Source organism: Sandarakinorhabdus sp. FBCC-B8862 (genome assembly GCF_059745315.1).
The window spans coordinates 1,908,649-2,135,468 of the sequence record NZ_CM185574.1; the positions used below are offsets into that span (position 1 = coordinate 1,908,649).

At 65.1% G+C, this 226,820-nt stretch carries 202 protein-coding genes and 3 pseudogenes (2 of these 205 only partly in view); 111 read left to right on the forward strand and 94 right to left on the reverse strand.

The window, feature by feature from the left end; all coding sequences use genetic code 11:
* Positions 1 to 569, reverse strand: the 5' portion of a protein-coding gene (locus AC6BOR_RS09340; RefSeq protein ID WP_498058187.1) for a hypothetical protein. 193 nt of this gene lie to the left of the window's left edge; only the first 569 of its 762 coding nucleotides appear in the window; it begins with the start codon at positions 567 to 569; its stop codon lies off the left edge, out of view.
* 242 nt (positions 570 to 811) lie between these two features.
* On the opposite strand from AC6BOR_RS09340, the gene AC6BOR_RS09345 reads away from it, so the two are divergent.
* Genes AC6BOR_RS09345 through holA form a run of 4 tightly spaced genes read left to right on the forward strand, consistent with a single transcriptional unit; the run spans position 812 to position 5,320 of the window.
* On the forward strand, positions 812 to 1,249 hold the full coding sequence (locus AC6BOR_RS09345) for a DUF3576 domain-containing protein (RefSeq protein WP_498058188.1): 438 nt from the start codon (positions 812 to 814) through the stop codon (positions 1,247 to 1,249).
* 29 nt (positions 1,250 to 1,278) lie between these two features.
* The gene (leuS, locus tag AC6BOR_RS09350) at positions 1,279 to 3,801 is read left to right on the forward strand and encodes a leucine--tRNA ligase (RefSeq protein ID WP_498058189.1); all 2,523 of its coding nucleotides are present in this window, start codon (positions 1,279 to 1,281) and stop codon (positions 3,799 to 3,801) included.
* Positions 3,794 to 4,285: an LPS assembly lipoprotein LptE gene (gene lptE, locus AC6BOR_RS09355; RefSeq protein WP_498058190.1), complete on the forward strand. Its 492-nt coding sequence runs from the start codon at positions 3,794 to 3,796 to the stop codon at positions 4,283 to 4,285. Before leuS ends, lptE begins: the two co-directional genes overlap by 8 nt.
* A 9-nt stretch (positions 4,286 to 4,294) precedes the next feature.
* The gene (gene holA / locus AC6BOR_RS09360) at positions 4,295 to 5,320 is read left to right on the forward strand and encodes a DNA polymerase III subunit delta (RefSeq protein WP_498058191.1); all 1,026 of its coding nucleotides are present in this window, start codon (positions 4,295 to 4,297) and stop codon (positions 5,318 to 5,320) included.
* A gap of 122 nt (positions 5,321 to 5,442) precedes the next feature.
* Here the strand turns inward: holA and AC6BOR_RS09365 are convergent, their stop codons facing one another.
* The 6 genes from AC6BOR_RS09365 to AC6BOR_RS09390 all read right to left on the reverse strand — a co-directional run bounded on the left by AC6BOR_RS09365 (position 5,443) and on the right by AC6BOR_RS09390 (position 11,416).
* Positions 5,443 to 6,315: a ParB/RepB/Spo0J family partition protein gene (locus AC6BOR_RS09365; RefSeq protein WP_498058192.1), complete on the reverse strand. Its 873-nt coding sequence runs from the start codon at positions 6,313 to 6,315 to the stop codon at positions 5,443 to 5,445.
* An 18-nt stretch (positions 6,316 to 6,333) separates the two neighbouring features.
* Positions 6,334 to 7,110 carry a ParA family protein gene (locus AC6BOR_RS09370; RefSeq protein WP_498058193.1) on the reverse strand — a complete coding sequence of 259 codons (777 nt, stop codon included), beginning with the start codon at positions 7,108 to 7,110 and terminating at the stop codon, positions 6,334 to 6,336.
* On the reverse strand, positions 7,107 to 7,742 hold the full coding sequence (rsmG, locus tag AC6BOR_RS09375) for a 16S rRNA (guanine(527)-N(7))-methyltransferase RsmG (RefSeq protein ID WP_498058194.1): 636 nt from the start codon (positions 7,740 to 7,742) through the stop codon (positions 7,107 to 7,109). Before rsmG ends, AC6BOR_RS09370 begins: the two co-directional genes overlap by 4 nt.
* Before the next feature lies 1 nt (position 7,743).
* Positions 7,744 to 9,612: a tRNA uridine-5-carboxymethylaminomethyl(34) synthesis enzyme MnmG gene (mnmG, locus tag AC6BOR_RS09380; protein WP_498058195.1), complete on the reverse strand. Its 1,869-nt coding sequence runs from the start codon at positions 9,610 to 9,612 to the stop codon at positions 7,744 to 7,746.
* A 249-nt stretch (positions 9,613 to 9,861) separates the two neighbouring features.
* A complete protein-coding gene (gene mnmE / locus AC6BOR_RS09385) occupies positions 9,862 to 11,151 on the reverse strand; it encodes a tRNA uridine-5-carboxymethylaminomethyl(34) synthesis GTPase MnmE (protein ID WP_498058196.1) in 1,290 nt (429 codons plus the stop codon).
* Positions 11,152 to 11,161: 10 nt separating this feature from the next.
* Complete coding sequence (locus tag AC6BOR_RS09390; RefSeq protein ID WP_086115428.1) at positions 11,162 to 11,416, reverse strand: DUF6489 family protein; 255 nt, start codon at positions 11,414 to 11,416, stop codon at positions 11,162 to 11,164.
* Positions 11,417 to 11,542: 126 nt separating this feature from the next.
* On the opposite strand from AC6BOR_RS09390, the gene AC6BOR_RS09395 reads away from it, so the two are divergent.
* Positions 11,543 to 12,508 carry a quinone oxidoreductase family protein gene (locus AC6BOR_RS09395; RefSeq protein ID WP_498058197.1) on the forward strand — a complete coding sequence of 322 codons (966 nt, stop codon included), beginning with the start codon at positions 11,543 to 11,545 and terminating at the stop codon, positions 12,506 to 12,508.
* Here AC6BOR_RS09395 and AC6BOR_RS09400 read toward each other — a convergent pair whose 3' ends face one another.
* The 9 genes from AC6BOR_RS09400 to plsY form a co-directional block, all read right to left on the reverse strand.
* Positions 12,509 to 13,162, reverse strand: coding sequence for a YjbE family putative metal transport protein (locus AC6BOR_RS09400; protein ID WP_498058198.1), 654 nt, complete (start codon positions 13,160 to 13,162; stop codon positions 12,509 to 12,511).
* A gap of 40 nt (positions 13,163 to 13,202) precedes the next feature.
* Positions 13,203 to 14,606, reverse strand: coding sequence for a M20/M25/M40 family metallo-hydrolase (locus AC6BOR_RS09405; protein WP_498058199.1), 1,404 nt, complete (start codon positions 14,604 to 14,606; stop codon positions 13,203 to 13,205).
* Positions 14,607 to 14,616: 10 nt separating this feature from the next.
* Positions 14,617 to 16,014, reverse strand: coding sequence for a M20/M25/M40 family metallo-hydrolase (locus tag AC6BOR_RS09410; RefSeq protein WP_498058200.1), 1,398 nt, complete (start codon positions 16,012 to 16,014; stop codon positions 14,617 to 14,619).
* 10 nt (positions 16,015 to 16,024) lie between these two features.
* Positions 16,025 to 17,437 carry a M20/M25/M40 family metallo-hydrolase gene (locus AC6BOR_RS09415; RefSeq protein ID WP_498058201.1) on the reverse strand — a complete coding sequence of 471 codons (1,413 nt, stop codon included), beginning with the start codon at positions 17,435 to 17,437 and terminating at the stop codon, positions 16,025 to 16,027.
* 107 nt (positions 17,438 to 17,544) lie between these two features.
* The gene (topA, locus tag AC6BOR_RS09420; protein ID WP_498058202.1) at positions 17,545 to 20,112 is read right to left on the reverse strand and encodes a type I DNA topoisomerase; all 2,568 of its coding nucleotides are present in this window, start codon (positions 20,110 to 20,112) and stop codon (positions 17,545 to 17,547) included.
* 204 nt (positions 20,113 to 20,316) lie between these two features.
* Positions 20,317 to 21,768 carry a DNA methyltransferase family protein gene (locus AC6BOR_RS09425; protein WP_498058203.1) on the reverse strand — a complete coding sequence of 484 codons (1,452 nt, stop codon included), beginning with the start codon at positions 21,766 to 21,768 and terminating at the stop codon, positions 20,317 to 20,319.
* A 51-nt stretch (positions 21,769 to 21,819) separates the two neighbouring features.
* On the reverse strand, positions 21,820 to 22,485 hold the full coding sequence (locus tag AC6BOR_RS09430) for a hypothetical protein (protein ID WP_498058204.1): 666 nt from the start codon (positions 22,483 to 22,485) through the stop codon (positions 21,820 to 21,822).
* Positions 22,486 to 22,638: 153 nt separating this feature from the next.
* Positions 22,639 to 23,733 (reverse strand): DNA-processing protein DprA, encoded by a 1,095-nt coding sequence (dprA, locus tag AC6BOR_RS09435; RefSeq protein ID WP_498058205.1) that lies wholly within the window; start codon positions 23,731 to 23,733, stop codon positions 22,639 to 22,641.
* Positions 23,730 to 24,326: a glycerol-3-phosphate 1-O-acyltransferase PlsY gene (gene plsY / locus AC6BOR_RS09440; protein WP_498058206.1), complete on the reverse strand. Its 597-nt coding sequence runs from the start codon at positions 24,324 to 24,326 to the stop codon at positions 23,730 to 23,732. The genes dprA and plsY overlap by 4 nt, the downstream gene beginning before the upstream one ends.
* A 62-nt stretch (positions 24,327 to 24,388) precedes the next feature.
* On the opposite strand from plsY, the gene AC6BOR_RS09445 reads away from it, so the two are divergent.
* From AC6BOR_RS09445 to AC6BOR_RS09480, 8 genes are all read left to right on the forward strand, one after another.
* On the forward strand, positions 24,389 to 26,008 hold the full coding sequence (locus AC6BOR_RS09445) for an amidohydrolase family protein (RefSeq protein ID WP_498058207.1): 1,620 nt from the start codon (positions 24,389 to 24,391) through the stop codon (positions 26,006 to 26,008).
* On the forward strand, positions 26,005 to 27,120 hold the full coding sequence (locus tag AC6BOR_RS09450; protein ID WP_498058208.1) for an L-lactate dehydrogenase: 1,116 nt from the start codon (positions 26,005 to 26,007) through the stop codon (positions 27,118 to 27,120). Before AC6BOR_RS09445 ends, AC6BOR_RS09450 begins: the two co-directional genes overlap by 4 nt.
* Before the next feature lie 27 nt (positions 27,121 to 27,147).
* Positions 27,148 to 28,800 carry an NAD+ synthase gene (locus AC6BOR_RS09455; protein WP_498058209.1) on the forward strand — a complete coding sequence of 551 codons (1,653 nt, stop codon included), beginning with the start codon at positions 27,148 to 27,150 and terminating at the stop codon, positions 28,798 to 28,800.
* Positions 28,781 to 29,752 carry a hypothetical protein gene (locus AC6BOR_RS09460; RefSeq protein ID WP_498058210.1) on the forward strand — a complete coding sequence of 324 codons (972 nt, stop codon included), beginning with the start codon at positions 28,781 to 28,783 and terminating at the stop codon, positions 29,750 to 29,752. Before AC6BOR_RS09455 ends, AC6BOR_RS09460 begins: the two co-directional genes overlap by 20 nt.
* Positions 29,753 to 29,881: 129 nt before the next feature.
* A complete protein-coding gene (locus AC6BOR_RS09465; RefSeq protein WP_498058211.1) occupies positions 29,882 to 30,901 on the forward strand; it encodes a dihydrodipicolinate synthase family protein in 1,020 nt (339 codons plus the stop codon).
* Positions 30,902 to 30,956: 55 nt separating this feature from the next.
* A complete protein-coding gene (locus tag AC6BOR_RS09470) occupies positions 30,957 to 33,038 on the forward strand; it encodes an outer membrane protein assembly factor BamB family protein (protein ID WP_498058212.1) in 2,082 nt (693 codons plus the stop codon).
* Between the two features lie 11 nt (positions 33,039 to 33,049).
* Entirely contained in the window at positions 33,050 to 33,475 is a 426-nt protein-coding gene (locus tag AC6BOR_RS09475; protein WP_498058213.1) for a c-type cytochrome, read from the forward strand.
* Positions 33,476 to 33,494: 19 nt separating this feature from the next.
* Positions 33,495 to 34,571, forward strand: a complete 1,077-nt coding sequence (locus tag AC6BOR_RS09480; protein WP_498058214.1) for a peptidyl-alpha-hydroxyglycine alpha-amidating lyase family protein — start codon at positions 33,495 to 33,497, stop codon at positions 34,569 to 34,571.
* Positions 34,572 to 34,691: 120 nt separating this feature from the next.
* Here AC6BOR_RS09480 and AC6BOR_RS09485 read toward each other — a convergent pair whose 3' ends face one another.
* Positions 34,692 to 35,120 carry a cupin domain-containing protein gene (locus AC6BOR_RS09485; RefSeq protein WP_498058215.1) on the reverse strand — a complete coding sequence of 143 codons (429 nt, stop codon included), beginning with the start codon at positions 35,118 to 35,120 and terminating at the stop codon, positions 34,692 to 34,694.
* A gap of 91 nt (positions 35,121 to 35,211) precedes the next feature.
* Here AC6BOR_RS09485 and gltX point away from each other — a divergent pair, with 91 nt between their 5' ends.
* The 10 genes from gltX (at position 35,212) to AC6BOR_RS09535 (ending at position 43,085) form a co-directional block, all read left to right on the forward strand.
* Positions 35,212 to 36,528 carry a glutamate--tRNA ligase gene (gene gltX, locus AC6BOR_RS09490; protein WP_498060641.1) on the forward strand — a complete coding sequence of 439 codons (1,317 nt, stop codon included), beginning with the start codon at positions 35,212 to 35,214 and terminating at the stop codon, positions 36,526 to 36,528.
* Positions 36,529 to 36,648: 120 nt separating this feature from the next.
* Entirely contained in the window at positions 36,649 to 37,281 is a 633-nt protein-coding gene (locus tag AC6BOR_RS09495; RefSeq protein ID WP_498058216.1) for an energy transducer TonB, read from the forward strand.
* A 72-nt stretch (positions 37,282 to 37,353) separates the two neighbouring features.
* Positions 37,354 to 37,881 (forward strand): P-loop nucleotide/nucleoside kinase family protein, encoded by a 528-nt coding sequence (locus AC6BOR_RS09500; protein WP_498058217.1) that lies wholly within the window; start codon positions 37,354 to 37,356, stop codon positions 37,879 to 37,881.
* Between the two features lie 47 nt (positions 37,882 to 37,928).
* A complete protein-coding gene (locus AC6BOR_RS09505) occupies positions 37,929 to 38,342 on the forward strand; it encodes a hypothetical protein (protein ID WP_498058218.1) in 414 nt (137 codons plus the stop codon).
* A 23-nt stretch (positions 38,343 to 38,365) separates the two neighbouring features.
* Positions 38,366 to 39,310, forward strand: a complete 945-nt coding sequence (gene ribD / locus AC6BOR_RS09510) for a bifunctional diaminohydroxyphosphoribosylaminopyrimidine deaminase/5-amino-6-(5-phosphoribosylamino)uracil reductase RibD (protein ID WP_498060642.1) — start codon at positions 38,366 to 38,368, stop codon at positions 39,308 to 39,310.
* 9 nt (positions 39,311 to 39,319) lie between these two features.
* Positions 39,320 to 39,922, forward strand: a complete 603-nt coding sequence (locus AC6BOR_RS09515; protein ID WP_498058219.1) for a riboflavin synthase — start codon at positions 39,320 to 39,322, stop codon at positions 39,920 to 39,922.
* A 54-nt stretch (positions 39,923 to 39,976) separates the two neighbouring features.
* Positions 39,977 to 41,254, forward strand: coding sequence for a 3,4-dihydroxy-2-butanone-4-phosphate synthase (gene ribB / locus AC6BOR_RS09520; protein WP_498058220.1), 1,278 nt, complete (start codon positions 39,977 to 39,979; stop codon positions 41,252 to 41,254).
* Entirely contained in the window at positions 41,223 to 41,741 is a 519-nt protein-coding gene (locus tag AC6BOR_RS09525; protein WP_498058221.1) for a CYTH domain-containing protein, read from the forward strand. Before ribB ends, AC6BOR_RS09525 begins: the two co-directional genes overlap by 32 nt.
* A gap of 3 nt (positions 41,742 to 41,744) precedes the next feature.
* Entirely contained in the window at positions 41,745 to 42,161 is a 417-nt protein-coding gene (gene ribH, locus AC6BOR_RS09530; RefSeq protein WP_498058222.1) for a 6,7-dimethyl-8-ribityllumazine synthase, read from the forward strand.
* A gap of 27 nt (positions 42,162 to 42,188) precedes the next feature.
* Complete coding sequence (locus AC6BOR_RS09535) at positions 42,189 to 43,085, forward strand: alpha/beta hydrolase (protein WP_498058223.1); 897 nt, start codon at positions 42,189 to 42,191, stop codon at positions 43,083 to 43,085.
* Here the strand turns inward: AC6BOR_RS09535 and AC6BOR_RS09540 are convergent.
* On the reverse strand, positions 43,073 to 43,636 hold the full coding sequence (locus AC6BOR_RS09540) for a hypothetical protein (protein WP_498058224.1): 564 nt from the start codon (positions 43,634 to 43,636) through the stop codon (positions 43,073 to 43,075). The genes AC6BOR_RS09535 and AC6BOR_RS09540 overlap by 13 nt on opposite strands.
* Positions 43,637 to 43,941: 305 nt before the next feature.
* Positions 43,942 to 46,518 carry a TonB-dependent receptor gene (locus AC6BOR_RS09545; protein WP_498058225.1) on the reverse strand — a complete coding sequence of 859 codons (2,577 nt, stop codon included), beginning with the start codon at positions 46,516 to 46,518 and terminating at the stop codon, positions 43,942 to 43,944.
* 174 nt (positions 46,519 to 46,692) lie between these two features.
* Here AC6BOR_RS09545 and AC6BOR_RS09550 point away from each other — a divergent pair, with 174 nt between their 5' ends.
* Positions 46,693 to 47,370: a pyrimidine 5'-nucleotidase gene (locus AC6BOR_RS09550; RefSeq protein WP_498060643.1), complete on the forward strand. Its 678-nt coding sequence runs from the start codon at positions 46,693 to 46,695 to the stop codon at positions 47,368 to 47,370.
* Positions 47,367 to 48,200, forward strand: a complete 834-nt coding sequence (dapD, locus tag AC6BOR_RS09555) for a 2,3,4,5-tetrahydropyridine-2,6-dicarboxylate N-succinyltransferase (protein ID WP_498058226.1) — start codon at positions 47,367 to 47,369, stop codon at positions 48,198 to 48,200. The genes AC6BOR_RS09550 and dapD overlap by 4 nt, the downstream gene beginning before the upstream one ends.
* On the opposite strand, the gene AC6BOR_RS09560 is transcribed toward dapD, so the two are convergent.
* The 3 genes from AC6BOR_RS09560 to AC6BOR_RS09570 all read right to left on the reverse strand — a co-directional run bounded on the left by AC6BOR_RS09560 (position 48,197) and on the right by AC6BOR_RS09570 (position 51,250).
* Positions 48,197 to 48,877 (reverse strand): DUF1223 domain-containing protein, encoded by a 681-nt coding sequence (locus tag AC6BOR_RS09560; protein WP_498058227.1) that lies wholly within the window; start codon positions 48,875 to 48,877, stop codon positions 48,197 to 48,199. The genes dapD and AC6BOR_RS09560 overlap by 4 nt on opposite strands.
* 54 nt (positions 48,878 to 48,931) lie before the next feature.
* Positions 48,932 to 49,939 carry a zinc-dependent alcohol dehydrogenase family protein gene (locus AC6BOR_RS09565; RefSeq protein ID WP_094473197.1) on the reverse strand — a complete coding sequence of 336 codons (1,008 nt, stop codon included), beginning with the start codon at positions 49,937 to 49,939 and terminating at the stop codon, positions 48,932 to 48,934.
* A gap of 315 nt (positions 49,940 to 50,254) precedes the next feature.
* Positions 50,255 to 51,250: a 2-hydroxyacid dehydrogenase gene (locus AC6BOR_RS09570; protein WP_498058228.1), complete on the reverse strand. Its 996-nt coding sequence runs from the start codon at positions 51,248 to 51,250 to the stop codon at positions 50,255 to 50,257.
* Positions 51,251 to 51,324: 74 nt separating this feature from the next.
* Between AC6BOR_RS09570 and AC6BOR_RS09575 the strand changes: the two genes are divergently transcribed.
* The gene (locus AC6BOR_RS09575; protein ID WP_498058229.1) at positions 51,325 to 51,840 is read left to right on the forward strand and encodes an SH3 domain-containing protein; all 516 of its coding nucleotides are present in this window, start codon (positions 51,325 to 51,327) and stop codon (positions 51,838 to 51,840) included.
* 189 nt (positions 51,841 to 52,029) lie between these two features.
* Here AC6BOR_RS09575 and AC6BOR_RS09580 read toward each other — a convergent pair whose 3' ends face one another.
* The 4 genes from AC6BOR_RS09580 to hemC are packed head-to-tail and all read right to left on the reverse strand — an operon-like array spanning position 52,030 to position 55,942.
* Positions 52,030 to 53,391 carry an MFS transporter gene (locus AC6BOR_RS09580; RefSeq protein WP_498058230.1) on the reverse strand — a complete coding sequence of 454 codons (1,362 nt, stop codon included), beginning with the start codon at positions 53,389 to 53,391 and terminating at the stop codon, positions 52,030 to 52,032.
* Positions 53,388 to 54,365, reverse strand: a complete 978-nt coding sequence (locus tag AC6BOR_RS09585) for a hypothetical protein (RefSeq protein ID WP_498058231.1) — start codon at positions 54,363 to 54,365, stop codon at positions 53,388 to 53,390. The genes AC6BOR_RS09580 and AC6BOR_RS09585 overlap by 4 nt, the downstream gene beginning before the upstream one ends.
* Before the next feature lie 12 nt (positions 54,366 to 54,377).
* Positions 54,378 to 55,031 (reverse strand): uroporphyrinogen-III synthase, encoded by a 654-nt coding sequence (locus tag AC6BOR_RS09590; RefSeq protein ID WP_498058232.1) that lies wholly within the window; start codon positions 55,029 to 55,031, stop codon positions 54,378 to 54,380.
* Positions 55,031 to 55,942 (reverse strand): hydroxymethylbilane synthase, encoded by a 912-nt coding sequence (gene hemC, locus AC6BOR_RS09595; RefSeq protein ID WP_498058233.1) that lies wholly within the window; start codon positions 55,940 to 55,942, stop codon positions 55,031 to 55,033. Before hemC ends, AC6BOR_RS09590 begins: the two co-directional genes overlap by 1 nt.
* A gap of 56 nt (positions 55,943 to 55,998) precedes the next feature.
* Between hemC and tsaD the strand changes: the two genes are divergently transcribed.
* The gene (gene tsaD, locus AC6BOR_RS09600; protein WP_498058234.1) at positions 55,999 to 57,048 is read left to right on the forward strand and encodes a tRNA (adenosine(37)-N6)-threonylcarbamoyltransferase complex transferase subunit TsaD; all 1,050 of its coding nucleotides are present in this window, start codon (positions 55,999 to 56,001) and stop codon (positions 57,046 to 57,048) included.
* Positions 57,045 to 58,013: an NAD(P)H-dependent glycerol-3-phosphate dehydrogenase gene (locus tag AC6BOR_RS09605; protein WP_498058235.1), complete on the forward strand. Its 969-nt coding sequence runs from the start codon at positions 57,045 to 57,047 to the stop codon at positions 58,011 to 58,013. Before tsaD ends, AC6BOR_RS09605 begins: the two co-directional genes overlap by 4 nt.
* A gap of 3 nt (positions 58,014 to 58,016) precedes the next feature.
* Here the strand turns inward: AC6BOR_RS09605 and AC6BOR_RS09610 are convergent, their stop codons facing one another.
* Positions 58,017 to 58,406, reverse strand: coding sequence for a GFA family protein (locus AC6BOR_RS09610; RefSeq protein WP_498058236.1), 390 nt, complete (start codon positions 58,404 to 58,406; stop codon positions 58,017 to 58,019).
* Complete coding sequence (locus tag AC6BOR_RS09615) at positions 58,406 to 58,573, reverse strand: DUF1674 domain-containing protein (protein ID WP_498058237.1); 168 nt, start codon at positions 58,571 to 58,573, stop codon at positions 58,406 to 58,408. The genes AC6BOR_RS09610 and AC6BOR_RS09615 overlap by 1 nt, the downstream gene beginning before the upstream one ends.
* A 56-nt stretch (positions 58,574 to 58,629) precedes the next feature.
* On the opposite strand from AC6BOR_RS09615, the gene AC6BOR_RS09620 reads away from it, so the two are divergent.
* Positions 58,630 to 59,457: an SDR family NAD(P)-dependent oxidoreductase gene (locus AC6BOR_RS09620; protein WP_498058238.1), complete on the forward strand. Its 828-nt coding sequence runs from the start codon at positions 58,630 to 58,632 to the stop codon at positions 59,455 to 59,457.
* 96 nt (positions 59,458 to 59,553) lie between these two features.
* Complete coding sequence (locus AC6BOR_RS09625; RefSeq protein WP_498058239.1) at positions 59,554 to 60,864, forward strand: RsmB/NOP family class I SAM-dependent RNA methyltransferase; 1,311 nt, start codon at positions 59,554 to 59,556, stop codon at positions 60,862 to 60,864.
* 151 nt (positions 60,865 to 61,015) lie between these two features.
* Here the strand turns inward: AC6BOR_RS09625 and AC6BOR_RS09630 are convergent, their stop codons facing one another.
* The gene (locus AC6BOR_RS09630) at positions 61,016 to 62,596 is read right to left on the reverse strand and encodes a M28 family peptidase (protein WP_498058240.1); all 1,581 of its coding nucleotides are present in this window, start codon (positions 62,594 to 62,596) and stop codon (positions 61,016 to 61,018) included.
* 74 nt (positions 62,597 to 62,670) lie between these two features.
* On the opposite strand from AC6BOR_RS09630, the gene AC6BOR_RS09635 reads away from it, so the two are divergent.
* A complete protein-coding gene (locus tag AC6BOR_RS09635; RefSeq protein ID WP_498060644.1) occupies positions 62,671 to 63,978 on the forward strand; it encodes a DNA recombination protein RmuC in 1,308 nt (435 codons plus the stop codon).
* Here AC6BOR_RS09635 and AC6BOR_RS09640 read toward each other — a convergent pair whose 3' ends face one another.
* A complete protein-coding gene (locus tag AC6BOR_RS09640) occupies positions 63,979 to 65,067 on the reverse strand; it encodes a DUF3667 domain-containing protein (protein WP_498058241.1) in 1,089 nt (362 codons plus the stop codon).
* Positions 65,068 to 65,201: 134 nt separating this feature from the next.
* Here AC6BOR_RS09640 and ssb point away from each other — a divergent pair, with 134 nt between their 5' ends.
* The 7 genes from ssb to AC6BOR_RS09675 all read left to right on the forward strand — a co-directional run bounded on the left by ssb (position 65,202) and on the right by AC6BOR_RS09675 (position 73,799).
* A complete protein-coding gene (gene ssb, locus AC6BOR_RS09645; RefSeq protein ID WP_498058242.1) occupies positions 65,202 to 65,723 on the forward strand; it encodes a single-stranded DNA-binding protein in 522 nt (173 codons plus the stop codon).
* 251 nt (positions 65,724 to 65,974) lie between these two features.
* On the forward strand, positions 65,975 to 67,198 hold the full coding sequence (locus AC6BOR_RS09650) for a hypothetical protein (protein ID WP_498058243.1): 1,224 nt from the start codon (positions 65,975 to 65,977) through the stop codon (positions 67,196 to 67,198).
* On the forward strand, positions 67,195 to 68,754 hold the full coding sequence (locus tag AC6BOR_RS09655) for a hypothetical protein (protein WP_498058244.1): 1,560 nt from the start codon (positions 67,195 to 67,197) through the stop codon (positions 68,752 to 68,754). The genes AC6BOR_RS09650 and AC6BOR_RS09655 overlap by 4 nt, the downstream gene beginning before the upstream one ends.
* Positions 68,751 to 70,766, forward strand: a complete 2,016-nt coding sequence (locus AC6BOR_RS09660; protein ID WP_498058245.1) for a hypothetical protein — start codon at positions 68,751 to 68,753, stop codon at positions 70,764 to 70,766. Before AC6BOR_RS09655 ends, AC6BOR_RS09660 begins: the two co-directional genes overlap by 4 nt.
* On the forward strand, positions 70,763 to 71,260 hold the full coding sequence (locus AC6BOR_RS09665; RefSeq protein WP_498058246.1) for a hypothetical protein: 498 nt from the start codon (positions 70,763 to 70,765) through the stop codon (positions 71,258 to 71,260). Before AC6BOR_RS09660 ends, AC6BOR_RS09665 begins: the two co-directional genes overlap by 4 nt.
* On the forward strand, positions 71,260 to 71,694 hold the full coding sequence (locus tag AC6BOR_RS09670; protein WP_498058247.1) for a hypothetical protein: 435 nt from the start codon (positions 71,260 to 71,262) through the stop codon (positions 71,692 to 71,694). Before AC6BOR_RS09665 ends, AC6BOR_RS09670 begins: the two co-directional genes overlap by 1 nt.
* A 131-nt stretch (positions 71,695 to 71,825) precedes the next feature.
* Complete coding sequence (locus AC6BOR_RS09675) at positions 71,826 to 73,799, forward strand: helicase HerA-like domain-containing protein (RefSeq protein ID WP_498058248.1); 1,974 nt, start codon at positions 71,826 to 71,828, stop codon at positions 73,797 to 73,799.
* 243 nt (positions 73,800 to 74,042) lie between these two features.
* Here AC6BOR_RS09675 and AC6BOR_RS09680 read toward each other — a convergent pair whose 3' ends face one another.
* Entirely contained in the window at positions 74,043 to 74,291 is a 249-nt protein-coding gene (locus AC6BOR_RS09680; RefSeq protein ID WP_498058249.1) for a transposase, read from the reverse strand.
* 198 nt (positions 74,292 to 74,489) lie between these two features.
* On the opposite strand from AC6BOR_RS09680, the gene AC6BOR_RS09685 reads away from it, so the two are divergent.
* Positions 74,490 to 78,704 (forward strand): protein NO VEIN domain-containing protein, encoded by a 4,215-nt coding sequence (locus AC6BOR_RS09685; protein ID WP_498058250.1) that lies wholly within the window; start codon positions 74,490 to 74,492, stop codon positions 78,702 to 78,704.
* A gap of 67 nt (positions 78,705 to 78,771) precedes the next feature.
* Here AC6BOR_RS09685 and AC6BOR_RS09690 read toward each other — a convergent pair.
* Positions 78,772 to 79,059, reverse strand: a pseudogene (locus AC6BOR_RS09690) (integrase core domain-containing protein); the annotation flags it as partial.
* Between the two features lie 62 nt (positions 79,060 to 79,121).
* Here AC6BOR_RS09690 and AC6BOR_RS09695 point away from each other — a divergent pair.
* A protein-coding gene (locus AC6BOR_RS09695) for an IS3 family transposase (RefSeq protein ID WP_498058251.1) occupies positions 79,122 to 80,272 on the forward strand; the annotation gives its coding sequence in 2 pieces (ribosomal slippage) (positions 79,122 to 79,374 and positions 79,374 to 80,272; 1,152 coding nt in all).
* 25 nt (positions 80,273 to 80,297) lie between these two features.
* Here AC6BOR_RS09695 and AC6BOR_RS09700 read toward each other — a convergent pair.
* The 4 genes and pseudogenes from AC6BOR_RS09700 to AC6BOR_RS09715 all read right to left on the reverse strand — a co-directional run.
* Positions 80,298 to 81,246, reverse strand: a pseudogene (locus tag AC6BOR_RS09700) (IS3 family transposase); the annotation flags it as partial.
* Positions 81,247 to 81,804: 558 nt separating this feature from the next.
* Positions 81,805 to 82,242 carry a hypothetical protein gene (locus AC6BOR_RS09705; RefSeq protein WP_498058252.1) on the reverse strand — a complete coding sequence of 146 codons (438 nt, stop codon included), beginning with the start codon at positions 82,240 to 82,242 and terminating at the stop codon, positions 81,805 to 81,807.
* Positions 82,239 to 82,925 (reverse strand): OmpA/MotB family protein, encoded by a 687-nt coding sequence (locus tag AC6BOR_RS09710; protein ID WP_498058253.1) that lies wholly within the window; start codon positions 82,923 to 82,925, stop codon positions 82,239 to 82,241. Before AC6BOR_RS09710 ends, AC6BOR_RS09705 begins: the two co-directional genes overlap by 4 nt.
* On the reverse strand, positions 82,922 to 84,556 hold the full coding sequence (locus AC6BOR_RS09715) for a hypothetical protein (protein ID WP_498058254.1): 1,635 nt from the start codon (positions 84,554 to 84,556) through the stop codon (positions 82,922 to 82,924). The genes AC6BOR_RS09710 and AC6BOR_RS09715 overlap by 4 nt, the downstream gene beginning before the upstream one ends.
* An 85-nt stretch (positions 84,557 to 84,641) precedes the next feature.
* Here AC6BOR_RS09715 and AC6BOR_RS09720 point away from each other — a divergent pair, with 85 nt between their 5' ends.
* From AC6BOR_RS09720 to AC6BOR_RS09740, 5 genes are read left to right on the forward strand one after another with little or no spacing between them, the layout of a single operon-like run.
* Positions 84,642 to 85,943, forward strand: coding sequence for a hypothetical protein (locus AC6BOR_RS09720; protein ID WP_498058255.1), 1,302 nt, complete (start codon positions 84,642 to 84,644; stop codon positions 85,941 to 85,943).
* Positions 85,940 to 86,602, forward strand: coding sequence for a hypothetical protein (locus AC6BOR_RS09725; RefSeq protein WP_498058256.1), 663 nt, complete (start codon positions 85,940 to 85,942; stop codon positions 86,600 to 86,602). Before AC6BOR_RS09720 ends, AC6BOR_RS09725 begins: the two co-directional genes overlap by 4 nt.
* A gap of 5 nt (positions 86,603 to 86,607) precedes the next feature.
* Positions 86,608 to 88,125, forward strand: coding sequence for an FtsZ/tubulin family protein (locus AC6BOR_RS09730; RefSeq protein WP_498058257.1), 1,518 nt, complete (start codon positions 86,608 to 86,610; stop codon positions 88,123 to 88,125).
* A complete protein-coding gene (locus AC6BOR_RS09735) occupies positions 88,125 to 91,475 on the forward strand; it encodes a hypothetical protein (RefSeq protein ID WP_498058258.1) in 3,351 nt (1,116 codons plus the stop codon). Before AC6BOR_RS09730 ends, AC6BOR_RS09735 begins: the two co-directional genes overlap by 1 nt.
* Complete coding sequence (locus AC6BOR_RS09740) at positions 91,472 to 92,221, forward strand: hypothetical protein (protein ID WP_498058259.1); 750 nt, start codon at positions 91,472 to 91,474, stop codon at positions 92,219 to 92,221. Before AC6BOR_RS09735 ends, AC6BOR_RS09740 begins: the two co-directional genes overlap by 4 nt.
* A 497-nt stretch (positions 92,222 to 92,718) precedes the next feature.
* On the opposite strand, the gene AC6BOR_RS09745 is transcribed toward AC6BOR_RS09740, so the two are convergent.
* Positions 92,719 to 93,015 carry a thermonuclease family protein gene (locus AC6BOR_RS09745; RefSeq protein ID WP_498060645.1) on the reverse strand — a complete coding sequence of 99 codons (297 nt, stop codon included), beginning with the start codon at positions 93,013 to 93,015 and terminating at the stop codon, positions 92,719 to 92,721.
* A gap of 429 nt (positions 93,016 to 93,444) precedes the next feature.
* On the opposite strand from AC6BOR_RS09745, the gene AC6BOR_RS09750 reads away from it, so the two are divergent.
* The 3 genes from AC6BOR_RS09750 (at position 93,445) to AC6BOR_RS09760 (ending at position 95,478) form a co-directional block, all read left to right on the forward strand.
* Entirely contained in the window at positions 93,445 to 93,690 is a 246-nt protein-coding gene (locus AC6BOR_RS09750) for a hypothetical protein (protein ID WP_498058260.1), read from the forward strand.
* Between the two features lie 540 nt (positions 93,691 to 94,230).
* On the forward strand, positions 94,231 to 94,839 hold the full coding sequence (locus tag AC6BOR_RS09755) for a hypothetical protein (protein ID WP_498058261.1): 609 nt from the start codon (positions 94,231 to 94,233) through the stop codon (positions 94,837 to 94,839).
* Positions 94,840 to 94,890: 51 nt separating this feature from the next.
* Positions 94,891 to 95,478: a transposase gene (locus AC6BOR_RS09760; RefSeq protein WP_498058262.1), complete on the forward strand. Its 588-nt coding sequence runs from the start codon at positions 94,891 to 94,893 to the stop codon at positions 95,476 to 95,478.
* A 49-nt stretch (positions 95,479 to 95,527) separates the two neighbouring features.
* Here AC6BOR_RS09760 and AC6BOR_RS09765 read toward each other — a convergent pair whose 3' ends face one another.
* The 5 genes from AC6BOR_RS09765 to AC6BOR_RS09785 form a co-directional block, all read right to left on the reverse strand.
* Entirely contained in the window at positions 95,528 to 96,196 is a 669-nt protein-coding gene (locus tag AC6BOR_RS09765) for a thermonuclease family protein (RefSeq protein WP_498058263.1), read from the reverse strand.
* A 278-nt stretch (positions 96,197 to 96,474) separates the two neighbouring features.
* Positions 96,475 to 96,681 (reverse strand): DUF5818 domain-containing protein, encoded by a 207-nt coding sequence (locus AC6BOR_RS09770; protein WP_498058264.1) that lies wholly within the window; start codon positions 96,679 to 96,681, stop codon positions 96,475 to 96,477.
* A gap of 118 nt (positions 96,682 to 96,799) precedes the next feature.
* Positions 96,800 to 97,357: a hypothetical protein gene (locus AC6BOR_RS09775; RefSeq protein ID WP_498058265.1), complete on the reverse strand. Its 558-nt coding sequence runs from the start codon at positions 97,355 to 97,357 to the stop codon at positions 96,800 to 96,802.
* Positions 97,358 to 97,755: 398 nt separating this feature from the next.
* Positions 97,756 to 98,325, reverse strand: a complete 570-nt coding sequence (locus tag AC6BOR_RS09780; protein ID WP_498058266.1) for an HD domain-containing protein — start codon at positions 98,323 to 98,325, stop codon at positions 97,756 to 97,758.
* Between the two features lie 71 nt (positions 98,326 to 98,396).
* A complete protein-coding gene (locus AC6BOR_RS09785; RefSeq protein ID WP_498058267.1) occupies positions 98,397 to 99,389 on the reverse strand; it encodes a helix-turn-helix transcriptional regulator in 993 nt (330 codons plus the stop codon).
* A gap of 148 nt (positions 99,390 to 99,537) precedes the next feature.
* Between AC6BOR_RS09785 and AC6BOR_RS09790 the strand changes: the two genes are divergently transcribed.
* The 6 genes from AC6BOR_RS09790 (at position 99,538) to AC6BOR_RS09815 (ending at position 110,252) form a co-directional block, all read left to right on the forward strand.
* Positions 99,538 to 100,257: an outer membrane protein gene (locus tag AC6BOR_RS09790; RefSeq protein WP_498058268.1), complete on the forward strand. Its 720-nt coding sequence runs from the start codon at positions 99,538 to 99,540 to the stop codon at positions 100,255 to 100,257.
* 919 nt (positions 100,258 to 101,176) lie between these two features.
* Positions 101,177 to 102,154 carry a phosphoribosyltransferase gene (locus tag AC6BOR_RS09795; RefSeq protein ID WP_498058269.1) on the forward strand — a complete coding sequence of 326 codons (978 nt, stop codon included), beginning with the start codon at positions 101,177 to 101,179 and terminating at the stop codon, positions 102,152 to 102,154.
* Positions 102,155 to 102,289: 135 nt separating this feature from the next.
* Positions 102,290 to 105,223 (forward strand): cadherin domain-containing protein, encoded by a 2,934-nt coding sequence (locus tag AC6BOR_RS09800; RefSeq protein WP_498058270.1) that lies wholly within the window; start codon positions 102,290 to 102,292, stop codon positions 105,221 to 105,223.
* Positions 105,224 to 106,036: 813 nt separating this feature from the next.
* On the forward strand, positions 106,037 to 107,251 hold the full coding sequence (locus AC6BOR_RS09805) for a TolC family protein (protein ID WP_498058271.1): 1,215 nt from the start codon (positions 106,037 to 106,039) through the stop codon (positions 107,249 to 107,251).
* The gene (locus AC6BOR_RS09810) at positions 107,248 to 108,957 is read left to right on the forward strand and encodes a type I secretion system permease/ATPase (protein WP_498058272.1); all 1,710 of its coding nucleotides are present in this window, start codon (positions 107,248 to 107,250) and stop codon (positions 108,955 to 108,957) included. The genes AC6BOR_RS09805 and AC6BOR_RS09810 overlap by 4 nt, the downstream gene beginning before the upstream one ends.
* The gene (locus AC6BOR_RS09815) at positions 108,954 to 110,252 is read left to right on the forward strand and encodes an HlyD family type I secretion periplasmic adaptor subunit (protein ID WP_498058273.1); all 1,299 of its coding nucleotides are present in this window, start codon (positions 108,954 to 108,956) and stop codon (positions 110,250 to 110,252) included. The genes AC6BOR_RS09810 and AC6BOR_RS09815 overlap by 4 nt, the downstream gene beginning before the upstream one ends.
* A 384-nt stretch (positions 110,253 to 110,636) precedes the next feature.
* Here the strand turns inward: AC6BOR_RS09815 and AC6BOR_RS09820 are convergent, their stop codons facing one another.
* Together AC6BOR_RS09820 and AC6BOR_RS09825 are read right to left on the reverse strand one after the other, a co-directional pair.
* Positions 110,637 to 111,521 carry a hypothetical protein gene (locus AC6BOR_RS09820; RefSeq protein ID WP_498058274.1) on the reverse strand — a complete coding sequence of 295 codons (885 nt, stop codon included), beginning with the start codon at positions 111,519 to 111,521 and terminating at the stop codon, positions 110,637 to 110,639.
* Between the two features lie 11 nt (positions 111,522 to 111,532).
* A complete protein-coding gene (locus AC6BOR_RS09825; protein WP_498058275.1) occupies positions 111,533 to 113,302 on the reverse strand; it encodes a caspase family protein in 1,770 nt (589 codons plus the stop codon).
* 314 nt (positions 113,303 to 113,616) lie between these two features.
* On the opposite strand from AC6BOR_RS09825, the gene AC6BOR_RS09830 reads away from it, so the two are divergent.
* The 5 genes from AC6BOR_RS09830 to tnpB all read left to right on the forward strand — a co-directional run bounded on the left by AC6BOR_RS09830 (position 113,617) and on the right by tnpB (position 121,212).
* Positions 113,617 to 114,309, forward strand: a complete 693-nt coding sequence (locus AC6BOR_RS09830; RefSeq protein WP_498058276.1) for a S1 family peptidase — start codon at positions 113,617 to 113,619, stop codon at positions 114,307 to 114,309.
* Between the two features lie 490 nt (positions 114,310 to 114,799).
* Positions 114,800 to 119,173 (forward strand): NACHT domain-containing protein, encoded by a 4,374-nt coding sequence (locus AC6BOR_RS09835; RefSeq protein WP_498058277.1) that lies wholly within the window; start codon positions 114,800 to 114,802, stop codon positions 119,171 to 119,173.
* Positions 119,174 to 119,458: 285 nt separating this feature from the next.
* Entirely contained in the window at positions 119,459 to 120,040 is a 582-nt protein-coding gene (locus tag AC6BOR_RS09840) for a recombinase family protein (RefSeq protein WP_498058278.1), read from the forward strand.
* A 357-nt stretch (positions 120,041 to 120,397) separates the two neighbouring features.
* Positions 120,398 to 120,853: an IS66-like element accessory protein TnpA gene (tnpA, locus tag AC6BOR_RS09845; protein WP_498058279.1), complete on the forward strand. Its 456-nt coding sequence runs from the start codon at positions 120,398 to 120,400 to the stop codon at positions 120,851 to 120,853.
* Positions 120,850 to 121,212 carry an IS66 family insertion sequence element accessory protein TnpB gene (gene tnpB / locus AC6BOR_RS09850; protein WP_498058280.1) on the forward strand — a complete coding sequence of 121 codons (363 nt, stop codon included), beginning with the start codon at positions 120,850 to 120,852 and terminating at the stop codon, positions 121,210 to 121,212. Before tnpA ends, tnpB begins: the two co-directional genes overlap by 4 nt.
* 118 nt (positions 121,213 to 121,330) lie before the next feature.
* Here tnpB and AC6BOR_RS09855 read toward each other — a convergent pair.
* The 5 genes and pseudogenes from AC6BOR_RS09855 to AC6BOR_RS09875 form a co-directional block, all read right to left on the reverse strand.
* Positions 121,331 to 122,481, reverse strand: a protein-coding gene (locus AC6BOR_RS09855; protein WP_498058281.1) for an IS3 family transposase whose coding sequence is annotated in 2 segments (ribosomal slippage) — positions 121,331 to 122,229 and positions 122,229 to 122,481 — 1,152 coding nt in all. Because the reading frame shifts where the segments join, the coding sequence is not laid out codon by codon here.
* A gap of 80 nt (positions 122,482 to 122,561) precedes the next feature.
* Positions 122,562 to 124,358, reverse strand: coding sequence for a DUF2357 domain-containing protein (locus AC6BOR_RS09860; RefSeq protein WP_498058282.1), 1,797 nt, complete (start codon positions 124,356 to 124,358; stop codon positions 122,562 to 122,564).
* A complete protein-coding gene (locus tag AC6BOR_RS09865) occupies positions 124,355 to 126,175 on the reverse strand; it encodes an McrB family protein (RefSeq protein ID WP_498058283.1) in 1,821 nt (606 codons plus the stop codon). The genes AC6BOR_RS09860 and AC6BOR_RS09865 overlap by 4 nt, the downstream gene beginning before the upstream one ends.
* Entirely contained in the window at positions 126,144 to 127,184 is a 1,041-nt protein-coding gene (locus AC6BOR_RS09870) for a DNA-methyltransferase (RefSeq protein WP_498058284.1), read from the reverse strand. Before AC6BOR_RS09870 ends, AC6BOR_RS09865 begins: the two co-directional genes overlap by 32 nt.
* A 203-nt stretch (positions 127,185 to 127,387) precedes the next feature.
* Positions 127,388 to 127,870, reverse strand: a pseudogene (locus AC6BOR_RS09875) (DDE-type integrase/transposase/recombinase); the annotation flags it as partial.
* A 620-nt stretch (positions 127,871 to 128,490) separates the two neighbouring features.
* On the opposite strand from AC6BOR_RS09875, the gene AC6BOR_RS09880 reads away from it, so the two are divergent.
* Positions 128,491 to 128,793: a helix-turn-helix domain-containing protein gene (locus AC6BOR_RS09880; protein ID WP_498058285.1), complete on the forward strand. Its 303-nt coding sequence runs from the start codon at positions 128,491 to 128,493 to the stop codon at positions 128,791 to 128,793.
* A gap of 110 nt (positions 128,794 to 128,903) precedes the next feature.
* Here the strand turns inward: AC6BOR_RS09880 and AC6BOR_RS09885 are convergent, their stop codons facing one another.
* On the reverse strand, positions 128,904 to 129,404 hold the full coding sequence (locus AC6BOR_RS09885; RefSeq protein ID WP_498058286.1) for a YceD family protein: 501 nt from the start codon (positions 129,402 to 129,404) through the stop codon (positions 128,904 to 128,906).
* Positions 129,401 to 129,949 carry a ubiquinol-cytochrome C chaperone family protein gene (locus AC6BOR_RS09890; RefSeq protein WP_086115290.1) on the reverse strand — a complete coding sequence of 183 codons (549 nt, stop codon included), beginning with the start codon at positions 129,947 to 129,949 and terminating at the stop codon, positions 129,401 to 129,403. Before AC6BOR_RS09890 ends, AC6BOR_RS09885 begins: the two co-directional genes overlap by 4 nt.
* Before the next feature lie 135 nt (positions 129,950 to 130,084).
* Between AC6BOR_RS09890 and AC6BOR_RS09895 the strand changes: the two genes are divergently transcribed.
* From AC6BOR_RS09895 to AC6BOR_RS09905, 3 genes are all read left to right on the forward strand, one after another.
* On the forward strand, positions 130,085 to 130,567 hold the full coding sequence (locus AC6BOR_RS09895) for an outer membrane protein assembly factor BamE (RefSeq protein WP_498058287.1): 483 nt from the start codon (positions 130,085 to 130,087) through the stop codon (positions 130,565 to 130,567).
* 11 nt (positions 130,568 to 130,578) lie between these two features.
* Positions 130,579 to 132,669, forward strand: a complete 2,091-nt coding sequence (locus AC6BOR_RS09900; RefSeq protein ID WP_498060646.1) for a TonB-dependent receptor — start codon at positions 130,579 to 130,581, stop codon at positions 132,667 to 132,669.
* Between the two features lie 172 nt (positions 132,670 to 132,841).
* A complete protein-coding gene (locus AC6BOR_RS09905; RefSeq protein WP_498058288.1) occupies positions 132,842 to 133,114 on the forward strand; it encodes an SWIB/MDM2 domain-containing protein in 273 nt (90 codons plus the stop codon).
* Between the two features lie 73 nt (positions 133,115 to 133,187).
* On the opposite strand, the gene AC6BOR_RS09910 is transcribed toward AC6BOR_RS09905, so the two are convergent.
* Complete coding sequence (locus tag AC6BOR_RS09910) at positions 133,188 to 134,102, reverse strand: DMT family transporter (RefSeq protein ID WP_498058289.1); 915 nt, start codon at positions 134,100 to 134,102, stop codon at positions 133,188 to 133,190.
* 222 nt (positions 134,103 to 134,324) lie between these two features.
* Here AC6BOR_RS09910 and AC6BOR_RS09915 point away from each other — a divergent pair, with 222 nt between their 5' ends.
* The 7 genes from AC6BOR_RS09915 to AC6BOR_RS09945 all read left to right on the forward strand — a co-directional run bounded on the left by AC6BOR_RS09915 (position 134,325) and on the right by AC6BOR_RS09945 (position 139,590).
* Positions 134,325 to 135,173 carry a helix-turn-helix domain-containing protein gene (locus AC6BOR_RS09915; RefSeq protein WP_498058290.1) on the forward strand — a complete coding sequence of 283 codons (849 nt, stop codon included), beginning with the start codon at positions 134,325 to 134,327 and terminating at the stop codon, positions 135,171 to 135,173.
* Between the two features lie 114 nt (positions 135,174 to 135,287).
* Positions 135,288 to 135,746 (forward strand): SUF system Fe-S cluster assembly regulator, encoded by a 459-nt coding sequence (locus tag AC6BOR_RS09920; protein WP_498058291.1) that lies wholly within the window; start codon positions 135,288 to 135,290, stop codon positions 135,744 to 135,746.
* Between the two features lie 23 nt (positions 135,747 to 135,769).
* On the forward strand, positions 135,770 to 137,281 hold the full coding sequence (gene sufB, locus AC6BOR_RS09925; protein ID WP_086115285.1) for a Fe-S cluster assembly protein SufB: 1,512 nt from the start codon (positions 135,770 to 135,772) through the stop codon (positions 137,279 to 137,281).
* Positions 137,281 to 137,700: a DUF6841 family protein gene (locus AC6BOR_RS09930; protein ID WP_498058292.1), complete on the forward strand. Its 420-nt coding sequence runs from the start codon at positions 137,281 to 137,283 to the stop codon at positions 137,698 to 137,700. The genes sufB and AC6BOR_RS09930 overlap by 1 nt, the downstream gene beginning before the upstream one ends.
* Positions 137,697 to 138,086, forward strand: coding sequence for a hypothetical protein (locus AC6BOR_RS09935; RefSeq protein ID WP_498058293.1), 390 nt, complete (start codon positions 137,697 to 137,699; stop codon positions 138,084 to 138,086). The genes AC6BOR_RS09930 and AC6BOR_RS09935 overlap by 4 nt, the downstream gene beginning before the upstream one ends.
* Before the next feature lie 8 nt (positions 138,087 to 138,094).
* A complete protein-coding gene (gene sufC / locus AC6BOR_RS09940; protein ID WP_498058294.1) occupies positions 138,095 to 138,835 on the forward strand; it encodes a Fe-S cluster assembly ATPase SufC in 741 nt (246 codons plus the stop codon).
* A gap of 20 nt (positions 138,836 to 138,855) precedes the next feature.
* Positions 138,856 to 139,590 (forward strand): SufD family Fe-S cluster assembly protein, encoded by a 735-nt coding sequence (locus AC6BOR_RS09945; protein WP_498058295.1) that lies wholly within the window; start codon positions 138,856 to 138,858, stop codon positions 139,588 to 139,590.
* A gap of 5 nt (positions 139,591 to 139,595) precedes the next feature.
* Here the strand turns inward: AC6BOR_RS09945 and AC6BOR_RS09950 are convergent, their stop codons facing one another.
* Positions 139,596 to 140,210, reverse strand: coding sequence for a chromophore lyase CpcT/CpeT (locus AC6BOR_RS09950; protein ID WP_498058296.1), 615 nt, complete (start codon positions 140,208 to 140,210; stop codon positions 139,596 to 139,598).
* Positions 140,211 to 140,233: 23 nt separating this feature from the next.
* Between AC6BOR_RS09950 and AC6BOR_RS09955 the strand changes: the two genes are divergently transcribed.
* The 7 genes from AC6BOR_RS09955 (at position 140,234) to AC6BOR_RS09985 (ending at position 145,641) form a co-directional block, all read left to right on the forward strand.
* Positions 140,234 to 141,457, forward strand: coding sequence for an aminotransferase class V-fold PLP-dependent enzyme (locus AC6BOR_RS09955; protein ID WP_498058297.1), 1,224 nt, complete (start codon positions 140,234 to 140,236; stop codon positions 141,455 to 141,457).
* Positions 141,454 to 141,933, forward strand: a complete 480-nt coding sequence (locus AC6BOR_RS09960) for a DUF59 domain-containing protein (RefSeq protein ID WP_086115280.1) — start codon at positions 141,454 to 141,456, stop codon at positions 141,931 to 141,933. The genes AC6BOR_RS09955 and AC6BOR_RS09960 overlap by 4 nt, the downstream gene beginning before the upstream one ends.
* Positions 141,933 to 142,295 (forward strand): HesB/IscA family protein, encoded by a 363-nt coding sequence (locus AC6BOR_RS09965; RefSeq protein WP_498058298.1) that lies wholly within the window; start codon positions 141,933 to 141,935, stop codon positions 142,293 to 142,295. Before AC6BOR_RS09960 ends, AC6BOR_RS09965 begins: the two co-directional genes overlap by 1 nt.
* A gap of 80 nt (positions 142,296 to 142,375) precedes the next feature.
* The gene (locus tag AC6BOR_RS09970) at positions 142,376 to 142,708 is read left to right on the forward strand and encodes a hypothetical protein (protein WP_498058299.1); all 333 of its coding nucleotides are present in this window, start codon (positions 142,376 to 142,378) and stop codon (positions 142,706 to 142,708) included.
* A 76-nt stretch (positions 142,709 to 142,784) separates the two neighbouring features.
* Positions 142,785 to 143,993: an FAD-binding domain-containing protein gene (locus tag AC6BOR_RS09975; RefSeq protein ID WP_498058300.1), complete on the forward strand. Its 1,209-nt coding sequence runs from the start codon at positions 142,785 to 142,787 to the stop codon at positions 143,991 to 143,993.
* A gap of 7 nt (positions 143,994 to 144,000) precedes the next feature.
* On the forward strand, positions 144,001 to 144,249 hold the full coding sequence (locus AC6BOR_RS09980; RefSeq protein ID WP_498058301.1) for a hypothetical protein: 249 nt from the start codon (positions 144,001 to 144,003) through the stop codon (positions 144,247 to 144,249).
* A gap of 60 nt (positions 144,250 to 144,309) precedes the next feature.
* Positions 144,310 to 145,641, forward strand: coding sequence for a peptide MFS transporter (locus tag AC6BOR_RS09985; protein ID WP_498058302.1), 1,332 nt, complete (start codon positions 144,310 to 144,312; stop codon positions 145,639 to 145,641).
* 862 nt (positions 145,642 to 146,503) lie between these two features.
* Here AC6BOR_RS09985 and AC6BOR_RS09990 read toward each other — a convergent pair.
* Both AC6BOR_RS09990 and AC6BOR_RS09995 read right to left on the reverse strand, forming a co-directional pair.
* Positions 146,504 to 147,286, reverse strand: coding sequence for a 3-hydroxybutyrate dehydrogenase (locus AC6BOR_RS09990; protein WP_498058303.1), 783 nt, complete (start codon positions 147,284 to 147,286; stop codon positions 146,504 to 146,506).
* Positions 147,286 to 148,467, reverse strand: a complete 1,182-nt coding sequence (locus tag AC6BOR_RS09995) for an acetyl-CoA C-acyltransferase (RefSeq protein ID WP_498058304.1) — start codon at positions 148,465 to 148,467, stop codon at positions 147,286 to 147,288. Before AC6BOR_RS09995 ends, AC6BOR_RS09990 begins: the two co-directional genes overlap by 1 nt.
* Before the next feature lie 185 nt (positions 148,468 to 148,652).
* Here AC6BOR_RS09995 and AC6BOR_RS10000 point away from each other — a divergent pair, with 185 nt between their 5' ends.
* Positions 148,653 to 148,934: a hypothetical protein gene (locus AC6BOR_RS10000; protein ID WP_498058305.1), complete on the forward strand. Its 282-nt coding sequence runs from the start codon at positions 148,653 to 148,655 to the stop codon at positions 148,932 to 148,934.
* A 155-nt stretch (positions 148,935 to 149,089) separates the two neighbouring features.
* Here AC6BOR_RS10000 and AC6BOR_RS10005 read toward each other — a convergent pair whose 3' ends face one another.
* Positions 149,090 to 149,716 carry a histidine phosphatase family protein gene (locus tag AC6BOR_RS10005; RefSeq protein WP_498058306.1) on the reverse strand — a complete coding sequence of 209 codons (627 nt, stop codon included), beginning with the start codon at positions 149,714 to 149,716 and terminating at the stop codon, positions 149,090 to 149,092.
* A 98-nt stretch (positions 149,717 to 149,814) separates the two neighbouring features.
* On the opposite strand from AC6BOR_RS10005, the gene dnaN reads away from it, so the two are divergent.
* A complete protein-coding gene (gene dnaN / locus AC6BOR_RS10010) occupies positions 149,815 to 150,936 on the forward strand; it encodes a DNA polymerase III subunit beta (RefSeq protein ID WP_498058307.1) in 1,122 nt (373 codons plus the stop codon).
* A 245-nt stretch (positions 150,937 to 151,181) separates the two neighbouring features.
* Positions 151,182 to 151,574, forward strand: coding sequence for a hypothetical protein (locus AC6BOR_RS10015; RefSeq protein ID WP_498058308.1), 393 nt, complete (start codon positions 151,182 to 151,184; stop codon positions 151,572 to 151,574).
* 19 nt (positions 151,575 to 151,593) lie between these two features.
* Here the strand turns inward: AC6BOR_RS10015 and AC6BOR_RS10020 are convergent, their stop codons facing one another.
* The 4 genes from AC6BOR_RS10020 to AC6BOR_RS10035 form a co-directional block, all read right to left on the reverse strand.
* The gene (locus AC6BOR_RS10020) at positions 151,594 to 152,448 is read right to left on the reverse strand and encodes a phosphodiesterase (protein ID WP_498058309.1); all 855 of its coding nucleotides are present in this window, start codon (positions 152,446 to 152,448) and stop codon (positions 151,594 to 151,596) included.
* A gap of 111 nt (positions 152,449 to 152,559) precedes the next feature.
* Complete coding sequence (locus AC6BOR_RS10025; protein ID WP_498058310.1) at positions 152,560 to 154,506, reverse strand: cytochrome c3 family protein; 1,947 nt, start codon at positions 154,504 to 154,506, stop codon at positions 152,560 to 152,562.
* 7 nt (positions 154,507 to 154,513) lie between these two features.
* The gene (locus tag AC6BOR_RS10030; protein ID WP_498058311.1) at positions 154,514 to 155,419 is read right to left on the reverse strand and encodes a hypothetical protein; all 906 of its coding nucleotides are present in this window, start codon (positions 155,417 to 155,419) and stop codon (positions 154,514 to 154,516) included.
* Complete coding sequence (locus tag AC6BOR_RS10035) at positions 155,419 to 157,950, reverse strand: cyclic nucleotide-binding domain-containing protein (protein ID WP_498058312.1); 2,532 nt, start codon at positions 157,948 to 157,950, stop codon at positions 155,419 to 155,421. Before AC6BOR_RS10035 ends, AC6BOR_RS10030 begins: the two co-directional genes overlap by 1 nt.
* A 189-nt stretch (positions 157,951 to 158,139) precedes the next feature.
* On the opposite strand from AC6BOR_RS10035, the gene AC6BOR_RS10040 reads away from it, so the two are divergent.
* The 4 genes from AC6BOR_RS10040 to ccmI are packed head-to-tail and all read left to right on the forward strand — an operon-like array spanning position 158,140 to position 162,360.
* Positions 158,140 to 160,125 carry a heme lyase CcmF/NrfE family subunit gene (locus tag AC6BOR_RS10040; RefSeq protein WP_498058313.1) on the forward strand — a complete coding sequence of 662 codons (1,986 nt, stop codon included), beginning with the start codon at positions 158,140 to 158,142 and terminating at the stop codon, positions 160,123 to 160,125.
* A 6-nt stretch (positions 160,126 to 160,131) separates the two neighbouring features.
* The gene (locus AC6BOR_RS10045; RefSeq protein WP_498058314.1) at positions 160,132 to 160,659 is read left to right on the forward strand and encodes a DsbE family thiol:disulfide interchange protein; all 528 of its coding nucleotides are present in this window, start codon (positions 160,132 to 160,134) and stop codon (positions 160,657 to 160,659) included.
* Positions 160,656 to 161,099: a cytochrome c-type biogenesis protein gene (locus tag AC6BOR_RS10050; protein WP_498058315.1), complete on the forward strand. Its 444-nt coding sequence runs from the start codon at positions 160,656 to 160,658 to the stop codon at positions 161,097 to 161,099. The genes AC6BOR_RS10045 and AC6BOR_RS10050 overlap by 4 nt, the downstream gene beginning before the upstream one ends.
* Positions 161,100 to 161,112: 13 nt before the next feature.
* Positions 161,113 to 162,360, forward strand: a complete 1,248-nt coding sequence (gene ccmI, locus AC6BOR_RS10055; RefSeq protein ID WP_498058316.1) for a c-type cytochrome biogenesis protein CcmI — start codon at positions 161,113 to 161,115, stop codon at positions 162,358 to 162,360.
* On the opposite strand, the gene AC6BOR_RS10060 is transcribed toward ccmI, so the two are convergent.
* Together AC6BOR_RS10060 and AC6BOR_RS10065 are read right to left on the reverse strand one after the other, a co-directional pair.
* A complete protein-coding gene (locus AC6BOR_RS10060) occupies positions 162,357 to 162,905 on the reverse strand; it encodes a SixA phosphatase family protein (protein WP_498058317.1) in 549 nt (182 codons plus the stop codon). The genes ccmI and AC6BOR_RS10060 overlap by 4 nt on opposite strands.
* Positions 162,902 to 165,655, reverse strand: coding sequence for an ATP-dependent DNA helicase (locus AC6BOR_RS10065; RefSeq protein ID WP_498058318.1), 2,754 nt, complete (start codon positions 165,653 to 165,655; stop codon positions 162,902 to 162,904). Before AC6BOR_RS10065 ends, AC6BOR_RS10060 begins: the two co-directional genes overlap by 4 nt.
* A 48-nt stretch (positions 165,656 to 165,703) precedes the next feature.
* Here AC6BOR_RS10065 and AC6BOR_RS10070 point away from each other — a divergent pair, with 48 nt between their 5' ends.
* The 3 genes from AC6BOR_RS10070 to AC6BOR_RS10080 all read left to right on the forward strand — a co-directional run bounded on the left by AC6BOR_RS10070 (position 165,704) and on the right by AC6BOR_RS10080 (position 169,419).
* Positions 165,704 to 167,290: a lysine--tRNA ligase gene (locus tag AC6BOR_RS10070; protein WP_498058319.1), complete on the forward strand. Its 1,587-nt coding sequence runs from the start codon at positions 165,704 to 165,706 to the stop codon at positions 167,288 to 167,290.
* Positions 167,291 to 167,483: 193 nt separating this feature from the next.
* On the forward strand, positions 167,484 to 168,398 hold the full coding sequence (locus tag AC6BOR_RS10075) for a cobaltochelatase CobT-related protein (protein ID WP_498058320.1): 915 nt from the start codon (positions 167,484 to 167,486) through the stop codon (positions 168,396 to 168,398).
* 373 nt (positions 168,399 to 168,771) lie between these two features.
* On the forward strand, positions 168,772 to 169,419 hold the full coding sequence (locus AC6BOR_RS10080) for a PEPxxWA-CTERM sorting domain-containing protein (RefSeq protein WP_498058321.1): 648 nt from the start codon (positions 168,772 to 168,774) through the stop codon (positions 169,417 to 169,419).
* 17 nt (positions 169,420 to 169,436) lie between these two features.
* Here the strand turns inward: AC6BOR_RS10080 and bdcA are convergent, their stop codons facing one another.
* Positions 169,437 to 170,150 (reverse strand): SDR family oxidoreductase, encoded by a 714-nt coding sequence (bdcA, locus tag AC6BOR_RS10085; RefSeq protein WP_498060647.1) that lies wholly within the window; start codon positions 170,148 to 170,150, stop codon positions 169,437 to 169,439.
* 161 nt (positions 170,151 to 170,311) lie between these two features.
* On the opposite strand from bdcA, the gene AC6BOR_RS10090 reads away from it, so the two are divergent.
* The 3 genes from AC6BOR_RS10090 to AC6BOR_RS10100 all read left to right on the forward strand — a co-directional run bounded on the left by AC6BOR_RS10090 (position 170,312) and on the right by AC6BOR_RS10100 (position 174,418).
* Entirely contained in the window at positions 170,312 to 171,973 is a 1,662-nt protein-coding gene (locus AC6BOR_RS10090; protein WP_498058322.1) for an alpha/beta fold hydrolase, read from the forward strand.
* A gap of 56 nt (positions 171,974 to 172,029) precedes the next feature.
* Positions 172,030 to 172,803: a hypothetical protein gene (locus AC6BOR_RS10095; protein WP_498058323.1), complete on the forward strand. Its 774-nt coding sequence runs from the start codon at positions 172,030 to 172,032 to the stop codon at positions 172,801 to 172,803.
* 85 nt (positions 172,804 to 172,888) lie between these two features.
* Positions 172,889 to 174,418, forward strand: a complete 1,530-nt coding sequence (locus AC6BOR_RS10100) for a S10 family peptidase (protein WP_498058324.1) — start codon at positions 172,889 to 172,891, stop codon at positions 174,416 to 174,418.
* Between the two features lie 49 nt (positions 174,419 to 174,467).
* Here AC6BOR_RS10100 and AC6BOR_RS10105 read toward each other — a convergent pair whose 3' ends face one another.
* From AC6BOR_RS10105 to AC6BOR_RS10125, 5 genes are read right to left on the reverse strand one after another with little or no spacing between them, the layout of a single operon-like run.
* Complete coding sequence (locus tag AC6BOR_RS10105; protein ID WP_498058325.1) at positions 174,468 to 174,980, reverse strand: L,D-transpeptidase family protein; 513 nt, start codon at positions 174,978 to 174,980, stop codon at positions 174,468 to 174,470.
* Positions 174,977 to 176,062: a GTP cyclohydrolase II gene (ribA, locus tag AC6BOR_RS10110; protein WP_498058326.1), complete on the reverse strand. Its 1,086-nt coding sequence runs from the start codon at positions 176,060 to 176,062 to the stop codon at positions 174,977 to 174,979. Before ribA ends, AC6BOR_RS10105 begins: the two co-directional genes overlap by 4 nt.
* A complete protein-coding gene (locus tag AC6BOR_RS10115; protein WP_498058327.1) occupies positions 176,059 to 176,847 on the reverse strand; it encodes an exodeoxyribonuclease III in 789 nt (262 codons plus the stop codon). Before AC6BOR_RS10115 ends, ribA begins: the two co-directional genes overlap by 4 nt.
* Positions 176,848 to 176,855: 8 nt before the next feature.
* Positions 176,856 to 177,788, reverse strand: a complete 933-nt coding sequence (locus AC6BOR_RS10120) for a tyrosine recombinase (RefSeq protein WP_498058328.1) — start codon at positions 177,786 to 177,788, stop codon at positions 176,856 to 176,858.
* Positions 177,785 to 179,569: a hypothetical protein gene (locus AC6BOR_RS10125; protein WP_498058329.1), complete on the reverse strand. Its 1,785-nt coding sequence runs from the start codon at positions 179,567 to 179,569 to the stop codon at positions 177,785 to 177,787. The genes AC6BOR_RS10120 and AC6BOR_RS10125 overlap by 4 nt, the downstream gene beginning before the upstream one ends.
* Before the next feature lie 25 nt (positions 179,570 to 179,594).
* Between AC6BOR_RS10125 and AC6BOR_RS10130 the strand changes: the two genes are divergently transcribed.
* From AC6BOR_RS10130 to alr, 3 genes are read left to right on the forward strand one after another with little or no spacing between them, the layout of a single operon-like run.
* Complete coding sequence (locus AC6BOR_RS10130) at positions 179,595 to 180,182, forward strand: shikimate kinase (RefSeq protein WP_498058330.1); 588 nt, start codon at positions 179,595 to 179,597, stop codon at positions 180,180 to 180,182.
* The gene (gene aroB, locus AC6BOR_RS10135) at positions 180,179 to 181,273 is read left to right on the forward strand and encodes a 3-dehydroquinate synthase (RefSeq protein WP_498058331.1); all 1,095 of its coding nucleotides are present in this window, start codon (positions 180,179 to 180,181) and stop codon (positions 181,271 to 181,273) included. The genes AC6BOR_RS10130 and aroB overlap by 4 nt, the downstream gene beginning before the upstream one ends.
* The gene (alr, locus tag AC6BOR_RS10140) at positions 181,270 to 182,535 is read left to right on the forward strand and encodes an alanine racemase (protein WP_498058332.1); all 1,266 of its coding nucleotides are present in this window, start codon (positions 181,270 to 181,272) and stop codon (positions 182,533 to 182,535) included. Before aroB ends, alr begins: the two co-directional genes overlap by 4 nt.
* 3 nt (positions 182,536 to 182,538) lie before the next feature.
* Here alr and AC6BOR_RS10145 read toward each other — a convergent pair whose 3' ends face one another.
* Complete coding sequence (locus AC6BOR_RS10145; RefSeq protein WP_498058333.1) at positions 182,539 to 183,444, reverse strand: alpha/beta hydrolase family protein; 906 nt, start codon at positions 183,442 to 183,444, stop codon at positions 182,539 to 182,541.
* A gap of 20 nt (positions 183,445 to 183,464) precedes the next feature.
* Entirely contained in the window at positions 183,465 to 185,075 is a 1,611-nt protein-coding gene (locus AC6BOR_RS10150; RefSeq protein ID WP_498058334.1) for an alkaline phosphatase D family protein, read from the reverse strand.
* Positions 185,076 to 185,145: 70 nt separating this feature from the next.
* Between AC6BOR_RS10150 and AC6BOR_RS10155 the strand changes: the two genes are divergently transcribed.
* Positions 185,146 to 185,316, forward strand: a complete 171-nt coding sequence (locus tag AC6BOR_RS10155) for a DUF2256 domain-containing protein (protein ID WP_094473281.1) — start codon at positions 185,146 to 185,148, stop codon at positions 185,314 to 185,316.
* A gap of 25 nt (positions 185,317 to 185,341) precedes the next feature.
* Positions 185,342 to 186,118: a class II aldolase/adducin family protein gene (locus tag AC6BOR_RS10160; protein ID WP_086115227.1), complete on the forward strand. Its 777-nt coding sequence runs from the start codon at positions 185,342 to 185,344 to the stop codon at positions 186,116 to 186,118.
* Between the two features lie 7 nt (positions 186,119 to 186,125).
* Here AC6BOR_RS10160 and AC6BOR_RS10165 read toward each other — a convergent pair whose 3' ends face one another.
* Positions 186,126 to 187,397, reverse strand: a complete 1,272-nt coding sequence (locus tag AC6BOR_RS10165; protein WP_498058335.1) for an aminotransferase class V-fold PLP-dependent enzyme — start codon at positions 187,395 to 187,397, stop codon at positions 186,126 to 186,128.
* 128 nt (positions 187,398 to 187,525) lie between these two features.
* Here AC6BOR_RS10165 and AC6BOR_RS10170 point away from each other — a divergent pair, with 128 nt between their 5' ends.
* Entirely contained in the window at positions 187,526 to 189,616 is a 2,091-nt protein-coding gene (locus AC6BOR_RS10170) for a sodium-translocating pyrophosphatase (protein WP_498058336.1), read from the forward strand.
* Between the two features lie 491 nt (positions 189,617 to 190,107).
* On the opposite strand, the gene AC6BOR_RS10175 is transcribed toward AC6BOR_RS10170, so the two are convergent.
* Positions 190,108 to 190,623, reverse strand: coding sequence for a styrene oxide isomerase (locus tag AC6BOR_RS10175; protein WP_498058337.1), 516 nt, complete (start codon positions 190,621 to 190,623; stop codon positions 190,108 to 190,110).
* 3 nt (positions 190,624 to 190,626) lie between these two features.
* Positions 190,627 to 191,505: a metal-dependent hydrolase gene (locus AC6BOR_RS10180; RefSeq protein ID WP_498058338.1), complete on the reverse strand. Its 879-nt coding sequence runs from the start codon at positions 191,503 to 191,505 to the stop codon at positions 190,627 to 190,629.
* Between the two features lie 80 nt (positions 191,506 to 191,585).
* Between AC6BOR_RS10180 and AC6BOR_RS10185 the strand changes: the two genes are divergently transcribed.
* Positions 191,586 to 192,176: a TetR/AcrR family transcriptional regulator gene (locus tag AC6BOR_RS10185; protein ID WP_498058339.1), complete on the forward strand. Its 591-nt coding sequence runs from the start codon at positions 191,586 to 191,588 to the stop codon at positions 192,174 to 192,176.
* A gap of 6 nt (positions 192,177 to 192,182) precedes the next feature.
* On the opposite strand, the gene AC6BOR_RS10190 is transcribed toward AC6BOR_RS10185, so the two are convergent.
* Positions 192,183 to 192,374, reverse strand: a complete 192-nt coding sequence (locus AC6BOR_RS10190) for a hypothetical protein (RefSeq protein ID WP_498058340.1) — start codon at positions 192,372 to 192,374, stop codon at positions 192,183 to 192,185.
* Between the two features lie 108 nt (positions 192,375 to 192,482).
* Positions 192,483 to 194,003 carry a cryptochrome/photolyase family protein gene (locus tag AC6BOR_RS10195; RefSeq protein WP_498058341.1) on the reverse strand — a complete coding sequence of 507 codons (1,521 nt, stop codon included), beginning with the start codon at positions 194,001 to 194,003 and terminating at the stop codon, positions 192,483 to 192,485.
* Positions 194,004 to 194,143: 140 nt separating this feature from the next.
* Between AC6BOR_RS10195 and AC6BOR_RS10200 the strand changes: the two genes are divergently transcribed.
* The gene (locus AC6BOR_RS10200) at positions 194,144 to 195,379 is read left to right on the forward strand and encodes an acyl-CoA dehydrogenase family protein (protein ID WP_498058342.1); all 1,236 of its coding nucleotides are present in this window, start codon (positions 194,144 to 194,146) and stop codon (positions 195,377 to 195,379) included.
* A gap of 221 nt (positions 195,380 to 195,600) precedes the next feature.
* Here the strand turns inward: AC6BOR_RS10200 and AC6BOR_RS10205 are convergent, their stop codons facing one another.
* Complete coding sequence (locus tag AC6BOR_RS10205; protein WP_498058343.1) at positions 195,601 to 196,716, reverse strand: acyl-CoA dehydrogenase family protein; 1,116 nt, start codon at positions 196,714 to 196,716, stop codon at positions 195,601 to 195,603.
* 54 nt (positions 196,717 to 196,770) lie between these two features.
* The gene (locus AC6BOR_RS10210) at positions 196,771 to 197,979 is read right to left on the reverse strand and encodes an acyl-CoA dehydrogenase family protein (protein ID WP_086115237.1); all 1,209 of its coding nucleotides are present in this window, start codon (positions 197,977 to 197,979) and stop codon (positions 196,771 to 196,773) included.
* Between the two features lie 121 nt (positions 197,980 to 198,100).
* Here AC6BOR_RS10210 and AC6BOR_RS10215 point away from each other — a divergent pair, with 121 nt between their 5' ends.
* Positions 198,101 to 198,322, forward strand: coding sequence for a hypothetical protein (locus AC6BOR_RS10215; RefSeq protein WP_094473269.1), 222 nt, complete (start codon positions 198,101 to 198,103; stop codon positions 198,320 to 198,322).
* A gap of 553 nt (positions 198,323 to 198,875) precedes the next feature.
* Here AC6BOR_RS10215 and AC6BOR_RS10220 read toward each other — a convergent pair.
* Positions 198,876 to 199,361, reverse strand: coding sequence for a CinA family protein (locus AC6BOR_RS10220; RefSeq protein WP_498058344.1), 486 nt, complete (start codon positions 199,359 to 199,361; stop codon positions 198,876 to 198,878).
* A gap of 109 nt (positions 199,362 to 199,470) precedes the next feature.
* On the opposite strand from AC6BOR_RS10220, the gene AC6BOR_RS10225 reads away from it, so the two are divergent.
* A complete protein-coding gene (locus tag AC6BOR_RS10225) occupies positions 199,471 to 200,211 on the forward strand; it encodes a hypothetical protein (protein ID WP_498058345.1) in 741 nt (246 codons plus the stop codon).
* Here AC6BOR_RS10225 and AC6BOR_RS10230 read toward each other — a convergent pair.
* Positions 200,202 to 200,816, reverse strand: coding sequence for a 2-hydroxychromene-2-carboxylate isomerase (locus AC6BOR_RS10230; protein ID WP_498058346.1), 615 nt, complete (start codon positions 200,814 to 200,816; stop codon positions 200,202 to 200,204). The two genes, AC6BOR_RS10225 and AC6BOR_RS10230, sit on opposite strands and share 10 nt — an antisense overlap.
* Before the next feature lie 80 nt (positions 200,817 to 200,896).
* On the opposite strand from AC6BOR_RS10230, the gene AC6BOR_RS10235 reads away from it, so the two are divergent.
* Positions 200,897 to 202,351 carry a hypothetical protein gene (locus AC6BOR_RS10235; protein WP_498058347.1) on the forward strand — a complete coding sequence of 485 codons (1,455 nt, stop codon included), beginning with the start codon at positions 200,897 to 200,899 and terminating at the stop codon, positions 202,349 to 202,351.
* A 36-nt stretch (positions 202,352 to 202,387) separates the two neighbouring features.
* Here the strand turns inward: AC6BOR_RS10235 and AC6BOR_RS10240 are convergent, their stop codons facing one another.
* The 6 genes from AC6BOR_RS10240 to AC6BOR_RS10265 are packed head-to-tail and all read right to left on the reverse strand — an operon-like array spanning position 202,388 to position 207,219.
* Positions 202,388 to 203,917, reverse strand: a complete 1,530-nt coding sequence (locus AC6BOR_RS10240; RefSeq protein WP_498058348.1) for an acyl-CoA synthetase — start codon at positions 203,915 to 203,917, stop codon at positions 202,388 to 202,390.
* A 52-nt stretch (positions 203,918 to 203,969) separates the two neighbouring features.
* Positions 203,970 to 204,989, reverse strand: a complete 1,020-nt coding sequence (locus AC6BOR_RS10245; RefSeq protein ID WP_498058349.1) for an adenosine deaminase — start codon at positions 204,987 to 204,989, stop codon at positions 203,970 to 203,972.
* On the reverse strand, positions 204,986 to 205,576 hold the full coding sequence (locus AC6BOR_RS10250) for a phosphoribosyltransferase (RefSeq protein WP_498058350.1): 591 nt from the start codon (positions 205,574 to 205,576) through the stop codon (positions 204,986 to 204,988). Before AC6BOR_RS10250 ends, AC6BOR_RS10245 begins: the two co-directional genes overlap by 4 nt.
* Before the next feature lie 46 nt (positions 205,577 to 205,622).
* Entirely contained in the window at positions 205,623 to 205,934 is a 312-nt protein-coding gene (locus tag AC6BOR_RS10255) for a hypothetical protein (RefSeq protein WP_498058351.1), read from the reverse strand.
* A gap of 51 nt (positions 205,935 to 205,985) precedes the next feature.
* Entirely contained in the window at positions 205,986 to 206,717 is a 732-nt protein-coding gene (locus AC6BOR_RS10260; protein ID WP_498058352.1) for an anti-sigma factor family protein, read from the reverse strand.
* Complete coding sequence (locus AC6BOR_RS10265) at positions 206,704 to 207,219, reverse strand: RNA polymerase sigma factor (protein ID WP_498058353.1); 516 nt, start codon at positions 207,217 to 207,219, stop codon at positions 206,704 to 206,706. Before AC6BOR_RS10265 ends, AC6BOR_RS10260 begins: the two co-directional genes overlap by 14 nt.
* Positions 207,220 to 207,294: 75 nt before the next feature.
* On the opposite strand from AC6BOR_RS10265, the gene AC6BOR_RS10270 reads away from it, so the two are divergent.
* Positions 207,295 to 208,620, forward strand: a complete 1,326-nt coding sequence (locus AC6BOR_RS10270; RefSeq protein WP_498058354.1) for a S8 family serine peptidase — start codon at positions 207,295 to 207,297, stop codon at positions 208,618 to 208,620.
* 89 nt (positions 208,621 to 208,709) lie between these two features.
* Positions 208,710 to 209,870: a hypothetical protein gene (locus AC6BOR_RS10275; protein WP_498058355.1), complete on the forward strand. Its 1,161-nt coding sequence runs from the start codon at positions 208,710 to 208,712 to the stop codon at positions 209,868 to 209,870.
* Between the two features lie 59 nt (positions 209,871 to 209,929).
* Here AC6BOR_RS10275 and purB read toward each other — a convergent pair whose 3' ends face one another.
* On the reverse strand, positions 209,930 to 211,240 hold the full coding sequence (purB, locus tag AC6BOR_RS10280; RefSeq protein ID WP_498058356.1) for an adenylosuccinate lyase: 1,311 nt from the start codon (positions 211,238 to 211,240) through the stop codon (positions 209,930 to 209,932).
* Positions 211,241 to 211,288: 48 nt separating this feature from the next.
* Between purB and AC6BOR_RS10285 the strand changes: the two genes are divergently transcribed.
* Entirely contained in the window at positions 211,289 to 213,466 is a 2,178-nt protein-coding gene (locus AC6BOR_RS10285) for a primosomal protein N' (RefSeq protein ID WP_498058357.1), read from the forward strand.
* On the opposite strand, the gene AC6BOR_RS10290 is transcribed toward AC6BOR_RS10285, so the two are convergent.
* Together AC6BOR_RS10290 and AC6BOR_RS10295 are read right to left on the reverse strand one after the other, a co-directional pair.
* On the reverse strand, positions 213,451 to 214,113 hold the full coding sequence (locus AC6BOR_RS10290; RefSeq protein WP_498058358.1) for a GNAT family N-acetyltransferase: 663 nt from the start codon (positions 214,111 to 214,113) through the stop codon (positions 213,451 to 213,453). The two genes, AC6BOR_RS10285 and AC6BOR_RS10290, sit on opposite strands and share 16 nt — an antisense overlap.
* 7 nt (positions 214,114 to 214,120) lie before the next feature.
* Positions 214,121 to 214,939, reverse strand: a complete 819-nt coding sequence (locus AC6BOR_RS10295) for a LytTR family transcriptional regulator DNA-binding domain-containing protein (RefSeq protein ID WP_498058359.1) — start codon at positions 214,937 to 214,939, stop codon at positions 214,121 to 214,123.
* A gap of 79 nt (positions 214,940 to 215,018) precedes the next feature.
* On the opposite strand from AC6BOR_RS10295, the gene AC6BOR_RS10300 reads away from it, so the two are divergent.
* Positions 215,019 to 215,516 (forward strand): DUF2306 domain-containing protein, encoded by a 498-nt coding sequence (locus tag AC6BOR_RS10300; protein ID WP_498058360.1) that lies wholly within the window; start codon positions 215,019 to 215,021, stop codon positions 215,514 to 215,516.
* On the opposite strand, the gene AC6BOR_RS10305 is transcribed toward AC6BOR_RS10300, so the two are convergent.
* Together AC6BOR_RS10305 and AC6BOR_RS10310 are read right to left on the reverse strand one after the other, a co-directional pair.
* On the reverse strand, positions 215,504 to 217,072 hold the full coding sequence (locus AC6BOR_RS10305) for a lipopolysaccharide biosynthesis protein (protein WP_498058361.1): 1,569 nt from the start codon (positions 217,070 to 217,072) through the stop codon (positions 215,504 to 215,506). The two genes, AC6BOR_RS10300 and AC6BOR_RS10305, sit on opposite strands and share 13 nt — an antisense overlap.
* The gene (locus AC6BOR_RS10310) at positions 217,062 to 217,571 is read right to left on the reverse strand and encodes a flavin reductase family protein (protein ID WP_498058362.1); all 510 of its coding nucleotides are present in this window, start codon (positions 217,569 to 217,571) and stop codon (positions 217,062 to 217,064) included. Before AC6BOR_RS10310 ends, AC6BOR_RS10305 begins: the two co-directional genes overlap by 11 nt.
* 95 nt (positions 217,572 to 217,666) lie before the next feature.
* On the opposite strand from AC6BOR_RS10310, the gene AC6BOR_RS10315 reads away from it, so the two are divergent.
* Both AC6BOR_RS10315 and AC6BOR_RS10320 read left to right on the forward strand, forming a co-directional pair.
* On the forward strand, positions 217,667 to 218,095 hold the full coding sequence (locus AC6BOR_RS10315; RefSeq protein WP_498058363.1) for a molybdopterin-dependent oxidoreductase: 429 nt from the start codon (positions 217,667 to 217,669) through the stop codon (positions 218,093 to 218,095).
* Positions 218,096 to 218,220: 125 nt separating this feature from the next.
* The gene (locus AC6BOR_RS10320; protein ID WP_498058364.1) at positions 218,221 to 218,892 is read left to right on the forward strand and encodes a winged helix-turn-helix transcriptional regulator; all 672 of its coding nucleotides are present in this window, start codon (positions 218,221 to 218,223) and stop codon (positions 218,890 to 218,892) included.
* A 3-nt stretch (positions 218,893 to 218,895) separates the two neighbouring features.
* Here AC6BOR_RS10320 and AC6BOR_RS10325 read toward each other — a convergent pair whose 3' ends face one another.
* The 4 genes from AC6BOR_RS10325 to AC6BOR_RS10340 all read right to left on the reverse strand — a co-directional run bounded on the left by AC6BOR_RS10325 (position 218,896) and on the right by AC6BOR_RS10340 (position 224,706).
* Positions 218,896 to 219,774: a UTP--glucose-1-phosphate uridylyltransferase gene (locus tag AC6BOR_RS10325; RefSeq protein WP_498058365.1), complete on the reverse strand. Its 879-nt coding sequence runs from the start codon at positions 219,772 to 219,774 to the stop codon at positions 218,896 to 218,898.
* An 87-nt stretch (positions 219,775 to 219,861) separates the two neighbouring features.
* Positions 219,862 to 221,559 carry an N-acyl-D-amino-acid deacylase family protein gene (locus tag AC6BOR_RS10330; RefSeq protein ID WP_498058366.1) on the reverse strand — a complete coding sequence of 566 codons (1,698 nt, stop codon included), beginning with the start codon at positions 221,557 to 221,559 and terminating at the stop codon, positions 219,862 to 219,864.
* Positions 221,560 to 221,591: 32 nt separating this feature from the next.
* Complete coding sequence (gene pdeM / locus AC6BOR_RS10335) at positions 221,592 to 222,254, reverse strand: ligase-associated DNA damage response endonuclease PdeM (protein ID WP_498058367.1); 663 nt, start codon at positions 222,252 to 222,254, stop codon at positions 221,592 to 221,594.
* A gap of 31 nt (positions 222,255 to 222,285) precedes the next feature.
* Complete coding sequence (locus AC6BOR_RS10340) at positions 222,286 to 224,706, reverse strand: ligase-associated DNA damage response DEXH box helicase (protein ID WP_498058368.1); 2,421 nt, start codon at positions 224,704 to 224,706, stop codon at positions 222,286 to 222,288.
* A 74-nt stretch (positions 224,707 to 224,780) separates the two neighbouring features.
* Here AC6BOR_RS10340 and AC6BOR_RS10345 point away from each other — a divergent pair, with 74 nt between their 5' ends.
* The 4 genes in view from AC6BOR_RS10345 to AC6BOR_RS10360 are tightly spaced (at most 27 nt apart) and all read left to right on the forward strand, a layout consistent with a single transcriptional unit that may run on beyond the window.
* Positions 224,781 to 225,017, forward strand: coding sequence for a FitA-like ribbon-helix-helix domain-containing protein (locus tag AC6BOR_RS10345; protein WP_498058369.1), 237 nt, complete (start codon positions 224,781 to 224,783; stop codon positions 225,015 to 225,017).
* Positions 225,010 to 225,459 carry a type II toxin-antitoxin system VapC family toxin gene (locus AC6BOR_RS10350; protein ID WP_498058370.1) on the forward strand — a complete coding sequence of 150 codons (450 nt, stop codon included), beginning with the start codon at positions 225,010 to 225,012 and terminating at the stop codon, positions 225,457 to 225,459. Before AC6BOR_RS10345 ends, AC6BOR_RS10350 begins: the two co-directional genes overlap by 8 nt.
* Entirely contained in the window at positions 225,446 to 226,447 is a 1,002-nt protein-coding gene (locus AC6BOR_RS10355; protein WP_498058371.1) for a ligase-associated DNA damage response exonuclease, read from the forward strand. Before AC6BOR_RS10350 ends, AC6BOR_RS10355 begins: the two co-directional genes overlap by 14 nt.
* A gap of 27 nt (positions 226,448 to 226,474) precedes the next feature.
* Positions 226,475 to 226,820: the beginning of a quinone-dependent dihydroorotate dehydrogenase gene (locus AC6BOR_RS10360; protein ID WP_498058372.1), read on the forward strand. Its footprint extends 689 nt past the window's final position; 346 of the gene's 1,035 nt are visible here — the first part of the coding sequence; its start codon is at positions 226,475 to 226,477; its stop codon lies beyond the right edge, outside the window.

Genomic DNA, 226,820 nt, shown 5'->3' on the forward strand with positions numbered 1-226,820 from the left:
TCCGCGGTGCCTTCCAGCGACGTGCGCCAGCGCGCGCCGCCATAGGAGAAGCCAAGATTGACCTGATCGGAGGCGCGGCTGGTGAGCGGATTGGGCACCACCGGTTCGGCATGGCTGTAGCCGCCGTTGAGGGCAAAGCCCTTCCAGCCGAGCGAGAGGTTGACGCCATAGGCGGACGGGATGACGAATTGATCCACCGGCGTTGCCGCGCGCGAGCGATCGACGGCGGCTGTGGTCACGCGGGTGGCGACGCCCAGCGACAGGGCGCGGCGGTTTTCGGCCTGGCCCGACGGGGTGAAGCGGAAGCCGCTGCTGAGCGATTGCGCGGTGCCGAACTGGCCCAGCGCGGTGCCCGGCGCGGTGAAGGTGAAGCGGCTGGAATCAGGCGCCTGCGGGGCAAAGGCCGACAGGCCAAGCGGTTGTTCCACCACCAGCCGCTGCTTGGCGGCGCGGGCTGGCTTGGCGGCCTGGGCGGCGTGCGGCAGGCAGGCAAGGGCCGCCACCACGGCCAGCATGGCCGGGCGGGCAGGCACGCGGAACCGCGCGCGCGAATCGGCCCCTTCGTTCATCTTCTGACTCGTAACAACAGCATGCGGCCAAGCCCATACGACTTTGGACATAACTACGCTGTGAACGGCCGGATTCCCCGTTTTTGCAGCCGGTGTGGCGACAAGCCCACACCTGGACGGCGCCCGGGGTGTCGCCAAGCCGGCCCGGGCACTGTGCGCGGGCTTGGCGCGGCGGGTGCAACATGCCAAAAGGCAGGCCGTGGCCGGCCCCGATCAAGGGGGTGGCAGCAGGGAATTTGCTGATGCGGCGTGTTGCAACTCTGGTCTTCCTGTCCACACTGGCGGTGATGGCGCCGGCCTGTGCCCGCAAGAAGCCCAAATTGTCGGCCGAGGCGCCGGCGCGGATCACCACGCTGGGCATCAATGCCTATCTGTGGCGGGCCGCGCTTGACACGATCGGGTTCATGCCGATCGCCCAGGTGGACAGCAACGGCGGCGTGATCATCACCGATTGGTATGTCTCCCCCCAGACCCCGAATGAGCGGGTGAAGGTGACGGTGACCGTGCTGGACACCAATCTGGCCGCCGACGCCGTGCGCGTGAATGTGCAGCGCCAGACGCTGGGCGCCACCGGCTGGGCCGAAGCCAGCGTGCGCGCCGGCACCGTGCAGCGGCTGGAGGAAACCATCCTATCCAAGGCGCGCGACCTGCGCCGCGCCGCCGTGTTGCCGGACCGTTGATCCGACCCCTTTTTGCGACTTGAGAGACCATGGCCCGTTTTGACCATAGTGCCGCCGATGCGCGGTGGCAGGCCGTTTGGGACGAGCGGCAAAGCTTTGCCGCGCGCGATGACAGCGCCAAACCCCGCGCCTATGTGCTTGAAATGTTTCCCTATCCATCGGGGCGCATCCATGTTGGCCATGTGCGCAACTATACGATGGGCGATGTGGTGGCGCGCTCCAAGCGGATGCGCGGTTTCGAGGTGCTGCACCCGATGGGCTGGGATGCCTTTGGCATGCCGGCCGAAAATGCCGCGATGGAAAAGAAGGTCCATCCCGGCCAGTGGACGCGCGCCAATATCGTGGCGATGCGCGCCCAGCTGAAGCGGCTGGGCTTTGCGCTCGACTGGAGCCGCGAGCTGGCGACCTGCGAGCCGGATTATTATGGCCAGGAGCAGGCACTGTTCCTCGATCTGCTTGCCGCCGGTCTCGTCTATCGCAAGGAAAGCGCGGTCAACTGGGATCCGGTTGACATGACCGTGCTGGCCAACGAGCAGGTGATCGACGGCCGTGGCTGGCGTTCGGGCGCGCTGGTGGAGCGGCGCAAGCTGAACCAGTGGTTCCTGAAGATCACCGATTTTGCCGACGATCTGGTGGAGGGGCTGAACGGCCTGGACCAGTGGCCCGAGAAGGTGCGCCTGATGCAGGAGAACTGGATCGGGCGGTCCACCGGCCTGCGCTTCACCTTCCAGGTGGAGGGCGGCGGGGACTTCGACGTGTTCACCACCCGGCCCGACACGCTGTTCGGTGCCAGCTTTGCTGCCATCGCCGCCGATCATCCGCTGGCGGCGCGCTGTGCCGAGGGCAATCCGGCGCTGGCGGCGTTCATCGCCGAATGCCGGGCGGGCGGCACCGCGGCGGCCGACATCGAAACCCAGGAGAAGAAGGGGTTCGACACCGGCCTGAGCGTGATCCACCCGCTCGATCCCGCCATCCGGCTGCCGGTGTTTGTCGCCAATTTCGTGTTGATGGACTATGGCACCGGCGCGCTGTTCGGCTGCCCTGGCCATGACCAGCGCGACCTGGATTTCGCCCGCAAATATCAGCTGCCGGTGATCCGTGTCGTCGCCGCCGAGGGCGAGGAACAGGCGCCGATCCACGACGAGGCTTATACGGGCCCCGGCCGCATGGTGAATTCGCGCTGGCTGGATGGCATGACGGCTGACGAAGCGCGTGCCGCCGTGATCGCCCGGGCGGAAGCCGAGGGCTGGGGCCAGGGCGTGACGCAATATCGCCTGCGCGATTGGGGTGTGAGCCGCCAGCGTTACTGGGGCACGCCGATCCCGATCATCCATTGTGATGATTGCGGCGCCGTGCCTGTGCCGCGCGACCAGTTGCCGGTGACCCTGCCCGAGGATGTGAGCTTCGACATTCCCGGCAACCCGCTGGAGCGCCACCCGAGCTGGAAGCATGTGGCCTGCCCCAGCTGTGGCAAGCCGGCGCGGCGGGAGACCGACACGCTCGACACGTTCGTTGATTCCAGCTGGTATTTCATCCGCTTTGCCAGCGCGCCCAAGGACCGGCCGTTTGATCCGGCGGTGGCGGCGAAATGGCTGCCGGTGGGCCAGTATATCGGCGGGGTGGAGCATGCCATTTTGCACCTGCTGTATGCCCGCTTCTGGACGCGGGCGCTGGGCCGCATTGGCCAGCTGGCGGTGGCGGAGCCCTTTGCCGGCCTGTTCACGCAAGGCATGGTGACGCACGAAACCTACAGCCGTGCGCAGGGTGAAGGCCTGCCGCCGGTTTGGTTTGGCCCCGACGAGGTGGAACGTGGGGCCGAGGGCGCCGTGCTGAAGGCCGATGGCCAGCCCGTGGATGTGGGCCGGGTCATCAAGATGTCCAAATCCAAGAAGAATGTCGTCGATCCCGATGCCATCCTGGGCCGTTATGGCGCCGATGCGGTGCGCTGGTTTGTGCTGTCGGACAGTCCGCCCGAGCGTGACCTCGTGTGGTCCGAAGCCGGCATCGATGGCGCCTGGCGCTTCGTGCAGCGCGTGTGGCGGCTGGCCGAGGACAATGCGGCGGCAGCCGGCGGCGAGGAGGATCGCAAGGTCACCCGCCTGGTCCACCGCACCATCGCGGCGGTGACCGACGATATTGACCGGCTGCAGTTCAACAAGGCGGTGGCGCGCCTGTATGAGCTGGTGAACGTGCTGGAACGCGCGCCGGCCGGGGCGGCGCGCCGGGCTGCGGTGGTGACGCTGGTGCAGCTGGTGGCGCCGATGGTGCCGCACCTGGCTGAGGAGGCCTGGGCGCTGCTCGGCCAGAGCGGGCTGGTGTGCGATGCGGCCTGGCCGGTCGCTGATCCGGCGCTGCTGGTGGATGATGAAGTGACCATCGCGGTGCAGGTGAACGGCAAGCTGAAGGGTGATTTCACCGCCGCCAAGGGGAGTGACAAGGCCGCGCTGGAAGCCGCCGCACTGGCGCTGCCCGGCGTGGTGCGCACGCTGGATGGCGCCACGCCAAAGAAGGTGATCGTGGTGCCCGACCGCCTGGTGAACATCGTTGCGTGAGGCTGGCCGCCTTGGCGCTCTGGCAGCGCTGCTGCTGGCGCTGGCGGGCTGCCAGCTGCAGCCGGTCTATGGCGGCGGCGCGGCATCGGCGCCAGCCTCGCTGATGGCCGATATCGGCATCGCGCCGATCCCGGAACGCGCCGGCTTCATGGTGCGCCAGGCGTTGGTGGAACAATTCGGCCGCACCAGCGAGGCCCCGCGTTACCGGCTGGAGGTCGTGCTCGACGATCAGATCATCGCCTTTGGTGTGCGTGGCGACTCGTCCGCCGCGCGTGAACGGCGCACGCTGCGCGCCCGGTTCCGGCTGGTGGATGTGGCCAGCGGCGTGGTGCTGGTGGATGATACCGCCAGCGCCGATGCCGGCATTGACCGTGTCAGCTCAAACTATGCCGTGGTTGCGGCCGAAACCACCGCGCTGGAGCGGTTGAGCGTGGACATCGCCCGCCAGATCAGCGCGCGCCTGGCCCGCTATGCCCGGCGCTGAGGCCGGCCGGTGAAGATTGACGCGGCCCGCGCCGCCGGCTTTGGCCGCGCCTGGCCCGATGATTGCCGCCTGCTGCTGCTGCACGGGGCTGATGGCTCCGCCAACCGCGATCTGGCCGGCCAGATTGCCGCCGGGCAGGCCGCAGCCGGCACCGGCGTGATCGAGTTGATCGGCGCATCCTTGAAGGACGATCCGCAGGCCCTGCTGGCCGCCGCCACCAGCCTGTCGATGTTTGGCGACAAGGAATTGCTGCGCATCGATGGCCTGGATGATGATGGCCTGGCCGCGGTGGAGGCGTTGCTGGCCGGGCCGCCGGGCTATCCGGTGCTAGCGGTGGCGGGCCTGCTGAAGAAGGGCAGCAAGCTGCTGGCGCTGGCGGAGAAACACCCGGCGATTGCGGCCTGCGTGCAATATGAGGCGAGCCTGCGCGATGCCGGCCGTCTTTTGGCCGACATGGCGACGCCGCTGGGCCTGCGGCTGGATCGTGAGGTGGCGGAAGCCTTGTTTGGCCTCGCCGATGGCGATCGGATGATCATGCGGCGCGAGCTGGAGAAGTTCGCGCTCTACAAGGATGCTGCGCCGGATGCGCCGCAGCGGCTGACGCTGGAGGATTTGGCCGCGCTGGGCATCACATCGGGCGATGCCGAGCTGTTTGCGCCGATTGCGGCCATCACCACCGGCGACGCGGCCGAAGCCACCGATCTGCTGGCCCGGCTGCCCGATGGCACCGCCATCCCGCTGTTGCGGGCACTGGAGCGGCGGCTGGCCCAGCTGGCGATGCTGCGCACCGAGGTGGACGCCGGCCGCAGCCCGGCCGATGTGATCGAGGGGCAGGGCAAGGCGATTTTCTGGAAGGAAAAGCCGGTGCTGACCAAGGCGCTGGCCTTGTGGGACCAGCCGCGCCTGGCTGCTGCGCAGGCCGATGTGCTGGCCGCCGAGCGCGCGGTGAAGGCCAGCGGCGGCCTCGCCGATCTGGGCGCGCATGCCCGGTTGCTGGCCATCACCCGACGGGCAATGGCGGCGCGGCGGCGCTAGACATGGTTGTGTTCGGGTTGATCCCGAGCCCGCTCATGCCGAGCCTGTCGAGGCACCGACCGCACTTGGAGCGTGCCTCGACAAGCTCGGCATGAGCGATTCAATCACAAGGGTGAATGGCGTTAGAGCGCGGCCCCCAACCGGGCGCACAGCATGTCGAGCTGGTCCAGATCGGCAAAGCGGATGGTGAGGCTGCCGCTGGTGGCGCCGGGCGCGACCTGAAGCGCAACCGGCATGCCCAGCGTATCAGCCAGTTGTTCTTCCAGTGCTTCGCTGTTGGGATCGTTGGCGGCAGCCGGCGGCGCAGCGCCGGTGCGGGGCTTTCCGGGCCGGCTGCCGGCCAGCAGCGCCTCCAGCGCGCGCACCGACAGGCCGTTCTTCACCACCTTGTGCGCCAGGCCTTCGGGATCGCTGCTGCCGGCGAGGGCGCGGGCGTGGCCCATGCTCAACTGGCCCTGCTCCACCATGGCCTGCACGGCCGGCGGCAGATCGAGCAGGCGCAGCAGATTGGTGACATGGGCGCGCGACTTGCCAACAATTTCGGCCAGCGCCGCCTGGGTGTGGCCATAATCGGCGATGAGTTTCTGATAACCGCGCGCTTCCTCGATCGCGTTCAGGTCGCTGCGCTGGATATTCTCGATGATGGCGATTTCCGCCACCTGCCGGTCATCCAGCGGGCGGATGATCACCGGCATGTCGTGCAGGCCGGCGGCCTGGGCGGCGCGCCAGCGGCGTTCGCCGGCGATGATCTGGTGGCCGCCCTGATGGGCGCGCACCAGGATGGGCTGCAATATGCCGTGGGCCTTCACCGATGCCACCAGCTCGGCCATGGCGTCGGTATCGAAATGGCGGCGCGGCTGGTCCGGGTTGGGCTGAATGGCGCTCACCGCCAGGCGGGCAACGCCGGGGGCATCGGCGGCCGGCGGCGTGGCGATATCCTCCAGCAGCGCCGAAAGCCCACGGCCAAGGCCAGATTTCTTTTTGTTTTCAGCCATTTGGATGTTCCCAAGCAATCAGACAGCGACCGCCAGCCGGGCGTTGATGCGGCCCAGCAGCTCCCGCGCCAGCGCCACATAGGCTTCAGACCCGGCGCAGCGGCTGTCATAGATCAGCGCCGGCAGGCCGTGGCTGGGCGCTTCGGAGAGGCGGACGTTGCGCGGCACCAGGGTGTTGAACACCTTGGCCCCCATCACCGCCCGCACATCCTCACACACCTGGTCTGACAGGCGGTTCCGGCGATCGACCATGGTCAACACGATGCCCAGCAGTTCCAGCCGGCGGTTGAGGCCAGACTTCACGCGTTCGATGGTGCCGAGCAGTTGCGACAGGCCTTCCAGTGCGAAAAACTCGCTTTGCAGCGGCACCAACACGGCATCAGCGGCGACCAGCGCGTTGACGGTCAGCAGCCCCAGCGAGGGCGGGCAATCGATCAGGGTGAAATCATGCACGGGCAGCGTGGCCAGTGCGTCGGCCAGGCGATGGGTGCGCCGATCGGTGTCGACCAGCTCCACCTCCGCGCCTGACAGGCTGGCGCTGGCCGGGATGATCGACAGGCCGGGGATGGCGGTGGTGCGCACCACATCGCTGGCTTCGGCATCGCCGATAAGCATTTGATAAAGCGAGGGTTCCCGGCTCTTCCGGTCCAATCCAAGCCCGGTCGAGGCATTGCCCTGCGGATCGGAATCCACCACCAGCACCGATTTGCCGATGGCAGCCAGCGCTGTGGCGAGATTGACCGCTGTCGTCGTCTTGCCGACGCCGCCTTTCTGGTTGGCAATGGCAATGATCATCGGCGTTTTACCCCAAAAGGCCTGAGATTTGTTGCCAAGACGATGCGGGCATCAGAATCGGTACAGCTGGGAATCAGCTGATGATCAAAGTGGAATCGCTTGGCGGCGGTGGCAAGCTCTTCCTGCACATTCCGGCCCTTTGGCAGCACCCAGCGCGTGCCCGGCCGGCCAAAGCGCACGCTCCAATCGAACAGCACATCGAGCGCGGCAGCGGCGCGGGCGGTGACGATGTCATAGGGCGCCGGCTTCAGCGTTTCGACACGCTGGTTGGCGATGGTCACGCGGTCGATGGTGCCGGTCTCGGTCGCCACTTCGGTGAGGAAGCGGCATTTCTTGGTGATCGATTCGACCAGGGTGAAGCGCGCCGTTGGGTCGAGGATGGCCAGCACCAGACCGGGAAAACCGCCGCCGGCGCCGATGTCGAGCCAGCGTTGGCCAGTTCCGGCGATGGCGAGCAACTGCGCCGAATCGCGGAAGTGGCGATCCCAGATGTGGGGCAGGGTGGAGGGCGCGACGAGGTTCATCCGCAGCTGCCATTCGGCGAGCAGTTCGGCATAACGGTCAAGCCGGGCCAATGTTTCACGTGAAACATCAAACTCGGCCGCGAAGGCGCTGCGGGCGTCGTCGCTCATGTCAGGCCGCCAGCGTTGGCTTGTTGCGACTGGTGTGGGGCAGCAAGGCGATCAAGGCAGCGGGCGTGATGCCGGCGACGCGGCTGGCAGCGCCCAGCGTCAAGGGCCGCGCCCGTGACAACCGCTCGATCATTTCCTTGGACAGGCCAGCGACCTGCGCAAAATCCAGATCGGCTGGCAGCGCCAGTGCCTCGTCACGGCGCAGGGCGGCCACCTCGGCCTCCTGCCGGGCAATGTAAGACGCATAACTGGCGTCCACCGCAAGGCTGGCGAGCAGATCATCGCTGATGCTGGCAAGCTCGGGCCAGACGCGCCGCGCGGCCGCGTGCGTCACCGCCGGGAAGCGCAGCCAATCAAAGATGCTGCGGCTCTGCCCGTCCTGACGCACCTCGATGCGATGGCTGGCGAGCTGGTGCGGCGTCGCCGTCAGCGTGTCGAGCAGCGCCCGCGCCGCGTCGCGCTCGGCCTGTTCGGCGGCAAATGCAGCAGCCTGAACCGGCGGCACCAGCCCGAGCGCCTCCCCCAGCGGCGTGAGGCGCTGATCAGCATTGTCGGCGCGCAGCCGCAGGCGATACTCCGCGCGGCTGGTGAACATGCGATAGGGTTCGGCAACGCCATGCAGCGTCAGGTCGTCGATCATCACGCCGATATAGGCCTGGGTGCGATCGATGGTCAGCTCCGGCAGGTTCAGCGCCAGCGCCGCCGCATTGGCGCCCGCCACCAGCCCCTGCGCCGCGGCCTCCTCATAGCCGGTGGTGCCGTTGATCTGGCCAGCCAGAAACAGGCCAGGCACCGCGCGGGCGGCGAGGCCAAGCGTCAGCGCGCGCGGATCAACATGGTCATACTCGATCGCATAGCCCGGCCGCAGGATGGCCACCTGCTCCAGGCCCTTGATCGATCGAATGAATTTTTCCTGCACATGCAGCGGCAGCGAGGTCGACAGGCCGTTGGGATAGATGGTGATGTCATCATAACCCTCCGGCTCCAGGAAGATCTGGTGGCCATCGCGGTCGCCAAAGCGCACCACCTTGTCTTCAATCGACGGGCAATAACGCGGGCCCACCGAATCGATATGGCCGCCATACAGCGCTGATTCGCCGAGATGATCCCGGATGATGCGATGCGTTTCCGCATTGGTGCGCGTGATCGCACAGGGAATTGGCGGCCGGCCATTGCCCGCTGCTGAACCGATTCCGAAGCGGCTGAAGCGCGGATCATCGCCATCGCCATATTGCCATTCCAGCACCGACCAATCGATGCTGCGACCGTCCAGTCGGGCCGGCGTGCCCGTCTTCAAGCGGCTGACCGGCAAGCCCATCGCCCGCAACGCCGCGCCCAGATCAGACGCTTGCGCACCGACCCGACCACCCGCCTCGCGCTGGCTGCCGATGTGCATCACGCCGCCCAGGAAGGTGCCGGTGGTCAACACCACAGCTGGCGCCGACAGCCGGCCAACGCTGGTCTCCACGCCGACCACCCGGCCCTGCTCCACCACCAGGCCCTCAACGGCCGCGGTGACAATCGCCAACGTCGGCAGTTCGCCCAACACCTCGGCCATTGCTGCCCGATACAAGGCGCGATCCACCTGCGCCCGCGGGCCATGCACGGCCGGGCCCTTGGAGCGGTTCAATAGCCGAGATTGCAACCGCGCCGCATCGGTCACCCGGCCCATGATGCCGCCCAGCGCATCAATCTCGGTGACCAGATGGCCCTTGCCAATGCCGCCCACCGCCGGGTTGCAGCTCAACGTGCCCGGATCATCCGCCCGCAACGTGACCAGCGCCACGCGCGCACCGCGCCGGGCGGCGGCAGCAGCAGCCTCACACCCGGCGTGACCGGCGCCGACAATGATGACGTCATGGGTTTGCATGCGCCAAATCCATAGCGATTCACGGGCGATGTTTCACGTGAAACATTGAGGGAAGGGAAGGGGTGCCTCCGGCGAGCAGGGGCGAGGCCCCTGCACCCGTTCGATTTGGTGCGCTCATTGACGGCGAGGTCGGCGCCGCAGGCTTTTGTCGTTTGCCTGCGGCGCCAAAGAGCGCTTGTCGTTCCTGGCACTCCTGAAACGGCACGGGTGCAGGGGCCTCGCCCCTGCCCGCCGGAGGCATTGCTTCCCCTACTTCCCGATACAGAACCGGCTGAAGATCCGATCCAGCACATCATCCACGCCGACCCGACCGGCGATTCGGCCAAAGGCGTGCGCTGCCGCACGCAGGGCTTCGGCGCGCAAGACCGGCTCCGGGGCCATCGCTGCATCGCGCAGGGCGGATTCGGCGTCGGCGAAGGCGGCGCGGTGGCGGGCGTGGGCGAGGAGGGCGGGTTCGCCGGGGCGGGTGAGATTGTGGGCCCAGTGGCTGAGCCAGTCGCGCAGGGCGGGCAGACCGGCGCCTGTCGTGGCGGAGACCGCAAGCACGTCGGGTGGCACATCCGGCGCGGCCAGATCGCATTTGTTGAGCAGGTGCAGGGCTCCATCGCCCATCCATTCCGGGGCTTCGGCGCTGGCGACGCTGATCACCAGATCGGCGCTGGCGGCACGGGCGCGGGCGCGGGCGATGCCGATGGCTTCCACCGGATCGTCAGTGTCGCGCAGGCCGGCGGTGTCGATGAGCACGGCGGCGACACCGTTCAGATCGATCGGCACTTCGATGGCGTCGCGGGTGGTGCCGGGAATGGCGGTGACGATGGCAACCTCGCGCATGGCCAAGGCATTGACAAGACTGGACTTTCCGACGTTTGGTGGCCCGGTGACGGCGATGGTCAGCCCGTCGCGGATACGCATGGCGCGGGCGGAATCGGCGATCAGGGCCGCGAGTTCATCTGCCATGGCGGCGAGCTGGTCGCGGGCGGCTTCGTCGAGCCGTTCGGCAACATCGGCTTCGTCTTCGGCGAAATCAAGGCCGGCTTCGGCTTCGGCCAGCACGTTCAGGCAGCGCTCGCGCCACTGGTCAGCCAAGCGGCCGAGGGCGCCACCGGCCAGCGCCAGGGCCTGGTCGCGCTGGCTGGCGCTTTCCGCGCTGACGAGGTCGGCAAGGCCTTCAACCTGGGCCAGGTCCATGCGGCCATTGGCAAAGGCACGGCGGGTATATTCGCCGGGTTCGGCGAGGCGCACACCGGGGTGGGCGGTGACGGCATCGAGCACGCCGGCAACGACCGCGGGGCCGCCGTGCAGGTGGAGTTCGGCCAGATCCTCGCCGCTGGCGCTGGCCGGGCCGGGGAAGACGGCGACGAGGGCCTCGTCGAGCAGCTGGCCCGCATGCTGGAGCCGACACAGGCTGAGCCGGCGCGGCGGTGGCACGCGGCCGGCGAGGTGTTGCACCACGGCGAGCGCGGCCGGGCCGGAGATACGGATGATGGCCAGCGCGGCCGGCGGGCGCCCGCTGGCCAGCGCCGCGATCGTGTCGGTCATGGCCTGCTGGTCAGCCCTTGCTGGCCTTGCCGCCGGTGGCGGCGTTCATGCCGGCGGCGAACAATTTCTGCCATTGTTCGAAGCCACCAGCAATGCCGGGCGCCCAGGTGCGCATCATGCGTTCCCAATCGGCGGGGGTGATGCCTTCGGTCATCGCGGACTTCATGCGATCAAGATAGACGTCGTGCAGCGGCTGCAGATCGGGCAGGCCGAAGAAGGCGCGCGCTTCCTGCGGCGTGCAATCAATGTCGAAGCTGATCTTCATGCGCGCTTTGCCTCTTTTCCTTGAGCCAGAAGCGCTTAGTGTAGCGGGCGAGGGGCTTGCAGGGCAAGGGAAAGGCCTATGCCAGCAAAAACAGAGACTTACCGCGCAGCAAAAGGGGCAGGCAGCATGAAGGCGATCCGGATCGAGGCAGCTGGCGGGCCCGAGGTGATGCAGTTGGTGGACATTGCCTTGCCCGATCCCGGCCCCGGCGAGGTGCGCATCCGACACACCGCCATCGGCCTCAACTTCATCGATACCTATCACCGGTCTGGCCTCTATCCGTTGCCGATGCCGTCGGGCCTGGGGCTGGAGGCGGCTGGCGTCGTGGAGGCCGTGGGCGCGGGTGTGAGCCTGAACCCCGGCACACGGGTTGGCTATTGCTGGGGGCCGATTGGCGCCTATGCCACGCACCGCAACATTGCCGCGGCGCAGCTGGTCGTGCTGCCCGATGGTGTAAGCGACGAAATGGCGGCCGCCGGCCTGTTGAAGGGCTGCACCACCGAGTTTCTGGTTGATCGCTGCGCCCGGGTGCAGGCGGGTGATTGGGCGCTGGTGCCGGCGGCGGCGGGCGGTGTTGGCCTGTTGCTGGTGCAGTGGCTGAAGGCGCGCGGTGCCACCGTGATCGCGGTGGCCGGCACGGCGGAGAAGCTGGCGCTGGCGGCGGCCAATGGCGCCGATCATGGCCTGCTCGACAGCAGCGATGTGGCCGCGGGGGTGCGGGCGCTCACCGGCGGTCGCGGCGTGGATGTGGTGTTTGACGGGGTGGGCAAGGCCAGCTGGGAATCGAGCCTGGACAGCTTGAAGCGGCGCGGACTGCTGATCAGCTTTGGCAATGCCTCCGGCCCGGTGTCGGGCGTCGACCTGGGCATATTGGCGCGCAAGGGGTCGCTGTTCACCACGCGGCCGACGCTGTTTGACTATTATGCCACCCCGGCGGAACGGCAGGAATTTGGCGGCCGCGTGCTCGATATGATGGCCAGCGGCGCGCTGAAACTGGCGGTGAACCAGCGTTATGCGCTGGCGGATGTGGCCCGGGCCCACGCCGATCTGGCGGCGCGCAAGACGACGGGATCGACCGTGCTGATCCCCTGATCAGCCGGCGACCATCGGGGCCACCATCGGCATCACCTCGTGCGCGCCCTCCCAGATCATCTTGAGGGCGACATAGACGATGACGGCGAGGCCGACATAGGCGATCCAGCGATAACGCTCGATATATTGGGCGATGATGTTGGCGGCGATGCCCATCAGCGCGACCGAGAGCACCAGGCCGATCACCAGGATATCGGGATGCTCACGCGCCGCGCCGGCGACGGCCAGCACATTGTCGAGGCTCATCGACACGTCGGCCAGCGCCACGCTCCAGGCGGCGGCGGCAAAGCTCTTGGCCGGCGGCGGCGTGTTGGTGGCGACGAAATCGTCGCTCTCGCCGGGCGCATCGATATAGGTGGCGCGCGGGTGCAGCTCGCGCCACATGCGCCAGGCCACCCACATCAAAAGCAGGCCGCCGGCGAGGATCAGGCCGACAATCTGCAGCAATTGCGACACGGCGAGCGCAAAGCCGATGCGCAGCACCAGCGCGGCGAGGATGCCGATCAGGATGACCTTCTTGCGCTGATCGGCCGGCAGGCCGGCGGCCAACGCGCCAACCACGATGGCATTGTCTCCGGCCAGCACGACATCGATCAGCACCACCTGGCCAAAGGCCGACAGTGCTTCCGGGGTGAGGAAATGGGCGAAATCCATGGCCTGCATGTAGGGGCAGGGCCGGGATTATGCCAGCGCCCTATTTGGGATTTGCCAGCACCGCGACCAGATCCGACAGATAGTCGCGGCCCTTCATCAGGCTTTCCACCTTGATGCGTTCGTTGAGGCCGTGGATGCCGTTGCCATCGGGATCGATCAGCGTGCCGGGCGCACCATAGACCGGGATGCCGATCGGCGCGATGTAGATGGCATCGGTGGCGCCCGTGCTCATCATCGCCAGCATCGGCACGCCGGGGAAGTGGGTGGCGGCCACCTGCTGCATCGGGCCGATCACCGCCGGGTTCATCGGCACCGGCTTGCCCACCGGGCGCACCGGCGGTTTCAGCGACACGGTCACCTTGGGATTGGCGATGATGCGATCAAATTCGCCTTTCAGCACATTGGGATCGGTGCCGGGGAACATGCGGCAGTTCACATTGGCGCGTGCGCGCTGGGCCAGGGCGTTTTCGGCGTGGCCGGCCTCCAGCAGGGTGGCAACACAGGTGGTGCGCAGCACGCTGTGGTTGGTGGGATCGAGGCTGACGATGCGATCCGCCTCGGCATCGGCCGGATTGGCCAAAAGGCGCGCCATCGCCGGGCCAACCGGATCGGGCAACACCTTGGAAAGCCCGGTGAAATAGGCGCGGGTGGTGTCGTTGAACTGCACGGGGAATTCGTGGGTGTTGATCGCCACCACGGCGCGGGCCAGATCGGTGATGGCGTTGTCGGACCGGGGCACGGAGGAATGGCCGCCGGGGTTGGTCGCCTCCAGCCAGTAATTCTGCACCGTCTTTTCGCCCACCTGCACGGCCAGGCCCTGCGGCTTGCCATCCGGGCCATAACGGCCGCCGCCGCCTTCGTTGAGGGCGAATTCCGCCATGATCAGATCGGGGCGGTTCTTGGCCAGCCAATCGGCGCCGTTGAAGGCATAGGTGGTTTCCTCGCCACAGGTCAGCGCCAGCTTGATGGTGCGCTTGGGCGCCTTGGCTGCCTTCATGCGGATCAACAGATCGGCCCAGATCGCAGCCTGCGCCTTGTCGTCAAAGGTGCCGCGGCCATAGAAATAGCCGCCCTCCTCGATCAGCTTGAACGGGCTGCGCGTCCAGTCTTCCGGCTTGGCGGCAACCACATCGAGGTGGCCGAGCAGCAGCATCGGCTGTGCCTTCTTGTCGCTGCCCTTCAGGTGGACGACGATCCCGCCCTCCTTGGGGAATTCCGGCACCGAAAACAGTGTGATGTCGGAATCGGCATAGCCGGCCGCCTTGAAGCGCACCGCCAGCTTCTCCGCCAGCGCGGTGCAACTGCCGGTGGTGACACTGGTGTCGGTCTCCACCATCTCCTTGTAGAGGTCACGGAACTGCGCCTCGCCCGGCTGTTTGGGCACATACTGCGCGCTGGCCGACGTGCCGGCGAGCAGGGCGGCGGCGATAAGAATGGAGCGCATGGGGTGATCCTTACTTGCTGGCGTAGGCGACGATCAGATCGAACAGATAATCGCGGGTGGTGTAAAGATTGCTGACGCTGATGCGCTCGTTGAGGCCGTGGACGTTGTTCAGCGTCTTGTCGGCCACCATGCCCGGCACGCCATAGGTGGGGATGCCCCCGGCACTGAGGAAGCGGCCATCGGTGGCGCCGGTCACCAGCGTCGGCAGCAGCGGCACGCCGGGATAATGTTTCTTCGCCAGTGCCACCGCCGGTTCATAGATGGCGGGTGTGAGCGGCGGTGGCGGCGGGGTGGGGCTCACCTCCGCATCGGTGATCAGGGTCAGGCCGGCATCGGCGACGGCTGCGATGATCTGGCCGCGCACCTTGTCCAGGCTGTCACCGGGGAACATGCGGCAGTTGATGTTGGCGCTGGCGCGCTGGGCCAGCGCGTTGTTGGCGTGGCCGGCATCCAGCCGGGTCGCCACACAGGTGGTGCGCAGCATCGAATGCCAGTTGGGATCGCGCGACACGATGGCATTGGCCGCCGCGTCGTTTGGATTGGCCAGCAGCGCCCGCATCGCCGCCCCCACTTCACCCCCCACCATGCCGGCCATGGTGGTGAAATAGGCGCGGCTGGCATCGGTGAACTGCACCGGGAATTCATAGGCAGCCAGCCGGTTCAACCCGGCGGTCAGCTGATAGATGGCGTTGTCGGGCCGCGGCTGGCTCGAATGGCCACCGGGGTTGCGCGCCTCCAGCCGGAAATCCTGATAGACCTTCTCGCCGGCCTGGAACGACAGTTTCAGCGGGTTGCCCTTGTCGTCCGATTGGCCGATGCCGCCTTCGTTCAGGGCGAATTCGGCGTCGATCCAGTCCTTGTGCTCGGCCATCAGCCATTCGGCGCCGTTGAACACGCCGGGGCTTTCCTCGCCACAGGTCAGCGCCAGTTTCAGCGTGCGCCTTGGCGGCTTGCCGGCCTGTTTCAGGCGGATCATCGCATCGGTGAAGATCGCGGCCTGGGCCTTGTCATCGCTGGTGCCGCGGCCATAGAACCAGCCGCCATCCTCGATCAGGGTGAAGGGATCACGCTCCCAATCGGCGCGGCGGGCCTCCACAACATCGATATGGGCGAGCAGCAGGATCGCCTTGGCTTTCGGGTCCTTGCCGGCCAGCGTCGCCACCAGCCCGCCATCCTGCGGGCGTTCCTTTGGGCCGGGGAACAGCCTGATATCGGCATCGGCATAACCCGCCGCCTTCAACCGCGCCGCCATCCGCTCCGCCGCCAGCGTGCAGCTGCCGGCGGACACGGTGGTGTTGGTTTCGATCAGTTCCTTGTAGAGGACGCGAAACGCCAGCTGGTCCGGGCGTTGCTGGGCCTGGGCAAGGGTGGCTGACAGCAGGGCCGTGGCAAGCAGCAGGGCGCGCATCGTCTGGTCCTTATTTCGCCGCATAGGCGCTGATGAGATCGAACAGATAATCCCGTTCCTTCATCACGCCCGCCACCGAAATCCGTTCGTTGAGGCCGTGGACGCCATTGCCATCGGGCATGCCAAAGCGGCCGGGCATGCCATAGGTGGCGATGCCGGCAGCGTTCAGATAGCGGCCGTCGGTGGCCCCGGTGCTCATGGTGGGGATCAGCGGGATGCCGGGGAAATGCTTCGTCGCCAGCGTGACGGCGGTGCCATAGACCAGCGGCGACAGCGGCGGCGGTGGCGCGGCTTCCTTCGGATTTTCCGATGCGCGCGGCGTCACCGTGATGGTGGGATCGCCCAGCCGCTCGGCAATCTGGCCGAGCACCTTTTCAACGCTTTCGCCGGGGAACATGCGGCAGTTCACATTGGCCTGCGCGCGTTGGGGCAGGGCGTTGCGGGCGTGCCCGGCGTCCAGCATCGTCGCCACGCAGGTGGTGCGCAGCGTGCTGTGCCAGCCCGGATCGCGCGACACGATGGCATTGGCCGCCGCATCGGCCGGGTTGGCCAGCAGGGCACGGATGGCGCCGGCGGTTTCCGCATCGGCGATCTTGGCCATTTCGGTGAAATAGGCGCGGGTCGTGTCTGACAGGATCACCGGGAAATCATTGCGCGACAGGTTCACCAGCCCCGCCGCGAGCTCATAAATGGCATTGTCGGGCCGCGGCCGGCTGCTGTGGCCGCCGGGGTTGCGGGTTTCCAGGATGAAATCCTGATACACTTTCTCGCCGGCCTGAAACGCCAGGCTGATCGGCTTGCCGCTGGCATCGGCCTTGCCGCCGCCACCTTCGTTCAGGGCAAATTCCGCCTCGATCCAGTCGCGGTGATTGTCCACCAGCCATTTGGCGCCGTTGAACGGCCCGCCTTCCTCTCCGCAGGTCAGCGCCAGCTTCAGCGTGCGCTTCAGCGGCTTGCCGGCCTGCTTCAGGCGGATCATCGTATCGGTGAAGATGGCACCATGCGCCTTGTCGTCACTCACCCCGCGCCCGTAAAACCAGCCGCCCTCCTCGATGAAGGCGAAGGGGTCGCGCTCCCAATCGGCGCGCTTGGCTTCCACCACGTCCAGGTGCGACAGCAACAGGATGGCGCCGGCCTTGGCATCCTTGCCGGGCAGGGTTGCCACCAGGCCGCCATCCAGCGGGCGCTCCGGCGGGCCGGGGAACAGCCTGATATCGGCATCGGCATAACCCGCCGCCTTCAACCGCGCCGCCATCCGCTCGGCCGCCAGGTTGCAGCTGCCGGTGGACACGGTGGTGTTGGTCTCCACCAGCTCCTTGTAGAGCGCGCGAAACGCCTGCTGGTCGGGCCGCAGTGGTGCCGGCTGGGCGGCGGCCGGAACGGCGATGGCGGCAGCCATCAGAGCGGCAAGAGCACGAGCCATGATATCTCCCCTGTTGATGGGGGACATAAAGCCCTGCCCGTGCCAATTGGCAATGGCAAACCCGCCGCCATCATCGCCGCGGCCGGCGATCCGGGGCGAAGGCGCCCTCAGCTCTTTTTCTTCACCGCCTTCTTCGTCGCCGGCTTCCTGGCAGCGGCCTTCTTTGCCGGGGCCTTCTTGCCCTTCTTGGCCGGGGCCGCCGCTGCACGGGCGGCGAGCAGGGCCACCGCCTCCTCCAGCGTCACCGCCGTCGGTTCGGCGCCCTTGGGCAGGGTGGCGTTGGTGGTGCCGTCGCTCACATAGGGCCCATAACGGCCGGCCAGCACCTTCACCGCCGCGCCGCTCTCGGGATGCGCGCCGAGTTCGGCCAGCGCCGTCGCCGCGCCGCGCACCGGCCGGCCGCCATTGGCCTTGGCAGCGGCGGCTTCGGCCAGCTTCACCACGGCGGCGTTCATGCCGGTTTCAAACACCTCGGCCGTGTTGGCCAGCCGGGCATATTTGCCGGCGTGCGCCAGATAGGGGCCATAACGGCCGATGCTGGCGGTGATCGGCTCGCCGGTTTCCGGGTGCAGGCCGATCTGGCGCGGCAGGTTCAGCAGTTTGAGCGCTTGAGGCAGATCCTCCGGCCCCGCAATCTCCACATCCTTGGGGATGGAGGCGCGGGCCGGCTTCTCGCCCTCCCCGCGCTGCACGAAGCGGCCAAAGCGCCCCGAACGCAGCGTCACCATCTCGCCCGTGTCGGGATCGGCGCCCAGCTCCACCGGGCCATCATTGGCCTGTGCCCCGCCCTCGCTGGCAAAGGGCCGCGTGTATTTGCACTCCGGATAATTGGAGCAGGCAACAAACGCCCCGAACCGCCCGGTCTTCAGGCTCAACCGCCCGGCGGCGCAGCGCGGGCACAGGCGCGGGTCCACCCCGTCACCCTTGTCCGGGAACAGGAAGGGCGCCAGATATTCGTCCAGCGCCGCCGTGATGTCCGACGGGCGCTGCTCCATCACCTCGGCGGTCTTCGGCTTGAAATCGGCCCAGAAGGCGCGCAGCAATTCCAGATAACTGGCATCGCCGGCCGACACATCATCGAGCTGGGTTTCCAGCCCGGCGGTGAAATCATATTCGACATAGCGGGCAAAGAACCGCTCCAGAAAGGCGGTGACGAGCCGGCCCTTCTCCTCGGCGAAAAACCGGTTCTTCTCCACCCGCACATAGGCGCGGTCGCGCAACGTCTGCAGGATGCTCGCATAGGTCGATGGCCGGCCGATGCCCAATTCCTCCAGCCGCTTGACCAGCGTCGCTTCCGAAAAGCGCGCCGGCGGCTCGGTGAAGCTCTGGATCGCCTGAACGCTCTTCGACGCACAGCGATCCCCGCCGGCCAGGCGCGGCAGGCGGGCGCCGTCTTCGTCATCGTCCGCAGGTTCATCCCGCCCTTCGGTATAGAGCGCCAGAAAGCCCGGCGTGATCACCACCTGCCCGGTCGCCTTCAGCCCATGGCGGCCATCATCATCAAACAGGTCAACCGTGGTGCGCTCCAGCCGGGCGCTGGCCATCTGGCTCGCCACCGTGCGGTTCCAGATCAGGGCATAAAGCCGCTCGGCATCCGTATCGCCGCGCCCCGGCCGGCGCGAGAAATCGGTCGGCCGGATCGCCTCATGCGCTTCCTGGGCGTTCTTGGCCTTGGTGGCATAGAAACGCGGCTTTTCCGGCAGCACCTCGGGCTTGCTGCCATAATCCCGCGCGATCAGATCGCGCACGGCGTTCAACGCCTCGGCCGCGATCTGCACGCCGTCGGTGCGCATATAGGTGATGTGGCCATCCTCATAGAGGTTCTGCGCCACGCGCATCGTGTGGCTGGCGGTGAAGCCCAGCCGCCGCGCCGCCTCCTGCTGCAGGGTGGAGGTGGTGAACGGCGGTGCCGGGTTGCGGCTCACCGGCTTGGTCTCAACGTTTCGCACGGTAAAGCCATTCTTCTCAATGGCTTCCCGCGCAGCATAGGCCGCAGCATCGTTCAGGTCAAACTGGCCCAGCTTCTTGCCGTCGAGCACCGCGAGGCGCGCCTTGAAGGTGGCGCCATTGGGCGCAATCATCTCGGCCTCCACCCGCCAATATTCGCGGGCGACATGTGCTTCGATCTCGCGCTCGCGCTCCACCACCAGGCGCAGCGCCACCGATTGCACCCGGCCCGCGCTCTTGGCGCCGGGCAGCTTGCGCCACAACACGGGCGAAAGCGTGAAGCCCACCAGATAATCCAGCGCGCGCCGCGCCAGATAGGCATCGATCAACGGCTGATCGAGATCGCGCGGCGCGGCCATCGCCCTGGTCACCGCCGCCTTGGTGATCTCGTTGAACGTCACCCGCCGCGCGCCGCCCTTCGGCAACGCCTTCTTCGCCTTCAACACCTCCAGCAGATGCCAGCTGATCGCCTCCCCCTCGCGGTCAGGGTCGGTCGCCAGGATCACCTGATCGGCGCGCTTGGCGGCATCGCGGATGGCGGTCAACTGCCGGGTGCGGTCGGCCGAAACCTCCCACTCCATGGCAAAATCCGCCTCCGGATCCACCGATCCATCACGCGGCGGCAGATCGCGCACATGCCCGAAACTGGCCAGCACCTCATAGCCGCTGCCCAGATATTTGTTGATGGTCTTCGCCTTGGCCGGCGATTCAACGATAACGAGTTGCATATATCCTCACGTGTACGCGCGAGGGTGGGGCGGGGTTGCGATGGGCGTCAAGGGGGGTGTGGTCGCAGGGGTGCGATGGACGTAGACTTTTTGGCCGACTGGAATTGGGGGTCTGTCGGTCGGATAGGCGCAACAAACGGACACGCGATTCTAAAGATTTGATGTTGCCTTGCCCCGCTTAGGTGTTCACTCAGGAGAGATGTGTTAGATAAGCAGCCTAGCTTGCGCCGGCTCGGTTATGAACAGCTTGCTTACCCGTCCTGGCTGCGCCCAATTCAATGTCCCGCCCATGGCGCTGGCGCGCAAGAAGGCTTCGACGCCGGGCGCTAAGAGTGCTTCTCGTAATTGGTGCGCTTCAGATTCTGTCTCGCAAGGGCAATAAGCATGCATAGCTTGGTTACCCTGCCATCGGCCTGAAAAAACCTGAGGCCTGAACACGCTCTTGCCGAGTGCCTCCCAGGCTACTTTCCATGGTGCAAACGAGTAGGGGCCGACTCCCAAGAGTGCCCACCACATACCGCGCTTGATATGACCGTTGAGCATTGTGCCTTTGCGGTGCTCCAGAACGTTCCGCTTCGACTTCAAGTATGCCGTAGCCCTAGGGTAGCGGGATAGCTGTGCAGCTGTAAGTGGCCGACCGGAAGACTGTTCATGAGGCACCAAGACCACCCTGCGACATTCTTTCTCGCCAGCAAAATTCGCCTTGCCAATTAGAGGGTAGAGCAAATCGTCCTCAATATCCACGATCTCGCCTAAGCCATTTATATAATGACTTCCACAACGCTCCATGATGAGAATGTCGTTGGCTCCACAAGTGTTAATCCCTTGTCGAGGCTGTCGACCCTCAGCAATAGAGATTTGCGGATTAGCCGGGACAACTGCGCTGTTGTCCTCATGTCGCTGCCAAAAACCTTGAACTCCGTCAGAACTTGATGTCGAGGTCTCAACCCATCTGTCTTCCAAGCGAACGAAAGTTTTTACGGGCCATTGCTGGCGAGCTGATCGGACAAACTCAACGGCGCCGTATCGAGTAGAAACATCGAAAATTTTTTCCTCAGCGAAATCCCACATTCGGGTAACTGAGTAAGCATGCTTTCCTCCTGGGTATGGACGAAATAGATCGTTAGCACCGCTGTTGAAAAAAATTGACAACGGTACAAAAAACGCAGCCAAACCTTTGTTCTCAAGATTATCTTCAAGAACCTTTTTTAGAATAAGGGTGGCAATGTCAGCTCGGCTAGCTCCGAGCAGAACATCCTTTCGACTTCCGACAAGCCCGCGCGTAATGAACAAGTCCGCCCAGAGCGCGCGGAAATTTGGGGGCAATGCAGAGAAATTTGACCACGGCGGATTTCCAACGAGAACATCGAAGCGGCGGCTAAAGGACAAAGCGAGTATATCGTCTGACACAAAGTTTTCGGCAACTAGAGTGACGCCATAAGTGTCAGCAATACGCTGCAAGAGACGCGGTTTATCTCCTGGCTCAATCTCGCAGCCGTTGAGCGCGCTAATACGTGCTTTCGTCAACTCAATCCCATTGCGTCGTGCAAGTTCACAAAACGCAACAATAAAAGCGCCACCACCAAAGGTCGGGTCGCAGACTGTCGCGCCATCAAGCCATGCTTGATAGGCTCCCGTTTGCTCAAGCAGCCACATTGCCCATTCGAGAGGGGTGAAAACTCGTCCAATAGGTTGGCCAGTCGCCATTTAGAATGCGAACCGTACATAACCGGAAGCCCGGAACCGACGCATCGAGTCTGCTCGTTTGATTGCATCCCGACCGACCCGCTCATAGTGACTGATCGCCAAGTCGGTGAAAATGTCAAAAAAATTGGATATGGACCTTTCCCAATCAAGTTCCTCCATCAACTGATTTATACTATAATTTAAACGCACCTGACCTGTTCCGAGATTCTCAATTCGGTAAGCATCTGACGGAAGGAGATGAAACGGAGCGAACTTTATGTATTCAAGATCGCGCAAGTCCGTTCCTTCTCTAGCAGCATTATGTCCGAACTCAATAACTGTAAATACTCCAGCATCGTTGGCAAGAAACTTTAGCAAATTACCAACTGCACAAACGCCGCCATCCGAGTAGCGTGAATTGTCTAAATCTTTCGTTTTGACGTCAAATCCGTAGAATCGACCTTCGAATCGGCAAGCAAAATCGTAGATTGTCCTTCGACCGGCTGCTACAACGGCTTCAGCTCCTAGTTTACCGCATACAGATACCCAGTTATCTGCAATCCGGCGTTCGATCATTGCGCCGAAAGCGCGAGAATCCTCTCGCGCGGAAATACCAGAGCTAAGGTCAGCAAACAGCGACTCAAGCTCCGTGTCGACTGCAATGCAGAAATCTCTGATGTGGGTCACTGTCCAATAAGCTCCTCAAGCTGCCCTAATATCAGCCGACAAGGCACTGGTTGCAAGGTGTTGAGATGAGAGGTGGAGGACCGCTGACGGCTTCCGTGAATCCACCAACGAATTGCGTTACTCCGCGTACACAGCTCCAAAGTTCCTTCCCCCTCACCCCAACGCCACCCGCGCCCCCGCGTGGCGCACCACCACCCCCTCCAGCTCCAGATCGAGCAGCACGCTTGCCACCTGGGCGGCGGGGAGGGTGGAGAGGCGGATGAGGTCGTCGATGGGGGCGGGGGTGGGGGAGAGCAGGGGCAGCAGGCGGGCGCGGGCGGCCTGGGTGTCGGCTTCGCTGTGGCCGTGCGGGCTGGGCAGCGGCTCGGCCACCTGCAGATGGGTGCGCGGCTGGCCGGAGAGGGTGGAGAGCGCCTCCAGCACGTCCGCCGCGCTCTGGATCAGGGTGGCGCCTTCGCGGATCAGCAGGTTGCAGCCCTGCGCGCGCGGATCGAGCGGGCTGCCGGGCACGGCCATCACCTCCCGCCCCAGATCGGCCGCGATGCGCGCCGTGATCAGGCTGCCCGATTTGGGCGCGCCTTCCACCACCAGCGTGCCGGCGGCCAGCCCGGCAATGATGCGGTTGCGGCGCGGGAAGTGGCGGGCCTGCGGCTCCACCCCCGGCGGCTGTTCGGCCACCACCAGGCCCTGATCCGCAATCCGCGCCATCAGGTCGGCGTGATCGGGCGGATATGGCACGTCCACCCCGCCGGCCACCACCGCGATGGTGCCGCGATCCAGGCTGCCGGCGTGCGCCGCCGCATCGATGCCGCGCGCCAGGCCGGAAACGATGACATGATCCGCCTCTGCCAGATCGATCGCCAGTTGCCGGGCAAAGCGGCTGCCGGCCGCGCTGGCGTTGCGGGCGCCGACAATGGCCACCGCGGGCCGATCCAACAGGGTGAGGTCGCCCCGGGCATAGAGCACCGGCGGCGCGGTTTCGGTGCCGGCCAGCAAGGCGGGATAATCGGGCGTGCCGATGAACAGCAGATGCGCGCCCAGCCGCGCCGCCGTTTCCAGCTCCGCCACGGCCGCGGCTTCGGGGCAGATCGCCAGGCGGCGGTTGCCGCGCCGGGCCAGATCGGGCAGCGCATCAAGCGCGGTTTGCGCATCGCCAAAGCGGGCGATCAATTGCCGATAGGTGACAGGGCCAATCGAATCGGTGCGGATCAGGCGCAGGCGCGAAACCGCATCCGCCGGTAGGCTCATTTGGCCTTTTGCCCGATCTTCGATTCGGTGCCGCTGGCCAGCCGCTTGAGATTGTCCCGATGCTGGAAGATCAGCAGCGCCGCCAGCATGGCCAGATGCGCGGACCAGCCGGGCGCCCATTCGCCGGTGAGGAACCAGGCCGCCACCGGGCAGGCAATGGCCGCCAGCATGCCGCCCACGCTGCTATACCGCGTCACCAGCGCGCCGCCGAGCCAGACGGCCAGCGCAATCGCCCCGGCCAGCGGTGCCGCCGCCAGCGTGATGCCCAGGATCGTCGCCACGCCCTTGCCGCCGCGAAACTTCAGCCACAGCGGGAAGCAATGGCCGATGAAGGCCGCCACCCCGGCCATGATCGCCGCCATCTCGCCGGCCAGTTCGCGCCCGATCATCACGGCGGCCGCGCCCTTGCCGGCATCGAGCAGCAGCGTGGCGGCGGCCAGACCCTTGTTGCCAGTGCGCAGCACGTTGGTGGTGCCGATATTGCCGCTGCCGACCTGGCGGATATCAATCCCGATCATCCGGGTGAGCAGCAGGCCAAAGGGGATGGACCCCAGCACATAGCCGATGGCGGCGGCGATCCAATCCAGTGTCATGCCATCCAGCCTAGCGGGGCGCGGGCGGCCCGTCTATGCTGGGCCGATACTGGGGGAATGCGATGAAGCGGTTGTTGGCGATTGCGGTGGCGCTTTGGGCCGGGGCGTGGGCAGATACGGCTGGGGCGCAGATGGCCGGGCAGATGAAGACGAGCGCGGCCCGCGATCCGGCGCTGGCCGCCGGGCCTTATGAAACGCTGGTTATCCGCGGCGCCACCATCATCACCGGCAACGGCGGCCCGCCCTATGGCCCGGCCGATATCATCATCAGCGGCGGGCGCGTCACCGATATCCGGTCTGCGGGCACGCCGGGCCTGAAAATGGCCACCAACCGGCCGCCAGCGGGCGCCACGCGCGAGATTGATGCCACCGGAATGTATGTTCTGCCCGGCTTTGTGGACATGCACGGCCACCAGGGCGACCCGGAAAAGATGAACGATCCCGATTATGCGTGGAAGCTGTGGCTGGCGCACGGGGTGACGACGCTGCGCGGCATCCCGCTCTATGGCGGCGATGCGGCCAAGGCGCTTTCCGACAAGAAGCGCGCCGCCGCGGGCGAGATCATGAGCCCGAGACTCTATGTTTATCAAACACTTGGCAGCGGTTCCAACGCGGGGTGGAAGGGTGGCCGGGTGCTCAGCCCAGAAAAGGCGCGCGAATGGGTGCGCTGGGCGGCAAGTGTCGGGATTGATGGGATAAAATTCTTCAACCGGGGCGATGAAACTCCGGAAATCGACCGCGCCGCCATCGATGAGGCGAAGAAGCTGGGCCTGGGCACCGTCGCCCACCTCTCCCAACCCAACATCGCCGAATTCAACGCCCGCGATGCCGCCGCCGCCGGCCTGGGCACCATCACCCATTTTTACGGGCATTTTGAAAGCCTTCTGGACGGCAGGCGGGTGCAGGACACACCGGCGGATTACAACTTCAACGATGAACAGATGCGCTTTGGCGGCATTGCCGAAATCTGGGACCAGATCCACCCGCCCGGCAGCCCGGAATGGGTGGACTATCTGCAAACGCAGAAGAAAACCGGGGTAAACTTCGATCCCACCTTCAACATCTACAGCGCCAGCCGCGATCTGATGCGGGCGCAGCGGGCGGAATGGCACGAGCGTTACACCCTGCCCAGCCTGACCAAATTCTTCGAGTCCAACCGCGACAACCACGGCAGCTATTTCTTCGATTGGACCAGCGAGCGCGAGTATGAATGGCGGCGATTCTACACGCGATACATGCAATTGGTGAATGATTACAAGAATATGGGCGGCCGGGTGACAACGGGCAGTGATCCGGGCTTCATCTGGCAGACTTGGGGCTTTGGCTATATCCTCGAGCTGGAACTGCTGCGCGAGGCCGGCTTTGCCCCGCTGGAAGTGATCCAGTCTGCCACCATCAACGGCGCCCGCACCCTGGAAGAGCCCAAGGGCCGCGAGCCGGATTTCGGCCTGGTGCGCGTGGGCATGCGCGCCGATCTGATCGTGGTGCCGGAAAACCCGCTGGCCAACCTCAAGACCCTCTATGGCACTGGATTCGCTCGACTTGATGAGGCGACGCAGACCACGGTGGTCAAGGGCGGCATCCGCTGGACCATCCGCGACGGCATCGTGCACGACGTGCCGGCCATCCTGAAAAACGTCGCCGATCAGGTGGCGGCGGCGAAGGCTGATCCGCCGAAATGAGGCCGGCCAGCGTCGCCGACTATCGTGCGCTGAGCCGCCGGCGGGTGCCGCGGTTCCTGTTCGATTACACCGATGGCGGCAGCTATGCCGAGGCGACATTGGCCAGGAACGTGGCCGATCTGGCCAATATTGCGCTCGATCAGCGGGTGTTGGTGGACGTTTCCCGGGTTTCGGCGGCCGTTTCCGTATTGGGGCAGAAATTGGCGATGCCGGTGGTCCTGGCGCCGGTGGGGCTGGGCGGGTTGCATGCCCGGCGCGGCGAGGTGCAGGCCTGGCGCGCGGCGCGGGCCGCTGGGGTGGGCATGGCGCTCTCCACCGTTTCGGTGTGCAGCCTTGCCGAGGTGGCGGCGGGCGGCGGCGCGCCGCCGTGGTTCCAGCTTTATCTGGTGAAGGATCGGGCCGCGAACGAGGCGATGATTGCCGAGGCCAGGGCACAGGGCGCGCCGGCGCTGGTGCTCACCGTGGATTTGCCGACGCCCGGCGCGCGTTATCGCGATGTCCGCTCCAGCCTCACCGGTGCGCCGGGCCTTGCCGGCATGCTGCACCGGGCGGCGCAGGTGGCGGCGCGGCCGGGCTGGGCGGTGGATGTCGGCCTGTTGGGCGGGCCGGTGGCGATGGGCAATCTCACCCAGCTGGTCGGGGCCCGGGCGCCCTTGAGCGACTATCTCGGCTGGATCGCGCGCAATTTCGATGCCAGCGCCGATTGGGACCGGCTGGCCTGGGTGCGGTCGCTGTGGCCGGGGCCGCTGATCGTCAAGGGCATCCTCCACCCGGACGATGCCGCGCTGGCGGTGAGCCATGGCGCCGATGCCATCGTGGTTTCGAACCATGGCGGGCGGCAGCTGGATGGCGCCATCTCGGCGGTGCGGGCGTTGCCGGCGATCATGGACCGGTTGGGCGGCTGCATCCCCGTGCTGGCCGATGGCGGCGTGCGATCGGGCCTGGATGTGCTGCGCTATCACAGCCTGGGGGCCAGTGCCGTGATGATCGGCCGGCCCTGGGTGTGGGCGCTGGGCGCCGCCGGGCAGGCGGGCGTGGCACATGTGCTGGCCCTGCTCAAGGCTGAGCTGGAGACGGCGATGGCGCTGACCGGTCGCACCCGGCTGGCCTGACCGGCAAAAGCGCTGTATCGCGCCCACATGACCAACCGGCTGACCATCGCCCTTGCCCAGCTGAACGCCCGCGTGGGCGGGCTTGTCGCCAATGCCGATGCGATCCTGCGGGCGCGGGAAGCCGCAGCCGGGGCCGATCTGCTGGTGACGCCCGAATTGTCGATCGTCGGCTATCCGCCAGAAGACCTGGTGTTGAAACCGGCGCTTGTTGCCGCCGCACGTGCGCAGGTGGAGCGGCTGGCGGCGGCCACGGCGGATGGCGGCCCGGCCCTGCTGGTCGGCGCGCCGTGGGCGGAGGCAGACGCGCTCTACAACGCCATGCTGCTGCTGGACGGCGGGCGCATCGCCGGCATCACCCGCAAGCATGATCTGCCCAATTATGGCACCTTCGATGAAAAGCGGCTGTTCACCGCCGGGCCGTTGCCGGGGCCGCTGAACTTGCGCGGCGTGCGCATCGGCGTGCCGGTGTGCGAGGACATGTGGTGGCCCGATGTTTGTGAGTGTCTGGCCGAAACCGGCGCCGAGCTGCTGATCGTGCCGAACGGCAGCCCCTATGAAGTGGGCAAGGATGATCGCCGCCTGAGCCTCGCCGTCACCCGTGTCACCGAAACCGGGCTGCCGCTTGTCTATCTCAACCGCGTCGGCGGGCAGGACGAGCTGGTGTTCGATGGCGCGTCGTTCGTGCTGAATGCCGACCGGCGGCTGGCGCACCAGCTGCCCGATTGGGACGAGACCATCCGCCTGACGCACTGGAGCCGCACCGATGCCGGCTGGGTGTGCGAACCCGGTGAGATCAGCGCCCAGGATGAAGACCCGGCCGATGTCTATCACGCCATGCTGGTGGGCCTGCGCGATTATGTGAACCGCAATGGCTTTCCGGGCGTGGTGCTGGGGCTTTCGGGCGGCATTGATTCGGCGCTTTCTGCCGCTGTCGCTGTCGATGCGCTGGGGGCAGACCGGGTGTGGTGCGTGATGCTGCCCAGCCCGTTCACCAGCCAGGACAGTCTGGACGATGCCGCCGCATGTGCCCGCCTGCTCGGCTGCCGGCTCGACACGGTGCGCATCGAGCCGGCGATGACGGCGTTTGATGCGATGCTGCAGCCGCTGTTCGCCGGCCGCCCGCGCGACATTGCCGAGGAGAATATCCAGTCCCGCATTCGCGGCCTCGCGCTGATGGGGATTTCGAACAAGTTCGGCCCGATGCTGCTGACCACCGGCAACAAGAGTGAGATGAGCGTGGGCTATGCCACCATCTATGGCGACATGGCCGGCGGCTACTCGGTGCTGAAGGATCTGTACAAGACGACCGTGTTCCGGGTGAGCGAATGGCGCAACGGGCACAAGCCCCGGCTGGGCCTGGGCCCCGATGGCCCGGTGATGCCGGTGCGGGTGATCACCAAGCCGCCCACTGCCGAGCTGCGCGAGAACCAGAAGGACGAGGACAGCCTGCCGCCCTATCCGCTGCTCGATGCCATCCTGCACGGCCTGGTGGAGCAGGAAAAATCGGCGGCTGAGCTGGTGGCCGAAGGGCTGGAGGCCACCACCGTCGCCCGTATCGAGCGACTTCTCTACATCGCCGAATACAAGCGCCGGCAGGCCCCGCCGGGCGTGAAGATCGGCAAGCGCAATTTCGGCCGCGACCGCCGCTACCCGATCAGCAATGATTTCCGCACGGCCTGAGGCGCTGCTGCTGGCGGCGCTGTTGGCTGGGCCGGCGCAGGCCGCCCGCCCCAAGCCGCCGCCACCGTTGCCGCCACTGGAACTGCCGGGCAACGCCCCGATCCTGCCGGTGGAAATCGCCGGGCAGCTGGTGCGGCTGACCGTCGATCTGGGGGGCGATCCCTTCGTGATGCTCGCGCCGGCGGCGGCGGCGCGCCTGAACCTGGCGGCGGCCCAGCGGCCCGATGGCGCCAAGGTGGACCGGCGGGTGCTGCGTGTGGCGGTGGGCCAGGCCAGCATCACGGTGCCCTACACCCGCGAAACGCTGCGCATCGATGGCCGCAGCCTGATCGGCCCGGTGTTGACGCCGGCCACTGCGCCCGGCGGGGCCGCGGCCGGCAGCGACGGCACAATCGGCCTGCCGCTGCTGCCGCATGATCGCGTCACCCTGGTGTTCCGGCCTGCCACCCCGGCAGACCGGCCGCTGCGGCTGGCGGCGCGTGCCAGCGGCGGCAGCGGCAGCCTGGCCTTTGCCTGGGCTGTGCCCGGCCAACCGGGCATCGAGGTGGAGTTGCACCATCTGCGACCCGACAGCGTCGCCAGCGTGGCCGCCGCCAGCAGCCTGGCCAGTGCCGGCGCCGGCCAGCTGCGGGGCCCGGTGCGCCGAGTGGAAATCGGCTTTGGCGTTGCCCGGCCGGTGCGGGTGCTGCGGCTGGAACGGCCGGTGGCGGTGGCCGGCCTGCCCATGACCCAGGTGGAGGTGCGGCTGTTCGATTGGGCCGGGCGCAGCCAGTTGCCGCCCGATGCCGATGGCGATGATGGCCTGACCGTCACCGGCAGCCGCGGCCGCCAGCGCGGCTGGCCGATCCTGAAACTGGGCCGCGATGTGCTCGCCGGCTGCGCCAGCATCGGATGGCAGCGTGACCGCAGTGGTGACGGCGGCGATTTCGAACTGCGCTGCCCGGCGGGCTGAACCGGCCACCCTGATCATCTGGACAGGCGCAGGTCGCCGCAAACATCTTGCCGCATCGCATTGGCGGCGCGATGATGGCAGGCACAGGCGCGCCGCCGGGAACAGGTGGCCCTTGGGGGAGGACAGACTATGGACATGACCCGTCGTGACACGATCACGTTGGCAGGTGGGGCGCTGGCCGGTGGCATGGCGGCCGCTGGCGCCCTTGCCGCCGCACCGGCTGCAGCCCAGATGGGCGGCGCCCGCCGGCTGGGATCGAAGGAAAAGGTCGCCTATTGGGTGGCCACCATCACGCCGTGCGATGCCAAGGGCATGTTTGATCCCGGCGCCATGAAGGCGGTGATGGAATGGCACCAGAAATGCGGTGCCGATGGCGTGGTCGTGCTGGGCACGTCGGGCGAATTTCCCAGCTTCTCGGTGGCCGAACGCAAGCGCATCACCGAGGTGGCGATGCAGCACAAGGGCAACATGAACATCATGGTGGGCCCAGGCACGCCCAACATCGTCGAGACCATCGATCTGGCCAAGCATGCCCAGAGCGTGGGCGCCGATGGCCTGCTGGTGATCCCGCCCTTCTATTTCGATCAGCCGCCCAACGAAGGCCTGATCCATTATTACACCCAGCTGTTCGAAGCGGTGTCGATCCCGATCAACCTCTATCACATCCCCGGCACGTCGGAGGTGAAGATCACCCACGAGCTGCTGACCGCGATGATGAAATATCCGCATCTGGCCGGCATCAAGGATTCGTCGGGCAGCGCCGAGGGCTTTGCCGAATTCCTGAAGGGCTTCCCGGAACTCAACATGCGGTGCGGAACGTCGAACAATCTGATCCCGGCGGTGGAGGCCGGCATGGGCGCCATCCTGGCCGATGGCAACCAGTTCAGCGACAAATGCGCCGATATCTTCAAGACCTATCGCGCCAAGGGCGACTGGAAAGCCAAGCTGGCGCATCTGCGCGCCGCGCAAGGGATCATGCGCGATCACAACATGGGCGCCAACACCTATGCCTCGATGAAATATGTGCTGTCGCTCAGGATGGGTGGCCCGATGATGTATGCCCGCACGCCGATGCCGCAGCTGACCGATGCGCAAAAGGCCAGCCTGAAGGCCGGGCTTGAAAAGGCCATGGCCCTGCCGACGGCTTGACCCGTCGGCAGCAGCAAAGAATTTTGGCCTGAACAGCCAAGCAAGGGGCAACCACATGAAGATCATCACCACCCTGCCGCTCAGCGTTGCGGCGGCCCTGCTGCTGACCACGGCCGCGGGCGCACAGACGCCGGCCAAGGAAGGCACAGTTGCGGCGCGCACCACCAACGGCGTCGCCAACTGGACCACCTACAACGCCGATCTGAAGGGCAGCCGCTATTCGCCGCTCGATCAGATCAACGCCGGCAATTTCGGCAATCTGGAAATCGCCTGGCGGTTCAAGACCGACATTCTGGGCAGCCGCCCGGAATACAAGCTGGAATCGACCCCGCTGGCGGTGGATGGCATCATCTACACCACCGGCGGCACCCGCCGCGCCGTGGTGGCGCTGAACGGGGCCACCGGGGAATTGCTGTGGCAGTTCGCCCTGCACGAAGGCAAGCGATCGGCCGAGTCCCCGCGCGCCCTGTCGGGCCGGGGCCTGTCCTACTGGACCGACGGCACCAAGCGCCGCATCCTCTATGTCACCATCGGCTATCGCCTCGTCTCCCTGGATGCCGACACCGGCCGGCCCGATCCGGAGTTTGGCGAGAATGGCGTTGTCGATCTGAAAAAGGATTTCGATCAGGATCTGGGCGATCTTGATACCGGCGAAGTCGGTGTCCACTCCGCCCCGGCGGTTGCGGGCAACACCATCATCATCGGCGCCGCCTTCCGCGAAGGCTTCACGCCGAAAACCCACAACAACACCAAGGGCTATGCCCGCGCCTTTGATGTGCGCACCGGCAAGCGGCTGTGGACCTTCCACACCGTGCCCAAGCCGGGCGAATTCGGCTATGACAGCTGGCTGAACAAGTCGGCCGACATCAACGGCAACACCGGCGTGTGGACGCAGGTTTCGGTCGATGAGGATCTGGGCCTGGCCTATCTCGCTGTCGAATCCGCCACGTCCGACTTTTTCGGCGGCAAGCGGCCGGGCAATAACCTGTTCGCCAACAGCCTGGTGGCCGTCGACCTGAAGACCGGCGAGCGCAAATGGCATTACCAGCTGATCCATCACGAGATCTGGGATCTCGACAACAGCAGCGCCCCGCTGCTGATGGACGTGACGGTGGACGGCAAGCCGCGCAAGGTGGTGGGCCTGCCATCCAAGCAGGGCTTCTTCTATGTGTTTGACCGCGCCACCGGTGTGCCGGTCTGGCCGATCAAGGAAACCAAGGTGCCCAAGGGCAATGTGCCCGGCGAATGGTACAGCCCGACCCAGCCGATCCCGTCCAAGCCGCCGGCCTATGGCCGCAACGGCTATCTGGAAAATGACCTCATCGATTTCACGCCGGAACTGAAGAAGAAGGCGCTGGAATTGACCAGCAAATATCAGCTGGGCCCGGTCTATACCCCGCCGATCGTGTCGACGCCGGAAAAATTCGGCGTGATCAACAACTGGGCGCAGGGCGGCACCAACTGGCCGGGCGGCTCGTTCGATCCCGAAACCGGCATCGCCTATGTCTATGCCTGCGGCACCTGCATCAGCTCCACCGGGCTGTTGCCGCCGCCCCCCGGCCTGTCTGACATCCCGCTGGTGGTCGGCGTGGCCGGGCAACCCGTTACGATGATCAAGGGCCCGGGCGAGGGCGCCGGTGCAGACAGCCCTGCCCCGGCCGCCGCCCCCGGCAGCGGCAATGCCGGCCCGCCGCGGCTGGCGGTCGACGGCCTGCCGCTGATGAAGCCGCCCTATGGCACGATCAGCGCGATCGACGTGAATTCGGGCACGATCAAATGGCAGATCGCCCATGGCGAAACGCCGGATTTCGTGCGCAACCATCCGGCGATCAAGGCGATGGGCGGCATCCCGCGCACCGGCCAGGCCACCTATCAGATCGGCACGCTGGTGACGAAGACGCTGGTGATCGCCGGCGAAAACCAGTTCACCACCACGCCGGATCACCCGCGCGGTGCCATGCTGCGCGCCTATGACAAGCAGACCGGCAAGGAAGTGGGCGCGGTGTTCATGCCCTCCACCCAGTCGGGCTCGCCGATGACCTATATGGTCGGCGGCAAGCAATATATCATCGTGCCGACCAGCGGTGGCAACGCCTCGGGCGAGTTCATCGCCTATGCCCTGCCGGGCAAGAAGTAAGGAGTGATGTGATGCGTGCCCTGTTGCTGACGATTCCCCTGGCCCTGGCCGGCGCTGCCCTGGCCCAGGAGGCGGGCAAATCGGTGTGGCAGGGCATCTACACCACCGAGCAGGCGGACCGTGGCGCCGCAGTCTATGCCCAGCGCTGCAGCGCCTGCCATGGGGCGGCCTTGAACGGCACCGGCGAAGCGCCGCCGCTGATCGGTGGCGAGTTCGTCAGCCATTGGGACACGATGACCGTGGGCGACCTGTATGACCGGGTGCGCACCACCATGCCGCAGAACGACCCGCAATCGCTGAGCCGCGAGGATTATGCCGATGTGCTGGCCTTCCTGTTGAAGACCAACGGCTTCCCGGCCGGCAGCCAGCCGCTCGACAAGCGGTCGGAGGTGCTGGCCACTATCGGGATCACCGCGGAAAAACCGGCCGGGATGTGACCGGCCAAGAGGGGGGACGATGAAGGCGATCATCACGGCGGGCCTGTTGCTGGCCGCCAGCAGCGCCTTGGCGCAACAGGCCACCAGCCCGCCGCGCCCGGTGTGGACGGTGGAAACCCTGCCGCAACCGGCCCCGCTCACCGCCGAAACCAACAAGCAGCCCAATCCCTATCGCAGCGAGTTTGGCTTTCTGAAGCTGCCGCCCGGCCGGGTGATGGGATCGACCAGCGCGGTGGGCGTGGACAGCTGCGGCCATATCTGGGTGGCCGAACGCTGCGGCGCCAACAGTTGCGGCAACAGCCCGATCGATCCGATCATGGAATTTGATGAAAAGGGGAATTTCATCAAGGCGTTCGGCGGCGGGCTGACGGTGTTTCCGCACGGATTTTACATCGACGCCCAGGACAATATCTGGCTGACCGATGCGCGTGCCATGCCGGGGAAGGGCGCCACGGTGCTGAAGTTCAGCCCCGACGGCAAATTGCTGATGACGCTGGGCAAACCCGGTGTGCAGGGCAAGGGCACCGACCTGTTCACCGAACCCAATGCGGTGATCGTGGCGAAGAATGGCGATATCTTCGTCGCCGATGGGCACGAGGCCGATCGCGGCGTTGCCCGCATCCTGAAATATGACAAGACGGGCAAGTTCCTCATGCAATGGGGCCAGCCCGGCAAGGGCCAGGGCGACCTGGAGGTGCCGCACGCGCTGGCGATGGATTCAAAGGGCCGGCTCTATGTCGGCGATCGCTGGAACAACCGCGTGCAGGTCTACACCCAGAAGGGCAAGCTGCTGAACAGCTGGACCCAGTTTGGCCGGCCATCGGGCCTGTTCATCGACAAGAACGACATCATGTACAGCGGCGATTCCGAAAGCCGGCGCCCCGTGGGCTATGGCTATAACCCCGGCTGGCAGCGCGGCATCCGCATCGGCAGCGTGAAGGATGGCAAGGTGACGGCCTTCATCCCCGATCCCGATCCCAACCCCGATGGCGGCGCCACCAGCGGCGCCGAAGGCCTGTGGGTGGACAAGGATGGCATCATCTATGGCGCGCAGGTGAAGGAACGCACCGTGGCGCGGCATTTGCCGCAAAAGTGAAATTGTCCTCCCCCTCTGGGGGAGGTGGCAGCCGCAGGCTGACGGAGGGGGCGCGCACTTCGGCCCTGGCCAGCCCCCTCCGCCCTGCGCGCACCTCCCCCAGAGGGGGAGGATCATTGCTCATTTCACCGGCGTCCCCGCCGAACCGCTGCCGCCATCGACATAGCGGGTCGCCCACACCCCGCTGGCAACGCCGAGGATGATCGTCTCCTCGTCCGCACCATCGAAATGCACCGCGCCGGCTGGCACCACCACGAAGCTGCCGGCCGGAAAGGCCCGCGCCCTGGCCTTGTCCATCGCCGGCCCCCAGCCCAGCTTGAGCACGCCCTTCAGCACGAAGATGCGCGCCGTGCTGCTGTGGCTGTGCGGCGCGTCCCACCCGCCGGGCGGCAGCGCGAAGGCATAGGAGAAGGCCTGCCCCGCCACATCGCGCCGGCCATCCAGCAGGGCAAAGCGGCTGCCATCGGCGGCCGGCGGGCCCCAGGGGATGGTGTCGGGCGTGATGGCGACAGCATCAGCCGGGGCGGCGGCAAGGGCGAGCAGGATCATCAGCATGGCTCCACGCTACCGCCGGCCCGCATCCCGGTCTGGCGAGAATCGGACGGTGATTTCCGCGCCCAAAGCCTCTATGGCCAGCGCCATGATCGTCACCCGCTTCGCCCCGTCGCCCACCGGCCGCCTCCACGCCGGCAATATCCGCACCGCGCTGGTCAACTGGCTGCTGGCAAAGCAGGCCGGCGGTCGCTTCCTGCTGCGGCTGGACGACACCGATCTTGCCCGCTCCACCGCGGAATCGGCCCACTCCATCCGCGCCGATCTGGCCTGGCTTGGCCTGTCGCCGGATGCCGAGGTCAAACAGTCCGACCGCTTCGCCCTTTATGAGGACGCGCTCAGCCGCCTCGCCGCGCAGGGCCGCGCCTATGCCTGTTATGAAACGCCGGAAGAGCTGGAGCTGAAGCGCCGCGTCGCCCTGTCGCGCGGGCTGCCGCCGATCTATGACCGCGCCGCGCTGGCGCTCAGCGAGGCTGACAAGGCGAAGCTGGAGGCCGAGGGCCGCCGCCCGCACTGGCGCTTCAAGCTGGACGAAACCGCCGATCTGGACTGGACCGACGGCGTGCGCGGCCCCTGCCACTTCCCCGCCGCCTCCCTGTCTGATCCCGTGGTCCGCCGCGCCGATGGCTCGTGGCTCTACATGCTGCCGTCGGTGGTCGACGATATCGAAATGGGCATCACCGACATCGTGCGCGGCGAGGATCATGTCACCAACAGCGCGGTGCAGCTGCAGATGTTCGCAGCGCTGGGCGCCCAGCCGCCGCGGCTGGCCCATCTGGCGTTGCTGACCGGGGCCGATGCCGCGCTGTCGAAGCGGCTGGGATCGGAAGGGGTGGAGGCCTGGGCCGCCGTCGGCATCGAACCGGTGGCGGTCGCCGCCCTGCTCGCCCGGCTCGGCACCTCGCAGCCGGTGGAGCCGCTGGGGACGCTGGCGGATCTGCTGCGCGGTTTCGCGCTCAGCCACTTCGGCCGCGCCCCGGCCCGTTTCGATCCGGCCGATCTGGCCAGCCTGTCCGCCCGCTGCCTGCACCACATGGATCATGCCGATGTGGCGGCCCGGCTTCCGGCCGGCATTGGCGCCGCCGAATGGCAGGCGATCCGCCCCAATCTCACCCGGCTCGACGAAGTGGCGGCCTGGCACGCCATTATCGCCGGCCCGATCACGCCGGTGGTGGAGGAGGCGGATTATGTCGCCACCGCCCGCACCACGCTGGCCGGACTGCCGTGGGCCGACGACATCTGGGGCCGCCTGGTGGAGGCGCTGAAGGCCGCCACCGGCCGCAAGGGCAAGGCGCTGTTCCTGCCGCTGCGCCTGGCGTTGACCGGCCAGGCCCAGGGCCCGGAAATGGCGGCGCTGCTGCCGCTGATCGGCCGCGACGAGGCGCTGCGCCGGCTGGCGGGCTGAGGCGAACGGGCGCAATAGCCCCCCTGTCATTTTCACCAGTCCATGTTATACTATCACGGCACCGCTGACACGGCGGAACGCCGGCGCTGTGCGATTCACCTTGTTTGGGGAGTATCGCTGATGACCCGTATCTCCACCCGCGTCTCCGGAACCGCGGCCACCGCCGCCGTGCATCTTGCCCTTGGCGCCCTGCTGCTCGCCGGCTGGCAGGTCAGCCGCATCGTCACACCGCCAAAGCCGATCATCCTGGTCAACCGGCCCGCCCCGGTGACGCCGCCCGCGGACCTCATCGTCACCACCACCGATCTGCCGGTCAACCCGGTGATCGATCAGCCGGTGTGGGACAATGAGGTTAATCCGGTCGTGCGCAGCGACTCCCGCCCCGCTGATCCGGGCCCGCAGACCGTGGCCGGCGGCGGTGATGAGCCGGTGGTGACCAGCCCGCCGCCGGTGCAGCCCGGCCCCAGCCGCATCGCCCGCCTGCGCGGTGGTGACGCGATGCAGCCGCCCTATCCGTCCGCGTCGCGTGCGCTGAACGAGGAAGGCAGCGTGACCCTGACGGTGAGCATCGCCGCCGATGGCCGGGTGAGCGCGGTCAGCCTGCTGCGCTCGTCCGGCTTTGCCCGGCTCGACAAGGCGGCGCTCGACTTCGCGCTGCGGCGCTGGCGATTTGAACCGGCGCTGGACAATGGCAAGCCGGTGGCCAGCACGCGCAACTTCACCATCCGCTTCAAACTGGCCGACGCCGCCTGACCGGCCATCCGGGGGGCGGCCACCCCGCCCCCCGGATTGACAGGCGCCGCCACCGCGCCATCCATGGCGGCCATGCAGTTGCTCTTCCTCCACGGCCCGCCCGCCGCCGGCAAATACAGCATCGCCCGCCGCGTTGCCGATGCAACCGGCCTGCCGCTGTTCCACAACCATCTGGTGGTGGATGCGGTGCACGCCATCTTCCCCTTCGGCTCCCCGTCGTTCGTGCGCTTGCGCGAAGCCTTCTGGCTGGAAAGCTTCACCGCCGCCGCTGCCGAGGGCCGTTCGCTGATCTTCACCTTCCAGCCGGAAGCGAGCGTTTCCCCCGGCTTTCCCCAGGCGGCCGCCGACATTTTCACCGGTGCCGGCGGGCGCTGCCGCTTCGTGGCGCTGCAGCTGGGCCTGGCCGAACAGCTGGCGCGCGTGGCCAATGATGATCGCGCCCGCTTCGGCAAGCTGCGCGATCCGGACCTGCTGGCCCGGCTGCACGGCGAATTCGCCGCCGCCGAAGCCGCCATGCCGGCATCGGAACTTACCATCGACACCGCCACCACCAGCATCGCTGATGCCGCCGCGCGCATCATCGCCCTGCTCGGCCGCTGATTGCCGCACCTCTGGCCAATCCGGCCCGGCCAGCCTATCCTTGCGCCATGGCCTTTCTTGACCCGCTCGACGCCGCGCAGAAGCGCAAGCGCTACTGGATCGGCGCCGGCTCCGTGCTGGCGACGACGATCATCATGACGATGTTCCTGATCGAATCGCAATGGGGCTATGCCAAGCCCGATCCGGTGATCATCTATGCCCAAAGCTGGAAGGCGGACCGCAGCCGCGAAGACGCCATCGCCGATGCCAAGGCGACCAAGGCAGCGCGAGAGGCAAAGCTGGCGCAGGCGCGCGCCTATATTGCCACGCTGCAGGGCAAGGCGCGGGACGACGCGCAGAAACAATATGATGATTATGTCGCTGGCGGCGGCTTCAAGAAGGATATTCCCTATGTCGCCGCCCAGCCGAGCGTGGACGCCATCGTGCGCGTGCCGGCCCCGGCCGAGCCGCCGATAGAGTGAGCGCCACCGACGACTGGCGCTGCATGGGCGCTGCGCTGGCGCTCGCCAGCCGCGGTGTTGGCCTGGCCACCCCCAACCCATCGGTCGGCTGCGTGATCTGGCGCGATGGCCGGGTGATCGGCCGTGGCCACACCCAGCCCGGCGGCCGCCCGCATGCAGAAGCGATGGCGCTGGCACAGGCCGGCACGGCCGCGCCCGGCGCCACCGCCTATGTCACGCTGGAGCCTTGCGCCCACCAGTCCCCGCGCGGGCCAAGCTGCGCCGACTCGCTGGTGGCCGCCGGCATCGCCCGCGTGGTGGTGGCCGCCCCCGATCCTGATCCGCGCACCAACGGCGCGGGCCTTGCCCGGCTGGCGGCGGCTGGCATCGCGGTGACCAGCGGCGTGCGCCAGGCGGAGGCTGAAGGCCAGCTTGCCGGCTTCCTCACCCGGCTGCGGCTGGGCCGGCCGCACATCACGCTGAAACTGGCGACCAGCCTTGATGGTGCCATCGCCATGGCCGATGGCCGCAGCCAGTGGCTGACCGGCCCACGCGCCCGCGCCGCTACCCATCTGGAACGGGCGCGCGCCGATCTGATCATCGTTGGCCGCGGCACCTGGGATGCCGATGCGCCCCGACTGGATGTGCGCCTGGCCGGGCTGGAGGCGCGGTCGCCGCGTATCGGCGTGGTCGGCCGGGGCCACAGCCTGCCGATCCGTGTCCAGCATCTGCCCGATCTCGAGGCGCTGTGCGCCGATCCCGCCCTCCATGTGCTGGCCGAAGGCGGCATGGGCCTGGCCGCCAGCCTGCTCGCCGCCGATCTGGTGGACCGGCTGCTGCTGCACCGCGCCCCGGTGATCGTCGGCGGCGGCCGCACGCTGGGCGACATCGGTCTGGCCGATCTGGCCGACGCGCACGGGCGCTGGACGGCGCAGCCGGCGCTGGCGCTCGGCGTTGACCGCATTGAAGCCTTCACGCGGAACAGGTAACGCATCCCCATGTTCACCGGCATCATCACCGACATCGGCACCATCACGGCGGCAGAGGAGCGCGGCGACCTGCGCGTCACGGTCGCCTGCGGCTATGACACCAGCGGCATCGCCATCGGCGCTTCCATCGCCAATTCGGGCGTGTGCCTGACGGTGGTGGCCAAGACGGCGGACAGCCTGACGTTTGACGTGTCGGCCGAAACCCGGCGGCGCACGGCGGCGCAGATGTGGCACGAGGGCGCCCGGCTCAACCTGGAACGCGCGCTGAAGGTGGGCGATGAGCTGGGCGGCCATATCGTCACCGGCCATGTCGATGCCGTCGGCCGCATCGCCAGCATCGAGGCGGAGGGCGATTCGAAGCGCTTCACCTTCCAGATGCCGGCCAGCGTCGCCCCCTATGTCGCGCCCAAGGGCAGCATCTGCCTGAACGGCGTGTCGCTCACGGTCAACGAGGTGAGCGACGATGATCTGGGCCACTGGTTCACCGTCAACATCATCCCGCACACCGCCGAATGGACGACCTTTGGCACCGCGGCGGCGGGCGACGAGGTGAACATCGAGATTGATGTGCTGGCCCGCTATCTGTTCCGGATGAACCAGCTCAAGTCTTGACATCCCAATGTGACAGGCGCATGCCTCCCTCACATTCCGATGTGAGGCCCTGTGATGAGCGAGTCCCTGATTGCCCGGTTGCGTGACCTGGTTGCCAGCGGTGAGGAGACCAAGGCCGGCATGGCCCGCGCCGCCGGCCTGCATGCCAACAGCCTGCGCGCCCTGGACGAGGCGGACTGGAACCCCACCGCCGAGACCCTGCGCAAGCTGGAGGCCTGGCTGGCCGACCGCAGCGCCGGCCCCGCCCTGTCGCCGATCGAGGAGATCATCGACGAGGCCCGCAACGGCCGCATGTATATCCTGGTCGATGACGAGGATCGCGAGAATGAGGGCGATCTGATCATCCCCGGCCAGATGGCGACGCCCGATGCCATCAACTTCATGGCCAAGTTCGGCCGCGGCCTGATCTGCCTCGCCATGGCGGCCGACCGCGTGAAGGCGCTGGGCCTGCCGCTGATGGCGCAGCACAATGGCACCCGCCATTCCACCGCCTTCACCGTTTCGATCGAGGCCAAGGAGGGCGTCACCACCGGCATTTCGGCGGCTGACCGGGCGCGGACGGTTGCCGTGGCCATCGATGCCGCCAAGGGGCCGGAACATATCGTTTCCCCCGGCCATGTGTTTCCGCTCGTCGCCCGCGATGGCGGCGTGCTGGTGCGCGCTGGCCATACCGAAGCCAGCGTGGACATCAGCCGGCTGGCCGGGCTGAACCCCAGCGGCGTGATCTGCGAGATCATGAACGATGATGGCACCATGGCGCGGCTGCCCGATCTGATCCCGTTCGCCCGCCGCCACGGCCTGAAGATCGGCACCATCCGCGATCTCATCGCCTATCGCCACGCCCACGACCGGCTGGTGAAATGCGTGGCCGAAACCAAGCTGGAAAGCTGGCACGGCGGCGAGTGGACGGCGAAAACCTATGCCAACACCGCCGAATATGGCGAGCATATGGTGCTGCAGAAGGGCCGCATCGAGCCAGGCAAACCCACGCTGGTGCGCATGCACACCCAATCGATGTTCACCGACATGTTCGCCGAAAAGGGTGACCGCGCCGGCCAGCTGCAGCGCGCCATGGACGTGATCGGCAGCGAGGGCGCCGGCATCATCGTCATCATCCGTGATGGCAGCCCCACCGCCATTTCCGAACAGATGCGCGCGAAGGGCAAGGGCGAACCGATCACCCTGCGCGATTATGGCATCGGCGCGCAGATCCTGGTGGATCTGGGTGTCACCGATATGATCCTGCTCACCAACCAGCACCGCAACATCGTCGGCATCGAAGGCTATGGCCTGAAGGTGGTTGGCGAACGCGCCATCCCGCTGCGCGCCTGACCTGCGGCCGGTGCTGCCGAAATACAGCCTTGTCGAGCGGGAGCGCCGCTGGATGGTGGCGCAATTGCCGCCCCTGCCGGCCGCGCATCGCCGCATCGAGGATCGCTATATCATCGGCACCCGCCTGCGCCTGCGCCGCATCACCGACAGCGAAACTGGCGCGGTGCAGCACAAGCTGACCCGCAAATATGACAGCGCCGATCCCGCCGCCCGCCCCATCGTCACCGCCTATCTGGACGCGGCGGAGCATGCGGTCGTTGCGGCGCTGTCCGCCCATGTCATCACCAAGCGCCGCCACCAGCTGGACGGGTTCAGCATCGACCTGTTCGACGGCCCGCTCGCTGGCCTGGTGCTGGCCGAACGCGAAGCGGCCGATGCTGCCAGCCTGGCGGCGCTGCCCCAGCCCGCCTGGCTGGGCGCGGACGTGACCCGAAATCCCTGCTATCAGGGCGGCCATCTTGCCGCCCACGGCCTGCCGGAGACCTGAGCCATGCACATCCTGATCGTCGAAGCCCCGTTCTACACCCACATCGCCGCCATGCAGCGCGACGGCGTGACCGAAGCGCTGGCCGCCGCCGGTGCCACCTGGGACGTGATTTCGGTGCCCGGCGCGCTGGAAATCCCGGCCGCCATCGCCTTTGCCGATGCCAGCGGCCAATATGATGGCTATGTTGCGCTGGGCTGCGTGATCCGCGGCGAAACCTATCATTTCGAGGTTGTGGCCGGCGAAAGCGCCCGCGCCATCATGGCCCTCACGTTGGATGGCCTCGCCATCGGCAACGGCATCCTGACGGTCGAAAACGAAGCCCAGGCCATCGCCCGGGCCGACAAGACCCAGAAGAACAAGGGCGGCGAGGCGGCCGCTGCTGCGCTCGCCATGGTGGGGCTGAAACAGCGCTTTGCCTGATGCCCCGGTTCATGCCACGCTGCTGGCATGACGCTGCACCCCATGCTCGCCCAGATGCTCAGCCTGATGCCGGCGGAGCCGGATTATGGGCGACACACCGCCACCGCCGCGCGCGCCGCGATGCAGGCGCGGGTCGCCATGCTGCTGGCGATGGCGCCCAAGCCGGCGGGGCGGGAGGATATCATCGAGGGCGACCTCGCCCTGCGCATCATCCGGCCGTCCACGCCCGGCCCGCACCCAGTCGTGCTGTTCCTGCACGGTGGCGGCTGGGTGGTGTGCAGCAACGACACGCACCAGCCGCTGGCGGTCGCGATCGCCAATGCCACCGGCGCGGCGGTGGTGATGGTCGATTATCGGCTGGCGCCCGAACATCCCTTCCCGGTGTCGCTCGATGATTGCCTGGCCGGGCTGGCGTGGGTGCGCGACCAGGGCGCGGCGCACGGGCTGGATGCCAGCCGCATCGTCGTGGCCGGCGATTCGGCCGGCGGCAATCTGGCGGCGGTGGTCGCCGCACACGCGCGCGATCTCGCCGGCCAATGGCTGATCTATCCGGTCACCGATTGGCCGGATGCGGCGGCCTATCCCAGCTATGCCGAAAATGATGTCGGCTTCGGCCTCTCGACCGCGGCGATGCGCTGGTATTGGCAGCAATATGGCGGTGATGGGCCGGATGCCCGGCCGATGCAGCGCGCCGATCTGGCCGGGCTGCCGCCGGCGCTGGTGCAAACCGCCCAATATGACGTGCTGCGCGACGAGGGCGAGGCCTATGCGCGGCGGCTCGAAACCAGCGGCGTGCCGGTGCAGCTGACCCGCCATGCCGGCATGATCCACGGCTTCCTGTCGATGACCGGCTTGTTGCCCGGCGCTGATGCTGCGCTGGCGGAGGGCGCGGCCTGGGTGAAATCCCGGCTTCAGAGCAAGTAAACCACCACATAGCGCGCCACCAGCGCCGCCATGGTGAGTTCGCACCAGCGCTTGCCGCGTGCCAGCATCGCCGCCAGCATCAGGATCACCAGCACCACCGTCAGCCCCAGTGACAGCGGCCGGGTCAGCAGTTTCGCCAGCGCCGGCTGGCTGGCGTAAAAGCCGAGCTGGCAGGCCAGCAGCACCAGCATCACGCCGATGACGATGCGGCGCACGCGGAAGAAATGCGCATCATGATCGCCGGCTTCGTCACTGTCGCGCGGGAACACCAGGCTGGCGGCGAGAAAATAGGCGCCGGTGAACAGCATGATTGCCATCAGCGCATGGCCCGACACCGCCAGCACATCGCGCGTCACCCAGGCCGCCTGCCAGAAGCTGATCAGATCCAGCAGCACGAAGGTGCCGAGCAGCGGGGTCAACCAACCAATGCGCACCACCGATCCGGGCCGCAGCTGCGCCTGGATGGCGCGGGCCAGCCCGGCCAAGATCTCGGTCAGCGACAGGCCGAGCAGCAGGCCGAAGAAGGAGAAGATGAATTCGAATTGCGACATCGGCACACCTCATCACCGGCCGCCGCTTTGTGCAAGCGCCCGGCCGGGCCGCGACATTGCGAAGCGCGGCGCCCATGCCGCAGTGCACAATATGGCTGGCTGGCGCATGAGGGTCTGGCCTGATTCCTCCGCTTCAGGTGGTGCGGGGTGGCCTGGCCGGCGATCCGACCCGCCGGCCGGCCACCCGCCCAACCCATCCCGCCCCCATTCCAGACAGCAAAAGGCCGGCCCATCGGAGACGGGCCGGCCCTTTGCTGTCGGCTGCCAGCGGCAGGCCGGGCGCACCCGGCGTGCCGCCTGATGCATCAGAAGCGGATATTGGCTTCCACGCCAAAGGTGCGCGGCATGTTGAAGTTGCCATAATCACCCAGCACGCTGGAATTGTTGCCAACCAGCAGGATGTTCGGCACGCCGCTGGCCGCCGTCGTCTGCACCGCCGGCAGGCTGTTCGACGGATCGCGGCGATAGACATACTGGTTGTTGAACAGGTTGCGGCTCCACAGGCTGACGGTCAGCTTGGAATCGCCGGCACCCAGATCGATATCGGTCAGCGAGACGCGGCCGTTCACGATGAACGAGGCATCGGCCTTGGTGGCGAACTGGTCAAAGGTCTGGGTGGCCTGGGCATAGTTGGCGTCCAGGTGGAACTTCAGCTTCATGTCGCTGTTGCCGCTGATCTGCGTCACATAATCGATCGTGCCGCTGGCCGCATTGCGCGGGGTGAACACGATGTAGAATTTCTGCGGCACGGTGGTGACATTGCCGGTCGGCGCGCCGGTTGCGGTGCGCTCGGTGTAGGTCACCGGCACCAGCGGAATGTCGGTATAGGTATAGGCATAGGAGGCGCCCAGCGTCAGGCCTTCCACCGGGTTCAGCGTCAGGTCGGCTTCGATCCCGCGGATCTTGGTGGTGCCCGGCGCGTTGATGGTGACGAGGTTGTTGAAATTGCCGGTCGCGGTGGGCTGGATGGTCGACAGGTCAACCTGGCTGTTGGTGCGGTCCATCATGTAGGCCGCGATGTTGAAGCGGCCACGCCGGCCAAAGAATTCGGTCTTCAGGCCGACTTCATAGGACTTCACGTCTTCCGGATCGAAGGCCTGATAGTTCGACGTGCGGCTGGACGCGCCACCGGCGCGATAGCCGGTGGCATATTTGGCATAGGCGTGGACATCGTCGCTGACATCATAGGCCAGGGTGACGATCGGGTTGAACCGGCGCCAGGTGCGGTCGAGCGGAGTGTAGCCGTTGGCCGCCGCAGCCGCCGGATTGGTGACATAGTTGATGTTGCGCGAGAACAGCAGCGCGCCCTGCTTCTTGTCGATGTTGTAGCGGCCACCCACGGTCAGGTGCAGGTCGCTCTGGATGTTCCAGGTGACATTGCCATAGGCGGCATAGCTGCGCGAGCGCACGGCGCTGGCGCGGTCGATCGAGCGGCAGCCCGGATCCCAGCCAAAGCCGGCCGAACCGGTGCAGCTGTTCAGCACGACATAGGTGAAGCCGCTGGTCTGGCCGGCGGTGGTATAACCCTGGATCGCCATCGAGTTGGGGGTGAAGGCATCATCGCTCACCCGCTCGTTGAAATAATAGAGGCCGGCGACATAATCGACCTGGCCGATGGTGCCGACCGCCTGCAGTTCCTGGCTGAACTGGCGCTGGCGCAGGGTGGCGTTGGAATAGCGGCTGAAGTTGCAGGCGTTGCCGGTGCAGCCCGGCGCCACCACGGGCACGCGGTGATAGCCGCCCGAATTGTCCCACTGGTCGACATCGACGCCGCGCCAGGCGGTGATGGCGCGCAGTTCCAGTTCCGGCACCACCTTCCACTTGAACAGGTTGGTGAAGCCGAAGGTTTCATCGACGCTGGGCGCCTGCGGCACGCCGATATCGGCGGTGCGCATCAGCGTGTTGCCGTTCACCACCACGCCGGGCAGCAGCGGCTGCACGGTGCCGCGCGTGCCGGTGAAGGCGGTGCCCGGGGTCACGCACGTGCTGCCGGCCGGGATGGCCAGCGGCGCGGTGTTGCTGCCGCCCGACAGGCAGTTGTTGGGGTTGTAGTTGAGCAGCTGGCTGTAGAAAGGCGAGTTTTTGTCGCGCGCCACATCGAACGAGAAGGTGTTGCTGATGCCGTCAACCGGGCTCCACTTGGCGGCAACGCGGATGCCCTGGCGGTCAAAAAAGCCCCAGCCGGTCTGGCCGGCGAGTGGGTTTTTGGTGACCGGATCCTGATACTGCTTCACCGCATCAACCTTGATGGCGATGTTGGCGATGCTTGGCAGATCGACATGGGCCTGCACCGTATAGGCGCCCAGATTGCCATAGCCGGCCGAGATGTTGCCGCCGAACTCGCCGGTCGGCTCGCGGGTGACGATGGACAGCGCGCCGCCTTCGGTGTTGCGGCCGAACAGCGTGCCCTGCGGGCCCTTCAGCACCTCGATGCGCTCCACATCGAACAGCGCGGCGTTCAGGCCGTGCTGGCGGCCGAGATAGACCCCATCGATATAGACGCCCACGCCCTGCTCGCGTGCCGGCTGGTTGGCGTCCAATGGCACGATGCCGCGAATGCCGATGGTGAGTGCGGACTGGCGGGCTTCGAAGGTGGCAACGCGCAAGGACGGCACGCCGCCGTCGGCCAGATCGAGCAGGCTCTGCACCCGCCGTTCCTTCAGCGCCGCGCCGCCCAGCACCGAAATGGAGATCGGCGTCTGCTGCAGGTTGGTGGCGCGCTTGGTGGCGGTCACCACGATTTCCTCGACGCCGCTGTCATCAGCCTGCTGCACCACGTCGGTGGCGGTGGGCGCGGCCGGCGCGGCGGTCTGGGCCTGCACGGCGAAGTTAAGCGAGAGACTGGCGACGGCGATGGCCATCGCGCTGGTGGTCATGGTCATGAAGGGGGGCCTGTGGCTGTGTCTGTTGAACTGAGCCGGGCCGCTACTCCCTGTCGATGACAGATGCGCGACACTCATGTTTCACTGTCGTGACAGCTTCATGACATTTTGGTTAGATCGCTGTGACAACAGCCATGAGGTGACGTGCCGCCCGTCGCCCGCTATGGCAGCGCCATGGCCGGCCCGCTTTCCCATATCGATGCGTGGATCTTCGATCTCGACAACACGCTCTATCCCGCGCACTCGTCGCTGTTCCCGCAGATCGATGCGCGCATGGGCCTCTATATCCAGCGGTTGCTGGGCGTTGATCCCCAGGAGGCCCATCGCATCCAGAAGGGTCTGTTCCACTCCCACGGCATGACGCTGCCGGGCCTGATGGCGCTCCACAATGTCGATCCGCATGAATTCCTCGCCCAAGTCCATGATGTCGATCTGGATGTGATCCGCCCGCATCCCGAGCTCGGCAATCTGATCAGCCGGCTGCCGGGCCGCAAGTTCGTCTTCACCAACGCCGATGCGCCCTATGCCGAACGGGTGCTGGCGCGGCTGGGCCTCACCCACGCCTTTGACGCCCTGCACGACATCCACGCGCTGGATTATGTGCCGAAACCGCAGCCGCCGGCCTATGCCCACATGTGCGCCACCCACGGCATCGATCCGGCCCGTGCCCTGTTCGTGGAGGACATGGCGCGCAACCTGGTGCCGGCCAAGGCGATCGGCATGGTCACGGTGTGGATCGACAATGGTTCGGAACAGGGGCCGATTGACGGACTTGACCATATTGATTTTCGCGTCACTGATCTGGCCGCTTTTCTGGCCGACGTGCTGGCAGGATTGGAACAACAGGCATGAGCATCGAACAGATCATCGAAGCGGGCTGGGAAAAGCGCGCCGACATCAGCCACCGCACCGAAGGCGAGCTGCGCCTGGCCGTGGAACGCGCCATCGCCATGCTGGATGCCGGCGAGGTGCGGGTGGCCGAACCCGATGGCAACGGTGGCTGGCGCACCAACCAGTGGCTGAAAAAGGCTGTGCTCCTGAGCTTCCGCCTGCACGACAACCAGGTGATGCCCGGCTTTGGCAACGCCAGCTTCTATGACAAGGTGCCCCTGAAGTTTGACGCTTGGGGCGACAACCGCTTCCGAGAGGCCGGTTTCCGCGCCGTGCCCGGAGCCATCGTCCGCCGCGGCGCCTATATCGCACCGGGCGCCGTCCTGATGCCCAGCTTTGTCAACATCGGCGCGCGGGTGGGCAAGGGCACGATGGTCGATACCTGGGCCACCGTCGGCAGCTGCGCCCAGATTGGCGAGAATGTCCATATCTCGGGCGGGGCCGGCATCGGCGGCGTGCTCGAACCGCTGCAGGCCAATCCGGTCATCATCGGGGACAATTGCTTCATCGGCGCCCGCGCCGAAGTGGCCGAAGGCGTGATCGTTGGCGAAGGCGCCGTGCTGTCGATGGGCGTCTATCTGGGCGCCAGCACCAAGATCGTCGATCGCGCCACCGGCGAAATCCACATCGGCAAGGTGCCGCCCTATGCCGTGGTCGTGTCGGGCACCATGCCCGGCAAGCCGCTGCCCGACGGCACGCCGGGCCCCAACCTCTACTGCGCCGTGATCGTGAAGACGGTGGACGCTCAGACCCGCAGCAAGACCGGCATCAACGAGCTGCTGCGCGATTAGAGCTTCAGCGCCGCCAGGATCGGACCGCCACCGGGGCGCTGCACCAGCACCGCTTCGGCCAGGCCCGGCACCGGCGCCGGCCGGGCAAAGCCGGTGGCAGCGCCGTTCCAGCCGCCCAGCCGCACCAGCGCCCGCACGACATTGCGGTGCGGCAGGGTGCGGCCGCCATTCTCCCCGGCCCTGATCGGCACCTGCACGATGCGCGGGTCATAACGCACCAGCCACACATCGCCCGCACCATTGCCGGCCCCGATGCTGATCCGCCCGGCCGCCGCCGCCACCGCCGGGCCGCCCGTGCCGCGATCCCCCGCCGCCACCGCCTGCGCGAGCTCGCCAGCACGCACGCCGGTCACATCCACCCGGCCGTTGATCACCGTCTGCGGCGTCCACACATTGGCGTGGCGCAGGCCGCCGCGATAATCATATTGCCGCTGCGTGAACTCGGCCCTGGCAAAATTGTCCTTCCAGCCCAGCTGGTCCCAATAGGTCACGCCAAAGCTCAGCACCAGCAGGTCCGGCCGGTCGGCCAGCGCCATCACATTGGCATTGGCCGGCGGGCAGGATGAACACCCCTGGCTCTGGAACAGCTCGATCACCGTCGGGTGGGCGGCATCGGCGGCCAGCACGGGCGCGGCCGACAGCAGGGCAACAAGGGCGGGCAACAGGCGGAACTTCACGGGCAGGCTCCTTCGCCCGGTCTTTCGCACCAGCCACCCGGAATGTTTCAGCCCTCAGATCTCCACACAAATCTTGCCGAAATGCTTGGCCGACTCCTGGTGGCGGAAGGCGGCGCCCAGCTCGGCCAGCGGGAAATGCGAATCGATCACCGGCCGCAGCCCGTTCTGGTTGATCGCCCGGATCATGTCCTGCTGCTGGCGGCGGGTGCCTACGGTGATGCCGATCAGGCGGATCTGCTTGGCCATCAGCTGCACGGTGGGCACCGGCCCGGCATAGCCCGCCAGCACACCGATCAGGCTGATATGGCCGCCCACCGCGCAGGCGGTGATCGATTCGGGCATGGTGCCGGCGCCGCCAATCTCGACAATATGGTCCACCCCGCGCCCGTGGGTCAGCTTCAGCGCCTCCGCCCCCCAATTGGGCGTCGCCTTGTAGTTGATCAGATGGTCCGCCCCCATGGCCGCAAGGCGGGCCAGCTTTTCGTCACTCGAACTGGTGGCGATCACCGTCGCCCCCATCATCTTGGCGAACTGCAGCGCAAAGATCGAAACCCCGCCGGTGCCCTGCACCAGCACGACATCGCCGGCCTTCACCTGGCCCTCCGGCACCAGCGCCCGCCAGGCGGTCAGCCCGGCGCAGGTGAGGGTGGCGGCCTCGGCATGGCTGTAGCCGAACGGCGCGTGAGTGAAGCTGGTCGCCGGCGCCACCACCTCTTCCACCGCATAGCCATCGGCGCCATCGCCCGGCACCCCGGCAAAACCCGCCATGTTCGGTTTGCCGTCAAGCCAGGTCGGGAAGAAGGTGGACACCACCAGGTCGCCGGGCCGGAACTCGCTCACGCCCTCGCCCACGGCCAGCACCTCGCCGGCACCGTCGCTCATCGGAATGCGGCCATCGGGCGTGGGGATGCCGCCGACGACCACGATATAATCATGATAATTCAGGCTGCTGGCCCGGATGCGCACCTTGATCTGGCCCGGCCCCGGCGCGCCCGGCTCGGCCATGTCCTCATACTTCAGATTGTCGATGCCGGCGGGGTGGCGAAGGCGGATGGCTTTCATTGGTGGCGGCTCCCTTGGTTGTGGGCAGCCTAGGCCGTTTTGCCCGCGCCACTCCCCTCCCGCTTGCGGGAGGGGCAGGGGGTGGGGCGTGGAATATGGACCAGACCCGCTCATGCCGAGCTTGTCGAGGCACAGGGCCACGGCCGGCGGCAAAGCCGCCGAGTCCGTGTTTGGAAGAAGGGAAAGGAGAGGGAAGGGCGTGGCGGAGCCACGCCGTCAGACGAGTCAAAACGCGCGGGGAAGGCCCGCCCGTTTCGCTCGCTGGCCGGCATGCGGCGAGTCTGTGGTTATCGCTGCGCGATCGCCACAGCCGCCTTATGCCCACCCCTCCAGCACAATATCCGGCGGCCGATGCCCATCCACCCAAACGCGGATATTGGCGATCACCTTCTCGCCCATCGCCTGGCGGCCTTCAAAGGTCGCGCTGCCCATGTGCGGCAGCAGCACCACGCCGGGCAGGTCCAAAAGGCGCGGGTCCACTGCCGGTTCATGTTCGAACACGTCCAGCCCCGCACCGGCGATCTGACCCTTTGCCAGCGCCTCGCACAGGGCATTCTCGTCCACGATCTCACCGCGCGCGGCGTTGATGATATAGGCGCTCTTCTGCATCAGCGCGAAGCGGCGCGCGTCGATCAGATGGTGGGTGTCCGGCGTGTGCGGGCAGTTGATGCTGATGATGTCCACCCGCGCCAGCATGGCGTCCAGATCGGCCCACCAGGTCGCTTCCATCTCCGCCTCGATGCTGGGCGGCAGGCGGGTGCGGTTGTGATAATGCACCGTCAGGCCAAATGCGCGGGCGCGGCGGGCGACTGCGCTGCCGATGCGGCCCATGCCGATGATGCCCAGCCGCTTGCCGGTGATGCGGTGGCCCAGCATGCCGGTGGGGGACCAGCCGGCCCAATTGCCCTGGCGCACCAGCTTCTCGCCCTCGCCCAGCCGGCGCGGGACCGACAGGATCAGCGCCATCACCATGTCGGCGGTGTCATCGGTCAGCACGCCGGGCGTGTTGGTCACCGTCACCTTGGCGACGCGGGCGGCGGAGAGATCGATATGGTCCACCCCCACGCCGAAATTGGCGCACAGCTTCAGCCGGCCAGCCTCGGCGGCGGCGGCAAACACGGCGGCATCGACATGATCGGTCACCGTCGGCACCAGCACGTCGCAGCGGCGCGCGGCATCGGCCAACTGCTCCTGGCTGAACGGCGTGTCGGTCAGGTTCAGTTCGACATCGAACAGTTCGGCCATGCGGGTTTCCACCGCCTGCGGCAGGCGGCGGGTGACGATGACCTTGGGGCGCGGGGTGTTGGGCATGGGCGTTCCACTGCGGCGATGATGTTTGCGGCAAGGCTTGCGCGGCAACGGCCAACCGGTCAAGAGGAAGGGCCATGAAGCGCCTTCTGTCTCGCCTGTTCCTGCTGCCGTTGGGCCTGATCGCGGCCACGGCGCCCACCGCCTTGGCCGCCACCGAATTTGCCGATGGCACCACCGATCTGCCCAAGCCCCGCTTCGTCTCGATCAAGAGCAACAGCGCCATGATGCGCACCGGCCCCGGCGAACGCTTCCCGATCAAGTGGGAATACAAGCGCGCCGGCCTGCCGGTGGAGGTGCTGCAGGAATATGAAATCTGGCGCAAGGTGCGCGACCCGGCCGGCGAAATCGGCTGGATGAACAAGGCGCTGCTCACCAGCCAGCGCACCGCCATCATCACCGGGCAGACCCGCCTCCTCTATGTCTCGCCCGATGTGAAAAGCCGCATCGCCTGGCGCATCGCGCCGGGTGCCGTGGTGCTGGTGACCTTGTGTGAGGATCTGTGGTGCCGGGTCAGCAAGGATGGCAAGTCCGGCTATATCCTGCGCTCTGAAATGTGGGGCACCTACAAGCGCGAGAAGATCGAGGGCTAGAGCATTTCCCGACCAATCTGAATCGGTGTCATCGCCGTTCCGGCGACCCTTGCGGCGCGGGGTGATTTTGCTCCAGGGCAGCGTCACTCGTCGGTTGCGATGCACATGGCATCGCGCCCTCCTCGCTTCTTGCCCTGAACCAAAATCACCGCCGTGCCACCGATCCACATTGATCGGAAAACGCTCCAATCAGCCCTTCAGCCGCCCGCCGCCCTTCACGAACGCCATCAGCAGCAGGCCCAGCGCCAGCATCGCGACAATCGGCCAGAAGCCCGCCTGCTGCGTGCCAAAGCTGCGGGTGGCGATTTCCACCAGCAGCGGCCCCAGCCACATGGTTGCCGATCCCGACAGGGCATAAAGCCCAAAAAATGTCCCCAGCTGTTCCGGCGGCGCCAGCCGGGTGAGCAAGGTGCGCGATGAGGCATAGGCGGCGGTCACGGTGATGGCGAGGCCGCAGCCCAGCGCCAGAAAGCCCAATTCCGGCAACGAGGCATAGACCGGGCTGTTCCACACCGGCGCGCTGCCCACGGCGATATGCGCGACATGGCTGCGATCCGTGCCGATCACCGCCAGTTCGATGATGATCATCCCGGCCAGTTCCAGCATCAGCGCCGGGCGCGGGCCGATGCTGCCATCCAGCCGCCCGGCCAGCAACCCGCCGGCCACCGCCGCCGCGCTGAGCACCAGGCCATAGCCCAGCATTTCCAGCGTGCCCCAGCCCATCACCCCGCTGGCAAACACCCCGCCAAACAGCAGGATGGCGGTGAGCGCATCGGTGTAGATCATCCGCGCCACCAGATAGAGCAGCACATTGGCATGGCCACGCGCATTGCGGAACAGCGCCACCAGATCGCCAATGCCACCGGCAAAGGCGTCGCCCCAGCTGGCGCGGGTGCGCGGCCGGTCCGGCACCCAGAGGAACAGCGGCCAGCTGCCCAGCAGCATGCAGGTCGCCGCCAGCGGCCCGGTGAGGCGCGCCGGTTCGCCCAGGGCAGGATCAATGCCGAACAACGGCGGGCCGGGCAGCCAGGCCACGGTGCCGGGCAGCACGAAGGCCAGCAGCACGAACAACAGCAACGACACGCCAACCGCATTGCCGGCCGCCAGCCCGGCCCCGCTGGCCCGTGCCGCGCCGCCGATCCCGGCGGCCGGCACCAACAGGGCGTTGTGCAGCATGTCGTGCGCCGCCAGCGCCCAGGTCATGGTGGCGCCGACCAGGATCACCCAGTTGACCCCCAGCATCGGATCCGGGTGCCCCTTGGGCGTCACAAACCACAGGCTGGCCGCCGCGCAAATCATCAACAGGGTGACCAGCGCCAGCAGCGGCTTGCGCGGCCCGATGCGGTCGATCGCTGCCCCCAGCACCGGCATGCTGGCCATCACCGCCCAGCCGCCCCATTTGCCGGCCGCCGCCACCAGCGCCTGGCCCTCCACCGGATTGCCGACCACGGCGGTCACGAACCAGGGCGCGAACACATAGATGGACACCAGCACGATATAGGGATCGCGCCCGCCCTGCGCCGCCACCCAGGCGAGGGCAGTGCGGTTCACCGGGCGGTGCCGGCGGGCAGCAGTGCCGGCGCGGCCAGCGGGGTGGTGGCAGCCGCCTCCAGCCGGGCCAGCGCGGCTTCGGCGGCCAGCAGCCGTTCGGCATTGGCCAGCCAGGCCCGCACCGTGGCGTTGCCGCCCAGCGCCGGCGCCGCCCGCAGCCGCGCCACGGCGGTGGCGACATCGCCGCGCACCATGGCGGCGCGCGCCGCCGTCACCGGGCCCTGTGCGGCGGCGCCCGACATGGCATCATCCAGCCGCGCCATCAGCGCCTGCCACCAATTGGGCCGCACATCGCTGGTATCGGCCATCACGCCCAGATCGCGGGCCAGGCCGGCGCGGGTCACCGGCTTGGCTGCGAGGGCCGCCAGCGCTGCCACCGCATCGGCATCGCTGGCTTCGAACAGGCGGCCGGCGGCCGGTAACAGCGCATCGATCGGCCGGCCATCGGCCAGCGCCCGGCGCAGCAGCAGCACGGTCAACATCGCTTCGGCCCGGTTGGCCGCCCCTTGCGCGGTGGCGACCACATTGCTGTCCCGCGCCTCCTGCGCCGCCAGCCGCGCCGTCAGCCGCGCCACCTCGCCGGCCAGCGTGTCGATGCGCTGGGCGTCGCGCTGCAACTGGTCGGTGCTGCTTTCCACCTTGGCCTCGGCCCGGGCCAGCCGCTCGGCCGCCACCGCCGGGCCGGTGGGCGCGCGCTTTTCCAGCGCCGCCAGCCGCGCCTCCAGCGTGCCGGTGTCGGCCGTGGCCGCCGCCACAAAGGGCAGCCGCCCGCGCACCGCCTGTTCAAACCAGGGATTGGCGATCAACCCGGCGGCAAAGGCGAACAGCGCCGCCGTCACCGCCCAGGGCAGCACGTTGCGCCGCGAGGCCGGCTGCACCGGGGCGGCCCGCTCGCTCATCAGCCGGGCGCGCAGCCGTTCGGCGGCAGCCAGGCTGGCCTCGTTGATCTCGCCGCGGTCAAAAGGTTCGTTCATTGCGGCAAGACCTTATCCGGCTTTGCCGAGCATCGCCAGCAGCGCCGCATCATCGGGTGTCGCCGCCGCCTGGCCGCTGCGCCAGCCCGGCCCGGCCGCCGCCAGCGCCAGCGGGCTGATGGCAAACAGGCTTACCATGTCGCGCCGGCCGCCCAACCGGTCCCATTCGGCGGCAAGACGGCGGGCGGTGCGCGGCGAATGCAGCAAGATGCCATCCACCGGCACCAGCATCGGCAGCGGCAACAGCCTGGCGCGATAGAGGATGCGGGTCTCGATGGTGAGCGTCGCTGGCACGGTCACGGCGGTGCGGTCTTCGCCGGCCAGATGCAGCAATTGGCGCGGTGTGGCGGCCAGTTCGTCCAACAGGCCCTGCAGCGTGCCCGGCCCTTGCCCCACATCGCGCCAGCCGGCCGCGCGCGCCGCCGCGGCGGTGGCCCCGCCGACGCAGAACAAGGGCAGATGCTGCAGGCCGGCCGCCGCCGGCCCGGCGTGGCGCACGGCTGCCGCGCTGGTGATGATCACGCCGTCGGGCAGGGTGGCCGGCGCCTGCCAGTCCAGCGCTTCGGTCGCCAGCAGAGGCAGCACGATGGGCTCGTGCCCGAGCGCCCGCAGTTTCGCGGCCGTCGCCGCTGCACCCGGTTCGGGGCGGACGACGAGCAGGCGCATTATGCCGTGAACAGGCCGCGCAACGCTGGGCCAGCCTGGCCCAGCAGCCGGGCGGCCAGCGCGGCAATCGCGGCCGGCGCCTCGGCCAGCGGGCCGGTGAAATCGCCTTGCTGCACTTCGCTGCCATCCTCGGCAAAGATCTGGCCACGGAAATGCACGTTTTCGCCCACCAACTGGGCCAATGCGGCCACCGGCGAATGGCAGGTGCCACCCAATGCGGCCAGGAATCCACGCTCCAGCATCACGCAATCCAGCGTCGGCTGGTGGTTGATCGCCGCCAGCCGGGCCAGCGTTTCGGCGTCCCCAGCCCGCGCCGTGATGCCCACCGCGCCCTGGGCACTGGCCGGCAGCATCTGCTCCACCGGCACGATGCTGCCCACGCTCATGCCCAGCCGCGACAGGCCGGCGGCGGCCAGCAGCGTGGCATCGATGGCACCAGATTCCACCTTGGCCAGCCGCGTCGCCACATTGCCGCGCAGGATTTCGGTTGTGATATCAGGCCGCTGCGCCTTCAACTGCGCCGCCCGCCGGGGGGATGAGGTGCCGACCAGCGCGCCCTGCTTCAGCCCGGCAATGCTGTCCGCCCCGATCAGTGTCTCGCGCACATCGGCGCGCGGCAGCATCGCCGGCAGCACGATGCCATCCTTCAGGATGGTCTCCACATCCTTCATCGAATGCACGCCGATATCGATGCGGCCATCCAGCAGCGCGGCGTCCAGCTCCTTGGTCCACAGCGCCTTGCCGCCGATCTCGGCCAGCGCCCGGTCCTGCACCTTGTCGCCGGTGGTGTGGATGATGATGATCTCCACATCGCCGTCGCCCCAACCGTGCGCCGCCTTCAGCGCATCAGCCGTCATGTGCGCCTGGGCCAGCGCAAGGGGGGAACCGCGGGTGCCGATCTTGAAGCTCATGCCCTGCCCATGGCGCGATGGTTGCGGATTGGCAAGACCGGCCCTAGGTGAACGCCATGGCAAACCCGCTGATCCTCGGCATCGAATCCAGCTGCGATGAAACCGCGGTCGCCCTGGTGCGCGCCGATCGCACCATCCTGGCGCAGCGCATCGCCAGCCAGAACGAGGCGCACGAACGCTTTGGCGGTGTCGTGCCCGAACTGGCCGCGCGCGCCCATGCCGATCGCCTGGCCCCCATGCTGGCCGAGGTTCTGGACGAAGCCGGCGTGGGCCTGGCCGATGTCGACGCCATCGCCGGCACGGCCGGGCCGGGCCTCATCGGCGGGGTGATGGTCGGCCTCGTCACCGCCAAGGCCTTGGCCATGGCGGCGGCCAAGCCCCTGATCGCGGTCAACCATCTCGAAGGCCATGCGCTGTCACCGCGGCTGGCCGATGCCGCCCTGCGCTTTCCCTATCTGCTCCTGCTCGTCTCGGGCGGCCATTGCCAGCTGCTCTGTGTCGAAGGCGTCGGCCGCTATCGCCGGCTGGCCACCACCATCGATGATGCGGTGGGCGAAGCTTTTGACAAGTCCGCCAAGGTGCTGGGCCTGGGCTTTCCCGGCGGCCCGGCGCTGGAACGCGCGGCCAGGGCAGGCGCCCCGCGCTTTGCCCTGCCGCGCCCGCTGGTGGGGAGCGACGAGCCCCACTTCTCCTTTGCCGGCCTGAAAAGCGCCGTGCTGCGTGCCCGTGCCGCCATGGCCGAGCCGACAGCACAAGACATTGCCGATCTCGCCGCCAGCTTCCAGCAGGCTGCCTGCGATTGCCTGGTGGACCGCACCGCCCGTGCGTTGGCCCAGCTGCCAGAGGTGACGGCGCTGGTCGTGGCCGGCGGCGTGGCGGCCAATCAAAGCATCCGGGGCGCCTTGGCCGATCTGGCCGCCGCCCACGGCCTGCCCTTCGTTGCCCCGCCGATGTGGCTGTGCACCGACAATGGCGCCATGATCGCCTGGGCCGGGGTGGAGCGCTTCCTGGCCGGTGACATTGACGATCTCAACGCCCCCGCCCGCCCGCGATGGCCGCTCGATCCTGCAGCCGAGGCCGTGCGCGGCGCCGGGGTGAAGGCGTGACACGCTTCGGCATCATCGGGGCCGGCGCCTGGGGGACGGCCCTGGCCGCCACACTGGCTGGCAATGGCCCGGTCACGCTCTGGGCCCGCGAAACTGATGTGGTCGCCGCCATCAACAGCGCCCGCGAAAACCCGCAGTTCCTGCCCGGCGTGCCCCTGCCCGCTGGCATCACCGCCACCGCCGATCTGGGCGATATCGCTGCGTGTGACATCATGCTGGTGGTCGTGCCGGCCCAGCATCTGCGCGCCACGCTGGCCCTCGCGGTGCTGCCCGCCACCACCCCCATCATCCTGTGCGCCAAGGGGATCGAGGCCGGCAGCCACAAATTGATGCTGGAGGTTGCGCGCGACCTTGTGCCCAATTCGATCGCCGTCCTCTCTGGCCCCAGCTTCGCGCACGAGGTGGCGGCCGGCAAACCCTGCGCCATCACGCTCGCCTGTGAAAACAAGGACCTGGGCGAACGTCTGGTCACCGCCATGGCCCGGCCGACCTTCCGGCTCTACCAGTCTGATGATGTGCTGGGCGCGGAAATCGGCGGCGCGGTCAAGAATGTGCTCGCCATCGCCTGCGGGGTGGTGGAGGGCGCCGGCCTTGGCCTCAACGCCCGCGCCGCGCTGATCGCCCGCGGCTTTGCCGAAATGACCCGCTTTGGCGTCGCCCGCGGGGCGCGGGCCGAAACGCTGGCCGGCCTGTCCGGCCTCGGCGATCTCGTCCTCACCTGCTCCTCCGAAAACAGCCGCAACTTCCGCCTGGGTGTCGGCCTGGGCCAGGGCCGCCCGCTGGCCGATCTCCTCGCCGGCCCTGCGGTGGCCGAAGGCGCCGCCACTGCCCCCGTGCTGGTGGAGGCCGCCCGCGCGGCGGGTGTGGACATGCCGATCTGCGCGGCGGTGGCCGCCCTGCTCGCCGGCGCCCCGGTGCAAGACACGATCTCCGCCCTGCTTGCCCGGCCGCTCAGGCCGGAATAGCCATTAATCCATATTCTGCGGCAGGCCATCGGCGATGCTGTAATAATCGCCCTTGCTGCCCACGAAGATATGTTTTTCCAGAAGGGTGCCGGTCGGCCCGTCAAACGCACCCAGCGCAATCGCCAGGCGGCTGCGGCCGGGCACATCCCACAGCAGAAAACTGCCGCAGGTGCCGCAGAACCCGCGCCGCACCTTTTCCGATGATTGATACCAGGTCAGCGCTTCGGCCCCGCTGATCGTCACCGCGTCGCGCGGCACGTCGGTGGAGGCCCAGTAATGGCCGCTCTGGCGCCGGCACTGGCTGCAGTGGCAGGCATCCCCCGGCGGCAATGGGCCGTCCACCCGGATGGCAACCGCGCCGCACAGGCAGCGGGCATGATGCACCTCTGCCATCAGAAATCCACCGCGATGCCGCCCTTTTCCCAGTCGCCATAGCGCACTGGATCAGGGCCGCCGCGCCCACCCACTTCCTTGTCGGTGGGCGGGGGTGGCGGCGCTTGCGGGGCCTTGTCGCGCGGGTCGACCTTGGGGTCGGGGGTGAGGGCCTTATCCTTGTCCATATCGCAGTGTTGCCACCGTGCCGCCCCTGTTAGCAATGGGGTGAAGGGAAGCAGCGATGTTCGACAACAAGGTGATCGCCATCACGGGCGCCGGCAGCGGCATCGGCCGGGCGCTGGCATTGGATCTCGCCGCCCGTGGTGCCGTGCTGGCCCTGGCGGACAAGGACGAGGCGGGCCTGGCCGAGACAAAACGCCTGCTCGGCAACCGCCCGGCCAGCATCACCGCCCTGGATGTCACCGACACACCGGCACTCCATGCCTGGATTTCAGCCGCCGTTAGCGATTTCGGCCGGCTGGACGGCATTATCAACAACGCCGGCCTGTCGGTGGTCGCCCCCTTTGCCGATTGCCCGCGGGAGGATTTCGATCGGGTGATGGCGGTGAACTTCACCGGCGTGGTGGAAGGCTGCCGCGCCGCCCTGCCGCATGTGCGGGCTGCTGCATCCCGGGATGGCGTGGGCTGGATCGTCAATATTTCCAGCGTGTTCGGCATGATGGGCTACCCCACCCAAAGCGCCTACAACGCCAGCAAATATGCCGTGCGCGGGCTCACCGAGGCGATGGCGATGGAGCTGGCGCTCACCGATCCCAATATCTGCGTGATCCGCGTCCACCCCGGCGGCATCAAGACCAATGTGGCGAAGAATTCCAAGCGCATCGCCCTGTTGCCGGGGCAGGACCCGACCACCGATTTCGCCGCCGAGTTCGAGAAGAATGCCCCCACCACGCCCGAACAGGCCGCGGCCACCATCATCAAGGGCATGGAACGGCGGCAGCACCGCGTGCTGATCGGGCCGGATGCACGGTTCATCGATTGGATGGTGCGGCTGTTCCCGGTCAATTATTTCAAGGTGATCGGCAATTTCCTCGGCCGCCGCAAATAGGGTGCGCCTAACCTTCTCCCCCAGAGGGGAAGGATCTGGCGGGCGCTGTTCGGCAAAGGGTGGGCTTTCCCGCCGCTTTCAGGCAAGGGTGCCGCGATGACCACCCCCCGCCACCCCCAGCGCAAGCCCGTCCGCAGCGGCCGCCCCACCACCAACCGTGATGATAGTGGCGTCGCCGCCCGCCGTGCTGCGCTGAAAACCGCCATGGCCGTGCTCGATCGCGGCGTGCCGTTCGACGTCGCCGCCACCGCTGCCGATGGCTTGCCGCTGCCGCAGGATCGCGCGCTGGCCCGGCTGCTGGCCTTGACCGTGTTACGCTGGCTGCCGGAGCTTGATGCACTGATCGACAGTGCCACGCCGCGTCCGCTGCCCATCGATGCCCGGGCCCGCCATGTCCTGCGGCTGGCGCTGGCCGGCTGGCTGCGGCTGAACACGCCGCCGCATGCCGTCGTCGCCACCGCGCTGCCGCTGGTCGAAAGCGGCCCGCGCCGGCTGGTCCACGGCGTGCTCGGCAATCTCATCCGCCGCCCGGCGACGCTGCCGGCCACGCCCCGTCTACCGGCGCCGTTCGATGTGCAATGGGCGACCGATTGGGGCGCCGCGATGGCCGAAGCCGCCGGCGCGGCGCTGGCCGACGAGCCTGCCACCGATCTCAGCCTCAGGAACCCGGCCGAAACCGAGCATTGGGCTCAGGCGCTTGACGGCATCAGCCTGGCACCCGGCCATGTCCGCACCGCGAAAAAGGGCAGCATCACCGAATGGCCCGGCTTTGCCGAAGGGGCCTGGTGGGTGCAGGATTTTGCCGCCAGCCTGCCCGCCCGGCTGCTGCCGGCCAAGGCCGGGGACAAGGTGCTCGATCTGTGCGCAGCGCCGGGTGGCAAGACGCTGCAACTGGCGGCGCGCGGCTGTGATGTGACCGCGCTCGACGTCTCGGAAGACCGGCTGGCGCGGGTGCGCCAGAATCTAGATCGCACCGGCCTTGCGGCCACGCTGATCGCCGCTGATGCGCTGCGCTGGCAGCCTGACGGCCTCTATGACCATATCCTGCTCGATGCGCCCTGTTCGGCCACCGGCATTTTCCGCCGCCACCCCGATGTGCTGCATCTGAAGGGCTGGGCTGATCTTGCCCCGGTCACGCTGCTGCAGGCGGCGCTGCTGCGCCGCGCGGCGGCCTGGCTGAAGCCCGGCGGCCGCATTGTCTATGCCACCTGCAGTCTGGACCCGCGTGAAGGGGAGCGTATCGCCGAACGCGTCATCGCCGGCGCGCCGCGCGATCTGATCAGCCCCGATGAACTGCCGGCCGGCCTGACGCCCACAGCCGAAGGCTTTGTGCGCACCCTGCCCGGCCAGGTCGAAGGCGGGCTGGATGGCTTCTTCATCGCCCGGCTGCGCAAATTGGCGGATTGAGAAGAGCCTGTCCTACAGCAGCAGAATCGGTCATCTTGCTGGCCGTGACGAAATTCCGGGCAAACCCGCCTTTTGAAACCGCCCAGATGCGGAAAAAGTGGAAAAAGTCAGGCGCAAACGCCCGATTCTTGCCCGCTTTCGGCGTCTGAGATCAGAATTTGGGCTCGATTTTCCAGCCTGGCCGCTGCCAACGGTTGGCCACCGACAGGCCAACCCGCCACGCCGCCTCTGCCTCCTGCGCAGCGGCTTCAAAGGTGAAGCCGGGGCCGATCTGATCGCACGGCTGGTGATAGCAATCGCGGTTGTAACGGTCGATCAACGCCTGGCCGGCCGCGGTGCCGCCCGCCAATATGTCCCGCCCGGCGCGGAAGGCCAGCGCCGGCACGCCGCGCTGCACGAAAGGAAAATGGTCTGACCGGAAATACCAGCCGGCCTCCGGATTGGGTTCCGGCACCGTCACCAGCCCCATGGCGCCGGCGGCGGCGGCGAGATCATCTTCAAGGCTGGTGCGGCCCACGCCGATCACCTCGAGGCTGCGGGTTTTCGGCAGCTGCACATGCGGGTCCAGGTTGATGACGGCGACCGTCTTGTCCAGCGGCACCAGCGGATAAGCCGCATAATGGTCTGCGCCCAGCAGGCCCTTTTCCTCGGCGGTCCACGCCGCAAAGATCAGGCTGCGTTCCGGGCGCGGTCCGGCGGCAAAGGCGCGCGCCACCTCGATCAGCTCGGCGGTGCCGGTGGCATTGTCGATGGCGCCGTTGCGGATGGCATCGCCAGCGGCATCGGCCACTCCCTGGCCGTTGGCATCCCAGTGCGCGCCGAACAGCACCGCCTCATCCGGGCGGCTGGCGCCGGCCAGCTTGCCCACCACATTGTGGCTGATGAACGGCGTTGCCGTCAGCCGGCCCGATGCGCTGGCACGCGCCGGCAGGGGCAGGGCGCGGAAATCGGCCTTGCGGGCGGCCGCCTTGGCGCTGGCCAGATCCAGGCCGATGGCCGCCAGCAGTCGCGCCGCCACCGCGCCTTCCACCCAGCTGGCAAAGCGCAGCGGCCCGCCAAAGCTGGTGCCCCCCGGCACCATCTGCGGCACCATCTCGGTGCCGACCAGTTGGGCGAGCGGGTAGGAGGCCGGGAAATCCTCGTGCAGCACGATCACGCCGACCGCGCCGGCCTTGGCGGCGGCGGCAATCTTCACGCCGACCCGGCCCTTGTAGGCCAGCCTGCGGCCACCAAAGCCGAGATCGGCGCCAGCCTCCCCATCCGGATCGCCGGCCAGGATCAGCACCGCCTTTCCCGCAACATCCACCCCGGCATAGGGATCAAACCCCTGATCCACCACGCCAAAACCGCCGAAGACCATCGGCGCATTGGCAACCATGGTCTCCCCTGGCTGGCGCAGCGCCAGCGTGGCGTTGCGGCCGAGCTGGATGGGCAGCGGGCCATCGGGGCCGGTGATGGCCAGGGTCGCCCCCGGCTGCCGCTCCAGCCGGATCAGCGGCACCTCCTGCAGCCAGCTGCCGCCCGGCCCGGCCGGCTCCAGCCCGGCGGCGCGGAACTGGCGGGCGAGATAGGCCAGCGTATAGGCCTCTCCCGCTTCGCCCGGCCCGCGCCCGGCAAAATCATCAGAGGCGAGTGCCCCGGCATCGGCGGCGATGCGGGCCGGCGAAAAGGCGAACGGCGCGGCGGTGGCCGATGTGGCGAGGAGCAGGGCAAGAGCGGGCAGGATGCGCATGGGCCAGAGCATGGCGGCGTTGCGTTCGCTTGCCAAGCGGCTATGTTCTGCACCCGTTCCCCCGCCAGCGCTGGATGCCGCCCGTGACCGAAGCCGTGATCGCCATTGTTGCCCTGCTTGCGGGGCTTGCCGCGGGCTGGTGGCTGGCCAACCGCCCGGTCGCGGCGCTGAAGGCCGAACGCGATGCCGCCCGGCAGGAGGCGGACGAACGGCGCACCAAGCTTGCCGAAACGGCGGTGGAGATTGCCGCCTTGCAGGCCCAGCGCGATGAGCGGGAGGCAGCCCACGCCCGGCAACTGACCGAGCTGAACACCCGCTTCGAAGCGTTGGCTGCCCGCGTGCTCGAACGGGCGCAGGGCCAGTTCCTCAACCGTGCCGAGCAGCGCTTTGCCGAAGCCGAGCAGAAGCAGCAGGCCAGTCTGCAGGCGATGTTGGGCCCGGTGGCGGAATCGCTCACCCGCTATGAGGGCGAGATCAAGAAGATCGAGACGGCACGCAGCGAGGCCTATGGCAGCATCAAGGAAGCGGTGGAGCAGGTCCGCGCCGGCCAGGAACAGGTGCGCACCGAAGCGGCGCGGCTGGTCGGCGCGCTGCGCGCCAGCCCCAAGGCGCGGGGCCGCTGGGGCGAACAGCAACTGCGCAACGTGCTGGAAATGGCTGGCCTTGCCGAACATGTCGATTTCGCCACCGAGGTTTCGACCAGCACCGATGATGGCCGCTTGCGCCCCGATGTGATCGTGCGCCTGCCCGGCGGGCGCCAGCTGGTGATCGATGCCAAATGTTCGATGAACGCCTATCTGGATGCCTGCGAGGCAACGGACGACACGGTTCGGCTGGCCTTTCTGGAGGCCCATGCCAAGGCACTGCGCACCCATGCTGACCAGCTGGGCCGCAAGGCCTATTGGGACCAGTTTGCCGGCACCGCCGATTATGTGATGATGTTCATCCCTGGCGAACAATTCCTGTCCGGCGCGCTGGAAGCCGATGCCGGCCTTTGGGAATATGCGTTTGAACGCAAAGTGTTGCTGGCGACGCCCACCAATCTTGTCGCCATCGCCCGCACGGTCGCGGTGGCCTGGCGCCAGGAAAAAATGGCCGAGGATGCCACCCGCGTCGCGGAGCTGGCCAAGGAGCTTTACGGCAGGCTTGCCACCATGGGCGGCTTTGTCGAGCAGCTGGGTGACCGGCTCGGCAAGGCGGTCGCCAGTTACAACAGCTTTGTCGGCAGCCTTGAATCCAAGGTGCTGCCGCAGGGCCGAAAGTTCCTGGAGCTTTCGGTCGATCCCGGCGCCAAGAGCCTGCCGGCGCTGGAGCCGATCGAAACGGCCATTCGCGAAGCCCGCCGCGACCGCGATCTCAGCTTTGACGAGCCGGCGGCCTGATCAATCGAGCACACCGGCGACAACGAGGATCACCAGATAGAGCGACAGCGTGATCAGTGCGGCGAAGCTGAGATAAAGCGTGCGCCAGCCGGCACCCCACCAGCCCAGGGCATAGGCGCCCCGCAACTGGGCGAACATATGCACTGCCGGCGCAAGCAGTAACGGCGTCCAGAACCATTGGGCAGATACGCCAGCCGTGAGCGCCATGCTGCCAACGATGAACAACAGGCTCATGAAGCTGATCGAATAGAGCGCGAAAATGGCGTGATCATACATGCCGACCCCGCGCCGCCAGAACAGGGCGAGCCACAGCCAGGGCAGCGACAATGGCACCAGCAGGAAGCTCAACTTGTAGGCCTTGGTTTGCAGTTTGTAGAGGACAAGGCTCGGATTTTTCAGGGCCTCCTTCGCCTTGGCATCGAGCGTGGGAAAGCCGCTGATGATGGTGAGGTCATCCTTCTTGCTGGCCGAAACAATGCCTTCGCCGATGTCACTGATCACATCGGCTGCACTCACCTCTGCCGATCCGGCGCGTTTTGTCACGGCGGCCAGGCCGGCACGGGCCGTGCGCAGTTCGGCGAGCTTGGCCTTGTCTCCAGTGGCTTCAGCCTTGGTGATCTCGGCGTCGATGTCGGCGAGGGCCTTGCGTGACTGGGTGACCCGTTCGGCCGGTGTGGTGTCGCCGCCAACCTGCACCGCATCATCGGGCAAATGCGCAAAGGACAGGACAAAAAACATCAGGAAAACAACAAGAAGGAACAAGGGCACCGGCGCGATGTAGCGGGCGCGTTGCCCTTCGATATAGGATCGGGTCAGCTTGCCGGGGCGAAAGATCAGCATGGGCAGGGTGGTCCAGGCCTTGCCGTCGAAATGGGTGATGCCGTGCAGGAATTCGTGGAACACCTCGCCCACGCTGCGGTGCAGATGGGCGCGCTGGCCGCACTGGCCGCAGAACGGGCCGGAAAGGGCGGCGCCGCAATTGGCGCAAGTGCCTGAATGGGCGGCCGTTCCGGGCCCTGGCGCATCAAGCGCATGCGCGGCGAGGCTGGCCGTGGCCAATCCGGCGGCAGCTTCGATCTGGTCTGACATCAGGGCCCCCACTGGCAGAGCATCGCGCGCCAGCAATCGCGAAATCCACAGCAAAGGCAAGGGGCAGACGGCGCATCCAATTGCCTCTGGGGCCGGCGGCGGTTAGGGTTGCGGCCAAGACAAAGGAGATCAAGATGGCGGGTGTGAACAAGGTGATTCTGGTCGGTCGGCTGGGAAAAGACCCTGAATCCAAAAGCTTCGCCAATGGCGGCAGCGTGGTGCAGTTCACCATGGCGACATCGGAAACCTGGCGCGACAAGGCCACCGGCGAGCGCAAGGAAAAGACCGAGTGGCACAATATCGTCATCCGCAACGAGAATATCGGCCGGATCGCCACCCAGTATCTGCGCAAGGGCAGCGAGGTCTATATCGAGGGCAGCCTTTCGACCCGCAAGTGGCAGGATCAGAACGGCCAGGACCGTTACACGACGGAGATCGTGATTGGCCCATTCCGTGGCGAAATGGCGTTGATCGGTGGCCGCGATGGTGGCGGCGGTGACCGCATGGGTGGCGGCATGGGCGGCGGTAGTGGCCGCAGCGATGATTTCGGTGGCGGTTATGGCGCCCCGTCGGGCGGCGGCGGCTTTGGTGGCGCGGCCCCGGCCAAGCGCCCCGGCGCGTTCGACGACGATCTGGACGACGATGTGCCGTTCTAGATGAGGGTTTTATTGAAGGGGTAACTAATAGAGAAGCCTTCGAAGGAGAAATTGCCTCATAGGGCTTCCATCGTGGTAACTAAAGTCCGCCGTTTGACCCATTCTTGTATGGGGTAACTAATCCAGTAACTATCCCCTCGTGCATTTTGCTGGGCGTGGAGCATGGCTGCATTTTTCACGGCCTGAATGAACTGGTGTGCCTCTTGAACAGGGACGGTGAATCGTCCTATGATGGAACAAAAGGACATCAAATGGCATACAGAACGGAAATCGTCAGGCTGCAATCGGGAGAGCGCCTGCCGTTCCTGTTCGACGTTGATACGCGCATGCCTGTCGGTCGAGTTGTGGATTACAGCCTGGTCCGGTGCCGATATGAGTCTGCAAGCGCTGGCAAGCATCGGCTCGACGCCATCGGGCTCTTCCACGCTTGGGCGGACGAGAACCTGGTAAATCTCGACGAACGCTTCGCGACCGGCGACCTGTTCAACTCCGCCGAGATGGAGATCGTAGCTGCCGTCCTTCGGCAGAACCGCAGTAAAAAGATTTCTGTCAAAGGGCACGAGCTGCCCGCCAGTGTGCTGGGCGACACCCAAGGCAGCCGCGTCGACGCCGTTTCCGCTTACATCAAGTGGCGTGCAGACCACGTGGTCCGCTCTATGAAAGTGGAGGACCCCCGGATCCCGGTTATTACCCACCGCATCGAAGCTATCGTGGAACAGCTCTCATCGCTGCGGCTGAGTGGTGGAGGTAGAAAGCGGCTTGGCCTAACCGAACAGCAGCAGATCGGTCTGTTTCAAATCGTGGATCCAAGGCCCCATAATGGTCTGAACCCATTCAATGAACGCACCCGCTATCGCAACTACACCCTACTGCATACCTATTACGAGCTGGGGACGCGCAAGGCCGAGCCCCTGATGTTGAAGGGCGCCAAGCATATCAGCCTGCACGGTTCGGCCGGTGCAAGCATCGAGATCATTCCCTGTCCCCACGATCCCGAGGACTTTCGGCGTGACAAGCCCGAAGTCAAGACGGCCGGGCGACTGCTCCCAATGAGCGCATCGCTCGCGAATGCCTACCACACCTACGCCATTGACCATCGAGGGAGTGTTGCTGGCGCCAAACGGCAGCCCTTTTTTTTCATCAGCAGCAGGAATGCGGCCGGTAAAGAGCCAGCCGCTGCACTGTCTCTGGCCGCTGTCGACGACATCTTCGTGCTGCTGCGTGAAACTCATCCCGACGTCCTGCCGCAGGATTTCTCGTCTCACGTCATGCGCCATACTGCAAACGACAATCTGCGGCTCGCGGCCAATGCTCGCGGGCTGAACACAGCAGAATTCAAGCTCCTACAGAACTACATCATGGGCTGGAGCAAGGACTCTGAGCAGTCCGCCGACTACATGCGCTTGACCACCCAGCGGGAAGCCCAAGCGCTGATGCTCGAGATGCAAAAGCGAATCCTTGGAATGGTATCGTGAGCCAGGCGCAGCCGTCTTACCAGTCGCCCACCCTAGGGGCCATGTGGCCGCCGCCTGATACGCACGTTCTGGATAACTCAGGCCGACCTGTCGACATAACGGGTCGCAAGTGGCCACTTCACGATCCTCTGAATCCCGCAGAGTTGGATTGGGATCAAGTAGCTCTAACAGAAGGTAGCATTCTCAACACGGCAAGACGCTACTTCATATGGCAGATCGCACGGAACCAGCCAATCAGTGTACGAAACACGTTTTCTGCGCTTTTAAGTTTCTGGACTTGCCCGGCCGTTCAGCACGCGTCGGCAACCAATAGCGTCATCCCCTACGCTGCTTTTAGCGAACACAGGCAGGCGTTGGGCAGAAAGAACCAATATCGGCTGCACTACACTCGAGATTTTTATCGCTGGGCATGCGCACAGGGTCATCCGAACTTTTCTCGTGAAGTGTTGGTCCTCTTAAATGAGGTGACGATAGGCGGCAATGAGAAAGGGCAGGCGGTTCGCTCGGCATCTCCTAAGAAGGGCCCTCTCAACGAAATGGAGCAGGCGGCGCTCAAAATGGCGCTGCGTACTGCTCGTGACCTCGACAGCATTCCAATTGCTCTTCAGGCCATGGTCTGGATCTCTTATCTGCTGGGGCCGAATGCCGGACAGATAGCAGCTCTTCGTGAGGAAGACCTGATCTGTGAGAAGATCGATGACGACGTCGTCGCCTACATTCTCCGAGTACCTCGCCATAAGAAGGGCCAAGCAGGCTACCGCGTAGATTTCCGTGAACGGCGTATTCATCGTTTTGTCGGAAAGCTTATTGAAGATCTTATTGCCCTCAATCAGCAGTACTTACAGCCTAATGAGCCAGAGAGCATAGGACGACCTCTCTTCCGACGTGATAGGCCTGCTTACGATATCGACCACCCACTTGCACAATGGCGATGGCATCTAACCAGCTTCGAGTTGTCAGATTTGGTGCAAAGCGCAGCAGACGCGCTCGATCTTCGCGCTCGCGATGGGCAACGGTTGCGCCTCACCCCGCGCCGTTGCCGCTATACCATGGGAAATCGACTGATCTTGAACGGTGCCTCTGCCCACACAATGATGGATGCGTTCGACCACTCGGACTTACAGCAGATCCCGGTCTACTTCGATGTCAGCTCAGGCATTATCGACGCTCTGGGCACCAGGCTGGCAGAGGCCATCGCACCTTACGCCCTCGCGCTAACCACCATCGTGGCAACGGAGCAGGAGGCTGAGCGCGGCGATCACCTGGGCAGCCGTTGCTTCTTCGGCGATCCTGATAAGGGCATCTTCGAGCCAGTCGGTACGTGCGGCAGCCACCGAGAGTGTCACATTCACGGCCCACTCTCCTGTTATGTTTGTCATCGATTTCAGGCTTGGCTCGACGGACCCCATGAGCAGGTGCTCGAGTTCCTGCTTCGTCAGCGCGACCAACGCATCGAGAATGGGCTACCCGCTAAGCTGGTTGAAAGCCAAAACGACCTCATCGCTGCCGTGGCCAGCGTCGTCGCGCGCATCCGCAAAATGGAGAACGATGCTTGACCCGGCGTCTGGTCACGGTTCCTGAACGCAACGCCCGCGAGCGAATGAATGCGTATGTCGCCCGCGCCCGCGACGAATTGAAGGCGTTTGGCAAGGACCTGCCGTTCGATGCCGCAGTTTGGGATGTGTCCCAACACTGCCCTAGGCCCGCAGGCCAAGCAGGCACGGCCTCAAACATCTATTTCACTACCCACGAGAACGGGAATGCAAAGTCGGTCGAAGGCCGAACGCCAATGAGCGAGCCGTTTGCCTCTTTCATCAAGGCGCTGATTCGCCACAAGCAGGAGGCGAATACGCAGACGCACAGCCCCCTTGACCGCATCGTGAACGCGTCACGGGACCTTCACGACATACTTGGGGATCGAGGGCACGATCCGATTCTGCTCACTCACGAGGACTTCGACGAGGCATCTCGGCGTGCGGTGCAACGCTCCTCGGTTGTGACCGCCTACCGCCTGGGCTGCGCTCTCAAAACCATCGCCGATGCCATGGATGCCCGACACCTATCAGTCGCGCAATTGCACTGGCGAAACCCGATCAAGAAGACGAGTAACGCAAAAAGTCGCACCTCTCCCCATGCCGCACGGGCGCGGGATAGCAAGTTGCCCTCAAACGAGATGCTCAACGAGCTCGCCCGCATCTCGCACCTTCTCACCGAAGGGAGTGACATTGTGCTTATGGCCGGGATTAAGCTGGCTCAGTGTGCCCCGTGGCGCATCGGTGAAATCGCAACGATGCCGGAGGACTGCGAGGTCACAGAACCGGTGTTGCTCCAAGACGGCTCTCGGAAGCTCGACCCAAATGGCGAGCCTATCGAGCGCTACGGTCTGCGGTATTTCAAATTGAAGTCATCTGACGCCGACATTAAGTGGATCATCGACCCAATGGTGCCCGTCGCCAAGAAGGCAATCGCTGACATCAGGAAGTTTACGGAATCTGCAAGGCAGGTGGCCCGCTGGCTGGAGCAGCATGCGGGCAGAGCGTGGATCCCTGGACCGGACCTCGGCCCCAACCAGCGCTACACAACGGCAGAAGTCGCCGCGATCTGCGGCATGGCGGGCGACCGAGCTGGCCGGCAATGGCTAAAAGGTCGCAGTGTGTCGCTTTCTAACGGTAGTGATCAGACCGTCAGCCGCAACGACCTTGAAGCGGCCCTGCTAATGAACCAGCAGATGGTGGCCAAAGACAGACGCGGCCTGAAGACCTCGCAACACTTGTTTCTGGTCCATCTCAATTTTTACCATTCGGCTAAAGCAACCAATCCGTGCGTAATCACATTGACTTCGACACAGAATTTCAGCGACTTCATTACAGGCAGGAAAAGCTCTCGCGGAGAGGCGCTCTCGATTTTCGAGGAATTCAAGAGAAAGGATGACACACGCCCGACCTTCCGAATAACAACCCACATGTTCCGCCACTGGCTGAACACCATGGCTCAGCAGAACGGCGTAGATCAGGTCACCATCGCCCGCTGGTCGGGTCGCGATGATTCATCGCAAAACTCCGAATACGACCACATGACCGGCGTTGAGGCAGGGGAACGTGTCCGGGACATCATCGCCGTTGGTGGCGCGCACGGCGCGCTGGCTCAGATCCACGACCGCAAGTCGCCAGCCGACCGTGAAAAGTTCCGGGAGACCCTAGTGGCTACAGCCCACATTACCGACATCGGTCTGTGCGATTTGGACTGGACTCAAAGCGACTGCCCAGAATTCCTGGCCTGCGAGCACTGCGAGTTCGGTCTGATCATAAAAGGCAATCAGCAGCACCGGAGTCGGGCTTTGAAGAGGAAGGCCGATGCCGAATGGCTCCTTCAGCGCGCTATCGCCGAGGTCGACGATGGCACGATCGGCGCATCAAACCACGTGCGCTCGCTCTCGGCCACGGTGAATCGGCTGGTCAACATTATCGCTATCCATGACGACCTCTCCATCCCCGACGGAACGTTGGTTCAGCCGGTCAGTCAGTCAGGCGACCATTTTGGTGGGGATCCGCTAGGGCAGGTAGAATGAGCAACGCAACCAAGCCGAAGCAGCGTGGTCGGATCCGCATTACCGATGCGCTCCGCATCCATGTTGTTCAGTCAATCGAGAACTGGCCTCTGGACGGCAGTCTCACGGGTAACGCCTTGTCCCGTAAGATCAGCTGCTACCTGCGCAGCAACATTGGTCCAGAGGCAAAGATCACGCGTCAGGGACTGTTCGGGAACGACCTGATCCTAGCAGCATTCAAGAAGCGCTTGTCAGAACAGGAGAGCGGAAAGCCGCCCAAGGCCGACGCACCGGAAAAAGTATTTCGCGACCAGCGCATCGAGCGCCTCGAGAAGACAATAAAGGAGCAGAAGACCGAAATCGATAACTACAAGGAGATGTTCGCCCGTTATCGCTACAATGCAAAGCGGCTGAACATTGACCCCGCCCAACTCGAGGTCGCTCTTCCGCCCATCTTGAGTGGTGATGGTGAGCGTCCAAAGCAGGGCAGGAAGCGCATGGGCGGGGGCTCCTAATGACGCGCCCCAGCAATCAGGTAGTTGGCAACCAGAACCACGCCAACCTGGCAGCTTACCTTGACCGCGTTGGCTCCGAGGTCGCGCGCCGCCCCAATGGTGATCTGGATGTCGCGAGGATTGTGCGCGAGGCTTCGCTCACTCACCGTCGCGTCCTCTACGACAAGGGCCGCAACGAGGAGCTACTCAAGGCGCACCTCGCCGGGCATGGCCAAAGCTGGAAGGAAGAAGCATCTGCTAACGCAGAGGCCGGTTTCGATCGTCCCGGCGCAAGAACCGCCACAGATATCGAAGCGCGCCTGAAACGCCAGATTGGCGACCTTGAGCGCCGCATGGTCGCCGCACAGGGCGAGGTGCGCGAGGTACGCCAGAAACTGCGGCGCTACGAGGCCGTAGAAATGCACCTTGCTTCTACCGGGCGTCTGCCGCGGTGATTCGGTTCTCGGGCTTGGTTACAGTTGACCACGTCCTGGTCAGAAACGCCACGCTCGCTGTGTTCCGCGGTAAGGGGCCAGACCAAGTTCGTCGCCGTTACGCGTGCCGCCGGCCGGCGCGCACACCTTGCGTGGGCGAGACTTGGCAAGTCGAGGGGACAGTGGAGCACCACCCACTGCATGGAACACAGGTTCAGATCGATTCGATGATACCAGCACGTCCCCGCGGCCGTCTCATTCGCCATCTGCTTGCCGGCGAACGCTTCCCGGGTGTCGGCGAGGTTACTGCGAACAGGCTGTGCGACGCACTGCTGGCCGACGACCTCATCGCAATCCTTGACGCTGGTGACGCCGAGGCACTCCGGAACGTACTCGGCGAAGGACCGCGCGCCGAGGCGCAGATCGAGACGATCCTGACCGAGTGGCCGCTCGTCGAGCACGAGCCCCAGCTGCTCGCCTGGTTCGACCGAAACGGCGTCCCAATTGACGTCGCTGCCAAGGCGCTCGCCTGCTACGGGGCCGAAGCGCTTCGGTTGATCTCCGATGACCCCTATCGCCTGCTAGCGTTTGCAAGCTGGAAGACAGTCGATGGGGTGGCCCTTGCTGCCGGCGTAGACGCGAACGATCCCCGTCGACATGTCGCCGCCGTCGAGGCTGCGCTTCACGAACACCTAGGTACCGGTGCCACTGTCATGTCCGAAGGCGCGCTTGGCAGAGCCGTGGACGCCCTCCTAGGAGCGGGGAAGGGTCGAGCGGCATTGGAGGTCGCTCGACTTCACAAGGCTGTGGTGGATCGCTCTGCGGGCTGGCAGGCAGCTGGCCCGGCGCTCATGGAGGAGGCGGTCGCCGCCAGAATCGCTCGCGAGTTAACGGCCTATACCCCACGTCCGAGTCTCCTTGCCCTGCCGGTTCCAAACATGAACAGTGAGGCAAGCCTGAATGATGGCCAGAAGAACGCCGTCAGGATGGCGTTGGCCGAACGATTCTCACTTGTGACGGGTGGCGCCGGCACGGGCAAAACGACGATGCTTGGCGCTCTTCATCGGGCCGCTGCCGAAGCGGGCGTACCGGTCGAGATGATGGCACTCTCGGGGCGGGCGGCGCTGCGGATGTGCGAAGCAACGGGCGGGACTGCCCGCACCATCGCAGGATGGCTGGCGCTCCTCGAACGCGGGAAGCTTCAGCTGAACGGCGCACCGCTTATCATTGTCGACGAGGCCAGCATGCTCGACCTGGGCTCACTCTATCGGATCATGTCGGGCGCCCCGGAGGGCTCGCGCTTCCTCCTAATCGGCGATGACGGCCAGCTGCCGCCGGTAGGCTTCGGCCTTACCCTTCACGCCCTTATCGGGGTTCCCGACATCCCCCGCATCCATCTCACCGAAGTGGTCCGCCAAGCTGCCGAAACCGGCATTCCTGTATTCGCGGCCGCGCTCAGAGAGGGCACGCTACCCGATCTTGAAGCCTATGAGACGGGCACTGCGACCGGTGTGTCGATCGCCGCTTGCGCGGAAGGCGAGGTTGCCTCCACCGCCGTGACGATCAGGCGTGCTATGGGTGATGCGCGCATTGTCGGCTCGGTGAAGGGCACCTCGGAACCGGCGTCTGGGGGCACAGTCGCGATGAACTGCCTGCTCCATGGCGCCTGGATAGAAGCGAAAAGCCTTGCCCCCGCGACGTTCGCCCGCGGCGAACCAGTGATTTGGACGGTCAACGATTACGACTTGGAACTCTGGAATGGCAGCCTCGGCCGCGTAGTCGGCGAGGTCGAAAACGGGCTAGCGGTTCGCTTCGACGAGGGCAACCGCGTCATCCCGCACGAGTTGCTGAACAACCTGGAGCTCGCTTGGGCTATCACGACCCACAAGGCTCAAGGCTCATCCTTCGACACAGTTGTGGTGCCCGTAACGCAGAGCCGCCTCCTTGACCGCACACTCCTTTACACCGCTGTGACCCGGGCGCGACGACGCGTGGTCCTTGTTGGAGATCCGTCCGTGATCAGACAGGCTGTGCGACGGCCGGCGTCTGCTGCGCAACGGACGACTTGGCTGTCACAAGCAGTTGCAAGGGCGTGCGCTCGCGCAAGCTGCGGCCGCGCCATCTAGGTCGGACACGCCCTCGACGCAAAAGCCTCGGTCAGGATCTGCAGACGCTGTTCGTCACTCCAACGCTGCCGGCGCTCAGGCCCCGAAAACATCGTGATCTGGCCTGTCAACCGCTCCTAAGCGCGGCCTTACGAGTGCCCTTAAGAGCTGGCCGACACGCTAAAGAGCAAGGCGGCCTTCACCAAAGGGATATATTGCGGCTGGCGCGGTGCGATATCCACAAACTGACGCCAGCACCCGCACCTACGCCTTGAAGATGTCTGCGACCCTGTGGACGGTCCGCAACGGATTGCGCTGATCGATAACAAACGCTGCCAATGCGTCGCATATGCCCAAGGCTTTTTCGGTCATAGACAGCAGCAACGCACCGCCGTCCGAGTTCCTATGGCACCCATCAAGTGCCGCTGTTATTTTTTCGCCCAGCACCGCTGGAAACGAAAGCGGCAGCGCGCTATCACTCTCGTTAGCAGGAGTGGCATGTGGCATTTTCATCTCGGCGGAATTGACTTTGGCGAGACAAGTACTAAACTAGGCCAACGATTTCTGACACTTCTGCTACGCCAAAGTCATTTCGCCGGTGAAAATGTGGGCTATTGGAATCATGTTAGAATGACATTTCAGATCTAAGGTCGCTCTGACATCTCCTCTTCTTGACAAGCCGGCATTAACCCAGCGCACATAGAGGGCCTTGTGAGTGAATTAAGCGCAGCTTCACCCGAGGAATCCACCCCGTTCGCTACTGCTGTTGAATGGAACGCCTTCCTGAAGCGCGAACTTGAGGGGAGCGTCGCGGCCTACGTCGCAAAGCCCGCTCTGCTCGTTCGCGATTTCAATGACGAACGTCAGGTGCGCGGCGATTACGCGGGTCGCGAACTTCTCGAGCTTGTGCAAAATGCAGCAGATGCTGCCGTCGAGACAGGGGGCAACGGACGTGTCCTAATCGACGTAAAGCGAAGTGGGCTTTTCGTCGCCAACACTGGCCAGCCCTTCCGCCCATCCGGGATCTCGTCCCTGATGACAGCACATCTAAGCGACAAGCCACAGCGCAAGCGAGGGCTTATTGGCGCGAAGGGACTTGGTTTCCGAGCTATTCTCAACTGGTCGCGTGAGCCCTTTATCTCCAGTGGCGCTCTCGAGCTTGCGTTCTCTCAAACACACAGCGAGCAGGCTGTTCGCGAACTCGGCGCCCAGCACGACAGCATTGCAAGATTTCTAGCTGGTGGCCGACCGCTTCCGGCGCCGATCTTGCCCTTTCCCCTATTCGGCCCAGCCATCGGAACCATAGAAGCAGCGGATTCGCGCAGGGAGTTGGTCGCATATGTGCGGCAGCTGCGGGAAGCAGGCTACGATACTGTGATTGCGTCGCCATTCTTCGACGACCAAGCCTTCAGCATGGCGAAGGAACAGACGGCCGAGTTCGCGCCCAGGTTTCTTTTGTTTGTCCGAGCATTGACGGAAATCGAGATTCGAGTGGAGGGATCGGAACCTCGTATCTGGAGGACGAGCCCTACCAGCGGCGATCAAGTTGAGCTGGAGATCACGGAAGGCGAGGCGTTCACGACCGAGTCTTGGATTTGTCGCTATGCCGAAGGTGAGCTGGCAGAAAATCCAGAGCGGACCGCAGATCAACCAGGCCGTTACGAACTCGCGGTCGCCCTACGGACAGATGCGGTGAATACACGCCACAAACTGCATTGCTTTTTTCCAACCAGTGTTTCCCTGCCATTTCCTGCCCTTTTTCACGCTACCTTGGAGATAACATCCAATCGGAAGGCCTTGAAAGATAAATCTAATCTGAATGATGAAGTGTTGACCAAGTTCGCGGATTTTTACGCGATGATACTGTCAGATCTGCGCCAAAAGGGCGCCGTCCGAAACGCACTGGAATTTCTTTATGCGGACGAGACATTCCCGGAGCCACTGAAGCCATTCCAAAAAGCGGTTTATGACTATGCGGCGCGGTGGCCGATTATCGCGACGATCAATAGCGAGCACGTGTGCGCAGATAGGACCCGTCTTGCTCCTAAGGGTTATGAAGAGTTCCTCCCGAAACGTTTGTTCCCTGGGCTAGCGCGCTGCAATTCGGACAGGGATCATGCTGTTCTAAGCGCGCTGGGCGTAAAGCGCATGGCGCCAGATGAAGCCATCGATGTACTTCGAACAGCAGACCTGGACCTTGATGAACGCGCCAGCGTGATAGCCGGCATCGCTCAGAACCTTCCAGACCAGTTTCACTTGAGATCATTTCTGATCGACCAACGTGGTCGCCCGCTGAAGGCCAGTAACAGCTGCTTTCCGCTACCGACGAGCGGAAGCCCGCCAGTACTTCCTCGCTGGGCAAGAGCAAAGTTCCTTAACGGCCCACTTTGGGACCGACTGAGCGCCGCTCTGCCAGGGACGCCTCGCGAGAAGATCTTACGGCTGAGGTCCTTCGGTGTTGAGGAATACAACCTCGATGGCGTTGTGCGCTCTCTAGTCCGGCAAGCCGAACGGCTGATCGAACGCAGCCGGGCTGGGGTCGACACGCACATACGCCGCGAGTTGCTGTCAACGCTCGCCGGGATTTATAACCGAGAGGGAGCGGCCGTCCCGAGATTTCCTCAATTATCGGTCATGGCCTGTGCGAAAGACGGAATATGGAGGCCAACAAGGGACCTGCACCATTCCGAAGGCTACGGCCTATCAGGGCGAATCAACGAAGCTCTCTATGTTGCTCGTCCCGATTTGTTGTTGGCGCCTCTCAGCGATCAAGGCCTGACGGACGGTCTACGCGACCCAGGTGGATTCTTCGACTGGATAGGCGCCAACCAATGGCCAAAGCTCGATGAAGTCAGTGGAGGCTCGAACCATTGGCAAGCGCTCCTTGAGAACTTACCGGATAAGTTCGAAGTTGTTGACGACAAAGGGGCTCGTCAAGATATCGGACGAAGCGATCTATCTTTAGGCCACTCTGCTCGCTTTAGAGCAGCAACCATCGTTGGCCTCAATGACATCTTAGGCTCGGCAAACAGCGATGCCATCGTCGCGTGGCTCGCTCGAGATTCTCGGTTCGACGCTGCTACTGGCTACCAATTCTCCTGCTCGCTCGAAGCGCGCAAGAATGGCAATGCGAAATTCCGAACTTATCGAGGGAGTTTGCCGGATCTAGTACGTCTGCAGATTCGGGCCGCACCCTGGCTCGAATGCATCGATGGCCAGAGGCGGGCGCCTGCCCAAGCCATGAGGGACCCAGGCCGCTTAGTTGGACTGTTTGTTAGACCCAGGCCGCCTTCAGACGGTATCGCGGCGACTCTTTCGCTCGATCACACACTTTGGGCGAAAGGTTTGGCCAACGCCTCAATACCGGCAACCCTTCAGGATCTGTCAGAGTCAGAGATATATCGGTTGCTTCATGGCCTTCAGGACAGGGGTTTTGAACCAGATCTGGTTCGGCGTTTCTATCTCCATATACTCGAGCTGGATGACTTCACGGCTGAGCGCGGGGGCGCTGCCTTAGAGAAGTTCAGGCAAACAGGTACGATTCAAGCTCGCCGCGGCCGTGTTGTTGAATGGCTCTCTCCCGGCGCCACATTTTACGTCGACCGCGATGGCATCCCCTCATCTGTGCGGGAGCATCTTCCGCTCATCGATCTGCCAACCCGTCGAGGCGCCAAACAAGTGTCTGAACGATTCGGTGTTCAGTCGCTGGGCCGCCAGGATTTCTCGATCGAGATTACAACATGCTGCGCCGCGCCCGAGCCAGACCGAACTTTGCTCGCCCATCGGTTCGCTGAATGCAAAAAATTTATCAGGGCGCTGCGGTCAGCAGTGTCGTCCGACACGTCGTCGCTGCGTCAACTTGAGCGACTTCAACTGGTCCCGGTTACAGAGATGTCGCTGAAGGTGAGCTTACGAGAGAAGGCATTTGCCGGCCCTCTGGAGTCGTGGTCGCACCTACTTGATGATAACAAACTTTATGTAAGAATCGAACCGGCGATAGAAATTGGAAAACTCTTCCATTTGTCAGCAAGCGCCGTCGGCGACGGCCTCGCGGAACTGTTCGAGATTCAGAACGGGGCCGACCTCGCCACCATGTTCGCCATGACAGATGATGCATCGCGGCGAATTATGTTTCGAAAGTTCCTGCCAAATTTTTCGGACGATGAACTCGACGCCCTTTTTGGAGAAATCGACGATCCAGGGACGCCTGCACCGCCACGGTTCGATCCTTCTCGACTTGTAGTCCCGCCGACCACTGCAAAACAGGGCGCAACCGACCCTCCTATACTGGACCAACCGCCACCGCTCGCGCCAACCGAGAACACAAATCCTGATGCCGTGAACGCGCGCGCCATTGAACCCGACAATTCCGCAGCACGCGCATCCCGCAAGTCAGCCTTAAGGGTCAGCCGTGGGTCAGGCAATTTGGGACGTGCGCCGCGGGACCCTTCGAAGTCAGGCGACGCGGAAACTTGGGCGGCGCTATTTGAAAAGCAGCAAAATCGGCATCCGCTCGAGGTGGCCCACCTTCAAGGCGAGGATGCATTTGGCTGCGATTTACTTTCATTCCTCACGACCGACGATAAGGAAGCCTTCGAGGATACGCTGGACGAGCATCTGGTGGCCAGATTCATCGAAGTGAAGTCGGGCGGAGTGCGTTTAACGTCCAATGAGGTTAAAGCAGCCAATCGCTATGCTGATAGATATTGGGTCTATCGAGTCATGTTTGACAACGAGGGCCGTGAGGCGGCGACGCTCACTGCTGTGTCTAACCCCCTAAGTCGACAAGCGGCGCTTTCCACCGAGCTGACCATAGATCTGAACGCCGTCTCCGATCGACAGGTCTTCCTTGTGACGCCAGGGGAACTAAACGAGGAGGAGAAGGAACCTTTTGCCGTTCCGTCGGCAGACGCCATCCCAAGATAGGAATTGTAGCTGCTGTGACCTGACCGTTTGAAATAATCCAGGAGGGGTTTGACCTGACCCCCTGATTTCATCCAGCGGGGATTAGAGCCGGTCGATTGTTGTTGCGCATGGGCGCGGTGGAAGCAATGGCCTGTGGAGCGGAGCCCGAAGGGCGCAGCGGAGCAGGCCATTGCTTGTTCAGTTGAGCGGCGAACGCCGCTGGGGTCTCGTAGCCAAGGGCCGAGTGTGGCCGCTCCTGGTTGTAGTCCTCGACCCAGGCAGCGATTGCGATGCGGGCATGGTCGAGGCTGAGGAACAGCGTCTCGTTGAGCAGTTCGTCACGCATCCGGCCGTTGAACGATTCCGCATAGCCGTTGACGTGCACCCCTGAATTGGTCCCATTTTTGGGTAGAGTCCGTTTCTCGAGGAGACGGACGAATGAAGCGGAGCAGGTTTTCGGACGAGCAGATCATTGGGATCGTGAAGGAGCAGGAGGCGGGCATGGCGACTGCCGAGGTCTGCCGGCGGCACGGGATCAGTTCGGCGACGTTCTACAAATGGAAGGCCAAGTACGGTGGCCTGGAGGTGTCCGAGGCCAAGCGGCTTCGGTCGCTGGAGGATGAGAACGCCAAGCTGAAGAAGCTGCTGGCGGAGGCGATGCTGGATATCGCCGTGTTGAAAGACATCAGCTCAAAAAAATGGTGACGCCCGACGCGAAGCGGAATGCGGTCGCCCATGCCCGGGAGACGTTCGGGCTGAGCGAGCGGCGGGCGTGTCGTCTGATCGGTGTCGCGAGGCGGGTGGTTCGATATGAACCGACCCGTCCCGATGATGCTGGCTTGCGCACCAGGTTGCGTGAGCTGGCTGGCGAACGGCGGCGGTTCGGCTATCGGCGCCTGGGGTATCTGCTGGCGCGCGAAGGGCATGCGCCGAACCACAAGAAGCTCCTGCGGATCTACCGGGAAGAAGGGTTGAAGGTGCGCCGCCGTGGCGGCCGCAAGCGGGCGTTGGGCACCAGGGCACCTATGACAATGCCGCAGGGGCCGAACCAGCGCTGGTCACTCGACTTCGTCAGTGATGCGTTCGCCTGCGGCCGGCGCTTCCGCATCCTGTGCGTGGTCGACGACTTCACGCGTGAGTGCCTGGCGCTGGTGGCCGACACGTCGCTGTCCGGTGCAAGGGTGGCGCGGGAGTTGGACAGCTTGGCGGCCGTCCGCGGCAAGCCGCTGACGGTGGTCAGCGACAATGGCACCGAACTGACCTCGACCTCCATCCTGCGCTGGTCACAGGAGCGGCAGGTGGAATGGCACTACATCATGCCGGGCAAGCCGACGCAGAACGCCTTCGTGGAGAGCTTCAATGGCCGGCTGCGCGACGAATGCCTGAACGAGACCCTGTTCACATCGCTGGCGCACGCCAGATCGATCCTCGCGGCCTGGAAGCACGACTACAACACCGTCAGGCCGCACTCGAAACTGGGCGGATGCGCCCCTGCCGAGATCGCCGGCCAACGGGGTTGGGGGCATGCCCCCAACCCCGTTGCCATCACATCAACCATCAGCCATCAAAGCACAGGACTCTACTTCTGATCGGTACCAATCAGGGGTGCACGTCACCATTGAAGGACTCGATGAAGGCATTATCCGTCGGTTTGCCGGGCCGGCTGAAGTCGAGCGTTACCCCTTTCATGTAGGCCCACAGGTCGAGCTCACGGGAGATGAACTCGCTGCCTTGGTCAACGCGGATCGACCCAGGATAGCCCACCTGGGCACAGACCCGTTCCAGCACCTCGACCACGTCGGATGCCCGGAACCGGAACCGCGGCACGACCGCCGGTGCATAACGGCTGAACGTGTCGACGATCGTCAGGATGCGCAGCTTCGGGCCTGTCGCCAGTTGGTCATGAACAAAGTCCATTGACCAGGTCTCGTTCGGCCCAGTTGCCGCGCAGCGGCCTTCACGCAGCTTTGCCTTCACCCGGCGCTTGTGTGGCTTGCGGCGCAGCTGCAAGCCCATCTCCTTGTAAAGGCGATAGATCCGCTTCCCGTTCACGTCCCAGCCCTCCCGGCGCAACAGCACATGGATCCGGCGATAGCCGTATCGAACCCGCGTCTCCGCAATCTCCTTGATCCGTTGCTTCAGGTCGGCCTGCTCAGTCCGACAGCCTTTGTAGTGGTAACTGGATCGCTCTGCTCGAAGCACGCCGCAGGCCCGCCTGATGCTCACCTGCCACGCGTTGCGAACCTCATCCAACAGCTGCCGCCGCCGAGCAGGCCTCAGAGCGTTGGCTGCGCCGCCCTTCGGGTCGTGACACGACATCCTGCAGCATCGCCTTGTCCAGGCTCAGATCCGCGACAAGCCGTTTGAGCTTGGCGTTCTCCTCTTCCAGCTGGCGAAGCCTCTTCATCTCGGACGGCATCAATCCGGCGTACTTCTTCCGCCAGTTGTAGAACGTCGCCTCGCTGATCCCCGCCTTCCGGCAGACCTCCCCGATGCTCGTTCCATCCTCCGCCTGCTTCAGCACGAAGGCAATCTGCGCCTCCGAGAACTTCGATCGCTTCATCGCTTCCTCCGTCTCCCGGCCATCTTCCTAAACTGGAATCTTCCAGCTCAGAACGGTCCAGGAAACAGGAAGCAGGTCAACGGGTATCCTACGCTGGTCACCGCCATGACAGGTTCAGTGAGTACAAATGCGGGCGCAACTGCCTCCCGGTCGCGTCGCCGAAAAAAGCCAACCTTCTTCTCGGGCGTGACCTGCCCATAATAGACCCAGCCACCATCGCCAGCGAGGGCGTATAGCGTTCCGGCCGTCATGTCGGCACGGGCGGTAGGCTTCGGCTCGAACACGTCCTTATCGTGAGCAACTACGACGGCCGCCTCAACGTCCGCTTCCCACCAGATATCCCCGTTCCGCGGCCTTCGCCGGATGGCTACGGCTCCCTTCCGGAAACCTTGAATCAGAACCTCACCGCCTTGGGAATCCCGTTTATGGGTACACGGCCTAGTTCAATCGGCGCCTCGTGCTCGAACCTATCGGTAAAGCCCAATCTGCAAAAGCAGAGGACAGCTACTATGCCGTCAAAAATGACGAATTGCCGATTATCACAAGGATAAATATTAATTAAATTTGTAACATGGCATAAGGCAATCCAATATCAATACACAGCATTGCTAGGCAGATGGCTAACCAGATCAGCAAATGCTGGCGTGCGATGCGATCGAATTCAGTGAAGATCTCCGGATCTGGGTATACATTCGCAGCTATCGGCGGCGCGGCTGGCTCGGCGCTGCTCTTTTCGTCTCGGCTATCCCCGGACTTGTGGCCGCCGGTACCGGGAGTGCGTGAACTCCCTGCCGTGCCCGGCCACCCTTTTGCTCTGCTTTGGGCACCATTTTCGATACTGGTCTCACTGCCGCGGCGAGCCGGTGACTTGCGGATGTCATGGTCGGAAAGTCGCCTCTTAGCTGCCAGTGCCTCCAGTTCGGAGGTTAACGTCTCAACGTGATTGTTAAGCACCGTAAGACGCTGTTGGGCGATTTGTGGGCCAGTATTCATCAATTGAGTGGGACCATCGTAAAGCGGAGGTCTACGCGACGGTTCTCAGCGGCAGCCGGATTGTCTGTGACGACCAGGCGGCTGTCCGCATAGCCACTGATCCCGAGCAAAGGCACCCTGACCTTCTCATCTGCATTCAAGAGTTCGCCAAGCCGAGGTGCCGTTTGGACCAAGGTTTCACGAACCCGCGTCGCGCGTGCAGCTGAGAGCTCCCAATTGTCTTTCCAAGGAGCCTTGGCTCGCAGGCTGTTTGTGTGTCCCTCGATATAGATGGCATCGAGCACGGGCGCACTATCTTTGGGACATGTGTCGGTGCGGTTCCGAGTGTAACAGGGTACCTTGCCCTGTAACGCAGTTGCTAGTCGCCTAAGGGTGGGCTCGGCACCCTGCCGCAAGGTCGCGCTATTGTCGGCGAACAACGTGTCCTGCGGAAGTCGGATGATTCCCTCGTTCAGCGCGGTCTGTTCTCGTGGATCCAGGCCCGCTGCATTGACCACAGCCAGCAGCAGCTGTTCGCGGGCTTTTTGCTGGAGTTCCGCTGCTCGCTGGAGCTTGTTCCGTTCGATCCGGAACCCTATAGCGAATGACACGAGCAGGATAATGAAGATAAACAGGAAGCCGATCACCAGATCAGTAACTGACGCATAGAAGTTGTCGGCTGGAACGGTGCGGCGAGCCCGGCTCATTGGCGAGCCTCGGGGTCTGCAGCTGGCAGCTCAGGCGATGCTGGCCGTGGTGCGAATGTCCTGACCTCTGGGTTGCCCGGGCTTGGCGGCGGGACCACTTTATCCGCGGTTTCAGGCGCCCGGCTGGCGTTGAATGATTCATTGGGAGGAAAGGGTGGGATTGAGGTTCCGCCTTCTGGGTTAACCTTGTCCAGAAGGGAATCGATCCGATCGATAACGTTGGCTAGTCCTTGATCCAAGCCAACTAGGCCTTGTTGCCAGGCCAACAATGCGGGAGCCACCTCGACACCGGCACGTTCGAATAGCTTTGCGGCCTCATTCAGCGCCGCGCCAGCAGGTGCTGCGTGGCGCACGGCGTCCACAACCGGTAAAGCATCTACGAGTGCTTGTCGGGCTGTACGCAAACCTTCAGCACCGTCTTCCAATTCGCCTCGAAAGCCCTGGACCGATTTCATAAGCCTTTGGTCTGCGGCAGTCACAGCAGCCGTTAGATCGCGCAACAGTTTTTCGATGCCACTGTAAACTTCAGCCGCGTTGTCTGCACCGTTCCGCATGCGTAACACGCTGTCATCAACCGCTTCCGCATAGGCCGTGGCAGCCGCTTTAATGGCTGGCGGCACCTCGGCAAATCGGGTCACCGCAGTCTCAAGCTGTTCCGCAAGTGTTCGACTGTACTTCTCAATGGCGATACCCAGATCGCGCGCGAAAGCGGCTGCCATCATTTCGATCTGCTTGGCATTCACCTCCGCGACCTGCTGTGACAGGTCGGTCATCCGATCCGCAATGGGAGTCAGCGCAGCTACCAGGCCGTTTTCCAGCTCTTGTCGTACAGACGCCGCCACTGCCGCCGCCAAGTCCCTGTTACGCGCCCTGGTTAGGCGATTCTGTTCAGCCGACCGAATCACCAGATCAGCCAGCAGGGCTTGCTGGCTCACCTGAGGCAGCGCGCTCGCAATCGTATCAGCCAGTTCTGTGAGTGCAGTTTCAGCACGAAGCACGCCCTGATTGCGAGCTCCTATGAACCAGATTGAACAGCCGATCCCGAAGATGGAGGTCAGGAACTTGAGAGCGCTCGCCTCCAGAAGTGGCACAATCGCTGTAATTGATTGGGTATCCGTCGCGTTCAGGGTGGTCACGCCCACGCCGATCGTCAATGCCAGCAGGATAAAAGTCGTGGCCAAGCCGGCACCAACTAGGATGTTTGGGTAAGCCTCAAAACGGCGGAGATCGACGTCCTTTTGGTACAACAGTTCCGGCGAAAAGAGGTCTTGCGGACTCCGGCTCAGCGCCTGCCCTCGGCTGGTGAGCAACAGGCTTTGCTCGAGTTCCCGCCAGGCCAACCCGAGCGGGCCACCTCCACGACGTCCAGCCAGGAAATCGTTTGAGATCAATATGGAGAGGTGCTGCGGAGCGTTACCTGATTCGTCATCGTTCTGGGCATATGTTTCGTCGTTGGCAGGCAACGCCGACATGCACCTCGAGAGTTCGCGCCGATCGCTTTCGGTCGCTGTTACGAACGCATTTATCCGGGTTCGAAATTGCCTCCATGTAGAAGCGGTGCCGAGGACCAGCACAAAGATCCCAATGATCGTTGCAACGAGAAGAACCGTGTACAAATCCATGTGGAACAACTGCCCTCGCTGGTCTTGCTGTGATTTGGGGGTTGCCATAAAGCGCCATAACGGTCCAGTCATGTATCAGGATGGGGGTGAGTGCATGGGCTACGTGGCAAGCAAGAGGCTGTGGGTGTCGTTGGCTATGCCGCTTCTCATAGCGGCAGCGCCTTTGGCCGCTATCGCTCCACCTTCTGTGCCAACTTTGAACGTCTACCTTGATGCTTCGGGAACGATGGCTGGTTTTGTTCGGCCGCATTTCAACGAGAAGCCCATAGGTGACCTCCTGACCCTCTTGACAAATGGCGTTGGTACGCCGCCGAAATCGGCGCTTAAATGGCGCTGTTTTGGCAACACGATCGCTCTGATCACCGGTGATGTAGACGCCTTCAGCAAGCCCGAGGTCTATTCCAAGCCAACGGCTTCGCCGTGCGGCAATCAGGACAGCCGTGTCGACAAGGTCTTGGCAGAAGTTCGAAGGCAACCAATCGGAAGCTTGAGCTTGATTGTTAGCGATCTGTGGCTTGATGGCAATGAGATGGATGCCGATCCGGCGGTGGCGTTGGGGGTGCCACTTAAGGGAATGCTGGAGGAGGGGCGGGCCGTGGCCATTCTTGGCATTGAGGCGTCATTCCAGGGCAGAATAACGAACGTTCCTGGGCTAGCCGGTGGCAGTTTTGCTAGCGCTACCAAGCGGCCTCTGTTCATCCTCGCTGTTGGCCCGGAAGCCGATCTGGTTCGATTGGTCCAAGGCTTGCGCGGTAGTGGGGCGCCGTCGTTCGCAGGCAAGCGGCTAAATGTTGCGCTGTTCCGGGGGCGGGGGCGCCCTCGGACCGTGGCGCCTCCTATAACGTTGGGCGGGGGTATCTCAGGTAATCTAGGGGCCTACCAGATCGACAAGCAGCTCTTCGCTCAACAGCAGGGGCGGCTTGAGCGGATGGTAGCCGGTAGGGAGAAGCTGCTGCCCGGTACCGTCTGGCAAGGCCCCCTGATCGGGACCGCGCTAGTCGAACTCCAGAACAGCCAACGAGGCTGGCAGCTTCTGCCGAAACCTTTGCCTGTTTGGTGGGGGGCGAACGATAAGCGCAGTCTGCAGTTTCGGTTAGATGCTGCTTCGTTGAAGGGTCTACCGGCCGGTAGCTATCGGGTGACGGCGCTTATGGGCAACAAGGGGCTTGTTCGTCCCAATCCAGACACCAAGTGGCTGCGGGACTGGAGCATGTCGTCATCGGAGAAGCCTCAGCCAGGTTTCGTGAAGGCGCTCCAGTTGGCAGTATTGGCGGACATACTTGAAGCGGGCGACGATCAATTGGCGCGCCAAGTGCCATTTGGGAGGAAAGGTAGTGTTGAGCTGCCATTCCGCCCGAACCAAATGTTTCAGTTTAACCTGAAGGTGAAAGAATGACCGGAAAGCACTGGGTTGTCTCCCTTCTTTCGGTTCTGCTGCTGCCGCTGTTGGCTGGCGCTGTACTGTGGTGGGGCATGAATGCGCAGTTGACTGACACTCGCTGGCTGGACCCGTCAGTCTTGAATGACGCATCCAGCACTCAGCAGACCAGGCTCGCTGAAACGTCCGAAGTTGGTGCTGCGGATGAGAATGAGTTTGGTGAGTCTGCCTTGCCAGAGGTTCACGGTGACGCAGGCCAAACCCAGAGCAGTCAGGGAAACGTGCTTGTCGACACAGTCCGTGAGCAGGTTACAGGCCGGCTAGTGGAGGCCATTTGGTATGGCGTCCTAGCTACAATCGTTCTGGGCACCATATGGACGTTCATTGTGGCAGCGAAACTGCCAACCGTGGTTGGTCCTCAGTCAGCTCGCAATTTGTCTGTGCCTTGGTGGGGCTTGACCCTTGCGCAGATCGTGCTTGTTGCTGTTCTGGCTTATTCTGCCACGGCCAGTGACGAAGTGGCGACTTACATCGTCGAGGTCGGCAAGCTGGGCTATTGCGCCACCATCGTATTGATATTGCTGATCACGTGGTGGCTGGCCAGCCTTCTGGCAACACCGCACCGTTTGCGCCCATCGGTGCTTGGCGGCAACAGCGTGCCGTTCGGGATGGAGTGAGCGCCATGACCAAAGCCATTGTCATCACTATGGGGGGGACCGGTGCAAAACTCGGCGAAGCCCTTACTCATCTCGTCGCTTCCGGGATCGGTCCGAATGACGTCCACTTGTTCCCCGTCGATCAGGACAGTGGCAACGGCAACACGGCCCGGCTAGAGCGCGTTGCCAAAGCTTATGAGAATTGCCGCAAGCTTTGGCGGACACCAGGCCAACCACATGTCGTTACCGATGATCTCTTCGCTCATAGTTTGACGTTGGCGTCCCGTTGGACGCCGCACGACGGCGGTAGCACTTTGTCCAAACTCCTGGGGCCGATGGACGCGGAGGACAAGGCCCTATTCGATCTCCTCTATTGCCCTCGGACTGAGCAGGACATGGGCCTTGGCGGTGGCTATCGCGCCAGGCCCAATGTTGGGGCTACCGCTTTGACCACTGCCATCCGCGATACGCCTCAGCCTGACTTTTGGACTGAACTAACCCAGGCAATGGCGCCGGCACTGAACGGCAATCCCGTTCGGGTGCTGTTGATGGGCAGCTTGTTTGGTGGGACCGGAGCGGCTGGCTTTCCGACTTTGGCGCGCTTGATCCGTAACCACGCTGCCAAGATGCGTATGGGCAGCAACCTCAGCATCGGCGGTGTGTTGATGCTGCCCTATTTTGATTTTCGAGATCCTGATCAGGATGCACATGGCGATGCGGCCAACGTGGCACGACAGGAAGAGCTGTTGCTGCAGACCCGCAGTGCTCTTGAGCACTATGCCGAACTGACCTCGCCACATGGCGCGCTGTTCAGCGACCTCTACCTTGTCGGCTCGCAACCGTACACGCGGCTTGGCTATCATGCCCCGCAAGGCGACTCGCAGAGCAATCCGGCACTTGCAGTGGAACTGGTCGCAGCCTTGGGCGGCTGTCGCTTCCTCAAAGATGGTTCGAGCGCTGACGGCCCGAAAGTGTTCGCCACAGCACTGCAACAGGCCGGTGGCTGGAACTGGTCAGATCTTCCGGAAGTCGAAGCCTATGAGAAGCTTGGGCGCTTGCTGAGGCTTGCAACGGCGTGGCGATATTGGGAACCTCTGGCGCTCAATCCCAAGAAGCGATTGGGTTTTTTGAGAGATGCATGGGCCAAGGCACAGAACCTTGGCAAATTGTCCGACAATACAGGCATGCACGTCGAAGCGTTGGATCGTTATCTAGTTCATTTGATTGAATGGGCGGCTATGGTGGAGGCTTATGCTCGGGGATCGGGGCAGTCGTTCAACCTTTGGAGAACGGACAAGCAATTGGCTGCGCCGATCAATACCAGTGAACCGCCTATGCCTGTTCAGTTGAAGAATCTGGCTGATGAGAAGGCGTACGAAGCTGCATTTAATGATTTGATCGTTCCCGCTGAAGGCAAGCTCGACCCAGGAAATGCAGCCAGTCTTCTCACGGAGATTGGCCGGGAGGGCAATGAGGATGCGCCAGGCTTGGGTATGTTCATGACGGCGCTCCACCGCGGCTGTGCAGTTAAGGGGAGCATCTGATGCCTCATTTTCTTTTGCCCGGCCTGACACATCAAAAGCTGGGGCGGCCTGCTGTCTCTGGGCAGTGGCTGGAACTGCCAGACCTGAAGGAGTTGGCCGCTGATCTGAATATCAGCCAACAGGCTGACGACGCGGTCATCAAGAGTGTTCCGGATGCCTGGGCACCGGTCCGCGCATGGCGTCAGGCGTTGTTCAACAACCGACACCAACTGCATGCCCGCACACGGCGCCAATGGCGCGCGTTGCTTGCACTGCTGGCCTTGCAACCGCGCTTTTCCGGTGAATACATGCTCAGCCTGCGAGAGGTGCCGCTCAATGCCGGTAACCCCCGCTGGCGCGGTGTACTTTCCGAGCTGTCGCCAGCTGAGGGCATTCATGCCGCTTCTGCACAGGAAACTTGGCTGAAGCCGGTCCTGCTCAGGATCACCCCTAAGGGCGGTCAGAGCGTTGATGTGGCTATGCTGACGCCCGACACCTTGGTGGCTGCGGGCCACAGCGCCACAGCTTTGCGTATCCCTGGTGTTGTTTTTGCGGATAAAGGCCTCGCCGATCCGCTTGCCTCCGACCTTTCGGCTACAGACCTCGGCATCATTGCTGACTATGCCAACGGCATTGTGGATGCTTTGACGGGGCAGGGGGTGGATGGAAGGCTCTGGGGTAGTCTTGCCCGCGAGCTGCAAGCTTTCGCCGGCGATATCGAGGCGCAGATTGGCAGCGGCCAGTGTGGCCGGCGTCTGGCTGTTCGCGCTCGTCGATTGAACTTGCCGTTTACAGGGCTGCACAGTGTCCTCGATAGAAGCTTCGAGATTGACCCAGCTCAGTTTAGTATTGGCTTCTCCCATACGCAGTTGGCGCTGCGCCCCGTGAATGATCAGGCACCATTCGGCGGCGTCGTGTTGATCGATGAAGATCTGCCGCGGACGTTAGGAGGGTCGGCTGCATCTATTCATGTCTACCGTGAGCTCACACTCAAGGACGCGCTGAATGATCCGGCGCGCGTAAAGGCGAAAGCCGCGCAGGATGGCTGGTTGGCCATCACGGCAGACGAACTTTGGACGCCGTGTGTTGTGGATTCTGACGGCACACCGCCTGCTGCCCATGGACCCGATTGCCCAGTTCCGCTGCCAGTAACGCCGTTGGCGCTCTTGCTGGCTGATGGCGATCGACTTCGGAGCGCTGTCCGCCTCACGGCTAATGGCAAAGATCGTGAAGCCACCTTTGAGGTCCGTCTTGAGGATGGACGGCTGCATACGCTTCGGCGACGTTGGCAGCCCAACCAGATCCAGCGTGCGGATATCGACAGCTCCATGGCTGTCTGGCCTAATTTTGCGACAGGAGATTGGCCCTTTGATTTCGTGCAGAGCGCAGCCAACCCATTTGCCGAGGTTCTGCCTCAGGCCGCTGTCTCGCTGCGGTTGATCCTGGCAGACTTGCATGCCGCTGGGTCTGGTCGGAACGAACGTGCTGCCGGCTGGGGCTCAGGAGCAGTGCTACGAAAGCTCTGTGCTCAGGAGACGGGCCAGCTACCCGACCAAGGTGAAGCTTGGTTGCAGCGGATGCGTTTTGCCGACTCGTCGCAGATACGCGGCGAATGGCAAATCACGAAGATGGGCGTCGAAGCGATAGCCGTTGCTGTGCAGCATGAGGGCCTAGAGCGCGCTTGCGGGCTGGTTCTGGTCAATCGTCCGCCACCGGAGCTTACAACCAATCAGCATGCAAAGGTCGCGATCGACTTTGGTACCACGAGCAGCATTGCGTACGTGGATGTGAACGGTACGTCTCAGCCAGCTACGCTAAAGGCGCGCACATCACCGGTCATTGCGGTCGACCCGTCCCAAGTGAAGAATTGGGCTCAGCAGCAATATGTGACGCTCGTGGATTTCTTCGCTGGCATCGACTTGGCCATGCCTTTCCCGACGATGCTGAAACTGCGAGACAGCACACCTGCCAGAGCCGCTGAGTGGCCCCGCGCTGCCCAGGCATTATTCGTTCCGCCGGCACAAGGCATGGCAGTTGGCGACATTGCGCGGTGGGTCGGCAATCAGCAGTTGAAAGCCGGTCTCAAGTGGCAGGCGGGCCCCACAGGTGATGGTGGCAACAACGTCGCTGCTCTCAGGTTCCTTGAGGATCTGGTGCTCCGAGTTGCCGCCGAGCTGCGTGACAAGGGTGTCACACCTGACCACATCAATTGGCGGTTCTCCTACCCTCAGGCCTTCACTGACCGTGAAACCGCTTACTTCAAGTTGATGACTGAACAGGTCGTGCAAACGCTCTCGACCAAGGCGCGGGTTGAGCATCGTACCGAAGCTGAAGCTGCCATGACCTACTTCTGCGATGACACAGAGCAAGCCTTTAATGCACCGGCCCAGTTGGCTGTGATGCTCGATATCGGAGGCGGTACCACCGATATCGCGATCTATCTGCATAAGGAAGCGTTATGGCGCGGCTCAGTGCGGCTTGCGGCAGGGAGCTTCTTCTCCAACTGGCTGGAACGCAACAGCGGCCTGTTGCAGAAAGCACAGATGGGTGGGGCTGACCCTACCTCCGATCTTCCTAGCGATGATGCCCACCGTAAGCAGCGCCGCCTGCTGATCGAGTTGGCGGCCAGCAAGGCCACCTTCAGCGATCAGCTGAAGAAATTCATGCACAACACGGCTGGCGCCGATCCTGATCTCCAGCGCTTGCAGGTCACAGCCTCTACCGCCCTTGGCGGGTTACTATGGTATACAGGTCGAGTGCTGCATCATTTGGTTGCCAGTGGCCGTATTGATACAAAGCTGTTGGCCGATCCAACCATTCTGATGGCAGGTCGTGGTTCCAGCTATTTCCGGCTGTTAACAAAGCCTGATCAGCAACATTTGACTAAGCTTTTGCTTTCCGGTGCCGGTGTCGACGGCGAAGCGCCAGAAATGATCTTTTCCGTTAATCCGAAGCAGGAAGTTGCGCGCGGCCTTCTGCATGATGCATCGCCGTCCGCCAACAAAGCCGACGGGTTCTTGCCGTTGGGTATCGGGGTGGAGTTGCAAACCGGCGGCGACCTCGGGCCAGATGCGGATTTGCTTCAGATTGCTGGTAAGCGGCCGAGTGCGGTCAAGATGGGCGATTTCGACACGTTCCTCGGAGCACTTAGGACTGCCACGGGGATCAATCTCACGATAAGTCAGGGTGGCACTCTTCGCGCAAAAGATACGATGGCGCGGGGGGCCATTAAAGAGATGGTAAACGAAGCCCAGTTGACGCGGCCGGTAACACCACCGTTTATTGAGGCTCTACACCTGCTGGTCGATATGCTTGCGCATCCACAGGACCAGCGGGACCAGTTCCTGCGTGTTGAGGTCGGTAACCCGTGACACTGGATAACCCCTCAATCATTGCCATTGGCATCGCTTTAATTGCCCTCAGCCTGTCTGGTGTGGCGCTCTTTGTAATTGGCAAAGCGCGACGCGAGATCAAAGCTATCCGCAACTGGCTTACAGAAGCTGAAGCTGCCGGTGCCCAGGCCGAGTCTCAACTGAGGAAGCTCGAATCGGAATCCAACAGCTTGGGCAGGTTGGTTCTAACGGTTCAGGAGCTTCAGAGCCGCTTGAGCGCGCTGGAGAGTAGGAGCCCAGTAGTTAGGCCTGTACCAACGCCCGCAGTAGCGCCGCGACCTGAAATGCCGACCGGCTATTTCCCGTTGTGGGAGCGATCCTCAGAGCCTGCTCCCTCGGTGCCCACTAACGCGCCACCTCCGCCGCTGCCACCACGAGATCTCTATGCCCATCTGCTTCAAAACTTGCGGCTGGATTTCAACGCTGCGGCGCAGGAACCCTCGCATGACCGACTAGACAAGTTTGCCATTAAGCATCGGCTTGAGGAAGAGCAAGGCAATCTTTGGCGCATGAATTTGCCAGATGGTCGGGTCGCGATCCTACCTGGGCGGGCTATGCTTGTTGGTTGGGCAAGGCAGTATCGTGGTGAGACCGGCAAGTCTCTTCGCGATGACCAGCTGGCGAAATGGTATGACATGACCAATGATGAGGTCCTGTCCTTAGAGCGCGTTGCGGTCCAGCAGCCTAGCGGTGCGATCGAACCTGGAGCCTTACGCGGCGTGTGACCAACTGACTCCATTTTGGCAAACGGCATTTCAAGATACATCCATCATCGAATTTTTGCAGGAAGTTGTTAAGCGCTTTGCCGCAAGAGGGCAGGCGGCCGGGTGTGCCGGTTGTTCAATCCGAGATATGCCATGGATCAGAGCTTCGGTTCTCACGCAAGTGCGCGCGCGCCAGTCGCAGATGCACCAACTGTATCGATCAGTTTGAGAGGCCCGAACCACGGTAGACGGGCGGCCGTTGAGCTCGGTGTGTTTCTTCCGACGGCTGATGGCGGCTTATTTCTGGGTCCGGGGGCTGATTTTCTCAGTTCATGGACTGAAATGGTGTGCTTTATTCTAGAGACCATGCGTCAATTTCGTGACGGTGGGCAGGCAAGAATGACGTTCTACATCGACGGCTGGCGAGGGGCCTCTTTTGGATTTGAGGCGCCATCCTCAAACAATAGCGACAGCTTCATTGTGGCATTCTTTGATCCGCCAGCCTATCCCTCGTAGAGCTATACATCAGCGGCAAAGCTTTTTGCAGGGTACGCCATCGCCGTCACCATGTTTGTGCCATCCACGGTCAGCACCGCCACAGCCTGGCCGTATTGGTCAATGTCGGTGACCCGGGCCCTGATCGTTCGTCCAAATACGACATCTGACAACATGCGCTTGGCGGCGCGACCGAAGGGTTGCCCACCCTCAGGGGCATCGATCTCGCCGAGACGAATTGTCCTGTCTCCTGCCGTCGACGAGGAGGGTGATCGTATCGCCGTCGGTGACCTGCACAGCTTTCCCGGTGAGCGTTTCAGCCCATGCCTGTGGAGCCCAGACCAACATGGTGATCATCATCAGCGAGAATGCCAGACGCATGAGAGCCAGCCTCATCTGGGATGGGAGATCAGTGCCGGGTTTCACATGGCCGAGGCCCCTGCAACTCCGAGATGCGCCTCAGCCCGCATGGTGGCCATTTCCGGTGCAGCCTCTGCATGCTTCAGCACGAAGGCAATCTGCGCCTCCGAAAACTTCGATCGCTTCATCGCTTCCTCCGTCTCACGGCCATCACCCTAAACTGGAAACTTCCAGCCCAGAACGGTCCAGGAAACGGGAAGCAGGTCAATCGGTAGCCGGAAACTGCATACAAATGGCTAACCAATTCAAGAGCCTGGCGTGCGCGCCCTTGCTGCTCCACTGGCTCCAGACACTGTCCTACCAGTAACGCCTGACCCGGTGCCTTGCGATTGCACAACGCCTGCGGCGTTGAGTTGGCGCGCAGCGTCCCGTGCTGCCTGTTGCTCGGCAACCCGTCGAAGCTCTGCTGCGCGCTGCTGGGCTTGCCTCTGTGCCTCTTGACGTTGGGCTACATCGCGGGCCGCATCATTGGCGCGACGGGTTGCCTCAACTCGGGCACGCTCGCCTTGCTCGGCGGACCGACGGCGTTCCTGTTCAGCGCGCTCGCGGCCCGCACGCCCGTACTCTTGGGCTGAAACCTGCATGCTGATCAGGATCAGCAACGGCATCCACATTGTCGAGATCCGCATCGGCCCAAAACTCCCTATGGGGTGTTGATAGAAATTGAATACCGTGCATTTATACTCGATTATAGATCAAGGGGCACTGGAATGTTTTCGTCACCACGAACCTTCAGTCATGCTAAGGCCGTCTCTTTAATAATTGTATGTTGCATTGTTACGGCGGGCTGCAGAAACGAGCAGCCTTCGTCCGAAGTGACGGGCAGAACTGAGGCGACTGTTGTCCGCGCGATTGATCACATTGCTGATTGTGACCGCTTGGCGAGTGACCCCTTTGATCCACAACGCAACGCACCTGGGGTGCCTGAGGCCGAGATGATTCCAATGAGGGCCCTAGAAGCATGCCAAGCTGCGCTGGGTTCGGGAAGGATGCAAGATAGCGCTGTAGAGAGTCGCATGAACTTCCAGTTAGCGCGGGCTCTAGGGGCTATGGGGCGGCCAAACGACGCCTTCCTGCCTTTGACGCGAGCTGCTGAACTCGGGTCACCGGCGGCAATGAAGGCACTTGGAGACGCATTCTACTACGGCAAGGGCCTACCAGACGGAATGGCGGACGACCTTGAACAGGCTGTCTCCTGGTACCGTCAGGCGTATAATGGAGGATATAACGGAGCCGGCGATTTGCTTGGACAGGCTGAGGCCGAATTGGCCAAAAGTGTACTTGACCCTAACAAATTTTCTCGACCTGATTTTATTAAGGCTTTGTATAATAGGGATATTTCTAATATTGGCGCTCCTTTGTCATTGGCGTATTATACACAGGGATTGGTAGCTAGCTTGGACAGCAATGAGGCTTTATTCATAGACCCGTCCTGCAAAATTTTGATTGGTCGCCTGGGTTCTCAAGTGCTAAGTCTTTCTACTATCGCGGCGGCTTTTGCTCAGTTTCAACAGAAATCAGTTAACGGCTCCCCAGAGGAAGATTTTATGGGGAATATGCTAAAATTATTTATTCAAGAAGGGTTGAAGCAATATTGGATGGATCAGGGCGCAAGGGATGCAACTGTACTATTCAACAAGGATGTATATGGATGCGACAGCAGAGTAGCTAAGACAATAATCAATAATGTGATGGTTACTAATACTGGAAACGCTGCTCTATAAGAGAGGGTATGCCCCGTGCATACGTAGAACGGACATTGTATATGATGAGGCATGATGAAATCTCTCATTTCTAGCGAGTTCTTCAAGCAGTTGCCGGAAGACGAATCCCGCCTGAACCACCTGTTCAATGTCCGCTTTGGTCAACGCCACACCTGTTCAAAGTGCGGGCGCACTTCCAACCGGAATCGCATAAAGGCCGAACGTGCTTATTGCTGCCAGCGGTGCAGCCATCACCTGCACCCCACCGTGGGCACCCCGTTCGAGCAGACGCGCACCCCGCTGCAACTGTGGTTCTATGCCATCCACCTGTTCACCACCACACGCCGAGGCGTGAGCGCCAAGAAACTTCAGTGCCAGCTTGGGGTGACCTACAAGACGGGATGGCGCATGGGCCACGAAATCCGCCAGCACATGGCTGTCGTTGACGGCGAAGGCCCGGTCGGCGGCCCTGGCACCGCCGTTGAGTTTGATAAAACGCTAATCAGAGCGGCGCGACGTTCCAGCCCTTCCTTGTCGAACCGGCCGGCGAACTGCACGCCAATGAACTTAACAGCTTTGCTGCCCGGCATACGCAGGGGTATTGCTTCCATCACCCCCATCCGCAACAGCAATCGCCTGATTCTAATCCCCGCCGGATGAAGTTAGGAGGTCAGTTCTCGGGGCATCAAGAAGTACCGAAGGTGCCCGACTAACGGCAAAGCTTCTCGCAGGGTACCCCATCGCCGTCACCATCAAGGCTCCTGACCTGGCAGCTGTTGAGGAAATGCAGCGCTTCTTCGCATGAGCCCATCTGGCGGCAGACCCGCTTGGTTCCGCATTGACGGCCTTGTTGGCCTATCGACTGCACTGCGACCGACTGCGGAGCGGTTGTCAGCGGTGCGGGCCCGCCCCGACGTTTCGCTGCCCGCCAGTCCCATGGCGCCATGACTTGATCGGGCTGGAGCCTCCAAAGTCCGCGGCGTGCCTGCCGGGCCTCTTCCTCCCAACGGAGATATCGTTGATCCGACAGATATCGTCTGTAGGCCCAGGCACCGCCACCCTTCACCATCTGGGCATTGATGTTTGTGCCATCCACGGTCAGCACCGCCACAGCCCTGCCGTAGCGGTCAATGTCGGTGACACGGGCCCTGATCGTCCGTCCAAAGACAAGATCCGACAACATGCGCTTGGCGGCGCGGCCGAACGGTTGCCCACCCTCGGGGGCATCGATCTCGCCGAGACGAATTTTGTACTGTCTCCGGCCGTCGACAAGGAGCGTGATGGTGTCGCCGTCGGTCACACGCACCACTTTCCCGGTGAGCGTTTCGGCCCAGGCCTGTGGTGCCCAGACCAACATGGTCATCATCATGAGCGTCATGGCCCGCCGCAGGAGAGACACCCTCATTGCGGAGGAAAGGTCAGTGCCGGGTTTCATCTGGACGCGGACCTTGCATCTCACGGATGCGCGACAGGATTAGCAACCACGTCCGATGACCTGCCATGTCCCCCGAAACGAGTAACGCGTCTGCACGCATGGCGGCCATTTCCGGCGCCGCCGCGCCATGCTGATCAATCTGCTGCTTGGCGCAGGCCCAGAGTTCCCAGTCGGACAGGCTTGGTTCTGGTGGGTTTAGCGACATTTGGCGGTCGGCATCATCAGGCTGCGGTAATGGATTCGACGTCGATCAGGTCGAAATCAGAGCGGATACCAACCACACGAACCCTCTCACCGATCAGGCTTTTGTCGCGCAGCGAGCCATCCAGTCGCCATACGCCGCCATCGTCGCGCTCGAGGAAGAGATAGTGCGACCCGGCTTTGCGGAACAGTCGGCCAAGTTCTTCATATCGATGACCCTTGGGCATGGCTCATGCTCCCGCTTTGGCACCTGCAATGCAAGAGTGGACCAAACTGCGTCGACCCATCGGACGGGAAGGAGACGGCCCTATGGCCATCTCCTTGCAGCGGTCGCCGGAATGGCAATCAGGGCTTTGCGCTTGCCACATCAAAGGCGAGATCCTCATCCAGGAACGCCTTCACGGCGCCGCCCATCGGAATCACGGCGCTGGTACCGGTCGTGAAGAACCCCGCAATCGGGATGAGTGCCACTGCAGCGACCACGCCCCCTGTGCCGGTGACGCCCTTGTCGTCAAATGAACCGGTCAAGCGGACCGTGCGATCGCCCAATCGCATCGAGATCACCCGTGCGCCGATGTACCCCGACTTGCCCCACATTCCCTTGTTGCGCACCTCGGTGATCTCGCCGATCGCTGGGGTGCCCCCCGGGATCACAATAACGCCATTGGCGCTGACGCTTGACGAAACCTCCATCTGGAAGCGCTGGCCAACGCGCAGCTTCTTCTTCTTGGTGGTTAGCTCCTCCCGCATGATCAGTGGCACCTCCGCTCCCGCGCGCAGGATGTTTTCGGACTTCGGGCTTTGAATGACTGCAACCGCCTGCGGGGTCGCGGTAACAGCAGGAGTAGGTGATGCCGCCGTTGCTTCGGCGGGCTTGTCGGCAGGCTGGGCGGCTTGCGCCATGGCAGCACTTGAAGCCACTGACAGCAACACAGTGCAAGCGACCTTATCTAACATTCTTGTTCCTTTGATTGTTCAAAATTGAACGAAAGCTACGCTATCGAAGCACGAGCAACTTAACAACGCGCTGACAGAAAATCGTCTCGAATGCGGTTGATCTCCGGATTTTGACGGCCCCGCCCGGTACAGGAGTGGGTGCTCGGCCTTCAATCACTCGTCTGAAGCGTCTGGGTAAAGGCCGTCCTGCCTACTTCCGCCGCTGGCACCTCGCTTGACCCCTGCATTATTGCAGGTCGCTTGCCATAGCTTGACGATCTGAACGGCCATCATGATAGTACATCCAGGGTCAAAGACGGCCGGCATTGGCGACAAGGCGCCAGTGCCGGCCTATTTTCACTCGATCAGGAAATTGACCCGAACGCCGCACACGCACGGTCAAATGCTGCTTCGAGGCCGGCGTTAATCCCGCGCACGCCTGCCACAACCGTCTTGGCCCATTCCACATACTCCCGCCGTCGATCGTCAGACCAGTCTGCGGGTGGGGTTTGGGCGAGGTCGCAGAGATTGCAGGTCTTGTCAGCCAGCTTAACCAACTTGGCCTCAAGGGACGCATGGGCCGCGTGCAGAACCTGCAGTTGCTTGCGCTCGGCCTTGGGCAGCGACTTGTCGTCGGTCACCTCTGCGACCACGTCGGCGATTTCCCGACCGAAAGCCTCCACCAACTCGGCGTAACTGGTCTCGGTATCCTCGATGGTGTCGTGGAGGATGGCCGCGCACAGCACGACGTGGTCGGTGATGCCACCCTCGCTCACCAGCAGATTCGCGAGGGCGATCGGATGGTTGATGTAGGGGGATGCCCCGGCATCCTTGCGGCGCTGGTCGCGGTGCTTGTGGGCAGCAAAGGCCAGCGCGGCAAAGACCTTGCGCGTGGCGCTGTAGGACAGGCTGATCGATGGGATCGTGTCGGGCAACTGTGTCTCCTGTGGATGTCCATATCAGCCCTATCGCAACACCATGCCAAAGCGGGTCATGGTTGAACGGATCAGGGCAGGGCAGGCCAGTCCGGCATGGTTTCCGGGAGTAGATCCCGCAGGGCCTGCGGTTCCAACACCTCGACGTGTCGCCCCCACGTCATCAGATGCCAGGCCATTTCGAGCAGGCCGCCGGCGTGAAAGCGCACGATAAGGCAGCCATCTTCGCTGGTCTCTATCGTTTGGCTTGGGTGGAACTGGAATTGTCGGGCTATCGGTGCTGCCTCGGCGCTGAACCGCCACACCACATCTACCGGAGGCTCCTCGAATACGCCGAACGAGGGGGCCACAAAGTCGGCCAGATTGAAGTCCGGATCGCGTTCGAAGCTCTCCGTCAGCAGCTTCAATCTGGAGATCTGTGGCAAGGCAAAGAAGCGCACGCCCTGGTCCGGGTTCTCATCCTTCAAGGCCACCAGGTAGTGGCGATGGCCATAGAGAAAGCCGAGAGGCCGAACAGTTCGGACTTCGTCCTTGCCGTTCATGCGCCCGGCATAGGCAAAGGAAACCTTCCGGCAGGACTTGATCGCGGTGCGCAAGGTGGCGAACAGCGATGCGGCAATGGCCGGTCGCGGGCCAGGTCGCATCGCGATGCCCTCAGCTTCCGCCAGCGCGCCAAGGTCGGGATCGAGCCGCCGCAGGAGGTCGGCGGCAAGGCTTGCACGGATCTTGGACGCCACGCCGCGAAGCTCCTCCGCCTGATCCAGCAGGTTCTCGCGGACGAGGATGGCAGCGGCATTTTCCAGCGATGCCAGGTCATCGGCGGTGATGCTGCCCAGCGGCTGCGCGGCGCCGCCCGAAAGCCGCCAACGCTTCGCCCGATCATTCGAAGGCACCTCATCGGCCTGTGGGAAGGCCGCAATCACGGCATCTCTCATCCGGATCGCGGTGCGCCGGCTCACCTGGAAGCGTGTCTCGATGTCAGACAGGGTCATCCCGCCACGAGCTGCCTGCATTTCAAGTGCAAGCTGGATCAACCGGTCGGCACGACCATAACGCAGTGACATGCACGCCCTCACAACTGAAGCGGTGCTGTGAAACAAGGCATGGAAGCTCGCAAGCAGTTGCTTGCCTCTGTCACGGCTTGTTCACGCTTTGAGCATGCCAAACGGGGACACGGTCAAGTCATGCCAAAGCAGATGTCCTTGATGTTCAATGGATGTTCCAATCCAGCATGTCCCGGACTGGTACAGCGGTTCTCTAATTGCTGCGCATTCGGCGGCGAATCGTTCCGTCGGACTCACGCAACTGGAGACCAAACAAATGCACAAGTTCATGATCGCAGCCGCGTCTCTGCTCGCCGGGGCCTCGGCCTCTGCCGGCGAGTTCACTGGCCCGTGGGTGGAAGCGCGTGGCGGCTTTGATAGTGTCCAACTCGTCGTTTCGGGCAATGGCGCCAATGCATCTGCAAGCCGCAGCGGGTTCGCCTATGGGCTGGCAGCCGGTCATGATTTTGCCATCGGTGGCAAGGCGATTGCCGGTCTGCAGATCGGTGCCCATGGCTCCACTGCCAAGGTGTGCGACGCTGTCTTCGGCAATGACGAAGCCTGCCTGAAGGCTGGTCGTGACTTCGAACTTCTGGCGCGAGTTGGCGTAAAGGCTTCGTCCAGCCTGCTCATCTATGGCGTCGCCGGCTATGCCAACGGCCGCATCTCAGCGACCTATGTCGACTTCACCAACGCCGCCAACAATGACCGCGTCAGCGACAATGGCGGCGGCATCCGCATCGGGGCTGGCGTTGAACAGTCGTTCGGCAAGATGTTCGCCAAGGCCGAGTATCGCTACACGTCTTATGACAAGACCGACCTCGGCTTTGGTGTGGATGCCGGTTTCAACCGGCACCAGATGTTGGGCAGCATCGGGTTCCGATTTTGAGAGAAAGGTGTAGCCAGGTGTGAGGGGAGGTGCCTCAGCTTATGCTGCGGCACCTCCCTGTCTATGTAGTGTTGGCCATGCGATCGAGAGACGGTCAGTCCAAGCAATCAATGCTGGGTACCTTGCTCTCACACCCGGCGAGCTTTGTGCTGCTGCCTGCTCCAGGTCTGCAAGCGGAGCAGCCTGACCGAGGCGTTATCAGGATCCAAGACAATTGGACAAGCATGGCGAGTGGTTGATCAGCGCGACAACCACAGTGTGGCCTCTATCTCCGTTCGAGCCGACGAAGTTGGCAATGTGAACGTATTTGTTGATTGTAACTTGACGTGCATCCATCCCATGTTGAAAACTGATGGACGGCGGGAAATTAGGGTCGTTTGGCTTGTGGGGTGGCTTACGACCTATGCCTGAAACCGTTCTGAAAAGCAATTTGCTATCTGCGGATCAAAATAATTCCTTTGCAGCAAGGTTACGAAATGGACCGATGCGGTCCATAATTGATCGAATACTCCGTAACGCGGCTGACGATGCGAACGTTTCGTGCATGGTTTTGGGCATATGCCACCCAGAATGCTATGAACTCTTATCCACCCACGGCGTGCCCATTACTCACTATCGGGACCGATTTCCAATTAGCAAAGTTTCCTACGATCTGTTTGATCAGGAACTTGAGATCGACGACCTGCAAAATGACGCTCGCCTTTCTGAGGTAACTATAGCTCCATTCGCAAGATCTTGGTGCTACGGCGCCAGTGTACCAATTCGTATGCGAACACCTTTGCCAGATGGAGGGCGTCTTGTACTTTCATGTGCCGACACGGTATCTCACATAAGCCGCGGCAAAGTTCTCGGAATAATTCGGAACTGCGCAGAACTCATAAGTGACCTCGTCTGGTTGAGCGCTCAACTGGAGCGCGCTGTGGGCGCTATAGACCCTAACGCAATTGTCGAGGCTGTGCTTCAGGCTGGAATAAGCAATTTGAATCTGGCTGTATGCATAGTCAATGAAGATCTGAGATTAATCGCAAAATCACAAAATTTTGTCAAATCAGGAAAATTATCGATTCTGTCTGAGAGCGGTATACATACAAATTCAGGAATTGTAAATCTTATGCCTAATATAGTGAATTATCTAGAGGAAAGTTGGAGGACAAATATTCCGTCTCGATTGATAGAAATTGCTCAAAATGAGAGCAAGTTTTCCTATCTAGACATATTTCCTTTGCAATTCTCAAGCGCTGGAAAATTTGCTATACTGTCCGTTCATAATGGTGATCACGCTTTTGGTTTGATGGAAAGCCTTGGCGTCAATGAGGTTAGAGAGACCTCTCCTGACAGCACAGGATGGAGTGATGAGGGTCCTGGCCCGGTTAGCCGCTTTCTTCTGGAAACACTCGTCGCAGGTCAGAGGCTCAATCGAAGGGGCGACGTCAGTTACATAAGCCTGCGAAAATGGCGTGCTCCGATTAAGGCGTACCAAATCAGCGCGCTGAAGGCTCTCAAGGCAGACATTCCAGACTCGTTTGTAACGGCGGTCGCAGAGGAAATGGTTGACGCAGTTCGGACCGTCTACGGCGATACGAGAAATTGTGTCATCGTGCCCGTACCATGTGGCAGCTCAGGGGCAGGTTGTCTTGCGTCCCGACTTGCCACCCGTATGGCCCGCATACTCGACATTCCAGTCATAAATGCATTTGCGCCGATCGAGGTGGCAAGGTGCTCCTCTCATCCTCGTCGAAATATTAAAAGACCTAAGATGAACTTGATGGAGAAGATCAGTCAACCGGTTATCCTGGTTGATGACGTTACAACGTCGGGGTCTCATTTGTGCGAAGCTGCGAGTCTCCTGCGCATAAACTCAACACACGTTTGGCCAATAACATGGATTGGATCATGATGCTGGCAATTTAGTTATCAACTGCGATTGAAATACGTGACCTCCGTATTGGAGGAAAGGCGGAGATGACTCTTAAACATCTTCGACCCGGGTTCGTTATGGCTGAAGCCACATACGGCATTGGAGTCGAAGACAGTGTCAGCTCGAACCATTCAGATCGTCCTTACGCTGGGCCAATCACTGTCCGTTGGCTCGACATCCAATGCATCCAGACGTGTCGTTTCAACCAAGCCCTTCGACTCCGAAGGCATTCTGGCCCTCGACTTCGGCGCTGGACACAACCCCGCTACAGGCTGGGGCACGGCACCTGTGAATCTGACGCAATTTGAAGGGTTCACCGCGCTCCAGGAGAGCGGTAGCGAAACGCATGTCACCGGTATGATGTCTGCCCTTCGGGTAGCCTATCAGGAAGCGGGCCTGGTTGCACCAACGCTGCTGCACATCAATGCCGGCGCAGGCGGTCGATCCATTCTTGAACTCATGACGCTGCGGTCCTCGATATTCCAGGACCTTCCCTCCGCTTTGTCATCGACCACTGCCGGCGACATATTTGCCATTCCTGTGGATCAGGAGAGCTTCAATTTCTACCAGAGGACCCAAGACGGGTTCACGTTCGAATCCATGCGGACAGGGCCGTTGGTGTACATGGACAACCTGCGCGCGCAGTTGCAGCTCGCCGTGGAACATGCCCGCGATGAGGGGTACGAAATTTCTCCGACCATCGTCTTTAACTGGGTGCAAGGGCAGTCGGATAACTCATTGAAATATGACCAATATCTCACAGAACTGATCGACAACGTCAATTCAATGGCCGATGCCGTCTTTGGCCGCGACGTCAAGGTAGCAACCCTTGTCAGCCAGACCCGCGGATATGGAGGGAAGAGTGTTTCGCTCGATCAGCTGCAGGTTATCCTCGAGCGGGAAGACGTCGCTTTCGGCGCATCGGAATTCGAGTTTCAGGCGCGCTATCCATCTCGCGTCAATGGCGACTACACGCACCTGAACCCGGAAGGGTATTTCCTGATGGGTCAGCGGATCGGCAGAAATATCTTTTCCATGCTGAATGGGCAGGAGAATGCGCCAATTCTGTTCGACACCATCGAACAGCTTGATACACGAACCCTGCTTGTCACCTTCTCCGGTGTCGATACCCAGCTGGTGAACGATACGTCCAGATATGTAGCGGCTAACCTCATGCTCCCGCCTTCGAACATGGGCTTTTTCGCCTATGGTGCAAACGGCTCAAAGCCTGCCACCTTTGCTATCGCATCAGCCGAGATCGTCGCGCGCAATGCTGTCCGCCTCAACTTTGACCAGGACATCGTTGGCGATTTCACGCTCTTTCTGGGGCGAACGCCGGAAGACCTCCTGAAGGACGGGCCAGGCGGACTGAGCCTGACAGGCTTTGGCGGCAGCACCTTGCGGGATGCCGGGCGCTTGGAGGCTTTGCAGCCCACTGGAGGCGCCGCTCTCGCCGATCCCTTCTTGTATGAGTTCGCTCCGATCCAATCCCGGGTTGTCACTGCAAACAGGGCACCGCAGATCGCTGCCACTCATACGGTGACAGTGAACGAGAACAATCTCGACGTCATCGACCTCAACGCCAGCGACGACAAGAGCGGCGAGGGGAGTGGCCTGACCTATACCATTACGGGTGGCCCGGATGCAGGCCATTTTGCTGTCAATGCTGCTACCGGGCAGGTACGCTTCCTTTCCGCTCCCAACTTCGAAGCGCCGGCCGACAGCGATCAGGACAACGTCTACGTGCTGAATGTTGGGGTGAGGGACGCACTTGGTGCGACCACAACCTCAACCGTCTCTGTGACAGTCTTGAACGTGAACGAGGCTCCCCACAGCCTGGTTGCTTCGTCACTGCTTGTGGATCGCAACGCCGCGCCGGGGACAACGATCGGATGGCTGACTGGCGCTGACCAGGATGCCGGTAGCGTGCTGACGTATAGTGCTGTGGCGCCAGCCAACAGCTTTTTCGCCGTCGACCGTTCGACGGGACGCGTGTTTGTCTCGGACAGTGCGCGTCTCCAGTCGTTCGACGCGCCAATCGTCGTGTTTGGCGCCAGGGTCGAAGATGCCGGCGGTCTTGCTCTGGACCGGTCATTTGAGATTTCCGTCAGCGGCGCAACACCAACGACTGTCTACTATTTTGGCACCGCTGGCGCTGACACTGCCAGCTATTCTGGCCCGCTTCGGTGGGTTGCAGACGGTGGCAATGGGGATGATCGACTGACCGGCGGCAATGGAAACGACGAGATCAATGGCGGACATGGCAATGACCGCCTGTCTGGCGGCAACGGCAATGACCAGCTCCTTGGCGGCGATGGCGATGACATCTTGGCCGGAGGCAGCGGCAGTGACACGCTGGTTGGCGGCAATGGTGATGATCGTCTTGACGGGAATTCCGGCGCAGACGTCATGCGCGGTGGCGCAGGCAACGACATGTATTATGTTGACGATGTTGATGATCTCGTCATCGAGTTTGAAGCCGATGGTCAGGACATTGGTGGAGACGACCGTATCATTGGCTGTGTGTCATTCACCATGCCTGCGTTCGTCGAGCAGGGCACTCTGACCGGCACCGCAGATCTGTTCGTCTACGGTAATGACCTCAGAAATGTCATTACCGGCAATGCTGGTAACAACCTTCTTCACGGAGGAGGAGGTGATGACCGCATAACCGGGGGCGACGGCGATGACATTCTGATTGGAGGCACCGGACGCGACACGTTGATCGGCGGCAATGGCCGGGACTCGTTCATGTATGCGTCCGTCGCCGATGGAGGCGATCAGATTTCTGGCTTTGTAAGTGGCACGGACAGGATCGTGCTCAGTGCTTCGATGTTTCCAGACGCAAATGTGCGTCCTGGGCTGTTGGATCCATCGATCTTCACAGTTGGAGCAAGGGCTACCAATGACAGCCACCGGGTGATCTATGATCAAAACACACGGACGTTGTTGTTTGATCCTGATGGAACCGGTGCGTTAAGCCCAGTTGTGCTTGCGTCGTTCTCTTTATCGACGCAAATATCGCAGAGTGATATTTTCATAGGATAAATCTGTCTGGCGGCGTACATGAGAAAATTGCCAGATTTGAAGACGATTGCTTATTTTCTGGTCTTTGCCTATATGCTGAAGAGCGTTTTGATTGGGCGATTAATTCTAAAATCCTTCATGGCTTCGCCTCACGCAGTAATCTTTCCAGTGTATCGGCATCAGACGACTCATTTGGACGTCGCAGCGCCCGCAAAACGTCCCACAGCTCTCGCGGAAGCCAAACCGAACGCTGAACAAAGCCTTCCTGCTGCATTGCGTGACGTTGACGGGCATTGGCTGCACGCTTCGCCTCTCCAGGCAAGAAATGGGTGCGAGGTCTCCCTCTTCTAGGGACGCTAGTGCTTTGATCAGCCATCCAACACACGATAACTGACCATTGCCCTGTAGGAAAACGCACGGGTCAGGGATGAGTACGGAAGCCACCGCGAACCATTGGTGACGATCAATCTTGTCACGAGTCTGAAGCGTGGCCCTGAACCGCGCAGTGTTCGGCGGTCAATCCGAAACCGCGATTTGCAAAAGGCCAAATGGTCGTTTCTGACACCCTGATACGTCTAAATTGGCGTTAACTTGGGCTTGTATAAGGACTCAGGTCAGATGCAATGCCAGCTTTGAAGCGCCAGATTGTTACCGCTTGGTCGATTTAGCAACCAGACACACGACGAGGTCGATTGCAACGCATGCTCGAGAGAGAGAATGAAAGCGTCTTTGGCAGTTGCAGTTGCAGTTTCGTTGCCGGGTAGCACTGGGAGTTATTTGGCAGAGTTGCAGCCAGACGATATCGCATGGCTGTCCAGGGTAAATGAGAGGCCAGTGTTGGATTTCCCGGCCCAGTTGCGGGCAGCCGCGGATGCATTGCCGTTTGTGAATGAAGGGCGGGAAGGTCTGGCAGCAGCTGATGCGCAAACCCGTCAGACGCGCAGTCGATTGTTTCCACTGCTGAGCGTGGATGTGAACAGCGCCGATACATTGGCCCGAAACTTCCAGCGCCAATCCACCAGGTTTGAAAGTCTGGTGCCGCGTCAGCGCACCGATGCCATCGGATCCGTGACCCAGCTTCTGCTTGATTGGGGGGCGACGTCGGCGCGGATCCGTTCGTACCAAGCGGCGGCTGACAGTGCCCGCGCCCGTTATGAGCTTGCCCGCATCGATGGCATGGTTGCCCTGATCGCCGCATGGCACGAAACCATTGCCGCGAAACATGCGCTGGATCTTACCAGGAACCATGCCGCCAGGCTGAACCAACTGGCCCGATTGGTGGCCAGTCGTACGGATGCTGGCGTGGAGAGTCAGGCCGATCGTGCGCGGGCTGAAGTCAGCGCGGCCCATGCCGAGGCCCAGCTGGCCGAGGCGGTGCGGCGGACAGAGGTGGCGGCTGCGCGCCTGGTAGAGTTGTGGGGAGCATCGCCGCCAACACCAGCGCGCGCCTTGCCCCCGCCCGATGATGGCAGCGTGGTCGTGCGGCCAGATGTGCGCGCAGCGCAAGCCGAAGCCAAGGCAAGGTTCGCTTCGGCACGCGCAGCCAGATCCGATCGGTTGCCGCGCATGGAACTCCGTGTTGCCGGCTCCGCCTTCGACCTCACGGGTACCGGTCGCCCCGACTATGATGTGCGGGCGACCTTGTCGCTCTCCACCCGATTCTCGCTGGGAGGCGGAGACGGGGCACGAATTTCTGAACTGTCGGCCCAAGCGCGGCAGGCGGACTTTGCAGCCAAGCGACTGGTTGCCGAGAATGCTCGTGAACTGGTCGAGGCCGAAGCCGATCTGGCGGCGCGTGAGGCCAGTCTGCCTGCACAGCGCCGCGCTGCCCTGGCCGCCTTTCAGGCACGTCATCTGTTTGGAGTTCGTTTTGCTGCAGCGCGGGGCACTCTGTTCGATTTATTGGCGGCTGAGCGCGACGCATTGGAGTCGGGCCTGGCCTTGGCCGATGCCGAAATCCGCCTTGATGTCGCGCGCTGGCTGATCCTGGCGCGGCGGGGCAGCCTGCTTGTTGTGGTGGACGGCCCTGGCGCAGGGCGGCCAAATTGAAGGACCTGTTGTCCAGATACCTGCCGGTTTGGCTGGCTGAGGCGCTAATTGATCATCGCGGCACCTACGGCCGGGCGGCGCTGGCAGCACTGTTCACCAATGTTTTTGCGCTGGCGTCCTCGCTTTTTTCAATGGTGGTATACAATCGCATCGTTCCGTCAGGAGCATCTGCATCCCTAATCGCACTTTCAGTCGGCATGGGTGTCGTGCTTCTGTTTGATTTCGTGTTGCGGGTGTTGCGTGGTTGGTTTGTGGATGTGGCCGGGCGCGACGTGGATGCCAGCCTCGGCAACCGCATGTTCGAACGGCTGATCGGTTTGCGCATGGCCGACCGTCGGGAATCGGCCGGCGGCTTTGCCAGCCTGCTCCGCGAACTGGAGACCATCCGCGATACCCTGGCGTCTTCGACCCTGATCGCACTTGTAGACCTGCCTTTCACCCTTTTGTTCCTGGCAGTCATTGTCGCTATCGGTGGACCATTGGTGCTGGTGCCGCTTCTTATGATCCCGCTCGTGGTGATGACCAGCCTCTCTGTGCAACCGGCTTTGGATCGCCTGGCGCGCGATAATCTGAGCCAGAGCTTTTCCAAGCAGGGCGTAGTTGTTGAAACCGTGTCGGGGCTGGAGACCGTAAAGGTCGGTAGGGCCGCTCCCATGCTGACCACGCGCTGGCATCGGGCGATGACGGACAATGCCGCCAGCGCGCTGTCAAGCCGACTGTTGTCGGCCGTGGCAATCAATGTCGCGGCGTCCGCGCAGACGATCGCCTATGTCGGCACGGTGATCCACGGCGTGTTTCTGATCACAGGGGGTGAATTGACCTCTGGCGCACTGATTGCCGCGTCGATCCTGTCTGGCCGGGCGGTAGCCCCACTTGGCCAGGTTGCGGGCCTCCTGACACGCCTGTCGGCGACGCGCGCGGCTATCGGACGATTGGATAAATTCATGGCCACTGAGCCGGAGTTCGGCACCGATACCAGCGTGAGGCGTCAACGTTTGGAGGGCGCGATCGCGTTCAGGGACGTAACCTTCCGCTATCCGGGCAAAGGCCAATGCGCCCTGCGTAACGTGAACCTTGTGATGAAGCCGGGAGAACGGGTGGGCATTGTTGGACCGGTGGGATCGGGCAAATCCTCGATCGCACGGCTCGTGCTCGGACTATATCAACCAGATGAAGGCCAAGTGTTGATCGATGGCGCCGATGTGCGCCAGCTCCATCCTGATGACATCAGAGGCAACATTGGCACTGTCTTGCAGGACGTGACGCTGTTTTCCGGGTCCGTCCGCGAAAACATCACGCTCGATGACCCGGCCATCGATGATGAGGAGCTGATCCGTGTCGCCAAGCTGTCCGGTACGCATAATGTCGTGGGCGCCATCGAGAACGGCTTTGACCTGAAGCTGGCGGATCGGGGCGAGGGGCTTTCTGGTGGGCAGAAGCAGGGCATCGCCATCGCGCGCGCCCTTGCCGGCCGGCCATCAATCCTTGTGCTGGATGAGCCGACGAGCGCGATGGATCCGCAATCGGAACAGCAGTTGCTTGGCCGCTTGGCCGGCGAGATCCAGGGACGGACATTGCTGTTGATCACCCATCGCCCGGCTCTGCTGGCCTTGGTGGACCGGGTTGCGGTGATGGCCGGCGGACGCATCATGCTCGATGGCCCGCGGGATCAGGTGTTGAAGCAGCTGAAGGGAGGAGGGTCGTGATCAGCCTGCCTGATCGAATGTCGGCTCTCCGCTTGAAGGAGGCCGACTTCCCAAGCCTCCTGCTGTTTGGAATCGTTGGTTTCACCAGCATTATGCTGGTCTGGGCGGCGCTGGCGCAGATGGACGTGGTGGTGAACGGCAGCGGTCGGATCATCCCAACGTCACAACTGCAGGTCCTGTCCAATCTGGAAGGCGGCACACTGAACCGCATTGCAGTGAAGCCAGGTCAGCGTGTTGCCACCGGCGAACTACTCTTGCAACTCGACCCGGTTCTGCGCGCTTCTGATGCTGCGGCAGGTCAGGCCAGTGTGGATGCGTTGGCTGCCCGCGCCGCGCGCCTGGCAGCAGAGGCCCGAGGCGATACTGCGTGGCAGGACGACGTCAGTGGCAATCCGCAATTGCTGGCCAATGAACATGCGCTAGCACAGAGCACCGCCCGGGCGCTTGCTGCCGAGCGCGGCTTGGCCTTTGCCCGGAAAGAACAGGCCCAACGCGGAGTGACCGAGGGCCAAGCCCAGTTGCAGCAGCGTCAAGAGGCCTTGCACCTTGCACTTCGCGAAGAAGCAGTGATGCGCCCACTGGTGGAGCAGGGTGCCGAACCGCGGCTGACGCTTGATCGGTTGGCTAGTCAGCGTCTCCAGGCTGAAGCAGGCGTCCGTGCCGCACAAGCTGCCCTAGACCGGGCCCGAGCTGCGCTTATCGAGGCGGACCGTGGTGTAGTTGCAGTTGATCTGCGATTTCGCAACCGTGCGGCCGAGGCGCTTGCAACAACCAGGGCTGAGTTGGTCAGCCGCAATGGACAGCAGCCCGCGTTATCAGACCGGCTGGTGCGGACCCAAGTGCGTGCACCGGTGGCTGGCGTTGTGTCGCGCCTTCTGGTGTCAACCGTGGGGTCGGCGGTGTCTCCTGGTGCGCCGCTCGTAGAACTGGTGCCGGCGAGTGACCAGCTTCTGTTGGAGGCGCGAATTTCGCCCGCTGATGTTGCGTTCGTGCGTCAAGGTCAGACCGCTCGTGTGCAGGTGACGGCCTACGATTACAGTCTCTATGGCGCACTCAAGGGCAAGGTGGAGAATGTGGCGCCTGATGCAGTGGCCGATCAGCGCACGGGAGAGGCCTACTTTCTGGTGCGCATCACATTGCCTAACCAGTGCTTTGCCACGAAGGACTTTGGTTGCTTGCCGCTGGTCCCGGGCATGACAGCCAATGTCAGTGTCCTGGGGCCCAAACGTTCGGTGCTATCCTATCTTGTCAGCCCATTAACCCGGATCGGGAACGCTGCGTTCAGGGAGAAATAGCATACCTGTGTCAATGCTGTTTGGTTGGATTTGAGTGTCATCATGATGTCGCCCCAAGCAGGCCTACTCGCGCATCAAAACGGCTATGATCGCTGCCACACGGGAAACGTCTTCTGCGTTTTCCGATCGATCGCATCGCCTAATTCGGATCGCGTTGGGATTCGGCCCAAGCAGCATCGAGCAATAGGCTTAGCCGTCGCACCGCATCAGAGCGCCAGTAGCTGGTGATTTCCCCTTTCTTAGGCGAGGATGAACCCGACCAAAGTTGCCAATCAACGAATTGGCCGATGACTCTGAGACTGTACGCATGAGCGTGGTCAAACGGACGCTTGGGATGGCAGGGATGGTGGGATGCACAAGGCTTCGTGTGACGGGCAAACACCCTCATAGGGCCACGAGCGCCCGATGCAGCACGTCGACGACCCTATGATCGTTGATGTAGCCACTGATCCCGTGCGCGTTTGACGTCCTGTTCCAGACGCCGTCGTAGTTCGCCACCGCCGGCTGAATTGGGAAGTGACTGGCGTCCAGCGGGTATAGCGCCACGACGTCGCGCCTGTCCCGCGCGTTGTACCAGCTGCCGATCACCTTAGGGTGGACGATAGGGGCAAGCGCCTCGCGGCAGATCTTCAGTCCGAGTGGCGAACCGAGCGTCGTTAGGTGCTCGACGGCGCCATATCCGCGATCCCGGAGTATGTGGTATGCGATCACGCTACCCAGCGAATGGGCAACGCAGACCACGGGCAGCTCGGTGTCGAACGCTGGTGCCACGATAGCGTCGATTTCCTTCCGGACGGTGTGACGCTCCAGGTATATCCAGACGTCGCGCAGCACCCGCTCGATCATGTCGCCATCAATGCCCGGGATCTTGTCCAGGGTCCTGATGATGGCAAGTACCCATGGCCAGTTCTGCGGGCCGCGCTCAAAGGCGGCGACCCCCGCCTCGGCGACGACCTGCTCCTCGCTCACCCCTTCCTGGGCGCGAACCTCATCGAGATAAGCACCGAGGAAGGCGCGGTAGTCGGCCTCGGCGTCGTAGAGCTGCGGACCCCGCACGATGATGTCGTCAGGATCCGGTTCACCCAGCTGCGCAAGCAGCTCAATGAGCTTGTCGCCGTAGAAGGGCGCCCGTACCTCGACGCCGTCGAGACACGTGGCCCGCGCACCCAGGGCGTCACGGAGCGGCGTCATCCACTCCTCGATTAGCGCCTGCTCCGACTTGCCCTGCTGAGCACGCCCATGAACCAGAATCAGCCTTGCCTTCGCCACCGCCTATCCCCTCAACTCGCGCGGACCAGTTGCGCAACCCCCTCCATCGCCGACCGTTCAAAGACGGTCCAGAAGCCGGGCACACGCTCGAGCCGCCGTAATTCCTCCGGAACCTGCGCTCCAAAAATGTCCAGCAACGACCAGCTTTGCGACAGAAGCGGCAGCGTAGGGAGCAGCGGTACCGGACCGTCACCGCCCCCCCCAAGTAGCCACGCGTCAAACAGATCGATCCCGAGATCGCGCCGCATATGTTCGCGGACAGACGCTGCTCCGACCAAATCACCTGCGAGCACGTAGGCCAGCGCGGACACCAGGCCGAGCATCGGGTCAAAGCGCTTCAGGTGACGCAGACGACGCGCCAACTCGCTTGCCGCTTCCCGCGTCGGATCGAGTAACCCCAGCGTCGCTGCTGCGAGGACCTCCGCGCGCAGTTCCTTTACGCCGTTCTCGAGATGTGGGAGCCAACTGTAGGTGACGGCAAGCGTGCGTCCCTCGTGACGCACCACCTCGCACGCGAAATCGCTCAACACGGGCAGGAGCATACCGCACCCGTCGGCGAAGCACACTGCCACCTGCGACGCCCGGCCCTTAAAATCGAAGAGAACGACGTCGCCGTCTGGTTCAACCCAGCCCGTGAAATTCAGCCCGGTTGAGGAAATGATGTCTTTGAAGGTATCGCCCACGCACTTCAGGCTCGAATCATATTCAGTTCTGAGAACTTTCCCGCCTTGCCGGCTTGTCGCGCCGATCATGCGCCGGCGCTCTTCAAACCGCTCGGCGTCTTTGGCCGCATCTCTGACGATCCAACGCTTCGGCGGCGTGCCTCCTCGTACCCGACCAGTGGACGTCCCCGTACGCCCATCAGAAGTCCGCGTGGAACTGGCGGCGGCCCGTTTCCTCCCACCGTCGCGCGAGACATCTCTGATTGGTTCGTGCCCTGTCCGGTGCAGTTTTAACAACTTTATCGGCTCGGTAGCCGGCGACTCTTCGGTGGCCTCGTGCGTGCCTCCCAAGCCCCGGCCCGACGCTTCGTTAAGCGCGATGTACCCTTGCCGGATCTGGACCTGCACGTCTGGCGACTGCGTCAGCGTTAAGGAGATGGCCTCGGCACGTGCGTTCACACGGTCGGCCAGCACGCCGCGCAGCCAATCGTTCCGCACGTAATCCCTGTTGCCGATCCTCAGCAACGCATCCTCAGGGGCGTCAATGTGCGCCTCCAGCAATTCCTGGGTGAAAAGGCCGTGAGCCGCCTGAGCTTCCGTGCCCTGGCGTTCAAACGCGGGATCTCCCGGGCGGGTGGCGTAAAAGTAGTCGATCTCGGCTGTCCGAGAACTGGGTGCCAGGTTCGGGAATATCGAAGCGCCCGCGATACCGCTGTGGACGCCGCTAATCGGCGCGACCCTGCAGGCGTCGCTTATAAACACGATCTCCGGGATGCCGCGATAGCGGGCCATGTTTCCAGATGCGACCACGTTGACCGCCTCCGATGCGTCCGAGGGAGCGCCGCTTAATAGCCAGAACTCCTCGACCGGCCCTTTCAAGAAGCCGTGGCCAGCGAAGTAGACGACCAGCCGTTCCACCGTACCCGCATCGACCAGACCAGCAACCGCGCGAAAAATCTGACTCCGTTCGACCGGCGCCTCTCGGTCAGTGAACAGCGCTACCTGATAATCGCTCCGCTTGAGCCACTCCGCAACCTCCTCCGCTCCACTGGCGGCCGCCTGCAACCGAGGAAGCCCGCCCCCAACCGAATCCACGCCAATTACGACGGCTGCACGCATCTTCCGCTCGTCTCCAACTGTATTGATCCTGCAAGCAGTGACGCTACACGTACCCACGGTCAACTTGAACCCGTACCTGCCCCCGGCCAATAACACCCGTACGGTTTGTAAACGCCGTCAGTTTCCGCCTATTTATGCCCACCAACCTTAGGTAAGCGATGACGAAGTCGACAAGGCCAAACAATTCAAGGGAAGCATTCGCTCGCATACCGTGGGCATACCGGGGCCGCCAGACCCCGCTAGCGCGGCTCGCGCAGTCGATAGTGCCCGTCGGCAACAAGGAGGGCGTCCCGATCGGCAACCTATCGCTCTCCATGCCGATCCAGGATCCGAACCACGAGGACTGGATCATGGACATCCAGGGCACGGCCTTCCAGGTTGGCGAGGGTAAGCTCCTGACTTGCTGGCACGTCTGCAAGACGCTGCGGGTACCGGAGCGCCAAGCATATTACTACGCGAGCACGCGTGTCGGCGATCACCCGGCGCAGCGACCGTATCCCGTGGCGGCGCAACTCAATTTCATAGATCCGCGGACAAATGCCGGAAACCCACTGATCGATATCGCAATGTTAATCTCACCGGCGACTGACTCGGAGGAAGCCCCATACCTCGTGCCGAAAGTGACGTGGGGCGACTCTACTCGGCTCGGTGTCGGTGACAGAGTCGTGATCGGGGGATTCCCGCTCGGTAAGGACCTATTCTTCGCCTCGGCGACCAACCGCGGGCTCGTGCAGCCGTCGTTCTTCGAGGGAATCATCAGCGCGATTATCCCGGCGATCCAGCGTGGAGAGAGTCGGCTGCTGCAGATCAGCACCGTTAGCCTCGGTGGGATAAGCGGCGGCGTGGTGGCGGACCCGTCGACGGGCAAGGTCCTTGGCATGGTGACCAGTGGTCTGGACAGCGAAGGCGTTTCGCTCCCAGTCACTTTCGCGGTCCCCTCGGAGGTGTTGCAGCCGTGGTCTGATTCGATCAGCTACAAGACGCAGAGCGACGAAATCTGCAGGTGAGCACATCCGGCGTTTAACTTTTCGGATGCCTGTGAACCAAATCAGCAACAAACGAGCCGCTCGCTAATAATTGAGCCTGCTGAATTTGTTAATACGCACCACTTCTCTCTCCAGCGCGTCGTTTCGTCGCCGGGTTACCATCGATGGATAGACATCTTTCGGCGGGGCGCTCAATTAGTTCACTAAAGCACCGAACTTGGAGTGCGAATGAGCACGTGCAATGAGTCCGCAAGCCAGTGGTTGAGCTGACACTAAGCCATGTCTGCGAGCGGGCCGAATTCAGACTGGCCGATTTTAAGTCATTGACACGTCAAACCCGCCACTGCCTACCGGTCATGGAGCCGACTGGTTCCGCCAGATGCACCCAAGAAGAGGCGCGAATTGCCGGCCTGCCGCCCTTTCTCGGTACCTCATTGTCAGTTTTCGCGCCGCAGACATCAAAGACCGTCGGGGCGCTGTACGGACTCGACGGCGCTGATATAGAAAGAAGATGTTCGGGGAGCATTACGATCTCAGTCGCCGGTTTCGTCCGGCTACCAATGATGGGGACGAGGACAGGCCGTTTCGGGGGTTGTTCGGCGACGATCTTACATGCACGCCTGCGTGGACCGAACTTCTGGAGAAGCGTCGCACCATCGTCCTTGCCGAGGCGGGGAGCGGCAAGTCCAGCGAGTTCGACCATCAATGTTCCGTTCTGCGTCGGGCGAACAAATTTGCCTTTAAGGCGACTGTGCGTGACGTCGCGGACGCCGGCCTCGAGGCGTCGCTCGTTCCGACCGACCGCAAGCGATTTGCACAGTGGCGGGCGGACCCCGCCGCGGCGTGCTGGCTATTCGTGGACTCGGTCGACGAAGCCAAAGACCAAGGACATCATTTCGACACCGCCTGTCGGAAGCTGGCCGATGCGATCGCCGGGCTGGAGGAGCGCGTTCATCTCTACATCTCGAGCCGCTACACCGATTGGGATAAGACGGCCGATCGCACCTCGGTCGAGAAATGGCTCTCGCTTTCCGAGCCGCCCCCTCCCCCAACGGATGTCGCTGACGAAGTTCGCGCGACTCTGCAGAACCGGGACAAGAGTCCGCCGAAAGCGCGCGAAGAGATCGCTGTCCTGATCATGGAGCCGCTCAGCCGTTGGCAGGTCGAGCGCTTCGCGCGTGCCTCAGGCATCCAGACGATCGATGCCTTCTTGGCTGCGGTCGATCATGGCAGCCTCTGGGAATTCGCAGCGCGGCCGCTAGATCTCGGTTGGATGGTCGAGTTCTGGCGCGATCATAAGCGGCTCGGCTCGCTCCGAGAGATGATCGAAGCCAGCCTGAAGGCGAGACTGCTCGATCCCGACCCATTTCGCCGCAAGCGCGATCCACTTGATCTCGCGAAGGTCGCTCTCGCCCTCGACCGGATTGGAGCAGCCTTTTTGCTGTGCGGGCGAGATTCCGTGCGTGTCCCTGCCGTGGGCCTTCAACTGTCGCCTGCCGAACGCTCGATGCCGATCGAAGAGATCCTGCCTGACTGGCCGGACGGCGAGCGGCTCCTGCTGCTGGGGCGCCCGGTCTTCGACCCGGCGACGTTAGGCCGGGCGCGGCTGCACAACGACAATGAGGCAACGCTGCGATGCTATTTGATGGCGCGCTGGCTGGAACGGCTTCTCGCTGATGGCTGTCCCGTCGCGGTAGTGAGCGATCTCCTGTTTGCCGACACCTATGGCTATCGGCTGGTTCGGCCGGAGATGGTCGAGGTGTCGGCATGGCTGGCCGGGGCAAATGATGTGATCGCCGACTTACTGATCGCTCGGTCGCCCTATAATCTTCTGCGCTACGGGGATCCGGGGTCGTTGCCGATACCGGTGCGGGTCAAGGCATTTGCAGCGGCGCTCGCGCAGGTTGAGTCGATTGATCCGCAGAGGCTCTGGTTCGGCGAGCAGGGCCTTCGCCGGTTCGCCAATCCCGGTCTCGACGATCATATCGCGGCTTGGTGGGAGATCGCCAAAGGCAATGAGGACGCGCGGCACCTGCTGTTGCGGCTGGTCGATTTCGGGGGTCAGATAGGCGGTCTCCCCGTTGTACGTCATGTCGCCTATGACCCCAGCACTGACGAAATCACGCAGCTGCTCGCAGGCCGTGCTCTTCTTAAACTCGGCGACAAGGCAGATCGCAAAGCCTATGCACGGCATGTTGCGGAGCATGGGTCCAACCTCTCACGCTCGATCATTCTCCAAGCCCTGAACGAGCTGTTCCCGGAAGAGATCGATGTTGAGACATTCTTCGCGTTGATCGATAAAGCCGGGGTAACGGCCGAGGACGACATTGCGTCTATACTGCCGCTGGGCAGTGAGCTGCCTGCGGGCTTGACGCGCCGGGAAGACCTGCACCGGTTCCTGACGGAGGTCGTCGCTCGCTCCGGCGATCTTAGCGGCGACACGGTCGACGACGGCAAGTCGTTTCGCGAGGCCTTCTCGGAGATGGCCGCCAGTGCGGCGCTTCGTCTTCTCGACTATCATCCGACGGACATCCCCGATGTCGTTACTGATCTCTTCCTATTGCTTCACGAAACGCACCGTCGGACCGGGTCCGAGGCAAGCTTCAAGACGCTGGGCGAAGCATTTAGCGCATCGCCGGGGCGACGGCGCACCTCGCTTTGGCGGTCTATCGAGCGGCTACGCACGCACCCCTATGCGCGTAACAATGGCGAGCTCGACATCTGGTTCGTCCAGCATCTCGGATGGCCGGTGCTGCTGAGCCTCGCTGACATCGACTGGCTCCTCCTCGATGTGCGGGAGCGAACCGACCGGCAGGAACGGCTGACGGCGCTCCGCGCGGCGCATACGCTCTGGCGGCAGTTAAGGGGCGCAGGCGCGGACCTGCAGCGCATTGTCGATGCCGTCGCCGACGATGCGGAGTTCTCGGCCCAGCTTGCCGCCTGGCGGTCGCCGCCGCCCGAGACGCCCGAGATGGTCGAGCGGACGGCTCGGTTCGAGACGGCGCGGAAGCGCAATGAGGATCTAGCGGAAGCGCGCGACCAGAGCTGGGTCGACCTCATCAACACGCTCCGTGGCGATCCGGGCTTCTTCGACAGCTTGTCGCCTCAGACCGACGAGACAGTAGACTCGCGCCTCTATCATCTATGGCAGTTCCTCTCCTGGCGAACCCAGTCCCGCTCGCGCTACTCGATCGACAGCCTTGATGTGGTTGAGCCAGTGTTCGGGCCGGAGATGACAAGCCGCTTCGGCGAGGCTTTGATGGCGTTCGCCTATAATCGCACTCCGGTCGGAACCGTCGAAGAGGCCGCCCAGCGCCGCACGGTCACGAGCTTCGACATCATGGCATTAACCGGCATGTCGCTGGCGGCAGCCACGGTCCCGAAATGGGCGGAGCAGCTCGATCCGGCCCGCGCCGCGCAGGCGGCGCGGCTGGCCGTGATCGAGCTCAACGGATTCCCCGCCTATCTCCTACCGCTCAGCCAAGCCCATCCCGAGGCCGTGCGCTCGGTGTTGTGGCGGGCGTCCCACGCCCAGCTCGATCGGCTCGATAAGGTGGACCACGGGATGCTGGACCGGCTGGAATATGCCGATGGCGTGTTTGCCCGGCTGCTGGTTCCGGACCTGATTGGTTATCTGCGCGACCATGACGATCTCGCGGCCGTTGCGCTCGAGAAGATCGTCTCGGTGCTGATCCAGGCGCACCCTTTCCCAGCCGAGGGGTTGGCGGAGCTGGCCGAAGCGCGCGCGGCGGCGGCGACCGACCCAGTGATCGCAGCCTACTATCTGCTGATTCTCTTCGCGCTGAAGGGTGATCGTGCCGTCGACCGGCTGCGCGAGAAAATGAGTACGTTCGACGGCCATGACCAGGCCGCCTTGTGCTGCACCTTGTTACCGCGGCTGTTCGGTAGCCGGTTCAATCGCACCGTGGGACCGCCACTGCCTCTTTCCGCTGAGCGGCTCGAGCAACTGCTCGTCATTGCATTCGAGGGTATCCGGCCCGCGGACGACATCGTGCGCGCAAACGGCAAAGTCTATTCGCCGGGAGTGCGCGATGAGGCGCAGGACGCGCGGAATATGATCTTCGACAGGCTGCTGAAGACGCCTGGCGAAGCGACGCAGGCCGCGATCCGCCGCTTGGCGGAGATTCCTGATTTCCCCATCGGAAGAAAGCATTTGCGCATCCATGCCGAGCGGCATGCCGAGACGAATTCGGAGCTGGTCGCCTGGCTGCCGTCCGACGTGGTGGCGCTCGAGAAGAGTTTCGATCGCGCGCCGCGCACGACGGAAGATTTGCAGCAGATAGTGCGGCGCAGGCTTGAGGCGATTGAGCATGATCTTCTTCACGGCAAGTTCGCGCAAGGCGATACGCTGCAGGGACTGGCCGACGAGAATGCCGTCCAACGATGGGTCGCGACCCAGCTCGAGGCGCGGCGCAACGAAGCCTATACTGTACAGCGCGAGACCCATCTCGCAGACGAAAAGGAACCTGACATCACGCTGACGAGCCGGCATGGCGGCGTCGACCTGCCGGTCGAGATCAAGGTGGCGGATAGCCTTTCGGTCAAGCAGTTGGAGGCGGCTCTCGAAGTTCAACTTTGCGGTCAGTATCTGCGCCACGAGAAGGCGCGTCACGGCATCCTGCTCCTTGTCCACCAGCAGCCGCGCCCGGGCGGCTGGGAGATCGCACCGGGCGCCCCACTTGTCCCCTTCTCCGCCGTAATGGATCACCTTCATGCGCGCGCACGGGCGATGCGCGAAAGCGCGGCGACCGGTCCGCAACCGATTGTATGCGCGATCGACGTCTCCGGAGTAATCCCGCTGAAGTACAAGCGCGCGGTCGCGCGCGCTCAACGCAACTCAAGCGCAGCGAAGCCCAAAAGATAGATCACGGCGTCGTCGAAGCAACCTACCTGACGCCTTGGCATTGGCATGCACCGAATAACCGGGACTGGGGCGCATGCCCTCGCTATCGAAAGATCGGGATGAGGGAGTGAAGCTGCCTGACCCGCTCTGTCCGTAAACCGATCCTCAATCGGACATTCGGATGGCAGCCTGATCGGCGGCCCGCGGGGCAGGGGGTGCCCTCGGTAAGCTCGCAAACTGTCAAGTCTCATATAGGTGGTACTTTGATATTTGCATTGAAGGTGACTTAAACGTACACTGACCCCTATGACCGGGATCGCCATTGGCTATGCGCGCTGCTCAACTGACCGGCAGGACCTGACCGCCCAACGGGAAGCTTTGATCAGGTTGGGCGTGGAGGAGGCGCGGATCTACACCGACCACGGCCTGACCGGCACGAACAGGGCGCGGCCTGGCTTGGATCAGGCGCTGGCCGCAGCCCGGGCGGGCGACACGTTCGTCGTGCCGAAACTGGATCGCTTGGCGCGCTCAGTCCCGGATGCGCGAGCCATCGCCGATGAGCTGAAGGGCAGGGGGGTCAAACTGCAGATTGCCAGCACGGTTCATGACCCACTCGATCCCATGGGCAAGATGTTCTTCAACATCCTGGCCACCTTCGCCGAGTTCGAGAGCGACCTCATTCGCATGCGCACGCGCGAAGGGATGGCTGTCGCCCGGGCCAAGGGGAAGCTGAAGGGCAAGCAGCCCAAACTGTCGGAGAAGCAGCAGAAGGAGTTGCGCCGGATGTACGACACTGGCGATTATTCCATCAGCGACCTGTCGGAATTATTCCAGGTGTCGCGCCCCACTGTGTATCGCACGCTGGCGCGGAACCGGAAGGCTGGCTGACAATGCCTTAAGTCTTATACGGTGCCAGACGGCGGAAGCAGGTCTGCATAAGAGTTGGCACCAAAAGGGCTCCGGTGCGGGAGATCAGTCAGCGGCGGGCAGATTGTAGCGGTCCATGATGAACTGATCCCCCTCGATGCTGATCTCAACGGCTTCGTTGATCAGCTGCTCGGCTTCGTCGATATGGTCGAGCAGAAAATTGAACAGCTTCCGCTGTAGAGCTGGCGGTACCTGAGGTACGAATATTACAACGCCAGCATGGATCGGCTCTTGGTAAGCGCTGTTTTGACCCCATCTTGCTGACGGCGGTTTGAGCCGCGAGTCCTGCTGGCCCGGTTTGCTGGCGGTGCTGATGCTATGAGGATGTCATGTGACGATGCTAGCGCGATCCATGATGTGGATGCGCGGATCGAGGTGTTCACGGCGAAGGCGCGGCGGCGTGTCTGGTCGGATGAGGACAAGGCGCGGATCGTTGCCGAGAGTTATGCCGATGGTGGCGGCACGGTCTGCGATGTGGCGCGCCGGAACGGCATTTGTCCGAGCCAGCTGTTCACCTGGCGGCGCCAGTTGCGCACGCCGGTGGCGCTGGTCGACCCGCCACTGTTCGTGCCGGCCGTGGTCGAGGCACCGGCCGCCGTCGCGGCGCCGTCTGACCGTTCGCACCAGTCTGGCCGTCGTGCACGCCGGTCACGACGGACGGCATCTGCCGCGCCGATCGAGGTCAGCATGGACGGCATCTCAGTGCGCATCGGCCGTGGCGCCGATGCCGCGCTGATCACGGCGGTTCTGGACGCGCTGAAGGGCCGCCGATGACGAGCCTGGGCCCGACCGGCGCCACGCGGGTGCTGGTGGCAACGCGGCCAGTGGATTTCCGCAAGGGGATGGACGGGCTGGCGGCGCTGGTCACCGCCGAGCTTGGCGGCCAACCCTACTCCGGCGTCGTGTATGTGTTCCGCGCGAAGAAGGCTGATCGGATCAAGCTGGTCTGGTGGGACGGCACCGGCCTGTGCCTGATGGCCAAGCGCCTGGAGAACGGCCGGTTCAGTTGGCCCGGCGTGCACGACGGGGTAATGCGGCTGACCGCTGCCCAGCTTGGCGCCCTGCTGGAGGGACTCGATTGGCGGCGTGTGCACCAGGCGCGTCGCACCAAGGTGCCGCACTCTGCGGGATAACCCGTTGATCCTGCGTTACATTGACTCAGTCGATCAGGTCCCACTCGACGCGCGTGTGCGCGCGTGATTCCTTCTGCTCATCGTGCTGACCGTGACGTGCACCCCTGATTGGTACCGATCAGAAGTAGAGTCCTGTGCTTTGATGGCTGATGGTTGATGTGATGGCAACGGGGTTGGGGGCATGCCCCCAACCCCGTTGGCCGGCGATCTCGGCAGGGGTGCATCCGCCCAGTTTCGAGTGCGGCCTGACGGTGTTGTAGTCGTGCTTCCAGGCCGCGAGGATCGATCTGGCGTGCGCCAGCGATGTGAACAGGGTCTCGTTCAGGCATTCGTCGCGCAGCCGGCCATTGAAGCTCTCCACGAAGGCGTTCTGCGTCGGCTTGCCCGGCATGATGTAGTGCCATTCCACCTGCCGCTCCTGTGCCCAGCGCAGGATGGAGGTCGAGGTCAGTTCGGTGCCATTGTCGCTGACCACCGTCAGCGGCTTGCCGCGGACGGCCGCCAAGCTGTCCAACTCCCGCGCCACCCTTGCACCGGACAGCGACGTGTCGGCCACCAGCGCCAGGCACTCACGCGTGAAGTCGTCGACCACGCACAGGATGCGGAAGCGCCGGCCGCAGGCGAACGCATCACTGACGAAGTCGAGTGACCAGCGCTGGTTCGGCCCCTGCGGCATCGTCATAGGTGCCCTGGTGCCCAACGCCCGCTTGCGGCCGCCACGGCGGCGCACCTTCAACCCTTCTTCCCGGTAGATCCGCAGGAGCTTCTTGTGGTTCGGCGCATGCCCTTCGCGCGCCAGCAGATACCCCAGGCGCCGATAGCCGAACCGCCGCCGTTCGCCAGCCAGCTCACGCAACCTGGTGCGCAAGCCAGCATCATCGGGACGGGTCGGTTCATATCGAACCACCCGCCTCGCGACACCGATCAGACGACACGCCCGCCGCTCGCTCAGCCCGAACGTCTCCCGGGCATGGGCGACCGCATTCCGCTTCGCGTCGGGCGTCACCATTTTTTTGAGCTGATGTCTTTCAACACGGCGATATCCAGCATCGCCTCCGCCAGCAGCTTCTTCAGCTTGGCGTTCTCATCCTCCAGCGACCGAAGCCGCTTGGCCTCGGACACCTCCAGGCCACCGTACTTGGCCTTCCATTTGTAGAACGTCGCCGAACTGATCCCGTGCCGCCGGCAGACCTCGGCAGTCGCCATGCCCGCCTCCTGCTCCTTCACGATCCCAATGATCTGCTCGTCCGAAAACCTGCTCCGCTTCATGCGTCCGTCTCCTCGAGAAACGGACTCTACCCAAAAATGGGACCAATTCAGGGGTGCACGTCAATTGCGGCGCACCGTTCTTAAGCTTGAGTAACAGGCCCGGCCAGCCCGTTCCAAGCCAAATCTTCGGCCGGCAATTGAAGCAACCATTCTAGCCAATCCGATACAAGGGTCGTGTTTCCCGGTAGGAACGGAAGCGCGCCAATCCCAAGAGTTGAAAGGGACGTACGTAGCTTGCTCGTAGCCCCATATTGCTCAGTTTCTTCTCTTGTCAGAGGGAATAGCGCGACCCCACGAACGACGGGTCTATACTTCTCGTTTTGGCTGATGACGATTGCATCGCGATAGCGGTGCAAAGCGTTAATGGCCTCAATTGGGGGGCCAGGCGCACCAAATTTTTCGCGGTACTGATAAGACGCGTCTACTCGGTACTTAGCATCCAAAACGATGATTATGTCTGGCCTATCACGCTCCTCTACGCGGATCACAATGTCTGGCTTCTGTTCTCCGGTTTCGCCTCCAAAACCTCGGTTGTAGGCTATATAGAACGTTCGCTCGTTTCCACGAAGCGGGATTTCACTTTCTCTCCCAGCTTGTAGATCGACGCGCAGTGCCCCATTGTAGGGCTTAACCAATTCCGTCAAATCGCGTTCGGTATTGGTGTAAGTAGACACCAGATCGACAACTGTCAGATAACACCATAACTCGTAGAGGTCGTGGATGTCTTTTGTTTGGAGTTGCAACGCATTTCCACTGACAGCTAGGCCAAGTCGCAAGCCCGAGAGAATTCGGTACGCGTCTCGATAACCGGGGGCGCCGAGCATGGTCAGCGAAGGCGAAGTTTGGCGGGCCGGTGAAGTTGCCTGACGCAGAAAATCCATCTGCAGCAACGATCCCACGCTGTCGGCGAGGTCACTTACCTCAGCCTGCTCTGCTACGCGACGCTCACCGACTGCGCGCTGCGTCTTGCGCGCTTCGTTCGCCAGCGCCACTTGCAGAGATCTTAGCTGCTGGAGAACAAGCCCTGTTTGAAGTCGAAGCCAGCAATGCTCTGGGGTGTTGAGAGCGCTCACTGCTGTTACGCTGTCGACAACTCGCCGTACTGGACCGAGTCCAGGCACTTGATCGACTGTGCCGCTACCCTTGCCTCGCATAATGGCGCGTCTTGCAACGCTATCGAGCCTACGAATCCTGTGGTTAGCAGTGGGTCGCACCTCACGAATCAAATGACGGAAAGGCCTTTGATTGATGTGTGCGAATGCCCTCTGTAACTCAGCGACCTGCTGCCGAAGGCTGGACAGCCACTCAATCTCCGTGGTTTGGCGTTGAGTGCGATCTCCAAGTCGATGGGTAGACCGCATGTATTCCAAGGCGAGTCCGCGAACGCTGGCTGCCACTTCGGAAATTAGATGTTCATAGTCAGTAGCGTAGTCGATTTTTGTCGGCACCACCTCGAGCGCGATGTCCAGATGGCGGTCAGCGAATGCCACCGTAAATGGCAAAACGCCGATTTGCCGCCCTAAGTTGAATGTTCCGCTAACGATCTTCCGTTCTGGGCGGCTAGTCAGGTCCCGCGTAAAAAGTGGATCCCTATGGCGTATTACCGGCGCCGAAACGTTGCCTTCGATCCATACGTGGTAGGTGACATCCTCGAAGAGAACTGGGCCTCCTGTCCGCGACGGGTCCCACTCCTGTTCGATTCCTGCGAAGTTGAGATAGGTGGCTCGAATTATGTCGACGCTTCCGGAGAGGACCAATCGCCCTAACCCGCTAACGTCGATGCCTGCCAAGAGACCAGCACGAGGCTCATGGCTGCCACGTACCTCAATCAGACCCTCGCTTGTCTCGATCGTAAGCAGAGCCGTATGTTTGGTCATAACCAAAACGACGTAAATCCAGTTTCATCGAGCCTCTGGAGCATCATCCGCAGCCTGTCAGCACAAAATGGAAACGACTCCGTCTCGATTCCAGTTGTCGATGCCGTGGCGCCCTGTGGGTCGGCCCAGATTATGAGTTGTTCTAAACTCGTCCGTAGCGCTGGACCTGTACCCTGAATTCGCGGCAAGACCTTCATCGCGATAGCCACGTCAAGCGCGTTGATGACTGATGCATCGCTACCGACAAAGCTCTCCGGGCAGTCCTGTGCGCTGAGTACAAACATGGCAATCTCGTCCCGAACCCGGTATCCAATCTGCATCTGCAACGGGCGCAGGGCTTGATTGATCGTCTCAAGTGCGGTGATCACACGACCGATATCATCATGATTGTGATTTGGGTGGGCAGCTAATGACAGCGCCCGCTGTTCCCAGTCTTTTACCGACCAGCTGGCTGATGGCGTGACAGCAGTTGGAGGGTTCACAGACGATAACGACACGGTCGAGAATTCGATCACAAAGCTACGATCAAGAACCTTGCGCGAGAATCCAAACGTTGTCTCGTCCATATTCACTGAGCCAATAATTGTGAGGTTCCCTGGCAAACAAACCCTCTGCCACTCGTCATCAGAGGCATTTGGAACTAATGGATCGGAAGCTATAGAACCATCAGGTCTGACTTCGCGCTCTTCAATGTGACTTAGCACTTCAGCAAGGTAGTACTCAACACGCGCAACATTCATCTCATCAAGCAACACGAAGAATTGCTGATCCGGGTTGTGCTGCGCTTCACGAGCCACGCGAAGTAAATGCCCAGGAACAAAGGTGGCCCCGGCGCCAAGTCTTTCGTAACCTAAAAGTTCGCTGCTGTCAGTCCAATCGGGTCGAACAGGTATGCGACGGAACTGAGCGCCTGTGGCTTCTGCGACAAGCTTTGGTAACTTGGTCTTGCCTGTGCCTGAGATGCCGGCGAGGATAACAAATGGCTTAGTACGAACTGCAGTGATAAACGCCGCTATCTGCCAAGGATCAAACACAAATCCCTTGGCGGATACAAAATTAACCACGTCGTCTATAGCGTTTGTTCCACCTTTTGAACCAAGTGTAGCGGTGTTTGAAGATGCAGGTTTCTGGCTCTGTACAGGGGGCACGGGTAGGTAATCCCCAGGGCTAGCGACAGTCGGAGCTGTGACAATTTGAGCGTCGAACGTCGGTTCGTTTAGGAAGAGGCCCGCAATCTCTTCATCGGTAATCCCGCACCGAGCGCGCATCTCCTCGATGAGGGAATGTGCTAGCTGATCATTGTCCAAGTTTGGCAATGTATCTATATCAAATCCTCTAAAATACCAAATCGCTAGATCAATCAGGCGTGGTTTTTCGGGGAATGTCTGGGTCTCTGCATTGAGAAAGAAAGAAGATAATTCAGAGGCGTTTCGAACAACAGGACGGAACTGTTTCGGAGATGTCCCATCCAAGAGTTCGATTGGCCTGTCATTTTTGGACTGCCAACGGCTAGCTGTGTCGCTTGGCCCGTTGGAAGGATATTTTTTAGTGCGATACCCGCGCCCACTGTCTCGGCGCGCACCTGGAGGCAGGAAATAGGGACGTTCTGACTGCGTCGGGTCTGCAACCTTTGTTAGTTCTTCGATGGCTTGATTATAAGGTCCGGCCTTTATTCCAGTAACAACGGTGCCAGCAACCGGATCTATCACCAAGGCTCGCTTGAACACCAAATAATCAAGAAGAATGCTCTGCCCTCGGGACTCCCCGAGACGATCGACAGCTCCCCTAATCGTCGCCGGGCTCAGATAACTCGTCATACCCCTCCTTGGACCCCACCGTCAAAGCTGCATTAAGGTGCCTCAGCGCTGCAGCCGCCTGTTCGCAATAATCTGGGCTGATATCAATTCCGATTGAACGAAAACCATGGGATCGAGCAAACACCGTAGTTGTGCCAGACCCATTAAATGGATCAAGAACGATACCATTCGGCGGAGTGGAGGCCAGTATCGGTATTCGGATCAAGTCTTCGGAAAACGATGCCTTGTGAGCCCCATTGCCGTTCGATGGCCTGACCTCCCACGTATCGAGCGGAGGTAAAACGCTACCAGACGGCATCTCCCTTCCAACGGGAAGGCGGTTGAAATAGTACCATCGGCTTGCTGTTAGGTGAAAAACGTACTCATGCGACATTGAGCAACGATCACGAACTTGGTCGGGCACAGGATTGGGCTTCTTCCACACATTGTCGTTGCGCACCAGCCAACCCTCATCTTGGAGAGCGATCGCTAGGCGGTGAGGAATTAGCAAGAGTTGCTTGGGACGAGCCCATTTTCCGTCACCGGGCTTGTCTTGTGGCCGAACGCCGAACCTGCGCGCCTCCTGCTTGGCCTCCTTACTTTTGTGCGCCCCCTTCCCGCTCCAGTATGTGTCGCCAATGTTGATCCAAAGAGAACCTGTGTCACTCAGAACGCTTCGACAAAGCCTAAACACTTCAACGAGCTCTTCAATGAATTTTGAAGGATGATCCTCATGACCTATTTGCCCATCAACACCGTAGTCACGCTGCCCATAGTAGGGCGGCGAAGTCACAATACAATCAACTTTTAGACCGGAATCGATTAGCTTTTTCAGTTCCTCCTTAACTCCCCCACAGAGGAGTATGGATTGATCATCAGCATAGAATGCACCATCAGTTATTTTTCGGTTTTTAAAGGCCTTTTGCGAGGCCACCAACGGGTGAAGCGCACGGTTTGCGGGCGTGTCCTTTAGTTCACCGCTATCATCAACAGACGCGCTCGATGGCGGAACAGGTCGAAGGTGATTCAAGGCGCGCTTGCTCCTCGGCTGTGGCGCGACGGTGGGCACTCGTTCAACTCCTTTGTGTCGGTTCTCGACCGCAGAAAACCGCTGAAGAAGGAACCGAAAGGCATCGTGATAGGTATTAGGCGGCAAGCTAGCGATGTTGCAAGCGCTGAACCGCGCCGGGTTTGCCGGAGGCTATATGGTTTGTTTCTCGCGGCGATGGCTGTTCAATGGATCATGGCACAATGGCGTTCCTCTGTCTCTGCAGGCGGGATGTTGCCGATGGGCTCGAGCAGTCGGCGGTGATTGAACCAGTCGGCACATTCTAGCGTCGCGTATTCAACGGCTTCAAGCCATCGCCAAGGGCCGCGTCGATGAGCGACCTCGGCCTTGTAAAGGCCATCCACCGTCTCGGCCAAAGCGTTGTCATCGCTGTCCCTAACCCTGCCGTTTGACAGTTGGAATCCAGCTTCGGCGAGCCGTTCATTGTAGCAGATCGAGAAAGTTTGGCTGCCACTGTCAGAGTGGTGGATGAGGTCACCACTGCGTGCCGGCCGGCCTACATACAGCGCCTACTCTAATGCATCCAGAGCGAAACCTGCATGCGCTGTGCGTGTTGCTCGCCAGCGCACGATATGGCGGGTGAACTTGTCGATGACGAAGGCCACATATCGAAACCACCGCCGCCCAGAGAGGCGCGTGATCCCGCTCGTGGTCCAGCACCATCCGTACCCCCGTTCCCCCACCTCGGGCGTATACTTGTTCGTTGTCTTGCTCATGGGGACTCCACGTTCTCAGAAGTTGGAGCCTCCGGCAAACCCGGCGTGGTTCATTGCTGGCCCGACGACGGCCCTTGAGCCATCCCGCTAACATCTCTTGGACGATTCCGGACGCGCGTTAGGCCGGGCCTGACGCGTCCTCCGAAGGATGCAGAATTCACTCCTCAGCACTTTATCGCTGTCGAGCCAGTTCCCTAGCGAGCGCTAGTGCCACGATCTTGAAAGCGTCACGTTCTCGCCTAATCAGCTCAGTTGGGTCGAAGCTCTGCTGCAAGGCTCGAGCTGGTCCGAGTTGGTTGGAGGTGCGCTTTGATGCAGCTGTCCAGCGATATAGAGTCGACTGACCAATGCCATAGATATCGGCCAGCATTGGGATGCTGAACTGTCCGGACAGTGCGTGCGTCACCGCCAGCTCGCGAAACTCGTCCGTCGCCCTATAGCCCATCCGGGCTGAGCGTCTTTTAACCGCAGCCACCACCGACCTCCTCTGTCCTTCCGAATGTATCTTAAAACCGGTCGTCACGGAACCTGCAAGACGAAAGAGTCGGGGGGTGAAGAGAACACCCCGTAGCGAACTTCGAGACGTCCTCGCCAGGAACATCAGGCTGGCGCGGGCTGATCGGAACTGGTCGCAGGAGAAACTCGCATTCGAAGCGGGCCTGAACCGCACTTATGTGAGTGCCGTCGAGCGGTCTGAACAAAACATGTCTGTCGACAATATGGCACGCATCGCAATCGCGTTGGGCGTGGAACCGTTCAGGCTTTTGTTGCCTTCCTCGCCGAAGCCGCGAGACGGCTGCTTCGAATCAGATGGAGCGGGCAACGAGCAAGCTAAGCCGAGTCCGAACGGTTGAATAGTTACACACTGATGGAAGATAGACCAAAAATGTGTTGATTAATCAGCAAGAAAGAGGTATTCCGAACAGACAGTTACAGAGTTTCCCCGTAGTTACCATTTTGAGGCCTATTTGCCCTTCAGCACCGCAAACGGGCTGCGCGCCTCGGCGGCTTCTTCCTCGCTGAGCAGGCCGGGCACGCTGCCCGGGCGGCGCGGATAGGGATCGAGGCCGAGCGCCAGCGCCTGGGCGGCGATTTCGCCCAGATCAACGATGTCGCCAGCCAGCGGCTCCACATCCAGATCATCGGCGGCCAGTTCGATCTCGCCGCCATCGGGCGCATCGCTGAGCAGCAGGGCCACGGCCTCCTTCAGGCGGAAGGGCACCGGCTCCCCGCTGGCCACGCAGGCCTGATCGCCGGTGGCGGTCACCGTGCCGGTGACACGGATGCCGGCCGCCTCGCGCTTCACCTCGAAACTGGCCGAAAGGTTGGTCAGGGCCAACAGGTCAAAGCGGGCCGCCAGCGCCGCCCGCTCCGCATCATTGGCGCTGATGGCCACGCGCCGCACCGTGCCGCCGATCTCGTGGGCGCGCAACGGATGGCTGAATTCCGGCACCGGCGCGGTCAATTCGCCGGCTCCATGATGCCGGCGTTCAACCGGGCAAAGCTGGTGGCAGCAAGGCGGCCCGACAGGCGGCGGGTTTCGCCCACCACATGCCGCACGGCCGCATCGGGCACATCGGCGCCGCGATAGAGATTGCGCTGCAGCGCCTCGGCCATGGCATCGGCGTCGCCGCGGGCGGCGCGATAGGCGCCCAGCCGGCCGCCCAGCGCCGCCATCATCTGGCCCAGATGGCGCGGCACCGCCTGATCGGAAATGCCGTCCTCGCGCAGATTGGCTTCCATGTCGGCGATGAAGCGATCAGCCAGATCGGCCGACAATTGCGCCGCCGGGTGGCGGACATTGCCGCCCGTCACCTGTTCCAGCCGCAGCAGCAGCAGCGACAGCACCAGCGCCACCATGTCGAAGCGGCCATCCAGCGTGTCGGGCACGGCGCCATCCAGATACCAGTCTGGCCGGCGCGCTTCGGCCACCACGGCGGCATAAAGCTGCTCCACCGGGCTCGGCGGTGCCCCGGCAACCAGGCGTTTCAGGCTCGCAAGGATCGACATGCGGCAAGCGCTAGCATAATCGCCGCGACTGACATAATGACAACGCGAACGGGATTGTCGCACGGGTTGCCGCCTTTGGGCAGCCGGCGGCGGCCCGCAGCCGGGGGCGGGGGCGTCGACCGGTCTGGAGCCAGAATGATGAAACGCAGTGTGACCCTGATGATGTTGACGGCGGCGGCGCTGGCCAGTGCCGGCTGCTCGCGCATCAAGGCCAACCAGGGCTATCTGATCGATGAAACCCTGTTCACTTCGATCCTGCCGGGGGTGGACAACCGCGAATCGGTGTCGCGCACCCTGGGCCGGCCCACCTTTGCCGCGCAGTTCGACACCGGCAGCTGGTATTATGTCAGCCGCCTGACCGGCCAATATGCCTTTGTCGCGCCCAAGACGCTGGCGCAGCAGGTGCTGGTCGTCAGCTTTGATGCCGAAGGCAATGTGGCCAAGGTGGAACGCCGCGGCATGGAGAAGATCGCCCGCATCAACCCGGTGGACGACAAGACGCCGACGCTGGGCAAATCCGAAGGCTTTTTCGAAACCCTGTTCGGCAATGTCGGTGCGGTGGGCGCCGCCGGCGGCCCGCTGGGCGGGCAGCCCACCGGTCGCGACGGCCCGCGCTGAAGCGCCCCGTGATGCGGCCGCCCGCATTGCTGGCATCGGCCCTGCTGGTGCTGGCACCAATCCCTGTGGCACCGCTGCTGGCGGCCGAGGCTGCGCCACTGGCCCAGCCCCGGCTGCAGGGCTGGCAGGCCGACCGGGCCGCACAGGATGTCATCAAATCCCTGTGGTGGCTTGATCCCGATGCCCGCGATGCCCGCGCGCCCGCTACGCTGGCCGATGGCCTGCGCGCCGCGCCGGGCTGGCTGGCGCTGCCCGGCCCCGGCAATGGCACGGCGGCATTGATCACCCAACATGGCCGCGCCCGGCCCGATATCGCCATCAACGGCATCAGCCTGCCCGGCCAGGCACCGTTGCTGCCGGCGCTGGGCGATGCCGATCTGCTGCTGGCCAGCGGGCCGGATGCCGGCGATGCGGCGGGCAGGCTTGCCCATGATCTGCGCCGGGCCGGCACCCAACTGGCCGGCGCCGGCGAATTTGCTGCGGGCGGTTTTGGCAGCCGGCGCGTGCTGGGCCGGCTGGACCTGCCGCTGGGCACCGGCGTGCGACTGGGCCTGGGCGGCCAGTTGCAGCATGATCTGGGCTGGCTGAACAATGTCGCCACCGGACAACGGCTGAACCGCGGCCAGCGCGCCGGCCTTTCGGCGCTGGTGGATCTGGATCTGGCACCGGGTCTGCGCTGGGCCGTATCGGCGAGTTATCACCGGTCGCAGGCGGGCAATCTGCCGGCAAGCCGCTGCAATCCGCTGGCGGCGACAATGTGCGACGGCCGTTACATCGCCAGCACGGCCACCACCAACCTCGCCTTTGATGCCCCCGGCCTGTGGGGGCCGATCAGCGCCGATCTGGCCCGGCAGCCATTGGGCCAGCGCGCCGATCTGCAGCTTTATGCATCTGATTTCAGCTGGGAATCCGGCCGCTTCACACTGGCGTTGCACAATGGCTTTGCCCGCCAGACCGGGCGGCTGGGGCTGGATCTGGCGGGCAACGGCCAGGTGGCGCGGCTGGTCACCAACGGCCAGCAGCACCGGCTGACGCTGACGGCGGATTTCAATGTGCTGCGCCTTGGGCTGGAAGCCGGCGTGACCGACAGCAGCGAGACCCGGCTGGCGGCCGACACAAGCGGCGTGGGCAGTGGCAGCCAGCTGATTGTCGACCGGCGCATCAGCCAGACGCAGACCGGACGCTACATCATGGGCCGGGCAAGCTGGCAGGCCAGCGGCCGGCTGGAACTGGCCGGCAGCCTGCGCCTGACCGACAGCGACGTGACCCTGGCGCTGACCGACCGGCGCGCCGCCTGCCTGCCAGGCGAGTGCCTGGTGCTGCCGGCCGCGCCGCGCCAGCAGGCGCAATTGGTTACCGGCGATATCGGCGCCGGGCTGGCGCTGGGTGAGGCGCTGATCTTTGTGCGCAGTGCCCGCACGGCGCGGCTGGTGGGCTGGAATCTGCTGGCGCGCAGCACTGCCGGTCTGGCGGCGCTGCCGCGCGAAACCGGCTGGCATCACGAAGCCGGGGTGAAGGGCGATCTTTGGGCCGGCCGGCTGCGCCTGAACGCCGCCGGCTTTGTGGACCGCACCCGCGCGCCTGTGTCGCCGCTGCTGGGCCTGGATCCGCTGGCGGCGGTGAACCCCGGCAATGCGCTGATGCGCAACCATGGCCTTGATCTGTGGGCCAGTGCCCGGCCGCTGCCGGCGCTGGAACTGGCCGGCAGCCTGGCGGTGCAGCAGGCGCGCTGGCAGGGCGCGGCGCCGGCTGGCGGGCCGCCGCGGCCGCTTTATGCCCCCGATGTCAATGCCAGCCTGTCGGCCGCCTGGCACCAGCGGCTGGCCGGTGCCGGTGCCGATCTGGTGCCGCGCGTGACGGCGCGGTGGCGCAGCGCCATGCAGGTGGCGGCGGCCGGGCTGCCCGGCGCCCCCGGCGGTCTGGCCCCGGCGGGTTGGCAGGTGGATGCAGCGGTGCAGTTGGACATCAGCGAGGGCGGCTGGCTGGTCAGTCTGGAGTGTGACAACTGCCTTGATCAGGTGATGGTGGATGGCGCGGTGGCCGGTGCCGCCACGCTGAACCGGCCGCGCTGGTGGCAGATCCGCTTCCTGCGGCGGTTTTGACCGGCAAACTGGTGGCAGTTTTGTCACGTTCAACCGGCTTTGGCCGTCACCAGCCTGGCATTCACGCATTTTGCGCTTGCGCTTCGCTGGGGAAGCCCGCTTTAAGCCATTCATCAGGGTCAATCTGATGTGACCGGCCTCAAAAGGGCCAGCAACAACGAAGGGGATTGAGATGGCCAAGGACGCCAAGCCCGCGGGCAAGAAGATGGACGCGTTGATGAAGCCGCTGACGCCGCAGGGCCCGCTGGCGGCCGTGGTGGGCAATGACCCGCTGCCGCGTGGCCAGGTGGTTGCCAAGGTGTGGGATTATATCCGCGCCCACAACCTGCAGAAGCCGACCGACAAGCGCATGATCGTGGCCGATGCCAAGCTGAAGGCGCTGTTCGGCAAGGACGAGTGCTCGATGTTCGAAATGAACAAGTTCATCTCGGCCTATCTGAAGTAAGCCGCCCGGCTGAACTGGATGCAAAAAGGGCGCTGCACCAAAGGGGTGCAGCGCCCTTTTTCATGGCAGGCGTTCAGGCCGGCTTGCCGACCGGCAGGCGCGCCACCACGAGGGCGGCGACCACCAGCCCGGCACCAAGCAGCTCGGGCGGCCCCGGCACCTCGCCAAAGCGCACCGCGCCGATGAAGGCGCTGATCGCCGGCTGGACCAGCAGGGTGAGGCCGACGACCAGCGGCGACAGGTGGCGCACCGCATAGACGATCAGGCCCTGGCCGATGACCTGGCTGCCGATGGCAAGCGCGATGATCGGGGTCCAATCCTGTGGCCAGAACCGGCCAGCGGCTGCGAGTGGGGCGAGGGCAACGGCAGACGCCAGCGTGGCCAGCGCCAGGGCGGGCATCGCATCCAACCGGCCGCGCAGCTTTTCGATGGCGATCAGATAGACGGTGTAGAAGACGGCGGCGCCAAGGCAGAGAAGGTCGCCAGCCAGATGGGTGGCCGACAGTTCGGCGCTGCGGCCGAGCAGCAGCGCCATGCCGGCCGCAGCCGTGGCCAGCGCCCACCATTGCGGCCGGCTGAGCCGCTGGCGCAGCGCAACCAGGCCATAGAGCGGCAGCAGGAAGGTGGCGGCATTGGCCAGCAGCGTGGCGTTGGCCAGCGTGGTGCGCATGATGCCGAGGTGCCAGACCGACAGATCGGCGGCAAACGCGACGCCCGCCAGCCCGGCCAGCGCCAGCCCGCTGCGGCCGGCGGCGGGCAGGCCGCGCCCGCCCGGCGCTCGCAAGGCAAACAGCAGCAGGAACGGCACCGCCAGCGCCTGGCGCCAGAAGGCGGAGGCAAGCGGCGCCACATCGGCCAGCCGCACCAGCCACGGCCCGAAGGCGAGACAGGCGGAACCGGTGACCATCGCCGGAAAGGCCAGCCGCCCTGCGGTTCTTGGGGTGGAAATGCTGCCCATCGGCCCGGCATAGGCGGTTGCTGCAGGCATTGCAGCGCAAAAAACCGCAATTTTGTCGGAAATCTACAATAGCGCCGCCCGCTGCTGCCGTATCACCATCATGCGACCCGTGAAGTCCTGCCTTGGCAGGGCTTTTCGAAACTCAGAGGCCCTGGCACCCGCCGGGGCCCCTTTTTTTGCCACTTTTCCCTGCCAGCATGCATATCGTGCAACGGTTGGCGGCCGTGCACGCCAGCCATGTCAGGAGGGGGCATGATCAGCATCCGCTATTTCGCCCCGCATCCGGCGCTGCGGCAGCATGTGTCATCCTATTACTGGTTTGAATCGGAACTGCCGGCCTTTGCCGATCTGATGCGGGCGGAACTGGGCCAGATCCGGCTGGTGGTGGCTGGCGAGGCCAACAATGATTATGGCGGCGGCCGGGTGCGGCCTGGGCGCGGCGCGGTGTTGCAGGGGCCAACCAGTGTGCCGGTGCATTATCGGGCCAATGGCCGGCTGGCGCTGTTCGGGATCGGGCTGTTGCCGCGCGGCTGGGCCGAGCTGGTGGGCGTGCCGGCCGCCGATCTGGCCGATGATGCGGTGGATCTGGCCGGCGTGTTGCCAGCGCCGGCGGTGGCGGCCCTGTTGGACGGCGTGGCCAATGCCGGCAGCGATGGCCGGCGCTGCGCCGTGGTCGATGCATTCTTGCACCGCCGGCTGGAGGGCGCGCGCGATGCCCATGCATGGTTTACCGGGTTGGCTGATGGCTGGTTGACCGGCAGCGGCAATCCCGACGTGGATGCGCTGGTGGCGGCCAGCGGCATGTCGGCCCGATCGGTGGAACGGCTGTGCCAGCGCATCTATGGCGCTTCGCCCAAGCTGCTTGCGCGCAAATATCGGGCGCTGGGTGCGGCGGTGCGGCTGGCCAGCGGCGAGGCGCTGGATTGGGCCGAAGCGGCGGGCGATGCCTTTTATGATCAGGCGCATTTCATTCGTGAATTCCGGGCCTTCACCGGGTTGACCCCGGCGCGGTTCCTGGCCGAGGCGGCCCCGGTGACGCGGTTGACCATTGCCCACAAGCGGCAGCTGCCGGGGCTGCCCCGCCTGGCCCTGATGTCGTGATCGGCGCGGCTGCGGCATGACCGCCGCACCAGGCTGCAAAACTTGACTATTCGGGGCAGGCGGACCATAACCCGACCAGATTTGTCCACTTTGCCCGAGCGTGGCGGGGAAGCCTTGATTCGACTGACCAATCTTGCCGATTATGCCGTGGTGGTGATGGCTGCCGCCGCGCGCGAACCGTCGGCGAAACTGTCGGCGGCGCGGGTGGCGGAATTGACGATGATCCCGCCGCCCACGGTGGCCAAGCTGATGGGCACGCTGGCGCGCGGCGGGCTGCTGATGGCGTCGCGCGGGGCGGCGGGCGGCTTCACCCTGTCCCGCGAGCCGGGGGCGATCAGCGTGGCGGAAATCGTCGAGGCGGTGGATGGGCCGATCGCGCTGACCAGCTGTGTGTCGGGCGATGTGCAGGATTGCGCCATGGAAGGCCATTGCGCCATCCGGGGCCATTGGCCGCCAATCAACCAGGCCGTGCGCGGGGCGCTTGCCGCCGTGTCGCTGGCCGATCTGGTGCAGCCGGCGGCAGCGGCGGCATCCGGGCCAGCCGTGGCAACCGCCACCGCGCTGGCCGATTGAACGAACCGGAAAAGAGTTTGACCATGTCTGATGAAGTGTCTGCCGACACGGTGAACGATGCTGCAGCGCCGGTGCAGGATGCCGAGGCCCGCGCCGCGGTTGAGGATCTGGCCACCTACAAGTGGGGCTTCACCTCGGATGTTGAATCCGAACTGGCACCCAAGGGCCTGAATGCCGACACGGTGCGCTATATCTCGGCCAAGAAGGGCGAGCCGCAGTGGCTGCTGGACTGGCGGTTGAAGGCTTTTGCCAAGTGGGAGGCGATGGAGAGCCCGGATTGGGCCAAGCTGAACATCGCGCCGATCGATTATCAGGATGCCTATTACTACGCCGCGCCCAAGGCCAAGCCGAGCCTGAAATCGCTGGACGAATTGGATCCCGAAATCCGCCGCACCTATGAGAAGCTGGGCATCCCGATCGAGGAGCAGAAGGTGCTGGCCGGGGTGGAAGGCGCCCGCAAGATTGCTGTCGACGCGGTGTTCGACAGCGTGTCGGTGGCCACCACCTTCCGCGAGGAGCTGCGCAAGGCCGGGGTGATCTTCCTGTCCATTTCGGAGGCGGTGAAGGAGTTTCCCGATCTGGTGAAGAAGTGGCTGGGCAGCGTGGTGCCCGTCACCGACAATTATTTTGCCTGCCTGAACAGCGCGGTCTTTTCCGATGGCACCTTCGTCTACATCCCTGAAGGCGTGCGCTGCCCGATGGAGCTTTCCACCTATTTCCGCATCAACGCCGCCAACACCGGCCAGTTCGAACGCACGCTGATCATTGCCGACAAGGGCGCCTATGTCTCCTATCTGGAAGGCTGCACCGCCCCGATGCGCGACGAGAATCAGCTGCACGCCGCGGTGGTGGAGCTGGTGGCGCTGGACGATGCCGAGATCAAATATTCCACCGTGCAGAACTGGTATCCCGGCGATGCCGACGGCAAGGGCGGCATCTACAATTTCGTCACCAAGCGCGCCAACTGCCTGGGGAAGAACAGCAAGGTCAGCTGGACCCAGGTCGAAACCGGCAGCGCCATCACCTGGAAATATCCCAGCTGCGTGCTGTCGGGCGAAAACAGCGTGGGCGAATTCTATTCGGTGGCGGTCACCAACAATTGCCAGCAGGCTGATACCGGCACCAAGATGATCCACATCGGCAAGGGCAGCAGCTCCACCATCGTGTCGAAAGGGATTTCGGCCGGCCGGTCGAACGGCACCTATCGCGGGCTGGTGCGCGTGGCCGCCACGGCGGAGGGTGCGCGCAACTTCACCCAGTGCGACAGCCTGCTGCTGGGCAGCCAGTGCGGCGCCCACACCGTGCCCTATATCGAGTGCCGCAACCCCAGCGCCACAATCGAGCATGAGGCCACAACCTCGAAGATCAGCGACGATCAGCTCTTCTATGCCCAGTCGCGCGGGCTGGATGCGGAGGCTGCGGTTGGCCTGATCGTCAACGGCTTCTGCCGCGAGGTGCTGCAACAACTGCCGATGGAATTTGCCGTCGAGGCGCAAAAGCTGCTCGGCCTCAGCCTGGAAGGCTCGGTCGGGTGATGCAGGCCGATGTTCAGGCCTTTTTCGCGGCCTATGCCGCTGCATTTGCCCGGCAGGACAGTGCGGCGCTGGTCGCGGCCTGGTCGTTCCCGGCGCTGATTTCGGGCCCCGGCGCTGCCCTTGCCTGTGACGAGGCGCTGTTCCGCCGCAATGTCGAGGCGCTGTTCGGCTTTTATGACCGGCAGGGCGTTGCCGATGCCCGTGCCACCGTGACAGTCGTGGTGCCGCTCGCACCGGGCGTCGTGCTGTCCCACACGCACTATGCAATGCTGGCCGGCGATGGCGGCGTCATCACCGCGTGGGACACGCAATATCTGCTGCGTGACCGCGGGCAGGGCTTCCGGGCCTTTGCCGCCGTCAGCGATGGCGAAGTGGCGGCCTGGGCCGCGCGCGGCACGCCCCTGGGGTCGCGGGCATGACGCGCGCCCCCGCCCTGCTGGTGCCGCTGCTGCTGCTCGCCGCCTGTGATGCCGCACCGCCGCGCGTCGATCCCAAGGGCCAGCAGCTGCGCGCCGAACTTGACCAGCTGACTGCCGATTTCGGCAAATGCGTCGACGACAAGATCGCCGCCGCCGATGTGTCCAAGGATCCCGCCGGCAGCATCGCCATCGCGGCGGTGAAGGCCTGCCGGCCGATCCGCAATGCCCTCACCCTGAAAGTGGCGTCCTTCGACCGCTTTGGCCATCCCAATCACACGCCCAATCAGGCCGAGGCCGTGGCCCAGGCCAGCGTGGGCGTGATCGAAAAAGAAGTGCGCGAGAATGCGGTGGTCACCATCGTCAAGCGCCAGAACCAGATGAAGTGAGCCCCCACATGCTGATCATCGACAATCTTCATGCCGAAGTGGACGGCAAGCCCATCCTGAAGGGCCTGTCACTCACCGTGAACGCCGGCGAGGTGCACGCCATCATGGGGCCGAACGGCGCCGGCAAATCCACCCTGTCCTATGTGCTGGCCGGGCGTGACGGCTATGACGTGACCGGCGGTTCGGTGACGTTCCGGGGTGAGGATCTGCTGGCCAAGGAACCGCATGAGCGCGCGGCGGCCGGCCTGTTCCTGGGCCTGCAATATCCGGTGGAAATCCCCGGCGTCTCCAACCTCCTCTTCCTGCGCACCGCATTGAACGCCCAGCGCACCCTGCGCGGCGAGCCCGAAGTGTCGGGCGCCGAGTTCATGAAGCTGGCCAAGGCCGCCGCCGAAAAGCTGGGCCTGCCGTTCGACATGATGAAGCGCGCGGTGAACCAGGGCTTTTCCGGCGGCGAGAAGAAGCGCAACGAAATGGTGCAGATGCACGTGCTGAAGCCGTGGCTGGCCGTGCTGGACGAGACGGATTCGGGCCTCGACATCGATGCGCTGCGTGTCGTGTCCGAAGGCATCAACGCCATGCGCTCGCCCGATCACGCCACGCTGCTGATCACCCATTATCAGCGGCTGCTCGATTATGTCGTGCCCGATCATATCCATGTCCTGATGGATGGCCGCATCGTCCATTCGGGCGGTGCCGATCTCGCCCACAAGCTGGAGGCGGAAGGCTATTCCGCGCTCGCCGCGTGACGGCGACACCGGAAATCGGCATGAGCGCGCTTCCGACCCGCAGGGATGAGGCCTTTCGCTACAGCGATCTGGCCGCTGTCGCCCGGCATTGGCCGGTCGCCGTTGAACCCGTGGTGGTGCCGGCTGGCGAAACCCATGCCGATCTGATCGTCACCACCGCCGACAGCCCGGTGATCCGCCATCTCGCCATCAATGTCGGCGCCGGTGCCGCCTGCCGCTACACGATCATCGATGGCGGCCGCGATTATGGCCGCATCGCGCTGGATGTGACGCTTCATGATGGTGCCGATTTCCAGCTCGGCTGCGTGCTGATCGGTTCGGCCACACAGACGATCGAGCTGGTAACCACCGTGCGCCATGTCGGCGCGGGCGCCACCAGCCGCCAGATCGTGCGCGCCGTGGCGGGTGGCGCGGCCACCACAACCTATCTGGGCCAGGTCGCCGTGGCGCGCGAAGGCCAAAAGACCGACAGCAGCCAGTCGTTCAAGGCCATCCTGCTCAATCGCGGCGCCACCGCCAACGCCAAGCCGGAGCTGGAAATCTTTGCCGACGATGTGAAATGCGCCCACGGCGCCGCCATCGGCGAGCTCGACAGACAAGCGCTCTTCTACATGACCAGCCGCGGTGTGCCGAAGCCGCAGGCCCGCGCCCTCCTGACCCGCGCCTTCCTGTCAGACGCGCTCGACGGGCTGGACGAAGCGGCGGTTGAAACGCTGGACGCCGCCATAACCGCGCGGCTGGAGGCGGCGGCGTGAGCCGTTCAGTCGGCCATGCGCTTGAAGATGTAACCGCCACCGGCGGGGCCCCACATGCGCGTGCCATCGGCGGCAAAGCCGCGATCCCAGTTCACATAGGCGTCGCGCGTCGTCACGCTGCGGCTTTCCATCATCACCGCGCCACGAAAATTGTTGGTGCAGCTTTCGGTGCCGCCCACGAACACGCCGGTGGCGATGCGCTCCAGCCGGTTGTGGCAGCTGGCCGGTGCGAGATCATCGGGGCTCAACGTGGCGAGGCGGGCGTCACCGGGCGTCAGGTTGAGCCATTTGGCGCCATCCCTGACGCGGAAATTGTCCCGCCGCAGCACGCCCGGCGCGATTTCGACAACGCGGGCGACAAACTGGAAATAGGGTTTCAGCCGCGCCGCGGCCGGCGTGGTGCCCGGCGCGCTGGTGATCGCCTGTTCCTGGTACAGCCACACGCCATCGGTGCGGCCCGGCCAGATGCGGGTGATCGCCACCTCCACAACGTCATACCGGCTATCGGCGGCATGTTGTTCGGCGCTGGAAAAGCGGCCCGTCGTGGTGCGGGCATAATCCTCGGCCAACGTCACCGGCTGGGTGGCGGCCATCTGCAGGGCGATCAGGGCGGCAAGCATCTTGTCCTCCGGGGGCTGTGCGCATGAGCATAACTGACGCCACCGCCCCGGCAATGCTGGACCTGAAGGGAGATTTCCCCGGTCTCGCCGGTGATTGGGCCTATCTCGATACGGCGGCGACCGCGCAGAAACCGCAAGCGGTGATCGATGCCATCGCGCGCTGTTATGGCCCGGATTATGCGACGGTGCATCGCGGCGTCTATGAACGCTCCGCCACGATGACTCTGCGCTTTGAGGAGGCGCGCGCCCGTGTCGCCCGTTTCATCGGTGCGGCCGACCCGAACGAAGTCGTGTTCGTGCGCGGCGCCACCGAAGGCATCAACCTGGTGGCACAAAGCTGGGGGCAGCGGCTCAAGCCCGGTGACCGCATCCTGATTTCCGCGCTGGAGCATCACAGCAACATCGTGCCCTGGCAGATGTTGTGCGAACGCGCCGGCGCCGTGCTCGACGTGGCACCGATCACCGGCGGTGGCCGCATCGACGAGGCGGCGCTGATCGCCATGATCCGGCCGGAAACCCGGCTGGTCAGCATTGCCCATGTGTCGAACGTGCTGGGCGGCACCGCCGATGTGCGCCGCCTTGCCGATGCCGCCCATGCGGCGGGCGCGCTGCTGCTGGTTGATGGCTGCCAGGCCGCACCGCGCCTGTCGCTCGACATGGCTGCGCTGGGCTGCGATTTCTATGTCTTCTCCGGCCACAAGCTTTATGGCCCCACCGGCATCGGCGTGCTGTGGGCGCGGGCGGACCTGCTCGATTCGATGCCACCCTGGCAGGGTGGCGGCGCGATGATCGAAACGGTGACGTTCGAACGCACCAGCTATGCCCCGCCCCCCGGCCGCTTCGAAGCCGGCACCCCGCATATCGAAGGCGTGATCGGGCTGGCTGCCGCGATCGATTATGTCGAGGCCATCGGGCTTGACCGCATCCATGCCCACGAGGCGGCGCTGGTGCGGCAGGCGCGCAGCGCGCTGCAGGGCATCAACAGCCTGACCCTGCATGGCCCTGACGACAGCGCCGGCATCCTCAGCTTTTCGATGCAGGGGGTGCACCCGCACGATATCGGCACCATATTGGATGAAGCGGGCGTGGCGATCCGCGCCGGCCATCATTGCGCGCAACCGCTGATGCACATCCTGGGCGTGCCCGCCACCGCCCGCGCCAGTTTCGGCCTCTATTCCAGCCCGCGCGATGTCCAGCGGCTGGTTGAGGGGCTTGCCCGTGTCTCCCGCATTTTTGGGGTGAAGTGATGACTGAACGCAGCTTCGAGGTTGAGGAAGTGAGCGAGGCCAAGCCGGTGGCGAAGGCCCCGCCGCTGCGGGCCGCTGCCGAGGCGGCGGCTGCCGAGGCAGGGCCGCGCCAGCCGGATTATCTGGATGGTTTCCTGAAGCAGAAGCCGGAACCGGTGGCGCCGGAAGCCCCCGGCGGCGACCTGTATGACGAGGTGATCGCCGCGCTGCGCCAGATCCACGATCCCGAAATCCCGGTGAACATCTATGATCTGGGCCTGATCTATGGCGTCGAAATCAGCAATGGCCACGCCATCGTGACGATGACGCTGACCACGCCGCATTGCCCTGTGGCCGAATCCATGCCGGGCGAAGTGGAAATCCGCGTCTGCGCCGTGCCGGGCATCCAGAGCTGCGATGTCTCCCTGGTGTGGGATCCGCCCTGGGATCCGGGCAAGATGAGCGACGAGGCCCGGCTGGAAATGGGAATGCTGTGATGGAACAGACCACACTCACCCGCCGCCCGCGCCCCGCCCCGGTGATCGTCACCGAAGGCGCGGCCAATCGCATCGCCACCATCCTGAAAGACGCGCCGGCCGATGCCGTGGGCGTGCGCCTCTCCACCCCGCGCCGCGGCTGTTCGGGCCTCGCCTATGATCTGGCCTATGTGACGGCGGCCAAGCTGGGCGACGAGCGCATCGACACGCCGGGCGGCACGCTGTTCATCGACGGCGGCAGCCTGATGTATCTGATCGGCAGCACCATGGACTGGCGCGAGGATGATTTCACCGCCGGCTTCGTGTTCAACAACCCCAATGCCAAGGGATCGTGCGGCTGCGGGGAAAGCTTCACGGTGTGAATATATATTGCCTCTGAAATTCATCTCTTGCCAATCGATGAGCGTCCGTTGAAGTATTGTTGCAGTTTATGGAGACGCTCATGAAGGTAAAGATTGTCATTTTGGCCTGCTTGGCTGTCGGCGGCTGCGCATCAACCCAAAAGGTGCTGCAGAAGCCGCCCACCGAAGTTTTTCATTCGACCGACTCCGCTACCAAAGTGGCGTTCTGCCTCGCCAACAAGAACAATACGGCGGCTCTTGAGCAGGAAAATGGCTCTCGGGTGGTGTTGATCAAGAATGGCTATGGTGGCGTATCTCTGGCTTTCACGATATTCCCCGAAGGCACGGGAAGCCGGATCGAGTATCGCAAGGAGTTTGGGACAATTGGCGGCATCTGGAAACAGTGTGTCGGCCTGGAACCCGCGAAGCCCTGACGCTGCCGCGCGCGCAAGGCGGCAAGCGACAAGCCGCCACAAGGCGCAACCTTAGCTTGAGCCCTAGGGGGAGGCCATGCGCTTCCCCCTCACCCGCACCGAGGCCCTTGCCCGGCTGACCGAATTCCTGCCGCTGGCCGGCCGCGCCTATGCCGCGCGGCGCAACCATGATGGCGGGCCCGATGGCCGGGCCACCACCTCGCTGCTCTCTCCCGCCATCCGCCGCCGGCTGGTGAGCGAGGCGGAGGTGGCCGTGGCCGCCGTGGCCGCCCATGGCTTTGGCGGGGCGGAGAAGTTCGTCCAGGAAGTGTGCTGGCGCAGCTATTGGGTGGGCTGGTTGCAGCAGCGGCCGGAGATCTGGGCGCGCTGGCAGGCCGATGTGGTGCGCATGGAGGCGATGCTGGCCGAGGATGGCAAGTGGCAGCGTCGATACCACCAGGCCATGGCCGGCCAAACCGGGATCGACTGTTTCGATGCCTGGGTGGCCGAACTGCAGGAAACCGGTTGGCTGCACAACCATGTGCGGATGAGCTTTGCCAGCATCTGGTGCTTCACCCTGCGCCTGCCGTGGCAGCTGGGCGCGGCTTTCTTCTACCGCCATCTGCTCGATGCCTGCCCGGCCAGCAACACGTTGGGCTGGCGCTGGGTGGTGGGGCTGCAGACGGCGGGCAAGACCTATCTGGCGCGTGCCGATCTGATCCGCGACCTGTCGGGCGGGCGATTCAAGGTGGACGCGCCGCTGGCGCGCGAGGCAGCGCCCTGGCCTGCCGACATGATTCCCCCGCCAATCCCGCCGGCGCCGGTGCAGCATGCCGATCCGGCCCTGCGCACCGGCCTGTTCATCACGTCGGAGGATGTGAGCCTGGAAACCTTGCCGCTGCCCGCCAGCCCGGTGGCGCTGGCGGCGACCAGTGGCATCGGCGGCGCGCCGGCACCGCTGAAACGGCGGGTGGCCGATGCCATGCTGGCCGATGGCGTGGATCGGGCCGCCAATCGATTGGGGCTGGCGCCCGAACGGCTGGATGAAGCCGATGCGGTGAATGCGATGCGCGCCTGGGCCGCCCGCCACCGCCTCGCCCAGATCATCACCGCCGATGCACCGGTGGGCCCGGTGAAGGACCGGCTGGATATGCTGGCGCCCGTGCTGGCCAGCGATGGTGTGCGGCTGGTCCGCCTGCGCCGGGCTTGGGACGATGTGGCCTGGCCCCAGGCGAAGAAGGGTTTCTTCCCCTTCAAGGCCGCCATCCCGAAACTGCTGGCGCTGCCGCCCGCTGCTCTGGCATGAGGTGGGGATGCGCATCCTTCTCCTGCTGCTGCCCCTGTTGCTGACCGGCTGCAGCGTGGCGCGGGCGGTGATCACCGCACCGATCAAGGCGGGAGAGGCGATTTACGACGCCGCCACCGAAAGCCAGGAGGAGGCCGACATCAAGCGCGGCCGCGCCGCCCGCAAGGCGGAGGAAAAGGCCGCCCGCGATGCCCGCAAGGCCGAAAAGGCCCGCGATGCCGAAGGGCGCCACGTGCAGGTGGGTGGGCCGAAATAACGCACGAAAAATGGCGCGCCGCGCCTTGCACAGGTGGCAACGCGCGTTCACCGTGTGGCCATGGGGGAACAGCGCGAGATTGGCGGCCATCCGGCAGGGTTGGCCATTGTCACGGTGGCAGAAGCGGTGCAGGCGGCTGGCATCTATGGCGTGCAGGCGCTGCTGATCCTCTACATGGCCAATGCGCTGTTCACGCCGGCGATGCTGGACAGTGTGGGCGGCTTCACCGCCTGGCGCGCCCTGCTGGAAAGCCTGTTCGGGCCGATGAGCTTGCAGGCGCTCGCCACCCAGACGATGGGGCTGTATCTCGGGCTGTTCTTCCTCACCCCACTGCTGGGCGGCTGGCTTGGCGATCGGGTGTGGGGCCCGCGTCTCACCTGCATCATCGGCTCCGCCCTGGCGACGGGCGGCATGGTGATGGTGATCCTGCCCGCCACCTTCCTGCCCGGCCTGCTGGTCAGCGCGCTGGGCGCCGGCGCGCTGCGCTGCAATCTGAATGCCCAGACCGGCCATCTTTATGCCCGCGATGATGGCCGGCGCGATGCTGCCTTCTCGATCCTGGCGGCGGGGCTCAACACCGGGGCGTTCCTGGGGCCGCTGCTGATCGGTGCGCTGGGGGAACGGGTGGATTGGCAATGGGGCTTTGCCGTTGCCAGCGGCTGCATGGCGCTGGCGGCGATCACGCTGATGGCCGGCAATGGCCTGATGCCGCCCGACACGCCGCACGCGGCCCGGCGCAGCGCCCGGCTGCAGCCCGGCGATGGCCGCACCATCGCGGCGCTGGTGGTGGTGATGCTGTTCACCAGCCTGTTCTGGCTGGCGCAAAGCCAGGTGTGGAATGTCTATGCGCTGTGGGGGCGCGATCATCTCGATCGGCTGGTGTTGGGCTTTGAGGTGCCGGTCACCTGGCTGCAGGCGTTTGACAGTCTGGCACCGATCATGGCGGTGCCGCCGGTGCTGGCGCTGTGGCGCGCCCAGGCGGCGGCCGGCCGGGTGCCCGGCGAGCTGGGCAAGATCGGCATCGGCATGGCGCTGATGGGCGGCGCCTTCATCTGGCTGGCGCTGGGCAGCGGCATCTTGCTGGGGAAGGGGCAAACGCCGATCCTGTGGGTGGTGATGTTCCACCTGATCCTGAATGTCGGCTGGCTTTATCTGGTGCCCACGGTGAACGCCTTGTTTTCGCGCACCGCACCGCCGGCGGTGACCGGCGTGATGCTGGGCGCGGTGCAGTTCGGCGTGTTCATGGGCAGCACCATGTCGGGCTGGCTGGGCCGGTTTTATGAACGCATGGCGGCGGCGGATTTCTGGCTGCTGCATGCCGCCTTTCCGCTGGCCGGGGCGGCGCTGCTGTGGCTGGTGCGCGGTCGGCTGGCCAACGTGCTCCGGCTCTGAACGGCAAAATGGGAGCTGATGTCGCCATCAGCCCCCACTGTGTCGTGCCATTCGCTTCGGTCGGCGCCTGCGCTCACGGCTTCGTCAGCTGGAGCTGCGGCGGCTGGCCTTCCGCGAGGTCGCGGCACTTTCGCATCCGGAGGAGGGATGGCGGTTGCCCGCCACCTCGCCACCGTTGCCGGACCGTTCGTCCCTGCACGCTTTCGTCCTGATCCCCGCTGCGGTCCCGGCTTGCGCCGTTCCTGCTGGCTGTGGCCTTGCCCTCGTCCGGTGTTACCCGTTTCCGGCTGCGTCACGGTCCTTCGGGGTTCACCGCTGCGGCTGGCGCCGTCGCGGCTGACCTTGCGTGCGGGCCTGGCGGCCCCCGGCTGCTGCTCTCACCCGCTTCGCGTTTCGCCCGCTGGCTTGCGCCGTTGGATTGTTCGCGCGTGGGCTGGCGTTGCCACCGGTTCCGGCCCTGCCCGGCTGGCGCTGGTCTGGCCCCAGGTTGCCCCGGATCCGGGTTGCCCCGTCTGTGGGTTGCCCCACTGCCTCGCCTTGCCTGCCGGCTTCCGGCCGGTTGGGCTGGCGCTCCGTCCCGGTGGTGGGAGAGAGGCTTGCGCCTGTCTTCCGCCATGCTCCGGGCTGGCCTTCCTGCCCTGCCTCTTCCTGGTTTCAATTCCCCGCGGTTAAACGGGATCGTCTCCAGAAACTGGCTGTAACCTTTTCATTTCCTTTGGCATTTCTGCCGCCGTCAATTCCCGGCTACAGGTGAATGCTCTCACCGATCGGGTGAGTCGTCAAAATGAAATATTGGCCATCAGGCCTGTGGATAACGGGGATAACGGGGATGGAATCGCCAATTGGCCGATTCCGCCCCGGATCAGGCCGCCGTCCAGCCGCCATCCATGCTGATGTTGGCGCCGGTGATCTGGCTGGCGGCATCGCTGCACAGGAACAGCGCGGTTTGCGCCACCTGGTCCACCGTCACGAACTGGCGGGTGGGCTGCGCCTTCAACAGCACATCCTCGATCACCTGGTCCCGGGTCAGGCCGCGCGCCGCCATCGTGTCGGGGATCTGCTTTTCCACCAGCGGCGTCCACACATAGCCGGGGCTGATGCAGTTCACCGTCACGCCGTGGGTTGCCACCTCCAGCGCCACCGCCTTGGTGAAGCCGGCGATGCCATGCTTGGCCGCGACATAGGCCGATTTGAACGGCGAGGCGACCAGGCTGTGGGCCGAGGCGGTGTTGATGATCCGGCCCCAGCCGGCCGCCTTCATGCCCGGCACCGCCAGCCGGGTCGTGTGGAACGCGCTCGACAGGTTGATGGCCAGGATCGCATCCCACTTTTCGGGCGGAAAGTCCTCCACCGGGGAGACGAACTGGATGCCGGCGTTGTTGACCAGGATGTCCACCCCGCCCAGCTGGTCCTCGGCCGCCGCCATCATGGCTTCAATCTCGGCGGGCTTCGACATGTCCGCCCCGTGATAGGCTGCCGGACCTTGGGCACCCCCGGCCTCGGCGCGCGCCGCCGCGATCTGCGCCGCATCGCCAAAGCCGTTGATCATCACCCTGGCGCCCGCCGCGCTGAGTGCCTTGGCGATGGCAAGGCCAATGCCGCTGGTCGCACCGGTGACGAGGGCGCGTTTGCCGGCCAGTGTCATCAGATGCGCTCCACCGCGATGGCGGTCGCTTCGCCGCCGCCGATGCACAGCGCGGCGACCCCACGCTTGCCGCCGGTCCGCTCCAGCGCGGCCAGCAGCGTCGCAACAATGCGCGCGCCCGATGCGCCGATGGGATGGCCCAGCGCACAGGCGCCGCCGTGGATGTTGAGCTTTTCGTGCGGAATGTCGAGATCGTGCATGGCGATCATGGCGACGGCGGCAAAGGCCTCGTTCACCTCGAACAGGTCCACATCGGCCACGCGCCACCCGGCCTTGGCCAGCACCTTGCGGATCGCCGGCACCGGCGCGGTGGTGAACTTCGCCGGTTCATGGGCGTGCGCGGCGTGCGCCACGATGCGCGCCTGCACGGCGAGCCCACCGCGCGCCGCCACGCTGGCCCGGGTCAGCACCAGCGCCGCCGCACCATCGCTGATGGAGGAGGCGTTGGCCGCTGTGATGGTGCCATCCTTCGCAAAGGCGGGTTTGAGCGTCGGGATCTTGTCCGGCCGGGCCTTGCCGGGCTGTTCATCGGTGTCGATCACCACATCACCGCCGCGGCCGCTGATGGTGACGGGCACGATCTCCGCGGCAAAGGCACCACCCGCAATCGCCGCCTGGGCGCGGGCAAGGCTGGCGATGGCAAATTCGTCCTGCGCTTCCCGCGTGAACTGATAATCCCGCGCCGCTTCCTCGGCAAAGCTGCCCATCAGGCGGCCGGGATCATAGGCATCCTCCAGCCCATCCAGATACATGCTGTCCTTTATGGCATCATGGCCGATCCGCGCGCCGCCGCGATGCTTGGTCAGGAGATAGGGCGCATTGGTCATGCTCTCCATGCCGCCGGCCACAATCACCTCCGCACTGCCGGCGGCCAGCGCATCATGCGCCATGATCATGGCCTGCATGCCGCTGCCACACATCTTGTTGACCGTCGTCGCCTCGACACCGAGCGGCAACCCGGCCCCCAACGCCGCCTGCCGCGCCGGCGCCTGGCCCAGCCCAGCCGGCAGCACACAGCCCATCACGATCTGCTCCACCCTGTCCGCCGCCACCCCGGCCCGCGCAACCGCCGCCTTCACCGCCGCCGCGCCCAGCTCCGTGGCCTTCACGCCGCTCAAGGCGCCCTGGAAGCCACCCATCGGCGTGCGGGCATAGCTGGCAATGACAACGGGATCGGACATGGCAAGGACTCCGGTTGGTTTGTCGGCCTTTTACGAGGGTGCGGTTGCAGGCGGAAGGGAGAAACAGGCCTCCGGCGGGCAGGGTCGCAGATCCTGCACCCGGTTGTTTTCAGGTGCTCGGGTTGGGAGGGTGTTCCCAGGCAATCCCATGGCGGGCGGATCAGATGCTATGGTAGAGAGAGTTTATGGCTAAGCTTGAGTTCGAGATTTGGCAGAACGATGCTGAGGGCGATCAGTTCTTTGCTCCAATAAGTGAGCAGAATGACAGAGTGCGGTTGGCCACAATGCCAAACGCAAGGCTTGTTCATCGCTTCAGTGCTGTCTCAGATTTCGATGCCTTCCAACAGAACTACGATTGGAACGGCTGGGGCGACTGGCGACCGGAGCCCAATTGCATTGAGCGGTCTTTCACCTACGAAGAAGCTGCCGCGCAGGCCCATTTCATTGCAAAACGGAAGACCAGCTAGACTCCCGAACTCACCACCAAGCGCCGGCCAAAAACAAGCGGGTGCAGGGTCTGCGACCCTGCCCGCCGGAGGCTCTACTTTCTTCTTTTCGCCAAGGGCAGCCAAGTCCCGTGTCAAGCACGGGGCGACGGGGGGATGTGTCGGTTGGTGGCCTCTTACGCCGCCCGCACACCTTGCACACCGCTGCCGACGTGCAGCATCGTCTCCACGCCGTCCTTGATGTGGAACACGGTGCCTTGTGGGGCATCGGCGGCGACGGGGACGCCTTGCCAATCCTGGCCGCCGACGAGGATGCCGCGCAGGACGCGGGCGGTGATGCCGTGGCTGATGACGAGGAGGGGGCGGTTGTGGTCCAGTTCGGCCAGCCAGTCGGTGAGGCGGGCGGCGATATCGGGGAACCATTCGCCGCCGGGTGGGGGCACGCGGAACAGGCGGCGATCGGGGCAGACGATATGTTCGCCGAGGTCGGCGACGATGTCGGCGTAGTAGCGGCCTTCCCATTGGCCAACGTCGATTTCGAGCAGGCGGCGGTCTTGTCGCCAATCGAAGAAGGGGAGGCCGAGATGTTCGCCGACGATGGCGGCGGTTTGCTGGGTGCGGCCGGAGGGGGAGACCCAGAGATCGCGGTCGGGCGCTTCGCCGACCTGTTCGCGCAGGGCGGCGCCCATGGCTTCGGCCTGGGCGATGCCGGCGCGGGTGAGCGGCGTGTGGGCCATGTGGCCCTGCATGCGCGCGGCGGCGTTGAAGACGGTTTCGGCGTGGCGGGCGAGAATCAGGTCCATGGCCGCTGTTATCCGCGCTTTGGCTGCACTTCGCCACTACCACCACGCGTGTGAATGGCTATAGTGGCCTTCGTGTAACAAAATTAGCAGGGACCGGAATGAAGGCCACCGTTGAACGCGCCACGCTGCTGAAGTGCCTGGGCCATATCCAGTCGGTGGTTGAGCGTCGCAACACCATCCCCATCCTGTCGAACGTGCTGATCGAGGCGCGGGGCGATGGTTTGCGGTTGATGGCGACCGATCTTGATCTGCAGGTGGTGGAAACCATCCCGGCCGGGATCGATGTGCAGGGGGCGACGACGGTTTCGGCCCACACGCTGTTCGACATCGTGCGCAAGATTCCGGATGGCGCGCAGGTGGAGCTGGCGGTGTCGGGTGAGCGGATGAGCGTGGTGGCCGGCCGCAGCCGGTTCAGCCTGTCGACGTTGAAGCGCGATGATTTCCCGGTGATTGCGGAAACCGACCTGCCGGTGCGCTTCACCCTGTCGGCGGCGGACCTGAAGGAACTGATCGACGCGACGCGCTTTGCGATTTCCACTGAGGAAACGCGCTATTATCTGAACGGCATCTACATGCATGCCACCAGCGGCCCGGCGCCCAAGCTGCGCGGCGTGGCGACCGATGGCCACCGGCTGGCCCGGATCGAGCTGGAGTTGCCGGACGGCGCCGCCGACATGCCGGGCGTGATCGTGCCAAGGAAGTGCGTGGCCGAAGTGCGCAAGCTGCTGGACGAGATGGCCGCCGATGCGCCGGTGGAGATCAGCCTGTCCGCCGCCAAGATCCGCTTCCGCTTCTCGGCCGACAGCACGCTCACCAGCAAGCTGATCGATGGCACCTTCCCGGATTACAGCCGGGTGATCCCGACGGCGAACGACAAGCTGCTGAAGATCGATGCCAAGACGCTGGCCGAAGGTGTGGACCGGGTGGCAGCGATTGCCACCACCGAAAAGACCCGCGCCGTGAAGCTGGCGCTGGGCCGGGACAAGGTGACCCTGTCGGTCACCAGCCCGGAAAACGGCACCGCTTCGGAAGATCTGCCGGCCGATTATGCCGCCAGCGAGCTGGAGGTGGGCTTCAACTATCGCTACCTGCTCGACATCCTCGGCCAGGTGCGCAGCGACAGCGTGGATGTGCATCTTTCGGATGCGTCCGCTCCGACTCTGATCCGCGAAGGGGATGAGGCGCGGGCGCTCTATGTGCTGATGCCGATGCGTGTGTGACGCGAGGCGGCTGCAAACAGCCGTGCTGTTTGCAGACTCGCCGAGCGCGCGGCCAGCGGGTGAAACGGCGGGCGTCGGTCCCCGCCGGCTTCAACCCGTCTGACGGCGCGGCTTCGCCGCGACGCCATATCTTCCGGCCAGTACTGGCCGCTCGCACTTAGCTCCAGCTTGCAACTGCAAAACCGGCATGCAACCCTTGGACATCCTGCGTCGTGGGGGCGCGGGATCACAACAGGGGATGATTGATGAAACTGCGTCACATGATGATGGCGGCCGCCATGGTGCTGGCCGCGCCCGTGTTGGCACAGGCACCGCCTGCCGCACCGCGCTGCGATGGAGAGGTGCAGGTCATGCGGGTCAGCACGCTGAAGGGCGGGGCGACGGTGGCTGATTTCGAAAAGGTCGTGGCCGAGCATATGGCCTGGTATCGCGCCCATGGCTACACCGACAATGTGCAGCGCGTGGGCCTGGTGATGACGCCGCAAGGCATGGCCGCCGACAAGGTGGTGACCGTGCACGTGAACGCACCGGGCGTGCCGCGTGACAAGCGCGATGCGGCGTGGGACAAGTTTGTCGCCAGCTATCGTGCGATCTCCGACATCAGCAGCGAACAGCTGGTGTGTTTCCCGAAGAAGTGATCGCCTGGGGCGGGTGGGTTCAATGCCCGCCCGTCCGTTCCGCCACGATGTGCTGCACGGTCGCTTGCATGCGGCTGTTGTACCGGGCCAGCACCGGGTGGTCACCGCCGCTGCCATAATGGGTGATCAGATCCTGCCCGGTCCACCAATGAACGGCAAAGCCGGGGGTTTCGGCAACGATCATGTCCCGCCCGTCCGGGTCTTCGGGATCGATGCTGCGGAAATCGATGGCGACCTGCGGCGCCGATGATGGGCACACCGCCAGCGTGGTGCCGTGCCAACCGGTAACGATGGCGCGGTGCAGGTGGCCGGTGATCATGCGGATCACCTGGGGGTGGCGGCGCACCACGGCCGACAGGCGCTGCACCCAGGGGGCATCGAGATCCTCGGTCATCCAGCCGTTGCCGGTTTCGATCGGCGGGTGGTGCAGCACCAGCACGGTGGGGCGCTGATCGCGCGCCAGCGTTTCGTCGAGCCACTGCGCCTGTTCGGCCGAAAGCGCGCCGCCATGCTGCCCTTCCAGCAGCGTGTCGAGCACGACGAAGCGCAAGGGGCCGTGGACGAAATCATATTGGACATGGCCGGTGGCGGTGACCGGCACATCGGGGAAGACGGCGCGGAAATTGGCGCGCACATCATGGTTGCCGAGCGCGAAATGGACCGGGAACGGCAGCCGGTCGGTGATGGATTTCAGCGTTTGGTAGGAGGCAATGGCGCCATGTTCCGTCAGGTCGCCGGTGGCGAGCAGCAGCGCCGGTTGCGGGTTCATCGCCAGCAGCGTGGCGATCACCTCGTCGAACCGCTTGCGGTTCATTTCGGCCGGATCATCCGGCTGGAAGCCGAGATGAATATCGGTCACCTGGGCAACCAGCATGTCAGCGCCCCCGCCTGCCGGGCCACCATGGCGCCGGCCTGTCCCCAACCATATACGCGGCTGGTCTGCATGCTGACGCAAGCCGGCGCGGTGCACAAGATGGCGGACGGATCAGGAGCCGAATCCGGCGGCGCGGGGCCGGGCGGCCGCCACGCGCGGCGCATTGCCATGGCCGGCCGGCAACGGCCCCGACGGCAGCACGCCATCGTGATAGCCATGGCAGGTGTCGCAACTGTCGCCGGCCTTTGCGGTGTTGGCCAGCAGGGTCTTGGCCGGCGCGCCATGGCATTGGCGGCAATTGGCCACGCCGGGGATGTTCACATCGGTGGCGGCCTTTGATCGGGTGATGCCAGTGTGGCAGGCGACACAGGCAGCATCGCCGGTCTTGCCGTCATAGCTCTTGTGCTTGCCGTGCGGGAAACGGCCCTGCGGCAGATAATGATCGTTGATCGTCACCGGGGCGATGGCAAAGCGGCGGGTGATGTCCGCCGCGCCGGTATCGCTCACCACATGGCAATCGGTGCACAATCCCTTGCCCGTGAAGATGCCGGCCACCGCGGCGCGGGCGCGGGCCTGGGCATCGCCGATGGAGGCCAGGCGCAGCTGCGCGGCTTCCGCCTCGGCCATGCGGCCGGGCGGGCGGCGATCAAAGGCGATGCGCTGCACGCCAGCGCGCGGAGCGACCGCCTGTGACAGGTAGAAATCGCGGATGATGCCGGCCACCTGCGCCGGCTTGCCGTGCGGCAGGGTGCGCAGCGTGCCGCCATCGCGGGCGAAGGCCAGATCATGGCAGGCGCCGCAATTGGCCTCCATGTCGATTGGCTTGAAGCGGACCTGATCACCATCGGGCACGTGGCAGGTGGCACAGGGCAGGCTGCCGTCGCTGGCCAGCCTGAACCCTTGCTTGCGCGCCATGTTGGCCACCGCGTTGGTAGCAGACTGGTGAATGTCGTGCGGGTAGATCAGGCCGGAACGCTCGCGTGCGCCATTGAGCGGCGTGCGGGCAAACACCGGCTGGGTGAGCGACGGGCTGGCCACCAGCGTGGCACGGAAATCCGGGTGCTTTGCCCAGCCCGGCACATCCGCCACCGCCGTATCGGGCAGCCGGCCCTTCAACCCGGCGTGGCAATCGGTGCAGAACTGCTCGGCCACCGTCATCACCGTGGCTTCGCCCTCATGCTCCTTGTGGCAGCTGGTGCAGCGGCCCTGCGGGAGGTTGAAGGCCGCATGCGCCGCCGCCATCACGCCGGATTCGGGCATCCGCCCCTTGGCCAGCCGCGCCGGCGCGGCATGATCGGGCAGCGCCGCCTTGGTGTGGCAGGCCTGGCAGGCGCTGTCCGTCACGCTCACAAACGCCTGCGTGTGGCAGGCCCCGCAATTGTTGGACAGGCTGGCGTGGGCGTTCGACAGCGGGCCCGATGACCAGACTTCGTCGGGGGCAAAGCCACCGGCCGCCGCCGGCCGCGCGGTGGGTACGCGCAGTTTGCCATCGCCAAACGCCGCACCGGGGGTGACCGGGCGTGCCGCTTCGGCAAGCATGTCCTTGGGCAAGGTGGCGCGGCCTTCGCCCAGGAAATGCACCAGCGGGATCAGCAGCAGGCCAACCAGAATGACCAGCGCACCCACCCAGGCCAGCCGCCGCCGCGTGGGCATGGCGCCCTGCAGCGAGAAGATCGAAACCTCCTGGGTGGCATCGGCGGCGTCGATGGGCGGGATCACCCGCTCGGCGGTGATGGCCACCGCGCCATCCTCACCTTCGCTCAACGACAGGCGGAACGGCCCAATCTCCACCGCCGGGGCATCGGCAAGATCAACATCGGCGCGGGTGACGAACTTGCCGGCAACCGTGACCGGCACGCCGCCGGTGGTCTCGATGCTCACCCGGGTGGCTGCGATGCGCACCAGCCGGGCATGACGCAGCATCACGGCCAGATCGGGCAGCTGGATATCGCAATCGGTGCCGCGCCCGATGCTGATTTCGGCCTGCACCAGCTGCCTCGTGCGGATGATGTCGCCGCCGTCGGCCCGCTTGGTCAATTGGCGGATGATGAAGCTCATGCCCGCCTCACCAATAGAGGAACACGGAGAGGATGTGGGCGAACAGCGCCGCCAGCAGCGCGATGGTCACCGGCACATGGATATAGAGCCACAGCTCCAGCCTTGCCTTCATGGCGATGTGGCGACGGGCCTGGGCCAGCGCTGCTTCTTTCCGTTCCAGCAGGAACTGGATCTGCTGCAAGCGCTCATCAGCCTGGCCGCTGCGCAGCCCGGCCATCACCTTGTCGCCCACCGCGGCCAGCGCACGGGCGTTGCCGTCGCTGGCGTAATTGCCCGACAGGCGCTGGCCCAGCGATCCGGCGATGCGGCATTCCTCCAGGCTCATCCGCACCAGCGCGGCATCATCGGCGCCCAGAGGCTGGGCGGCCAGATCCAGCTGCCGGTCAAGCGTGCGGATCGCTTCCAGCATCTGCTGCTGCGTCACCTCTCCGCGGTTGGCCGAGAGTTTTTCCGGCAGCGTGGCATAAAGGCTGATGCCCCACAGGCCCGACAGGATGACGATCATCATCAGCGCCCAGGCGAGGGTGTGGACATTCCAGCCGAGCTGGAATCCGGTGTGCAGCGTGCCGATGACGATCAGCGACAGGCCCAGATAGACATGGGCGCTGGTCCAGCCCTTCAGGCTGAACGGCTTTGATCCGATCACCCGCTTGCGCACGCCCAGCAGCGACAGCCAGACGATCAGGCCGGCGCCGATGCTGCCCAGCGTATAGCCCAGCCAGGTGCCGCCATTGTGGCGCGGGGTTGGATCGGTGAGCATGTAGGTGAGCAGCGCGACGAGGCTCAATGTGCCCGCCACCTTGGCCCAGCGCGCCCGCCGGTGATTCAGAAAGCCTTCGTGCGCCGTGTCCCGCGGGGCGCGGGCAACGGCCTTGCCGGTCATTGCCTTGCGGGTGGGCGCGGTGCTCGCCATCACTTGCCCTCCCGGCCCATCAGGGCGACCGACAGGAATTGTTCCGGCGACACCCGGATGGCGGCCCCTGTGGGGCAGGCGCGCACGCAGGCCGGACCGCCTTCCTGGCCCGAACACATGTCGCACTTGATCGCCTTCTTGGCCTTTTCGGCATAGGCGGGATCGGCCTTCTTCGCCCATTTGTGGCTGGGTTCGCCCGGTCCGGGGCCGCTGCCGAACAGGAACCAGCTGAGCAGCCAGGGCTTCTTCGGCGGCACCTTGTCCATGCGGATCACGCCATAGGGGCAGTTGCGCTGGCAATTGCCGCAGCCGATGCACGTATCGTCGATATAGACTTCGCCCGTCGGCCCGCGGTGGATGGCGTTGGGCGGGCAATCGGCCATGCAATGGGGATGCTCGCAGTGGCGGCAGCTGGTCGGCACGTGCAGATGGGCATAGGTGCGCCCGGCCTCCCGGTCCAGCCGCGACAGGCCGTCGTGGGTATCGGCGCAGGCCTTCTCGCAATTGTCGCAACCAACGCAGAGCTTCTCGTCGATCAGCAGCACATCGGTGGCTTCACCGACGCCCTGTTCCACCAGGAAATTCGCCACCCCGGTGTAGAGGTCGACGATGCCGGAAAAACTGTCCTTCTTAGATTCGATATAATTGTTGAGCCGGGTGCGGTTGGCCATCTCGCCACGCAACTTGTCGAGCAGCTGTGGCTTGGCGGCCAAGAGGGCGCGGAAGGGTTCGCCAGCCAGGCGGATCACGTCGCTCTTCACCGCGGCGCGCACGGTGGCGCTGCGCGCGGAGCCATCGATCACCGCCATTTCGCCGACAAAGCTGCCCGCCGGCACATAGGACAAGAACACCGGTTTGCCGCCGATGCTCTTTTCCACCACCATCGATCCCGACCGGATGATGAAGATATCGTCGCCCGCCTCGCCTTCCTTGATGATGGCCTGGCCGGCGCGGATGCTTTCCACCTTGGCGCCGGCGATCACGTCCACCAGATCGGCGGCCGCCAGGCCGGATTTGAAGATCTGCAGCAGGCTGCGCTCGGTGGTGATGCGGGTGATCTCGCGCGCGGCCGATGGCACCTGGCTCATCAGCTTCAGGGCGGCGTTGCGGCTGATCTCCACCAGGATGCAATCGCTGCCGGCGCGGATGGTCGCCCCGCGCCGCCGCCCGGAAATCAGGCCAACCTCGCCAAATATGGTGCCGGCATTGATCGGCACGGTGATGCTGGGATCGCTGGGGTTCACCTCCACCAGCACCTGGCCATCGGCGACGCCGAACAGCGAGGAGCCGGGGGCGTTGCGTTCGAACACGACGTCGCCGGCTCGATAGAGCTTCACGCTCGAATCCAGCATGAATTCGCGCATCTGCAAGCTGGACATGCCCGACAGGATGGACACGCGGCTGCGCAGATATTCCAGCCATTCGGCCACGCTGCGGCCGCCGGGAAGGCCGGTGAACTTGGCTTCCAGGATCGGCTCGTCCGCCGGTTTGAGATCAAGGTTGCCGTTGATGAACTCCACCACATCATGGCCCTGGTTCATGCAATGCTTGATCAGCGGATAGCCGGCGAGTGCGCCCACCACATAGATGCCGGGCGCTGTCGATTCGAAGGTGGCCGACAATTTCGGGAAGGCCAGCCGGTCGTTGGAGGCAAATTCCACCCCGCAGCCTTCGACAAAGCCGCGCGGCGGCGCCGAACCCATGCGGGCGATGATCCGGTCACACCGGGCGCGTACCTCGCCGTCGCGGGTGTCGAGGGTGATATGGCCGGTCTCGATCGCCTTGGTGGTGGTTTCCGTCATGATGCTGATGCGCCCGGCGTCGCGGGCGGCAAACAGCGCCTTCACATTGGCATCCTTGGCATTGGCGAAATCGGCCGAGCGGTTGACCAGTGTCACCATATTGTTCTGCGCCGGATCGGCACACAGGCCGAGCGCATTCTCGATCCCGGCATCGCCGCCGCCGATCACGAAGATATGCTCGTCGGTATATTCGGTCGGGTCATCCAGCTGATATTGCACATGGGGCAGGTTGCCGCCGGGGCAGGCCATCAGATTGGGGTTGCCCTGGGTGCCGATGGCCAGGATCACCGTGTCGGCAATGATCTCCTCGCCATTGGTCAGGGTCAGGCGATAGGGCGGGGCATGGCGCTGGATTTCCCTGGTGTCGCTGCTGCCGTCCCGCTTGCGCGTGACGATCTTCATCACCGAACCCTCGATGGCCGGGCCGGTGCCGTCGATGGCCTTCACCTCGGCCATATATTTCACGTTTACGCCGGCAGCGCCGGTCTGATCATTCCAGGTGCCCAGCACCACCTCGCGCTTGCCGGCCTCGAAATCGAGCGGCGAGCGCAGGATCAGCTGCGATGGCGTCGCCATCACATGCTTGCCCTTCTGATATTTGTAAATCGTGTCCGACAGATGGTCGGTCTTTTCCAGCAGGATGTGCGACAGGCCCAGCCTGGCCGCATGCGCCGCCGCCGACAGGCCGGCCGGGCCTGATCCCACGATGGCGATGCGATAGGCGGTCACGCTGGCTGTTTCCCCCCTGGTCAGGGCCCCCCGGCCCGCGCCCGTGCAGCAGGCGCACGACGTCGCATCCATGCCGATGCGCGCCAGCCCCCATTGCGATAAATCCTAGCATCCTGATACGCATCGGCTAGAGCAAGAATGTTGACCTTGCGCATTTTTGCGCACGGTCGCGCCGGAGCCCCATCAGTCATGCTTGCCGAAATCGGCCATTTCGCCCTGATCCTCGCCCTGCTGGTCGCGGCCACCCAGGCGGTGCTGCCGATGCTGGGGGCAATGCGCGGCGATGCGGCGCTGATGGCGTTCGGGCGCAGCGCGGCGGCGTGCCAGGCGGTGCTGATCGCCATCGCCTTTGCCTGTTTGATGACCCTGTTTGGCCAGGCGGATTTTTCCGTCGCGCTGGTCGCCAACCACAGCGCCCTGTCGCAGCCGCTGCCCTATCGGCTGGCCGCCACCTGGGGCAATCACGAGGGCTCGATGCTGCTGTGGGTGCTGGTGCTCAGCCTTTATGGCGCCGGCATCGCCCGCTTTGGCGACAATCTCAGAACCACGCTGCAGGCCCGGGTGCTTGCCGTGCAGGCGATGATCTCGGTCGCCTTCCTGGCCTTTGCGCTGTTCACGTCGAACCCGTTCGAGCGGCTGTCGCCGGCCCCTCTCGACGGAGCGGAGCTGAACCCGCTGCTGCAGGATCCCGGCCTCGTCTTCCACCCGCCGCTGCTTTACCTTGGCTATGTCGGCTTTTCCGTCACCTTCAGCTTCGCGGTCGCCGCCCTGCTGGAGGGTCGCGCCGATCCGGCCTGGGCGCGCTGGATGCGGCCCTGGGTGCTCGCCGCCTGGGTGCCGCTCACCTGCGGGATCACGCTGGGCAGCTTCTGGGCCTATTACGAACTGGGCTGGGGCGGCTGGTGGTTCTGGGATCCGGTGGAAAACGCCAGCTTCATGCCGTGGCTGCTCGGCACGGCGCTGCTGCATTCGGCCATCGTCACCGAAAAGCGTGGGTCTCTCGCCGGCTGGACCATCCTCCTCGCCATCCTCGCCTTTTCGCTGAGCCTGATCGGCACCTTCCTCGTCCGCTCCGGGATTCTCACCTCGGTCCATGCCTTTGCGGTTGATCCCCGGCGCGGCGTGTTCATCCTCGCCATGATTATCGGCGCCACCGGCACGGCGCTGGGCCTGTTTGCCCTGCGGGCGCCGCAGATGAAATCGGGCGCGCTGTTCGGCAGTGTCAGCCGCGAAGCCGGCCTCACGCTCAACAATCTGCTGCTGATGGCGCTCACCGCCGTTGTCTTTCTCGGCACCTTCTATCCGGTGATCATGGAGGCGGTGGCCCCGGCCAACAAGATTTCGGTCGGCCCGCCTTACTATAATCTGGTGTTCGTGCCGTTGTCTGTCCCGCTGCTGCTGCTGGTCACCGCCGGGCCGATGCTGGCGTGGAAGCGCGATGATCTGGCGGTGGTGGGCCGGAAGCTGCTGGTGCCGGCCGTGCTCACCGCGGCGCTTTTGGCCGGCCTGTCGTTGTGGACCGGGCTGGCCCAGGCGTCTGCCGCGCTTGGCCTGGCGCTCGGCGCCTGGCTGGTGCTGGGCGCTGGCCTGGTGCTGGCGCGGCGCTGGTGGGGGGCGGGCGGCTTTTCGCTGCGGCTGGTGCGCACCACGCCGGCCGCCACCATCGGCCTGGCCCTCGCCCATGCCGGCATCGGCTTCACCACCGCCGGCATCGCCGCGATGAGCACATTCGCGGCCGAGCATATCCTGGTCATGCGCCCCGGCGAGACCACCACGGCCGGGCCGCTGAGCCTGACCATGCTGGGCGCCGAAGAGGTGGACGGCGCCAACTACCGCGCGCTGCGCGCCCGCTTTGCCGTGCGCCAGAACGGCAGCGAGCGCGTCCTCGTCTCCGAACGCCGCTTCTACGACAACAGCCGCAACCAGACGACCGAAGCCGGCATCGGCGTTTCCGTGCTGGGCAACCAATATGTCGCCATCGGCGACGTGCAGACCGACACCAAGGGCCAGGGCCTTGTCGTGCGGCTCTATTGGCACCCGCTGGTGGGCTGGATCTGGTTTGGCGGCCTGTTGATGGCCATGGGCGGCGCCGCCAGCCTGTCGGATCGCCGCTTCCGCATCGGCGCACCGCAGAGCCGTGCCCCTCTTGCGCCCAATCTGGTTCCGGCCGAATAAGCCGCCATGAAGCGCCTGCTCTTCATCCTGCCGATCATCGCCTTTGTCGGCCTCGCCGGCTTCCTGGGCTATGGCCTGACGCAAGACCCCAAGGAACTGCCCAGCCAGCTGATCGACCGGCCGCTGCCCGAATTCGCCCTGCCCGGCATCGATGGCCCCGCGCTGGCCAGCGCCAGCTTCAAGGATGAGCCACGCCTGTTGAATGTCTGGGCCAGCTGGTGCGCCGCCTGTCCGCAGGAGCACCCGGTGCTGGAACGCATCGCAGCTGAAGGCTTCCCGGTCTATGGCATTGCCTGGAAGGACAAGCCGGACGACAGCCGCGCCTTCCTCGCCCGCTTCGGCAATCCCTATGCCGGGCTGGGCGCCGATGAATCGGGGCGCACCGCCATTGATCTGGGCGTCACCGGCGCGCCGGAAACCTTTGTCGTCGACAAGAAGGGTCGGGTGCGTTTCAAGATCGTCGGCCCGATCAGCCCGGAACAATGGGAAGGCGAGATCAAGCCGCTGATGCAGCAGCTGAGGGCCGAGGCATGAAGCGGCTGCTCCTTGCCCTCGCGCTGGCCATCGCGTCCCCGGCGGCGGCGGTGATGCCCGATGAAATGCTGCCTGATGCGGCGCAGGAACAGCGCGCGCGCAGCATCAGCAAGGATCTGCGCTGCGTTGTCTGCCAGAACCAGTCCATCGACGACAGCGACGCCCCGCTGGCCCGCGATCTGCGCCTGTTGGTGCGCGAACAGATCGCCAAGGGCAAATCCGATGCCGAGGTGCGGGATTATGTGGTGGCGCGCTATGGGAATTTCGTGCTGCTGAAACCGCCCGTTGAAGGCGACACGCTGCTGCTGTGGGCCGGCCCGTTCGCGGTGCTGATCCTGGGCGGACTTGGTGTTGCCCTGTGGCAGCGCCGCAAGCCTGCGACTGCCGCTGACGCCCCCCTTTCCGATGCCGAACGCGCCGAGCTGGATCGGCTGAGCTGAAACCGGACCCATCATGACCCTGTGGATCATCCTCACCGCGATGGCGGCCCTTGCTGCCGCCTGGCTCACCATCCCGCTGGTGCGCCGGCACGAAGCCCGGGTGGACGCCCGCGCTGCCACCATCGCCGTGTTGAAGGACCAGCTGGCCGATGTCGATGTGCAGCTGGCGGCCGGCAGCATCCAGCCCGGTGAAGCCGAAGGCCTGCGCAACGAAATCCGCCGCCGCCTGCTCGCTGCCGGCCATATCCCGGCCGAACTGGACCGCACCATGGGTCAGAAGGCGCTGTCGGGCCTGGCGCTGGGCATGGCCGCTATGGTCGCGCTGGCTGCAGCTGCGCTCTACACCAACATGGGCCAGCCGGAACTGGCCGGCAGCCCGGGTGCCCCCGCTGCTGCGCCGCCGGCCGCCGCGCCGGCCGCCGCGCCGCCGCAGGGCGAGGTGGCACAGCTGATCACCGGCCTTGAACAGAAGATGCAGGCCAACCCGCAGGATCCCGAAGGCTGGCGCATGCTGGGCTGGAGCTATTTCCAGACCGGCCGCTATGGCGATGCCGCCAAGGCCTATGCCCGTGCCATCGCGCTGAAACCCGATGGTGTGGGCTATCAATCCGCCTATGGCGAAGCGCTGGTGCAGGATGCCGGCGGCCAGGTGACGCCAGCCGCCGTGGCCGCGTTTGAAAAGGCTGCCGCCCAGGATGGCGCCGATGCCCGCGCCCGTTATTTCCTGGCCGTGCGCAAGGCCGAAACCGGGGACCGCAAGGGCGCCATCGAGGATTGGCTGAAGCTGCTGGCCGATTCCCCGGCCGATGCGCCGTGGCTGCCGCAACTGCGCAGCGTGATCGAACAGACCGCGCAGCAGGCGAAGATCGACATTGCCGCCCGCCTGGCCGCCACCCGCCCGGTTGGCAACGCCAGCGTGCCCGGCCAGCCTGATCCGGCGGCGGCCGCCGCTGCCACGGCCGCGTCTGCGGCGCCGGCCGGCGTGATGCCCGGCCCCAGCCGCGACCAGGTGCAGGCCGCGCAGGCGATGAGCCCGGCTGACCGGCAGGCGATGATCCGCGGGATGGTTGATGGCCTCGCCGCCAAGCTGAAGGCAAACCCGAAGGACGAGGCCGGCTGGCTGCGCCTGATGCGCGCCCGCCAGGTGCTGGGCGACACCGCCGCCGCCCGCACTGCCCGGGATCAGGCGCTGGCCGCCTTCATCGGCGACGCCGCCGCGCAGGGCCGCATCAGGGCGGCGGCAGCGGAGATGGGGCTTTAATCGTCCGGCCCGAGGCTGGGGTCGAGATCGCGGGGGCGGACGAAGCGGGTCAGTTCGGCGCGGCCGCCGTCGATCTGGGACCAGCGGTCGATGGCGATGTCCAGCCGGGCGAGGGTGGCGGTGGGATATTTCAGCTCGGCCTCGGCCCGCAGCGCCCCGCCGGGCGGCACCAGTTCCAGCAGCAGATCCTCCAGCCCCGGATTGTGGCCAACCAGCATGGCGCTGGCATGATCATCGGAGAAACCGGCGCACAATTCCACCAATGTGGCCGATGAGCTGAGATAGATGCGTTGTTCATAGACCGGCGCGAGCGGGCGGTTCATGCCGGCCTCCAGCCCCTCGATCGTCTGGCGCACGCGCACCGCCGGGCTGGCAAACACCAGCGCCGGATCGGGCATGTCACCCTTGCGGATGGCGGCGCCCAGCCATTGGCCCACCTTCATCGCGGCGCGGCGGCCGCGGTCATTCAGCGGCCGGTCGAAATCGCGCAGCAACGGATCGTCATAGCCCGACTTGGCGTGCCGCAAGAGGATGAGCGTCTTCATGGCGGCCCAAGGCTTGGCACATCAGCCGGGGCTTTGCCAGCCTGCACACCGGCCTTCACCCGGGCCACCGCCTGCTCCAGCGTCACCCGTTCGATGCTCACGCCGGGTGGGAACGCCCCCAACAGGCGGCTGGGCACGGCGGGCCCAAGCAGCACGAAATGGCCGCGATCATCGGCACGGCGGATCAGCCGGCCAAAGGCCTGCGCCAGCCGGCCCATGGTGACGCGATCATCAAAGGCGTTGCCGCCGCCGGCCAGCCGGCGCGCCGCGTGCAGCACGGTGCGGCGCGGCCAGGGCACGCCTTCCATGATGACCTGGCGCAAGCTGTCGCCCGGCACATCCACCCCGTCGCGCAGGGCATCGGTGCCCAACAGGCTGGCCCCCGGTTCGGCCCGGAAAATGTCGACCAGCGTGGCGGTGTCGATGGGATCGACATGCTGGGCATAGAGCGGCAGGCCGGCGCGGGCGAGCGGATCGGCCAGCCGCGCGTGCACGGCGCGCAGCCGGGCGATGGCGGTGAACAGGCCCAGCGTGCCGCCGCCCGCCGCCTCGATCAGGGCGCGATAGGCATGGGCCAGCGCCGCCACATCGCGCGGGCGCACATCGGTGACGATCAGCACCTGGGCCTGGGCGGCATAGTCAAACGGGCTGGCGGCGGCGAAATGCAGGGCGGGCCCCGGCAGATGCACCGCCCCGGTGCGGGCATCGGCATCGCGCCAATCATCGGCAAGCGCGTCTGGGCGGGAGCGCAGGGTGGCGGAAGTGACGAGCACGCCATGCGCGGCTTCCAGCACGGCGCCGGCAAAGGGCCGCATCGGATCAAGCCAACGGCGCTGGATGCCAACATCGAGCAATCGGCCATCGGCGCGGACGATTTCGAGCCAATCGATGAAATCGGCATCGGCCGGGCCACCCAGGCGGGCGAGCAGCGCCGTCCATGCCGTGATCAGGCCCGCCCGCAGCTGCAGGCCGGCGCGCGCCCCTTCCACCCGGGCGCGGGCGCCGCCATCCAGCCAATCGGGCGGATCATCGAGCAGCAGCGCCAGCCGCCCATCCAGCTGCGCCATCGGCCGCGCCAGTTTCTGGAGCGCCGCCGCCGCATCGGCCGCCGCCTCCACCAGCCGGGGGGACACTTCGGCCACTTCGGTTTCCAGGCCATAGCCGCTGTCCGCCTCGTCTGCCGGGGCGCGGGCGAGCACCTGGGCGCGCACGGCGGCCAGCAGGCGTTCAATGGCCGTGTCCCCGCCATCGCCGGCCACCCGCGCCAACCACGCATCGTTGGGCAGGGCGCGGGCGGCTTCGGCCACGGCCTCCACGGCCAGCGCCGCCTCGTCATCATAGCTGATGCAATCCGCCAGACGGGCGGCCAGCCCGCGCCGGCGACCGCGCCCAGCGGCACGTTCAGGGCCGAGCAGCCAATTCTTCAGCTCCACCGCCTCGCGGCCCGTCAAGGCGACCGCAAAGGTCGCATCGGCGGCATCGAACAGATGATGGCCTTCGTCGAACACCAGCCGGCTGAGGCCCGCCCCTTCCGCCCGGCCGCGCGCGGCGTTGATCATCACCAGCGCATGGTTGGCGATCACCAGATCGGCCCCGGCGCTGGCCCGCGTCGCGCGTTCGATGAAGCAGCTGCGATAATGCGGGCAGGCGGCATAGATGCACTCGCCGCGCCGGTCGGTGAGGCCGGCAAAGCTGGTGCGGCCAAACAGCGGCGGCAGCCAGCCGGGCAGATCGCCGCCCACCATGTCGCCATCGCGCGTAAACTGCGCCCAGCGTTCGGCCAGCCGGGCAAACACCGCCGCCCGCCCGCCAAAGCCGCCTTGCACCGCATCTTCCAGATTGAGCAGGCAGAGATAATTCTCGCGGCCCTTGCGCACCACCACCTTGGCGCGCCGCGTCGCGGGATCGGGCCAGATGCGCTGGGTTTCGGCATCCAGCTGGCGCTGCAGCGCCTTGGTATAGGTCGCCACCCACACGGCGCCATCGGCCTCGGCCGCCCAGCGCGACGCCGGCGCGAGATAGCCCAGGGTCTTGCCGATGCCGGTGCCGGCTTCGGCCAGCACCATGTGCGGCCGGCCAGCCTCCTGCCTTGGTGCAAAGGCCTTGGCCGCGGCGCGGGCATAGGCGCGCTGGCCCTCGCGGCTCTCGGCCGCCGGCCCGACCAGCCGGGCGAGTTCGCCCTCCACCTCGGCCTCATCCAGCAGCACGACGCGCGGGGCCGGCCGGCTGGGGGCCTCCTCCCACTTGGGCAGCAATTGGAAGACATGGCGCTCGGGCGCCCTGGGCTTGTCGATCAGCCGGGCCAGATGCGGGGCCCAGGCCCAGCGCTGGCGGATCAGGCTTTGCAGGCTCGTCCACGCGCCATGACGCTGGGCCCAATCGGGCTGGCCCGGCACGGCAAGCAGGGCGGCGGCGGCGCGCTGCAGGAAAGCGGCATCGCCCTCATGCCCCGGCGGCGCGATGCCCAGCGCGGCGGCCAGCCCGCGCGGCGTCGGCACGGCAAAGCGCGCCGGAAACAGGAAGGCGAACAGTTCGAGGAGATCGAGGCCCGACAATTCGCCCAGCCCCAGCCGGCTGGCGGTGACCGGCGCGTTCAGCAACAGGTGGGGCGAATCGCCGGCCCGGGCAATTGCCTCCCCACGGCTCAGCCCGCGCACCTGGCCTTCGGCATCGGCAATCCACACGCCGGCATGGCTGGCCACCAGCGCCGGGATGGCCCTGCCGCGTTCGCTGGATTTTGTTGCACTCATGGCCATCAGTCGTCACAGGGGGGCAAAGCCAAGCGATAGCCAAAAGCCATGACCATCACCACCGAAACCCTGCAAGCCGCCGCCCTGGAAAACAAGGCCTGGCCCTATGAGGAAGCCCGCAAGATCCTCGCCCGTTACCCGAACGGCGTGCCCGCCGGGCAGGCGGTGATCTTTGAAACCGGCTATGGCCCGTCGGGCCTGCCGCACATCGGCACCTTTGGCGAAGTGGTGCGCACCACCATGGTGCGCCGCGCCTTTGAAGCCATGGCACCGTGGGTGAAGACCCGCCTGATCGCCTTTTCGGATGATATGGACGGGCTGCGCAAGGTGCCCGATGGCATCCCCAACCCGGAGATGCTGCGCGAAGACCTGGGCAAGCCGCTGACGAAGGTGCGCGACCCGTTCGGCACCCACCCCAGCTTTGGCCAGCACAACAATGCCCGGCTGCGCGCCTTCCTCGACAGCTTCGGCTTTGATTACGAGTTCATGAGCTCGACCGAATGCTACGCCAGCGGCATGTTCGATGCGACGCTGCTGAAGATTTTGGCCAATTACGACATCGTCATGGGCATCATCCTGCCAACCTTAGGCCCCGAACGCCAAGCCAGCTATTCGCCGTTCCTGCCGGTCGATCCGGTGCTGGGCACGGTGCTGCAGGTGCCGATCATCGCCCGCGATGTGGCGGCCGGCACCGTCACCTACATCCGCCCCGGCACCGACGAGACGGTGACCGTTCCCGTCACCGGCGGGCACTGCAAGCTGCAGTGGAAGGTGGATTGGGCGATGCGCTGGCTGGCGCTGGGCGTCGATTATGAAATGGCCGGCAAGGACCTGATCGACAGTGTGATCCTGTCCGGCAAGATCGTGCGCGCGCTGGGCGGCAATCCGCCCGCCGGCTTCAATTACGAACTGTTCCTCGATGCCGAAGGGCAGAAGATTTCCAAGTCCAAGGGCAACGGTCTCACCATTGAACAATGGCTGGATTACGGCCCGCCGCAGAGCCTGGCGCTCTACATGTACCAGAACCCGCGCAAGGCGAAGCGGCTGCATTATGACGTGATCCCGCGCGCCATTGAGGATTATGCCGATTTCCTCGGCCGCTATCCCGAACAGCCGCTGGAACAGCAGCTCGGCAACCCGGTGCACCATATCCACGAAGGCGCCCCGCCCGCCGCCGCCCTGCCGGTCAGCTTCTCGCTGCTCCTGAACCTCGCATCCGTCGCTGCCACCGATGATCCGGTGCGGCTGTGGGGCTTCGTGAAGAAATATGCACCGGGTTCATCGCCCGAAACCCACCCGATGCTGGACCGGCTGGTCCACCACGCGGCCGCCTACGCGCGCGATTTCGTCGTCCCCGGCCTCAAGCGCCGCCCGCCGACGCCGGAGGAAGCCGCCGCCTTGCGTGATCTCGACGCGCGCCTCGCCGCCGTGGGCGAGAATGCCGATGCGGAAGCCTATCAGTTCGAAGTCTACGAAGCCGGCAAGGCCGCCGGCTATTCGAACCTACGCGACTGGTTCAAATCGCTCTACGAAATCCTCATCGGCAGCGAAAATGGCCCCCGCATGGGCGGCTTTATCGCGCTCTACGGTCTCGCCCAAAGCCGGGCGCTGATTGCGGACGCGCTGAAGGGCTGAGGTTCAAAGGAAGGCTGGCCTCCGGCGGGCAGGGACGCAGTCCCTGCACCCGAACAGCATTTGGGCATCGTTGCGGGCCAGAGGCCCGCACAACTTCTTTGCTGTAGAACTAAAACTTCTCAAATAGTCCGAATAAAACAATTTCAATTATCAATGTTGCGTTAGCGCACTTTGTCGTTCAGTTTGTCGGATTATGGCACAGTCTGCGTTGGCATTGGGACTCAAGATTCGCTTTTCAAAGCCGGATGCTCACGCGGAACCGGAAGCCTATCGCGCGTTCACCACAGTCTTTGATAGGATCGTGGATGCAGAAGACCTTGATTCGGTGCTCGGCCCGCTCAAGGCAAAGGAGTTGCGCAGCTATCAGGAAGCCGTCGCTGCGTTTAGAAGCCTCTTTAATGGTGAGCGGGTCGAAATTGCCGCCTTTGGATCAGCGCTCGTTCGTAACATCAAGCAAGAACTGCCAGCAGCAGACCGCGCGCGAACAATCGTATCATTGCTGATTGACCATTCGGGCTCGATGCGAGGCATCCGCATGATGTCGGCGCTGCTCGCTGTCGAAGGCGCGATCGATGCTCTGAAGCACGCCGGAATCGCATTCGAGATCCTCGGCTTCACTACAAGCAGTTGGAAAGGAGGCAACTCCCGCAAGGCATGGAAGTGGGCAGGACGCCCCGCCAATCCGGGCCGCCTTTGTGATCTGCTCCACATTGTCTACCATTCCGCCGCCCGTGGATCGGTCTCGCCTCCCAAACTCGCTCCGGCGCTCCGCCCCGACTTACTTCACGAGAACATCGACGGCGAAGCACTTGCTTGGGCCGCCTCGCGGCTTGATGCCTCCCAATGGTCTCGCCGGATTATCTGTCTCATTTCAGATGGTGCACCGGTCGATGACTCGACACTGTTATCCAACCAAGATCGCGAACTGCTGGTACGCCACTTGGAGTCGACGGAACGTCAACTCCGTGCCGAAGACATTGTTGTCGGGAAGCTATTGATCGGCGAAGACTATTCACACGACACGGTATTGTTTGAACGTGCCGACGAGCCGCAGGAAGCTGGTACAGCCTTGATGCGCTTGCTGCGCCGTGCCTTGCTCGGCGGATAAGCCGCCTACGCCGAAATCTGATGAGGGCGCTCTAAAACAAACGGGTGCAGGGACTGAGTCCCTGCCCGCCGGAGGCCCCCTTTTCTTGAAACCCCCTAAATCCCCACCCCGCCATCAATCGTCCGCGTCGTCCCTGTGATCATCGCAGCGGTCGGCCTGGCGAGAAGCCGGGCGCCGATCGCGGATACTTTGGAGGGCTGAGGCGGTTCGGGAAGCCGGTGCGCCATGGCCCCTGGACCCGGGTCGTAACTTGCCAACGTAAATTCTTGCAAGGTTTGGCAGGATAATTAACCCTTCGGACGCGGCGCGATTGGCCGAAGCGAGAGCGATTCGGGGGACTTGGATGAAGACTTATCTGTTGATGGCTGCGGGCTTGGCTCTGCTCGCAAATCCAGCGGCGTCGCGTGCGGCCAACCTGGTGGTGAACGGCAGTTTTGAAGCACCTCCGGTCACATCGCCCTCACGCTACACCGATCATGCCCCCGGCAGCACGGCGCTGACCGGATGGACGATTGCCAACGCAACGGTCAGCCAGGTGCGGTCGGACTATGCCGGCAACCCAGGCTATGTCTTCACCGCGCAGGATGGCAATGTCGCGCTTGATCTCACCGGGTTCAGCATCAACCAACCCACACTGGTCAGCCAGTCCATCGCCACCAGCATCGGCGCGGCTTATGCGCTGTCCTTCTGGGTCGGCAACGTGTCGGGCGGGCCGTTTGGCACCCAGACGTCCATCGGCGTGGAGTTCAGCAGCGGCGGCAGCAATTTCACCTGCACCAACACGCAGGGCACATTCCAGATCGTGTGGCAGCAGTGCGGCGTGCAGTTCGTCGCCACCAGCACCAGCACGGTCATCGGTTTCCGCAACCTGGACCCGAACAGCGATTTCAATGCGATGATTGACAATGTCTCGGTTGAGCGTGTCGGCGCGGTGCCGGAACCCGCCAGCTGGGCGATGCTGATCGCCGGCTTTGGCCTGGTTGGTGCTGCCGCCCGCCGCCGCCGTGCCAAGCTGGCCTGATCACACCGGGCCGGGCATCAAATCCCCACCCCGCCATCAATCGTCTGCGTCGTGCCCGTGATCATCGCGGCGGCCGGGCTGGCCAGATAGAGCACCAGCCCCGCCACCTCATCGGCCGTTGCGTGGCGTTTGATGGCCATGGCGGCGTGCATCATCTTGGCGAATGGGCCGGTGGCTGGGTTCATGTCGGTGTCCACCGGGCCGGGTTGCACCACGTTCACGGTGATGCCGCGCGGGCCGAAATCGCGGGCGAGGCCGCGGGCGATGCCCTGCACGGCGGATTTGGAGAGGGCATAGGCCGTCTGCCCCGGCCACGGCACGCGATCGCCGTTGACCGAGCCGATGATGATGATGCGGCCATTGTCGCGCATCTGGCGGCCGGCTTCGACCCCGGCGAAATAAACGGCGCGCACGTTGATGTCGATCAGCCGGTCCACCGCATCGGGGTCCATCGTCAACGGATCGCCCATCATGGCCACGCCGGCGTTGATCACCAGCACGTCCAGCGCGCCGGCATCGGCCACGGCGGCGATCACCGCGTCGCGATTGGCGCTGTCGGCCTGGACGGCGGTGGCCCCGGTTTCGGCGGCCACGGCGGCAGCGGCCTCGGGAGAGCCCGAGAAGGTGAAGCGCACCGATGCGCCGGCCGCCACGAATTGCCGCACGATGGCCGCGCCGATGCCCCGGCTGCCGCCCATCACCATCACCTGCTTGCCGGCAAAATCCGTCATCATCCCACTCCCCATGGCCTGAGCGCCGCCGCCACTATTGCCCGGCCGGGCTGCGCCGCCAAGGGGGCTGGACTTTCGCGGCCTGTCGCCCGCAATGTGCCGCCACAACAATGTCACGTGTGGTCGCCCCTCATCCCGTTGTGCCGCGCTTTGGTGTTGCCGTGGCCTGGGCTGATGATGCCGGCGTGCTGGCGGCCAATCCGCTGTGGCAGGCGCTGGGGCCGCTGGTGGATCCGCTGCCGCCGCCGGCGCCGCGGGGCCTTGGCGGTGTGCGCTTCTGGCCGCTGCGCTTTGCCCATCACCGCCTGCCGGTGTGGACGGCGCTGGCCGGCACGGCGGCGAGCCGGCACTGGCCGCGGCCCGAATTGCCGGATCATGCCGCTGCCACCCGCTGCCTGCTGGCCTATGTGCCCAGCCGCACGCCGGATTTCCCGGCACTGGCGGCGCGCGTGTTCAGCCTGGCCGATGCCGAGCGGCAGACGCTGCAGCTGGTGCTGGCATCGCACGACATTGCCGAACTGGCAGCCCGGCTGGGCCTGAGCCCGGCGGGGGCGCGCAAGCGGGTGGCGGCGCTCTATCGTGCCATCGGGGTTTCGGGCCTCGCTGGCCTGCAGGCGCAGACGACCCGGTTGTTGACCGATGAATTCGTGTCGGATCAGCAGTTTGATGCGGGGCTGCAGGCGGTGCTGGCCTTGACGCCAGCGCAGGCGGCGGTGGCGCGGCTCGTGGGCGATGGCCATGATTTGCCCGGCATCGCGGCGCGGCTGCAGCTGTCACCGCACACGGTGCGCGATCATGCCCGCGCCGCGCTGGAAAGCGCCGCCGCCCCGCGCCTCAAGGATCTGGCGCAACTGGCCAACGAGGCGGCCGCCACACATGCCATCGCGCTGGGCAGCGACGGGTTGCAGCATGATCGCGGCGGCCTGCTGGAGGCCACGCGCATCATCCGGCGCGGCTCGCGCCAGATCGGCATCGCCGATTTCGGGCCGGCCGGGGCGCAGCCGATCATCATCTGCCACGGCGGCATGGGCACGCGGCGGGCGGCATCGGAACTGGTGGCGGCGTTGCAGGCGCAGGGGCTGCGGCCCATCGGCATCGACCGGCCGGGCTTTGGCCTGTCTGATCCGGCCGAGGCGGACCAGTTCGGCACCGCCGCCGACGATATGGCGCACGCGCTGGATGTGCTGGGGCTGGATCAGGCGATCATCGCCGCGCTGGATGGCGGCGCGCCGGCGGCGGTCAGCTTCTGGCACCGGCATGGCGACCGGCTGCTGGCCGGGGTGCTGATCAAGCCGCGGCCGCCGTCCACCGGGCGCAGCGGCAACCGCATGATCGATCGCTTTGCCCGCGCCACCATGGGCGGCTCCGATCTGGCCGGCGGCCTGTGGCGGCTGGTGCGCGAGCGCGCCGGCCTGGCCATGACCGGGCGCATCGTTGATCTGCTGTTTTCCGGCCACCCGGCCGATGCGGCGTTGCTGGCCCAGCCGGATTTCCGCGCCCGCCTGATTGCCGAGCTGCTCACCTTCAGCAACCGGTCGGGCCTGGGCATCATTGCCGAGCAGCAGGAGTATCGCGACTGGCAGGTGCAGCCGGGCGGGCCGGCGCGGCCCTGGCTGATCATCGTCGCCGATGGCGATCCCTTGTGGACACCGGCCTTGGCCGATGCCGGCGGCGCCAGCGCCTGGGCCGCGCTGGGCGACACGCGCTGGCAGCGCATTGCCGGTGCCGGCCGCTTTGCCCACACCACCCACGCGGCCGACATTGCCGCCGCCATCGCCGTCCATTGGCATGACGCCATCCATCCCGTTGGGCAGGTGGCCTGAACATGCCCCCCAAGATGGCCATTGCCGCCGTGCCAAATCTGGCCGACAACCCTGTGATGCGCCGTTTCACCGCCCCCCTTGTCGCCGCCATGCTCTGCTTGGGCGGCACCGCCCAGACCGTTCACGCCACCGCCAGCGAGGAGTTTCGCGCTGGCAACTGGGCCGCGGTGGTGCGCGACGGCCATGCCGAAAACAGCACCGAGAGCCTGATCCTGGCCGGCCGTGCCCAGCTGTCGATCGCCGGCTATCAAACCGCCGACAAGGCCCGCGCCATGGCCATCATCGCGGCCGCCGAAGCCGATTTCGACAAGGCGCTGGCCCGTGCCCCCGGCAATGTCGAGGCGCAGCTGCAAAAGGCCGTCGCCATCGCCTATCGCGCGCAGCTGACCAAGGGCATCGGCCTGGCCAAGGATGTGCGCCGCCGCTTTGAAGCCATCCGCGCCGCCAACCCGAACAACAGCCTGGTGTGGGGCGCGCTCGGCGGCTGGCACGGCGGCGCGGTTGCGACCGTGGGCAGCTTCCTGGCCGGCACCGTGCTGGGCGCGAAGAAATCCGAAATGGAGCGCTGCTATGCGCAGGCGCTGAAGCTCAGCCCCAGCCTGCCGTCCACCCGCACCTTCTTCGCCATCACGCTGCTTGATCTCGATCCCGCCAACGCGTCGCGTGCCGCCGGCCTGTTGAAGGGCATCGAAACCCTGCCCGCCGAAGACGGGTTTGAAGCCATGATGAAGCAGCAGGGCATCGAACTGGCCGCCGCGCTGGCCCGGGGCAATGCCGCCGCCGCCCAGGCCACCGCCCGCCGCCTGAAGGCGTTCAGCCGGCTGGGCTGAGGCAACACGCCCGCGCCAAACTGGCTTGACCGCGCCGGCGCTTTTCTGCTGCTTGCCACGCGCCATCACCATCTGGGGGATCATCATGAAGTTCGCCGCTGCCCTGCTGCTCACAGCGCTTGCCGCGCCCGCCCTGGCGCAATCCGCGCCGAAAACCCCCAAAGACGCGATGATCGCCGAAGCCGATGCCGCCACCGCCCGCGCACCGGTGGACGAACAGGCGTGGCCGTCGAAGGGCAGCGTGACCGTGAAGGGCAAGCCGATTGCCTACACCGCCACCGCCGGCACGCTGACCATCCGTGATGACAATGGCCGGCCCACCGGCAGCATCTTCTACACCGCCTACACCGCCGATGGCGGCGGCAACCGGCCGGTCACCTTCTTCTACAACGGTGGGCCCGGTTCGGCGACCGTGTGGCTGCACATGGGCAGCTTTGGCCCGGTGCGGGTGAAGACCGACAAGCCGGTCTATGTCACCCCCGACCAATATGCGGTGACGCCAAACCCGTGGAGCCTGCTCGACAAGACCGACATCGTGTTCATCGATGCGCCCGGCGCCGGCTGGTCCCGCCCGCTGGGAGACAAGACGGGCAAGGATTTCAACGGGGTGGACCAGGATGCCGATGCCTTTGCCCGCGCCATCCAGCGTTATGTCACCAAGACCGGCCGCTGGAAGAGCCCGAAATTCCTGTTTGGCGAATCCTATGGCACGCTGCGCTCCCCGGCGGTCGCCGCCCGGCTGGAAGAGCGTGGCCTGTCGCTGAACGGCATCGTGCTGCTGTCGACCATCCTCAATTATGGCGTGCGCCAGCCGGGTTACGACCAGAATTCGATGGTGCTGTTCCCCGGCTATGCCGCCACGGCCTGGTATCATGGCACGCTGCCGGGGCCCAAGCCGGCGAACCTCGATGCCTTCGTGAACGAGGTGCGGGCCTGGGTGAGCGGGCCCTATGCCGCCGCGCTGGCCAAGGGCAGCGCCATCGGCGCCGCCGAACTGGATGCGGTGGCGAAGCAGATGAACGCCTACACCGGCCTTGATGTCGATTTCATCAAGCGCGCCAACCTCCGCATCAGCCTGCCCCATTTCCAGACCGAGCTGCTGCGCGAGAAGGGCATTTCCATCGGCCGGCTGGACGCGCGCTACACGCTGCCGCCGACCGATCTGAACGCCGACAGCCCGGATGAGGATCCGGCCTCCACCGCCATCACCGGCGCCTATGTCAGCGCCTTTCACGATTATGCCTTCAAGACATTGGGCGTGAAGACCGACCTGCCCTACAAGCTGTCGGCCCGTGAACCGGGCTGGAGCTGGGACTGGAGCCACCGCCCGCCCACCGGCGGCCCGCAGACCACCCCGAACACGGCGGTGGACCTCGCCTATGTCATGCGCGCCAACCCCAAGCTGAAGCTGTTGTTCCTAAACGGCTATTACGACATGGCGACGCCGTTCTACGGGGCGGAGTTCGATGCCGCCCACATGCTGCTGCCGGCCGAGCTCAACCGGAACATCAAGTTCACCTATTACCAGTCGGGCCACATGATCTACCTCGCCGAAAGCGAGCTGGCGAAGATGAAGGACGATGTCGCCGCCTGGTATGACGAGGTGGCGAAGTAAGCGGACAAGGGCCACCGTCCCGGATCAGGTCCGGGGCGGTGGTGATCTCTTACTCCGCCGATATCGCCAGCACATCCCCCGGCGCCATCGCCTCTATCCAGCGGAACAACACGGCCCGCTCCATGGCAACACAGCCTTCGGTGGGGCGGCCATCGGGCTGGCGCACGTGCCAGAAGATGGCGCTGCCAAGGCCTGGAACCCGCGGCGCATCGTTGTGGGCCAGCACCAGGATGATGTCGTAGGCGTGATCATCGCGCCACAGGGCTTCGTGGCTGTGCGGGTGCGGGATGGCGACCGGGCGGTTGTAGGCCGGATCGGCCGCGCCGTCGGACCAGCCGTCCCACGGGCGCAGCCAGCGCCAGGGCAGGCGGGTGGCGGGGGCGGGCAGCCGATCGGGCCGGATCAGCGCGGCGCGGATCGGCCAGCGGCCCAGCGGGGTCTTGCCGTCGCCTTCGCGCTTGTCGGCAGCCGGGCACCAGCCGCCCTTGCCGAAGCTGGCGTTGTGGGTTTCACCAAAGGCGCTGACCGTGCCTGCGGCAGGGTTGGCGCAGAAGATCGTCACAACATATGCCCCTGCCGGTCGCGCTTGGTGGCGAGATAGGCGGCATTGTGCGGGTTGGGCGGCATGTCGTGGGCGACGCGGCTGACGCGGAAGCCATGGGCGGCCAGGCCATCGACCTTCAGGGGATTGTTGGTCATCAGCGCGACGCTGCCCACACCCAGCGCGCGCAGCATGGCGGCGGCGAGGCTGAAATCCCGCTCGTCCGGCTCGAAGCCGAGGCGAGTGTTGGCATCGACCGTGTCCCAGCCCTGATCCTGCAGGGCATAGGCGCGCAATTTGTTGAGCAGGCCGATGCCACGGCCTTCCTGCTGCAGATAGAGCAGGATGCCGCCTTGCGGGTTGCGCGCGATGGCGGCGATGGCGGCGTGCAGTTGCGGCCCGCAATCGCATTTCAGGCTGCCCAGCACATCGCCGGTCAGGCAGCTGCTGTGGATGCGGGCCAGCACAGGCTGCGCCACATCGGGATCACCGATCATCAGCGCCAGATGTTCGGGCCCGCCATCGGCCGGGCGGAAGGCGACCACCTGGCAATCCTTGCCATGGGCTTCGGCGCTGGCCAGCGGCAGCCGCGCGCGGGAGGAGACATGCACGCGCGCCTGCGCCGGCGGCAGCGCCAGCGCGGCTTCGGCCGGGCAGGTGATGGCGGCGGCCGCATCGGCCAATGGCACGGCATAAACGGCGGGGATCAGTCCGGCGTGCTTGGCCAGCGCGATGGCAGCGCGGGCGGATGCGGCATCACTTGCGAGCGCGCGGGTGCGGAACGGGCCCTTGAACGGGGTGGCAAGATCAAGCACCGGATCGGCCACGGCGCGGCTGCCGGGCAGATCAAGCCAATCGGGCCGGTCCACCCACACCGGTTCGGGATCGGGCGCGGCGGCCGCGATCTGGTTGGCCAGGTTGAGCACGGCGGCACGGCGGGCGGTGATGATCAGGCCGGCCCGCGCCTTGGCTTCCAGTGCGGCCAACGTATCGCCATCGGCCAGTTCGGCTGACAGCACGGCCAGGCCACCCACCCCCACGATCCGGCCGCGGCGCAGCGCATCGCTTGCTGCTTCGGCCAGGAAATCGGGGGCGATGCTCACAGGTCCAGCGTCACGATCTGGGGGATATGGTCGGATGGCTTGCCCCAGTCGCGCGCGTCCTTCACCGCTTCGAACGCGGTGGCGGTGGTGGCGACCTGCGGCGAACACCACATATGATCCAGCCGCCGCCCCCGGTCAGAGGCGCGCCAGTCGTTGTTGCGATAGCTCCACCAGGTGAAGAATTTCTCCGGCGCCGGGTTGAAGCGGCGGCCAAGATCAACCCAGTCGTGGCTGGCCTGCAACCGGTTCAACAGATCGACTTCCACCGGCGTGTGCGACACGACATCCAGCAGCGCCTTGTGGTTCCACACATCGCATTCCAGCGGCGCGATGTTGAAATCGCCGACGATCACCGCCGGTTCCTTCAGCGCTTCCGACCAGCGGGTCATGCGCTCGACGAAATCCAGCTTCTGGCCGAACTTGGGGTTGGCCGAACGGTCGGGCACGTCGCCGCCGGCCGGCACATAGACATTTTCCAGCAACACGCCACCGGGCAAGCGCACGCCGATGTGGCGGGCCTCACCATTGTCCTGCCAGTCGTATCGCCAGGCACCATCGATGGGGATCCGCGCGATGGTGGCGACGCCATGGTGCATGCGCTGGCCGTTCAGCACGCGGTGGTTGTACCCCAGCGCCTCGAACAGGCCGTGCGGGAAGATATCGTTGGCGACCTTGGTTTCCTGCAGGCACAGCACATCGGGCTGATGATCGCGCAGGAATTGCTCCACGATATCGGCGCGGGCGCGGACGCTGTTGATGTTCCAGGTGGCGATGGTGATGGCCATGGCCGTGGTTATTGGGCGGATTCGCCGCGCTTTGCAACGCCATCGGCCAGCGGATGCCGGCTGTTGACCAGCTCCACCAGCGCGGCGGCGGCGACATGGGTATAGATTTGCGTGGTGGCGATATCGGCATGGCCCAGCAGCATCTGCACGGCGCGCAGATCAGCGCCGCCGTCCAGCAGATGGGTGGCAAAGGCGTGGCGCAGCACATGGGGCGAAATGCGCGCCGGCGGGATGCCGGCATCGGCGGCCAGCGCCTTCACCAGCTGCCACAGCCGCAGCCGGGTCAGATGCCCGGTGGCGCCCCGGCCGGCGGGAAACAGATATTTGCTGCTTTCGGGCACATGTGCGGCCCAGGCCAGCACGGCGGCTTCGGCGCGGCGGCTCACCGGCACCAGCCGTTCCTTGTTGCCCTTGCCCAGGATCACCATGTGGCCGCGCCCGGCCCGCACCGCGCCGCGCGGCAGGCTGACCAGCTCGCTGGCACGCAGGCCCGAGCCATAAAGCAGCTCGAACAGGGCGGAGAGGCGCAGCACCGCCGGGTCATCGGGCCGGGCGGCCTGGCGTTCTGCCAGCGCCGCAAACAGCCGCTCGACATCGCCGCTGCCCAGGCTTTTCGGCAGCGGCCGGGCGCTTTGCGGCAAGGCAAGGTCGCGGCCGGGATCATCGCCGCGCAGGCCATCGGCCATCAGAAAGGCAAGGAACTGGCGCACGGCCGAGGCCTTGCGCGCCGCACTGGCCCGCGCCAGCGGTGCCCAGTGGCGCGCCAATTGCGCCAGCGCCGCCGCATCGGCCGCCGCCAGCCGGCCGCCCAGCCAGTCGCTGGCCTGCGCCAGATCGCGGCCATAGGCGAGCAGGGTGTTTTTGGCGGCGCCACGCTCACTGGCGAGATGATCGAGGAACAGCGCGATGGCCTGCCGGTCACTCAACGTCTCTGGGATCACGGCATCGCCGTCCGCATCACCGCTTCGGCGGCGAGCAGCCGCGCCTCCTGAACACGGCCAACGGCGACCAGCGCGGCCAGGATCGCCTCCACATGCGCGGGCGGCACATCGGCCCACCCGCCGCTGCCGGCCGATTGCAGGCCGGTGGCGGCCAGCAGCATCACCTCGCCCGCGGCACCGCGCCGGGCGGCGGCGGCCAGGGCGGCGGTCCAGCGGTTGCTGATGACGCGCACCCGATCCTGCTTTGCAGCGGCCCAATCGCTGCGGGGATTGAGCCCGGCCAGCGCTGCCGCCAGCATCGCCTCTCCATGGGCAGAGGCGCCGGCCAGTTTCATGAAATCCCGATAGCCCGAAAGGCTGGCCGGCTGCGCCCCGGCGACGGCGAGCAGCGCCCAGGCCCGCGCCTTCACCGCCCTATCGGCATCGGCCGCCACCGGCCACCAGGCGCGGGCGCGCGCCACGTCTCCGGCGGCGAGCAGCGCGGCAATCAGCCAATCGGCCTGATCGGCGAGCGCGGCATCCGGCTTCAACGCGGCGGCGGCCCCGGCGGTTTCCAGCAGCGCGCCAAAATCCCGGCCATCGCCGCGCAGGGCCGCAATGGCAGCACCGCGCGCTGATGCGCTGCCGCCGGTGAAGGCATCGCGCAGATTGGCGGCGCGGCTGCCGGCGGGAAAGCCGCCGCTGGCATCGGCCGGTGACAGGGCGGCGATGCCGCTGGCCAGTTCCTGCGTTGAAAGCGCGCCCATGGCCGCGGCCGGGCGCAACAGGGCGAGGCGGGTGGCTTCGGGCAGGCCGGGGTTGCGCACCGCCCAGCCGGCATGGGCCGGGCCCAGCGCCGCCAGCCGGTCTGCCGGCACGGTCACCCCGGCCGCCGTCGCGACGCCATAGCGATAGAGGGTGAGGCCGGGGGCCTCTTCCCAATTGATGCCGTCCGCCCGCCCGGCGCCACCGGCCAGCACCACCACGCGGGCGGCAAGGCGCACATCGAAACTGGCGACCCGGCCACGCTGGCTGCGCAGCGCGTCCATCAGATTGGCGGCGGTGATATCATCCCCATCCATCGCCGCGCACATGCCCCAGGCCAGATCCCACAAGGGCGATGGCGACAGGGCGCGGCCGGTGGCGGCAATGGGGCACAGGCCGGCCAGATCGCCGGCGGCCAGGCTCACCTGCGCGGCGGCCTGATAGGTGGCGGGGGTGTAACGGTCCACGGGCAGCGCATCGATCAGCCGGCGCGCGCCATCAACAATGCCCAGACGGAGCAACAGGCCGGCACGCGCCGCCACCCAATCGCCGTCGTTGATGCCGGCCGGCGTGGGCGCACGGGTGAGGAGGGCGCGGCTGACCATGATCGTCGCCCATCGCGACGCTAGCGGGCGTGCGATGCGATCGGCCAGCGTGCCGACAAAGCGGCCATTGCTGCCCGAAAAGGCGGTAATGGCCAGGCCGCCGGTGCCGGGGCCGAGCGTCCCGATCGGCGCGCCCGGCGGCAGCACCACGCCGCCGGCAAAGGGATCGGCCACCGCCGGCGCGGGGGCCAGCGCGTCGGCCGGCAGCAGCGGGGTTTCGCCGGGGGCGGGTTCGGCTGGCGGCGGCGCCAGGCCGGGCAAGGGCGCCGCCGGGGTGGCGGTGGGGGCCGGGGCCGGCGTGTCAAAACCTGGTGGCAGCAAGGATTTGGGCGAATCCTGTTTCTGGCTGTTCACCGGCGCGGCCAGGCCAAGGGCACTGGCCAACAGCATGGCGCGAACAGGCATGGGGATGCGCTTGCTTGCAGGGTTCATGCCCCGGTGTATAGCGTTGCAGGCAATGGACGGCGACCCGAAAATCCCCGAACCGGGCGTGAGCCCGGCCGACCGGCTGGCGCTGGCGGCACGCCGGCCGATCACGCTGATCGGGCTGATGGGCGCCGGCAAATCCAGCATCGGCAAGCGGCTGGCCGACCGGCTGGCGCTGCCCTTCGTGGATGCCGATGACGAGATCGTGCTGGCGGCCGGACTGTCCATCCCCGAGATTTTCGAGCGCTTTGGCGAGGCGCATTTCCGCGACGGCGAACGCCGGGTGATCGCCCGGCTGATCGATGGCACGCCCAAGGTGATCGCCACCGGCGGCGGCGCCTTCATGAATGAGGAGACCCGTGCGCTGATCCTGGCCCGCACCCAGGCGGTGTGGCTGGATGCCGATATCGCCACGCTGGTGGAACGGGTGCGGCGGCGTGGCGGCCGGCCGCTGCTGGCCGGGCGCGATCCGGGGCAGGTGCTGCGCGATCTCGCCGAGGTGCGCAATCCCGTCTATGCGCTGGCGCCAATCCGGGTGGCCAGCAAGGCCGGCCCGCATGGCGACACGGTGGATGCGATCATCACCGCGCTGGCCGGTGCCAATCAGGAGCAGCCATGATCGTTGATGTCGCGCTGGGCGACCGGTCCTATCCCATCCATATCCGCCCCGGCCTGTTGGGCGATGCCGCCGCCGTGCTGGCGCCGTTGGCGCGCGGCCATCGCCTGGTGGTGGTGACCGACGAAACCGTGGCCACGCACCATTTCGCCACGCTGGCCGCTGGCCTGCCCGGCATCAGGCTGGAGCCGATCGTGCTGCCGCCGGGCGAAGCCACCAAGGATTGGGCGCATCTGCAGCTGGTGGTGGAGCGGCTGCTGGCGCTGGGGGTGGAGCGCAGCGATGCCGTGGTGGCGCTGGGCGGCGGCGTGATCGGCGATCTCGTCGGCTTTGCCTGTTCGATGCTGAAGCGCGGCTGCCGCTTCGTGCAGGTGCCGACCACCCTGTTGTCGCAGGTCGACAGCTCGGTGGGCGGCAAGACGGCGATCAACGCGGCGGCCGGCAAGAATCTGGTCGGCGCCTTTTACCAGCCGGTCGCCGTGCTGATCGATCCGGCCGTGCTCGCCACCCTGCCGCGCCGCGAACTGATGGCCGGTTATGCCGAGGTGGTGAAATATGGCCTGATCAACGATGCCGGCTTCTTCGCCTGGTGCGAAGGCCATGGCGCGGCCGTTCTGGCCGGCGACAGCGACGCGCAGATCCACGCCATCGCCCACAGCTGCCGCGCCAAGGCCGCCGTGGTGGCGGCCGATGAGCGCGAGACCGATGATGTGCGCGCCCTCTTGAACCTTGGCCACACCTTTGGCCATGCGTTCGAGGCCGAAACCGGCTTTTCCAGCCGGCTGCTGCACGGCGAGGCGGTGGCGCTGGGCATGGTGCTGGCGCACCGGCTGTCGGCCCGGCTGGGCCTGTGCCCGGCAAGCGACGCGGCGCGGGTGACGGCGCATCTGGCCGGGCTCGGCTTCGTGACCGAAGCGCGCGACCTTGGCCTTGATTGCAGCGCGGCCCGGCTGGTCGATCACATGAAGCACGACAAGAAGATGAGCGCCGGCCGGCTGGCCTTCATCCTGACCCGCGGCATCGGCCGCAGCTTTGTCTCGCGCGATGTTGAACTGGCCGAGGTCGAGGCGTTTCTGGCGGGCGAGCAGGCGTGATCGGCCGCCGCGCCCTGCTCGCCGGTCTGGCAGCAGCGGGGGCGGGGCATGCCTTGGCGGCGCCAATGCTGCGCGCCGACAATTTCGGGCTGACCCCGGCCAGCGCCGCACGGCGCAACGGCTGGATCGAGGTGGATGCCGCGGCCTTCACCGCCAACATCGCCCGGGTTCGCCGCCTGATTGGCGGCAGCCGGCTGTGCGCGGTGATGAAGGCCGATGCCTATGGCAATGGCATCGCGCTGCTGATCCCGGCGGTGATCGCGGCCGGCGTCGATATGGTGGCGATCACCGGCAATGACGAGGCGCAGGTGGCGCGTGACCTCGGCTATCGCGGCCGGCTGCTGCGCATCCGCACCGCGACGCCGGACGAGATGGAAGACGGCCTGGCGCTGGGCATCGAGGAGCTGGTGGGCAATCGGGAGGCAGCGACGCGGCTCGATGCGCTGTGGCGGCAGCGCGGGGCGGCGGCGCCCCTGCCGGTGCACCTGGCGCTGAACAGCGGTGGCATGTCGCGCAACGGGGTGGAGCTGGCCCATGCCGCCGGCCAGGCCGATGCCCGCGCCCTGCTGGCGCTGCCCGGCCTGCGGATCACCGGGGTGATGACCCATTATCCCGGCGAGGCGGCCGACGACATCATGGGCCAGCTGGCGCGTTTCCGGGCGGATCTCGCCTGGCTGCAGGCGCACGGCCTCGCCACCGACCGGCTGCTGCGCCACACGGCCAACAGCTTTGCGAGCCTGATGCACCCCGAAACCCGGCTCGACATGGTGCGGGTGGGTGGGCTGCTCTATGGCGATCCCGGTTCGGTGAAGACCGATGACTTCCTGCCGACGATGACCATCAAGTCACGCGTTGCCGCCCTCAATCCCTATCCGGCCGGGCAAACGGTGAACTATGACCGCATCTGGCGGCTGGAGCGGGACAGTCTGCTGGCCAACATCCCCTTGGGCTATTCCGACGGCGTGCGCCGCAGCCTGAGCCGCGGCAACCGGCTGGAATTTCCGGCCGAGCAACGGCCGGCGACACAGGTGCTGATCGGCGGCCGGCGCTTTCCGGTGGTCGGGCGGGTGACGATGAACACGCTTATGGTGGACGTGACCGACGCGCCGGGCGCGGTGCGGCTGGGGGACGAGGTGGTGCTGTTCGGCGCGCAAGGGGCAGAACGCATCACCCAGGCTGAACTGGAAGCCAACAGCCAGGCTTATGGCCCGGAACTGCTGGCCGTGCTGGGCGCCAGTCTGCCCCGGGTTTTGAAGGGTTGAGGCCTATTTGTGTTCCCAGCGGTCGGCCGGGGGCAGGCCGGGGTTGGCCAGCACGGCATCGGCCGCCGCATCATCCAGCAGCCAGCGCCGCCAGAAGGCGGTCGAAAGCCGGATCACCTCCGCCTCCACCCGCTGGCCCAGCGCCGTCGTGGCCGGTCGGTTGCCGGCAAACATCATGTGGGTCGCATCGCCGAAAAGCGCCATATATTTGCGCCCATCGGCCGGCAGCCCGCGCCACACCGTGGTGCGGCGGGCCACCGCATCATCATCGCCGCCATCGCGGGTGCCGGTGACGACCAGATAGGGCCGGCCGATGCCGCCAAAGATGGCAGCGGGATCGCCGGGTTCCAGCTGGCTGCCGCTCAGGCCGATGAAGGCACGCGGCCGCCGGTCAATCTGGCCGCGTTCGCCGCCAAAGCGCTGCCCGGCCAGCGCCTGCACCGTCCACGCCCCCAGGCTGTGACCGGCGACGCCGATCCGATCCTGATCGATGCGGGCGAGGTCGCAGGCCCCTTCCCGCGGGCGGCGCGCCAGCTCGTCCAGCACAAAGCCGATGTCGCCGGCCCGTTGCATCATGTGCAGGCCGCTGGTGGCATAAAGCCGGCGTTCGGCCTGATCGGGCCCGGGGGCATAGGCGACATCGTCGCTGCCGGGGTGCTGCACCGCGATCACCGCCAGCCCGGCGGCGGACCAGGCCCGCGCCCACACGCCGCCGCCGCTGGTGGTGGCCCCCATGCCAGGCGTCCAGATCACCAGCGGCACGCGTGCGGGCACCGATGGCAGATAAATGCGCACCGGCACCACGCGATCGCGCACGGCATCGCGCCACGCGGCCACGCAAATGGTGGTTGCGGTCACGCTTCGCGCCCAGAATAGCGCCCACAGCAACAGGCCGGCCCGGATCAACACGGCCGCGCCATAGCGCAGGATCAGGCCAGCGTCATCTTGCGTTTGTCAAACTTGACGACGGCCGCCTGCGGTGCGCTGGTGGCGGTTGATGCCGCCTTGATGGTTTCCATGAACACCCAGTCGCAGCGGGTTTCCCCTGCACTGAAGCTAAGCGTGAGATAGCCGCGCCGGCTGGTGTCACACCACTGCAGACCCGGCGAGCTTTGCAGCAGACCAGCGCGGATCACCGCCGGATCGGCCGCCAGCGACGACTCATAGCCCGGCGATGTCACGGATTGCACACCGAATTCGGCTGCGACCGGCTTGCCATCCAGGCTGTGGTTGAAGGCCCAGGCATTGTGGCTGTCGCCAGCGATCACGATGGGATTGGCGCCAGCATCGCGCATGGCGGCGAGCAGCCGGCGCCGCGCCTGCGGATAACCGGACCACATGTCCTGCGCGCCGGGGATGCCGGCCTGGGCGGCGGCAATGCCGCCCTTCACATAGGCCTGGGCGCGGGCATCGGCATTGGGGCCCAGCCATTCAACGGCCTGTTTTGGCGTGAAGATATCGCCCATCACCACCTGCTGGGTGATCAGTTGCCAACGCTGGCCGGATTTCACGCTGGCGGCGATTTCGCTCGCAAACCAGGCCTCCTGCTCGGCCCCCAGGATGGTCCGCGCCGGGTTCTGCCATTCGCCGGACTGGAAGGCCTTGATGCCATCCGGCCCGGCGCGCAGGGCGGCGTTGAGGTTCAACTGCTGGTCGCGGCCGGTCATGCGGGTGTCGAGCGTGATCACCGACAGAAGATTGCCGAAATCCAGCCGCTGCCACGGCCGTTCCGGGCTCATCAGCCATTCGCGGTGGGCCTTCACGGCCGCATCACGGCGCAGGCTCCACACGCCTTCGGCCGGCTGGTGATTTTCCGCCCCACCCTTCCAAGTGTCGTTGGCGAATTCATGATCGTCCCAGATGGCGATCATCGGATAGCGGGCGTGCAGCGCCTGCAAGGCCGGATCGGCGCGATAGCTGGCATAACGCTGGCGATAATCATCGATGATGATCAGCTCGTCGGCCGGCAGGATTTCGCGGCCCGGCATCACCACCGGCGGATACACGCCGACCATATATTCATAGATATAGTCGCCGAGGTGGATCACCGCATCCAGATCATCGCGCGCCGCTGCATGGGCATAGGCGTTGAAATGGCCGAACGGCCGGTTGGAACAGGAGAAGACCCCGAGCTTCAGCTGATCGATACGGCCGGCCGGCAACGTCTTGGTGCGGCCCAGGGTGGATTGGCTGCCATCGGGTGCCGTGAAGCGATACCAGAGCCACTTGCCATCGGGCAGGCCGGTCAGTTCGGCCTGGGCGGTGCCCCAGGTCTCGGGGCCGGCCACCGCTTCGGCGCGGGCGATGATGCGGGCCATGGCATCATCCTCGGCCACCTCCAGCTTCAGCGTGGTGGCAGCGCCGGTCACGCTGGCATAGCGCGTCCACAGCTTTACCGTGCCGGCGCCGGTGGGGGTGGAGGCCACGCCATGGGTGAAGCCGCTGGCCGGCCACAGCCGCGCAAGCGCCGGGCGCACCGGCAGGATCAGGCCGGCCGCCGTGGCCGACAGGAAGGCGCGACGATCAAGTGCAGGACGCATGGCCGATTCCCCTTTAGATGTTGCCGCCATTAAACCCGATATTGTGACATTTTCGAGGGGCCAGCACGCAATGCCCAAAATGCGGTCCAAGGCCGATCTGCCCAGCAAGGATTGCGCTGCCTGCGGCCGGCCGTTCAGCTGGCGGAAGAAATGGGCGCGCGATTGGGAGAATGTGCGCTATTGTTCCGATGCCTGCCGCAGCGGCGCCTATGGACGGGCGCGCGCCGGCACGACAAAATGACTGCCAGTCCCTGGGGAGGAATCACATGGCCACGCAACTGAAAACGCCATCGGTGAAGGATCAGGTTTCGGCCGAGGAATGGGCGCTGCGCGTCGATCTGGCCGCCGCCTATCGCCTGGTTGCCCATTATGGCTGGGATGATCTGATCTTCACCCATCTCAGCGTGCGCGTGCCGGGGCCGGAGCATCATTTCCTCATCAACCCCTATAATCTGATGTTCGAGGAGATCACCGCATCGAGCCTGGTGAAGATCGATGTGAACGGCCACCCCGTGATGGAAACGCCCTATCTCACCAACCCGGCCGGCTTCACCATCCATTCGGCCATTCACATGGCCCGCGAAGACGCCCATGCCGTCATTCACCTGCACACACCGCACGGCCAGGCGGTTTCTGCCCATGCCGAAGGCCTGATGCCGCTGACCCAGACCGCCATGCTGATCCGCGACGAGCTGACCTATCACCATTATGAAGGCGTCGCGACCGACCTCGACGAACGGGAACGGCTGGTCGAGGATCTGGGGCCGACCAAGACGGCGATGATCCTGCGGAACCATGGCACCCTCACCGTTGGGTCCACCGTGGCCGAGGCCTTCATCAAGATGTATTTCCTGGAACGGGCCTGCGAGGCGCAGATCCATGCGCTGGCCGGCGGCCAGGATCTCATCAATCACCCGCCGCAGGGCACGCCGGAAAAGGCCGCCGAACAGGGCCGCGACGGGCTGAAGATCGTGGGCAACATGCTGGCCTGGCCGGCGCTGCTGCGCAAGCTCGACCGGATCGATCCCAGCTTCCGCGACTGATCGCCCCTCAGCGGGCGATCTTCGGCACCAGATCCTTCAAGGCCGCGACCAGCTTCGCGCAATCATCCGGCGTGGTGAACAGCGCCGGCGTCACCCGCACGCAGGCCCCATCGGCCAGGCCGGTGCGGTGCACGGTGTTGACGCCATATTCGGCCAGCAGCCGATCGGTGATGGCGATATTGTCGGCCGTGCTGGTGTGACCGGCAATGCGGAAGCTGGTGATGGCGCCAAAGGTGGCCGGATCATCGCCGACCATGATCTCCAGCCCCGAAAGCCCCCTGAGCGGCTTGACCCACAGGTTCCTGAGATATTGCAGCCGGGCCAGCTTCATCGGCACCGGCAGCACCCGATCCTGAAAATCCAGCGCGGCCGGCAGGGTGAGCTGCGGGGCATAATCCAGCGTGCCCTGGTGCAGCTTGGCCTGCACATCATCGGGTTTGGCATCCGGTTCGGCGGCGGCCGGCGCGATCATCGGGCCAGCACCGGGGCGGATCCAGAAACCGGCCACGCCCACCGGGGCGCCGGTCCATTTGTGGAAGTTGAGCACCACGGCATCGGCACCGAAATCCGGAATGGTGAAGGGGCGCATGCGGAAGCTCTGCGCGCAATCGACCAGCACCATGGCCCCGGCCGCCCTGGCCAGCGCCGCAATCTCCGCCACCGGCACAACCATCCCCGATTTGTGGGTGCCGTGGGTGAGGAGGACGAACTTCAGCTTCGGCGTCGCCTTGATGGCGGCGGCATAGGCGGCGATCACATTGTCCCGCGTCGGCGCCCGCGGCAGGTTGATCATCACCGGCCGGGCGCGCCGGCTTTTCGCCAGCGAACGCATGGCGTTGTGGCTGGTGTCATAATCGGAGTCCGACCAGAGGATGGCATCCCCCTCGCCCACGACCTGGACCTGGGTGATCAGCGCCTGCAACGCTTCGGCGGCGTTGCGGCAAAATCCGATCTCTTCGGGCTGCACCCCCATGGCCTGCGCGGCGCGGGCCTTCACCACCTCCTGATCCTTGCGCATGGCGCGGCGGGCATAAAGGCTGGTGTCGCGGTTCAGCCGGGCCAGGATGGCACGATGCGCTTCGGCCACAGGCAGCGCCATGTTGCCCCAATAGCCATGCTCCAGCTGGGTCACCGGACCCATCTGCGGATAGAGCGCGGCGATGCGGGCCCAGCCGGCCTCGTCATCGGGAGCGATCATCCCGGCGGGCAGCGCGGCCCCCACCGGCACCGCGGCCGCCCCTGCCAGCATAAGCGCACCGCGCCGTGTCACGTCCATCATCTCTGCCCCCTCATCCTTTGGCCAACAGCCTCACCTCTTTGCTTGCGTTCGGCAAAACCCATGTCATGCTGCGACAAAATGACCGACCCGTGCAAACACGGGCGGACCACATCAGGGGAAGGGGAACCATGGATAGCGTTGTTCTGGCCATCATATGCGGATTGGCCGCGGTCGTTTACGGGTTGCTGACATCACGGCAGGTGCTGGGGGCATCGGCCGGCAATGAGCGCATGCAGGAAATCGCCAAGGCGATCCAGATTGGCGCCGGCGCCTATCTCACCAAGCAATATACCGCCATCGCGGTGGTGGGCGTGATCGTCGCCGGCCTGGTGGCAATGTTCCTGGGGGTGATTCCGGCCATCGCCTTCGTGCTGGGCGCGGTGCTGTCGGGCGCCACCGGCTTCATCGGTATGAACATCTCGGTCCGCGCCAATGTCCGCACCGCCGAAGCGGCGCGGCAATCGCTGCAGGCCGGCCTCACCATGGCGTTCCGGTCCGGCGCGGTCACCGGCATGCTGGTCGCCGGCCTCGCGCTGCTGGCCATCGCCGGCTATTTCTATGCGCTGATCTCGTCAGGCCTGGAGCCGACCAGCCGCGCCGTCGTCAACGCGCTCGTTGCGCTGTCGTTCGGCGCCTCGCTCATCTCCATCTTCGCCCGGCTGGGCGGCGGCATCTTCACCAAGGCGGCCGACGTGGGCGCCGACATGGTGGGCAAGAACGAGCTCGGCTTTGACGAGGATGATGATCGCAACCCCGGCGTGATCGCCGACAACGTGGGCGACAATGTCGGCGATTGCGCCGGCATGGCGGCCGACCTGTTTGAAACCTATGTCGTCACCATCGGCGCCACCATGGTGCTGTGCGCCCTGCTCGTCGGCGGGCCGGATGCCGCCAAGCTGATGGGCCTGCCGCTGCTGGCCTGCGGCGTGTGCATCATCACCTCCATCATCGGCACCTTCTTCGTGCGGCTGGGCGGCGGGTCCATCATGGGCGCGCTTTACAAGGGCCTGATCGTCACCGGCGTGCTGTCGGTGCCGGCGCTGTGGTTCGCCACCGAGGCCGTGTTCCCCGACATGAACGCGGTGATCGGCGGCGAAGGCGTTGGCGATGGCTTCACCGGCCAGTCGCTGTTCCTGTGCATGCTGATCGGCCTTGTTGTCACCGCGCTGATCGTTTGGATCACCGAATATTATACCGGCACCGAATATCGGCCGGTGAAATCCATCGCCAAGGCGTCTGACTCCGGGCACGGCACCAACGTGATCCAGGGCCTGGCCGTGTCGATGGAATCAACCGCGCTGCCCACTCTGGTGATCGTCGCCGGCATCATCGCCACCTACAAGCTGGGCGGCCTGATCGGCATCGCCTTTGCCGCGACCTCGATGCTGGCCCTGGCCGGCATGATCGTGGCGCTCGATGCCTATGGCCCCGTCACCGACAATGCCGGCGGCATCGCCGAAATGGCCGGCCTGGAAGGCGAAGTGCGCAACCGCACCGATGCCCTCGACGCGGTGGGCAACACCACCAAGGCCGTCACCAAGGGCTATGCCATCGGATCGGCCGGCCTTGCCGCGCTGGTGCTGTTTGCCACCTACACCAACGATCTGAAGGAGTTCTTCGGCACCGTCGCCGTCGATTTCTCCCTCGCCAACCCCTATGTCGTCGTCGGGCTGCTGCTCGGCGCGCTGCTGCCCTATCTGTTCGGCGGCATGGCGATGACGGCGGTGGGCCGCACCGCCCAGGCGGTGGCGCAGGATATCCGCGCCCAGTTCCGCGAAAACCCCGGCATCGCCACCCGCGCCGTGAAGCCGGACTATGCCCGCACCGTCGGCCTGGTCACGGCGGGCGCCATCAAGGAAATGGTGGTCCCCTCGCTGCTGCCGGTGCTCGCCCCGGTCGCGGTCTATTTCGCCATCACTGCCGTCGCCGGCCAGGGCAACGGCTTTGCCGCCCTGGGCGCCCTCCTCATGGGCGTCATCATCTCCGGGCTCTTCGTCGCCATCTCCATGACCAGCGGCGGCGGCGCGTGGGACAACGCCAAGAAGGTGATCGAACAAGGCGCCTACGGCGGCAAAGGCTCCCCCGCCCACCAGGCGGCAGTGACCGGCGACACCGTGGGTGACCCCTACAAGGACACCGCCGGCCCGGCCGTGAACCCGATGATCAAGATCACCAACATCGTGGCGCTGCTGCTGCTCGCCGCGCTGGCCGGGGGTTGATCCCTCCTCCCCTCCCGCCTGCGGGAGGGGCCGGGGGGTGGGAACACCACGAACCTCACACCACCAACTTCACAAGGGGCGGCCCATCGGCCGCCCCTTCTTCATTGCTTCGCCAAAAGGCCCAATTCCACGCATCCAACGCCCGCCAACGTCGGCCCGTTTCCCCCCTTTTTTCGCATCTCACCGGATTTTGACGCCACCCGGCTTCATTTGACACAATTGACGAAAATTCCGGGATTCCGGATTTTTTCGCTTGGTTATCAAGGCCTAAATCCAACAGCCACGCCGCGATGATACCCGGTTGGGCCCGTGTAGGACAGAGAGCCAAGCAAGCGGCCTCCGGCGGGCAGGGGCGAGGCCCCTGCACCTGCTTTTGACAGGCCTGAAGTTACTGAGGCGGATTGGGTTGGCGCGCTTGTGGTTCCGACGGACAGCCGCCAGCAAACGGGTGTGCCGGCCTGCGACCCTGCCCGCTGGAGGCTTCTTCTGCCTTACCCCGCCGGCATCGCCTTCACCGCACGCCACACGCCGATCACGGCGAGGGCGAAGCAGATGTGGACGGCGACGAGGGGGGGCCAGCCGAAGAGGAAGATGATGTTGTTGGCGGTGATGTTGCCGGGGAAGGGTCCGTTGTTCCAGGCGAGGCCGCGGGTGCCGGCGAGGGCGTTGGCGGCGGCGGGGACGGTGAAGAGCCAGGCGGTGGTGAGGGCGCTGGCGACGAAGATGCGTTGTTGGCGGGGGGAGAGGAGGAGCCAGCGGCCGCCGGCGCTCCAGCCCATGAGGAGGAGGCCGTGGGTGATGGCTTCCATATGGGCCATGCGCCAGGCGCGGCTGTCGCCCGGCACGTGCAGTTCGATGGGGGGGATGAGCGGCCAGGCGACGAGCTGGCCGAGCAGGGCGATGAACCAGTGCCAGCCGACGATGAGCGAGAAGGCGAGCAGCAGGGTGCCGTTGAGGAAGAGCAGGGCGCGGCTGCGTTCGGGGAGCGGGGCGGGTGTGCTGTTCATGGCTCAGGCCGCCGCGATGCAGACGGGTTCGGCGTGGGCGAGGCGGTGGGTGTCGAGCGTGGCAAGGCCGGGATCGCCCTGGTGGTGCTGACGCCACCAGGCCTGGGCCCAGGCCGGATCGGGCACCTGGCGCGGATCATAGCCGGGGCGCAGCACGGCGAGGAAGCGCGGGGTGAGGCGGCGGAAGATGCGGGCGAGCAGGCGCCAGGTGGCGAGGCGGGAGCGCCAGTGCCACCACAGGCCTTCCTGGTGGAGCAGGGCGGCATAGCCCTGGCGGGTGCGGGCCATGATGTGGACGGTGGCAAGGATCAGGCCCCAGATGCGCCAGAAGTAGCGCCCGTCGAGGGCCTTGAACACATCGTAGGTGGCCGATTTGTGTTCGATCTCTTCCACGAAGTGCCAGAGGATGAGCGAGGCGACGGCGGGATCGGCGCGGCCGAACAGATGTTCCCGATCTTCGATCAGCATGTGGCCGATGGCCAGCGCCATGGCTTCGAAGCCTTCGGCATAGGCGAGGTTGAAGGTGAAGCTGCGGCGTTTGGCGAAGCCGGCATAATCGGCCTTCAGCCTTGCTTCCATGGCGGGGACGGCGGTGTAGCCCATGTCGGCGAGGCGGCGGTTGAACTGCTGGTGCTGGCGATAATGGGCGGCCTCTTGCCCGATGTAGAGATCGATATCGGCGAGCAGGCGCGGATCGCTGATGCGGGCTCGGGCCTGGCGCATCGTGTCGATCAGATAGGGTTCCAGATAGGGCATGGCCAGCGAGGCGGCGTTGACGATGTGGCTGAATTGCGGGCGCAGCGGGTTCCAGTGGCCGCCCAGGGTGGCGGCGAAGCGGAAGGCCATGCGACGCACGATCATGCGTGGGCTGGTGGTGGCCATGGTGCGAATCCCCCCTTATTGATAAGATACACAATAAGCTTGTTGTGGCTTTTGTCAATAAGCCCCGGTAGAACGGTGGCATGAGCGCCAAGCCCGCCCGCACCCGGTTGTTGCCGGCCGATCGCCGTGCCCAGTTGATGGGGCATGCCATCGCCTGTTTTGCCGATCATGGCATTGCGCGCGCCACCCACACACAGGTGGCGGCGCGGGCGGGGGTTTCGGTGTCGGCGGTCTATTCCTATTTCCGGACGCGCGGCGATCTGGTGGCGGCGGTGCTGGCGGCGGTGGCCGATGCGATCCGGGCGATGCTGGCCCAGGCGGCGCGGCCCGGCGTTGGCGTGCGCGAGGCGTTGACCGTGCTGGCCCGGCACACGGCCGACATGGCGGTGGAGCAGCCGGACGCGGTGCGGGCGTGGCTGGATTGGAGCACGGGCGTGCGCGCCGACGTGTGGCCGCGGTATCTGGTGCTGCAGGCGGAATTGCAGGCGCATGTGCGGGCGATCCTGGCCCCGGCGGCGGCCGATACGGCGCGGGCGGCGATGGCGGCGCGGCTGTTTGTGGGCGGGGCGCACACGCTGGCGCTGTTGCGGTTCGAACAGGTGGAGGATGCGGCGCTGGCGCTGTTCATCGATCAGATGGTTGGCGGCACGCTGGCGGCGATTGCCGGTTGAGCGCGATCAATCGTCATCCTCGACCGCGCCGCCCTGTTTGAGCAACTGGCGGGTGAGCAGGCCGGTGTAGCGGCGTTGGCGGCGGCGGGCCTTGGTGGGGTTGGCGCGCCAGCCTTCGCGCTTGTCGATGACGGCATGTTGCAGGTCGTCGGCCTGGGTGATGTCGTCGGCGTCGTGGGGGGAGGTGCGTTTGGGCATTCTGGTCCTCTGTGGGTGGGGGTTGGCCCCCTCCGCCTCCCTGTGGTCGGCACCTCCCCCAGAGGGGGAGGATCTATCGGCGCGCCCAGACGGGGAGGATCTGTGGGCTCAGGCCAGGGTGGCGAGGAAGTGGGCGGCCTGGGTGCGGATGCGCTGCTGTTCGTCGGGGGCGAAACGGCGCCAGCCATCATACATGCGCCAGAGGCGCTGGTTGCTGGACAGGCGCTCCTCGTGGCGGGCGAGGAAATCCCAATAGAGGCTGTTCAGCGGGCAGGCTTTGGGGCCGGTGCGCTGCTTCACGTCGTACCGGCAGGCTTTGCAGTGGTCGCTCATGCGGTTCACATAGGCGCCGCCGGCAGCATAGGGCTTGGTGGCCATCAGGCCGCCATCGGCAAACTGGCTCATGCCGATGACGTTGGGTGCCTCCACCCATTCGATGGCATCGGCATAGACGGCGAGATACCAGCGGTGGACTTGCGATGGATCGGTGCCGGTGAGCATGGCGAAATTGCCGAGGATCATCAGGCGCTGGATATGGTGGGCCATGGCGTTGCGGCCGGTGGCGCTGACGGCCTCAGCCAGGCATTTCAGGTCGGTGGGCGCGCCCCAGAACAGGGCGGGCAGCGGGCGCGTGGCGGCGAGATGGTTGCGCGCGGTATAGTCTGGCCCGGCGAACCAATAGAGACCGCGGACATATTCGCGCCAGCCGATGATCTGGCGGATGAAACCTTCGACGGCGTTCAGCGGGGCGTGACCGGCGTGGTAGGCGGCTTCGGCGGCGCGGGCGACCTCGAGCGGGCCGAGCAGGCCGAGGTTGATGGCGGGCGAGAGCAGGCTGTGGTTGAGCACATCCTCGCCGGTGACCATGGCATCCTGATAATCGCCGAAGCCGGCCAAGCGGTGGGTGATGAAATCATCGAGCGCGGCAAGGGCTTGGGCGCGCGTGACCGGCCAGGCGAAGCTGGCGGTGGTGCCGAAATGATTGTGGAAGCGGGCGCTGACGAGGGCGAGCACGTCAGCCGTGATGGCATCGGGGGCGAAGCGGACGGGGGCCGTGAAGCGCTGGCCCCTGGGCACGGATTTGCGGTTTTCGGTGTCGAAGTTCCATTGGCCGCCGATGGGCTGGTCCCCGTCCATGAGGAGGCCGGTCTGGCGGCGCATGATGCGATAGAAATCCTCCATGATCAGGCGTTTGCGCGGGGCGGCCCAGGCGGCGAACTGGTCGATGCTGCAGAGGAAGCGGTCATCATCGAGCAGGGTGACGTTCGGCCAATGCTGCTGTGCTGTGAGCACACGCCATTCGCCGGCCTTCACCGCCAGGGTGCGCGCCGTGCCATGCCGGGCGGCGGCGCGGGTGACTTCGCCGGACAGGCTGCCGGTGTTGGCGGGATCGTCGAGCGGGACATAATCGACCCGCCAGCCGGCCTGCCGAAGTTCTTCGGCGAAATGGCGCATCGCGCTGAAGAACAGGGCAATCTTCTGCGGGTGATGGGGGACATAGGTGGCCTCCTCGGCCACCTCCATCATCAGGATGACGGCATCGGATTTCGCTATGGCTTTGAGGCTGGCGAGGTTGTGGCTGAGCTGATCGCCAAGGATGGGGACAAGCGTGGGGACAGGGGTGGGCATGGGCCTGCTCTCGGGCTGACGGTGCAGCGCGGCAACCGGGCGTGGTGTCGCGTGGCATGCCCACCCCCTCCCGCAAGCGGGAGGGGAACTGGCGGCGCATTGGCGTAAGCTTGGGCCTTGTTGAGGGGGGAGATCAGGCCATGTCGATCGATTTCGAAATTCCAGCCGAAGCCAAGGCCATTCGCGCGCGGGTGCGGCAGTGGGTGGAGGATGAATGCCGGCCGGCCGAGCAGAAGCTGAAGGACGGCGCCGATTACAAGACGGTCTTGGCCGAGCTGCGGGCCAAGGCGCGCAGCCAAGGCCTGTGGCTACCGTTCATTCCCAAGGAGCATGGCGGCATGGGGCTGGGCCCGCTGGCCAATGCGCTGGTGCAGATGGAATTGGGGCAGAGCCACCTGGGCGCGCTGTCGATGAACAGCCAGGGGCCGGATGATGCCACCATGCTCACCCTGCTGGCGCATGGGACGGAGTTTCAGAAGGAGAAGTTCCTGAAACCCCTGCTCAACGGCGAGAAGCGGGTGTGCTATTCGATGACCGAGAAGGCCGCCGGCGCCGACGCGACGGGGATGCGCACCACAGCGGTGAAGGACGGCAACGAAAATTATGTGCTGAACGGCGAGAAATGGTTCTCGTCCGCCGCCAGCGCCGCCGATATCGCCGTGGTGATGGCACGCACCGATCCGGATGCGCCGCGCCACCGGCAATTCTCCACCTTCATCGTGGAGCTGCCCAACCCCGGCTACATCATCAAGCGCGACATCAAGACGATGGCGATCGAGGGCCCGCTGTCCCAGGTGATGGGCGGCGGCCACAGCGAGATCGAGATCAGGGACCTGGTGGTCCCGGCCGAAAATCTGCTGGGCGGTGAGGGCAATGGCTTTGCCATGGGGCAGCACCGCCTCGCCTATGGCCGGCTGCGGCACGGCATGCACAATGTGGCCATGGCGCAGCGCGCGCTTGATCTGGCCACCGCGCATGTGACGAGCCGCGAGACGTTCGGCAAGCCGCTCTATCAGCGCCAGGCGGTGCAGTTCATGCTCGCCGAATGCGCCAGCGAGCTTTACATGGCGCGGCTGATGCTGCTGCACATCGCCTACAAGGCGGAAAAGGGCCTGGATCTCCGGCAGGAAAACAGCATCGCCAAGGTGTTCCTGGCCCATATGGTGCACAAGGTGGTGGACACGGCGATCCAGCTGCACGGCGCGCTGGGCTATAGCCAGGACACGCCGCTGGCCAGTTGGTACACCCATATCCGGTCGCAGCGGCTGGTCGATGGGCCGGACGAGGTGCACCGCTGGACGGTGGGGCGCAATGTGATCAAGGCCTTCCAGGCAACGGGGACGACGGCCTCGGCGGCAGGGGGTGATTTGATTTAGAAAGGTCGGGATGCCTCCGGCAGGCAGGGGCTGAGCCCCTGCACCCACTTTTGCTTGGCTTCGGTCCCAGCCTTCGACGATTGGCGCAAAACCAGTGAACGGGTGCAGGGGTCACCCCTGCCCGCCGGAGGCATTTTCCTTCGTCTCAACGAAAAGGGCCGGGCTTGTGGCCCGGCCCCCTTGCGTCGCTGCGCGACACCTCCCCCAGAAAGGGAGGATTTTTACGCCGCCAGCGTGAGGTTTTCGTAGCGCGACAGGTGGAAATCCACGCTGCCGAACTGGTTTTCGATCAGGGTCGCGCGCTTGAAATAATGGCCGACGGCCAGTTCCTGGGTGATGCCGATGCCGCCGTGGATCTGCACGGCGTTCTGGCCGACGAACTTGGCGGCCTTGCCCACCTTGGCCTTGGCCATCGAAACCGCGGCGGCGCGTTCCGGCGTGTCGAGCTTGAGCGTCGCCATCATGGTCATCGAAACGGCCTGTTCGACTTCCATGAACATGTCGACCAGCCGGTGCTGGATCACCTGGAAATCGCCGATGGCCTTGCCGAACTGCTTGCGCTGCTTGGCATAATCCAGCGTCTGCGCATGCAGCACCTTGAGCACGCCGCAGGCTTCGGCGCACAGGGCAACCGTGGCTTCATCAACGATGCGCTCCACCAGCGGCAGAGCATCGGCGGCCAGCACATGGGCGTCACCCACGGCGACATTCTCGAAATAGACTTCGCTGGCCGAGGTGCCATGCACGGTGAGATAATCGCGGCGGGTGATGCCGGCGGCATCGGCCGGGATCAGCAGCAGCGCGATGCCGCCAGCGTCGCGCTGGGCGCCGCCGGTGCGGGCGGTCACCAGCAGATGGGTGGCATTGCTGGCATGTTCCACCACGGCCTTGTGGCCGTTCAGCTGGCCGCCCTTCAGCGTGGTGGTGACATCGTTCAGGTGGAAACGGCCCTGCGGTTCATAGGCGGCAAAGGCGATGCGAACACTGCCGCCGATGATGCCGGGGATCAGCTCGTCAGCGATGGCACCGCCCACCGCCTTCAGCGCGCCGCCGCCGATGACGACGGTGGACAGATAGGGTTCCAGCACGATGGCGCGGCCCAGTTCTTCCATCACCACCATGTTTTCGACCGGGCCGCCGCCCAGGCCGCCATGGGCTTCGGAGAAGGGGGCGCAGAGGATGCCGAGCTCTTCGGCAAAGGCGGTCCACACCGCCGGGTTCCAGCCCTTGCCTTCGCGAACGGTCTTCTGCCGCGTGTCGAAATCATAGGTGTTGGCCAGATAGCGCGACAGCGAATCGCGCAGCATGGTCTGTTCTTCGGTGAAATTGAAATCCATGTGTCTTCCCCAAGGAAAAACGCCCCGGCGCAGGCCGGGGCGTTCCAGATCGTGTCAGAGGCCCAGAACCATCTTGGCGATGATGTTGCGCTGGATCTCGTTGGATCCGCCATAGATGCTGGTCTTGCGCATGTTGAAATAGACCGGCGCGACGCGGCGGGCGCTGTCCGGGCCGACGGCGAAGCTGTTGTCGCCTTCGCCCATCGAGCGGAAATAGGGCGCGCCATAAACACCGGCAGCTTCCAGCGCCAGTTCGGTCAGCCGCTGCTGGATCTCGGTGCCCTTGATCTTCAGCAGCGAGGATTCCGGCCCCGGGCCCTTGCCGGCGCTTTCACCGGCGAGCGTGCGCAGCTCGGTATATTCCAGCGCGGCGAGATCGACTTCCAGCTCGGCCACCTTGCGCTTGAAGAAGGGGTTGGCCAGCAGGCTTTCGCCGCCATCGGCAGTGTTGCGGGCCACATCCTTGATCCGCTCGACATTGCGCTTGGAGGCGGCGACACCGGCGATGCCGGTGCGTTCGTGCGCCAGCAGGAACTTGGCGCAGGTCCAGCCCTTGTTCTCGTGGAACACGCGGTTTTCCACCGGCACGATCACGTCTTCCAGCCAGACTTCGTTCACCTCATGCTCGCCGCCCAGGGTGATGATCGGGCGCACGGTGATGCCGGGCGTCTTCATGTCGATGAGAAGGAAGCTGATGCCTTCCTGCATCTTTGCGGTGGGATCGGTGCGGACGAGGAAGAAACCCCAATCGGCATGCTGCGCCATCGTCGTCCAGGTCTTCTGGCCGTTGACGCGATAATATTCCTTGCCGTCGTCGCCGGTGAACCGCTCGGCGCGGGTGCGCAAGGACGCGAGGTCAGAGCCCGAACCAGGCTCCGAATAACCCTGGCACCACCAATCCTCGCCGGACAGGATGCGGGGCAGGAACTTGGCCTTCTGCTCCGGCGTGCCGAAGGTGTAGATCACCGGGCCGACCATCGACAGGCCGAACGGCATCAGCCGCACACAATCGGCGCGGGCGGTCTCCTCCGACCAGATATAACGCTGCGTCGCGGTCCAGCCGGTGCCGCCATATTCCACCGGCCAGGCAGGCGCAATCCAGCCCTTCTGGTGCAGCACCTTGTGCCAGGCGAGGAAATCCTGCTTCTCCATCTCCTCGCCCTCGTCGATCTTGTCGTGCAGATAGGCGGGATAATGGTCGCGGATGAAGGCACGCACTTCCTCGCGGAAGGCGACATCGGCGGCGCTGAAATTCAGATCCATGGCTTTTCTCCCCAGCACATAGGTTGACGTTTACGTAAACCCGATTCGGAGGCGCGGCAAGCCTGTGAATTTTGCCGCTGCGGCGGCTTGTAGCGGGGCCCGGCATCCCCACATCGGGGGCATGATGAACGCCCTTTCCATGATCGTCGGCTTCGCCTCGCTGGGCCTGGCCTTCTTCGCCTTCCTGCCGCTGCTCGGCTGGGCCAACTGGGCGATCATCCCGCTCGCCATGGTCGGCGTCGGCCTCGGCTTCCTGTCCGGCAAACGTTCTGGCGTGATGCTGAACCTGGTGGTGATCGCCATCGGCGCGTTCCGCCTGTTCATGGGCGGCGGGGTGTTGTGAGGGTGGTTTGAAGAAAAAAGGGCCTCCGGCGGGCAGGGGCAAGGCCCCTGCACCCATTTTCGTTTTCGGGTGTGCTGGTGGGAGGTGCGAGCGATACGTGGACGCGGTGGAGACTGCACTGCGTCCTAGCTGCGGTAGTCCGAGTTGTTGACTGACGTATGGTCTCGACCGCAATGACCACAGAACTGCCGTGGCCAAGGCGTATATATGCCACCAAAGCCTTTCTTGCTCTTGAAAGGAGAAAGGCCGCAATCTGGGCAACGGAAGAAATATGCCACCAAAGTTCCGAAAAAAACCACAACCATAAGAGCAATGATAATTTCTGAATTTCCAAACAATCGGAATATATTATCTTGAAAATTCATTGCAATCAACGAAGAGATCACAATAAATATTTGTAGGAGCCAGCTTTTCCAGTAGAGTGACATAAATTGAAAATATCATGCCTCAACTGATCGCACAATGGCGGCATGCCAACTCAACCTTCGTAAAGCATGGCCTGAAAACAAACGGGTGCGCCGGTCCGCGACCCTGCCCGCCGGAGGCTCATTTTTTACCCCAACTGCTCCCCCAACAACTCCAGCGCCGCCAAGGCAAAGGCCAGCATGTTGGCCTGGCGGTCGGTTGATCCGGTTGCGATGGTGCGGGCCATTTGCACCGGGCCGCTCACCGCCACCACGTCGTGGCCGGCGGCGTGGCCATAGGGGTTGCCGTTTGGCCCGGCCGCGCCGGTTTCGCCGATGCCCCAGGTGACGCTGTGTTGCTTGCGGATGGTTTCGGCCATCAGCAGGGCAAAGGGTTCGGTGGCCGACATATACCCGCGCACATCCTCGCGGCGCAGGCCGAGCAGGCGGTGGCGCGCGCGCGGGGTGTAGACGACGGCGCCGCCCAGGTAGAAGGCCGAGGCACCGGGCACGCCGAGCAGGGCGGCGGAGATCAGCCCGCCGGCGGCGGATTCGGCCACGGCCACGGTTTCGCGGCGGGCGACAAGCCGGGCGCCGATGCGCGCGGCGGTGGCGAAAAGCGGTTCCATCGTCATGCCGGCAGCTTGGCCGCTTGGCGCCGTGGTTGCAATGCACGGGCAATGCACGGGCACGGCAAGGGCCAAGGCGCTGGCCATGGCGCGGCTTTGCTGCCATTTCATCGCCTTGACCGCGCAACCCGCCCGCAACAGCCGTTTTTTCCTGATTTCGGGCTGGGCGATGGTGGCCCTGGCGCTGGTGAGCTTTCCCTTCACCTATTTCGGGCCGATGGCCGAGGGCTCCCGGCGCTTTTATGGCCTGCTGCATGTGCATGGCGCGCTGTGTTTTGTCTGGCTGCTGCTTTACGCCTGGCAGGTGCAGCTGGCGGCCCAGCGCAAGCTGGCGCGACACCGGGAATGGGGCATTGCCGGGGCGTGGCTGACGGGGGCGGTGCTGTTCACCGGCGTGCCAATGATCGCCGCGGCCGCCATGCGGCGCATCGCGGCGGGCGATCCAGCGCCCTATTTCTATTCGGCCTATAATCTGGTCGATCTGGGCCTGTTCACCCTGATGAGCAGCCTGGCGCTGCTCACCGCCAGCCGCCGGCCCGATTGGCACCGGCGCTTCATGCTGGGGGCCGGGGTGGCGCTGTTCGTGGCGGCCGGCAGCCGTTTGATGCTGGTGTTGCCGCCAGCGCCGCCGTGGACCGATCTGGGCAGCGCGGCGCTGGGCGATCTGCTGCTGGTGGCGCTGGCCCTGTCGGATCGCCGGGCCGGCCCCGTGCATCCGGCCAGCTGGCTGCTGCTGCTGGTGATGGTTCCGGCGCATCTGTCGGCCCCGCTGCTGGGCAACAGCGCGCTGGTGCGCGATCACATCGCCCCGGCGTTGGTGGACATGATGGCGGTGGCGCCGCCGGATCAGCGCTGAACCCGCGCCATCGCCTCGCGCACCAGCAGAATCCGGTCCTGCCCGAAATACATGTCGGTGCCGCCCGCATAGAAGGTGGGGGTGCCAAAGCCACCGCGCGCGATCAGTTCATCGGTGTTGGCGCGCAATTGCGCCTTGCGTTCCGGGCTGTCGGCTTCGGCCAGCGTGGCGGCGGGATCGAGCCCGGCGGCGCTGCAGGCCTCTGCCAGCACATCGGGCTGGCTGATGTCGCGATCCTCCCCCCAATAAAGCTGGAAGACGCGGCGGGCGAAGGCTTCGCAGGCGCTGGCATCGGCAGCCACCAGGCAGGCGCGCATGGCCCGCGCGCTGTTCACCGGAAAGATGCTGGGGGTCCATTTGATCGCCAGGCCCGACCGGTTGATCCAGTCGTGCAGATCCTTGGTGAAATAACGCGCCTTGGGCACCACCGGCTTTGAGCGCATTTCATACACGCTGGGGTTCACCGTGTTGAACACGCCGCCCACCAGGAACGGCCGGAAACACACGCCAAACCCGTCTTCGCGCGCCGCCGCACACAGGGCTTCAAATCCCAGATAGGTCCAGGGGCTGGAACAATCGAAGAAAAATTCCACCTGTGCCGTCATGCCCCTCTCCCCAAATGCAGGATGATAGTTACTGTGGTCGCATGATGCGATGTTTCAAACCGGCCTTTTTGTTGGCTCCATTGGCGGCGCTGTTGATTGCCGCGGCCCCGGCGCCCCCGGCGTCCGCCCCGCCGCGGGAGGCGCAACTGGCCCGCGCCGCCGAGCTGCTGGATGCCGGCAAGGCCGATGAGGCGCTCACCATCCTGAACGGCCTGCTCGCCGCATCCGATCTTCCGGCCGACAAGGGGCAGGTGGAAGGGCTGCGCAGCTTTGCCCTGGCCCGCGCCGGCAAATTTCCCGAGGCGCGCACCGCCATCGAATTCGCGGTGGATGCGGCGATGACGCCCACCGCCCTGTTGATGCGGCAGTTGTTCGTGCTGCGCGCCTTGACCGATGATGTGCCCGCCGCCGGCCAGGCGCTGCAGCTGATCGCCGCCACCGATCCCAAGTGGCTGGCCGAACTGCCGACCGAGCTGGTGAGCGCCGTGCTGGCCGACACGAAGGAGGATGACCGCAAGTTTGACCTGGCGCTCACGCTGGTCACTGCCGGCTATGCCCCGGCGGATCAGACGGTGGCCGATGGCGACGCGCTGCGGCTGATGGTGATTGCCGGCCTCGCCCGCCGCGACCGGCTAGACGAGGCGCAGCCGGTGATTGCCGCGCTGGTCAACACCGTGTCGGTGGTGCGTCTGGCGATTGACCGCCGCTTCCAGGCGCTGTGGCCAGGGCTGGAAGCCCGGCTTGGCCCCGGTGCCGACACGGCGGATGCCGCCTTCATCAAGGCGGCCGAAGCCGCGCTGGCCAAGGCGCCGCAATCGATCGTGGCGCGCGCCGGCGTGGCGGAGGCGCTGAACATCGCCAGCAAGGAACCCGAAGCGCTGGCCCGCATTGCCGATATCGGCGCCACACCGGAAGCGCTGGCCGCCATGAACGACCGCGAATTGTGGGCGGTCAGCCTGAAGGCCAATCTTCTGGCCGATGCCGGCCGCACCGATGAGGCGCTGGCGGCGCTGGATGCCGTGGCGGCGCTGCCGGTTGAAAGCCACCCCAACGCCGCCGCCTTCCGCATCATCGCCGCCGACATGGCCGAAGAGGCCGGCCGCCACGCCGATGCCATCAAGCGGGTGGAGGCCATTGATGCCAAGGGGCTGAACCCGTTCGGCACCCAGGCGCTGGCCAGCATCCGCGCCTGTGCGCTGGCGCGGCTGGGCCGCACCGCCGATGCGACGGCCGCCGCCGCCGGCCTGCCGCCGGGCTGGATCGCCGATGGCAACAACCGCGCCGTGCAGGCCGCCCTGGCCTGCCTGGGCCGCATGGATGCCGCCGCCGCGCTGCTGATCAAGCGGCTGGAGGCTGACGACAGCCGCGACGATGTGCTGTTCGAACTGCAGCCCTTCCTGATCGCCGACCGGCCGACCGCGCCCGACCGCGCCACCAAGGCGGCGCTGCGCATGCTGAAGGCCCGGCCGGATGTGAAGGCCGCCTTTGCCAGATATGGCCGCGATCTGCCGGCCGTCGTGGCCCCGCCGCGATGACGGCGGCACCAACAACGCCGCGCTGAACCAGGAGGGTTACCGCCGGAACCGGTCGCGCAGCTCGAACTTCAGCACCTTGCCGGCCGGGTTGCGCGGCAGCGCATCCACGATTTCCAGCCGGGTCGGCAGCTTGTACCGGGCCAGCCGTTCGGTGGCCCAGGCGCGCAGGGTTTCGAGATCAAGGCTGGCGCCGGGCTTCAGCGCGGCCACCGCCGTGACGCTTTCGCCCCATTTTTCCGATGGTTCGCCAAAGATGGCCACTTCGGCAATGGCGGGATGGTCATAGAGGACGGCCTCCACCTCGGCCGGGTAGATATTCTCGCCGCCGCTGATGATCATGTCCTTCAGCCGGTCGCAGATATAGAGGAAGCCGTCGTCGTCGAGATAGCCGATATCGCCCGAATGGAACCAGCCTTCGGCATCGATGGCCGCCGCCGTCGCCTCGGGCTTGTTCCAATATCCGCGCATGATGTTGGGCCCGCGCATCAGCACCTCGCCGCGCTGGTTGGGCCCCAGCGGGGTGCGGCCATCCTCGTCCACGATCTTCAGATCGACGAACAGCATGGGCTTGCCGGCAGATCCCAGCTTGGCCAGCGCGAATTCCGGCCCCAGATAGGTGCCCGATGGCGCGGTTTCGGTGAGGCCATAGCCCTGGTTCATCGGGATGCCGCGCGCGCCATAAAGGCGCAGCAGCGGCTCCGGCACCGGCGCGCCGCCGCAGATGATCATGCGGATGCTCGACAGATCGGCGGTGGCGAAATCGGGCTGTTGGCTGACAAACAGCAGCATCGCCGGCACGGCAAAGGCGGTGGTGACGCGATAGGCCTGGACATCGGCAATGAAGCGCGCCGGATCAAAGGCGCGGTGCAGCACGACATGGCCGCCCTTCTGCCAGCAGGTGAGCGGCGACACGTTGAGCCCGCCGATGTGAAACAGTGGCGCCATCACCAGCGTCACATCGGTTTCCAGCACATCGGAGCCCAGGTGCGAATTGATGTTGGCCCACCAGAAATTGCCGTGGGTGAGCATGGCGCCCTTGGGCCGGCCGGTGGTGCCCGATGTGTACATGATAACGGCCACATCATCCTCAGCCGTCGCCTCGCCCTGCGCCAGCGGCGCGGCGCTGCCGACGAAATCGCTGACCGTCTGCCAGCCATCGGCGGCCGTATCGGCGCTGAGGAAGCGGCGGCAGCACAGCGTGGCGCGCACGCTGTCGATCACCGGGCGGTGCATCGCATCCACCACCAGCGTGTGCACGCCGGCGTCGTTGATGATATAGTCCAGTTCCGGCCCGGTCAGGCGGAAGTTCAGCGGCACGAAGATCGCGCCGATCCGCGCCGCGGCAAACAACAGATCGAAATAGACCGGGTTGTTGAGGCCGAGATAGCCCACCCGGTCGCCCCGGCAGACGCCGCCGGCCCGGAGCGCGGTCGCCAGTCGGCCGATGGCATCGCCCATCTCGGCATAGCTGCGCGTGGTGCCGTCAAAGCTCAACGCCGGCCGCCCCGGCGTTTGTGCCACGCGCCGCATGAACCAGTTTGCCAGCCCGATATCCGCCTTTGCCATGCTGCACCCTCCCCAGAGCGAGGCGCCTGTGTGGCGGGCTCAGGCGGCGGCGTCAACCAAGCGCGGCAATCGCCGCCAGATGCGGGGCCTGGTCTTCGGTGGAAAGGAAGCTGCCGGTGAAACTGTTGCGCGCCAGGGTGATGATCTCGTCGCGCGTCAGGTCAAGCGCATCGGCCACCGCGATGAAATTGGCGTTCACATAGCCGCCGAAATAAGCCGGATCATCGCTGTTCACCGTCGCCTTCAGCCCGGCCTCAAGCATGCGGCGCAGCGGGTGGGCGGCAAGTTGCTTCACCACGCAAAGTTTCAGGTTGGAGAGCGGGCAGACGGTGAGCGTCAGGCCATCGGCGACGATGCGCTGCACCAGGCGCCCATCCTCCAGCGCGCGGTTGCCATGATCGATGCGGTCCACGCCCAGCACGTCCAGCGCCTGCCAGACATAGTCGGGCGGCCCTTCCTCGCCGGCATGGGCGACGATCTTGAGGCCAAGGCCCCGCGCACGCGCAAAGACCCGGGCGAACTTGTCGGGCGGATGGCCGACCTCACTCGAATCAAGGCCAACGCCGTGAATGAGATGCAGATGCGGCAGCGCCTCGGTCAGCGTCGCGTGCGCCTCCGCTTCCGAAAGATGGCGCAGGAAACACATGATGAGCCGGCTGCTGATACCCTTGTCGCTGGCATCATTCAGCGCGCGGGCAATGCCGCCCACTACATCAGCAAAGGCCAGCCCACGCGCGGTGTGGCCCTGGGGATCAAAGAAAATCTCGACATGGCGCACATTGTCGGCAGCGGCGCGGGCCAGATAGGCGGCGGTCAGGTCGTAAAAATCCTGCTCGGTCAGGAGGACCGCCATGCCCTGATAATAAATGTCGAGGAAATCCTGCAGGTTGGAAAACTCATAGGCGGCGCGGATGGCCTCGACACTGTCAAACGCCAGGCGAACGCCGTTGCGCTGGGCCAGCGCGAACATCATCTCCGGCTCCAGGCTGCCTTCGATGTGCAGGTGCAGCTCGGCCTTGGGCAGGGCGGCGATGAAGGCGGCGCGGTCGGCCGCCGAGGCAAATCCGGTCATGCGGTCAATCCCTTGATCGGGGCCAGGATCACGTCGGCCGCCGGCTTGTGGGCGCGGATCTCGTCGGGGGTCAGCCCGTCAATCTCGTGCGGGAACACCAGCCAGTCGTTGCTTTCGTGGATGAAATAATCCGGCGTCAGCGCCGTCTGGTTGCGCGCCGGCTTGTACCACACGGTGGCGATGCGGATATCGGCCGGCAGATTGGCGCGGCAACGGGCCTTCAGCTCGGTCAGCACCGCCTCGATGCTGCGGCCGCTGTCGAACACATCATCGATGATCAGCAGCCGGTCATCGGCGTTCAGCGTGTCGATCAAATAGCCCAGCGCATAGACCTTCACGTTTTTGGCCTGCCGGTCGATCCCGCTGTAGCTGGCGGTGCGGATGGCGATATGATCGCATTCCACGCCGTGCACGTCGAAAAATTCCTGCACGGCAATGCCGATGGGCGCACCGCCGCGCCAGATGCCGACCAGGTGGGTGGGCCGGAAGCCCGATTCCAGCACGGCGCGCGCCAGCCGGAAACTGTCGGCCAGCAGGGCGTCGGCGGTCAGCCAGGTTTTTGGCGGGCTTTGGGGAATGTCGCTCATGCCCGGCACGGTGCCACCATCGGCACCGGCCGGGCAAGAGGCGGGATCACTTGCCGGCGGTGGCGAGATCCGCGGCGACGCCTTCCAGCATGGCATCGGTCAGCTGCCCGCCCGACATCGGCGCCAACTGCTTCAGGCTCATCGCCTTGAACTGGTCCAGCATGGGGTGGCTGGTCAGGCCGGGGATGCGGGCATCCAGCACGGCCTTGGTCTTTTCATTGGCGATCAGCACCTCGATCGGCGTGTCGAGATTGACCGCGGCCGGGGCGGCGGGCGCAGCTGGGGCGGCGGGCGCAGCTTGAGCGAAGGCGGCGGCCGGCAGGGCGGCGAGGGCAAACGCGGCAATCAATCGGATCATCTCATTCTCCCGGGTGTGGTGCGCCACCCGAACACCGCCGCCGCCGCAATGTCAACGCCAACCCTTGGCCTTTGCCGCCTGTTCCTGGGCGGCATCAAACGGCTCGCCGGCGATCATCCCATCCACCAGCGCAGCCACGCGGGGGCCGCCGGCCATGCGATAATGGCCGCCATCCTCGCTGGCGCGGGCGATCACGGCAGTGACAGCCCAACCGTCCCCCGCCCGGCAGGCGATGCCTTCCTGTGCCGCGGCCTGCCAGCTGCGGCACACCCGGCCTTCACGGTCGCGAAAGCTCAATGCCACGCGCACCGGGCCATTGCCGGGGCTGGCGGCAAGCTGATCGTTCAACGCCACTGCCAGCACACCGCCGGCGGCGATCCCGCCGGCCCCGCTCACCACCGGACTCGCAGTCGACCCGTCCAGCGTGCCGCGCCCGATGAACAGGCCCAATGCCAGGCTGGCAGCCAGCGCGGCGAACTGCGGCAGCCAGCGGCGCTGTGGCGGTGCAGCCAGTGCGCGCGCCGCCCGCACGGCGGCCAGATCGGTCACGCTGGCCACCGGAGGTGTCGCAGCCTGTGCCAGGGCTGCCGGCACCGGTTCGGCCAACAGCGGCGCAAAACTGTTGCGCAGCCGTTCGGCCAGCGCACGATGGGCATCGGCAAAGGCTTGTAAATCCGCATCGGCGGCGACGGCGGCAGCAACGCGCGCGGCTTCATCTGCCGGCAGCTCCCCATCGATCCACGCCATCACCAGCGCTTCGTCTGGCAGGTCAACGCGCGCCATGGTCAGTCTCCTTTCCGGCCAGCAGCTGCAGCAGGGCGGTGCGCCCGCGCAGCAGCCGGCTTGAAACCGTGCCGATCGGCAGATCCAGCACGGCAGCAGCCTCGGCATAGCCCAGGCCCTCGATGGTGATCAGCGCCACCACTTCGCGTTGCTCCTCGGGCAGTTGCGCCAGCGCGCGGCGCACGGCCGCCAGTTCCGAGCGCGCTTCCAGCCCGGCGCGCGGGTCCTCGCCCACCTGCAGACCATCCTCCTCCGGCGCATGGCGGGCGGCCTGGCGCTTGTGGCTGCGCACCGTGTCGATCCAAAGATTGCGCATGATGCGGAATGCCCAGGCATCGAATCGGGTGCCGGGCTGCCACTGGTCGCGGGCGCGCAGCATGCGTTCCACCGATGATTGCGCCAGATCGTCCGGATCGGCCGGTGGCCGCGCCAGCGCATGCGCCAGCCGCCGCAAGCGCGGCAACAGGGCGGTCAGCTCGGCACCAAAGGGGTCGGCAGGCATGTTTTTCCTTCATGCGGGAAGAAACGACGCAGGCGCATCGTTTATTTCGCACAATCGTAAGAAAGGGAACCTGTGATGCGCGTTTCGATCCCCGCCCTGCTCCTGTCGCTGCTGGCGGCCCCGGCGGTCGCCCAGCTGCTGCCGCCGGCCGTCAGCCAGTTGCCCAGCCAGATCACGGCGCCGCTGGGCGGGGCCCCGCTGCCGGGCACTGCCGCGCTGCCCGGCACTGCAGGCGCGCCTCCACTGCCAATGCTGGCCGGGCCCATCGGTATTCCCGATCTGGCCGGTGGCCCTTTGATCAGCGATGCGCGAACCCTTTTGGAACAACGCCGCGCCCGCCTGCGCCAGCTGGTGCGCGACAACCGTGAAACGCTGGAGCTTGATCCGCTCGGCAACCCGGTGCGCCGGGGCGAACTTCTGGCCGTGGGTCTGGATGATGATGCGCTCGCCCGCCTCACCCAGCTGGGCTTTGGCCTGGTTCGCCGTGAGACCGCGGGTGATGCCGGCACTGTCGTCAACCTGCGCCCGCCGGCCAGGACGCGACTCGACAAGGCACTGGCCACGCTGCGTGCAACCGCGCCCGAGGCATCAGCGGATTACAACCATGTCTATGAACCCGCCGGGGCCGCGCTGCAGGCCGGCGGCGCGGCGCCCGCGCCCGGCCCGTCGGCCAGCGGTGCCAGCATCGGCATGATCGATGGCGGTGTGGCGGCCCACCCGGCACTGGCCAGCGCCCGCATCGAACAGCGCGGTTTTGCCGGCCCGGTCAAGCCCACTGGCCATGGCACCGCCGTGGCCTCGCTGCTGGTGGGCCAGGCCGCCAATTTCACCGGGGCGGCGCGCGGCGCCCAGTTGCTGGTTGCCGATGTCTATGGCGGGGCGAGCGGCAATGGTTCGGCCGCCGCCATCGCGCAGGCGCTCGATTGGCTGGCCAGCCGCGGCGCGCGGGTGATCAACATCAGCCTCGTTGGCCCACCCAACCTGCTGATCGCCCGCGCCGTCGCGGCCGCGCAGGCGCGTGGGCTCTTCGTGGTGGCGGCCGTGGGCAATGATGGCCCGGCCGCGCCGCCAATGTATCCCGCCTCCTATCCAAAGGTGGTGGCGGTCACGGCGGTGGATGCCCGGGCCCGTCTGCTGCCCGAAGCCGGACGGGCGGCGCATGTCGATTTCGCCGCGCCCGGGGCGGACATGGCCGCCGCCCTGATGGATGGCCGCTATGCCGCCGTGCGCGGCACGTCGTTTGCAGCGCCGCTGGTCACGGCCCGGCTGGCGGCGCATCCAGCCAATCCCCTGGCTGGCGTGACGGCCGAGGCCCGCGCCACCGGCAATGTCCGCCTGGGCCAGGGCATCCTGTGTGAAACCTGCCGCAACCCGCTGCGTCCGCTGATCGAAAAAAAATAATCGCAGGCCTGGAAGAAGCCCCGCCGCCAGATCGTTTGCTGAATGTGGACCGGATGCGGTCCCACCGGTTCTAGCAAGGGAGACTGACAATGAAGCGCATGATGATCACGACGGCGATGCTGGCGGCCCTGGTGGCGGCCACCCCGGGTTCGGCCCAGCTGCTGAATGGCGCCGGTGCCCTGAATGGCGCGTTGGGCGGCGCCGGCCAGATCGGCGGCACGCTGGGCGGCATTGGCAACACCACCCGTTCGGCCACCGGATCGATCACCGGCTCTGCCGCCGGCACCGGCAGCGCCGCTGCCACCCGCAGCATCGACACCCGCAGCGGCAATGCCAGCGCATCGGGCGCGTTGGCCGGCACCGTGAGCGGCGCGGTTGATGGCGCCGTGGCTGCGGCGGGTCCGAATGGCACCACGGGTGCGAACGGTGGTCTTGCCGCCTCGCGCAGCATCGAACGCAGCGCTGCCCTGTCGGTCGATGCCGTGGGCACCGATGCCGCCCGCGCCGCCGGTCGTGGCGCCGCCCAGGCGGGCAGCACGGCCGCGGCCACCAGCCAGGATCGCCTGGCGGGCGCAGTTGGCACGGTGCGGGATCGCGCCACCACCGCCGCCGGCACCGCACGTGACCGTGGCACCGGCGCTGCCGGGATGCTGGCGGCGCGTGGTCAGGCGGCGGCCGGCCAGATCAGCGGCGCGGCCAATGGCGCTGCGTCGGCCGGCGCCAGCACCGCCGGTGCGGCCCAGGGCCAGTTGGCCAACCGTGCCATGGCCGCCGGCACCATGGCCAGCGAAGCCAATGGCGCCGCCCAGGGCATGGCAGCCAGCCAGGCCAGCCTGCTGGGCAATGCCACCGGCGGCGGGATGGGCAGCGCCAATCTGCTGCGCAATGCCACCGCCAACGGCAACGCGGCCGGGCAGGCCAACGGCAGCGCCAGCGGCCAGGCGCAGCGGCCGGGTCTGCTGGCGGCGGCCAACCGCCCGCTGCCGGCCATGACCGCGCCCACCGGCACCGCCAGCGGCACTGCGAACGGCACCGGCAGTGGCAACGCCATGGGCCGGGGTGTCGGCAATCTCATGGGTGATGCGGCCGGCTCGGCTGCGGGTTCGGGCACTGCGGCCGCGACCCCGGCCACCACGCCGGCACCGCGCCCGCGCCTGCCGCGTGCCGATGTCGCGGTTTCCGGTTCGGGTTCGGCCCAGGGTGAAGCCCGCGCCAGCACCGCGCGGCAGCCGGCTGCTTCGGCGCAGTAATCCGGCCCGCCCGGCTCCAACTCTGGCCCCGTCGCAGCTGCGGCGGGGCCCTTATTCATTCAGCCGAACACGCGGGCAAAGATCGTGTCGACATGTTTCAGGTGGTAGCCAAGATCGAACAGGCTTTCCAGCTGTGCCGGCGGCAGGTGCGCGGTCACCTCGTCATCGGCCTTCAGCAGATCGAGCAGGTTCAAGGCGCCATCGGCCTCCCACACCTTCATGGCGTTCCTCTGCACCAGCCGATAGGCGCCATCGCGGGTGACACCGGCCTGGGTGAGGGCGAGCAGCACGCGCTGCGAATGGATGAGGCCGCCCATCTTGTTGAGATTCCGGTCCATCCGGTCGGGATAGATCAGCAGCTTGTCCACCACCTGTGTCAGGCGGACGAGGGCGAAATCCAGCGTGACGGTGGCATCCGGGCCGATCATCCGCTCCACCGAGGAGTGGGAAATGTCCCGCTCGTGCCACAGCGCGACATTTTCCAGCGCCGGGGTGACATAGCCGCGCACCAGACGGGCAAGGCCGGTGAGATTCTCGGTCAGCACCGGGTTGCGCTTGTGCGGCATCGCGCTCGAACCCTTCTGGCCCGGGCTGAAATACTCCTCCGCCTCCAGCACCTCGGTGCGCTGCAGGTGGCGGATTTCGGTGGCCAGCCGCTCGATGCTGCTGGCGATCACGCCCAGCGTCGCAAAGAACATGGCGTGGCGGTCGCGCGGGATGACCTGGGTGGACACCGGCTCGACCGCGAGGCCGAGCTGCTCGGCGACATGCTCCTCCACGCGCGGATCGACATTGGCAAAGGTGCCGACCGCGCCCGAAATTGCGCAGGTGGCGATATCCTTGCGCGCCGCCACCAGCCGTTCGCGGTTGCGGGCAAACTCGGCATAAGCCTGGGCCAGCTTGACGCCAAAGCTGGTCGGCTCGGCATGGATACCGTGGCTGCGGCCCATGGTGGGCGTGTATTTGTGCTCATGGGCGCGGCGCCTGATGGCGTCGAGCAGGGCATCCATGTCGGCCAGCAGCAGATCGGCGGCGCGGGCGAGCTGCACGGCCAGGCAGGTGTCGAGCACATCCGAACTGGTCATGCCCTGGTGCATGAAGCGGGCTTCGGGGCCAACTTGGCTCGCCACCCAATCGAGGAAGGCGATCACGTCATGCTTGGTCACCGCCTCGATCGCGTCGATGGCGGCGACATCGATGGCCGGCCTGGTTGCCCACCAGTCCCACAGCGCTTTCGCGGCGCTTTGCGGCACGACGCCAAGGTCAGCGAGCTTCTGGGTTGCGTGCGCCTCGATCTCGAACCAGATGCGGAAGCGGGTTTCCGGTTCCCAGATGGCAACCATGGCGGGGCGGGAATAGCGCGGGATCATGGCCGCGCCGCCTAGCACGCGGCGGCCGACTTGCCTATCTGTGGCGTGGTGACCGGCAACCCCCTTCAACGCGTGCGCATCATCCCCTTCCAGCATGGGCTGGGGGCGCTGGATTATGCCGTGCCGGCCGGCATGGTGCTGGCGCCCGGCGACGCGGTGGAGGTGCCGCTGGGTCCGCGCCGCATCATCGGGGTGGTGTGGGATGCACAGCGGCTGGCCGCCCCCGATGTGCCGGCGGCAAGGCTGCGCCCCGTCATCGCCCGGCTTGATCTGCCGCCGCTGGCCGAGCCCCTGCGCCGGCTGATCGACTGGACGGCGGATTATTATGTCGCGCCGCTGCAATCGGTGGTGCGCATGGCCTGGCCGTCGGTGGCGTTCCTCAACCCGCGCGAATTCACCGAATATCGCCTGGGCGGCCCGCTGCCCAAACGCCTGACGCCGGAACGCGCCCAGGCGCTGGAGAAGCTGGAGGGCCGGCAGGGAACGGCCCGCGATTTGGCCCGCATGGCCGGCGTGTCAGACGCGGTGATTCGCGGGCTGGTCGGCGCCGGCACGCTGATTGCGGAAAAAGTCTCGGGCGATGCCAGCCCGCCGGTGCCCGATCCTGATTTCGCGCCGCCGGCGCTGTCGGCGGAGCAACGCCATGTGGCCGACAAACTGGTCAGCGCCGTCAGCGCCGGCCAGTTCGCGCCGATGCTGCTGGAAGGTGTGACAGGTTCGGGCAAGACCGAAGTCTATTTCGAAGCGGTGGCTGAGGCCATCCGGGTGCAAGGCCAGGCGCTGGTGATGGTGCCGGAAATCGCGCTCACCGCGCCGTGGCTGGCGCGCTTTGCCGCGCGGTTTGGCTGCCAACCGCTGGCCTGGCACAGCGACCTGAAGACCAGCGAGCGCCGCGCCGCCTGGGCCGCCATCGCCGATGGCCGCGCCCGCGTGGTGGTGGGCGCGCGATCGGCGCTGTTCCTGCCCTATGCCAACCTGAAAACCATCATCGTCGATGAAGCGCACGAGGCCAGCTTCAAGCAGGAAGAGGGCGTGCATTATCACGCCCGCGACGTGGCGGTGATGCGGGGCCGCATGGAAGCGCTGCCGGTGGTGCTGGCCACCGCCACCCCGGCCATTGAAACCCAGGTGCTGGCCAGCCGCGGCACCTATCGCCACCTCCACCTGCCCGGCCGCTTCGGCGGGGCGGAATTGCCCGATGTGCAACTGGTGGACATGACGCGGCACCCCCCGGCGCGTGGCCAGTTCCTCAGCCCGCCGGTGGTGGCGGCGCTGGACCAGACGCTGGCCAAGGGCGAACAGTCGCTCTTGTTCCTCAACCGGCGCGGCTATGCCCCGCTCACCCTTTGCCGCACCTGCGGCCACCGCATCCAGTGCCCCAATTGCACCGCCTGGATGGTGGAGCATCGCCTGTCGCGCCGGCTGGCCTGCCACCATTGCGGCCATCAGATGCCGGTGCCCGATGCCTGCCCCGAATGCGGCGCGGCCGACAGCCTGGCCGCCTGTGGGCCGGGCGTGGAGCGCATCGGCGAGGAGGTGCGCCGGCTGTTTCCAGCGGCGCGCACCGCCATCGTGACCAGCGACACCATCACCAGCCCGGCCCGCGCCGCCGCCCTGGTGCAGGCGGTGGCGGCGGGCGGGGTGGACATCATCATCGGCACCCAGATGGTGACCAAGGGCTATCATTTCCCCGATCTGACGTTGGTGGGCATTGTCGACGCCGATCTCGGCCTGTCGGGCGGCGATCTGCGCGCCGGGGAGCGTTGCTGGCAGCAGATCGTGCAGGCATCGGGCCGGGCCGGGCGCGGCGAAAAGCCGGGGCGCGTGCTGATCCAGACGCACCAGCCGGGCGCCGCGCTGATGCAGGCGCTGGCCAAGGGTGATGCCGATGGGTTTTTCGCCGCCGAAATCGCCGCCCGCCGCGATCTGGGCCTGCCGCCGTTCGGCCGGCTGGCGGCGCTGGTGATCAGTTCCGAAGATGCCGCCGCCGCCAAGGCCGCCGCCGACACGCTGGGCGACGCCGCGCCGCGTGCCGATGGCCTCATGGTGCTCGGCCCGGCGCCGGCCCCGCTCGCCATGCTGCGCGGCCGCCATCGCCACCGCCTGCTGGTGCAGGCGCGACGCGACCTGCCGCTGCCCGCGATCCTGCGCGACTGGCTGGCCGCCGTGCCGCTGCCATCATCGGTGCGGGTGGTCGTCGATGTCGATCCCTACAGCTTTGTGTAGAGGCTGAGCCAGGGCCGCCCGCTCTCGGCAAAGCCCAGCCGCTGATAGAGCGCGACGGCGTGGGCATTGTCGGGCCAGACATGCAGGAACGGCCGCTGCCCGCGCGCGATGATGCGCGCGGCGATCTGCCAGCTCAGCGCCGCCGCCAGCCCGCGCCCCTGCGCTTGCGGATGTGTGCACACGCCGCTCACCTCGGCATGGCCGGGCGGCTGCATGCGCTCACCCGCCATCGCCAGCAGCCGGCAGCCATCGCCGACGCCCAGGAAATCACTCAGCCGGTGGGTGTGGGCATGGAACGGGCCGGGACGGGTCAAGGCCGCCAGCGCCTGCATGGCCAACGCATCGGCATCGCCCAGCACGCGCGCCGAAACACTGCCGGGGCAGGGGGCGAGGCCGGCACAGGCCATCTGCAGCAACTGCCCCTGCCGGGTGAGCGCAAAGCCGGGGGGTGGCGGCAGCGGGTCCGGCTCCACCAGCCACAACTCTTCGCCAGCATCGGCCAGCGCCGCCAGGTCTGCCGGGTCACCGCCGGGATCGACCGCGGCAAAGGGCCCGAAATCGCGCTGCAACCGCACGGCGCTGCCATGGCGCACCGCCCGCTCCGCCCAGCCGGCGTGCAGCGATTGCCACACCGGGCGGTCCAGCACGCCGCCTTCACCCACGTCGCAGCCAGCCGGCGGCGCGCACTGCCGGCAGATGGGTCTCGCTCACCGCCTGTTCGCTGCCATCGGCCAGCTGCAACAGCCAGCGCCGGCCATCACGGCGCGCGCCCACGACATGGGCCGCCGCCACCCAGGCGCCGCGGTGCACTTGGCAGCCATCCAGCACCGCCAGTTCCGGCAAGGCATCCCCCAGCCGGAACAGCACCAGCGGCCGGCGACCATCGGCCAGCACCAGCCGCAGATAATGATCCTCGGCCACGACATGGCGCACATCGGCCAGATCCGGCAGACCGGCGCGCTGGGCCAGCAGTGATGCGGTGATTTGCGGTGCAGCCGGCGGCGTGGCGGGCAGCAGCGGCCCGCCACCGCGCACGATGGCGATGAAGGCCGAAATCGACCCCGCGATGACCAGCGCCGATAGATAGAGGCCCAGCCAGCCGAGCGCCACCGGCTGGCCGATGGCGCGGAACATCAGGTCAATCTCCAGCGGCAGCGTGGCGTTGAGCAGCAGCGTGCCGGCCAGCGCCAGCAGCAGCGCGCCGCGCCGGCCCACCGCGCGCGGGCCCACCCACGCATACCACATCCACCATTTGGCGCTGTTCCAGCCGATCAGCACCAGCCAGAACACCAGCCGGCTGGGCAGTGGCAGCCGCCCGGTGTCGAAGGGCGCGGCCAGCACGCACACGGCCACGGCAAACAGCGTGCCGGCCAGCTGCGGGCGCAGCGGCGGCGCCGTATCGGCCGAGAGGCGAAGCGTTGATTCCACGAAGCGTGAATCCGGCGGCGGCAGGGTTGACGAAGCGGCCGGCATGATAGGCGAAAGCGGCGTTGCGGCAAGCGGCGGCGGCTTGCCACAGCGGGGCCGTCACCCACAACGGAGCCATTTTCCCATGCTCGACAATCTCTCGCCGCTGCTGCTCGCTCATCTTGCTGCCGCCTGCCTGGCCATGCCGCTGGGCCTGTATCAGCTGCTCGCCCGCCAGGGCACGCCGGGCCATGCCCTGGCCGGCCGGCTTTATGTGCCGGCGATGCTGGTGTGCAACATCGGCGCGCTGGCCAGCTTTCGGCCGGGCACGCCCTTCCTGCCGTTTCACATCTTGGCATTTGTCAGTCTCTGGTCGCTGGGCAGCGGCATGTGGGCCCTGCGCAAATGGCTGCGCCGCCGCGATGCCGGTGCGCTGAAAACCCACAAGATCCAGATGGCCTATAGCTGGCTGGGCCTGATGATGGCCGGCATCAGCCAGGTGCTGACCAACCACCGCTTCGGCATTGTCGACGGGTTTGATCCCGTCAGCTTCTGGACGATGGTGGTGGCGGTGAACGCGGTGCTTTATGCCGTGGGCAGCTGGTGGCTGTTCAAGGTGCTGCTGCGCCGTCAGCTCGCCTGATCGGGCAGGGTGGGGGCCAGCGGAATAGCGGCGGCCTCGGCCTCGATCTTCTTGAGGCCGCGGCTGAACAGCAGCCGGTCGGCACCCTTGAAGCCGAAGCGCCAGATGATGAAGCCGAAGGTGCCGAGGATGGCGATCAGCCCGATCGACAGCTGGATGGGTTCGGGCGTGCGCAGCACCAGGAGGCCGGTGCCAAAGGCCGGCACGCCGGCCAGGATCAGGCTGAACCGCCATCCGGCCACCGGATTCTGCAACCGTGATGCCAGCAGGCGCGATTTGGCCACCGATTGCAGCAGCGCCGCCACCGCCAGCGCCACCGCCGCGCCGACACCGCCGCCAAACGGCCCATCGAGCGGCACCAGCCACAAGCTCAAGCCCAGCTGCACCGCCAGCCCGGTCAATGACCAGATCAGGTTGGGCCCGCGCGCCACATAGATCAGCGCGCCTTCCGCCACCGCGGCCTGGGCGGCGAACAATTCCACCGTCAACACCACCGCCAGCACGGTGACGCCGGTGGCAAAGGCCGGGCCGAACAGGCCCATCAGCGCCTGGCCCGTCATCCCCAGCCCCAGCACGGCGCCCAGCTGCACCGCCGCCACCCAGAAGCTGATCTGGCGCACATGCGATGCCGCCTTGGCCAGATTGCCGGCCGCCAGATTGCGGGTCAGCACCGGGCCCAGGATGGGATCGAAACTGGATTTCAGCCGCTGCGGCAGCGAGGCGATCTGTTGGGCGACATAATAGATGCCCACCACCTCGGCCGAGGCGAAGCGGCCGAGGATGAAGATATCCAGCCGGCGCGCGCCCCATTCCGCCACGTCGGCGCCGGCCAGCGGCCCGTTGGCCCGGGCGATGGCCCACAGCCGCGCCGGGCTGGGCCGCCAGCCCCGCGGCTGGCCATAGCGGCGCAGCGCCGGGCTGATTGCGGCGAAGAACGCCGCCACCATCGACAAGAGATAGGCGATCAGCATGCCATCGGGCTTCAGCAAGGTGAAAGCCAGCGCCAGCGCGCTGATCGACAGCACCCAGGGTTCGATGATCGAGCGGGCGCGCACCTGCGCCCCGACATCATGGTGATAGGCAAGGCCGGCCAGCGCCACATCGGCAACGGCAATGAACGGGATGATCAGGGCAAACCAGCGGTCCACCGGCTGCACCACGCCGGCCGGGAACACCAGCTGCGGCAGCGCCACCAGCAGCGCCGATCCGGCCAGCGAGACGATCAGCGCCAGCAGCAGCGCATCGAACAGGGCGCCAGCCTCGTCATCCGGCCGGCGCGCCATGTCCTCGGCCAGCCCGCGCTTCAGGCCCAGCGTGGCCAGCATCGCCGCCAGTTCCACCACCATGGTGGCATAGGCAAAGCGGCCCAGCGCCTCGGCGCCATAGAGCCGGCCGGCGATGAACAGGAAGGGAAAGCGCGCGGCGAGCCGCAGCACATAGCCGAAGAAGCTGGTGCGCCCGCCCTTGGCCAATGCGGCGGTTTCCGCCGCGTCACCGCGGCTGGGGTCCGCGGTTTCGGCCGCATCGGGCCCGGCTGTGGCCGGATCAGCCAACATGCACCCGGCGATAGCGGCCGTGCAGATACAGCAGCGGCTCACGCGACTGGTCGAGCGCCAGCCGGGTCACGCGGCCCACGATGATACGATGATCGCCGCCATCATGATCGGCGTGGAGTTCGCAGGCAAAGGCCGCCTTGGCCGCCGCCAGCACCGGCACGCCATCCCAATCCTGCCAGTCATGATCGGCAAAGCGGTCGATATCCTTGCGGGTGAAGCGATCGGCGACGGCCTGGCCATCCAGATCAAGGATGTTGATGGCAAAGCGCCCGGTTTCCCTGAGCGCCGGCAGGGCGGAGGCACCATTGGCCGGGCAGAACAGCAGCAACGGCGGATCAAGGCTGACCGAGGTGAAGCTGTTGGCGGTCAGGCCCACGCGCTGGCCGCCGGCGGTCTGCCCGGTCACCACCGTCACCCCCGTCGCAAAGCAGCCAAAGGCATCGCGCAACAGGCGTGGTTCAAACGGGGCCGTGGCCAGGCGATGGGAATCCGCAGTCATGCTGCGTCCCCTATCGCGTTTCGCCGGCCCGTCAATGTTGCGCTTGGCCACGGGCTGGTGAATTGTTGGCTGCCCCAACCCCAAGGATATTGCCCATGCCCGCCGCTCTCTTCGCACTTGCCCTGGCTGCTTTGCCCGCCACCTTGCCGCTTGATGCGGCAGCGCTGGCACCCTTGCCGCGTGCCACGGCAACGCTGACGGCGCATGGCCAGACCAGCCGCTGCGAGGGCGTGTGGCTCACCGATCTGGCCGCCGCTGCCGGTCTGCCCAGCGGCCCGGCGCTGTCCGGCCCGGCGCTCACCATCGCCATCCGGGCCGAAGCCGCCGATGGCTATCGCGTGCTGTTCACCCTTGCCGAACTTGATCGCAAGCTGGGCAACCGGCCGGTGCTGATCGCCGACCGCTGCGATGGCAAGCCGCTGGCGGCCGGCGACGGCCCGCTGCGTCTGGTGGTGCCCGGCGAGGCGCGCGCTGCCCGTTCCGTGCGGCAGTTGCGGGCGCTCAGCGTGCATCAATTGCCCTGAGCGGCAGGCTCTCAAAACCCGAACTGAGTCGTGCGCAACTATCGGCACGGGGCGTGCCGTCTGTTGTGCTTGCTACAAATTTCGATTCCGTAAATTATGGCCGATATGACTGGGTCGCACCATCAATGAAGATCGGCATTTTTCATCACCAGGCCCAAGACGCCGGCCGGCTTTCGGTGGCCTTTGCGCGCCTTGGCCACAAGCCAATGGCCATGGTGACTGGCGCGGCCGTGCTGGAAGCCATGCAGCATGAACGTTTTGACGCGCTGGTGATGCGCTGGGATGGCCCAGACCTGTGCGGCGTCGCCGTGCTGCACCGCCTGCGCCAGCAGCATGACCGGCTGCCGGTCACGGTGATCCTGCTGACGCCCGATGCACCGGGCGCGATTGCCGAACATGCCGATGTGCAGATCATGGATCAGCCTGGCGACGAAGCCGCCGCGGCCATCATCGCTGCCGTCAGTGATGCGCGCCCGCGCCGGCTGGATCCGAGCGAGCGCATCGATGGGCTGCAGTTCAACCGGGTCAACAACCAGGTGGTGGTGCGCGGCCACCCGGTGCAGTTGACCGCCAAGGAATTCGCGCTGGCCCGGCTGCTGGTGGACAATGTGGGCGTGGCCCTATCGCGGGATGCCATCATGGGCGCGGTTTGGGGGCGTTCCGATCTGCCCGGCAGCCGCACGCTGGATGCGCATATTGCCCAGGTGCGCAAGCGCCTGTCGCTGCGGCCGGAGGATGGCTGGCGGCTTAGCTCGGTCTATGGCTTTGGCTACCGGCTCGACCGGATCGAGAGCTGACCCTCAGAACGACTGCGCCCGCAGCCAGTCGCGCACCGCCGGGCCGATATCATCCCGTTCCAGCGCCAGCGCGACATTGGCCATGATATGGCCGGCCTTGTCACCGCAATCAAAGCGGGTGCCGGTGAAGGTGACGGCGTGGAACGGCTGCACGCCGATCATCTCGGCCATGGCATCGGTCAGCTGGATTTCGCCGCCGGCGCCGCGCTTGCCGGCGGCCAGCACGTCCATCACCTCGGGCTGCAGGATATACCGGCCGATGGCAGCAAGACGCGACGGGGCGCTGCCCTGCGGCGGCTTTTCCACCAGGCCCTTCACCTCGGTCACCAGGCCATCGGCCGCACCGGGGGAGACGATGCCATAGCGGTGGGTGTGCTCGGCCGGCACCTCCAGCACCGAGATCACGTTGCCGCCCAGCGTCTGATAGGCGTCGTGCATTTCCTTCAGCGCCGGATAGGCCGGGTTCCACAACAGCTCGTCGGGCAGCAGCACGGCAAAGGCATCCTGGCCCACCATATGGCGAGCGCACCAAACGGCATGGCCAAGGCCGGCCGGTTCCTGCTGGCGCACATAGGTGATGCGGCCGGGCTCCAGCTGGGTGTTCTCCAGCGTCGCCAGTTCGGCCTGCTTGCCCTTGGCCTTCAGGCTTGTCGTCAATTCCCAGGCAATATCGAAATAATCCTCCAGCGCGCCCTTGCCGCGCGCCGTCACGAACACCAGCCGCTCGATCCCGGCCGACAGGGCCTCATCGACGGCATATTGCAGCAGCGGCTTGTCCACCACCGGCAGCATTTCCTTGGGCACCGCCTTGGTGGCCGGCAGGAAGCGGGTGCCCTGGCCGCCCACGGGAAATACCGCAGTTTTCACTGGCTTGATCGTCATTCAGACCCCCGTCCTATTGGGGTGCATCCATTGCGATTGCAAACGGCCGGTCAAGTCAAAGTTTGATGAACCGCCCCCCACATGCGTTCAACTGCGCAGCAGCCGGCCCGGCAGCGCCCCGGTAGCGACCCCACCGCGATAGCTGACCTGCCCGGCCACCAGGGTGGCGACATAGCCGCTGGCGCGCTGCATCAGGCGGCGGCCGCCGGCCGGCAGATCATGCACCACCTGCGGGGCGTGCAGGCGCAGGGCGGCGGTGTCGATCAGGTTGATGTCGGCGCGCAGGCCCGGCGCCAGCAGACCGCGATCATGGAGGCCCACCGCCCGCGCCGTGTCATGCGCCTGCGCCTTCACCAGCCGTTCCAGCGGCAGCTTCGCGCCCACCCGGTCCCGCGCCCAATGCGTCATCAGCGTGGTCGGGAAGCTGCCGTCACAGATCATGCCAACGTGGGCGCCGCCATCGGACAGGCCGGGAATGGCATCGGGGTGGGACAGCATGGCGTGCACCGCATCCAGATCGCCATCGGCAAAGTTGAGGAAGGGCACATAGATCATCCCGTTCCCACCGTCGCCGCACAGCCATTCGGCCGCCACCTGTTCATACGCCACGCCGCGCCGCATAGCCTCGGCCGCGAGGCTGGTTTCGGGCAGCGGTTCGTAACAGGGCGGATCGCCCAGCCGGTACATGTCGCCCCAGCGGTGCAACAGGGCGGTGCCCAGCGCGTTGCCGGGTTCGGGCGGGTTGGCGATCAGCCGCGCGACAAAGGCCGGATCGGCCAGCGCCCGGGCCTGATCGGCCGGGCTTGCGCCTTTGAGCGGTTGCCAGTCGGGATGCAGGCTGAACGGGTTCAGTGTCAGATCCAGCCCCAACAGCACGCCGACCGGCCGCGCGCCCACCTGCGCCTTCATCGGCAGGCCGGCGGCGGTGGCCTCGCCAAGCAGATCGAGCAGCAGGCGCCAGCCGTCGGGCGCGCGCGGCGATTGCGCCAGGCTGAAACTCAACGGCCGGCCGGAGCGCTCGCACAGCCGGCGCAGCATGGCGAATTCGGCCACCGGATCGCCAAAATCGGACACGAACTGCAACACCCCGGCCCCGGCGCGGCCCAGCGCCGCCGCAATACCGGCCAGTTCATCCTCGGCCGCGGTCAGGGTTGGCGTCGGTTGCCCATCGCTGGTGCGGTGGTTGAGCGTGCGCGACGTGGAAAAGCCCATTGCCCCGGCGCGGACGGCGGCTTCGGCAATCGCCGCCATGGCCGCGATATCCTCGGCCGTCGCCGGCTCGCGATTGGCCCCGCGTTCGCCCATCACGAACACCCGCAAGGCGGCGTGCGGCAGCATCAGGCCGATATCGGCATCAAAGGCCCGGCCAGAAAGACTGTCCAGATACTCGGGGAAACTCTGCCAGTTCCACGGCAGCCCGGCCTTCAAGACCGGGAAGGGCAGATCCTCCACCCCCTCCATCAGGCGGATCAGCCGGTCCCGATCCTGGGGCCGGCACGGCGCAAAGCCAACGCCGCAATTGCCGGAAATCACCGTGGTGACGCCATGCAGGGTCGATGGCTGCAGCCGGCTCTCCCAGGTTGCCTGGCCATCATAATGGGTGTGGATGTCGACAAAGCCGGGGGTGACGGCCAGGCCGCCCGCATCCAGCTCCTCCGCGCCGCGTCCCTCCACCCGGCCCACGGCGGTGATGCGGCCGGCAGCAACGGCCACATCGCCCCGGAATGGCGCGCCGCCGCTGCCATCGATGATGGTGCCGCCGCGGATGACAAGATCATGCTCCATGGCGCGAAGCGTCTCGCGCTCCGCCCGCGCCGTCAAACTACCGGAAAGCGCAGCAAGCGCCCGCCATCGAGCACCAGCGCCTCGGCCGGGCCGCCGAGCGCCGACTTGAGCGCCGGATCGGCGACATCCAGCCCGCCGGTGAAGGCGCCAAAGGCCGGCAGGATGAGCTTCGTCGCGCTCAATGCAAAGCAACGGCGGGCGATGTGGCGGGATCGCACACGGATCACCAGCTTGGGATGGAAATGGCCCGACAATTCCGGCGCACGGTCGGCGGCATCGGCCTCATGCCGCAGCACGAACGGGCCCAGCCGCGTTTCCGTCATCACCCGCCCGCCCAATTCCGCCGCCGCGTCCTCGTCATGGTTGCCGGTGATCCACCACCAGTCGAGATTGCGGGTCATCAGCTGCAGGGCGCTGCGCGCTTCGGGCAGCAGCCGGTCAGGCCCGCCCTGGTCATGAAAACTGTCGCCCAGACAGATCAGGCGCGTGGCGCCGCTGGCCTCCACCGCGTCGATCAGCGCGGCCAGCGTGTCGGCAGTGGCGTGCGGCGGCAGCAGCCAGCCCTTCTTCGCGAAATGGCTGGCCTTCTCCAGATGCAGATCGGCCACCAGCAGCGTCGCCTCGGCCGGCCAGAACAGCGCGCCGCTGGCCAGTGGCACCAGTGTTTCGCCGGCGAACGAAAAGGCAACATCCATGGCCGGCTGATGCCCGGTCACTTGGCTGTGGTCAATCCACACGCAGCGCTTCGGCAATCAGCGCCTCGGCTTCGGCCAGCAGCGCCGAATCCGCCTCCGCCCCCACCCGTTCCCGGCCGATGGTCAGCATCGATGGCACAGCCAGGGGCGTCACATGCGCGGTGCGCACATGGGTCAGGCGGCCGTGCGCCTGCTCCAACAGATCGGCCAGGCGCGCCACATCGGTCAGCTTGCCGCGCGCATCCGTCCAGGCGGCGGTCAGCAGCAGATGGTCGGGCTGGTGCTTCCTGAGCACATCATAGATGAGATCGGCCGAAACGCTCATCGCCTTGCCCGATTTCTGCACGCCGGGCTGCACCCGCTCGATCAGGCCGCCGATGATGGCGACCTCGCGGAACGCCCGGCGCAGGAAGGGGGATGCGGCCAGCCAATCGGCCAGTTCATCCTCCAGCACGGTGGGATCGAACAGCGGCCGCGGATCTTCGACCGGTTCCAGGCTCCAGCACACCATGGCATAATCCGACGCGACAAAGCCCAACGGCAGCAGCCCGGCGCGCTCCATCCGCTGTGTCACCAGCATGCCCAGCGTCTGGTGCGCCGGGTGGCCGGCAAAGCCATAGACCGCCATGTACCAGCGGCCATCGCGCGCGAACGTCTCCACCAGCACATCGTCCAGCCCAGGCAGGCGGGAAACGCGCGCCTGCAATTCCAGCCATTCGCGCACATCATCGGGCATCGCGGCCCAGCGATCGCGGGCGTTCATCAGGCCGCGCACCCGGGCGGCCAGCCGCGTCGTCACCGGCATGCGCCCGCCGGCATAGACCGGCACCTTGGGGCTGCCGCGTCCCAGCCGCACATGGATGTCGGCGCCGTCAAAGCCGGTCACCTCCAGCGTCTGGCCGGCGAACATGAAACTGTCCCCCACCCTGAGTTGTCCGGCGAAATATTCCTCCACCTGGCCCAGCTTGCGGCCGTGGCGGCCGGGCTTGCCGGTGCCGAACACCACGTTCATCGCCACGGCCTCCACGATGGTGCCGCTGTTCATCCGCCATTGCCGGGCCAGCGCGGCGCTGCGCAGCCTGAGCAGGCCATCGCGCCCGCCCACGATGCGCTGATACCGCTCATAGGCTTTCAGGGCGTATCCGCCTGTGGCGGCATAATCGAGCACCCGGTCAAAGGCGTCGCGGGTCAGCCCGGCAAAGGGCGCGGCGCTGCGCACTTCGGCATATAGTTCGTCGGGATGAATGGGCGCCGCCGCCACCAGCCCGACGACATGCTGGGCCAGCACATCCAGCCCGCCGGGGCGAAAGCCGTCGGGATCAAGTTCGCCGGCCGCCACCGCATCGCGGGCGGCCAGCGCCTCCAGATATTCAAAGCGGTTGCCCGGCACGATCAGGCAGCGGCTCGCCTCATCCATGCGGTGGTTGGCGCGGCCGGTGCGCTGCAACAGGCGCGATGCCCCCTTGGGCGCTCCCATCTGGATGACCAGATCGACATCGCCCCAATCCAGACCGAGATCGAGGCTGGCCGTGGCCACGATCGCCCGCAGCCGGCCGGCGGCCATGGCCGCCTCCACCTTGCGCCGCGCTTCGGGGGCCAGGCTGCCGTGGTGGATGCCGATGGGCAGGGCCTCGTCATTTTCGGCCCACAGATCGCGGAACACCAGCTCGGCCACCGCGCGGGTGTTGACGAACACGATGGCCAGCCGGCTGCGCGCGATCTGCTGCATCACGGCGCGCGCGGCATAGCGGCCGTTGTGGCCGCCCCAGGGGATGCGGTCGTCGATGGCGAGGATGTCGATCTCCGGGTCCACCCCAGCTTTGGCGCGCACGATCTCCACCGCCGCCGCATCGGCATCGGGCGCCAGCCAGCCGGCCCAACTTTCCGGATCGGCGATGGTGGCCGACAGGCCCACCCGCTGCAGGGCCGGCGCCAGTTTCTGCAGCCGTGCCAGACACAGGCTCAGCTGGTCGCCACGCTTGGTGGTGCCAAAGGCGTGGATTTCATCGATGATCACCCGCCGCACGCCCGCCATCATGGAGAGGGATTCAGGCGCAGACAGTAGGATGGCCAGGCTTTCCGGCGTGGTCAGCAAAATCTGTGGCGGCCGCGCCTTCTGCCGCGCCTTGCGATCCGACGGCGTGTCGCCGGTGCGGGTTTCCACCGTGATGTCCAGCCCCATCTCGGCAATCGGGGTGAGGAGATTGCGCTGCACATCCACCGCCAGCGCCTTCAGCGGCGAGATATAGAGCGTGTGCAGCCCGTCGTGCGGCATGGTCGCCAGATCGGCGAGGCTGGGCAGGAATCCGGCCAGCGTCTTGCCGGCGCCGGTGGGCGCTGTCAGCAAGGCATGGCGGCCCTTCGTGGCCACATCCAGCATGGCCAGCTGGTGCGCGCGCGGCCGCCAGCCGCGGGCGGCGAACCAGTTGGCGATGTCAGGCGGTAGGCTCACCGGCCCAGCCTATAGCCCAGCGGCGCGCGGCGGCCAGCCTTGCTGCAGCGGTGCTATCATGATATCATAACTCCATGGCGCAAATTTTGGTCCGCAATCTGGATGAGCATGTGAAGGCCGGCCTCGCCCGCCGCGCCGCCCGCCATGGCCGCAGCCTGGAAGCGGAAGCCCGCGCCATCCTGGCCGAGGCGGTGGCGCCGCCCGAGCAGGGGTTGGGCACCCGGATCGCGCAGCGCTTTGCCGCTATTGGCCTTGATGAACCGCTGGAACCAATGCCGGCCATCACCATCCGGCCGGTGACCTTTGATTGAGCCTGCCAGCCGGGTGGACTGGCTGATCGACACCAATATCGTGTCGGAATTGATGCGCGACCGCCCCAAGGCGGCGGTGTTGACCTGGCTTGATGCCGGCCAGCGCAATCGCCTGTTCCTCAGCAGCATATCGGTCATGGAGCTGCGCTATGGCCTGGCGCGCTTGGCTGACGGCCGGCGTCGGCAGCAGCTGGAGGCGGCGCTGGCGGCAGTGATCAGCGAGGATTTTGCCGGCCGCATACTGGGATTCGACACGGCTGCGGCCGAACAGGCTGGCCGGTTGCAGGCGCAGCGCGAAGCAATCGGCCGTCCAGTCGAGGTGCGCGATACCATGATCGCCGGCATCGCGCTGGCCAACGGCATGGGCATCGTCACCCGCAATGTCGGCGATTTCCACGGGTTGGATGTGCTGCTGGTGAACCCGTTTGATGTCCAATCCTGACTGGATCATCCCGCACGGCCACGGCCTTTATCTGCCCGGCATCGACACCTGGATCGATCCCGGCCGCGCCGTGGATCGCGCCATCATCACCCACGGCCATGCCGATCATGCCCGAGCGGGCCATGGGGCTGTGCTGGCCACCGCCGAGACCCTGGCCATCATGGCGCAGCGCTTTGGCCCGCAGGCCGGCGGGCATGCGCTGGCCTATGGGCAGCGCATGGCGCTGGGCGATGGCATCACCGTGCATCTGCTGCCGGCCGGCCATGTGCTGGGATCGGCACAGATCGTGCTGGAAAAGGCCGGCACCCGCCTGATCGTCTCGGGTGATTACAAGCGCCGGGCCGATCCCACCTGCCCCCCGTTCGAGCCCTTGCCGTGCGATATCTTCATCACCGAAGCCACCTTCGGCCTGCCGGTGTTCCGCCATCCCGACACGGCCAGCGAAATAGCCAAGCTGCTCGGCGTGCTCGCCGCCAATCCCGATCGCTGTGTTGCGGTGGGTGCCTATGCCCTCGGAAAGGCCCAGCGGGTGATAGCCGAGCTGCGCCGCGCCGGCCATGATGCGCCCATCTATCTGCACGGCGCGATGACGGCGCTGTGCGCGCTCTACCAGGCCCATGGCGTGGCACTGGGCGATCTGCGCCCCGTCGGCACGTTGAGGGGCGATGCTTTAAAAGGCAGCATCATCATCGCCCCGCCATCGGCACTGCGTGACGTGTGGAGCCGCCGCCTGCCCGATCCCGTCACCGCCATGGCCTCCGGCTGGATGCGGGTGCGCCAGCGCGCGGTGCAGAGCGGCATCGAGCTGCCACTGATCATTTCCGACCATGCCGATTGGGACGAGTTGACCACCACCATCGCCGATCTCAACCCCGGCGAAGTCTGGGTCACCCACGGCCGCGAGGAGGCGCTGGTGCACTGGTGCGCGCTGAGCCAGCGGCGCGCCCGTGCGCTCGCCCTCGTCGGCCGCGAAGACGAGGGGGATTGAACCGGCCGCCCGTGCCTGCCATGGCCGATGGCCATGTTTGCCCTCATCAAGCCCTGGCTGTTCGCGCTCGATCCCGAGGTGGCGCACAATCTCACGCTGGCGGCGCTGAAGACCGGGCTCGTCCCCCGTGCGCCGGCCGATGATCCCATCCTTGCGACCAGCCTCGCCGGCCTTGCCCTGCCCAACCCGATTGGCCTCGCTGCCGGGTTCGACAAGGATGCCGAGGTGCCCGATGCCATGCTGCGCCTGGGCTTCGGCTTTGTCGAATGCGGCAGCGTCTGCCCGCGGCCGCAACCGGGCAATCCGCAGCCGCGGCTGTTCCGCCTGGTGGAGGACAAGGCGGTCATCAACCGCTTCGGCTTCAATTCGAAGG

What these genes read in the sequence shown, in the direction of transcription:
- ribB (WP_498058220.1), top strand. Translation starts at nt 39,977, where the DNA reads ATGAGCGAGTCCCTGATTGCCCGGTTGCGTGACCTGGTTGCCAGCGGT.
- AC6BOR_RS09900 (WP_498060646.1), top strand. Translation starts at nt 130,579, where the DNA reads ATGCGGCCGCCCGCATTGCTGGCATCGGCCCTGCTGGTGCTGGCACCA.
- AC6BOR_RS10270 (WP_498058354.1), top strand. Translation starts at nt 207,295, where the DNA reads ATGCGCGTTTCGATCCCCGCCCTGCTCCTGTCGCTGCTGGCGGCCCCG.
- AC6BOR_RS09965 (WP_498058298.1), top strand. Translation starts at nt 141,933, where the DNA reads ATGGAACAGACCACACTCACCCGCCGCCCGCGCCCCGCCCCGGTGATC.
- AC6BOR_RS09980 (WP_498058301.1), top strand. Translation starts at nt 144,001, where the DNA reads ATGCGCATCCTTCTCCTGCTGCTGCCCCTGTTGCTGACCGGCTGCAGC.
- pdeM (WP_498058367.1), bottom strand. Translation starts at nt 222,254, where the DNA reads ATGGATGTTGCCTTTTCGTTCGCCGGCGAAACACTGGTGCCACTGGCC.
- AC6BOR_RS09860 (WP_498058282.1), bottom strand. Translation starts at nt 124,358, where the DNA reads ATGACCAAACATACGGCTCTGCTTACGATCGAGACAAGCGAGGGTCTG.
- AC6BOR_RS10040 (WP_498058313.1), top strand. Translation starts at nt 158,140, where the DNA reads ATGCTTGCCGAAATCGGCCATTTCGCCCTGATCCTCGCCCTGCTGGTC.
- AC6BOR_RS10015 (WP_498058308.1), top strand. Translation starts at nt 151,182, where the DNA reads ATGAAACTGCGTCACATGATGATGGCGGCCGCCATGGTGCTGGCCGCG.
- AC6BOR_RS09640 (WP_498058241.1), bottom strand. Translation starts at nt 65,067, where the DNA reads ATGTCAGACCAGATCGAAGCTGCCGCCGGATTGGCCACGGCCAGCCTC.
- AC6BOR_RS09505 (WP_498058218.1), top strand. Translation starts at nt 37,929, where the DNA reads ATGGCCTTTCTTGACCCGCTCGACGCCGCGCAGAAGCGCAAGCGCTAC.
- AC6BOR_RS09405 (WP_498058199.1), bottom strand. Translation starts at nt 14,606, where the DNA reads ATGCGCTCCATTCTTATCGCCGCCGCCCTGCTCGCCGGCACGTCGGCC.
- AC6BOR_RS09990 (WP_498058303.1), bottom strand. Translation starts at nt 147,286, where the DNA reads ATGACACTGGCCGGCAAACGCGCCCTCGTCACCGGTGCGACCAGCGGC.
- AC6BOR_RS10165 (WP_498058335.1), bottom strand. Translation starts at nt 187,397, where the DNA reads ATGATGGACGTGACACGGCGCGGTGCGCTTATGCTGGCAGGGGCGGCC.
- AC6BOR_RS10180 (WP_498058338.1), bottom strand. Translation starts at nt 191,505, where the DNA reads ATGGCCACCACCAGCCCACGCATGATCGTGCGTCGCATGGCCTTCCGC.
- AC6BOR_RS10245 (WP_498058349.1), bottom strand. Translation starts at nt 204,989, where the DNA reads ATGACCGGATTTGCCTCGGCGGCCGACCGCGCCGCCTTCATCGCCGCC.
- tnpA (WP_498058279.1), top strand. Translation starts at nt 120,398, where the DNA reads ATGAGGATGTCATGTGACGATGCTAGCGCGATCCATGATGTGGATGCG.
- AC6BOR_RS10020 (WP_498058309.1), bottom strand. Translation starts at nt 152,448, where the DNA reads ATGCTGGTTGCCCAGGTGACCGATATTCATCTCGGCTTCCAGCCGGAT.
- AC6BOR_RS09485 (WP_498058215.1), bottom strand. Translation starts at nt 35,120, where the DNA reads ATGATCCTGCTCGCCCTTGCCGCCGCCCCGGCTGATGCTGTCGCCATC.
- AC6BOR_RS09415 (WP_498058201.1), bottom strand. Translation starts at nt 17,437, where the DNA reads ATGGCTCGTGCTCTTGCCGCTCTGATGGCTGCCGCCATCGCCGTTCCG.
- AC6BOR_RS09650 (WP_498058243.1), top strand. Translation starts at nt 65,975, where the DNA reads ATGGCATACAGAACGGAAATCGTCAGGCTGCAATCGGGAGAGCGCCTG.
- AC6BOR_RS09365 (WP_498058192.1), bottom strand. Translation starts at nt 6,315, where the DNA reads ATGGCTGAAAACAAAAAGAAATCTGGCCTTGGCCGTGGGCTTTCGGCG.
- AC6BOR_RS10190 (WP_498058340.1), bottom strand. Translation starts at nt 192,374, where the DNA reads ATGCCCAAACGCACCTCCCCCCACGACGCCGACGACATCACCCAGGCC.
- dapD (WP_498058226.1), top strand. Translation starts at nt 47,367, where the DNA reads ATGAGCATCGAACAGATCATCGAAGCGGGCTGGGAAAAGCGCGCCGAC.
- AC6BOR_RS10320 (WP_498058364.1), top strand. Translation starts at nt 218,221, where the DNA reads ATGAAGATCGGCATTTTTCATCACCAGGCCCAAGACGCCGGCCGGCTT.
- AC6BOR_RS10325 (WP_498058365.1), bottom strand. Translation starts at nt 219,774, where the DNA reads ATGACGATCAAGCCAGTGAAAACTGCGGTATTTCCCGTGGGCGGCCAG.
- AC6BOR_RS09760 (WP_498058262.1), top strand. Translation starts at nt 94,891, where the DNA reads ATGATGAAATCTCTCATTTCTAGCGAGTTCTTCAAGCAGTTGCCGGAA.
- AC6BOR_RS10355 (WP_498058371.1), top strand. Translation starts at nt 225,446, where the DNA reads ATGTCCAATCCTGACTGGATCATCCCGCACGGCCACGGCCTTTATCTG.
- AC6BOR_RS09535 (WP_498058223.1), top strand. Translation starts at nt 42,189, where the DNA reads ATGACGCTGCACCCCATGCTCGCCCAGATGCTCAGCCTGATGCCGGCG.
- AC6BOR_RS09465 (WP_498058211.1), top strand. Translation starts at nt 29,882, where the DNA reads ATGGACATGACCCGTCGTGACACGATCACGTTGGCAGGTGGGGCGCTG.
- tsaD (WP_498058234.1), top strand. Translation starts at nt 55,999, where the DNA reads ATGGCAAACCCGCTGATCCTCGGCATCGAATCCAGCTGCGATGAAACC.
- AC6BOR_RS09635 (WP_498060644.1), top strand. Translation starts at nt 62,671, where the DNA reads ATGCCGCCCGTGACCGAAGCCGTGATCGCCATTGTTGCCCTGCTTGCG.
- AC6BOR_RS10150 (WP_498058334.1), bottom strand. Translation starts at nt 185,075, where the DNA reads ATGCGTCCTGCACTTGATCGTCGCGCCTTCCTGTCGGCCACGGCGGCC.
- AC6BOR_RS10030 (WP_498058311.1), bottom strand. Translation starts at nt 155,419, where the DNA reads ATGGCGAGCACCGCGCCCACCCGCAAGGCAATGACCGGCAAGGCCGTT.
- AC6BOR_RS10300 (WP_498058360.1), top strand. Translation starts at nt 215,019, where the DNA reads ATGCTCGACAATCTCTCGCCGCTGCTGCTCGCTCATCTTGCTGCCGCC.
- AC6BOR_RS10065 (WP_498058318.1), bottom strand. Translation starts at nt 165,655, where the DNA reads ATGAGTGCAACAAAATCCAGCGAACGCGGCAGGGCCATCCCGGCGCTG.
- dnaN (WP_498058307.1), top strand. Translation starts at nt 149,815, where the DNA reads ATGAAGGCCACCGTTGAACGCGCCACGCTGCTGAAGTGCCTGGGCCAT.
- AC6BOR_RS09775 (WP_498058265.1), bottom strand. Translation starts at nt 97,357, where the DNA reads ATGGCGCAAGCCGCCCAGCCTGCCGACAAGCCCGCCGAAGCAACGGCG.
- AC6BOR_RS10070 (WP_498058319.1), top strand. Translation starts at nt 165,704, where the DNA reads ATGACCATCACCACCGAAACCCTGCAAGCCGCCGCCCTGGAAAACAAG.
- AC6BOR_RS09950 (WP_498058296.1), bottom strand. Translation starts at nt 140,210, where the DNA reads ATGCTTGCCGCCCTGATCGCCCTGCAGATGGCCGCCACCCAGCCGGTG.
- AC6BOR_RS10170 (WP_498058336.1), top strand. Translation starts at nt 187,526, where the DNA reads ATGGATAGCGTTGTTCTGGCCATCATATGCGGATTGGCCGCGGTCGTT.
- AC6BOR_RS09730 (WP_498058257.1), top strand. Translation starts at nt 86,608, where the DNA reads ATGACCAAAGCCATTGTCATCACTATGGGGGGGACCGGTGCAAAACTC.
- AC6BOR_RS09770 (WP_498058264.1), bottom strand. Translation starts at nt 96,681, where the DNA reads ATGCCCAAGGGTCATCGATATGAAGAACTTGGCCGACTGTTCCGCAAA.
- AC6BOR_RS10205 (WP_498058343.1), bottom strand. Translation starts at nt 196,716, where the DNA reads ATGGATTTCAATTTCACCGAAGAACAGACCATGCTGCGCGATTCGCTG.
- topA (WP_498058202.1), bottom strand. Translation starts at nt 20,112, where the DNA reads ATGCAACTCGTTATCGTTGAATCGCCGGCCAAGGCGAAGACCATCAAC.
- AC6BOR_RS10295 (WP_498058359.1), bottom strand. Translation starts at nt 214,939, where the DNA reads ATGCCGGCCGCTTCGTCAACCCTGCCGCCGCCGGATTCACGCTTCGTG.
- AC6BOR_RS10240 (WP_498058348.1), bottom strand. Translation starts at nt 203,917, where the DNA reads ATGGCAAAGGCGGATATCGGGCTGGCAAACTGGTTCATGCGGCGCGTG.
- AC6BOR_RS09785 (WP_498058267.1), bottom strand. Translation starts at nt 99,389, where the DNA reads ATGTCACTGCGTTATGGTCGTGCCGACCGGTTGATCCAGCTTGCACTT.
- sufC (WP_498058294.1), top strand. Translation starts at nt 138,095, where the DNA reads ATGCTGATCATCGACAATCTTCATGCCGAAGTGGACGGCAAGCCCATC.
- ribH (WP_498058222.1), top strand. Translation starts at nt 41,745, where the DNA reads ATGCACATCCTGATCGTCGAAGCCCCGTTCTACACCCACATCGCCGCC.
- AC6BOR_RS09890 (WP_086115290.1), bottom strand. Translation starts at nt 129,949, where the DNA reads ATGTCGATCCTTGCGAGCCTGAAACGCCTGGTTGCCGGGGCACCGCCG.
- AC6BOR_RS09400 (WP_498058198.1), bottom strand. Translation starts at nt 13,162, where the DNA reads ATGGATTTCGCCCATTTCCTCACCCCGGAAGCACTGTCGGCCTTTGGC.
- sufB (WP_086115285.1), top strand. Translation starts at nt 135,770, where the DNA reads ATGTCTGATGAAGTGTCTGCCGACACGGTGAACGATGCTGCAGCGCCG.
- AC6BOR_RS10060 (WP_498058317.1), bottom strand. Translation starts at nt 162,905, where the DNA reads ATGAAGACGCTCATCCTCTTGCGGCACGCCAAGTCGGGCTATGACGAT.
- AC6BOR_RS09425 (WP_498058203.1), bottom strand. Translation starts at nt 21,768, where the DNA reads ATGTGGCTGCTTGAGCAAACGGGAGCCTATCAAGCATGGCTTGATGGC.
- AC6BOR_RS09905 (WP_498058288.1), top strand. Translation starts at nt 132,842, where the DNA reads ATGGCCAAGGACGCCAAGCCCGCGGGCAAGAAGATGGACGCGTTGATG.
- AC6BOR_RS09455 (WP_498058209.1), top strand. Translation starts at nt 27,148, where the DNA reads ATGACCAACCGGCTGACCATCGCCCTTGCCCAGCTGAACGCCCGCGTG.
- AC6BOR_RS10265 (WP_498058353.1), bottom strand. Translation starts at nt 207,219, where the DNA reads ATGCCTGCCGACCCCTTTGGTGCCGAGCTGACCGCCCTGTTGCCGCGC.
- AC6BOR_RS09565 (WP_094473197.1), bottom strand. Translation starts at nt 49,939, where the DNA reads ATGAAAGCCATCCGCCTTCGCCACCCCGCCGGCATCGACAATCTGAAG.
- ribD (WP_498060642.1), top strand. Translation starts at nt 38,366, where the DNA reads ATGGGCGCTGCGCTGGCGCTCGCCAGCCGCGGTGTTGGCCTGGCCACC.
- AC6BOR_RS09515 (WP_498058219.1), top strand. Translation starts at nt 39,320, where the DNA reads ATGTTCACCGGCATCATCACCGACATCGGCACCATCACGGCGGCAGAG.
- AC6BOR_RS09735 (WP_498058258.1), top strand. Translation starts at nt 88,125, where the DNA reads ATGCCTCATTTTCTTTTGCCCGGCCTGACACATCAAAAGCTGGGGCGG.
- AC6BOR_RS09475 (WP_498058213.1), top strand. Translation starts at nt 33,050, where the DNA reads ATGCGTGCCCTGTTGCTGACGATTCCCCTGGCCCTGGCCGGCGCTGCC.
- AC6BOR_RS10315 (WP_498058363.1), top strand. Translation starts at nt 217,667, where the DNA reads ATGCCCGCCGCTCTCTTCGCACTTGCCCTGGCTGCTTTGCCCGCCACC.
- AC6BOR_RS10160 (WP_086115227.1), top strand. Translation starts at nt 185,342, where the DNA reads ATGGCCACGCAACTGAAAACGCCATCGGTGAAGGATCAGGTTTCGGCC.
- AC6BOR_RS10195 (WP_498058341.1), bottom strand. Translation starts at nt 194,003, where the DNA reads ATGCCCACCCCTGTCCCCACGCTTGTCCCCATCCTTGGCGATCAGCTC.
- AC6BOR_RS09985 (WP_498058302.1), top strand. Translation starts at nt 144,310, where the DNA reads ATGGGGGAACAGCGCGAGATTGGCGGCCATCCGGCAGGGTTGGCCATT.
- AC6BOR_RS10175 (WP_498058337.1), bottom strand. Translation starts at nt 190,623, where the DNA reads ATGAACAGCACACCCGCCCCGCTCCCCGAACGCAGCCGCGCCCTGCTC.
- AC6BOR_RS09955 (WP_498058297.1), top strand. Translation starts at nt 140,234, where the DNA reads ATGAGCATAACTGACGCCACCGCCCCGGCAATGCTGGACCTGAAGGGA.
- AC6BOR_RS09370 (WP_498058193.1), bottom strand. Translation starts at nt 7,110, where the DNA reads ATGATCATTGCCATTGCCAACCAGAAAGGCGGCGTCGGCAAGACGACG.
- AC6BOR_RS09825 (WP_498058275.1), bottom strand. Translation starts at nt 113,302, where the DNA reads ATGCGTGCAGCCGTCGTAATTGGCGTGGATTCGGTTGGGGGCGGGCTT.
- AC6BOR_RS09665 (WP_498058246.1), top strand. Translation starts at nt 70,763, where the DNA reads ATGAGCAACGCAACCAAGCCGAAGCAGCGTGGTCGGATCCGCATTACC.
- AC6BOR_RS10155 (WP_094473281.1), top strand. Translation starts at nt 185,146, where the DNA reads ATGCCCAAAATGCGGTCCAAGGCCGATCTGCCCAGCAAGGATTGCGCT.
- AC6BOR_RS10125 (WP_498058329.1), bottom strand. Translation starts at nt 179,569, where the DNA reads ATGAACCCTGCAAGCAAGCGCATCCCCATGCCTGTTCGCGCCATGCTG.
- AC6BOR_RS09840 (WP_498058278.1), top strand. Translation starts at nt 119,459, where the DNA reads ATGACCGGGATCGCCATTGGCTATGCGCGCTGCTCAACTGACCGGCAG.
- AC6BOR_RS09550 (WP_498060643.1), top strand. Translation starts at nt 46,693, where the DNA reads ATGGCCGGCCCGCTTTCCCATATCGATGCGTGGATCTTCGATCTCGAC.
- AC6BOR_RS09725 (WP_498058256.1), top strand. Translation starts at nt 85,940, where the DNA reads ATGACCGGAAAGCACTGGGTTGTCTCCCTTCTTTCGGTTCTGCTGCTG.
- AC6BOR_RS10230 (WP_498058346.1), bottom strand. Translation starts at nt 200,816, where the DNA reads ATGACGGCACAGGTGGAATTTTTCTTCGATTGTTCCAGCCCCTGGACC.
- AC6BOR_RS09935 (WP_498058293.1), top strand. Translation starts at nt 137,697, where the DNA reads ATGACGCGCGCCCCCGCCCTGCTGGTGCCGCTGCTGCTGCTCGCCGCC.
- AC6BOR_RS09615 (WP_498058237.1), bottom strand. Translation starts at nt 58,573, where the DNA reads ATGGACAAGGATAAGGCCCTCACCCCCGACCCCAAGGTCGACCCGCGC.
- AC6BOR_RS10095 (WP_498058323.1), top strand. Translation starts at nt 172,030, where the DNA reads ATGCGCCGTTTCACCGCCCCCCTTGTCGCCGCCATGCTCTGCTTGGGC.
- AC6BOR_RS09410 (WP_498058200.1), bottom strand. Translation starts at nt 16,014, where the DNA reads ATGCGCGCCCTGCTGCTTGCCACGGCCCTGCTGTCAGCCACCCTTGCC.
- AC6BOR_RS09500 (WP_498058217.1), top strand. Translation starts at nt 37,354, where the DNA reads ATGCAGTTGCTCTTCCTCCACGGCCCGCCCGCCGCCGGCAAATACAGC.
- AC6BOR_RS09945 (WP_498058295.1), top strand. Translation starts at nt 138,856, where the DNA reads ATGAGCGCGCTTCCGACCCGCAGGGATGAGGCCTTTCGCTACAGCGAT.
- AC6BOR_RS09345 (WP_498058188.1), top strand. Translation starts at nt 812, where the DNA reads ATGCGGCGTGTTGCAACTCTGGTCTTCCTGTCCACACTGGCGGTGATG.
- AC6BOR_RS09450 (WP_498058208.1), top strand. Translation starts at nt 26,005, where the DNA reads ATGAGGCCGGCCAGCGTCGCCGACTATCGTGCGCTGAGCCGCCGGCGG.
- AC6BOR_RS09540 (WP_498058224.1), bottom strand. Translation starts at nt 43,636, where the DNA reads ATGTCGCAATTCGAATTCATCTTCTCCTTCTTCGGCCTGCTGCTCGGC.
- AC6BOR_RS10255 (WP_498058351.1), bottom strand. Translation starts at nt 205,934, where the DNA reads ATGATCCGATTGATTGCCGCGTTTGCCCTCGCCGCCCTGCCGGCCGCC.
- AC6BOR_RS09765 (WP_498058263.1), bottom strand. Translation starts at nt 96,196, where the DNA reads ATGACGCTCATGATGATGACCATGTTGGTCTGGGCACCACAGGCCTGG.
- ccmI (WP_498058316.1), top strand. Translation starts at nt 161,113, where the DNA reads ATGACCCTGTGGATCATCCTCACCGCGATGGCGGCCCTTGCTGCCGCC.
- AC6BOR_RS09445 (WP_498058207.1), top strand. Translation starts at nt 24,389, where the DNA reads ATGAAGCGGTTGTTGGCGATTGCGGTGGCGCTTTGGGCCGGGGCGTGG.
- dprA (WP_498058205.1), bottom strand. Translation starts at nt 23,733, where the DNA reads ATGAGCCTACCGGCGGATGCGGTTTCGCGCCTGCGCCTGATCCGCACC.
- AC6BOR_RS09710 (WP_498058253.1), bottom strand. Translation starts at nt 82,925, where the DNA reads ATGAGCCGGGCTCGCCGCACCGTTCCAGCCGACAACTTCTATGCGTCA.
- AC6BOR_RS10330 (WP_498058366.1), bottom strand. Translation starts at nt 221,559, where the DNA reads ATGGAGCATGATCTTGTCATCCGCGGCGGCACCATCATCGATGGCAGC.
- AC6BOR_RS09395 (WP_498058197.1), top strand. Translation starts at nt 11,543, where the DNA reads ATGAAGGCGATCCGGATCGAGGCAGCTGGCGGGCCCGAGGTGATGCAG.
- AC6BOR_RS09480 (WP_498058214.1), top strand. Translation starts at nt 33,495, where the DNA reads ATGAAGGCGATCATCACGGCGGGCCTGTTGCTGGCCGCCAGCAGCGCC.
- AC6BOR_RS09835 (WP_498058277.1), top strand. Translation starts at nt 114,800, where the DNA reads ATGTTCGGGGAGCATTACGATCTCAGTCGCCGGTTTCGTCCGGCTACC.
- AC6BOR_RS09930 (WP_498058292.1), top strand. Translation starts at nt 137,281, where the DNA reads ATGCAGGCCGATGTTCAGGCCTTTTTCGCGGCCTATGCCGCTGCATTT.
- AC6BOR_RS10310 (WP_498058362.1), bottom strand. Translation starts at nt 217,571, where the DNA reads ATGACTGCGGATTCCCATCGCCTGGCCACGGCCCCGTTTGAACCACGC.
- ssb (WP_498058242.1), top strand. Translation starts at nt 65,202, where the DNA reads ATGGCGGGTGTGAACAAGGTGATTCTGGTCGGTCGGCTGGGAAAAGAC.
- mnmG (WP_498058195.1), bottom strand. Translation starts at nt 9,612, where the DNA reads ATGCAAACCCATGACGTCATCATTGTCGGCGCCGGTCACGCCGGGTGT.
- AC6BOR_RS10260 (WP_498058352.1), bottom strand. Translation starts at nt 206,717, where the DNA reads ATGGCGCGCGTTGACCTGCCAGACGAAGCGCTGGTGATGGCGTGGATC.
- AC6BOR_RS10250 (WP_498058350.1), bottom strand. Translation starts at nt 205,576, where the DNA reads ATGAGCGACATTCCCCAAAGCCCGCCAAAAACCTGGCTGACCGCCGAC.
- AC6BOR_RS09620 (WP_498058238.1), top strand. Translation starts at nt 58,630, where the DNA reads ATGTTCGACAACAAGGTGATCGCCATCACGGGCGCCGGCAGCGGCATC.
- plsY (WP_498058206.1), bottom strand. Translation starts at nt 24,326, where the DNA reads ATGACACTGGATTGGATCGCCGCCGCCATCGGCTATGTGCTGGGGTCC.
- AC6BOR_RS10345 (WP_498058369.1), top strand. Translation starts at nt 224,781, where the DNA reads ATGGCGCAAATTTTGGTCCGCAATCTGGATGAGCATGTGAAGGCCGGC.
- AC6BOR_RS09790 (WP_498058268.1), top strand. Translation starts at nt 99,538, where the DNA reads ATGGATGTTCCAATCCAGCATGTCCCGGACTGGTACAGCGGTTCTCTA.
- AC6BOR_RS09585 (WP_498058231.1), bottom strand. Translation starts at nt 54,365, where the DNA reads ATGAACGAACCTTTTGACCGCGGCGAGATCAACGAGGCCAGCCTGGCT.
- AC6BOR_RS10005 (WP_498058306.1), bottom strand. Translation starts at nt 149,716, where the DNA reads ATGGACCTGATTCTCGCCCGCCACGCCGAAACCGTCTTCAACGCCGCC.
- AC6BOR_RS09865 (WP_498058283.1), bottom strand. Translation starts at nt 126,175, where the DNA reads ATGACGAGTTATCTGAGCCCGGCGACGATTAGGGGAGCTGTCGATCGT.
- AC6BOR_RS10115 (WP_498058327.1), bottom strand. Translation starts at nt 176,847, where the DNA reads ATGGCCATCACCATCGCCACCTGGAACATCAACAGCGTCCGCGCCCGC.
- AC6BOR_RS09610 (WP_498058236.1), bottom strand. Translation starts at nt 58,406, where the DNA reads ATGGCAGAGGTGCATCATGCCCGCTGCCTGTGCGGCGCGGTTGCCATC.
- AC6BOR_RS10075 (WP_498058320.1), top strand. Translation starts at nt 167,484, where the DNA reads ATGGCACAGTCTGCGTTGGCATTGGGACTCAAGATTCGCTTTTCAAAG.
- purB (WP_498058356.1), bottom strand. Translation starts at nt 211,240, where the DNA reads ATGATCCCGCGCTATTCCCGCCCCGCCATGGTTGCCATCTGGGAACCG.
- AC6BOR_RS09755 (WP_498058261.1), top strand. Translation starts at nt 94,231, where the DNA reads ATGAAGGCACTTGGAGACGCATTCTACTACGGCAAGGGCCTACCAGAC.
- AC6BOR_RS09575 (WP_498058229.1), top strand. Translation starts at nt 51,325, where the DNA reads ATGAAGCGCCTTCTGTCTCGCCTGTTCCTGCTGCCGTTGGGCCTGATC.
- AC6BOR_RS10100 (WP_498058324.1), top strand. Translation starts at nt 172,889, where the DNA reads ATGAAGTTCGCCGCTGCCCTGCTGCTCACAGCGCTTGCCGCGCCCGCC.
- AC6BOR_RS09975 (WP_498058300.1), top strand. Translation starts at nt 142,785, where the DNA reads ATGCGCTTCCCCCTCACCCGCACCGAGGCCCTTGCCCGGCTGACCGAA.
- AC6BOR_RS09680 (WP_498058249.1), bottom strand. Translation starts at nt 74,291, where the DNA reads ATGAAAATGCCACATGCCACTCCTGCTAACGAGAGTGATAGCGCGCTG.
- mnmE (WP_498058196.1), bottom strand. Translation starts at nt 11,151, where the DNA reads ATGACCGACACGATCGCGGCGCTGGCCAGCGGGCGCCCGCCGGCCGCG.
- AC6BOR_RS10200 (WP_498058342.1), top strand. Translation starts at nt 194,144, where the DNA reads ATGTCGATCGATTTCGAAATTCCAGCCGAAGCCAAGGCCATTCGCGCG.
- AC6BOR_RS09625 (WP_498058239.1), top strand. Translation starts at nt 59,554, where the DNA reads ATGACCACCCCCCGCCACCCCCAGCGCAAGCCCGTCCGCAGCGGCCGC.
- AC6BOR_RS09915 (WP_498058290.1), top strand. Translation starts at nt 134,325, where the DNA reads ATGATCAGCATCCGCTATTTCGCCCCGCATCCGGCGCTGCGGCAGCAT.
- AC6BOR_RS09495 (WP_498058216.1), top strand. Translation starts at nt 36,649, where the DNA reads ATGACCCGTATCTCCACCCGCGTCTCCGGAACCGCGGCCACCGCCGCC.
- tnpB (WP_498058280.1), top strand. Translation starts at nt 120,850, where the DNA reads ATGACGAGCCTGGGCCCGACCGGCGCCACGCGGGTGCTGGTGGCAACG.
- AC6BOR_RS10215 (WP_094473269.1), top strand. Translation starts at nt 198,101, where the DNA reads ATGATGAACGCCCTTTCCATGATCGTCGGCTTCGCCTCGCTGGGCCTG.
- AC6BOR_RS10050 (WP_498058315.1), top strand. Translation starts at nt 160,656, where the DNA reads ATGAAGCGGCTGCTCCTTGCCCTCGCGCTGGCCATCGCGTCCCCGGCG.
- AC6BOR_RS10000 (WP_498058305.1), top strand. Translation starts at nt 148,653, where the DNA reads ATGGCTAAGCTTGAGTTCGAGATTTGGCAGAACGATGCTGAGGGCGAT.
- rsmG (WP_498058194.1), bottom strand. Translation starts at nt 7,742, where the DNA reads ATGAGCGACGACGCCCGCAGCGCCTTCGCGGCCGAGTTTGATGTTTCA.
- bdcA (WP_498060647.1), bottom strand. Translation starts at nt 170,150, where the DNA reads ATGACGGATTTTGCCGGCAAGCAGGTGATGGTGATGGGCGGCAGCCGG.
- AC6BOR_RS09995 (WP_498058304.1), bottom strand. Translation starts at nt 148,467, where the DNA reads ATGTCCGATCCCGTTGTCATTGCCAGCTATGCCCGCACGCCGATGGGT.
- AC6BOR_RS10305 (WP_498058361.1), bottom strand. Translation starts at nt 217,072, where the DNA reads ATGTTGGCTGATCCGGCCACAGCCGGGCCCGATGCGGCCGAAACCGCG.
- AC6BOR_RS09670 (WP_498058247.1), top strand. Translation starts at nt 71,260, where the DNA reads ATGACGCGCCCCAGCAATCAGGTAGTTGGCAACCAGAACCACGCCAAC.
- AC6BOR_RS09970 (WP_498058299.1), top strand. Translation starts at nt 142,376, where the DNA reads ATGAAGGTAAAGATTGTCATTTTGGCCTGCTTGGCTGTCGGCGGCTGC.
- AC6BOR_RS09630 (WP_498058240.1), bottom strand. Translation starts at nt 62,596, where the DNA reads ATGCGCATCCTGCCCGCTCTTGCCCTGCTCCTCGCCACATCGGCCACC.
- AC6BOR_RS09545 (WP_498058225.1), bottom strand. Translation starts at nt 46,518, where the DNA reads ATGACCATGACCACCAGCGCGATGGCCATCGCCGTCGCCAGTCTCTCG.
- aroB (WP_498058331.1), top strand. Translation starts at nt 180,179, where the DNA reads ATGATCGTTGATGTCGCGCTGGGCGACCGGTCCTATCCCATCCATATC.
- AC6BOR_RS10210 (WP_086115237.1), bottom strand. Translation starts at nt 197,979, where the DNA reads ATGGATCTGAATTTCAGCGCCGCCGATGTCGCCTTCCGCGAGGAAGTG.
- AC6BOR_RS10045 (WP_498058314.1), top strand. Translation starts at nt 160,132, where the DNA reads ATGAAGCGCCTGCTCTTCATCCTGCCGATCATCGCCTTTGTCGGCCTC.
- AC6BOR_RS09590 (WP_498058232.1), bottom strand. Translation starts at nt 55,031, where the DNA reads ATGCGCCTGCTCGTCGTCCGCCCCGAACCGGGTGCAGCGGCGACGGCC.
- hemC (WP_498058233.1), bottom strand. Translation starts at nt 55,942, where the DNA reads ATGAGCTTCAAGATCGGCACCCGCGGTTCCCCCCTTGCGCTGGCCCAG.
- leuS (WP_498058189.1), top strand. Translation starts at nt 1,279, where the DNA reads ATGGCCCGTTTTGACCATAGTGCCGCCGATGCGCGGTGGCAGGCCGTT.
- AC6BOR_RS09470 (WP_498058212.1), top strand. Translation starts at nt 30,957, where the DNA reads ATGAAGATCATCACCACCCTGCCGCTCAGCGTTGCGGCGGCCCTGCTG.
- AC6BOR_RS10275 (WP_498058355.1), top strand. Translation starts at nt 208,710, where the DNA reads ATGAAGCGCATGATGATCACGACGGCGATGCTGGCGGCCCTGGTGGCG.
- AC6BOR_RS10220 (WP_498058344.1), bottom strand. Translation starts at nt 199,361, where the DNA reads ATGACGATGGAACCGCTTTTCGCCACCGCCGCGCGCATCGGCGCCCGG.
- AC6BOR_RS09830 (WP_498058276.1), top strand. Translation starts at nt 113,617, where the DNA reads ATGCCGATCCAGGATCCGAACCACGAGGACTGGATCATGGACATCCAG.
- AC6BOR_RS10185 (WP_498058339.1), top strand. Translation starts at nt 191,586, where the DNA reads ATGAGCGCCAAGCCCGCCCGCACCCGGTTGTTGCCGGCCGATCGCCGT.
- AC6BOR_RS10025 (WP_498058310.1), bottom strand. Translation starts at nt 154,506, where the DNA reads ATGAGCTTCATCATCCGCCAATTGACCAAGCGGGCCGACGGCGGCGAC.
- AC6BOR_RS10130 (WP_498058330.1), top strand. Translation starts at nt 179,595, where the DNA reads ATGGACGGCGACCCGAAAATCCCCGAACCGGGCGTGAGCCCGGCCGAC.
- gltX (WP_498060641.1), top strand. Translation starts at nt 35,212, where the DNA reads ATGATCGTCACCCGCTTCGCCCCGTCGCCCACCGGCCGCCTCCACGCC.
- AC6BOR_RS09895 (WP_498058287.1), top strand. Translation starts at nt 130,085, where the DNA reads ATGATGAAACGCAGTGTGACCCTGATGATGTTGACGGCGGCGGCGCTG.
- AC6BOR_RS09570 (WP_498058228.1), bottom strand. Translation starts at nt 51,250, where the DNA reads ATGCCCAACACCCCGCGCCCCAAGGTCATCGTCACCCGCCGCCTGCCG.
- AC6BOR_RS09720 (WP_498058255.1), top strand. Translation starts at nt 84,642, where the DNA reads ATGGGCTACGTGGCAAGCAAGAGGCTGTGGGTGTCGTTGGCTATGCCG.
- AC6BOR_RS09460 (WP_498058210.1), top strand. Translation starts at nt 28,781, where the DNA reads ATGATTTCCGCACGGCCTGAGGCGCTGCTGCTGGCGGCGCTGTTGGCT.
- AC6BOR_RS09910 (WP_498058289.1), bottom strand. Translation starts at nt 134,102, where the DNA reads ATGCCTGCAGCAACCGCCTATGCCGGGCCGATGGGCAGCATTTCCACC.
- AC6BOR_RS09390 (WP_086115428.1), bottom strand. Translation starts at nt 11,416, where the DNA reads ATGAAGATCAGCTTCGACATTGATTGCACGCCGCAGGAAGCGCGCGCC.